The organism is Paenibacillus amylolyticus (genome assembly GCF_050990605.1).
Lineage (GTDB): Bacteria > Bacillota > Bacilli > Paenibacillales > Paenibacillaceae > Paenibacillus > Paenibacillus amylolyticus_H.
The window spans coordinates 1,670,422-1,901,107 of the sequence record NZ_CP158832.1 but is presented as its reverse complement, the minus strand read 5'-3'; the positions used below and the strand labels follow the sequence as shown (position 1 = coordinate 1,901,107).

At 44.7% G+C, this 230,686-nt stretch carries 216 protein-coding genes, 1 tRNA gene, 3 pseudogenes and 1 riboswitch (2 of these 221 running past the window's edge); of the genes and pseudogenes, 48 read left to right on the top strand and 172 right to left on the bottom strand.

Annotated features, from left to right (window positions below; all coding sequences use genetic code 11):
- Positions 1-420: the 3' end of a methyl-accepting chemotaxis protein gene (locus ABTV53_RS08785; protein ID WP_433752365.1), read on the top strand. Its footprint begins 1,299 nt before the window's first position; only the last 420 of its 1,719 coding nucleotides appear in the window; the start codon falls outside the window, past its left edge; it ends in the stop codon at positions 418-420.
- 178 nt (positions 421-598) lie between these two features.
- On the opposite strand, the gene ABTV53_RS08780 is transcribed toward ABTV53_RS08785, so the two are convergent.
- Positions 599-1,570 carry a Gfo/Idh/MocA family protein gene (locus tag ABTV53_RS08780; RefSeq protein ID WP_433752363.1) on the bottom strand — a complete coding sequence of 324 codons (972 nt, stop codon included), beginning with the start codon at positions 1,568-1,570 and terminating at the stop codon, positions 599-601.
- A gap of 411 nt (positions 1,571-1,981) precedes the next feature.
- On the opposite strand from ABTV53_RS08780, the gene ABTV53_RS08775 reads away from it, so the two are divergent.
- The 4 genes from ABTV53_RS08775 (at position 1,982) to ABTV53_RS08760 (ending at position 5,579) form a co-directional block, all read left to right on the top strand.
- Positions 1,982-3,613: a thiamine pyrophosphate-binding protein gene (locus ABTV53_RS08775; protein WP_433752362.1), complete on the top strand. Its 1,632-nt coding sequence runs from the start codon at positions 1,982-1,984 to the stop codon at positions 3,611-3,613.
- A gap of 12 nt (positions 3,614-3,625) precedes the next feature.
- Complete coding sequence (locus tag ABTV53_RS08770; RefSeq protein ID WP_433752361.1) at positions 3,626-3,994, top strand: carboxymuconolactone decarboxylase family protein; 369 nt, start codon at positions 3,626-3,628, stop codon at positions 3,992-3,994.
- A 187-nt stretch (positions 3,995-4,181) separates the two neighbouring features.
- Positions 4,182-4,532 (top strand): hypothetical protein, encoded by a 351-nt coding sequence (locus ABTV53_RS08765; protein WP_091032592.1) that lies wholly within the window; start codon positions 4,182-4,184, stop codon positions 4,530-4,532.
- Between the two features lie 54 nt (positions 4,533-4,586).
- The gene (locus ABTV53_RS08760) at positions 4,587-5,579 is read left to right on the top strand and encodes a 3-oxoacyl-[acyl-carrier-protein] synthase III C-terminal domain-containing protein (protein ID WP_433752359.1); all 993 of its coding nucleotides are present in this window, start codon (positions 4,587-4,589) and stop codon (positions 5,577-5,579) included.
- 666 nt (positions 5,580-6,245) lie between these two features.
- Here ABTV53_RS08760 and ABTV53_RS08755 read toward each other — a convergent pair.
- The 8 genes from ABTV53_RS08755 to ABTV53_RS08720 all read right to left on the bottom strand — a co-directional run bounded on the left by ABTV53_RS08755 (position 6,246) and on the right by ABTV53_RS08720 (position 13,493).
- Positions 6,246-6,554, bottom strand: coding sequence for a hypothetical protein (locus ABTV53_RS08755; RefSeq protein ID WP_433752358.1), 309 nt, complete (start codon positions 6,552-6,554; stop codon positions 6,246-6,248).
- Between the two features lie 193 nt (positions 6,555-6,747).
- Complete coding sequence (locus ABTV53_RS08750; RefSeq protein ID WP_433752356.1) at positions 6,748-7,317, bottom strand: manganese catalase family protein; 570 nt, start codon at positions 7,315-7,317, stop codon at positions 6,748-6,750.
- A gap of 22 nt (positions 7,318-7,339) precedes the next feature.
- Positions 7,340-7,615 (bottom strand): spore coat protein CotJB, encoded by a 276-nt coding sequence (locus ABTV53_RS08745; protein WP_076209123.1) that lies wholly within the window; start codon positions 7,613-7,615, stop codon positions 7,340-7,342.
- On the bottom strand, positions 7,605-7,844 hold the full coding sequence (locus ABTV53_RS08740; protein WP_311517331.1) for a spore coat associated protein CotJA: 240 nt from the start codon (positions 7,842-7,844) through the stop codon (positions 7,605-7,607). Before ABTV53_RS08740 ends, ABTV53_RS08745 begins: the two co-directional genes overlap by 11 nt.
- A gap of 267 nt (positions 7,845-8,111) precedes the next feature.
- Entirely contained in the window at positions 8,112-9,464 is a 1,353-nt protein-coding gene (locus ABTV53_RS08735) for a hemolysin family protein (protein ID WP_433752354.1), read from the bottom strand.
- A gap of 46 nt (positions 9,465-9,510) precedes the next feature.
- Positions 9,511-10,647: a radical SAM/CxCxxxxC motif protein YfkAB gene (gene yfkAB / locus ABTV53_RS08730; protein WP_433752353.1), complete on the bottom strand. Its 1,137-nt coding sequence runs from the start codon at positions 10,645-10,647 to the stop codon at positions 9,511-9,513.
- Between the two features lie 220 nt (positions 10,648-10,867).
- Positions 10,868-11,989, bottom strand: a complete 1,122-nt coding sequence (locus tag ABTV53_RS08725) for an HD-GYP domain-containing protein (RefSeq protein ID WP_433752352.1) — start codon at positions 11,987-11,989, stop codon at positions 10,868-10,870.
- Positions 11,990-12,062: 73 nt separating this feature from the next.
- The gene (locus ABTV53_RS08720) at positions 12,063-13,493 is read right to left on the bottom strand and encodes a bifunctional metallophosphatase/5'-nucleotidase (protein WP_433752350.1); all 1,431 of its coding nucleotides are present in this window, start codon (positions 13,491-13,493) and stop codon (positions 12,063-12,065) included.
- Positions 13,494-13,613: 120 nt separating this feature from the next.
- On the opposite strand from ABTV53_RS08720, the gene ABTV53_RS08715 reads away from it, so the two are divergent.
- Positions 13,614-14,360 carry a molybdenum cofactor biosynthesis protein gene (locus tag ABTV53_RS08715; protein ID WP_433752348.1) on the top strand — a complete coding sequence of 249 codons (747 nt, stop codon included), beginning with the start codon at positions 13,614-13,616 and terminating at the stop codon, positions 14,358-14,360.
- Positions 14,361-14,484: 124 nt separating this feature from the next.
- Entirely contained in the window at positions 14,485-15,534 is a 1,050-nt protein-coding gene (locus ABTV53_RS08710; RefSeq protein ID WP_433752347.1) for an HD-GYP domain-containing protein, read from the top strand.
- Positions 15,535-15,650: 116 nt separating this feature from the next.
- Here the strand turns inward: ABTV53_RS08710 and ABTV53_RS08705 are convergent, their stop codons facing one another.
- The 10 genes from ABTV53_RS08705 to ABTV53_RS08660 all read right to left on the bottom strand — a co-directional run bounded on the left by ABTV53_RS08705 (position 15,651) and on the right by ABTV53_RS08660 (position 25,204).
- Complete coding sequence (locus ABTV53_RS08705; protein WP_017689533.1) at positions 15,651-15,791, bottom strand: hypothetical protein; 141 nt, start codon at positions 15,789-15,791, stop codon at positions 15,651-15,653.
- Positions 15,792-15,917: 126 nt separating this feature from the next.
- Positions 15,918-16,661 (bottom strand): M23 family metallopeptidase, encoded by a 744-nt coding sequence (locus tag ABTV53_RS08700; protein ID WP_433752345.1) that lies wholly within the window; start codon positions 16,659-16,661, stop codon positions 15,918-15,920.
- Between the two features lie 209 nt (positions 16,662-16,870).
- Complete coding sequence (locus ABTV53_RS08695) at positions 16,871-18,223, bottom strand: jacalin-like lectin (protein WP_433752343.1); 1,353 nt, start codon at positions 18,221-18,223, stop codon at positions 16,871-16,873.
- A gap of 280 nt (positions 18,224-18,503) precedes the next feature.
- Positions 18,504-19,901: a Fe-S cluster assembly protein SufB gene (gene sufB, locus ABTV53_RS08690; protein ID WP_062833527.1), complete on the bottom strand. Its 1,398-nt coding sequence runs from the start codon at positions 19,899-19,901 to the stop codon at positions 18,504-18,506.
- A 20-nt stretch (positions 19,902-19,921) separates the two neighbouring features.
- Positions 19,922-20,353, bottom strand: coding sequence for a Fe-S cluster assembly sulfur transfer protein SufU (gene sufU / locus ABTV53_RS08685; protein ID WP_017689537.1), 432 nt, complete (start codon positions 20,351-20,353; stop codon positions 19,922-19,924).
- The gene (locus ABTV53_RS08680; RefSeq protein ID WP_017689538.1) at positions 20,343-21,563 is read right to left on the bottom strand and encodes a cysteine desulfurase; all 1,221 of its coding nucleotides are present in this window, start codon (positions 21,561-21,563) and stop codon (positions 20,343-20,345) included. The genes sufU and ABTV53_RS08680 overlap by 11 nt, the downstream gene beginning before the upstream one ends.
- Positions 21,560-22,864: a Fe-S cluster assembly protein SufD gene (sufD, locus tag ABTV53_RS08675; protein ID WP_433752341.1), complete on the bottom strand. Its 1,305-nt coding sequence runs from the start codon at positions 22,862-22,864 to the stop codon at positions 21,560-21,562. The genes ABTV53_RS08680 and sufD overlap by 4 nt, the downstream gene beginning before the upstream one ends.
- 25 nt (positions 22,865-22,889) lie before the next feature.
- Positions 22,890-23,672 carry a Fe-S cluster assembly ATPase SufC gene (gene sufC / locus ABTV53_RS08670; RefSeq protein WP_433752339.1) on the bottom strand — a complete coding sequence of 261 codons (783 nt, stop codon included), beginning with the start codon at positions 23,670-23,672 and terminating at the stop codon, positions 22,890-22,892.
- A 369-nt stretch (positions 23,673-24,041) separates the two neighbouring features.
- Entirely contained in the window at positions 24,042-24,617 is a 576-nt protein-coding gene (locus ABTV53_RS08665; RefSeq protein WP_017689541.1) for a DUF1802 family protein, read from the bottom strand.
- A gap of 125 nt (positions 24,618-24,742) precedes the next feature.
- On the bottom strand, positions 24,743-25,204 hold the full coding sequence (locus ABTV53_RS08660) for a Dps family protein (protein ID WP_433752337.1): 462 nt from the start codon (positions 25,202-25,204) through the stop codon (positions 24,743-24,745).
- Positions 25,205-25,503: 299 nt separating this feature from the next.
- On the opposite strand from ABTV53_RS08660, the gene mtnK reads away from it, so the two are divergent.
- Together mtnK and mtnA are read left to right on the top strand one after the other, a co-directional pair.
- Positions 25,504-26,721, top strand: a complete 1,218-nt coding sequence (mtnK, locus tag ABTV53_RS08655; protein ID WP_433752335.1) for an S-methyl-5-thioribose kinase — start codon at positions 25,504-25,506, stop codon at positions 26,719-26,721.
- Between the two features lie 23 nt (positions 26,722-26,744).
- On the top strand, positions 26,745-27,818 hold the full coding sequence (gene mtnA, locus ABTV53_RS08650) for an S-methyl-5-thioribose-1-phosphate isomerase (RefSeq protein WP_433752334.1): 1,074 nt from the start codon (positions 26,745-26,747) through the stop codon (positions 27,816-27,818).
- A 124-nt stretch (positions 27,819-27,942) separates the two neighbouring features.
- On the opposite strand, the pseudogene ABTV53_RS08645 reads toward mtnA, so the two are convergent.
- The 4 genes and pseudogenes from ABTV53_RS08645 to ABTV53_RS08630 form a co-directional block, all read right to left on the bottom strand.
- A pseudogene (locus tag ABTV53_RS08645) lies at positions 27,943-28,143 on the bottom strand (YunC family protein); the annotation flags it as partial.
- Positions 28,144-28,210: 67 nt separating this feature from the next.
- Positions 28,211-29,326, bottom strand: coding sequence for a tyrosine-type recombinase/integrase (locus ABTV53_RS08640; RefSeq protein WP_433752333.1), 1,116 nt, complete (start codon positions 29,324-29,326; stop codon positions 28,211-28,213).
- A 98-nt stretch (positions 29,327-29,424) separates the two neighbouring features.
- Positions 29,425-29,610 (bottom strand): hypothetical protein, encoded by a 186-nt coding sequence (locus tag ABTV53_RS08635; protein ID WP_338593242.1) that lies wholly within the window; start codon positions 29,608-29,610, stop codon positions 29,425-29,427.
- Between the two features lie 126 nt (positions 29,611-29,736).
- Positions 29,737-30,537: a hypothetical protein gene (locus ABTV53_RS08630; protein WP_433752331.1), complete on the bottom strand. Its 801-nt coding sequence runs from the start codon at positions 30,535-30,537 to the stop codon at positions 29,737-29,739.
- 203 nt (positions 30,538-30,740) lie between these two features.
- Between ABTV53_RS08630 and ABTV53_RS08625 the strand changes: the two genes are divergently transcribed.
- The gene (locus ABTV53_RS08625; protein WP_433752329.1) at positions 30,741-30,884 is read left to right on the top strand and encodes a hypothetical protein; all 144 of its coding nucleotides are present in this window, start codon (positions 30,741-30,743) and stop codon (positions 30,882-30,884) included.
- 155 nt (positions 30,885-31,039) lie between these two features.
- On the opposite strand, the gene ABTV53_RS08620 is transcribed toward ABTV53_RS08625, so the two are convergent.
- The 7 genes from ABTV53_RS08620 to ABTV53_RS08590 all read right to left on the bottom strand — a co-directional run bounded on the left by ABTV53_RS08620 (position 31,040) and on the right by ABTV53_RS08590 (position 38,148).
- Positions 31,040-31,306, bottom strand: a complete 267-nt coding sequence (locus ABTV53_RS08620) for a hypothetical protein (protein ID WP_433752327.1) — start codon at positions 31,304-31,306, stop codon at positions 31,040-31,042.
- Positions 31,307-31,506: 200 nt separating this feature from the next.
- Entirely contained in the window at positions 31,507-32,235 is a 729-nt protein-coding gene (locus ABTV53_RS08615) for a stalk domain-containing protein (protein ID WP_433752325.1), read from the bottom strand.
- Positions 32,236-32,330: 95 nt separating this feature from the next.
- Entirely contained in the window at positions 32,331-33,914 is a 1,584-nt protein-coding gene (locus tag ABTV53_RS08610; RefSeq protein WP_433752323.1) for a hypothetical protein, read from the bottom strand.
- Positions 33,915-34,361: a hypothetical protein gene (locus tag ABTV53_RS08605; protein WP_433752321.1), complete on the bottom strand. Its 447-nt coding sequence runs from the start codon at positions 34,359-34,361 to the stop codon at positions 33,915-33,917. It abuts the gene before it with no gap.
- 24 nt (positions 34,362-34,385) lie between these two features.
- A complete protein-coding gene (locus ABTV53_RS08600; RefSeq protein ID WP_338593225.1) occupies positions 34,386-34,562 on the bottom strand; it encodes a hypothetical protein in 177 nt (58 codons plus the stop codon).
- Between the two features lie 466 nt (positions 34,563-35,028).
- Positions 35,029-37,362 (bottom strand): hypothetical protein, encoded by a 2,334-nt coding sequence (locus tag ABTV53_RS08595; RefSeq protein ID WP_433752319.1) that lies wholly within the window; start codon positions 37,360-37,362, stop codon positions 35,029-35,031.
- Positions 37,363-37,437: 75 nt separating this feature from the next.
- Positions 37,438-38,148: a helix-turn-helix domain-containing protein gene (locus ABTV53_RS08590; RefSeq protein WP_433752317.1), complete on the bottom strand. Its 711-nt coding sequence runs from the start codon at positions 38,146-38,148 to the stop codon at positions 37,438-37,440.
- Positions 38,149-38,663: 515 nt separating this feature from the next.
- Between ABTV53_RS08590 and ABTV53_RS08585 the strand changes: the two genes are divergently transcribed.
- The 3 genes from ABTV53_RS08585 (at position 38,664) to ABTV53_RS08575 (ending at position 41,944) form a co-directional block, all read left to right on the top strand.
- Positions 38,664-40,682 carry a recombinase family protein gene (locus ABTV53_RS08585; RefSeq protein WP_433752316.1) on the top strand — a complete coding sequence of 673 codons (2,019 nt, stop codon included), beginning with the start codon at positions 38,664-38,666 and terminating at the stop codon, positions 40,680-40,682.
- Between the two features lie 380 nt (positions 40,683-41,062).
- Positions 41,063-41,356: a DUF4258 domain-containing protein gene (locus ABTV53_RS08580; RefSeq protein WP_433752314.1), complete on the top strand. Its 294-nt coding sequence runs from the start codon at positions 41,063-41,065 to the stop codon at positions 41,354-41,356.
- A 156-nt stretch (positions 41,357-41,512) separates the two neighbouring features.
- A complete protein-coding gene (locus ABTV53_RS08575) occupies positions 41,513-41,944 on the top strand; it encodes a helix-turn-helix domain-containing protein (protein ID WP_433752313.1) in 432 nt (143 codons plus the stop codon).
- 119 nt (positions 41,945-42,063) lie between these two features.
- On the opposite strand, the gene ABTV53_RS08570 is transcribed toward ABTV53_RS08575, so the two are convergent.
- The gene (locus ABTV53_RS08570) at positions 42,064-42,675 is read right to left on the bottom strand and encodes a recombinase family protein (RefSeq protein ID WP_433752311.1); all 612 of its coding nucleotides are present in this window, start codon (positions 42,673-42,675) and stop codon (positions 42,064-42,066) included.
- Positions 42,676-43,432: 757 nt separating this feature from the next.
- On the opposite strand from ABTV53_RS08570, the gene ABTV53_RS08565 reads away from it, so the two are divergent.
- Positions 43,433-43,618: a hypothetical protein gene (locus ABTV53_RS08565; RefSeq protein WP_169480515.1), complete on the top strand. Its 186-nt coding sequence runs from the start codon at positions 43,433-43,435 to the stop codon at positions 43,616-43,618.
- A 167-nt stretch (positions 43,619-43,785) separates the two neighbouring features.
- Here ABTV53_RS08565 and ABTV53_RS08560 read toward each other — a convergent pair whose 3' ends face one another.
- The 15 genes from ABTV53_RS08560 to ABTV53_RS08490 all read right to left on the bottom strand — a co-directional run bounded on the left by ABTV53_RS08560 (position 43,786) and on the right by ABTV53_RS08490 (position 53,988).
- A complete protein-coding gene (locus tag ABTV53_RS08560; protein WP_433752309.1) occupies positions 43,786-44,424 on the bottom strand; it encodes a hypothetical protein in 639 nt (212 codons plus the stop codon).
- A gap of 24 nt (positions 44,425-44,448) precedes the next feature.
- Positions 44,449-45,054: a hypothetical protein gene (locus ABTV53_RS08555; protein WP_433752307.1), complete on the bottom strand. Its 606-nt coding sequence runs from the start codon at positions 45,052-45,054 to the stop codon at positions 44,449-44,451.
- 77 nt (positions 45,055-45,131) lie between these two features.
- The gene (locus tag ABTV53_RS08550) at positions 45,132-45,773 is read right to left on the bottom strand and encodes a hypothetical protein (RefSeq protein WP_433752305.1); all 642 of its coding nucleotides are present in this window, start codon (positions 45,771-45,773) and stop codon (positions 45,132-45,134) included.
- A 42-nt stretch (positions 45,774-45,815) separates the two neighbouring features.
- Positions 45,816-46,175 (bottom strand): cyclic-phosphate processing receiver domain-containing protein, encoded by a 360-nt coding sequence (locus tag ABTV53_RS08545; RefSeq protein WP_433752304.1) that lies wholly within the window; start codon positions 46,173-46,175, stop codon positions 45,816-45,818.
- Between the two features lie 226 nt (positions 46,176-46,401).
- Positions 46,402-46,920, bottom strand: a complete 519-nt coding sequence (locus tag ABTV53_RS08540; RefSeq protein ID WP_433752302.1) for a DUF262 domain-containing protein — start codon at positions 46,918-46,920, stop codon at positions 46,402-46,404.
- Positions 46,921-46,954: 34 nt separating this feature from the next.
- On the bottom strand, positions 46,955-47,272 hold the full coding sequence (locus ABTV53_RS08535) for a hypothetical protein (RefSeq protein ID WP_433752300.1): 318 nt from the start codon (positions 47,270-47,272) through the stop codon (positions 46,955-46,957).
- A gap of 30 nt (positions 47,273-47,302) precedes the next feature.
- Positions 47,303-47,596, bottom strand: coding sequence for a hypothetical protein (locus ABTV53_RS08530; RefSeq protein WP_433752298.1), 294 nt, complete (start codon positions 47,594-47,596; stop codon positions 47,303-47,305).
- 225 nt (positions 47,597-47,821) lie between these two features.
- Positions 47,822-48,385: a hypothetical protein gene (locus tag ABTV53_RS08525; protein ID WP_433752297.1), complete on the bottom strand. Its 564-nt coding sequence runs from the start codon at positions 48,383-48,385 to the stop codon at positions 47,822-47,824.
- A 547-nt stretch (positions 48,386-48,932) separates the two neighbouring features.
- Complete coding sequence (locus ABTV53_RS08520; RefSeq protein ID WP_433752295.1) at positions 48,933-50,204, bottom strand: hypothetical protein; 1,272 nt, start codon at positions 50,202-50,204, stop codon at positions 48,933-48,935.
- A 9-nt stretch (positions 50,205-50,213) separates the two neighbouring features.
- Positions 50,214-50,765, bottom strand: coding sequence for a hypothetical protein (locus ABTV53_RS08515; protein ID WP_433752293.1), 552 nt, complete (start codon positions 50,763-50,765; stop codon positions 50,214-50,216).
- Positions 50,766-50,889: 124 nt separating this feature from the next.
- Positions 50,890-51,486 carry a hypothetical protein gene (locus ABTV53_RS08510; protein ID WP_433752291.1) on the bottom strand — a complete coding sequence of 199 codons (597 nt, stop codon included), beginning with the start codon at positions 51,484-51,486 and terminating at the stop codon, positions 50,890-50,892.
- Between the two features lie 12 nt (positions 51,487-51,498).
- Positions 51,499-52,578, bottom strand: a complete 1,080-nt coding sequence (locus tag ABTV53_RS08505; protein WP_433752289.1) for a hypothetical protein — start codon at positions 52,576-52,578, stop codon at positions 51,499-51,501.
- 136 nt (positions 52,579-52,714) lie between these two features.
- The gene (locus ABTV53_RS08500; RefSeq protein ID WP_433752288.1) at positions 52,715-53,026 is read right to left on the bottom strand and encodes a hypothetical protein; all 312 of its coding nucleotides are present in this window, start codon (positions 53,024-53,026) and stop codon (positions 52,715-52,717) included.
- An 18-nt stretch (positions 53,027-53,044) separates the two neighbouring features.
- The gene (locus ABTV53_RS08495; RefSeq protein ID WP_433752287.1) at positions 53,045-53,377 is read right to left on the bottom strand and encodes a hypothetical protein; all 333 of its coding nucleotides are present in this window, start codon (positions 53,375-53,377) and stop codon (positions 53,045-53,047) included.
- Positions 53,378-53,568: 191 nt separating this feature from the next.
- Positions 53,569-53,988, bottom strand: coding sequence for a hypothetical protein (locus ABTV53_RS08490; RefSeq protein ID WP_433752285.1), 420 nt, complete (start codon positions 53,986-53,988; stop codon positions 53,569-53,571).
- A 199-nt stretch (positions 53,989-54,187) separates the two neighbouring features.
- Between ABTV53_RS08490 and ABTV53_RS08485 the strand changes: the two genes are divergently transcribed.
- Both ABTV53_RS08485 and ABTV53_RS08480 read left to right on the top strand, forming a co-directional pair.
- Positions 54,188-54,427, top strand: coding sequence for a helix-turn-helix domain-containing protein (locus ABTV53_RS08485; RefSeq protein WP_433752283.1), 240 nt, complete (start codon positions 54,188-54,190; stop codon positions 54,425-54,427).
- A 652-nt stretch (positions 54,428-55,079) separates the two neighbouring features.
- Entirely contained in the window at positions 55,080-56,810 is a 1,731-nt protein-coding gene (locus ABTV53_RS08480; protein WP_433752282.1) for a hypothetical protein, read from the top strand.
- A 125-nt stretch (positions 56,811-56,935) separates the two neighbouring features.
- On the opposite strand, the gene ABTV53_RS08475 is transcribed toward ABTV53_RS08480, so the two are convergent.
- From ABTV53_RS08475 to ABTV53_RS08465, 3 genes and pseudogenes are all read right to left on the bottom strand, one after another.
- Entirely contained in the window at positions 56,936-57,667 is a 732-nt protein-coding gene (locus tag ABTV53_RS08475; RefSeq protein ID WP_433752280.1) for a BRO-N domain-containing protein, read from the bottom strand.
- A 284-nt stretch (positions 57,668-57,951) separates the two neighbouring features.
- Positions 57,952-58,551: a hypothetical protein gene (locus ABTV53_RS08470; protein ID WP_433752278.1), complete on the bottom strand. Its 600-nt coding sequence runs from the start codon at positions 58,549-58,551 to the stop codon at positions 57,952-57,954.
- 309 nt (positions 58,552-58,860) lie between these two features.
- A pseudogene (locus ABTV53_RS08465) lies at positions 58,861-58,989 on the bottom strand (DUF1805 domain-containing protein); the annotation flags it as partial.
- Between the two features lie 1,032 nt (positions 58,990-60,021).
- Between ABTV53_RS08465 and ABTV53_RS08460 the strand changes: the two are divergent.
- Positions 60,022-60,600 (top strand): hypothetical protein, encoded by a 579-nt coding sequence (locus tag ABTV53_RS08460; protein ID WP_421897566.1) that lies wholly within the window; start codon positions 60,022-60,024, stop codon positions 60,598-60,600.
- A gap of 125 nt (positions 60,601-60,725) precedes the next feature.
- Here ABTV53_RS08460 and ABTV53_RS08455 read toward each other — a convergent pair whose 3' ends face one another.
- Positions 60,726-61,112 (bottom strand): DUF423 domain-containing protein, encoded by a 387-nt coding sequence (locus tag ABTV53_RS08455; RefSeq protein WP_091032639.1) that lies wholly within the window; start codon positions 61,110-61,112, stop codon positions 60,726-60,728.
- Between the two features lie 281 nt (positions 61,113-61,393).
- Between ABTV53_RS08455 and ABTV53_RS08450 the strand changes: the two genes are divergently transcribed.
- A complete protein-coding gene (locus ABTV53_RS08450) occupies positions 61,394-61,864 on the top strand; it encodes a hypothetical protein (protein ID WP_433752277.1) in 471 nt (156 codons plus the stop codon).
- Positions 61,865-61,968: 104 nt separating this feature from the next.
- A complete protein-coding gene (locus ABTV53_RS08445; protein ID WP_433752275.1) occupies positions 61,969-62,814 on the top strand; it encodes a DegV family protein in 846 nt (281 codons plus the stop codon).
- Positions 62,815-63,012: 198 nt separating this feature from the next.
- Here ABTV53_RS08445 and pdaA read toward each other — a convergent pair whose 3' ends face one another.
- Entirely contained in the window at positions 63,013-63,792 is a 780-nt protein-coding gene (gene pdaA / locus ABTV53_RS08440; protein ID WP_433752273.1) for a delta-lactam-biosynthetic de-N-acetylase, read from the bottom strand.
- 97 nt (positions 63,793-63,889) lie between these two features.
- A complete protein-coding gene (locus ABTV53_RS08435) occupies positions 63,890-64,300 on the bottom strand; it encodes a hypothetical protein (RefSeq protein ID WP_433752271.1) in 411 nt (136 codons plus the stop codon).
- A gap of 205 nt (positions 64,301-64,505) precedes the next feature.
- On the opposite strand from ABTV53_RS08435, the gene cysC reads away from it, so the two are divergent.
- On the top strand, positions 64,506-65,144 hold the full coding sequence (gene cysC / locus ABTV53_RS08430) for an adenylyl-sulfate kinase (RefSeq protein WP_433752269.1): 639 nt from the start codon (positions 64,506-64,508) through the stop codon (positions 65,142-65,144).
- Between the two features lie 103 nt (positions 65,145-65,247).
- Here cysC and ABTV53_RS08425 read toward each other — a convergent pair whose 3' ends face one another.
- The 9 genes from ABTV53_RS08425 to ABTV53_RS08385 all read right to left on the bottom strand — a co-directional run bounded on the left by ABTV53_RS08425 (position 65,248) and on the right by ABTV53_RS08385 (position 75,253).
- A complete protein-coding gene (locus ABTV53_RS08425) occupies positions 65,248-67,044 on the bottom strand; it encodes an ABC transporter ATP-binding protein (RefSeq protein WP_433752267.1) in 1,797 nt (598 codons plus the stop codon).
- A gap of 20 nt (positions 67,045-67,064) precedes the next feature.
- Positions 67,065-68,198 (bottom strand): nucleotidyltransferase domain-containing protein, encoded by a 1,134-nt coding sequence (locus ABTV53_RS08420; protein ID WP_433754122.1) that lies wholly within the window; start codon positions 68,196-68,198, stop codon positions 67,065-67,067.
- 52 nt (positions 68,199-68,250) lie between these two features.
- Positions 68,251-68,733 (bottom strand): lasso peptide biosynthesis B2 protein, encoded by a 483-nt coding sequence (locus ABTV53_RS08415; RefSeq protein ID WP_433752266.1) that lies wholly within the window; start codon positions 68,731-68,733, stop codon positions 68,251-68,253.
- A gap of 4 nt (positions 68,734-68,737) precedes the next feature.
- On the bottom strand, positions 68,738-69,037 hold the full coding sequence (locus tag ABTV53_RS08410) for a lasso peptide biosynthesis PqqD family chaperone (protein WP_017689560.1): 300 nt from the start codon (positions 69,035-69,037) through the stop codon (positions 68,738-68,740).
- Positions 69,034-69,993, bottom strand: coding sequence for an aldolase (locus ABTV53_RS08405; protein ID WP_433752264.1), 960 nt, complete (start codon positions 69,991-69,993; stop codon positions 69,034-69,036). Before ABTV53_RS08405 ends, ABTV53_RS08410 begins: the two co-directional genes overlap by 4 nt.
- A gap of 138 nt (positions 69,994-70,131) precedes the next feature.
- On the bottom strand, positions 70,132-70,269 hold the full coding sequence (locus ABTV53_RS08400; RefSeq protein ID WP_174806426.1) for a paeninodin family lasso peptide: 138 nt from the start codon (positions 70,267-70,269) through the stop codon (positions 70,132-70,134).
- Between the two features lie 29 nt (positions 70,270-70,298).
- Positions 70,299-72,230: an asparagine synthase-related protein gene (locus ABTV53_RS08395; protein ID WP_433752262.1), complete on the bottom strand. Its 1,932-nt coding sequence runs from the start codon at positions 72,228-72,230 to the stop codon at positions 70,299-70,301.
- Positions 72,227-73,495 carry a sulfotransferase family protein gene (locus ABTV53_RS08390; protein WP_433752260.1) on the bottom strand — a complete coding sequence of 423 codons (1,269 nt, stop codon included), beginning with the start codon at positions 73,493-73,495 and terminating at the stop codon, positions 72,227-72,229. The genes ABTV53_RS08395 and ABTV53_RS08390 overlap by 4 nt, the downstream gene beginning before the upstream one ends.
- Before the next feature lie 423 nt (positions 73,496-73,918).
- Positions 73,919-75,253: an MFS transporter gene (locus tag ABTV53_RS08385; protein WP_433752258.1), complete on the bottom strand. Its 1,335-nt coding sequence runs from the start codon at positions 75,251-75,253 to the stop codon at positions 73,919-73,921.
- Between the two features lie 254 nt (positions 75,254-75,507).
- Between ABTV53_RS08385 and yhbH the strand changes: the two genes are divergently transcribed.
- Positions 75,508-76,677, top strand: a complete 1,170-nt coding sequence (gene yhbH, locus ABTV53_RS08380) for a sporulation protein YhbH (protein ID WP_036609998.1) — start codon at positions 75,508-75,510, stop codon at positions 76,675-76,677.
- A complete protein-coding gene (locus ABTV53_RS08375) occupies positions 76,674-78,110 on the top strand; it encodes a SpoVR family protein (protein ID WP_433752256.1) in 1,437 nt (478 codons plus the stop codon). The genes yhbH and ABTV53_RS08375 overlap by 4 nt, the downstream gene beginning before the upstream one ends.
- A 145-nt stretch (positions 78,111-78,255) precedes the next feature.
- Here the strand turns inward: ABTV53_RS08375 and ABTV53_RS08370 are convergent, their stop codons facing one another.
- The 5 genes from ABTV53_RS08370 to ABTV53_RS08350 form a co-directional block, all read right to left on the bottom strand.
- Positions 78,256-80,730: an EAL domain-containing protein gene (locus ABTV53_RS08370; protein WP_433752254.1), complete on the bottom strand. Its 2,475-nt coding sequence runs from the start codon at positions 80,728-80,730 to the stop codon at positions 78,256-78,258.
- Positions 80,731-80,995: 265 nt separating this feature from the next.
- Entirely contained in the window at positions 80,996-83,818 is a 2,823-nt protein-coding gene (locus ABTV53_RS08365; protein ID WP_433752252.1) for an endo-1,4-beta-xylanase, read from the bottom strand.
- 260 nt (positions 83,819-84,078) lie between these two features.
- Positions 84,079-85,083, bottom strand: a complete 1,005-nt coding sequence (locus ABTV53_RS08360; protein WP_076209156.1) for a LacI family DNA-binding transcriptional regulator — start codon at positions 85,081-85,083, stop codon at positions 84,079-84,081.
- Between the two features lie 128 nt (positions 85,084-85,211).
- Positions 85,212-86,219: a protoglobin domain-containing protein gene (locus tag ABTV53_RS08355; RefSeq protein ID WP_433752250.1), complete on the bottom strand. Its 1,008-nt coding sequence runs from the start codon at positions 86,217-86,219 to the stop codon at positions 85,212-85,214.
- 241 nt (positions 86,220-86,460) lie between these two features.
- A complete protein-coding gene (locus ABTV53_RS08350; RefSeq protein ID WP_433752249.1) occupies positions 86,461-88,356 on the bottom strand; it encodes a PrkA family serine protein kinase in 1,896 nt (631 codons plus the stop codon).
- 364 nt (positions 88,357-88,720) lie between these two features.
- Between ABTV53_RS08350 and ABTV53_RS08345 the strand changes: the two genes are divergently transcribed.
- A complete protein-coding gene (locus tag ABTV53_RS08345; protein WP_433752247.1) occupies positions 88,721-89,566 on the top strand; it encodes a DUF2161 domain-containing phosphodiesterase in 846 nt (281 codons plus the stop codon).
- 110 nt (positions 89,567-89,676) lie between these two features.
- Here the strand turns inward: ABTV53_RS08345 and ABTV53_RS08340 are convergent, their stop codons facing one another.
- From ABTV53_RS08340 to ABTV53_RS08330, 3 genes are all read right to left on the bottom strand, one after another.
- Positions 89,677-90,303, bottom strand: a complete 627-nt coding sequence (locus ABTV53_RS08340) for an FMN-dependent NADH-azoreductase (RefSeq protein ID WP_074094326.1) — start codon at positions 90,301-90,303, stop codon at positions 89,677-89,679.
- A gap of 191 nt (positions 90,304-90,494) precedes the next feature.
- Entirely contained in the window at positions 90,495-91,718 is a 1,224-nt protein-coding gene (locus ABTV53_RS08335) for a PLP-dependent aminotransferase family protein (protein ID WP_433752245.1), read from the bottom strand.
- Between the two features lie 136 nt (positions 91,719-91,854).
- Positions 91,855-92,511: a response regulator transcription factor gene (locus ABTV53_RS08330; protein ID WP_017689577.1), complete on the bottom strand. Its 657-nt coding sequence runs from the start codon at positions 92,509-92,511 to the stop codon at positions 91,855-91,857.
- A 453-nt stretch (positions 92,512-92,964) separates the two neighbouring features.
- Here ABTV53_RS08330 and ABTV53_RS08325 point away from each other — a divergent pair, with 453 nt between their 5' ends.
- Positions 92,965-93,375: a hypothetical protein gene (locus ABTV53_RS08325; RefSeq protein WP_433752244.1), complete on the top strand. Its 411-nt coding sequence runs from the start codon at positions 92,965-92,967 to the stop codon at positions 93,373-93,375.
- Positions 93,372-94,436, top strand: a complete 1,065-nt coding sequence (locus tag ABTV53_RS08320; RefSeq protein ID WP_433752242.1) for a phosphodiester glycosidase family protein — start codon at positions 93,372-93,374, stop codon at positions 94,434-94,436. Before ABTV53_RS08325 ends, ABTV53_RS08320 begins: the two co-directional genes overlap by 4 nt.
- A gap of 298 nt (positions 94,437-94,734) precedes the next feature.
- Here the strand turns inward: ABTV53_RS08320 and ABTV53_RS08315 are convergent, their stop codons facing one another.
- The 6 genes from ABTV53_RS08315 to ABTV53_RS08290 all read right to left on the bottom strand — a co-directional run bounded on the left by ABTV53_RS08315 (position 94,735) and on the right by ABTV53_RS08290 (position 102,399).
- Positions 94,735-95,751 carry a LacI family DNA-binding transcriptional regulator gene (locus ABTV53_RS08315; protein ID WP_433752241.1) on the bottom strand — a complete coding sequence of 339 codons (1,017 nt, stop codon included), beginning with the start codon at positions 95,749-95,751 and terminating at the stop codon, positions 94,735-94,737.
- Between the two features lie 77 nt (positions 95,752-95,828).
- Complete coding sequence (gene bglX / locus ABTV53_RS08310) at positions 95,829-97,994, bottom strand: beta-glucosidase BglX (protein ID WP_433752239.1); 2,166 nt, start codon at positions 97,992-97,994, stop codon at positions 95,829-95,831.
- A 98-nt stretch (positions 97,995-98,092) separates the two neighbouring features.
- Positions 98,093-99,688 carry an ABC transporter substrate-binding protein gene (locus ABTV53_RS08305; protein ID WP_433752238.1) on the bottom strand — a complete coding sequence of 532 codons (1,596 nt, stop codon included), beginning with the start codon at positions 99,686-99,688 and terminating at the stop codon, positions 98,093-98,095.
- Positions 99,689-99,742: 54 nt separating this feature from the next.
- Complete coding sequence (locus tag ABTV53_RS08300) at positions 99,743-100,645, bottom strand: carbohydrate ABC transporter permease (protein ID WP_433752236.1); 903 nt, start codon at positions 100,643-100,645, stop codon at positions 99,743-99,745.
- An 18-nt stretch (positions 100,646-100,663) separates the two neighbouring features.
- A complete protein-coding gene (locus tag ABTV53_RS08295; RefSeq protein ID WP_433752234.1) occupies positions 100,664-101,623 on the bottom strand; it encodes an ABC transporter permease in 960 nt (319 codons plus the stop codon).
- Positions 101,624-101,634: 11 nt separating this feature from the next.
- Positions 101,635-102,399 carry an alpha/beta hydrolase gene (locus ABTV53_RS08290; protein WP_433752232.1) on the bottom strand — a complete coding sequence of 255 codons (765 nt, stop codon included), beginning with the start codon at positions 102,397-102,399 and terminating at the stop codon, positions 101,635-101,637.
- A gap of 471 nt (positions 102,400-102,870) precedes the next feature.
- Here ABTV53_RS08290 and ABTV53_RS08285 point away from each other — a divergent pair, with 471 nt between their 5' ends.
- Positions 102,871-103,785 carry a serine hydrolase domain-containing protein gene (locus tag ABTV53_RS08285; protein WP_433752230.1) on the top strand — a complete coding sequence of 305 codons (915 nt, stop codon included), beginning with the start codon at positions 102,871-102,873 and terminating at the stop codon, positions 103,783-103,785.
- 103 nt (positions 103,786-103,888) lie between these two features.
- Here the strand turns inward: ABTV53_RS08285 and ABTV53_RS08280 are convergent, their stop codons facing one another.
- The 16 genes from ABTV53_RS08280 to ABTV53_RS08205 form a co-directional block, all read right to left on the bottom strand.
- Positions 103,889-104,143, bottom strand: coding sequence for an AbrB/MazE/SpoVT family DNA-binding domain-containing protein (locus ABTV53_RS08280; RefSeq protein WP_036610032.1), 255 nt, complete (start codon positions 104,141-104,143; stop codon positions 103,889-103,891).
- 167 nt (positions 104,144-104,310) lie between these two features.
- Positions 104,311-104,778: a tRNA (uridine(34)/cytosine(34)/5-carboxymethylaminomethyluridine(34)-2'-O)-methyltransferase TrmL gene (gene trmL, locus ABTV53_RS08275; RefSeq protein ID WP_433752228.1), complete on the bottom strand. Its 468-nt coding sequence runs from the start codon at positions 104,776-104,778 to the stop codon at positions 104,311-104,313.
- Between the two features lie 139 nt (positions 104,779-104,917).
- Entirely contained in the window at positions 104,918-106,006 is a 1,089-nt protein-coding gene (gene serC / locus ABTV53_RS08270; RefSeq protein ID WP_433752226.1) for a 3-phosphoserine/phosphohydroxythreonine transaminase, read from the bottom strand.
- A 237-nt stretch (positions 106,007-106,243) separates the two neighbouring features.
- A complete protein-coding gene (gene glnA / locus ABTV53_RS08265) occupies positions 106,244-107,668 on the bottom strand; it encodes a type I glutamate--ammonia ligase (RefSeq protein WP_062833480.1) in 1,425 nt (474 codons plus the stop codon).
- 413 nt (positions 107,669-108,081) lie between these two features.
- On the bottom strand, positions 108,082-109,146 hold the full coding sequence (gene aroF / locus ABTV53_RS08260) for a 3-deoxy-7-phosphoheptulonate synthase (protein ID WP_433752224.1): 1,065 nt from the start codon (positions 109,144-109,146) through the stop codon (positions 108,082-108,084).
- Between the two features lie 289 nt (positions 109,147-109,435).
- Positions 109,436-110,389 (bottom strand): 4-hydroxy-3-methylbut-2-enyl diphosphate reductase, encoded by a 954-nt coding sequence (locus tag ABTV53_RS08255; RefSeq protein WP_017689593.1) that lies wholly within the window; start codon positions 110,387-110,389, stop codon positions 109,436-109,438.
- 67 nt (positions 110,390-110,456) lie between these two features.
- Positions 110,457-111,917 carry a sensor histidine kinase gene (locus tag ABTV53_RS08250; RefSeq protein WP_421897663.1) on the bottom strand — a complete coding sequence of 487 codons (1,461 nt, stop codon included), beginning with the start codon at positions 111,915-111,917 and terminating at the stop codon, positions 110,457-110,459.
- Between the two features lies 1 nt (position 111,918).
- The gene (locus ABTV53_RS08245; protein ID WP_036610048.1) at positions 111,919-112,608 is read right to left on the bottom strand and encodes a response regulator transcription factor; all 690 of its coding nucleotides are present in this window, start codon (positions 112,606-112,608) and stop codon (positions 111,919-111,921) included.
- A gap of 171 nt (positions 112,609-112,779) precedes the next feature.
- Positions 112,780-114,444 (bottom strand): S1C family serine protease, encoded by a 1,665-nt coding sequence (locus ABTV53_RS08240; protein ID WP_433752222.1) that lies wholly within the window; start codon positions 114,442-114,444, stop codon positions 112,780-112,782.
- A 148-nt stretch (positions 114,445-114,592) separates the two neighbouring features.
- On the bottom strand, positions 114,593-115,255 hold the full coding sequence (locus tag ABTV53_RS08235; protein ID WP_433752220.1) for a response regulator: 663 nt from the start codon (positions 115,253-115,255) through the stop codon (positions 114,593-114,595).
- A gap of 18 nt (positions 115,256-115,273) precedes the next feature.
- The gene (locus ABTV53_RS08230) at positions 115,274-116,299 is read right to left on the bottom strand and encodes a HAMP domain-containing sensor histidine kinase (RefSeq protein ID WP_433752218.1); all 1,026 of its coding nucleotides are present in this window, start codon (positions 116,297-116,299) and stop codon (positions 115,274-115,276) included.
- Between the two features lie 3 nt (positions 116,300-116,302).
- Positions 116,303-117,325 carry a cell wall-active antibiotics response protein LiaF gene (gene liaF / locus ABTV53_RS08225; RefSeq protein WP_433752216.1) on the bottom strand — a complete coding sequence of 341 codons (1,023 nt, stop codon included), beginning with the start codon at positions 117,323-117,325 and terminating at the stop codon, positions 116,303-116,305.
- 198 nt (positions 117,326-117,523) lie between these two features.
- Complete coding sequence (locus ABTV53_RS08220) at positions 117,524-117,739, bottom strand: hypothetical protein (protein WP_433752215.1); 216 nt, start codon at positions 117,737-117,739, stop codon at positions 117,524-117,526.
- A 111-nt stretch (positions 117,740-117,850) separates the two neighbouring features.
- A complete protein-coding gene (locus ABTV53_RS08215) occupies positions 117,851-118,390 on the bottom strand; it encodes a 3D domain-containing protein (protein ID WP_081595013.1) in 540 nt (179 codons plus the stop codon).
- A gap of 435 nt (positions 118,391-118,825) precedes the next feature.
- A complete protein-coding gene (gene thrS / locus ABTV53_RS08210) occupies positions 118,826-120,763 on the bottom strand; it encodes a threonine--tRNA ligase (protein WP_433752214.1) in 1,938 nt (645 codons plus the stop codon).
- A gap of 416 nt (positions 120,764-121,179) precedes the next feature.
- Positions 121,180-122,133: a putative sporulation protein YtxC gene (locus ABTV53_RS08205; RefSeq protein ID WP_433752212.1), complete on the bottom strand. Its 954-nt coding sequence runs from the start codon at positions 122,131-122,133 to the stop codon at positions 121,180-121,182.
- Between the two features lie 171 nt (positions 122,134-122,304).
- Here ABTV53_RS08205 and ABTV53_RS08200 point away from each other — a divergent pair, with 171 nt between their 5' ends.
- The 4 genes from ABTV53_RS08200 (at position 122,305) to ABTV53_RS08185 (ending at position 125,748) form a co-directional block, all read left to right on the top strand.
- Entirely contained in the window at positions 122,305-122,709 is a 405-nt protein-coding gene (locus ABTV53_RS08200; protein WP_433752210.1) for a hypothetical protein, read from the top strand.
- Positions 122,710-122,990: 281 nt separating this feature from the next.
- On the top strand, positions 122,991-123,485 hold the full coding sequence (locus ABTV53_RS08195; protein ID WP_433752208.1) for a cation:proton antiporter regulatory subunit: 495 nt from the start codon (positions 122,991-122,993) through the stop codon (positions 123,483-123,485).
- Positions 123,486-123,489: 4 nt separating this feature from the next.
- The gene (locus ABTV53_RS08190; RefSeq protein ID WP_433752206.1) at positions 123,490-124,728 is read left to right on the top strand and encodes a cation:proton antiporter; all 1,239 of its coding nucleotides are present in this window, start codon (positions 123,490-123,492) and stop codon (positions 124,726-124,728) included.
- A gap of 114 nt (positions 124,729-124,842) precedes the next feature.
- A complete protein-coding gene (locus ABTV53_RS08185; RefSeq protein ID WP_433752204.1) occupies positions 124,843-125,748 on the top strand; it encodes a YitT family protein in 906 nt (301 codons plus the stop codon).
- A gap of 279 nt (positions 125,749-126,027) precedes the next feature.
- On the opposite strand, the gene ABTV53_RS08180 is transcribed toward ABTV53_RS08185, so the two are convergent.
- The 6 genes from ABTV53_RS08180 to metA form a co-directional block, all read right to left on the bottom strand.
- Positions 126,028-127,041 (bottom strand): zinc-binding alcohol dehydrogenase family protein, encoded by a 1,014-nt coding sequence (locus ABTV53_RS08180; protein WP_433752203.1) that lies wholly within the window; start codon positions 127,039-127,041, stop codon positions 126,028-126,030.
- A complete protein-coding gene (locus tag ABTV53_RS08175; RefSeq protein WP_433752201.1) occupies positions 127,038-128,015 on the bottom strand; it encodes an aldo/keto reductase in 978 nt (325 codons plus the stop codon). The genes ABTV53_RS08180 and ABTV53_RS08175 overlap by 4 nt, the downstream gene beginning before the upstream one ends.
- Before the next feature lie 230 nt (positions 128,016-128,245).
- On the bottom strand, positions 128,246-129,382 hold the full coding sequence (gene mqnC / locus ABTV53_RS08170; protein ID WP_215076942.1) for a cyclic dehypoxanthinyl futalosine synthase: 1,137 nt from the start codon (positions 129,380-129,382) through the stop codon (positions 128,246-128,248).
- A gap of 242 nt (positions 129,383-129,624) precedes the next feature.
- Entirely contained in the window at positions 129,625-130,797 is a 1,173-nt protein-coding gene (locus tag ABTV53_RS08165) for a trans-sulfuration enzyme family protein (RefSeq protein WP_433752199.1), read from the bottom strand.
- Complete coding sequence (locus tag ABTV53_RS08160; RefSeq protein ID WP_091032745.1) at positions 130,794-131,981, bottom strand: PLP-dependent transferase; 1,188 nt, start codon at positions 131,979-131,981, stop codon at positions 130,794-130,796. The genes ABTV53_RS08165 and ABTV53_RS08160 overlap by 4 nt, the downstream gene beginning before the upstream one ends.
- Positions 131,982-132,005: 24 nt before the next feature.
- Complete coding sequence (gene metA / locus ABTV53_RS08155) at positions 132,006-132,923, bottom strand: homoserine O-acetyltransferase MetA (protein WP_433752197.1); 918 nt, start codon at positions 132,921-132,923, stop codon at positions 132,006-132,008.
- 234 nt (positions 132,924-133,157) lie between these two features.
- Positions 133,158-133,281: riboswitch (SAM riboswitch) on the bottom strand.
- A gap of 451 nt (positions 133,282-133,732) precedes the next feature.
- On the opposite strand from metA, the gene corA reads away from it, so the two are divergent.
- Positions 133,733-134,668: a magnesium/cobalt transporter CorA gene (corA, locus tag ABTV53_RS08150; RefSeq protein WP_062833460.1), complete on the top strand. Its 936-nt coding sequence runs from the start codon at positions 133,733-133,735 to the stop codon at positions 134,666-134,668.
- A gap of 70 nt (positions 134,669-134,738) precedes the next feature.
- Here corA and ABTV53_RS08145 read toward each other — a convergent pair whose 3' ends face one another.
- The 8 genes from ABTV53_RS08145 to ABTV53_RS08110 form a co-directional block, all read right to left on the bottom strand.
- Positions 134,739-135,740, bottom strand: a complete 1,002-nt coding sequence (locus ABTV53_RS08145) for an HRDC domain-containing protein (protein WP_433752195.1) — start codon at positions 135,738-135,740, stop codon at positions 134,739-134,741.
- 177 nt (positions 135,741-135,917) lie between these two features.
- Positions 135,918-136,796, bottom strand: coding sequence for an ROK family protein (locus tag ABTV53_RS08140; RefSeq protein WP_047842269.1), 879 nt, complete (start codon positions 136,794-136,796; stop codon positions 135,918-135,920).
- A gap of 76 nt (positions 136,797-136,872) precedes the next feature.
- Positions 136,873-137,559 (bottom strand): MOSC domain-containing protein, encoded by a 687-nt coding sequence (locus ABTV53_RS08135; protein ID WP_433752194.1) that lies wholly within the window; start codon positions 137,557-137,559, stop codon positions 136,873-136,875.
- A 29-nt stretch (positions 137,560-137,588) separates the two neighbouring features.
- The gene (locus tag ABTV53_RS08130) at positions 137,589-138,695 is read right to left on the bottom strand and encodes a phosphodiester glycosidase family protein (RefSeq protein ID WP_433754120.1); all 1,107 of its coding nucleotides are present in this window, start codon (positions 138,693-138,695) and stop codon (positions 137,589-137,591) included.
- Between the two features lie 5 nt (positions 138,696-138,700).
- On the bottom strand, positions 138,701-139,594 hold the full coding sequence (locus ABTV53_RS08125; RefSeq protein WP_017689620.1) for a 5'-3' exonuclease: 894 nt from the start codon (positions 139,592-139,594) through the stop codon (positions 138,701-138,703).
- 332 nt (positions 139,595-139,926) lie between these two features.
- Positions 139,927-140,292, bottom strand: coding sequence for an arsenate reductase family protein (locus tag ABTV53_RS08120; protein WP_433752193.1), 366 nt, complete (start codon positions 140,290-140,292; stop codon positions 139,927-139,929).
- Positions 140,293-140,728: 436 nt separating this feature from the next.
- Entirely contained in the window at positions 140,729-141,712 is a 984-nt protein-coding gene (locus ABTV53_RS08115) for an RluA family pseudouridine synthase (RefSeq protein WP_433752191.1), read from the bottom strand.
- Complete coding sequence (locus ABTV53_RS08110) at positions 141,709-142,284, bottom strand: cob(I)yrinic acid a,c-diamide adenosyltransferase (protein ID WP_036610088.1); 576 nt, start codon at positions 142,282-142,284, stop codon at positions 141,709-141,711. The genes ABTV53_RS08115 and ABTV53_RS08110 overlap by 4 nt, the downstream gene beginning before the upstream one ends.
- Positions 142,285-142,432: 148 nt before the next feature.
- Here ABTV53_RS08110 and ABTV53_RS08105 point away from each other — a divergent pair, with 148 nt between their 5' ends.
- Positions 142,433-143,044: a DedA family protein gene (locus ABTV53_RS08105; RefSeq protein WP_433752190.1), complete on the top strand. Its 612-nt coding sequence runs from the start codon at positions 142,433-142,435 to the stop codon at positions 143,042-143,044.
- An 81-nt stretch (positions 143,045-143,125) separates the two neighbouring features.
- Here the strand turns inward: ABTV53_RS08105 and ABTV53_RS08100 are convergent, their stop codons facing one another.
- From ABTV53_RS08100 to ABTV53_RS08070, 7 genes are all read right to left on the bottom strand, one after another.
- Entirely contained in the window at positions 143,126-143,668 is a 543-nt protein-coding gene (locus ABTV53_RS08100; RefSeq protein ID WP_017689625.1) for a bifunctional adenosylcobinamide kinase/adenosylcobinamide-phosphate guanylyltransferase, read from the bottom strand.
- A gap of 37 nt (positions 143,669-143,705) precedes the next feature.
- Positions 143,706-144,257: a hypothetical protein gene (locus ABTV53_RS08095; protein WP_433752188.1), complete on the bottom strand. Its 552-nt coding sequence runs from the start codon at positions 144,255-144,257 to the stop codon at positions 143,706-143,708.
- A gap of 167 nt (positions 144,258-144,424) precedes the next feature.
- Positions 144,425-144,646, bottom strand: coding sequence for an aspartyl-phosphate phosphatase Spo0E family protein (locus tag ABTV53_RS08090; protein WP_176872852.1), 222 nt, complete (start codon positions 144,644-144,646; stop codon positions 144,425-144,427).
- Between the two features lie 189 nt (positions 144,647-144,835).
- The gene (locus ABTV53_RS08085; protein WP_036610094.1) at positions 144,836-146,044 is read right to left on the bottom strand and encodes an aminotransferase class I/II-fold pyridoxal phosphate-dependent enzyme; all 1,209 of its coding nucleotides are present in this window, start codon (positions 146,042-146,044) and stop codon (positions 144,836-144,838) included.
- A gap of 13 nt (positions 146,045-146,057) precedes the next feature.
- Positions 146,058-146,558, bottom strand: a complete 501-nt coding sequence (locus tag ABTV53_RS08080) for an Lrp/AsnC family transcriptional regulator (protein ID WP_024628343.1) — start codon at positions 146,556-146,558, stop codon at positions 146,058-146,060.
- A gap of 159 nt (positions 146,559-146,717) precedes the next feature.
- Positions 146,718-147,113, bottom strand: a complete 396-nt coding sequence (locus tag ABTV53_RS08075; RefSeq protein WP_433752186.1) for a spore coat protein — start codon at positions 147,111-147,113, stop codon at positions 146,718-146,720.
- 45 nt (positions 147,114-147,158) lie between these two features.
- Positions 147,159-147,392, bottom strand: a complete 234-nt coding sequence (locus tag ABTV53_RS08070; RefSeq protein WP_433752184.1) for a hypothetical protein — start codon at positions 147,390-147,392, stop codon at positions 147,159-147,161.
- A gap of 97 nt (positions 147,393-147,489) precedes the next feature.
- Between ABTV53_RS08070 and ABTV53_RS08065 the strand changes: the two genes are divergently transcribed.
- Positions 147,490-148,710 (top strand): NAD(P)/FAD-dependent oxidoreductase, encoded by a 1,221-nt coding sequence (locus tag ABTV53_RS08065; RefSeq protein ID WP_433752182.1) that lies wholly within the window; start codon positions 147,490-147,492, stop codon positions 148,708-148,710.
- A 116-nt stretch (positions 148,711-148,826) separates the two neighbouring features.
- Here the strand turns inward: ABTV53_RS08065 and ABTV53_RS08060 are convergent, their stop codons facing one another.
- The 4 genes from ABTV53_RS08060 to ABTV53_RS08045 all read right to left on the bottom strand — a co-directional run bounded on the left by ABTV53_RS08060 (position 148,827) and on the right by ABTV53_RS08045 (position 153,700).
- A complete protein-coding gene (locus ABTV53_RS08060; RefSeq protein WP_433752180.1) occupies positions 148,827-150,026 on the bottom strand; it encodes an MFS transporter in 1,200 nt (399 codons plus the stop codon).
- Between the two features lie 132 nt (positions 150,027-150,158).
- On the bottom strand, positions 150,159-150,722 hold the full coding sequence (locus ABTV53_RS08055) for a hypothetical protein (RefSeq protein WP_433752178.1): 564 nt from the start codon (positions 150,720-150,722) through the stop codon (positions 150,159-150,161).
- Between the two features lie 120 nt (positions 150,723-150,842).
- A complete protein-coding gene (locus ABTV53_RS08050; protein ID WP_433752177.1) occupies positions 150,843-151,283 on the bottom strand; it encodes a DUF350 domain-containing protein in 441 nt (146 codons plus the stop codon).
- Positions 151,284-151,333: 50 nt separating this feature from the next.
- A complete protein-coding gene (locus tag ABTV53_RS08045; protein ID WP_433752175.1) occupies positions 151,334-153,700 on the bottom strand; it encodes an endonuclease MutS2 in 2,367 nt (788 codons plus the stop codon).
- Between the two features lie 187 nt (positions 153,701-153,887).
- On the opposite strand from ABTV53_RS08045, the gene ABTV53_RS08040 reads away from it, so the two are divergent.
- Both ABTV53_RS08040 and ABTV53_RS08035 read left to right on the top strand, forming a co-directional pair.
- A complete protein-coding gene (locus tag ABTV53_RS08040) occupies positions 153,888-154,247 on the top strand; it encodes a phage holin family protein (RefSeq protein ID WP_433752173.1) in 360 nt (119 codons plus the stop codon).
- 216 nt (positions 154,248-154,463) lie between these two features.
- Positions 154,464-154,853 (top strand): cytochrome C oxidase subunit II, encoded by a 390-nt coding sequence (locus ABTV53_RS08035; protein ID WP_433752171.1) that lies wholly within the window; start codon positions 154,464-154,466, stop codon positions 154,851-154,853.
- A gap of 104 nt (positions 154,854-154,957) precedes the next feature.
- Here the strand turns inward: ABTV53_RS08035 and ABTV53_RS08030 are convergent, their stop codons facing one another.
- From ABTV53_RS08030 to leuB, 14 genes are all read right to left on the bottom strand, one after another.
- The gene (locus ABTV53_RS08030) at positions 154,958-157,666 is read right to left on the bottom strand and encodes a hypothetical protein (RefSeq protein ID WP_433752169.1); all 2,709 of its coding nucleotides are present in this window, start codon (positions 157,664-157,666) and stop codon (positions 154,958-154,960) included.
- A gap of 138 nt (positions 157,667-157,804) precedes the next feature.
- Positions 157,805-160,258, bottom strand: coding sequence for a phenylalanine--tRNA ligase subunit beta (gene pheT / locus ABTV53_RS08025; RefSeq protein ID WP_433752167.1), 2,454 nt, complete (start codon positions 160,256-160,258; stop codon positions 157,805-157,807).
- Between the two features lie 84 nt (positions 160,259-160,342).
- Complete coding sequence (gene pheS, locus ABTV53_RS08020; RefSeq protein WP_017689641.1) at positions 160,343-161,377, bottom strand: phenylalanine--tRNA ligase subunit alpha; 1,035 nt, start codon at positions 161,375-161,377, stop codon at positions 160,343-160,345.
- A 410-nt stretch (positions 161,378-161,787) separates the two neighbouring features.
- Entirely contained in the window at positions 161,788-163,680 is a 1,893-nt protein-coding gene (gene abc-f / locus ABTV53_RS08015; RefSeq protein ID WP_433752165.1) for a ribosomal protection-like ABC-F family protein, read from the bottom strand.
- Between the two features lie 433 nt (positions 163,681-164,113).
- Positions 164,114-164,184 (bottom strand) — tRNA-Gly (locus ABTV53_RS08010).
- A gap of 162 nt (positions 164,185-164,346) precedes the next feature.
- Positions 164,347-166,473 (bottom strand): bifunctional diguanylate cyclase/phosphodiesterase, encoded by a 2,127-nt coding sequence (locus ABTV53_RS08005; protein ID WP_433752163.1) that lies wholly within the window; start codon positions 166,471-166,473, stop codon positions 164,347-164,349.
- Between the two features lie 289 nt (positions 166,474-166,762).
- Entirely contained in the window at positions 166,763-167,719 is a 957-nt protein-coding gene (locus tag ABTV53_RS08000; protein ID WP_339198382.1) for an aldolase catalytic domain-containing protein, read from the bottom strand.
- A gap of 83 nt (positions 167,720-167,802) precedes the next feature.
- Positions 167,803-169,116: a DUF4129 domain-containing protein gene (locus ABTV53_RS07995; protein WP_433752161.1), complete on the bottom strand. Its 1,314-nt coding sequence runs from the start codon at positions 169,114-169,116 to the stop codon at positions 167,803-167,805.
- Positions 169,113-170,228 carry a DUF58 domain-containing protein gene (locus ABTV53_RS07990; protein ID WP_433752159.1) on the bottom strand — a complete coding sequence of 372 codons (1,116 nt, stop codon included), beginning with the start codon at positions 170,226-170,228 and terminating at the stop codon, positions 169,113-169,115. Before ABTV53_RS07990 ends, ABTV53_RS07995 begins: the two co-directional genes overlap by 4 nt.
- 4 nt (positions 170,229-170,232) lie before the next feature.
- A complete protein-coding gene (locus tag ABTV53_RS07985; protein WP_433752157.1) occupies positions 170,233-171,198 on the bottom strand; it encodes an AAA family ATPase in 966 nt (321 codons plus the stop codon).
- 121 nt (positions 171,199-171,319) lie between these two features.
- Entirely contained in the window at positions 171,320-172,426 is a 1,107-nt protein-coding gene (locus ABTV53_RS07980) for an ATP-binding protein (protein WP_433752156.1), read from the bottom strand.
- Positions 172,427-172,876: 450 nt separating this feature from the next.
- On the bottom strand, positions 172,877-173,293 hold the full coding sequence (locus ABTV53_RS07975) for a hypothetical protein (RefSeq protein WP_017689649.1): 417 nt from the start codon (positions 173,291-173,293) through the stop codon (positions 172,877-172,879).
- Positions 173,294-173,648: 355 nt separating this feature from the next.
- Positions 173,649-174,188, bottom strand: coding sequence for a peroxiredoxin (locus ABTV53_RS07970; protein ID WP_036610146.1), 540 nt, complete (start codon positions 174,186-174,188; stop codon positions 173,649-173,651).
- 278 nt (positions 174,189-174,466) lie between these two features.
- Positions 174,467-175,552: a 3-isopropylmalate dehydrogenase gene (gene leuB / locus ABTV53_RS07965; protein ID WP_253432739.1), complete on the bottom strand. Its 1,086-nt coding sequence runs from the start codon at positions 175,550-175,552 to the stop codon at positions 174,467-174,469.
- A 234-nt stretch (positions 175,553-175,786) separates the two neighbouring features.
- Here leuB and ABTV53_RS07960 point away from each other — a divergent pair, with 234 nt between their 5' ends.
- Positions 175,787-176,767: an aldo/keto reductase gene (locus tag ABTV53_RS07960; RefSeq protein ID WP_433752153.1), complete on the top strand. Its 981-nt coding sequence runs from the start codon at positions 175,787-175,789 to the stop codon at positions 176,765-176,767.
- 262 nt (positions 176,768-177,029) lie between these two features.
- Here the strand turns inward: ABTV53_RS07960 and ABTV53_RS07955 are convergent, their stop codons facing one another.
- The 4 genes from ABTV53_RS07955 to ilvB all read right to left on the bottom strand — a co-directional run bounded on the left by ABTV53_RS07955 (position 177,030) and on the right by ilvB (position 182,194).
- Complete coding sequence (locus ABTV53_RS07955; RefSeq protein ID WP_433752151.1) at positions 177,030-178,571, bottom strand: 2-isopropylmalate synthase; 1,542 nt, start codon at positions 178,569-178,571, stop codon at positions 177,030-177,032.
- 138 nt (positions 178,572-178,709) lie between these two features.
- Positions 178,710-179,702 carry a ketol-acid reductoisomerase gene (gene ilvC / locus ABTV53_RS07950; RefSeq protein ID WP_062833429.1) on the bottom strand — a complete coding sequence of 331 codons (993 nt, stop codon included), beginning with the start codon at positions 179,700-179,702 and terminating at the stop codon, positions 178,710-178,712.
- Between the two features lie 261 nt (positions 179,703-179,963).
- Positions 179,964-180,446, bottom strand: coding sequence for an acetolactate synthase small subunit (gene ilvN / locus ABTV53_RS07945; RefSeq protein WP_024628317.1), 483 nt, complete (start codon positions 180,444-180,446; stop codon positions 179,964-179,966).
- The gene (gene ilvB / locus ABTV53_RS07940) at positions 180,443-182,194 is read right to left on the bottom strand and encodes a biosynthetic-type acetolactate synthase large subunit (RefSeq protein ID WP_433752150.1); all 1,752 of its coding nucleotides are present in this window, start codon (positions 182,192-182,194) and stop codon (positions 180,443-180,445) included. The genes ilvN and ilvB overlap by 4 nt, the downstream gene beginning before the upstream one ends.
- Before the next feature lie 603 nt (positions 182,195-182,797).
- On the opposite strand from ilvB, the gene ABTV53_RS07935 reads away from it, so the two are divergent.
- Positions 182,798-183,241 (top strand): GNAT family N-acetyltransferase, encoded by a 444-nt coding sequence (locus ABTV53_RS07935; RefSeq protein ID WP_433754118.1) that lies wholly within the window; start codon positions 182,798-182,800, stop codon positions 183,239-183,241.
- A gap of 6 nt (positions 183,242-183,247) precedes the next feature.
- Here ABTV53_RS07935 and ABTV53_RS07930 read toward each other — a convergent pair whose 3' ends face one another.
- From ABTV53_RS07930 to ABTV53_RS07890, 9 genes are all read right to left on the bottom strand, one after another.
- Positions 183,248-183,637, bottom strand: coding sequence for a hypothetical protein (locus ABTV53_RS07930; RefSeq protein ID WP_076330250.1), 390 nt, complete (start codon positions 183,635-183,637; stop codon positions 183,248-183,250).
- 217 nt (positions 183,638-183,854) lie between these two features.
- On the bottom strand, positions 183,855-184,817 hold the full coding sequence (locus ABTV53_RS07925) for an ABC transporter permease (RefSeq protein WP_339240807.1): 963 nt from the start codon (positions 184,815-184,817) through the stop codon (positions 183,855-183,857).
- Positions 184,818-185,897: an ABC transporter permease gene (locus tag ABTV53_RS07920; RefSeq protein ID WP_433752147.1), complete on the bottom strand. Its 1,080-nt coding sequence runs from the start codon at positions 185,895-185,897 to the stop codon at positions 184,818-184,820.
- A complete protein-coding gene (locus tag ABTV53_RS07915; protein WP_433752145.1) occupies positions 185,890-187,428 on the bottom strand; it encodes an ABC transporter ATP-binding protein in 1,539 nt (512 codons plus the stop codon). Before ABTV53_RS07915 ends, ABTV53_RS07920 begins: the two co-directional genes overlap by 8 nt.
- A 183-nt stretch (positions 187,429-187,611) precedes the next feature.
- A complete protein-coding gene (locus tag ABTV53_RS07910; RefSeq protein ID WP_433752143.1) occupies positions 187,612-188,652 on the bottom strand; it encodes a BMP family lipoprotein in 1,041 nt (346 codons plus the stop codon).
- 579 nt (positions 188,653-189,231) lie between these two features.
- Positions 189,232-189,591 carry a 50S ribosomal protein L20 gene (gene rplT / locus ABTV53_RS07905; protein ID WP_017689664.1) on the bottom strand — a complete coding sequence of 120 codons (360 nt, stop codon included), beginning with the start codon at positions 189,589-189,591 and terminating at the stop codon, positions 189,232-189,234.
- Between the two features lie 88 nt (positions 189,592-189,679).
- The gene (rpmI, locus tag ABTV53_RS07900; RefSeq protein ID WP_017689665.1) at positions 189,680-189,883 is read right to left on the bottom strand and encodes a 50S ribosomal protein L35; all 204 of its coding nucleotides are present in this window, start codon (positions 189,881-189,883) and stop codon (positions 189,680-189,682) included.
- 24 nt (positions 189,884-189,907) lie between these two features.
- Positions 189,908-190,402, bottom strand: a complete 495-nt coding sequence (infC, locus tag ABTV53_RS07895) for a translation initiation factor IF-3 (protein ID WP_017689666.1) — start codon at positions 190,400-190,402, stop codon at positions 189,908-189,910.
- A 335-nt stretch (positions 190,403-190,737) separates the two neighbouring features.
- Positions 190,738-191,976, bottom strand: coding sequence for a glycosyltransferase family 2 protein (locus tag ABTV53_RS07890; protein WP_433752141.1), 1,239 nt, complete (start codon positions 191,974-191,976; stop codon positions 190,738-190,740).
- 714 nt (positions 191,977-192,690) lie between these two features.
- Here ABTV53_RS07890 and ABTV53_RS07885 point away from each other — a divergent pair.
- Both ABTV53_RS07885 and ABTV53_RS07880 read left to right on the top strand, forming a co-directional pair.
- On the top strand, positions 192,691-193,218 hold the full coding sequence (locus tag ABTV53_RS07885; RefSeq protein ID WP_169478872.1) for a phosphatase PAP2 family protein: 528 nt from the start codon (positions 192,691-192,693) through the stop codon (positions 193,216-193,218).
- 50 nt (positions 193,219-193,268) lie between these two features.
- Positions 193,269-194,420, top strand: a complete 1,152-nt coding sequence (locus ABTV53_RS07880) for an MGDG synthase family glycosyltransferase (protein ID WP_433752139.1) — start codon at positions 193,269-193,271, stop codon at positions 194,418-194,420.
- A gap of 144 nt (positions 194,421-194,564) precedes the next feature.
- Here ABTV53_RS07880 and ABTV53_RS07875 read toward each other — a convergent pair whose 3' ends face one another.
- The 3 genes from ABTV53_RS07875 to ABTV53_RS07865 all read right to left on the bottom strand — a co-directional run bounded on the left by ABTV53_RS07875 (position 194,565) and on the right by ABTV53_RS07865 (position 198,082).
- Positions 194,565-196,118, bottom strand: a complete 1,554-nt coding sequence (locus tag ABTV53_RS07875; protein ID WP_433752137.1) for an ABC transporter substrate-binding protein — start codon at positions 196,116-196,118, stop codon at positions 194,565-194,567.
- 98 nt (positions 196,119-196,216) lie between these two features.
- Positions 196,217-197,080, bottom strand: a complete 864-nt coding sequence (locus tag ABTV53_RS07870; protein ID WP_433754117.1) for a carbohydrate ABC transporter permease — start codon at positions 197,078-197,080, stop codon at positions 196,217-196,219.
- A gap of 96 nt (positions 197,081-197,176) precedes the next feature.
- Positions 197,177-198,082: an ABC transporter permease gene (locus ABTV53_RS07865; RefSeq protein WP_433752135.1), complete on the bottom strand. Its 906-nt coding sequence runs from the start codon at positions 198,080-198,082 to the stop codon at positions 197,177-197,179.
- Between the two features lie 408 nt (positions 198,083-198,490).
- On the opposite strand from ABTV53_RS07865, the gene ABTV53_RS07860 reads away from it, so the two are divergent.
- On the top strand, positions 198,491-200,743 hold the full coding sequence (locus tag ABTV53_RS07860) for an AraC family transcriptional regulator (protein WP_433752133.1): 2,253 nt from the start codon (positions 198,491-198,493) through the stop codon (positions 200,741-200,743).
- 129 nt (positions 200,744-200,872) lie between these two features.
- Here the strand turns inward: ABTV53_RS07860 and trmB are convergent, their stop codons facing one another.
- Both trmB and ABTV53_RS07850 read right to left on the bottom strand, forming a co-directional pair.
- Positions 200,873-201,628 carry a tRNA (guanosine(46)-N7)-methyltransferase TrmB gene (gene trmB, locus ABTV53_RS07855; RefSeq protein ID WP_433752131.1) on the bottom strand — a complete coding sequence of 252 codons (756 nt, stop codon included), beginning with the start codon at positions 201,626-201,628 and terminating at the stop codon, positions 200,873-200,875.
- Positions 201,629-201,780: 152 nt separating this feature from the next.
- On the bottom strand, positions 201,781-201,981 hold the full coding sequence (locus ABTV53_RS07850; RefSeq protein ID WP_017689675.1) for a hypothetical protein: 201 nt from the start codon (positions 201,979-201,981) through the stop codon (positions 201,781-201,783).
- Between the two features lie 318 nt (positions 201,982-202,299).
- On the opposite strand from ABTV53_RS07850, the gene ABTV53_RS07845 reads away from it, so the two are divergent.
- From ABTV53_RS07845 to ABTV53_RS07830, 4 genes are all read left to right on the top strand, one after another.
- Positions 202,300-203,253 (top strand): TIGR01212 family radical SAM protein, encoded by a 954-nt coding sequence (locus ABTV53_RS07845; protein WP_433752128.1) that lies wholly within the window; start codon positions 202,300-202,302, stop codon positions 203,251-203,253.
- Positions 203,254-203,838, top strand: coding sequence for a class I SAM-dependent methyltransferase (locus ABTV53_RS07840; protein ID WP_433752127.1), 585 nt, complete (start codon positions 203,254-203,256; stop codon positions 203,836-203,838).
- Between the two features lie 189 nt (positions 203,839-204,027).
- A complete protein-coding gene (locus ABTV53_RS07835) occupies positions 204,028-205,005 on the top strand; it encodes a type I phosphomannose isomerase catalytic subunit (protein WP_433752125.1) in 978 nt (325 codons plus the stop codon).
- Between the two features lie 41 nt (positions 205,006-205,046).
- A complete protein-coding gene (locus ABTV53_RS07830) occupies positions 205,047-206,027 on the top strand; it encodes an alpha/beta fold hydrolase (protein WP_433752123.1) in 981 nt (326 codons plus the stop codon).
- A 134-nt stretch (positions 206,028-206,161) separates the two neighbouring features.
- On the opposite strand, the gene odhB is transcribed toward ABTV53_RS07830, so the two are convergent.
- From odhB to ABTV53_RS07795, 7 genes are all read right to left on the bottom strand, one after another.
- On the bottom strand, positions 206,162-207,433 hold the full coding sequence (odhB, locus tag ABTV53_RS07825) for a 2-oxoglutarate dehydrogenase complex dihydrolipoyllysine-residue succinyltransferase (RefSeq protein ID WP_433752121.1): 1,272 nt from the start codon (positions 207,431-207,433) through the stop codon (positions 206,162-206,164).
- Between the two features lie 5 nt (positions 207,434-207,438).
- Complete coding sequence (locus tag ABTV53_RS07820) at positions 207,439-210,312, bottom strand: 2-oxoglutarate dehydrogenase E1 component (protein ID WP_433752119.1); 2,874 nt, start codon at positions 210,310-210,312, stop codon at positions 207,439-207,441.
- Positions 210,313-210,921: 609 nt separating this feature from the next.
- Positions 210,922-211,386, bottom strand: coding sequence for an NUDIX domain-containing protein (locus tag ABTV53_RS07815; RefSeq protein ID WP_433752117.1), 465 nt, complete (start codon positions 211,384-211,386; stop codon positions 210,922-210,924).
- Positions 211,387-211,884, bottom strand: coding sequence for a GNAT family N-acetyltransferase (locus tag ABTV53_RS07810; protein WP_433752116.1), 498 nt, complete (start codon positions 211,882-211,884; stop codon positions 211,387-211,389).
- 120 nt (positions 211,885-212,004) lie between these two features.
- Positions 212,005-212,370 (bottom strand): YybH family protein, encoded by a 366-nt coding sequence (locus ABTV53_RS07805; RefSeq protein WP_433752114.1) that lies wholly within the window; start codon positions 212,368-212,370, stop codon positions 212,005-212,007.
- A 27-nt stretch (positions 212,371-212,397) separates the two neighbouring features.
- Complete coding sequence (locus tag ABTV53_RS07800; protein ID WP_433752113.1) at positions 212,398-212,907, bottom strand: 8-oxo-dGTP diphosphatase; 510 nt, start codon at positions 212,905-212,907, stop codon at positions 212,398-212,400.
- A 188-nt stretch (positions 212,908-213,095) separates the two neighbouring features.
- Positions 213,096-213,884, bottom strand: coding sequence for a DUF3891 family protein (locus ABTV53_RS07795; protein ID WP_433752111.1), 789 nt, complete (start codon positions 213,882-213,884; stop codon positions 213,096-213,098).
- Positions 213,885-214,083: 199 nt separating this feature from the next.
- Here ABTV53_RS07795 and coaA point away from each other — a divergent pair, with 199 nt between their 5' ends.
- Together coaA and ABTV53_RS07785 are read left to right on the top strand one after the other, a co-directional pair.
- Positions 214,084-215,013: a type I pantothenate kinase gene (gene coaA / locus ABTV53_RS07790; protein WP_433752109.1), complete on the top strand. Its 930-nt coding sequence runs from the start codon at positions 214,084-214,086 to the stop codon at positions 215,011-215,013.
- A 61-nt stretch (positions 215,014-215,074) separates the two neighbouring features.
- Positions 215,075-215,437 carry a DUF423 domain-containing protein gene (locus tag ABTV53_RS07785; RefSeq protein WP_076330238.1) on the top strand — a complete coding sequence of 121 codons (363 nt, stop codon included), beginning with the start codon at positions 215,075-215,077 and terminating at the stop codon, positions 215,435-215,437.
- Positions 215,438-215,503: 66 nt separating this feature from the next.
- On the opposite strand, the gene ABTV53_RS07780 is transcribed toward ABTV53_RS07785, so the two are convergent.
- The 17 genes and pseudogenes from ABTV53_RS07780 to ABTV53_RS07700 all read right to left on the bottom strand — a co-directional run bounded on the left by ABTV53_RS07780 (position 215,504) and on the right by ABTV53_RS07700 (position 229,297).
- On the bottom strand, positions 215,504-216,055 hold the full coding sequence (locus tag ABTV53_RS07780) for a histidine phosphatase family protein (RefSeq protein ID WP_433752107.1): 552 nt from the start codon (positions 216,053-216,055) through the stop codon (positions 215,504-215,506).
- Between the two features lie 24 nt (positions 216,056-216,079).
- Complete coding sequence (gene murI, locus ABTV53_RS07775) at positions 216,080-216,862, bottom strand: glutamate racemase (protein ID WP_433752105.1); 783 nt, start codon at positions 216,860-216,862, stop codon at positions 216,080-216,082.
- Positions 216,863-217,158: 296 nt separating this feature from the next.
- On the bottom strand, positions 217,159-217,545 hold the full coding sequence (locus ABTV53_RS07770) for a hypothetical protein (protein ID WP_433752103.1): 387 nt from the start codon (positions 217,543-217,545) through the stop codon (positions 217,159-217,161).
- The gene (locus ABTV53_RS07765) at positions 217,542-217,769 is read right to left on the bottom strand and encodes a hypothetical protein (protein ID WP_433752102.1); all 228 of its coding nucleotides are present in this window, start codon (positions 217,767-217,769) and stop codon (positions 217,542-217,544) included. The genes ABTV53_RS07770 and ABTV53_RS07765 overlap by 4 nt, the downstream gene beginning before the upstream one ends.
- The gene (locus ABTV53_RS07760) at positions 217,769-218,485 is read right to left on the bottom strand and encodes a GNAT family N-acetyltransferase (protein WP_433752100.1); all 717 of its coding nucleotides are present in this window, start codon (positions 218,483-218,485) and stop codon (positions 217,769-217,771) included. Before ABTV53_RS07760 ends, ABTV53_RS07765 begins: the two co-directional genes overlap by 1 nt.
- Before the next feature lie 2 nt (positions 218,486-218,487).
- On the bottom strand, positions 218,488-218,610 hold the full coding sequence (locus tag ABTV53_RS07755) for a hypothetical protein (protein ID WP_433752098.1): 123 nt from the start codon (positions 218,608-218,610) through the stop codon (positions 218,488-218,490).
- Between the two features lie 69 nt (positions 218,611-218,679).
- Positions 218,680-219,559, bottom strand: a pseudogene (locus ABTV53_RS07750) (serine/threonine protein kinase).
- Positions 219,556-220,134 carry an N-acetyltransferase family protein gene (locus ABTV53_RS07745; RefSeq protein ID WP_433752096.1) on the bottom strand — a complete coding sequence of 193 codons (579 nt, stop codon included), beginning with the start codon at positions 220,132-220,134 and terminating at the stop codon, positions 219,556-219,558. Before ABTV53_RS07745 ends, ABTV53_RS07750 begins: the two are co-directional and overlap by 4 nt.
- Positions 220,127-220,711 (bottom strand): DJ-1/PfpI family protein, encoded by a 585-nt coding sequence (locus ABTV53_RS07740; RefSeq protein ID WP_433752094.1) that lies wholly within the window; start codon positions 220,709-220,711, stop codon positions 220,127-220,129. Before ABTV53_RS07740 ends, ABTV53_RS07745 begins: the two co-directional genes overlap by 8 nt.
- Positions 220,712-220,925: 214 nt before the next feature.
- Positions 220,926-221,864, bottom strand: coding sequence for an SDR family oxidoreductase (locus tag ABTV53_RS07735; protein WP_433752092.1), 939 nt, complete (start codon positions 221,862-221,864; stop codon positions 220,926-220,928).
- A 36-nt stretch (positions 221,865-221,900) separates the two neighbouring features.
- Complete coding sequence (locus tag ABTV53_RS07730) at positions 221,901-223,217, bottom strand: F390 synthetase-related protein (protein ID WP_433754115.1); 1,317 nt, start codon at positions 223,215-223,217, stop codon at positions 221,901-221,903.
- Positions 223,217-224,074: an MBL fold metallo-hydrolase gene (locus ABTV53_RS07725; protein WP_433752090.1), complete on the bottom strand. Its 858-nt coding sequence runs from the start codon at positions 224,072-224,074 to the stop codon at positions 223,217-223,219. Before ABTV53_RS07725 ends, ABTV53_RS07730 begins: the two co-directional genes overlap by 1 nt.
- Complete coding sequence (locus ABTV53_RS07720) at positions 224,068-225,063, bottom strand: NAD-dependent epimerase/dehydratase family protein (protein WP_433752088.1); 996 nt, start codon at positions 225,061-225,063, stop codon at positions 224,068-224,070. The genes ABTV53_RS07725 and ABTV53_RS07720 overlap by 7 nt, the downstream gene beginning before the upstream one ends.
- A complete protein-coding gene (locus ABTV53_RS07715) occupies positions 225,060-226,352 on the bottom strand; it encodes an ATP-grasp domain-containing protein (protein WP_433752086.1) in 1,293 nt (430 codons plus the stop codon). The genes ABTV53_RS07720 and ABTV53_RS07715 overlap by 4 nt, the downstream gene beginning before the upstream one ends.
- On the bottom strand, positions 226,342-227,343 hold the full coding sequence (locus ABTV53_RS07710; RefSeq protein WP_433752084.1) for a beta-ketoacyl-ACP synthase III: 1,002 nt from the start codon (positions 227,341-227,343) through the stop codon (positions 226,342-226,344). Before ABTV53_RS07710 ends, ABTV53_RS07715 begins: the two co-directional genes overlap by 11 nt.
- Positions 227,344-227,767: 424 nt before the next feature.
- Positions 227,768-228,658, bottom strand: a complete 891-nt coding sequence (locus ABTV53_RS07705; protein ID WP_433752082.1) for a TIGR01777 family oxidoreductase — start codon at positions 228,656-228,658, stop codon at positions 227,768-227,770.
- 117 nt (positions 228,659-228,775) lie between these two features.
- The gene (locus ABTV53_RS07700; protein WP_433752081.1) at positions 228,776-229,297 is read right to left on the bottom strand and encodes a hypothetical protein; all 522 of its coding nucleotides are present in this window, start codon (positions 229,295-229,297) and stop codon (positions 228,776-228,778) included.
- A 167-nt stretch (positions 229,298-229,464) separates the two neighbouring features.
- Between ABTV53_RS07700 and ABTV53_RS07695 the strand changes: the two genes are divergently transcribed.
- Positions 229,465-229,839, top strand: a complete 375-nt coding sequence (locus tag ABTV53_RS07695; RefSeq protein ID WP_421897904.1) for a BlaI/MecI/CopY family transcriptional regulator — start codon at positions 229,465-229,467, stop codon at positions 229,837-229,839.
- Positions 229,840-229,848: 9 nt separating this feature from the next.
- Positions 229,849-230,686: the 5' portion of a M56 family metallopeptidase gene (locus tag ABTV53_RS07690; protein WP_433752080.1), read on the top strand. The gene runs 533 nt beyond the window's last position; only the first 838 of its 1,371 coding nucleotides appear in the window; its start codon is at positions 229,849-229,851; its stop codon lies beyond the right edge, outside the window.

The following is a 230,686-nucleotide window of genomic DNA, read 5'->3' as shown; positions in this document are numbered from 1 at the left end:
GACCAGAGTGCAACCTCAGCCAAAGAGATTACAAGCATATTGGAAACCGTGGTAGCAGGTGTTCAAAGTACGGTGCAGGTGGTTGATGAGAGCACTCTACATGTGAATGAAGGGTTGCGGACCATTGAGGATGCAGGTAATGCTTTTTCAACCATTACTCAGCATATTCATAACCTCAGTGGTGAAGTTCTGGAGGTATCTGCTGTTGTCGAGGAGTTAACTTCCGGAAGTGAGGCTGTAATGAAGTCCATCAATGAAGTATCGGCTGTTGTGGAAGATACTGCATCAGCCACGGAAGAAGTATCTGCGATGACCGAAGAACAACTTGCTTCTCTGCAGGAAATGTCTGACACATCCAAGCAGTTGAATGAAATGTCCGATGCACTTGACCAACTGGTTAAGCGATTCAAGCTTGCTTGATCCTAACCAATCTATTGATGAAAAATCTCTATCTAGCTATCGTGTGCATATATCCAAGCAAAGAAGCATCACAGTCGGCTCACACAAGCCTCTGCGATGCTTCTTTTGCGTTAACGGGAGCTGCTCATGGTAAAGGTAAACTGTGCCTTCATATAAAAAAAATGAATTGCTCCTTATCTTATTTCGATTGTCCCGTGTTTCGCAGCGCTTCAAGCACAACCTGTGCCTGATAACCATCGTTAAAGTCATATATTTTAGCTGGTTTGCCTTGTATGCGGGCAATGACATGTTTAAGTACAGGCAGTTCGCTGGCAGATTCAAGCACTTCCACTGGAGTAAGTGGCTGGCCCACCATGCCAGTCTTCAATTCTTCCCAATTTTCCAGGGCAATCGTACCTTCCGTACCGTACACCACCATGGATACACGTTCTTCACCCGCAAAATGTGAGATGCCGTTTAGCTGAATTCGGGTCCCGTCTTCCAGTTCCAGTGCAGCCTGTGCTTCAAGTTCACACTCTCCATTCTCAGGATATTGAACCTGAGTACTTACTACCCGGATGGCTCCAAACACCTTTTGAATCATATGAATCCAGTGAATCCCCACTTCAAGAATAAATCCACCTTGTTCCCGGCTCGAAATCCATGCATTCTGTTGCCATGATCGTGGCCACTGCGGGAATTGCAGAATGAGATCTATTTTGCGAATCGCCCCTACGATACCCTGCTCAATCATCTCTTGAAGTTTCAGCACGGAAGGCTCATGCGGCATAGAGAAATGGATGGCGTGAACGACACCCGCCTGCTCTGCTGCATCCATCATCTCTTTGGCTTCTTCTACACTATTGGCAAGCGGTTTCTCGCAGAACACATGAATTTTGCGCTCCAGTGCTTCCATGACAACCGGATAATGAAATTTCGGCGGAACTGCAATATACAGCAGATCGATCTGATGTTCATTCAACAATTGCTTGTAATCCGTATACGTCCTGACTCCCCGGTGAGAAGCTGCAAAAGACGCCAAACCTTCCTCATTTGCATCACACACCGCTACAATCTCAATCTCCGTGTCCATCTTTGTATTCTCGACTAGATGAACCATATGTAATCCCATTTTACCCAGCCCAATCAGTGCCATCTTGATGACCGCCATTCCATCCCCTCCCAATTTCTTTCCAGTATAACAGAAAGCAAAGAATTGCGAATGCGATGCGTTGATACGAAAAAAGATAAATATCTAGCTTTCAAGTCGCTATTAGAGACTGAAATTCATCATTTACAGTCATTATTTTACATTATTTGTAATTAAGTTTCGTTTGAGTAAATCGTTGCAGGGATATATAACCAATTATTTTTACTTTATCCAGCAACACTTAAAGCGTTACCAACTTAAGAATCAGGAACTTAGGCTCACAAAAACAAGTTGACAAAAAACCACAAAAAAAGATACTCTTCCTAATAACAATGAATATTTCCTCTGACAACCTTAGACAGTAACTTGCATTAAACAAATGGAATATGCGTATGGTTCTAATAACCTATTTCATGAAGCGAGGTGTCCCGCATGAGAACAGTTGCGGACTATTTGGCAGAAACTCTGCGTAATCTAGGCGTTACTCATGTCTTTGGTATTATTGGTAAATCCATTTGTCCTGCTGTACTAAAAATGGTGGATTACGGATTGGAGTTCATTCCAGGCCGTCATGAATCCAGCTCAGGTTTTGCAGCATCCGGTTATGCATTACAGACAGGTAAACTCGGCGTTGCCTTTGCCACATCCGGTCCAGGCGGAACCAATCTGCTTACTGCAGCAGCCCATGCAAAGGCCAATAATCTGCCTGTACTGTTTATTACGGGTCATCAATCCATTCAGGAACTGGGGCTACCCCAGTGTCAGGATTCCTCTTCCTATCTGGCTGATCTGGCCGAGATGTTCAGGCCCGCTACGTTATTCAGCAAACTGGTTGAGCGTGGTGATCACTTCGGTACACTGCTGAATCATGCCCTTTCCATTGCACTCGGCCCCAATAAAGGCCCTGTTCATCTCTGTATTCCTTTTGACGTACAGACTGAATTGTTATCCCAATGCCGGATTGTCATTCCCGAACCGGAGCCTCTGCTTAGCGTATCTAATCTGAATCGTATTCTTCCTCTCATTCAACAATCCAACCACCCATTAATTATTGCTGGTAAAGGTGTAAGTCGCGCCAGAGCCCATGATGAATTGCTTCAATTGGCCGAATCGTTCAACATTCCCGTCATTACTACTCCTGGCGGAAAAGGAGCGATTGCGTGGGACCATCCCCTTTACCATGGACCTTGTGGTGTTGGAGGTTTCCCGCAAGCAGACGACATGTTGAACCAAAGTGACCTTTATATCGTACTCGGTTCCCGTCTGAGTGACATGACCCTCTGCAATCTGAAGCCTGATCATCATCCGGTACAGCTCATTCAATTTGACGCTGATCCTACATTTGTAGGCAAGATTCTGAGCGCTCAAACCTTACATATCACCGGTGATTTGAAGGACAACCTGCAATATTGGCTGGGCACATTAGAAGACCTCCCTACTCCTGTGAGAACAACGACACCCGTGGATTACACTGTCCCTTTACCAGATCTCCCCCAACTGTCTTTGGCTTCTGTGCTAGATGGAATGAGCGATCTGCTTCCGTACGATCATAAGCTGTTTGTTGATGATGGCAGCCATGGATTTCATGCGGTCCAGCGATATAAAGTCAAGAAACCAGGCAGCTTTGTGTTTGACGCTTACTTTGCCTGCATGGGTAATGCCATTGGTATGGCGATAGGTGCAAAGGCCGCTTCACCTGAAGAGACCGTTGTATGCATCACCGGTGACGGATGTTTCATGATGCTGGGAACGGAGATCAATACTGCGGTATGCAACAATCTGAATGTCATTTTCATTGTCGTTAATAACAAACAATTGGACATGGCACTCAAAGGAATGGAAAAAACAACAGGTAGAATCGATGGCACATTATATGAAGTTCCTATGGATGCAGCCAAATTTGCCGAATCTCTCGGTGCGGTTGCATTTCGTGCAGAAACTCTTGCCGAATTCTCATCTGCGCTGAACACAGCCCAGACGTTGAATCAGGTAACTGTTATTGAGCTTCTGACCGATCGAGATGAGATTCCACCCACGGCCCACCGCACCGTAACTTTGAATTAGGAGGAGTAGATCATGAGTGAACATGTAGCTCAGGGACTAGACCGTTTCGCCAAACTTTCTGGAGAGTACGGCGCAAAAGCCCTCGCCCCCATCAAAGAGCATTTTCCCGAATTGTCGGAATTTATTATGGGTACGGCATACGGGGATATTTTTCAGCGCACCACGATTACGGATCAATGGAAGGAAGTTGCTATCATCTCTTCGTTGATCACCCAAGGCCAGTATGAACAATTAGGGGTGCATTACACGATGGCTCTGAGCGTGGGAGTGACTGTAGATCAGCTCAAGGGAATATTGTTACATCTGGCACCATGTGTGGGTGCTCCACGCGTTATTAGTGCATTTAATATTTTGCTTGCCACCTTGGATGAAATACAGTAATTCACTTTTCTACATTTTTATACATGATTCGACTTTTTTATTGATCTTTTTACATTCCTACCTTTATAATATGGTTAAATTATCCTTCGAACCAGCTCTCATCTTAGAAGCTTTCAGCAGAGGCCCTATGGGGCTGTGTATCCATTAGCAGGATAGCCTTAACTCATTTAAAGGAGAGAGATCAAACATGGGAAATTTCATTCTTAAGACTGACGTTCCAAACAAGGTGTTAAACATTGAACTGGAGGGTTCTTTCTCTCAAGAAGACGGTTTGCGTTCCATCTCGGCCTATCAGGATACGATCGCTCCTCTTAACACCAAGGAGTATGACCTGAACATCGATTGCAAAAAGTTGAATGTTACTGCTCCGGAGATTGTTCCTCTTTTGGAAGGCTGCCTTCAAATGTTCAAAAAAGATGAATATAAAAAAGTCGTGTTGACCCTCGAGAACAACGCGATTCTAAAAATGCAATTGTCCAGACTTGGTCGGTCGGTTGGCCTGGACAATCTCGAAATCATATCTACCGTTACCACTTAATAAACCAGGCGGACAAGCTGTGAATTCACCCTTCCGCTCAAGAGGAGAATGAAGATGGCCGGAATTCGTATTGTAGATATCGATATCTATCACCCAGCAACCAAGGTGCACAATGATTTTTATATTGAACATTTTGATGCAAGAGGTGTAGATATTCGTGGATTGTTAAAGGCACTTGGTCGTGATACACGTTATAAAATTGACAACGATGACGAAAATTCACTAAGCATGGCCTTTGAGGCAGCCAGCAACCTACTGGAGAAAACCGGACTCACCGGTGCAGATATTGATCTGATTGCTTATGCAAGCCAAACGCCAGAATACATCTTTCCTACGAATTCCTTGATGATTCATCGCCTGATTAACGGAGCTTCTCACACGATCTGTATTGACAGTAACGCGAACTGTGCAGGCATGACTGCTGCTTTCGAACAGGTTAGCAGGCAGATGCTGGGCAATCCTCGAATTCGCAGGGCATTAATCATCGGCTCCGATTACGTGGCTCCTCACGCCAGTCCCGATGATCCCGTATACTTTGCCAATTTCGGTGATGCAGCAGCGGCGGTTCTTATAGAGCGGGATGAACATGCTGTCGGTTTCATTGATTCCATCTATCAGACGGATACCTGCGTGTATGGCAATTCTCTTTTTCCTGCAGAAGGCTTGGCAAAGCTGGGCAAAACAGGTGTAGATGCAGGTGCCTTTCATGTGAAATTCATCCCATTTGATGATTCCATCTGTGTGGATGCTGCTTCAGAGTCTATCCGTACCTTGCTGACCCGCAACGAGATTAGACCAGATGAGATTAGAGCCGCCTGCTTCTCCCAGCTATCCATTAGTAACATTCGGGCTATATCCCAGAACGTCGGCATTGATGATGATATTGCCGTCTATATCGGAGATGAGTTCGGATATACCTCAACCAGCAGTCCGTTCATAGCATTGCATCGGGCGGTTTCAACCAGTCAGATTCAGCGTGGTGACAAAGTATTGTTCTGGACCGTTGGAGCCGGGTGGCAAAATGTTGCCTTGGTGGTTGAATATTAGATAAGCCTTTTAAATCCAATAAAACCATCTCTGGTACCACTACTGGAGATGGTTTTTTGTTCTCCATTTTCTACCTATAACGTTCATTGAAAATTTAGCACCATTCAAGGAGAGGGAGTTTTTAGATTGAAGATAAGAAAATCGCTAACTTCATTCTAACAAGACGGAACTCAAAGAGACGACAGAAGTATATGATCTGGTTGAGAACAATATCTATCAAAGTGCATCCGGAAAAGAACTTGTCGGTCCTGAGTATCCACGAATGATTTTTAGGCATCTGCTGTTAAAGATGACACACAAATTTCGCCCACTGTCGAAGTGCCTAATCCAATCGCAGGTTCCGGTCCTTATCGAAGAGTTTTCTCAAATAATGGATACAACTGGTTAAGTACGTATGTAACCATTCCAGATGCCCCATACGTAAAAGGTAATGTTTCTACGGAACTGTAGGCTACTATTCAGCAAACAATCTTATATATAGCAGTTGGGGCAGTGGACAAACTGGAGGATATCACTCTGTGCCTTATCTATTCATCTGAAAAAGATGCTCTGAATGAAAAGTAGCCGTTCTCAAGATTATTCAATCTTGAGAACGGCCACTTACAAATTTATTATAATTACGTTGTTATAGGAATTTAAATACTGAGTTTAATCTACCATTTCTTATTATCTGTAAACGGTCCCTTCGTATCTTGCAGCAACAATTCCATCCACAGTATGATAACTAACCAACACCAAGGTGCCTACATAGCCGTCTGGCGTAACATAATCCGTAAGATATTTTGGTACTCCAAAACCTACAGGGTAATAATGCACTACAGAAAAAGATTTACTCTCGAGCATAGGAGATACTACGTCTGATACACTTGTACTGGTATTCGGTTGAATGTTTGCCGCAGACACGCCTGCACTTGAAATGGAAGTGGTCAGAATAAAGGAACATGCAGTCAACATAAGAACTTTACTAAGTCTCAAAATGATCATCTCCTAAATAGAGTTTTTAACTACAACTTCATTGTATAATATGAGAGTGAATTTTACAACAATATTTGTAAATTATATATTTATATGTAATTTAATCTTAAAAATTATTTATTTATTTTATTATCTTTTCATACAAAAAAGCAGCCCTACTGGACTGCCAGACTTCAGCTTCGATATCAAATATTCAGAATATTTTCTTTGTATCCCGATCGTCTTTCAGAATCTCCACTGCCTCCCGGAAACGTAAGGAATGCACGATCTCCCGTTCCCGCAGAAACTTCAGACTATCCTGCAGATCCACGTCATCGGTCAGGTCAATTAACCATTGATATGTAGCCCGGGCTTTCTCTTCTGCTGCAATATCCTCGTACAAATCTGCAATAGGGTCACCTTTGGCTTGAATATACGTAGCGGTAAAAGGTACCCCTGCTGCATTATTGTAAAAAAGGGCCTTATCGTGATTAACGTAGTGAGCAGACAGCCCAGCTTGCTCCAACTGCTCCACTGTAGCATCTTTGGTGAGTTTATAGATCATGGTTGCAATCATCTCTAAATGAGCAAATTCTTCTGTTCCGATATCATTCAGCAGACCAATAATTTTGTCCGGGATCGTATAGCGCTGATTCAGATAACGCAGGGCTGCCGCCAATTCGCCATCTGCTCCGCCATACTGTTCCATCAGTAATTTGGCCATGTGAGGGTCACATTTGCTCACACGAACGGGATATTGCAGTTTCTTCTCGTAGACCCACATTCCACGACTCCCCCTTTAATTTTTATACTTGCCATGGCCAAGGTGTCTGGGACCACTCCCAAGGATACTTCGAGAAGGCATGACCAAAATTCATTAACGGTCCATACAGCTGTTGAAACTCATGGGCTACTCGCATTCGCTCCTGACTGAACTTGTTATACTGTTCAATACTTTGGAAGTCACCTGGATGGGTATCCAGGTACAGATTTAGCTCCACTAATACGAAGTCCAGCGCCTGAAGTTCTTCCAGCAACTCGTAGTATTTTGCATCACAGGCTTTCGGTGCTTCAGGTTCCATCCGCCTCCACCTTTCTCTCCTTTGTTTTCTTGGATGTATAAGGGCTGTATAATGCAGGCCATAATGTTCCCAGTCTTAGCGCTTCTGCCGGACTGTACTGCGGCCAACCCATGGGCTGGAAAGGTATAAACAACTGCGGTGGAACAAGATACGTACGTATTTCCATCGGTTTACAAGGATCAAACGGCCCCACAAAAGGAGCATAGGCTCGAAGCTGTGGATCCTTCACTCGAAACGCCTCCTTCTACTATGTTTACGTGCATCCCCCATACAATTCAAACCACTGCTTCCCGTCTCCATATGTATATGTTTCTGCTCTACAGGTTAATCCCTATTTAGCACAAATTCATAAAGTAATTCCCAGGCCTTCTTCTCTTGGACCAAAAAAAGACCTTTGGAAGCACCTCTACGGCAGTTCCAAAAGTCTATTTATCGTAAAATGGAGAACTATGTTGACCTCTTGTTCGTCAGACTCATCATCTGACTACAACAAAATCTATTCTCTCGGTGTTTCTTCCGAATTCATGTCTTGAGGGACAGATTGCTTGTACACTCGAACCCTTGTAATACGCAAGCGAGTAGCTTCCTCCACTTCAAAAACGTACCCATTTAACTCCTGCGTTTTGCCCTTCGCCGGACTGCCCCCAAGCTCTTTGAACAACCATCCACCAATCGTATCTACTTCCTCATCCTCAATGATGGCTCCAGTCCACTTATGAACTTCTTCAATAAGAGATCGACCATCGATGGAAAATGAATCGCCGGTACGTTCCATATGCGGACGCTCATCCTCAAACTCGTCATACAAGTCTCCAACAATCTCTTCCAAAATCTCTTCGGCAGTTAAGAGTCCCGCTGTGCCCCCATATTCATCCACAACCAGGGTCATCTGAGAATGTTTCTTCTGCATCATCCGCAACACATGGCTGATCTCCATCGATTCAGGAACGTTCAAGATGGGACGGACAAGCGAAGCCAGATCATGTTGTTGCTCAGGTTTAGCCAGCAGCAGATCGGTGATGTGTATAAATCCAATAATCTCATCCTTGTCTTCTACTGCTACGGGATACCGGGAATGTTTGGTTGCGTTAATTATCTCCAGGTTCTCTTCCAAAGACATATGCGTGTACAGACAATCCATGTCTGTACGTGGCAGCATCACTTCACGTGCCAGCATATCCGAGAAATCAAAGATGTTGTCCATCAGTTTGATCTCATCTTTATCGATGACACCACTCTTGGCACTCTGCTTCATCAGAATACGAAGTTCATCTTCGGAGTGAGCTTCTCCTTCACTGGCAGGTTCGATACCCGCCAGACGCAGCAATGCATTGGCCGATACATTAAGTACCCAGATGAACGGGAAGAAGATTTTGTAGAACAACAGCAAGGGCGCAGATAAGAACAATGCTACTCCGTCTGTTTTTTGAATTGCTAACGATTTAGGTGCAAGCTCACCCAGCACAATATGCAGAAACGTAATGATACAAAAACCGATAATGACCGACACGGTCGAAATAAGCCCTGTATCTCCTACACCAAGTTTAAACATGAGTGGCTCAACGAGCAATTCGGAGATGGCCGGTTCTCCCAGCCACCCGAGTCCAAGCGATGTCAGCGTAATCCCGAACTGAGTTGCCGATAGATAGGAATCCAGTTTACTATTCACCTTCAGTGCATAACCAGCCATACGATTTCCTTCACTCTGTAATTGAGTTAAGCGTGTCTGCCTTACTTTCACAAGGGAAAATTCTGCGGCGACAAATACGCCATTCAAAAATACGAGCAGGAAGACACAGACCAGATTAAATACCAGCTGCCCAAGATGAAATTCGGTATGAATATCCAAGTTGAAACTCCCCTTTTCTATCTATTTCAGGAATACACCTGGAATATCAAGACGTGATTGCCTTTCTAGATTTGAAATCCACACCTTTATAATACATATCTGCCACTAGCAGGTTTGGTCCGCAACAGGATGCCATATCGCAATGGCAATTGACCGTTTGATTCAACGGATGTTCAGCTGACCATTCATGGAACACATCATCCAGTTTACGATCACGAATGTTGCCAAACGCCGGGATATCCGCAAAATCCGTCACATACACATTACCCGTGAACATGTTGACGTTAACGCGGTTGCGTCCGTCCGGATCGTTACGTACCGTCACATTTGGTTCGCTGTATAAACGGTTGATCAGTTCCCGATCCTGCGCTGCTGCACTACACGCGAAGAATGGCAGGGTCCCGAATAACATCCACATATCCTTGTCACGCACATCAAGCAAACGATGAATCGCTGCTCTCATATGATCCAGTGATAACACAGGCAGCGACGAAGCAAAGTTGGAGTTATACATCGGATGCACTTCATGACGAACACAGCCCATCTCACGAATCAATTGGTGAATGCCATCCAGCTTGTCGTGCGTACGGAAGTTAATCATCGATTCCGCAGAGATAAACATGCCTGCTTCACTCAGTTTGCGTGAATTTTCAATCATTTTCTCATACATCTTCACCGCAACTTCACGTTTCACAGGTCTGCCACTATTCGCAAATCCGACTTGATGGAAATCGTCAGCATTCAGATAGTTGAATGAGATATGCATAACGTCCAGATAAGGTAATAGTTGCTCATACCGGCTGATATCCAGTGTTAAATTCGAATTGATCTGGGAACGAATTCCACGTTCCTTAGCATATTTGAGCAGTGGGATGATCATCTCATCCACTGTTTTCTGGCTAAAGCTTGGCTCGCCACCCGTCAGACTAATCGTCTGCAGATGCTCCACTTCATCCAATCGTTCCAGCATCAGAGGAAGCGGAAGAGCCGGCGCTTCACGCATCGTAAGCATATCTCCCACGGCACAATGCTCACACCTCATATTGCACAGATGTGTCACGGTCATTTCTACACTGGTCAGCACATGGCGGCCATATGTACGCAGAGAGCCGATCGGATCCCACGGATCATTCGTTGGCGATAAAGGCATCGGTTGTACCGATCCTGAGTTTAGCATGGTCATTGTTCTTCACCTTATTCCTTTTATTAACCTAAAAAGTTTTATTTACATCATACCTTGTGTTTCTCTTTTTGGAGTTATCTTTTATCATAGCACAATTTTAAATGCTCCGGCATACGTAGACCCTGTCCATTACATGACAAAAAACGCTCAGGCAACTCTGGACCGAATTACGAAACGGCCCGGATATTACGACATGAGCGCTAATCATCTTTCAAGTTATTCAGCTTTCCACCTGCAAACTTTGGGCCGCTGATGGTGTATCGTCCACACCCTCTACACCTGTGATCATCACAGACAGGGCTGTCAGCAGGTTAATTTCATAAGGAGAAGATAAAGTCTGGCCGTCCGCATCTTTTAGAACACGGATAAGCGGACGTTGAGGAACACGTGAATGAATGGATGCAACTACCCCAACCTCTCCCGTACTGAGCTTGACTGAAATACCTACTGGGTATATCGCCACACAATCCCTGAACTTCTCCAGCATCCGTTGTTCATAGAGGGTTCCTGAACCGGTATACAACACTTCTACTGCCTGATGCGGCAGCAAAGCTTGCTTGTACACCCGATTCGTCGTCATGGCATCATACGAATCAGCAAGCGCAATCCATTTGGCATATTCATGAATTTCCTTGTCTTTCAAACCAAAGGGATATCCACTGCCATCAATTCGTTCATGGTGCTGCAATGCACAATGCGCAGATAGAAGCGGTATGCCTGGTTCATCTTTGAGAATACGGTGTCCATATGTAGTGTGCTGCTGAATGATTTTGAATTCCTCGTCACTCAATCTGGAGGGTTTATGCAAGATTTCTGGTGCAATCTGTGTTTTGCCGATATCATGCAACAAAGCGCCCAAACCAATCTCCATTAATTGCTGGCGTGTGTAACCCGAAGCGACACCAAGAACCAGCGTGTACACACATACATTCAGAGAATGGTTATACAGGTCAAAATCGCTGGAGTTCATGTCCATCAGCATAATCATGGCTTCCTTCTGACTGCCGATGTCTTCCAGAATGGCATTCATCACACCACTAAGCGCTTTACCGAAATGAGGAATCTGATTTTTGGTTTTCAGTCCTGACATACTCTGAAATTGCTGTTTGATCTCGACCAGTGCCTTCCTCCTGGTCTCTTCCTGCAACATTTCAGGAACGATGATATCCTCTGTCGCAGCATCTTTAATATACACATAACCGACTCCGAGATCCTTAAGGCGTCCAATCAATCGACTGGTTAGCTCTACATCCTCACTAAGTAATACAAGGCCTTCTTCACTATAAATACGTTTCCCCAGCTTCATGCCAGGCTGCAATAAGTTTATATGTACTAAACGCACAGCCTATCCTCTCCCGCTCCGTAGATGTAATTACCACTAGCCGCCGCTTCAGCAGAAGGCAAGTACTTTTAATTTAGCTTTGATGCCAGCGGGCTCGCAGGCTGTCGTCCAGAGCCCCTGGTCGTTTTATTTCCGTTTCCAGCAAATCACGTATGAATTCCGGAAGATGATAGAGCGTACGGGTTCCATGCGCAAGAGGAGGATACCCTACATTGAACGTAAACATGTCCAGTGTCCCAACGTTATACTCACGTTGTTCGTCCATAGGCTCCCCGTTGATGGATACGGTCTGGATCTTCTCATAGGCTGGCGCATCTGGATTGTACTCAACTTCCATTCCGTCCATACATAACGTGCCTAGAATATGACCACGAAAACCAAATCCCACAATGGGCTTACCTGAAAACTCGTCCAACAAGGACTGCTCAAGTGCTTCACGAATATGACTTCCACTCAAGGATATTGTACAAGTATTTATAGGAGATGGACATAGGGAATGCAACATTCCTTTTGTAATATTACCTTGTGGAAGCTCTCCGAGAAGCTGACCTGAATTCACCAGAGACAGCTGTGCCCCCGTGAAATGGCGAACAGCTTGTGCAAGCAATGTTGCAAACGGGGATTCCTGATCATACGCGATGGGCAGCACCCGATCGGTTATCACTGCCGTCTGATTGAGTGTCCTTTCGGCTTCCATACGATTCGTAGCGATTGCAAGCGCGACCTGATCGTCCAGTAATATACTCTTGGCAGCCACACAACCGCTACTTATTAGTTGGAGAGGTTCTCCCACACTTGTTCGTTCCAGAACCACTTTCCCAAGCCATTGTCCAAATTTCCCAGCTGCGCCCAGCACGGTCTGACCAATGACTAAGGGTTCTTCGAGAACATGATGGGTATGTCCACCGAGAATAACATCAATGCCAGTAATCTGCTCCGCCAGTCTCCGATCTGTCGAAAGTCCCAGATGTGAAAGAACCACCACCACATCCACTTCATCACGCAATGCTTCCACCTGAGCTCTTAGTGAATCCACAGGGTCCAGAACATCCCACCCGAGCAATTCGTAAAACGTTGTAAAAGGGGCCGTTGCCCCCAGAAGACCAACGCGAAATGGACCTTTCTCCACAATCAGAGAAGGTTTCATCCACACTGGCGGAAGACCCGTATCTTGCTCTGCAACATTGCCGCATACCACAGGACACATCAGTCCAGCATAGGTTTGCGAGAGCTGATCTGGCGTAAATGTCAGTCCTTCGTTGTTACCAATTGTAATGGCATCGTAACCCGTCAGGTTAATTACATCAACATTAGCCGTACCCAGTGAACCCTCGGTTTCTACGGCCATCCGGTCCATATGATCGCCGATATCCAATACAAGGAAGTTGCCACCTTGTCCACGTTCCTCATTGATCATAGCGGCGATGGTGCTCATGGAGCCGAAGTGGCTATGAATGTCATTGGTGTGCAGAATCGTTAACGTTTGCTTCTCCCTGGTGCTCATCACACCGCCTCCCCTGCTCTTCAATAAACGTTCATTCTTCTAATGGATAAGCATAACATTTTCCGCGTCGTTATGATATATTTAAAGGGTTTAGAGATCAAAAAGAGGTGAGTCCTATCTATGAAATTGACAATTCAACTATTCGCAGGCATTGCAGAACGTTTAAATACATCCCTTCTGGAGTTTGAGTACATTGGAGACATTCCAACCGCCGCCGATTTAAAAGAAAAACTTAGTCTGGCCTACCCGGAAGCAGCTTCTCAGATAAAAACATCCTTTTTGGCCGTTAACCAGCAGTACGCTCCTGCCGATACTATACTTAACTCAGAAGATGAACTTGCGTTGATTCCTCCCGTCTCTGGAGGCGACGGTACGGATATATCCGATGAGAAGCATCGCTCTACTCCCCTTGAACATCGGACTGAAGATGGCTTATTTCTGATTACAGAGTCCACCTTGTCTGTGGAAGCAACAACGGCGCTAGTAATTACCCCGAATCACGGGGCAGCTCTTACTTTTGTAGGTACGACTCGTGAAATGACCGGTGAACAGCGCACCGTCCATCTTGAATACGAGGCCTATGTGCCAATGGCTCTTTCTCAGTTGGCAGCCATTGGTGTGGAAATCTCCGATCGCTGGCCTGGTGTGTTATGTGCGATCAGTCACCGAATTGGCAAAGTGGATGTGGCAGAGATTAGTGTAGTCATTGCCGTTTCCTCACCTCATCGCAACGACTGTTATGATGCAAGCCGTTACGCCATAGAGAGACTCAAACAGACCGTTCCGATCTGGAAAAAGGAAATCTGGGAAGATGGATCTGAATGGAAGGGACACCAATTAGGACCATGGAACCCCATGGAAAACTGAATAATGAGCCTTTACACCTTTTTAGACAGCGTGGGTTAATAGTAAATAAGTCGTTGTCAACCCATTTTTTTCTTGTTATTATAATCATATGTGTCGATATTAGTCGAGAAAAGGTGGTTTATACGTGAGAGTGCATGTTACTGATCTTAAACCGGGTGACCTGTTAAAAAATGATGTATACAACAGTTCGGGTCTCCACATCCTGATGAAAGGTTCCACCCTCAGTGAAGATGACCTGTCCAAGCTGCTGCAACATGGAATCGATTACGCAGATGTAGAACATACAACATCCGACCCACACTCTGATGCACAAACCTTACCTTCCGATCAAACCACTCTGTTAACTAACTTGTTTAACGATACGATCAAAGGTACAGAATCTCTATTTCAACAAGCGATGGAGAAGGGTTTTATTGATGAGACACAGGTCGATGAGATTTTGTTTACCCTAACAGAACAGTTGGAAAAACAAAAAGATGTTGTCTCCTTGTTGCTTATGCTGGACGGGGATAGCGATTATACGTACAACCATTCTTTGCAAGTCGGAATGCTCGCTTTTTATATTGCCGGCTGGATGGGTTACAACCCCGAGGAATGTCTAACGGTAGCCAAAGCAGGATATCTTCATGATATCGGCAAGTCCAAGATTCCTTCTGAAATGTTACATAAACCTGGTAAATTGACCACGGAAGAATTTGACGAAATGAAGAAACACACATTCTATGGGTACGATATCATTATGGAGTCCACGCAGGATGAAATTTTGGCAACGGTTGCACTTCAGCATCATGAGCGCGAGGATGGAAGTGGTTATCCTCATGGACTGCGAGGAGACGAGATCCACCCATATGCCCGTATAACTGCTGTAGCAGACGTTTACAGCGCCATGACGACGAATCGGGTGTACCAGACCAAACAGGAACTAATCTCTGTTCTGTGTGAACTGTACAGCCTCAGCTTCGGTCAGTTAAATGCTGAAGCAACACAGGAACTGATCAAGCACATGCTGCCTAATTTTATCGGTAAAAGGGTTCTGCTCACCACGGGTCAGACGGGACTAATTGTCATGAATAATCCTGCGGATTATTTCCGCCCACTCGTTCAGACCTCTACGGCCTTTATCGATTTAGCGAAAGAAAGAGATATTGCTATCGTTGAGATCTATGTACAGTAACTGTTCATTGTACACAGCATGTATACGAAGAACCTAACTGAAATAACCAACTCATATGACAAAAGGGACGCCGCAATTGGCTTCCCTTTTGTCTATTCCGATTCAACCATGTTGGATTACACGCAGAATGCTTTTGTGATGATAACCAACAGAATGAACAGTACCAAGATTGCACCAGTGTTTGTGAACATATTGTATCCACCAACGCCGCCTACTCCGCCTACGTTGCCACCACAGCCATATCCTACTTCGCTCATGTGATTGCCTCCTCTTCATCAGGTATACCCTAACATATGACGTTTCCGATGGAATGAACCGGGCGAACAGGCAACATTCGATAAATGGTTGTATGTCTGCATCTACCTGAGTGACTCAGCCTTTTGCTACTCCCTGTTCTTTGCAGGGTTATATATATCGGAATCCAAATGAACCTGGATGCCTTTTTCCTTGCGGTACATGATAACAAGTAATCTCCAAAATTCATAACTGCCTTTGTCATTCATAATAAACGGTCGATAATAATCAAACGCTTGCTGTGCCCATGTGGGACAATCCATATTGGCAAGTTGCCGATGTTGCTGAATCCATTGCCCTTGAATCTCCAGCGTTTTCTGCATGGCTTCAAATATTTTCTTCTGCTCAGTGGTCATCGGCAGAGCCTCCTGTTCCTGAGATACAGTTCCGTATTCGACCTCCAGATATGCACCCGGCTCCGTCACACCGTCTTCACTGGCTGTATAGCCGTAAGATGGTGCACTTGTTTTACGAATCTCATAATGTACATGCGGGCCAGTACTCTGACCCGTGCTTCCCTGATTACCGATAAGCTGGCCTCGCTTCACCCGCTGCCCAACGGTTACGGCAATTCGCGAAAGGTGAGCATAACAATGCAAGTAGCCTCGATGATCTTGAATGGCAACTGTAAGCCCGTAACCGCCGAATCCAGAGCCTGTAACTCCTTCGGAAGCAAAACGCACCCTACCTTCCATAAAGGCATATACGGGGCCATTCCAGGGCTCTGTCACGAGATCAATTCCACGGTGAAATGTCTGTCCACCATGAATAGGATGAATGCGATAGCCGAATGAACTTGTAATCCGATATCCCTCAAAAGGGTTTACGCTCATACACTCACATCCTTTTCTATCATTAAATGCTTAAATCTATGAAATGGCTTGTGCTATTGGTCTTATTTTATTCCACAAAAATACCGCTCAGAATATCATCAGAGAAACCTTATGGTCTCTCCAACGTACACTCCAAGCGGCGTGCTATGCTAATATGATTCCTCTATCAGTTACATATACTATGTTTTTAATTTAACCACTACACACTTCTAATTCAACGGTCTGTATATAACCCCCAGCTGATCCAATTCCTGTCCTGCTCTTCCATAAAATCCGGCTATATACCACCCTGCTGGTGCCTCAAGTTTAATTTGATCCGATGTCTTTTGTCCGCCTTCAATCTTATTTCCAAGATTGGTCGATAACTCCACGTAAAAAATCCGTTTATCTCCATTTCGTGTCCCCTGACCAATCGTGGCCTGGGTTAAGTACTCTCCGTCTGCCAAGGTAAGTGTAGCAATGTTTGATTGACCACCATGTGCCAGATTTGTTCCATCCTTGTAAACCGTTGAAATGCCATCTACACGGTTGCCTGAGTTAAGCACCACTGAGCTAGGTCTGGCATCGGGAATTTGATTCAGATCATTAAACCCAGTTCCCCCGGACCCTCCGATTGTTGAACTTAGTTGGTACTGAGAAGATGTGCTGTACACAAATTCCGCTGTAATCGGATAATGATCGGAGAGTTGATTCCCACTCGGGTCAACAAACGTTTGATTTTCTAACCGATAGCTCTGTGCATTCAGGGACAACGCTTTACTTCCGCGATACAAAATTTTGTCGACTATCTCATAGTTTGGTCCATTTATATTGCTTGCATCCATAAGCGCATCCCCATCAGCGGGAATACTCCCACCTCGAATCAAATCGATCCACGGATCTCTTAATCCATTCTCAGACATGAGCAACTCGATATTGTCAGCCGCACGGGTGTACCGTGTATTGGTATCCCCCAATACGATAACCGCGTTCCCGTCCGAGTTCTCCTTTATGTAATTGGAGAGTTGTCTGATATTATCTCGTCTGGCCTCAAGCGATTTATCATCGCTACCTGCGTCCGCGTGCAAGTTGTACACGTCCACTTTCACCTGAGGTGCGATCTCATATGTAGCTGCTGTAAATCCTTTTGGAGTCAATTCATCACTACCATTATCAAAAAGACCCGATCGCTTATCCCAGGTAATACGTTTCAAGTCACGGAATGGATATTTGGACAGACTGTTCAACCCACTGCCAAAACCCGCGATTCCGCTTGTTGTCGTTAAATACGGCAGGGTGACCTGGGATATCAACTCATTATGATAATTAAAATCCTCTTGCACATTAATGATGTCATAGTCATTTAATTTGGGAGATATCTGAACAGTGTACTCCCTAGGGTTGGAACTGGATACCAGATCCGGGAGGCCACCTACATTATAACTAAGTACGTTGAATGAACCGGATACCGTTCCACCTTCTGCTGCACTCACCGAGGATAAAAATAAAGGAGAGCTCGTAAAAGCAACAATAGCAGACAATACCAAGGCTGCTCCCTTTTTAACTATACTTCTTCGCATCATATACCTCCTCATATTAGAATCTATTCAAATATATGTAACATTCATTAATGGAAGAATAAATCTGTTCTATTCATTTGTATAATCTAATGATTCAATCAGAAATATCTGACCAATTGATCCACATCCCACTCACTCATCGTCTTGTTTGGACAACAAAAAAAGATCAAGGAACTAACTCCCTTGATCTTTCTTATATTCATAAGAGATGACCTGAACCTTGCTACCGCTTAACATCAGCAGCTAGGTTCAGCTTCACGACTTTGAAAGGCGCTGCATTGGATTAACCAATGGAGCCCTCCATTTCGAATTTGATCAATCTATTCATCTCAACGGCGTATTCCATTGGCAATTCCTTCGTGAATGGCTCAATGAAGCCCATGATAATCATCTGTGTTGCTTCTGCATCAGTCAGACCGCGGCTCATCAGGTAGAAGAGCTGATCCTCGGACACTTTGGATACCGTAGCTTCATGCTCCAGCATGATGTTATCATTCATGATTTCATTGTAAGGAATTGTATCTGACGTGGACTCATTATCGAGAATGAGTGTATCACATTTGATGTTGGATTTCGCGCCCTCCGCTTGACGTCCAAAGGAAGCCAAACCACGGTACGTTACTTTACCACCATGTTTACTGATGGATTTGGATACGATTGTAGATGTTGTATCCGGAGCCAAGTGGATCATTTTCGCACCTGCATCTTGGTGCTGGTTTTTACCAGCAACAGCGATGGAAAGTACGGAACCTTTAGCTCCACGGCCTTTCAGTACAACTGCTGGATATTTCATCGTAAGTTTGGAACCGATGTTACCATCGACCCATTCCATCGTTGCATTTTCTTCTGCAACCGCACGTTTCGTAACGAGGTTGTAGATGTTTGGTGCCCAATTTTGAATCGTTGTATAACGAACACGGGCATTTTTCTTACAAACGATCTCAACAACAGCACTGTGCAGTGAGTTCGTACTGTAGATCGGAGCTGTACAGCCCTCTACATAGTGAACAAAGCTGTCTTCGTCCGCAATGATGAGTGTACGCTCGAATTGTCCCATATTCTCGGAGTTGATCCGGAAGTAGGCTTGCAGAGGCACTTCACATTTAACGCCCTTAGGCACGTAGATGAAGCTTCCTCCGGACCATACCGCACTATTCAATGCAGCAAATTTGTTATCTGCTGGCGGAATAACTGTTGCAAAATATTCACGCAGGATTTCCGGATGCTCTCTGAGAGCCGTGTCCGTATCCATGAAGATTACACCTTGGTCTTCCAATTCCTTTTGCATGTTGTGGTATACAACCTCGGACTCATACTGAGCCGATACACCTGCAAGGAACTTTTGCTCTGCTTCAGGGATACCCAATTTATCAAAGGTTTCCTTGATTTCGGAAGGAACTTCCTCCCATGTTTTACCTTGTTTTTCAGAAGCACGCACATAATATTGAATTTCATTGAAATCCAATCCGTCGAGATCTCCGCCCCATTTTGGCATTGGCATCTTTTCGAATTGTTTCAAGGATTTCAAACGGAATTCCAACATCCAATCCGGTTCATTCTTAATCTTCGAAATCTCGGTAACCACTTCTGCAGTCAGACCTTTACCGGTTTGAAAGATGGATTTGTGCTCGTCGCGAAAACCATATTTGTACTCTTCCATTTCTGGTGCTTTTTTAGCCATCTTGCTCTACCTCCCTATCGTTATTGTACTTTGTTCTCTTCGTCAATCCCTTTGCGTAATGCATTCCAGGCCAGAGTGGCACATTTGATGCGTGCAGGGAACTTGTTCACACCGGATAGGGCTTCGAGATCTTCATAATCGTCGAAATCGACTTCTTCACCTTTCATCAGTGAGGAAAAACGGTTAGCGATATCGAGTGCCTGCTCCATCGTTTTGCCTTTGACAGCCTCTGTCATCATCGATGCAGAGGACATGCTGATGGAGCAGCCTTCACCCGTATATTTGGCTTCCTGAACGATTCCGTCTTTCAGCAAAATTTGCAGTGAAATCCGGTCGCCGCACGTTGGATTGTTCAAATTCACCGTGACAGCGTCATTATCAAATGTTCCGCGGTTACGCGGGTTTTTGTAGTGGTCCATTATAACACGTCTGTACAGATCATCAAGTTGCATCGCCAAAATACTCCTTTGTCTGGATTAAGGCGCTGACAAGCCGATCTACATCTTGTTCGTTATTGTATAGATAGAAGCTGGCACGAGCTGTTGAGCTAACTTCAAGCCAGCGCATTAGCGGTTGACAGCAATGATGTCCGGCACGAATGGCTACGCCACTCGCATCCAGCACAGTTGCCACATCATGCGGATGAACATCCCCCAGATTAAAGGTAACGACACCCACATGCCGCTTGGCTGGGCCGTAGATGGTTAAACCATCGATCTCAGCCAGTCGTTCTGTTGCATAAGCTGCCAGCACACTCTCATGATGTGCAATCTCATCCATACCAATCTGCTCCAGAAAATCAATGGCAGCTCCCAACCCTACCGCACCCGCGATAATTGGGGTTCCACCTTCGAACTTCCAGGGAAGCTCTTTCCAGTTGGATTCGTATAGACCCACATCATCAATCATTTCACCACCGAACTCAATGGGTTCCATGGACTCCAGCAGCGCCTTTTTGCCGTAGAGTGCACCGATTCCGGTTGGTCCGCACATTTTATGTCCGGATAATGCATAGAAATCACAGTCCAGATCCTGAACGTCCACCTTCATGTGAGGTGTGCTTTGTGCGCCATCAACAACGATGACAGCACCATTGCGGTGTGCAATTTCAGCAATTTGTTTCACCGGATGGATCAGCCCCATAACATTGGATACATAAGCGATTGCTACAATTTTAGTATTGTTCGTAATCGTCTTCTCGACATCAGCCAATTCAATATGACCGTCAGGCTGAAGCGGAATGTATTTCAATGTTGCACCTGTCTCCTTGGCAACTTGCTGCCAAGGAATCAGATTACTATGGTGCTCCATTTGCGTGATAACAATTTCATCGCCTTCTTTGCAATTGGCGCGGGCATATGATGAAGCCACCAGATTCAGGGCTGTCGTTGTCCCGCGGGTAAAGATAATCTCCTGTGTACGGCGGGCATTGATAAACTTGGCTACCTTCTCACGTGCGCCTTCGTAGGCGTCAGTTGCACGGCTTCCAAGGGTATGAACACCGCGGTGTACGTTGGAGTTCTCATACTCATAATAATGTTTGACTGCTTCGATCACAGCATGAGGCTTCTGTGAAGTTGCAGCACTATCTAAATATACGAGCGGGTGTCCGTTAATTTCCTGGTGGAGGATCGGGAACTGCTCGCGAATGGATGGGTTCATTGTCCCAGCTTCTTCTCAATCAGAGACTGCAATTGGGTGCGCAGTGCTTCCAAAGGAATATCCGCCACCACCGGAGCCAGGAAGCCATAGATGATCAGGCGTTCGGCATCCGTACGGTTAATTCCGCGCGACATCAAGTAATGAATCTGCTCGGCATTGACTTGACCTACAGAAGCCGCGTGACCTGCTGTTACATCATCCTCATCAATCAGAAGGATTGGGTTGGCGTCTCCACGTGCTTTAGGGCTCAGCATCAACACTTTCTCTGTCTGCTGTCCATCGGCTTTGGTAGCGCCTTTCTCAATCTTCGTGATCCCGTTGATGATTGCAGAAGCTTCTTCACGCATAACTGCACGTGTAATCATCTGACTTGGCGTATTCTTACCGAAGTGACGAGCTTCTGTGGTGTAGTTGATTTTCTGCGAACCGGAACCTACAGCGATGACTTTGGAGTCGGAACTTGATCCATTGCCTTTGAGCACAGTCATCGTGTTGCTTGCTGTATCGCCATTGTTCATTTCACCAACGATCCACTCGATCGAAGCATCATTTTCCAAGACTGCACGACGGAATGAAACATCAGTTACATTCACACTCAGTTGATGAACCGATGCAAAACGTACTTTAGCACCGGATTTTGCGAATACTTCCACAACACCATTATGGAAAACAGGTGCGGACAGTTCGCCGGATACATAGTTATCCACATAAGTTACTGAGCTGTTTGCTTCTGCAATCACAAGCACGTGAGGTGCAAACGTTGCAGATGCATCATCGGTAAGCAACACTGCTTGCAGGGGGACTTCGATTTCGACATTTTTCGGAACATACAGGAAGACCCCGCCATTCCAAAGTGCCGCATGTAACGCTGCAAGGGAATGCTCATCTGCTTTCACTGCTGTGTTCAGATATGGTTTTACCAAATCGCCGTGTTCGCGAACTGCTGTAGCCAGATCCGTGAAGATAACTCCTTTTGCTGCCAGATCAGCAGACACTTTAGAGTATACCGTACCGGAATTACGCTGGATAACCAGACTGCCTTCAGCTTGATCCTGAACCAATTCTTTGATAGAAGCAGGTACTTCTGTCAAAGAAGAAATAGCTTCACTTGTTTTATATGTTCCGTACTCGCTGACATTCCAGCGTTCGATTTTTTGTTTTTCCAGTTTAGGAAGCGCAAGCCCGCTCGCAAGCTTTAAAGCTTCGAGCCGCTGTTCGGTCAACCAGCCGGGTTCATTGTTGCTTTCCGACAAGGCGCGAAGCGCTTCAGATTCAACCGGAAGAATTGTTTGTGTAGTCATTAATTAATCCTCCTCCGTTTTGTCTTTACGCTTCTTGGCCTACAGTTTCGTCTGTAATTCCCAGCTCTGCCTTTACCCAGTCATACCCTTCCGCTTCCAGACGGTGAGCCAATTCAGGTCCGCCGGATTTCACGATACGACCTTGCATCATTACGTGAACATAATCAGGCGTAATGTAGTTCAACAAACGTTGGTAGTGAGTGATGATCAGGAAGCCACGGTCTTCGCTCTTCATAGCGTTCACACCGTCAGCCACGATTTTCAAAGCATCGATGTCCAGACCGGAGTCAATTTCATCAAGTACTACGATTTTCGGATCAAGCAGCATCATTTGCAGAATCTCGTTACGTTTTTTCTCACCACCGGAGAAACCTTCATTCAGGTAACGGTGAGCAAACTCAGGGTTCATGTCGAGTTCTTTCATTTTACCTTCCATTTGACGAATGAATTTGATCAGGGAGATCTCGTTTCCTTCGCCGCGACGCGCGTTAATTGCACTGCGCAGGAAGTCAGAGTTCGTAACACCAGCAATTTCACTTGGATACTGCATAGCCAGAAAGAGACCTGCACGTGCACGCTCATCTACTGCCATGTCCAATACATCTTCACCATCAAGTGTAATTGTACCGTCAGTTACTTCATATTTCGGGTGGCCCATCAATGCAGAAGCCAGAGTTGATTTACCTGTTCCGTTAGGACCCATGATTGCGTGGATTTCTCCACCTTTCATTTCCAGGTTGATACCTTTCAGGATTTCCTTACCTTCGATCGTCGCTTTCAGACCTTCAATGACGAAATTCGTAGTCATGTGTATTGTTTCCCTCCATTGATTAAATTGATGTTTGCTGTCGAAAACGAAAAAGCGCCTATTATATCTGAACAGGGCTTCCCCTGAATTTCTCCTGTACTTGATTCTGTAAAGGAAGAACACTTTAGAATAATTCTAAACTGATTCTCAATGATAATCAAGCTATTTCCTCAGAGTGTGTATTCCTTGCAGGAAACATTATTCTTTCTGATTCTATAATAAATACCAGATTGAATCAAATGAGAAAACATCTCCCGCCGAGATGGACAGTGAGAAAAATCACAGAAAATCAAGCTTTTATCGTGACAGCTACACTAATCTAAAAAAAGGACTTATCCATATTATGGACAAGCCCCTTCATTAATAATATTACAATTTGAGCATCTCGTTAATCTTCTGTACCTGTTCGTCAAAATCCGCAACGTCCACCACCGGCGTCATTTCGCGCGGCACCGGACCATTCGGAATAGAAATCCATGAACGACAACCATTATACTCAGGCAGTACTGGGATTTCCATCGGTTCTTTCAAAAGGTACACACGTAAAATCAATACATGGAGCGGATCTTTCCGTTTCCATTTCAAACGGTCTTCGGCAAAATCCGCTGTCCACATATGAAAGTCAAGAAGTCGATCCAGCATCTCCTGATCTCGTATCTCCAGATCCTGTGTTACTTCGGCATATGCAGTAATACGGATTGTCGAAGCTTCGGGCACCCATTCGGCCAGTGATTCTTCAACATAGGATTGATCCGAGGACTTAATCAGTTCTTTACGCTGATGTTCATAAGTCGGATACAGGTAAAACGCCGGACTTTTCAGCTCAAAATGTCGGGTTTCTTCTACAATGCCACCTTTGCGCATCACCATAATTTGGCGACCCGTTTCCAATGCCTTGATTGCAGAAGCCCATTCTTTTAAAGCCGGTATCGTTGGTTCTAACATAATCGGTTCCCTCCCCTATCGTTCTTGTCAGCAGTATAGACGCTCAAGGCGTTTCTGACAACATGATCGGGGATCAGAAAGCTTACGCAAGAAACATACTTAGATCAGATTAAAACTTGGGCGTATTAACCCAGGAAAGAGCGAAGCATCCACATGTGTTTCTCAAGGTCAGCCTTAAAACCTGTCAGCATATCGGAAGTCGGTTGATCTTCAGCTGCTTCTGCAACATCAATACCTTCCTGATATTCATTCGAAAGTGTAGCGAAGTCCTCAATCAGGTTTTGCACCATTGTCTTCGCATCTTCGCCACCAGCTGCTTCCTGGATAGAGGAAAGCTCCAGATACTCTTTCATTGTAGCCGCCGGGCTACCTTTGAGCGTAAGAATACGCTCCGCGATTTCATCCATTTGTACGGTAACTTCGTTGTAGAACTCTTCGAATTTCACATGCAGCGTGAAGAAGTTAGGTCCTTTAACGTACCAGTGATAGTTATGAATTTTGACATACAATACGTTCAGGTTAGCCACCTGACGATTAAGTACTTGTTCCACTGATTTCGCTTGATCTGTTTTGTTTTTTGTAGCCATATTAATCCCATCCTTTTATTTAAAATTTAGTCTGTCATGCCGCAATAAGCAGGTTGTCCTGCAGTACATAACAGAGAGTTAACAATGTGTCACCACTTGGTAGCGGAGAGGCTCTTGAACAGCGTTTCTATCAACTGTCCGGCCTATTTGTTTTTACCCTTTAACAGGAAGTTCGAATCAGAATCAACTCAGCTTGTCTCAAAAAAAAGTTCAAAAACCGCGCTTTTTCCGATATACTGACATATACCAAGCAAAGAAGTGGGTTTTCCTGTTTCTTCATATATATGGAGGTGGCACCTTTGTCCCAATATCGCCCGTTTACCCCCCAGGATGCAATTGAACTGGCCAAAACATTACCGGGTCCATTTGCGGCAGATGCGAATCTGGATTGTCACGAGATCGGCGACGGCAATCTGAATTTGGTTTTCCACATCACGGATCAGAACTCCGATAAAAGTATCATTATCAAACAGGCGCTTCCTTATGCGAAAGTGGTTGGCGAATCATGGCCACTTTCTCTCGTACGTGCCCGCATTGAACGTGAAATTCTTCAGGAAGAGTATCGTCTGTGTCCAGGGATGGTACCTGAAGTGTATCATTACGATGATGATCTCGCATTAACGGTTATGGAAGATCTGAGTGATCATGTGATCATGCGCAAAGGCCTGATCGAAGGTGTTACCTATCCTCTTTTTGCCCAGCATATTGGGGAATTCATGGCAAGAACGCTGTTCTTCACATCCGACTTGGGCATGGATCAGCAATTGAAGAAGGAACAACAGGGCAGATTCATTAATCCGGACCAATGCAAGATAACGGAAGATCTCATCTTTGATGAACCCTACCGGATCGCTGAAAAAAATAATTATGATGCTTCCATCGAAGATGAAGCTGAAGCCCTTCGCACGGATGGGGAGCTTCATCTTGAAGTGGCCTTGCTGCGTGAAAAATTTCTGACACATGGGCAGGCACTGCTTCATGGAGATCTGCATACAGGCAGTATTTTTGTTACACCTGAATCAACCAAGGTCATTGATCCCGAATTTGCATATTACGGCCCCATGGGATTCGATGTTGGTGCAGTCCTTGCGAACCTGCTCTTGAATTACGCATCCCTGCCAGGATGGATTCAAGATGAGACTGCTTTGCGTGAGCGTGAAACGCTTTTGCTGAATATGGTTCGTGATGTATGGACTGAATTCGAATCTCGTTTCCGTGCCCTCTGGGTTAATGACCTCGTTGATCCGATGGCAAAAACGTCGGGGTATCAGGATCTATATGTGCAACAATTGTTCAGAGATTCGATCGGCTTTGCAGGTGCCAAAATGGTTCGTCGTATCGTGGGACTCGCTCACGTGGCGGATATTGATACCATTCCAAATGCGACTGAACGTGAACATGCTCAGCGTAAAGCATTGTCCATTGGTAAAGCATTGATCAAGAACAACCGTCGCTTGAATACCATCGGCGAAGTACTGGATATTGTATCCACAGCTGTTACTACGACTAAGGCTTAACATAAGGAACGGAGGAACCACCCATGACAACCCCTGATTATCAGCCTCTGTCCTCTCTCATCTGGAAAAAGGACAAGCTTGAAATGCTTGACCAGCGTCTGCTGCCCGAAACGATCCTCATGTTGAAACTGTATACACCCGAGGAAGTATGGGAATCCATCCACTCCATGAAAGTACGCGGTGCTCCGGCGATTGGTATTGCTGCTGCATTTGGTGTTGTATTGGGTGCCAAATCATATGACGGAACAACCGTTCAAGGTTGGTTGGATCACGTAAAATCCATATGTGCTCATCTGGCTACTTCCCGACCAACAGCGGTGAACTTGTTCTGGGCACTGGATCGCATGATGCAAAGAGCAAATGAGGTCGTTGAATCCGGCTTGAACCTGGATGAGGGCAATGATGCTCTTGAAGTAGAAGCTCTGTTGATTCAGAAGGAAGACGAAGAAGTATGCCGCATGATCGGCGAGAATGCACTGCCTTTGTTCGAGGATGGTATGGGTGTACTCACCCACTGTAATGCAGGCGGACTGGCTACAGCGAAATACGGTACGGCAACCGCTCCAATGTATCTCGCGCAGGAACGCGGTATCCACCTGAAAGTATTTGCAGACGAGACTCGTCCTGTACTTCAAGGTGCACGCCTGACTGCATTTGAGCTTCAGCAAGCCGGCATTGACGTTACGCTGCTCTGTGATAATATGGCAGGCATGGTCATGTCCAAAGGTTGGATTCAAGCCGTTATCGTCGGAACAGACCGGGTTGCAGCGAACGGTGACGTAGCTAACAAGATCGGAACATACAGCTTGGCCGTGCTTGCCAAGGCTCACAATATTCCTTTCTATGTAGCCAGCCCATTGTCGACCATCGACTTGTCTACTCCATCCGGAGATCTTATTCCGATTGAGGAACGTGCTGCGGAGGAAGTGACCGAAGGATTTGGCAAACGTACAGCACCGCAAGGTGTTAAAGTATTCAATCCAGCATTTGATGTAACGCCTAACGAATATGTAACAGCGATCATCACGGAAAAAGGCGTTGTTCGCGCTCCTTTCCAAGAAAATCTGGCTACCCTGTTCGCAAAGGAAGAAGCTTAATTTAATGAGAGCATTCAAGAAGAGAGTGTCGTGTATAGCGTTGGACCTACAAACGACGTACACTAGGCTCTGAATTACAAGGCTACAGAAGGGCTTCCCTTGCGGGGAGCCCTTTTGTTAGTGATTAGATCATTTTCAACAAAGCCTCTACACCCGTCATGCCAACGGTAATGCCCATGGCCTCGGCTTCTGTTGTCACCGACTCCATAGGTGCATGCAGCAACTGCTCCAGTGTACGCACACCAACCGCCCGAGCCGCAATAATTTTGCGATCCCCGAGCTTCTCATTAAGTAATCCCACATCGAGTGCTCCGCACATGATATAAAAGTTCAAAATACCTTGGTTTATCAACGGTTTTTAAGCTCTCAGTATGCCAGTCGTCACAGATGCGTCACAGAAATACGATTTCTTCTAAAGTGTCTGTAACTTCTTGTTGCATGCTTGGTATCACATGACTGTATGTGTCCAACGTAACTGAAATCTTACTGTGTCCTAATCGTTCGGAAATCACCTTAACATTGATATCCTTAGACAATAGTAAGGTTGCATGTGTATGTCGCAAATCATGAAATCTTATATGTGGAAGATCTGCTCTTTTAACATCTTTGGGATAGATTTTCATCATATTACTCGGAAAAACAGTACCGCCATTTTTCAAATTGAATATAACCAAATCGAGATCAAGAAACTCTCTGCCCAGTTTACTTTTCAAAGCATCATACTTTTCTTGTTGTGTTCTGAGGACTTCAACCAATTGATTTGGAATAGATATTCTACGAACTCCTGCATAAGTTTTAGCTCCTGACTTTAGAGTTTTTCCATAATTCGATAAAGTTTGATTGACGTATAAAACCTTGTTGTCATAATCAATGTCTTTCCATCTGAGTCCTAGAATCTCTCCTTGTCTCATGCCAGTCAAAAGCGCCAATGCATAAACACAAAAGTATCTTCGGTTCTTGTTTGCTTCAAGGAATTGATTTACCTGATCAATTGACCAGATGTTAACTTCATTCTTAATTTTTTTGGGTAAAGTTGACTTCCTCATTGGATTTGATTTACATAATCCATACTCAATAGCTTTATCCAGCACCCGTTTAACCAATGTTGTTATTCTTTCAATAGTATTTCTTGCGAACCCCTTAGAGTGCAAATTGGTAACAAACTGTTGACATGTTTTCATATCAAGTTTTTGTAGTTTAACCAGACCAATTGAATCTTTGATGTGATTCTTATAATATAGACGGTCATTGTAAAATGTTACTTCACTACACTCCAACTTCCGGATATTTTCTAGCCAATAAAGTGCAAAGCTACCTAATGTAGAGCTATCATTCTTCACAAATTCACCGTTCTCGATTTCTTGTTGTAATTTTGACATGATTAGATCAGCTTCACGCTTTGAATCAAATCCTTCTCGCTTAATTTGCCTTCTTTTCCCTGTGGGTTCATAGTAATCAAAGACGAAATACCACTTCTTTGTGTCCTTGTTTTTCTTTACAGATGCCATTCCGATACCTCCTATTTTCTTATAGTGACGTTATAAGAAAATGGAGCCAAGCAAGTGACTGTTACTTAACTTTATCACATTACTGGCTCCATTTTCAGTTAATTGACTTTTGCTGTTTTAATCCATTCTTCTAGGACTTGGCTAGGAACGTACGATCGTTTACCAATTTGAATTGGATTCAATTTTCCCATTACTTCTCTAGCCGCATTTCTCCCTAATTTCAGTCGCAACATAATGTCCTTTGTACATAACAATTCTTTTTCATTGGGTGTCTTCACACTCATCACCTCGTTAACTCCTATGTATGTATTAACTTGTCTTATTACTGTTTAAATTCTTATGTATACTTTCAAATGTAGCTATTAAGATCGTTTTAAAAATCTAATCTAACTTCGTATCTTCTATCTACTTTAACTATGTACTATTTGTTGATCTTGCTTTAAAATAATCGCCATTCTTTCATAAGTGAAATTTCTATGGATAGTTATTGTTCCACCATGTGGATGCTCTGTAGTTATTGAGAAAGATCCCGTATAGCTTAGGTCTTCAGGGTTTTCATATTCTTCTAATTGTGTTCTTCCTAAAGTGACATCTTCCGTTTGTAGTAAATAAAGACAGTTACCTACCTGATGGAATCTTCCTGTGTCAGACTTTGAATAGGGTAAGCCTATATGTTTAAATGCCGCACCCTTCGAATCAAATCGTCGAAAAGTTTGCTGTTTTGTTGGCTCAGTAGTATTTACTACAGTAAATAGATAGTGAGGAAAACTAGTTGCTTTAGCGCAATTACTTGCATTCGTCAATACTTGTATATTGTCTAAGCTATATCCCTCTTTTTCATTAATCCTGTCTATAGTTGGCCTGAAAGAATGTTTGTAATCATTTTTCATGTACTCTTCCGTGTGAACCTTCCACGACAACCAAAATTCTTGCTTTTTATGTAGGACAGCTAAAAAAGTTTCCTCTTCATCTTCCCATTCACACTTAACATACTTGTACATACCTGAATTATATTTACAATTAGTTATTCGACTATAGAGACTGCCATGGAGTAGAAATGCACTGAATTTCTCATTTTCGGCAATTATACCTTCTCCATAACATTTTTCTGCAAATGCCAGTGCGCGTAACTTATAATCAACGTAATTTTGATCTCCATATGTATTAATCCAATCTTCTAATACTTCCTCTGTAACGAGACGTTTTGCCAACTATGCTCTCTTCCTTCCAAATGAAATACCAACTTTAACTCAATTAATCTTGTCAAACCATAAATAAGATTGATTTGAACATTACAATCCAACGATTTCATATGTCGCCAGCATTTTTTTCTTCATTTTTCTCACTAATTGAAATTTGTATGGTTCAACAAATATAATCTATACTTCACTTATGGCTAAGGAGGATGATGAGAATGGAACAGGAAATTTACCAATTATTTAACAAAGAAAATGATGTTCGTATTGAATGTACTGAGAAATTTCTGACTAAATGGATCGAGAGAGGCTTTGAAGTTGAATCTACCCGTTTTGGACAGTTATTGAACGAGGGGGAATAATCCCCTCTAATCTATGCAGAACCTTTAAATTCTTTATTTCGAGCAAACTTTTATAACAATGAAGTCCACTTGCCACTACTGTCCACACCCCTTGAATTCAATATCTTAAAGGTTAGAATATAGGATCAGGCTAATTTCTCGCCCAACCCTATTGATTACATATTGATTGACCTATCCCCTTCTTCAATGGTAGTGTCACTTCCCAAATGGGTCTGAATGGTCGATCCTTGTACAGCAATTAATTTACCGTTCAGTGTTACCCTTGCACCATTGCCTGTTGTAATTCGTCCCTGTCCACTTCCACTTGTACCAGGACTAATAGAAATGATTGAACCGCCACTATTCTTAGGTGAAGGGGATGGATCAGCTATCCATTGTTCTGTCGTAGCGTCGCCCACACATGCAACAGGAACACTATTCACTGTAAATTTGTTACTGTTTGAAGCTATAGCACCAATAACTTTAGCTCCAGTAGTGTGAGTAGTTGTACTGTATAGGGGAAAGCCGTCTTCATCGCGTCCATACATATAACGTTCAACGTATGAAACGTGACCACTTTTATTGGAATCCGTTAAACGTGAACCTTGTAATGCTACTTTAGCTATATAAATCTTCCTTTCTTTTAAATAAATTTCAGATAACGTTGTTCATATGAACCCTGTTCTGCGTAATCAATTGCTTTTTTTCCCTCTTCATCGCTAATCGTGATATCAGGTTTCATATCAATGATTTCACCAAAATAAAATTTGCTTTTTTCCAAAATACTGAACATCAGCGCTGTTTTCCCCTTATTGTCTTGAACATCGGGATCGAGGGCATTACGATTAATTGCTTTAAACGCTTCATAATTGTCCTCTTCGATTACGAAGATTAACAACGTTTTCCCAGAGTCACTATCCTGTGCGTTCACATCAAGTGTCCCATTGTTTAGGGCTGTACGAATTTTTGTAGCATCCAATTTTCCGTCTATGCTATAAGTTTCTTTCAAATTCTTCACCTTTTTACTTGCTGTTGTACTGGTGTTAGGAATGGTGGTGGTTCCAGTTGAACCATTGTTTGTTGTTATGTTGCTAGTCGTTACTCCTTCTTTCAAGGACACCTGGGAGCTTGTTACTGATTCAACAGAATAGCCAAGAGCATTAGCAGTGTCACGCACAGGCAGATACAGCCGACCATTTACGTTCAGTGGTGATTCGGAAAGTTTAGCTTGAGATCCGTCAACTACTAGTTTTACATTAGATTGAGTTGCTTTAAGGTATGTAGCTGCCCCTACTGCTGTGCCTGCTGTTAGGGTTACCCCTACCACAGCTCCAAGCATGAATGTAGGTAATTTTGACGCTAGTTTCTTCATAATATGTACCCCTCCGATAGAATAGTTATGGTATAGCTATTCTTATAAAAAACTATACCATAACTATCGGTTGATTAGGGTTTAGTGCTTAGATTTTAGTTTGTGAAGAAGTTGAATCCTTTACCATGGAAATTAAACGTTCCATCTGCTGTAATCTCAATATAACCATTGGTGTTCCCCACCTTAACGGGACCACCATCAGCCATTGCCGTCAACTCCTTGGCTGTAATGAAAATACGTCCATTTTCTGAATTCATATCAATTCCATCATCCGATAAGTCAACACTCCGAATTCGTCCATTGTTAGATGCCTTGTAAACTTGCTTGTATCCACCATTGTACTTTGTGTTAACCATTCTAGCTCGATCATTAGCTCCACCATCACCTGTACCAATTTTCTCAACTGGCTGAGCCGCATCGCCAGAGCCATCAAAGGTGATCTCACGCTTGATCTTCATGTTCTCCTCAGGAAGTCCATATGAGTAGGCAATGATACCTGTATCTTCAGTAGTCAGTATACGTTTCTCACTGTCTTGCCAGTATAGTAGTCGATCACGGGAATCTTTCGCTTGTTCTTTGGATGCGACTTGCACTGTAATATATCTAGTACGATTATCTTGGATATCAATGTAATCAATATATTCTCCAACGTCTGCGTCCTTACCTATCGTTTTGAGTCGATTAACAGTCAAATTGTTAATATATCCGTCATCGGCAAGGATTGTATTAACTTCTAACATCTCAGCTACCAATTTACCCACATTGATAATGTCCAGTTTATCCATATCCATATATCCAGCCTCTGTATCAATAATAACGTCTCCCGCTGGGCCAATAAATTTACCTTTATGCGCTACCAAGTTCCCGAAAAGGTCTACACTAAACGGTGCATCATGGAAATTCTCAGATCCAGCCCACATCCCAATGCGGGGAAAAATCTTGAACACTCCTGTACCATCACGTAACGTAAGGGATGATCCTTCAATTTGTGCATGTGCCTCAATCATTTTTTTAATGTTCTCGATGTTGTCATAGACTCCTCTATCACCCGGATACCACTGGAATGGTTTTTCTTCAATTTTCTCATCAAGAATCTTGCGAATGCCCTGTTTTGCTAGAACGTACAGTTCCAATTTTCCACCAATTTTCTCACTGCTTGCATTAGCATATGTATTTCTGTAAGCTTCAAAAACATCATTTGCTGTTTCTGTTTGATCTATGAAATATTCATTATCATATTTACAGTTCACACCAGCATTGTAGTATGCGACCTTATCATGAGCCTTAATCTTCTTAATCTCAAATTCACTTCTTTGATCCAGCTCATATAACACAGGAGAACCATTTTCAAATTTTGCGACAACTGTCATATTTACTATCTTGCCGCTATCAACTATTTCTTTTACACCCGGTCGTTTAAGATAGTAGCGCTCAAACCAATACTTTATGGTTTCCTTCAATGTATTGATGCTTCTGTCTTCCTTAGTCTTGAACTCATCGATAATGATTTTTGATAAATCTGCATCCCCCGAAGAAAAAATAATCATATCATCAACATGATGAATCTTCTCTCCTTTGTTATGTAGACGGTATGATATACCGTTCAATTTAGAAGAAATAGCCGTATCAGCACCCATATATAGAAAATCTTTGTTAAACATGATCTGACAATAACTCAATTAGACATCTCCCTTTTTATCTTTTAGAAATTCAGTGAATTTATTTCGATAGTGCTCATATATCTCATAAGCTTCTGGTGTTTGAGCAAGACACTCCATTTCAAGGAACATTTTCACAATATGAGTAACAATGTCTTCGTTTTCTCCCTCAGTAGGAATATACGCATTCTCTAGGGCAAGATCATTGTAATCCTTAATGAATGCTTCCTTGTCTTTCATAGCAAGCCTATCTCCAACTTCATTTGATTCAAGAATGATTAAATCCCCATATTCGTCTCTCTCCGCATGTAGCATTGTAAGACTCTCAATTTCCTTATTCCATGTGTCATTCAATGGAGAAAGTATATCGTCTAGGAAACGCTTTTTCATTCTTTCTCCTTGAGCATTCATCTTAAGGTTGAGGATATACTTCCCCAACCATGGTATATGATAATTAGGTATTTTCAAAAAAAATCTCCTTACATTTATGACTTAAAACTCGACCAAGAGCGCTTTTACTTCATTACCTTTACATACATAATTTCCTTCCACATACATATCAAAATCATTTTCAATGGACATCAACATTCCGTCGATGTGCTCTCTTCCATAATCGCTTGTTCTACTTACAATGCCTCTGCCATCTTTCAGTATGATTTTCACTTTCATATTCACAAATCTCCAATTCATTATGTATTATTTTAGACTCTCACGATCTACGGTTATTCCCTCTTCTTCGTCCCTGCTACCTAATGCTCTCCTTCATCCCTATGTCCTTGCTAATTCTTCCTGGATCACTTCCAGCTTATCCGCTGCATTAACCTGTACCACATCTATCTAACCTTCCACGTATCTCATCCCTCCCGTTCAATTGTATTCATAGGCTCCAAGAGTCTGCCTTGGAATTCGTTAACCTTGTGTAGTCAGTTTAATTCAGAGAATTAAAAACGTAAAAATTTGGAGGCCCTATTTCCTACATTTCTTACTCACCTCCTTTCAATGAGCATAAAATCTGTCAACTAAATGAGCATCTAAAAGCACCACATAGAGTTAACTATTCTTTAGTCTAATGATACAGGGTGCTTTATAACGACAATTTAGTTGACAAGCAATATTAATACTATAATGATAGTAATCATCTATTTTGTCTCTTCAATACATTGGATACATATTGTCTCGAACAGCTCATTAACTCAGCAATCTTAGAGTTTGATAAACTTGTATCATTTTGCTTCAACCTTCTAATTTTTGATGCCTTATCATCGTTATCTTCTTCCGAATCTACTATCTGATGATACACAGAACCTTTAATATGTAATGGAATATTTAATCTTCTTCTCAATTTTTTGTTAACTCTTGCTTTCAAATATCCTGTTTTAACTAATATTACAGGCATGTAAGCTCCCATTTTCCTCAGTAAAAATGTATTCAACCAACATTGAAATCCTTCATCATAATCATTTACTTCTAGTAAATCCAGTTCTGACTTCCTGTTCGAATTAAACTTGAAATTGTCTTTGTACAATTGCTTGTAATCAATATTCTCCATTCTTAGAAGTTCAACTACCTCTGAGTCACATGTCCAGCCCTGAACCCCTATTTTCTTGATAACCAATTTGTATATTAAGTCAGAAAGTCTCTGATTCATCTCAGAAATGTCCTCCTCTACACGTTCAGGGAAAACACGATTTGCTTCCTCCACTCCACATAGACCAAGAAGCTGTTCCCTTTTAAAACACGAAATCGTCAAATGGTTAGAATAAAAAAACTTACTCATCTCTTCAGCAAGCATAAGTCGCTCTGTATCCATACTCACGATCTCGTAATATCTGGCTAAATTTCTAAATGTCTCTCCATTTCTAAAAGAACTCTTCTGGTACTCCTTTACCTTCTTTTGCATCTCATCGGGTAACTCATCTATACCTATTGTGTTGAGCAAATACATGAAAATCATAATAATTACTTTGGTATTAGCCTTATTAATGTTCTGAGCGCTTGAGTCATCACTTAACACTTCTTCAATAACTTTTCGAATTGGTGCAAACACTATTGCATTGGTATTCTTGACCTCTAGACTTTTCATTGTCGCAAGTTGGGGTAACTTTCTCCTTGCAACTTCGTGTATCTGAATCAGAAGACTGAGTGTACCCTTTGTTCGTAAAAACTTACTCAAAAATGGGTAGTTGTTATGTAAATCTACGTCATACTTAAACCGTTCAAGAAATTCGATATTAAAATCAATCAACTGTTCCTGATCCATTTGCCATTCTGTTTTGACCTCAGCTATGTTGTATAGTTGCTTTAAATAATCAAATGCTTTATGTATAGGTAATCTTGTCATTCGTTCTATTACTTGCACGATATCATAATGGACACCACATCTACTCGAATGGCATTTGTAAAACCACTTGTCTTCATACTTGTAGATGTTTCCACTGCTTGAATTGCTACTATTGTGAAAGATACAAAGAAAACGATCAGATTCTATCCCCAGTAATTGTTTTAAATTCTGTCTTTTTAAAAATTGTCTGATATCATTGCGATCAATGTAACAAAGCTCAGGCTGGTTATCTACACCTAGCCTACTCTTTAATTCTGGTAAACCCTCAAACCCACGGCTTATCAGTGAGATGTTCCCAATGTCTATGTTTGAGTAATCTATACCTATTCTAGCTGGAAGTCCCTTCTTAGAAGGAAGTAACTTATTATTGTATGTAGGTGCTTTGTTTCGATTGACACATAACTGCGAGTCCATTTTAATGATTACTTTTTCAATGATTTCTCTTAGACGTACAATAAGTTCTTCTGCATCATACCTAATGTTTCTTTTAAATGTTCCAAGCTTTATCGTGAATGGATCATTCGGTTCCTTTAAATGCAGTGTATTGGGCACCCTTAATAATCTTGCTGGATTCTTGACTGCCGCATCAGCATTAAATGTGTATATCAGTAATCCTTCTAGTGTTTCAAATTGATGTTTTTGAGCTCCAGTTTCAAGTAAATAATACACATGATAGCCATTCTTCGTTTCTACAACAGCACTCGGTGGAATCCCCCATTCTTCCAACTCAATTATGCGCTCTTTAAATGACTGCTTATAACTAGATCTTTGTTCCTTGTTTAAAGAGCTAAACCCTGCCTTAACTAACTCTTGCAAATCATTTCGTGTTCCTGTGAAGCCTGAGGCCACAATTTCATGTTCCAATTCATCTTTTATGTCTATATCTACAAAACACGCCCGAAAATCTGTTATTTCTTCATTTTTATAACCTCCACCATTAGGTAGATAAAATATTCCATAACCTTGTTCATTCCATTCTTCGAATTCTTTAATAGCTTCTTTGCTATAATATTTCATTTTACTCTTGTACGCTTTACTATGTTTTTTTCCTTCTAATATGTACTCAAAATTAATCTTTCCACTACCGAATCCGGTTTCAAAGAACTCCCTGGTCTTTTCAATATTCAAAAAGATATACTTCTCCTTCCTATGTTTGACTGGTTAAAAGATATTCAATTATCAAAGAGCAATTATTAGTAACAGTTACTCAACATCTTTAAAAAACGGATCTTCTTTGAATCCTAGAACATGACCTGGAGGCAGTAACTTGTGCTTATACAGTAATTCTTCTAATTCCAAGGTAAAACTATTTTCTGATGGGATACCAAATGCAAGTCGATTTTTATTCTCGAATATGTAAAGTAGTGTTTCGATTGCTTTCACTTCGGCTGAATTATCTTCGACTGTTATTCCATTGTTTGTATTTTCATAATATATATCCTTTTCAAGAAAATCGCATAAAGAACTTACCAAGTTAAAATGGCTTGTTAGAGTAAATTCACTGGTCATTGACTCGTTATAAAGAACGCCCCGTAACCGTAAGATTAGTTTCTGTATCGCAAGTTCTTCATGCATGGCTCGAATAACTTGCTCATGTGGGTCGAACATTTCAAAAACTTCATGTTTGATACCTTCTTCATCAATAATTTGGATAGGAACTTGTACAGAATCTCTTTTTGAAAGTCTGTTGAGATAGTTGATTTCTATCTGGATTTTTTCCACTTCCGATAGTTCCTTTTGAAAGTAAACTTCATCAATCCCGAACATTTTTGATAGAGCCTCAAGTTTTGATTGTGGAATTGGTCTTTTTTTACTTAACCAACCCATTATTGTCGGAGAGGCAATACCTAGTTTCTCGGCTAATTTTTTGTACGTACCATTGTATACTTTCACTATAAATTCAAGACCAATCATTTCTCCCCCGCCTTTGGCTAATCAGTTAGGCAAACCCCTTAAATACAATATAACAAATGCCTAACCGATTAGTCAACACATTTTTGAAACTTCTTTATATTCCATTTTATAGAGAATTACTGAACGCTTCGTTTTAATATTCAATGAGGAAATATTGTACACTTAGTTTTCTTTGCATTAAACTCATCTATCCCATACAACCCTATGTTGTTACTACTAATTCATAGGCAATTCCCGGACAGCAATATCGTCAGCTGGAGGACACCATTCTCTAGCGGTAACAAGAATAGATTATTTTAATTGGGCAATAATAAAATCAAGTAGTAATCGATTCTTATTAAGGTGGTCATTATGAGATATAAGAAAAGGTATGAATATAAGATTATTTCTCCGACCTTGCAGTTCCAGAAGAGCTCATTGAAGAGCAACTACTCAATTGGATGGAATTTGCTCTTCTGAATTATTCAGTTGAGAACATGATAGAAAACAAACAAAATTCGGAGGATTGATTTTCAATGAGAGTACTCAAAGATCATGAAAAGTTAGATAGAAGTGAAATTACAGCCTTGATCGGTAAGATTAGGGCTATTGTTTATACTCGTGTATCATCTGACATTCAAATTGATAACTATTCACTAGAGTCGCAGATTGAGATATGTGTAAAGGAAGCCAATGCGAAGTTTGATATCGATGAAAATGAAATTATTGTACTGAGGGAAGAGGCTGAATCTGGAGATAATCCTAATCGTCCAATGCTGAACTACATCTTGTTTCTGCTTGAAAAAGGTCTCGGGAACAAAGTCATATTCTTGCACCCAGATAGATTGAGTAGACATCTCCATTTACAACAACAGATCACACATAGGATATGGGAGTTGGGTTGTGATCTACATTTCGTTGAGTTTGACTTGCAAAAAGGAAATGCAGAATCAATGCTCAATTACAATATACAAGGCTCTATTGCTCAGTATAACAAAGCTAAGATTCTAGCCAATACGAAACGTGGTAGAAATACGATGGTCTCTAACAATAAAATACCGGGAATGAATCGTATTTACGGTTATACCTATGATAAAGATCTGAACACCCTTGTTGAAAACGAGTATGAAAAAGAGCGATATCTGACAATGGTTAATATGGTACTAGAAGGTTCAACCGGTTCTGAGGTTGCGGCATATTTAGCTAAAAAGAAACATCCTGCACCAAAAGGAGATAATTGGTATCAAGCGACCATCAGTAGAATACTCAGAAATGAGTCTTATATGGGAACGTACTACTATGGTAAAACTGAGGTAGAACAACAGAACGGGAAAAGAAGACAAGTACCACGTCCTAGAGATCAATGGCAAAAGATAACTATACCTGCTTATATTGATGAGATTACATTTGGACGCTTACAGAAGTGCTTAGACGGTAATATAAAAAATGGTGGTCGTCCATCTGAAGATTACCTGTTAAAAGGGATTGCTAGATGCGGAAGATGTGGAGCAGCAGTTTCATCGGGTATTACATCTAGGACACAAAATGGATTGTTGAAATATTATAGTTGCACAAGAAAAACAAGAAAATCCTACAGCGTTGAAACAGGAGAGCCAAACAAGATTTGCTTGGGAGAAAATTGGCGAGTAGATATGGTAGACTCTTTAATCTGGAGTGAAGTATTGAGGTTGATAGACAATCCTAAAACGATAATAGATAAGATGCTAGAAAGAATTTCTGATGTATCCAAAGTAAAAGAACTGGAGAGAAACAGAGATGACATTGGAAAATTGATTAAAGATAAGGAATCTTCTAAGGCAAGATACATTGACCTATACGCTGAAGGGATCATTAAATCCAAAGAAGATCTTTCTATTAAATTGGAACCAGTAGATACTGAAATTAGCGAACTAAACAAAGAGCTGAGCTTAATCACAGACAATTTAGAGCTGAACAAAAGACAAAATAAGAATACTTCACCAGGGGGGCCATTGCTAAAAAAATATCAAAATATCATTAATAATGAATTACAGATGAAAGACGCAAGAAAAGTATTGAGCATCCTCGTCGATAAAATAGTCTTACATGATAGTAAGCGTATTGAGATATTCTACAAATTCACCTCTAAGAGTCATTTAATTAGAAGTGATACCTACGTCTCTGATTCAGTCAAATTCGATAAGCTTAAGTGGGTAGTTGAATCCCCCCCTCCTAAATGGGAGAATATTGAACACCTTTACCCTCAGATGCTGAAAATGTACAACGAAGACTTGCTCAGCTTTGAACAAATTGCGGAAGCCACTGAAACAGATTGGTGGACTATTAAGCAAATGTTTAAGGCTAAGGGAGCCATCTTGCTTACAACTAAAGAAAGAGGAGTAAAAAGACGTGCTCGTGACTTTGAGAAGATATACGATTTACACTATGTTGATGGACTAGCTTTTACTCGAATTTACAAGGAACATGGATTGAGTCCAACTTACTGTAAACAGGTGCTCGAAGAAAATATGAGCAAGTTAGGGTTATCGTACGTAGAAAAGTTAGAAATCTGGTAGATCGGTTCCAATATAACTTCAATCGTTCAAGTTTGACTATGGTGTAGAAACAGATGTGCTAGGCCACCATCCTCCAATTATTAATAGGTTTAAGTTTTAAAATAGCCCCTCCTATCGTGAACATGTAATAACCTTACTGTTTGGATAGATGTGCTAGCAGAGTAACTGGAAATTACAACCCGATTTTTGGTGTAAATGTACCCCCATACCTTTATTCGGTAAGCCATGGTTACTGTATAAACTTAAAAACATGTAGCCTGGCCTTAATGGTTGGACATATTTCTACCTTCTCTACTTGTCCACCACATCGAAAGTAAAGTTAACTCTTTACACTTTAACAGTAAAGTGTATAATTGACTTATGGGTTAGGAGGTGAATACATGACCCAGAAAGAACATGAGGATATCATTAACTTGATACACTCATTAGCAAACCAAGATAAATACGTTTTGCTAGTACATGCTAGGCAACGTATGAACGAAAGAGGTTTAACGGATGAAGATGTAAAGGACATTCTTACAAACGTTAACCAAATCTTACGGATTGATGAAGAAAATCCGGATGGAATTACATCTTATAAAATCGAAGGAGGCTTACATAACCACAGGTTGGCGATAAAGTTCAACCTATCTGAACTTATTATTATCATTACTGTTATGGATAGGCACTCATAGTGCTTATCCTTCCTAGAAGATTCATTAGCACATTAGAAGATTCATTAGTACATTAGAAGATTCATTAGTACATTAGAAGATTCATTAGTACATTAGAGGATTCATTAGTACATTAGAGGATTCATTAGTACATTAGAGGAGGATTATTTAGTTAATATGAGTAGTATTATAAGCAAATGTGTAATGTGTGGGTCGGAGGATCTGTCTGAGATTAATTATACAATGGAACATAAAGAGCTCAATAAAGTACTGGTAATAGAAAATATTCCTGCAATTCAATGTAACAAATGTAATGAAATATACTTAACTCCTAATGCAAATAGATACATTGATAAACAATTAAGCATATTCCGTTCAGGCGGTTTTGATAATCGCGCTAAAGAAGTTAGTAAGAATAAAGGGATAACTCAAGAGGAGTTAGGAAAAAGAATTGGAGTAACCAAGCAAAGAATTAATCAGATACTCCACGATTACAACTTAGATGTACAAACAATGATTAAAGTTGCTTCCGCAATAGGTGAGCCAGTTAATAGTGTGTTTGAATTTAAAACTATACATCAAGAAAGTGATAAGTTTTATTTAAAGTGAGGGACTCTAAATGAGTCCTTTTTTTCTCTACAACAAAAGGCAATTTCATTTTAACACATCACAAACTTGATTATGTTCAGAGATGAATCTCAAACAACACAAAAGCCTAAGCACATGACCTAGGCTAATGTTTGTTCATATTCCTTTACTCTACGATACCAACTGTTGGGCTTCATCTCTGCCATTCTCATAGCTTCAACTGCTGTGATACTACCTTGCTTCCATTCTGTGTATGCTTGCTTAAACTCCTCGTTAATTGCTTGCTTAGGTCTGCCAAACACTACATTGTTATTCTTAGCAGCAGCGATGCCTTCGGCTTGTCTACCGTTAATCTTCTCACGTTCACGTTCAGCCATATATGACAATAACTCAAGAACGATACTTGATATCACTTTTTCTAATCCATTCTTATACTGCCTTGTGTCCAGGAGAGGCATGTCCAACACAACAATGTGAGCTCCAATGTTCTGGGTAATATCTTCCCATTCCTTTTTAATCTCCTGTGCATTTCGTCCTAAACGATCCAGTTCCTTCACAAACAGTATGTCGTTTTTACGAATAGCATTTTTCATTACTTGATACTGTGGTCTGTTGAAATTCTTTCCACTCTGCTTATCTATGTAGAAATCCCGTTCCGATATTCCTAAGTCCTTCATTGCTTCTAGTTGTCTTGCTTCGTTCTGATCCTTAGTCGAAACTCTTATGTAACCATGATGTCTAATCTCTCCCATAATTCAACCACCTTCTGCTATGTCGTTAAGTTATTATAGCAAAATTGTTTCAAAACATATATAGATATTTATGAAATGTTTCATTTATGTTTTTATATTATTTGAAATGTACCATATATACTTTTGACATACACGGAAAGAGTCTTTCAAAAAGTATACTTTTAGCCATACCCTTTCAATCGTAGGCACGTACCAATATGGTACTGGAACAACATCGGAAAATTACGAAGTCCCTTGGGACAGTGTGAGCCTGTCTTAGAAATCCGTCTCTGTAACCTGATTCTGACTGAATCGACAGATTAATTCTCATAGATCATGGTTCCAATCGTGTACGATACAACAACTGACCATATATGCAGTTAAATCAACGTTTAAGCTTCTTTTTCAGGTCAATTTATCCTATATCGTAAACGCAATCGTAGAATGACCATCAACACCCTAAAATGCTAGTCGTAGCAACGATTTTAACAAATTAGAAAATTTTGTAATTTCACGATTGAAATATCAAATAACGTAGGCAGGACAAGGAATTTCAGCGTTTTCCAAAAGTTCAATCGTATAGTAACAGGATTATTTAAAATGAAGACTTATTTAAGCAATATTTTGATTTTTTCACGATTAAAATCAAGGACTTTGATAACTATACATCTGGATGACTAAATCACAATACCATTTGAAAGTTATAAATAACTAGTATAATCTCCAAGCAAGTTGAATATATTAAATAACAATAGTATTCATAGGAGGTTTAGTTTACATGGAAAAAGTCTCTTTCTTAGGAGATATTTACGATTACCAGGAGAATCTTGACGGCTCTAAACTCTTGTCTATTGATAAAAACAAACGAGGAATCAAAATGACCATCAAATTCTCAGGTGATTCAGAAGATCATAAAAGATCTCACGAAGCACTGAAAAACTTCTTTGTAAAAAGCTCTCCATAATGAGTACTTTTAAAAGCGTAAGCCCAAGGAATTGATTACAGATTAAATTGTCTATTTGGTATTTCAGTTCAAACTCTCTTGATGTACCTCAAAGCCAATAAAAAATGAGTCACAAAAAGGCATCCAGATAAATTCGTCTGAGTGCCCTTTTTATGGATATCTACATCTTATAGGTAATACAGACCTTGACATACCACATTAAGTGGAAGGATTGCCCTTGGTTTGATAGCATATTCATCTGGATTTTTAATAATATGTTCGGACAACTTAGTTGCATATTTAGTGTTTTTTACGAGCACAATTGCATCGTTAGGTAATCTAAAATCCCCTTCTGCTCTCCACTCACGTTCATGAAGCCAACTAATCCAGCCTTTTTTATCAACCTCAAATCTAACAATCCTCCATAATTCGTCATCTGGAATATTCAGCTTTTTACTTTCTGAATTGGACAGGTAGAGCACTGGTCTGCATCCGTTGTTGTACCCCCATTTTTTTGTGAATGCTATTCCAAACGGTTCATACCTTGGGTCATCATCATTACAATTTTCTTCATTTAATACATACTTTAACGACATAAATGGAATGTCCATAAAACACGCTGCTTTCTTGGCTCCTCTGACAAATCCCTTCTTCCCGCTTCCATAAACTTCTCCAGTTTTTAGAATGTTCACTAAGTTAGCAAAGGCACCGTATCCATCATCTCTTTTAGTGTTTTTTGTAAGATGTATAAGGTACGGTGTTAAATCTGGCCTCTCATAGAAAGGTAAATTTTTAAAATCTGGTCGCATCCATATCTTTCCCTTCATAAAACTTGCGTCTCATTGACTTGTCTACCACAGTTCTAGTGATTCCCCGTACTCTCTGATATCATCATCCATTTTGTCGATTTTAGAAGCATCCATTACAGAACGGATAAAATGTTCACCTGCTTCAAACTTACCCATATCAACCGTAATTTGTGCAATTCTAAAATCCCCGCTCATTATTCCAACAGTCACAGTCTCGGCTTCTTTTACCTTAGCTTGCTGTAAAAAGTCATACAACTGTGTGAATACATGTTGCACAGCCAGCCCTTTCCCTACATCCTCGCTCATGTATACAACTACGTCTATATGTTTTGTTATATCTAACGCATCTGTAACTTTTATATCTTGAGCATATACAAAAACTGATGTGTCGATCTGGGAAACTTCTGTCGTGCTTGTTACTGTAGCATCCTCTTTAGTTTCATTTGTTTCGCTTGCTTCCACAACCGCTTCATCTATTGAAGATCCTGTCTCATTATCGTTGGCAGGATCTTCAATAGAGTTTTCAACGGGGTTAGCCTCTAGTTTAGATTGTTCTTGAATAACAGGCTGCTCTGCACTCTTCTCTGAACATCCTGCCATTAACACCACGAGTGCTAATATAGATAAATAGAACTTAAAATTCATCATGAATAATTTCTCCCTAAGCTGATATATTTAATTATAAAGTTCGATACACTTTTTATAGAACATGCCTTTTAACAAATTTATATCCCATACTTTTCTTCTAAGTATCTATCGTATGCCTGCTCAGCAAGATCTTCCTCAATCAAACTACGATGCATCTCAGCAATTTCGTCGGAATAATCATCTATGGTTATTTCATATCTTGCATCCTCAAACATATCTCTAAGGTCTTCATTGTATTCAACAAAAAAATCATAAGATAATTCATAACCAATCTGTAATTTTAACAGAAGTTCCTGTACTTCCTCACTGGTGAGACTAATTTCGTAATGCATAAATTGATTTCTTATTTTGTTTAAATACTGAACAACTGTCTCAAAATCTTCTGATATATCATAGCCACATAAGTATTTGGCTCTTCTGATTCCCTCATTCAATGTAATAGTTTTGAGAAGTGGGTTTGCCTCGAAAACATTAGACAGTCCTTTTGATAACATTATCTTTCTTGCCGTCATATATTTATCGAGATCTGTAAATATAAGATATTCATCGTAATCCTTTAAAAACAGCTTAAAAAGTATTTCTATTCCATGATTTAACGACATTACAGCATCTTTTAAATTGTGTACTTTTCCATCCTCTAGCATCTTGATCTTTTGCATTGTGAGAAAAGCAGCCTTAAATGAATCTACTCCATTTTCGGCCAATCCCATGATCAACATTCCGATCACTCCCAAAGAGTTTTATAAGATAACTTGCGTCAACTATCCAGAATACTTGTTCACCGTTATCGGATAATGATAGACCTCAATATCCTCTGCAATGAACCCTCTTCGTTGAGCTGCTAACAGTGTCTCATACATGTTCTGTCGTCCTACAGGATTATCAGTATGTATGTATATCTTATCTGCCCTTAATCCATGCTCACAAAAATACTTAACCAAGTCATATCCATTGGGTAGCTCTTTACCATCTACATCCTCACCGAGATCATGGTCTAATGTTAGAATAGCCACTTCTCTAGTCTTAAGAATGTGTATTGCTTCATAATATGTACGAGCGACCACAAAGCCTTCTAGACAGTCTCTGAGGTCGTCTACATAGAGGTTAATCTTATCTGTCATGGTCGCACATCCTTTCCTCTGAAACACATCTTTTACTTACTGTCTTTTCATTTGACTCTCAGTGTAATATTTAATTTCTCCTTGCTTTTCAAGTTTCACTGTGTACCAAAGACCACTACATTCGACTATGCTCCCTTTTCCGTCTGGTGTGATAACTCTGTCGCCTAGATAAAAATTGCTCATTCTTCGTCCACTCCAATACTGTTAAGTTGAAATAGCCATTTGATTAAGACTCAGCAGCCAACAACTCAGCAACTCGATCCAACTCATCTTGACTGTGGATAGTTCCACCGTTGTTCATTTGTAGATACCATTCAAGAACCTCTTTGCGTGTCTTCAGGTTGTTCACATGAAAACTCAAACGGATTAACATGGGAATCTTATCTTCAAAGTCCTTGTAAAGATAACCAAAAGCTTCGACTTGATTTTTAAGGAACCTGAGACATGCTGTAAGCCGTTGCAATCCATCTACACATACAAACCAACCATCACCTTTTCCGCTTGTGTTCTGCCAGTTTGTATGATTAAAATAGATATCTAAGCCTGACACGCCTTCGCGTAGCAAATGCTCTATATAAAGTTCCTGTTGTCGTTCCGTCCAGACATGTCCACGTTGAAAATCAGGATTTAACTCAAGTCCCATTTCCTCGATATAATCATCGATTGTACTCTCCAAGGATCTTAAAGAAATATCAACAGAATAATTATTACACTGTATGTATGGCTCAATGTCCTTAAATTTCATATTTCATCTCCTTTCTACAGTCTCAATCAAACAGTCATTTTATCTTCTCATTTGCTTTTTCTAATTGCTTTCTGAACTTATCTAATTTTGACTGTCTATCTCCTCTGCCTTTATTGACTTCATTTTCGAAAATATTAACTGCTCTTTCCAAGACTCTTATACCATCAGCATATCGTTTCATTCTATTGTATATAATGCATAAGCGATCGTACGGAAAGTTTCCCTCAAAACCCTCATTAACATTTTCCTCATACAGTTCAATTGCTTTATCAATCTGACCTTCTTTTTCGTAACCCTTACCTATCAAATTCCTTTCAACCTGCATTTCAAAGAGTTTTTCATAAGTAATCAATTAAGACACCTCTTGGTAATATTGTTTTATCTAATCATTTTTAAAATGATGTAGATCTTCAAGCTCAACATAGCCTATCCTGCCAGTTTCATCAAACTTAATTCTAGCTTTCAATGGATTATTTAACCTATCTACTTTAAATCCCACTAACATACCCACTTTGTCTCGATGTTTGAGTTTGTTTGGATTATCAGGAACAACTTTATAAATTCCTCCGTATTCCAATGTTACCTTGCGAACTAATTCACCCTTATGTAGAGCCTTAATAGTACATTTAAGTGGCTTACCTGATTCCTCTGAATAAGATTTAATGTCATACAGCATGATCATTCACCCTTTTAATGAAAGTATTATTTCAGTAAGAATATCTTTAAAATTTATAATAATGACTTATTTGTACATACTACACTTGCATCTCACAGTACATTTAACTTTGCTACCACAATTATACAACAACAAGTGTCCACCTACCTATGTTTTATGAAGCAAAATGTCACCTTATATATAAATAGAAAAAGACTCATCCACATGGACAAGTCTATCAGCTTACTACTTACTCTCAATCAACCTGATTTGTTTCTCTAACTCTTCCAATAGTGGTTTAGCAGCGGTAATAATGTATTGGACTGATTCATCAATTATAGGCACTATTTCCTCATCTACAAACTTATCTGATAACACTTTATATTTTGTCCAGTCGTATGATCCTGAAGGCTCTGGACTCATTTTTAATAATGCTGTCTGAATTGGTGCAAATTGCATAGGGATCGTGTCAATAGCTGTGTTCAATGATTCATATCCTCTTAAATATTCCCATAAACCATTTAACATAGCTTTATGTTCCTTTACGTTAAATAACGGATTGTTAACAATCAACTTTCCTGTTAACGATTCTTTAATGTAATACTTATTCTTTGCATTATAGTGTGTAATTACAGTTTTCAATTCATGTCTTAGCATATGTAGCAACTTAATGCGCTGATTCTTTTCATCCTTTCGCTCTTTTCTGTCTGCCCTCCAATTAGCAAGAAACCAACCTATAAATACTGCTATCAGTGGCATTGCAACGCTCCCAATTACACCACTTTTCCACACAGACATTAACCAATCCACTATCTAATCACTCCCTATGTATGATAGGAATATTATATCATTCGACACGTTCAAGTTGGACTTTACGCTCACGCAGGCAAGAGTTTTTAAGGTGGGTTGTTTTCCCCATACGGTGGGGAAAGGCGATTAGGTAAATCCTATTTGGGATTGGCTGAATTCGTGGAGTATCATATAACCAAGATGATGCACATGATTGAAGTGGTAAGGAGCCCCTTCTTCAAGGAGGGGGCCATTTCAGGTTGCTGTGAACAACCACGACCTTAAAAACCGTGGATATGGTGTACATAGTCACTCAGCATGCAGGTGGATATGGTCTTACCTTCTAAAAGGGACAAACTACGAACGCCCTCAAAGGCGAACGTATCACTTTTAAGGGAATCGTTCACTCTAGGACTGATTGTCCCACAGACCATTACGAGAATGTTCTCAGATATACCGTGAAAAGGACATGACATTGCCCCAAAATTGTGCCGAATTTAATCTTGAATCCAGGTAGTTGGACAGCTTCTAGCCAAAGTAATATCATTTGCAAGTATCAATGACTCTATCAGAATACTTTCCAATCATTACTAACCCATATTGCATTTTCATCGTTTCTGCTAACAGTTCTTCCATTTACATCTTGAGACAACATAATAAATCGGTAATCTTTCTTTTCTACTCGCGTTCTTTTTTCTATCTCTAGATTTACTTCAATAGTTGTATTTCCCAGAGCAACATCATCAATTGAATTAAATTTAAATGATTTAAGGAATCTTTCCTTAAAATGTTTTTTAATTCGTAAAGGCGGTTTTATCTCACTTTTACTTGGCGGGAGTATCTCTGCCATTTTCCCATAATTCTTCTTCATCCAATAATTCAAAAATTCATTCAATGCATATTCTGGAGAATCCACTTCAAAATTTTCTGGATCAGTAGATATGGAACTTCTAGGCATCCAATTTTTTAAAGACTCGCTTTTTTCTACTCTCTCTGCTAAGTCAGATAACGTCATTGTTGGAGCCTCTTCTGGGGCAGCAATTTCTCCTTTTTCAACTTTTGTTGCCCAATCACCTACGGCAAAAAGTAGTGCCCATGTTTTCGCTGCTACAGTAATATTATCGTAACCTAGATCAGTTCCATGAAGTATGCCGTGTCTGTAAGGAAGTGTAATTTGTTCAGTTCTAGTTTTTCTTCTACCTGTAAATAATATGCCCTTTAGTTTATCTAGCCCTTGACTATTGGCAGCAATAGAATTCCATGCCTGTAACGTGTTTTTTTCTGCTGAAATCCCACTATGGTCTGGATGCAGATCATTTACCAGTCCATCCGTTAACGATAAAACAACTGGAATGGAGGCGTGATACCTTCCTGCTAGATAGTCATCTAATGCTAATTTTATTAAACGTATACGAGGTTCGAATGCTTTTATTTTATTCAAGTCAATTAGTAGTTTCATTTCAATTGTTTCTTTATTGTAGTAATTAATCAAGACCTCTTCTGCTCCTGCGAAATCTCCTGCTTCAGCTTTTTCAATAGCATTTTCTGCTACAGTAGCGCTCATTGTGTCGTAGATGATCCATCCGTGATCCACGAACAATTCATTAAATCGATCTGGCAAACTCAATAATTTCTCACCTTTTTCAAAATCAATTTTCCCAAATCCCTCCTTTACTTTATCTACATCAACACCAATCATATCTAAAAAAGGTTCAAGCACTGGTATCGCTTGTTCAAAGGCTTTTGCGCCCTGAACCATTTCATCAATTTTCTTTATACTTGGGATATCTCTAAGTTTACTTGTTAACCCGGTTGGTTTTAGTTTTTTTCTTTGACTCATTTTTTCCTCCTACAACTTATAGTCAATCTGATCATCATGTAACTTTTTCGTTAGTTCGTTTATGATAACTATCGGACTATGTGACTCTATTACAAGTCGAGCAGCACTTACAAACCACCCATTATTTATATATTTTTCAGTGTAAATTTTTGCCCGATTAAAAAAAGCCGAATTAAACTCTTCTAACTCAACATTCAGATAATCATAAATACCATCTATTATGTAATTTTCCGCTTCTCTTCTTGAATTGAACCTAAAAGCTCCCGTCATTCCCTCATAGTCAAGTAACTCTTCCACCATAGACTTGACCCACTTTGACAATATCTCATCATCAACCTTTTTTGATAATTCAATAATTCCAGAAGAGCTGCTCATAATAAAAATCTCTCGTATTAAAAAAGTCTCTCTGATTAACTTGGATTTGTTAATGAACTTTGTGAAGAAGGCTCCTCTTTTAGGTCTTTTTTTATAACCGAAAACTCTCCACGTCCAATCATCCAAAACCATTCTTGATGAAATACCAGTCAGTTCTGATAGTAAATCTTCTATATTTCGTGCCATCCTTTCACTCATTATATATGATAGGAATATTATACCACTTACAATAGGTCTTTATACTCTGGCTCTCTGTCAACTTAGGCCAAATAAAAAAGCACCAGGAAGGTGCTTTTGGGGAATGAATTTGTTAGTCATTTAAATAGTATCTATCGATGATTGCATCTTTCAATTTGTTCCCTTTACCATTCATGTATGCTTTATGTTGTTCTAAATTCCCGAAACTATCCTTCCCTATTGAAGGTTTTTCAGAGCTATCCCTTTGTCCCATGAGATAGCCAGCAATTCCAAATGAAGCAGTCATAAAAATATCCCGAGGAGAATCCATATCTTTAGGAAATGCTTCCATACGTAAATTTCTACATCTGTTTGCCACTCTTTCTGTACTAAATGATATAATTTCCATCGAGTGAGCAAAATCATTCCGTATCTTTCTAATTAAATGAAGATACCTCTTTGCATCAGGGGATATAAGACCAAGTAAATAACAAAGTTCTATTTTACCGGAAAAAGATGCGAGCGGACTTGTCCCATTACATAAATCATTGAAACCATCTTTATCATCTATACAGTTAGCCTCTAATAAATCCTTCAAGCAATTATCCAAGTAAGAGGCAGCTAACAGAACACATCCTCTATCTGATTCTTTGCTTAACTCTATATTAAATATAATGACAGCATGTAACTCATCAACCTCTTGAGTTACTGAGAAATCTTCGTTTGACATGCACTTTCCTCCTTAAATTAAATTATTCTCTGTAACTTCGATTCCTAAAATATATTTACAAACACTCAATTCTTCCAGGCATTCAGTACACTTAATGCTCCAATTATTAATTATTCCATTCATTAGCTCATGACTGATTAAAACTCTTTTGTTGCAATGATCGCAGGTGAGGAAAATATTAGTTCCTGTTTCCTTTGCCAAATCCAAGATTTTATATGGCTCCTTCTCTATCTTCTTAGCACTATCAAAGTCAGGTGATATTTTGCCGTACTTAGCATAACGTACAGAGCGATTGAACAGTAACTCAAGTTCAGTTACATCAGTTATACTTATAAAAAGCGCTTCGCAAATTTCAAGCGAATATGTTATTAACATTGGCATAACTAGATAGTAGTAATCCCAATACTCATTCCAATTATCACTATCTGCAAATATAAAATTAAGGTTTCCTTGTGCAGTTAAATAGTTCCGAGAAAAAGTAGTTACAAGGTGCATAGACTGGCTCCAAATTCTTGGCAAACCAATTAGCTCTTTATTATTAAATCTAAGTGTATAAACTAAGTTGTTTTTATTAAGATTCTCACCCATATACGTTTTTTCAGCTGCAGAATCCATTATTTTTTGGATCCTTGACTCATCAAATATTTTCTTACTAGCTACATCATACTGCTCAGCAGATTTAGTCATAAAAGTGCTATAGAACTCTTCGCTATCATCTAGCAACCACTCCAAGTATAATAGATTGTCACGGATTGGCTTTCTGAGCAGAGAATAAGCAACTGAAACCTTTCCTCTTTCGGCGCAACTTAATGACTCATATAGGTAAAAACAGAAATCTGATAGCAAACTGAAAAACATATGACTTACAAACATCTTAACCGAGGTTTCATGATATCCATTTTTGTCCATCCAATCAAACATGTCTTCTGCACTCTCAAAAGAATGTGCTGCTTCTTCGTTGTCAAACTTCAAAGTAACACTGGTTAAATTGTATTGATCAGCTTTTCTAGGCATATCAGCAATAACATCATATATATAAAGCAAATAGTCTTGAGTTTCCCAGTGTTTATCATGTAAAAAGTTATACTCCATAATTCACCCTCCTCAATTTTCTGTTAGTTAACTCACTTTATTTACAGAATATCTCTGAAATACTGTCTTGAACAGGGCAAATGTATTACTAGATAACAAAATAACAAAAAAGGACAGCGCAACTTTGCACCATCCTTTAACTATGCATATCCTGTTTACTCATCGCCTTATCCATTAATTGTTTCTGTTTCCTGATCAATGTGAGTTCCTCTCTAATCTTCATCCTACGTTCAATTGTGATGTCTAATCGTGATCCCTCTTTAACCAAGTCATGATAAAAAGTATCCAAGTCAGTTGTACTGTTATTAGTAAGTCTTAGATTGATAAACTTCTTTTCATTGATTGCCTTTGCACTCTCCTGATTATTTAACTTTCTATCCCACTGATACGGAACATCCCTGTACTCCAAATTCATTATCGTTTCAAACAGTGTTTCTTCATAAAACATCCAACTTATATCCCCTTCCTATGCCGCTGAAATCAATGTGTCTTCAAGAATCTCTGTGTACATCGTTTCCAGAACAAAGGATTGTCTCTTATGATTTTGTCTCAATTTAGTATCCATAACCTTCATTAACACTGTCCATTGTGGCTGTCTTGCACGATCCAGTAATGCTAATGTGAGCATAGCACATGGTGAAGGATATCTGAAGAATACATCAATGGCTTCACGTTGCATCTGAAAAGTATCTAGTGTCCAGTAAGATTGCTCTTGCTCTGATAAGTTGTAATACTCTTCTTCATAACGCTTGTAACGATGCTCTTTAATTAGGTTCTTGATAAATTGTATTGGTTTCATATGTTTATCCCCTTTTCGTCACAAACTGTGCTTATTTCAAAACTCACTACCAATTTGGTACTACCTTATAAATGTGAATCAAATCGTCATTTCACAGAATTTTTATGTATAATCTTGTTGTAATCAGATTCATAAGATATTTTACGTCACAACGTTATCCGTTCGAGTAAATGTTAATGACAAAATTGAATTTACTTATATAACGCTGTCAATGCACTATTAAGATGAATTGAGTAATCCGCTTGTTTCAGTTTAACCAACTCTTTTAGATCGATGTTCCATTGCTTTATACGCTCTTCATGTGCAGGGACAATGCTATGTTTAAAATATTGCCGTAACGCTTGAATTGGATTTAACAAGTACATATCAAGAAACGACTCATCTGACATTGGATTAAGACAAAGTTGCTCTTTCCTCATTTCTTGTAGAAGATCGAAAACTTGGTGCCCATTGGGATCAAATGGAACACGCATCATGAACTCATAGCGCAACTCTTCAGTAACTAAGATAGATCTAATATTGTCGATAAGAGCAATAGCCTTTTTGCTTACGTTGCAATCAACAATAACCTCTTCAATTGTCCAAATTGGTCTGATATAGTCCGTTATCATGGTAGATAGCTCCTTTACTGGGTGAAATGGATGGAATGATAATTGCCAATGCCATATGTATCGCTTCTTCAGAGTTCTTCTTTTTTGTGGTTCCCCTTGTCAACCTCAATATACAGTACTGAATATTGTATTGTCAATTATATTTTAAATATATATTGATTATTGTATAATATAAATCAACACAGTAGGAGGTAGTTACGTGACCACATATAAAGGCAAACTTAATAAAATTCGTGAAGAAAGGGGAATCACCCAATCACAACTGGCTGTTGCTGCGGGAGTACCACAACCATACATTTCTAGATTCGATAAGTCCGAACAACACAACATCAAAAACCTGTTTGCTGTAGCAAACGCATTAAACCTTAAAATTGATGAACTTTTTGAAACAGATGATTCTCAATCAGCTACCATCACAACGAAAAATCAAGCTAAATAAGGTCCCATCTCTGGAGATTCGAGGTGGGGCTTCGTAATACAGTTTTGACATTCTGTCAAAAGCCTCTAATCTTCTACAAATTGACGAGTGCCTAGTTCAAGAAGAAAGCAGAGATACTTTTTCACATAAATGCGAATTAATATATAAAGGATATGGATGGTTGGAAAGATGTGAAAAAGTAATTTTAAGAAATCTGAACAATGTACTACACAGTTATTACAAGCCACACATTAAAGTTAGATTACAGGGTTGCATGTTAATTAATCCAGATCACCTCCAATATAAAATTTGGACAAACAAAAAAAGCCCTATTTCTAAGGCTTCTTCATAGTTATTTTTCTATGTGAATTTGGTTTTTCATAAAGAAAAGGTTGCCTAATTGGTTAAGTGTTCCCTTGCCCTAAATTACTTATACCCAATCCCCAAAATTAGAAAAGTGAGTCTAGACCGATTGTATCATGTTAAACAACAGACGTAAAATAAAATGAAAAACTTTTACCAACTATAATTTAATGATACGAAGTAAGGTAATCAAAGTTAAACGAACTTTCAGCAGGTCGGATTAGTTCAGTTTACATCTTATTCATAACTGGTTATCGCCATAAACATGGTATAATTATAATTACTAATTATCGTGAAAGTGGTGTATTTTATGCTTTCTAATTCAGCCAAAGAGATTATTGCAGTAACTAATATTACGTTGCTTGCAGCCCAATCTACTCCAAGACTGGTTTCAGAAATCCCGATTGGAGATAAGGCTGTTTCATTTGATGGACACATAGATGTGTTTTCAGATACTAGTGAGAAAAAAGCATCCTTCTTAGGAAAGGCTCCCGTCCAGGTTAAATCAACTGGGGTGTCTGAATTCTCCAGTGGAGTTATATCGTATGCTTTTGAAATGGATGACATTGCAAATTTCTTTCAAACTGGTGGAGTAATCCTTTTTGTTGGAGAAGTAAGAAGTAATGGTACTGTAAAACTATTTTACAAATCACTATTGCCTCTTGAGATTAATGACATTTTAAGAAGATTTAAAAGTCAGAAGTCAAGAACAATTCAATTGCGCCCACTTGAAGAAATCACACTTTATAATGTTTGTTTAAATTTTTTACAAGAACGAAATAGACAACCCTTAGAGTTGATTACTGAGAGAGCATTTGCTGTTTCTGATTTTCAAAATTATAAGCTATCCTCTCTTGACCCAGTTGATGAGGATAGCTTATTTAAAGAGAAATTTGCTTTATATGGCATGAAAAATGATGTACACATTCCATTATCACTTGCTACACTAGACGAGATACAAATGGGTGGAAGAGTAAGTTTTTCAACAGGCAATAATGATTACATATTCTCCACAAAATTGCAGATTCAAGACACTAATTTGATTCTGAATTTAGAAGATGCATTTGAAATTAATATTGATACTAAAATAGGGAAGTTTTCCTACCGTCATTTAGAAGTGCGCTCATTATCGGCACAGTTAAAATTGCAGCCCTTTCTCTTTGATCTTTTCTCCTGTAAAGAGGTACAATTCTTAAACCAATCTTTCAAATTTCCTTTCTTCTCAGGAATGATAGACGAATGGAAGGATTACCAAAGTTTCTTAGACGATCTGCAAGCAACTTTTCATTTTTTAAATATAGATTTTGACACAAAATTGAAATACGACGATAATTTTTTATTGCAACTTCATCATCTAATTAATCTTATACATTACAAAGACCACAGAATTGTTGATGGATATAAATTAGGCTTTGTTACATTTGATCTAGCAGAATATAAAATTATATTGCTGAAATCGAATGGGGGAGTGTACAATGCCTTCAGTCCAAACGTTTCTTTGATGAAAATTGAGATTCAAAGTGATGATGGAGAAAGATTCAGACATAGCCCTTATGTTCTACTTGAAGTAGAAGCATTAATATACGCACTTAATCTTGATTTAACGGAGATTAAAAACACATTTGACCAATTCAATCCATTTCTGAACACTACGGTACATGCCTATACAGATAGATTCTGCTTAAACTGTATTGAGGCCTCCTCGATGTCTGGAAAGTATGAACTTTTAGATTTAGCTCTTTATATCTATGACAAAGTTGTTGGTACTGTTCTAGAAAATAATGACGCAATATTAATCAATAGATACCAAATTAAAATATGGAAAGGTGAAGAATTGTCAAAAGAAGAGAGAGTAAATCTGATCTACAAGAAAAGAGATGCTCTTGTTAGAGGAGATCATAACCTTTATGCTTGTACGTGTATTTTATTAAACAATCCAGATGAGGCAAAAATGGCAATTGAAGCTTTGACTTCAGAAGAACAGGTAACTTTTAAGGAGTGGCCCATTTATAAATTACTACTTAAGCTAGATGATAATTAAAAAACAAACTACAAAGAGAGCCGACATCATTTGCTTCTTTTATTGATTGATTTAAAATATCTAGAGAATGTATAGAGAGTTACCTTAAATGAAAGCTAACTCCCTTAAAACGATTATTCTATGTATTATCTACAAGCTGCAGTTCTATAGCGCATATTCTCAACTTTCAATCCAACCATACCTTTAATCCTTACATATTCTTGAGCTAGACCTGCTTGACGTGAGTCATTGAACTGCTGAATCTTAGCATCAAGAAAACTAATTAACTCATTTCGGATATCTTCCATACTTTCAATGTGATCTTTCAATTTCTTGTTTCCATGATGTTTAGAATTCTTCCGTTTATATAGTAGGCGTGTCTTATGCTGTCTGTGAAATGCTAAGAACTCTTCGATAAGACTATAGAGCTTAGTGATATTGTAATCATCCAGATTAGTCATGAAGTTTGAAACATTATACTTAACTTGCTCATGTGTTGCTTCATCTGATATGTACATTCCATCCCTACGAATTGAAGGAAGGACTTCATTTGTTACCCATTTGCGGAACTGGCGAGAATTTTTTGCTTTGGATTCGAAAATTAAATCATAAAGATCTTCTTCCGAAATATAGGTATTGTCGAAATCTATTTCAGATAAGATTTCAAGCACAGAAAAGTTGTACGCAGCGTACAACCCAGTAATACCAAGAGTTTTAGATATATCTACAACTCGGCTTTTGTGAAGATAGGTTCGACCTTTTGACACAGTTGTATACCCCAAACTGATTCCAGCATCATACAAATTGAAAAGCACCTCTTCATTTCTCATCATCGTTCTAATTTGTCCAAACAATTCATTCTCAAAAGTTTTAATCACTAATCAAATCATCCTATTCTAGTTTTATATTTTATGTGCAAGCGACAGTCTGCATTCAACCTGTTAGCAGGCAGTATTCCATCCTTACATCAACTCAACTAGCTCGTCTCATCTGGTTATGTATTGTGTTGCATATCTTGCTATCTGATATTTAATTCCTCCTCTCATATACATTTTAATTCAAGAGGGGCCAAATCGTTAAGACTGATGGAAAAGAAAACATGAACATATAATAAAAAGCCACCCTCATAAGAAGGTAGCTCTTCCACTGACTTAACCTATACTTACATAGAATCCATTACTTCATCGATGTCGAAGTCCAGAGAGTTATCGCTGTAAATTACTCGATTTATTAAAAAGTTTCCAAAGATAGAGAGGGAAAGACTAATATGTGTTTTTTTCTTATCTACTATCCAATAGCTTTGGTAGCTTATCTTTCCAGCAGCTAAATCTTTCTCTTCGCCCTCATACATAGTAACACGTTTACCGCTTCGATTAAGAATGTCTCTGTTGTTAATAGATCTGTCATATGTATCAAATAGATCTCGCTTTAAACTGAAATATTCACCAATCAAGTCCATTGTAGTTCCATTTGTATTGTTTGGGTCAAATACATACATTGCACGGACTAATTTGTTTTTGTAAAACAAGTAATACAAATTCGCATTTTTTCTAAATCCTTTTGTTTTATAAACTAAGTAGGTGAAATCTTTACTCTTTACTGTTTCCAATATCTTTGATTTTTCTTTCTTTTTAACCTGATTGACTGTCATTCCCCAATTGACATTTTTAAAATCATACTTAGTAGCCGCTGTTGCTGGAGCAAATTGAGTCGAAGTAACGAGTAATAGTATTACTAAAAATGATAAAACTAACTTCTTCATATGTAGACCTCACTTCCTAATTATGGAATGATTATACCATCCCAAAAGGGGTGGGTCTACGGTATTAGAGGGATAAGAGGCAAGGAGGAAAGAACAACAAAAAGAGATTAGTCCACATTATAAATCCATACCAGTCAACAGCTTGCCCCACTTCTCAAACGTCACAAAAAACGTCACAAAATTGAATCACAACTGAATTTTTCGAGCTTTTTTCAAGTCCTTTCAAACACTTATGAAAACTAATGAAAGCTTGTCCCATATGGGTCCATGACGTATACCAGTACTTTTCGACTCTAATCCAAAATGGGATACGGTAGTTGCTCCGCACATGATATATCCTTTGGATGTATTAATCGTCAGCAACGTTGTTTTAGGCAGCTTGACTTCTACCCCAACCAATACATGCTCTCCAACTACAATAGGCTCCATCGTCACCATAATTTCCCGATCCACCTCCTCTTCCACAGGTCACGATAATTGTATGCCTCATTCTGGATTGTCGTGTGGACACCTGCCGTGTTTGAGAAAATGTAGGTACTTTCAGTTCAAATATAATGTTGGAAATTCCTCTCACATACTTAATTATAGATATATGCTTTAGTTGAAATATAAAAAGCTACCTCGGAAATGAGGCAGCTCTTATACTTATCATTAATATTTTTGAGTGTCTAAAAGTTTATCTCGGAGTTAACCATGTTTAATAAACATCCAATCAGCTTCTCGAGTTTAGGAGAAGAATTTAATTTAACTGGTCAAATTGGGCATCCATTAGAACGTATGCTCATCATTCTTTAATTTCCTTATCTCCGTTAACTCTCTTCTAATTCCCAGTACACGTCGATGAAGTACACTGCGGTCTATTGATTCAGTTACCGACTTTTTGAACTGGACATCCAATTCACTTAATGGCTCCTTAGCTAGTTTCCTTTTATGTATTGGTTTGACTTGATGATTATTAGTTTCAGCCTTGATCCGCCTCAATCTCTTTTGCTTCATAATCTGTTCAAATACGCTGTCTTCTTGACGCATGGTCTTCATTCCTTAATATGTGATGAACACATTGTATCATAACGAGAAGACGACTGTTACACAATAAAATACAGATGCTTAGAGTTGGCATGGAACTATTTTGAATTCAACATAATAATGGGAAGTAAAAGAACAGCCTTTACGGAGTTATGTTTGAGAAGACAGGTTGTATATTCCCTAAACCATCCCATACCAATTTAAAAAGCCCACCCTTTTCCCGACCCACCTCCTCTTCCACAGTTCATGATCATTATTTTCCTCATTCTGGATTGTATTGTAGACACCTTCGAGAAGACGTGAATAATGAGGTTCACTTGTAATATTTCCCCAATCGTTTCGGCATATTTCTACGTCTCTAGCACTATGATAATTTCATTTTTAATGATATAGTGGATTGAAGCGTTTTTTTAGCTGACATATCTTTTAACGGGGCTGGGATGAATGAAAGAAACCTTATCCAATCAAGAGGAAATCGGCTTTTTGTTTAATGTCGATATACTTATTAAGAGCCGCTCAAATGCATTGGCACTGCAGTCCCTGTTGGAGTTCATAAACAAAGAGGAACAAATTGCGGACTTTCGGATTCAATCCGGCATAGAGCTAGGCAAAATTATTGAAGTGACACTCCAGTCCAAGAAGGACTCTTTTGTCACACTTCACAATGAACGTAAAAAATCACAAGCCAATGCAGCACAGAAGGCGTCCAGCGCAACACAGACACCTACCTCACCTGCTCCAGCCAAAACACAGAACAAACAAGAAACACCTGCTGATGAGAAAAAGGCCTCTTCCCAAACATCCAATGTTTCCGATGGAAATTCGTTTGATGCGTGGATTGACACGCTCATTAAAGAGAATAAACTCACCCGTATTGTTGTCAATAACAAGAACGGTAAACATCAGAGCATTCCTTGCCGTATTTTGAATTTTGATCGGGATACTAGTATTGTGAGCATATACCATGTCGATGAAAAACAAGTATATACCTTCCGAACCAATGAAATTGATGAGTTTCTGTAACTAACTTCATCGAATTAAAACAAAAAGCAACTTGTGTTAGAATGACGGGACATTCTAACGCAAGTTGCTTTTTTAGTTCAATGATTCATGCAGAATTGAACCCTGCACAATTCCCGTCTGCCCAATCAGGAGCGATCCTTACCTCGCTGCCATACATCTAATGCCAATAACAACCATCCGGCAATGAAGGCTACCCCACCAATCGGTGTGATGGCACCCAGAATCTTGATGCCAGAAATACTAAGCACATACAAGCTGCCCGAGAACACGATAATTCCGATAAATAACAGACGCGCTGCCCACTTCAGTTTTGTAGATGCCCCAAGCTGACCAGCCGTCAGGCCAATAATGAGCAAGCCCAATGCATGAATCATGTGATATTGCACACCCGTCTCATATGTAGCGATGGCCGCGGGCCCAATCGTATCCTTGAGCATGTGAGCACCAAACGCACCAATCGCCACCGACAGCATGGTCATTACAGCTCCAAGCATCATCCATCTACGTTGCATGTAAGTTCTCTCCCTTAATTCAACTTTCACTCCCTTTATTGTAGCGAATCCACTCCTGCTTTACCAGTCGGACGGATCTTCAAAAATCATATGTCTGTTTATACTTAACAGTCGTATCCCTGCCCTATTAATTGTAGAAAACAAGCGTAAATCCTTGATTTTTATCAATTTTTATGGAAAAGTAACCAGGTATGTAATCGTTGTATTTTAAGAGAGAATCATTACTCATCGATTAGGTTAATAACACTCAGTACGATGATTAAGGGAGGCAAGTTACAATTATGGATAATCGTGATTCCTATAATTCAGGTTATAACAACACGGATCAGAACCCTGGCCATGCAGATCCATACAATAACAATGGGTATGAAGCATACCCGCCAGAGTATGAGAGGCAACCAATGGTACCACTGAAACATTCCGGACCTGGTATCGCCAGCTTTGTCATTGGATTGGTTGCGATCTTGGGTTACATTATGATATTCTTTATTGCCACCATGGCTATCAACGATTCCATCGGAGTTCTAACCCCGTTGCAGACAGAAGAGATCGCCTTGCATCCAGCAGTGGTTCTAGCTTCATTAGCCATTCTGGTCTGCCTGATTCTCAATCTGGCCGGAGGCATCCTTGGAATTATCGGTCTTGTCCTCAAGAATCGAAAGAAAGTCTTTGCCATTATCGGAACCATATTAAATGGCATCATGATTCTGTTATTCGTTGCACTTATTTTGGTAGGCATGACGCTGATGTAACGCTTTGCATCAGCGTCATGTTTCCTTATAATTAAATGAATGGGTTTACACATAAGTATAAGCTATATTTTTTGCCAAAATCATTGTTTTCAAAGGAGATTGACATGTCACGAATCAAAATTTTTGCGGACAGCACAAGTGATCTGGCTCCAGAATGGATCCAGCAGCACGATATCGGTATCATCCCCTTATATGTCGTGTTCGGTGAAGAATCACTGAAAGACGGTGCAGAGATTAAACCTGAACAGCTATATGAACGTGTCAGCCAAGATGGGCGCCTTCCCAAAACAGCTGCACCTTCCCCCGCTGATTTCATAACGGCATTTCAACCTTACATAGATCAAGGGGATGAGATTTTATATATCAGCTTATCTTCTGAACTTTCCTCTACCTATCAAAATGCACGACTAGCGAGTTCCGAGTTCCCTGAAGGTCGCATTTCGGTCATTGACTCACAAAATCTCTCATCAGGAATTGCGCTGATGGTGATGAAAGCTGTATATGCTGCCGATCAAGGACAAAACCTGACTCAGATTACACACCTGATTGAGTCCATGAAACCAAATGTACGCACCGAGTTTGTCATCGATACCCTGGAGTATCTGCATAAAGGCGGACGCTGTTCGGGCATGCAGAACCTGATTGGCAGCCTGCTCAAGATCCGTCCTGTCATCCGGGTAACGGATGGCAAGATGGCACCTGCCTATAAAGTGCGCGGTAAACGGGAGAAAGCGCTGGAACAAATGCTAAATAATACACTTAGTCAGAAGGATCAGATCGATCCAGATCTGCTGATCGTTGTGCACACCATGGCCGAAGAGGATGCGTTGGACTTGCAGAAATCTTTGCAGGAACAGACAGGTGCACGAGTGGAACTAACCACTGCTGGGTGTGTAATATGCAGTCACTGCGGCCCGAAAACAATTGGAATCATCTATAACACTGTTTAATAATATTACACGCAACATCGTATCGTATTACCCAATCCTTTCTTATGAATGTGTATGTGGTTACATCCAATACTTGGACTGGCATACAGCTACAACTAAAAAGGGCATTCCGAGCTTAATCGCTCAGGATGCCCTTTAACATTTTTGCTAAACTTTTGAATAACCTACATTTGGTCCATTGCTCATTATGATAATGGATCAATAACTTTTGGTCCGCAGATCATCCAGACTTTTGAATGCGTATCCTTGCTTGCGGGCCTCATCAATAATGGAACCCAGAGCTTCCGTGTTATCTTTGGATACCGAATGAAGCAAAATGACTGCGCCCGGATGGAGTTGTTTCAACACCTGTTGATGAGCATATTGTGCACCACGCTGCACGTTGGTATCCCAATCTTTATAAGCAACAGACCAGAACACGTTCACATAGCCTTGGGCATGACTCTCTGCGAGCGTACGATTGTTAAAAATCCCGCGCGGTGGCCGTAAAAAGGTCGCTTGTTGACCCGTCAGCCGATTGACCTCCGACTTGACCTTCTCAAGTTCCTCTCTAATCTTCTCATTGGAGATGCGGGTCATATCCGGATGACTCCATGAATGATTACCGACAATATGACCTTCAGCCGCCATACGTTTGACCAACTCAGGCTGATCTTTCAGATAATGACCTGTCACAAAGAAAGCAGCTGGCACCTTCTTGGTACGCAAAACATCCAGTATGGCAGGTGTGAATCCATTCTCATACCCGTTATCAAACGTGAGATACAATTCCTTCTGCTTTGTATCCCCCAGGAAAATGGCATCGTTATGTTGTAAGATCGATTTAAAGCCTTCCTGATCAATGGAGGGCAGTTGACCGTTTTGACTTTTTTTGAAGCCAAAGTGATACGCTCCGGTAACCGGTGATGCTTCAGTCTGTGCCGGTACCACACTGATGGATAACAGTCCCAACAGTATATATAGAACCATTCGCTTCATTCTATCCGCTCCTGTTCCTGAAAAATTCGGTTAGTCGTTTGCACACACGAATACCTCCAGGTAATATGCCACAGGAACGGCTAATGTATGTAAATCATCAACGATCGAAACGTTTATTTTCAGGTTGTGGCGGAGATTGATGGAACAATTCAAGTAAGGTCTGAGGTTTGCCACTGGAAGCAAGCCATTCCCTCACAGTCTGTATGGCACGGGTCTGTCCATCTCCCCGATCGCGCCATGTAAGCAGCTCGATAACTTTGATAATCAAGGCCGACATATTGTGATTATCCAGTTCAGACTGCTCTGCCCTCAGCTTGTGATACAAAGCCTCCTGCTCCCAATCCAACAGAATCTCATCACCAATGGTTGGCTTCAAAAGTGTATAGGCTCTGTCACAACCTTTACAACGAACCGTGCTGACCTGTTCATCTATAAATACCGCTCGGATATCCTGCTGGCAATCCGGACATTCGAACCCAACTTGTATGTTTTGTATGTTTTCGTTCATGACATTGTTCCTCCTGCGATATGAGCATTTTGCATCATTCGATGCAAATACTCCTTGGATATATGCATAATGCTTATGTATGTACTACATCTATACCCAATATTTTGTCGATTCACGCTTATTATGAAGAAATCTGTAAGGTGCTATAATCTTGTAAATATGTTAAAATATTATACATATCATGTAGGGAGAAGGCGGGATACTCATGTCGAAGGAAGAGCGCAATATAACCTGGCAATCATCCAGCATCAACAGACAAGACCGGGAGAAGCATAATGGGTACCGTAGTCGTGCCATATGGTTTACCGGGTTATCAGGTGCAGGAAAGTCATCCCTTGCATTTGCCCTGGAGCAGTATCTCTACGATCAAGGCGTACGCTGTTATGTTCTAGACGGGGATAACGTACGTCATGGACTGAACCGTGATCTCGGTTTTACAGCAGGGGATCGTCAAGAAAATCTGCGGCGAATTGGTGAAGTATCCAAGTTAATGGTAGATGCGGGATTGTTTGTCCTTTCGGCGTTTATCTCTCCTCATGAACAGGATCGGGAGATGGTTAGACAGTTATTTGAACCAGATGATTTTATTGAAATCTATGTGCGCTGTTCAATTCAAGAATGTGAGCGTCGTGATCCCAAGGGTCTGTACAAAAAAGCCCGCAACGGTGACATCCCGCATTTCACAGGCATTTCCGCCCCCTATGATGAACCAAAATCTCCTTCATTTATCATCGATACAGAGCAATGGTCCATTGAGGAAGCCGTGCAAGAGATCGTACAGCATTTGCAGCAGATCGGTGCTCTTCAACTGCCGCTTCCTACGAAAACAGCTGTTGTTCATTAATCCTTGATCAATTTACGAACCACCTACATGAAAGGCGCGCCCATCGCGGCGCGCCTTTTTACGTGATACCATCGCGTTTCAACGTCTTCTGATGTCCACTCACTCATTGCCCCACAACACCCGCTTGCATGTTAAGAAGCTTTCTGAACGTCCCTACCGGATCAGTAGATAGCTGTTGATATCCGCCCTCTTGAATCACCAGACCTTCATCGAGTACAATTACACGATCTGCCGTCCGAATCGTGGACAATCGGTGTGCAATCACGATAATAGTCACATGTCCTTTTAGCCGCTCCAGCGCCTCATGAATGTACTGTTCATTCTCACTGTCGAGCGCACTTGTTGCTTCATCCAGTACCAATACCGAAGGATTACGCAGCATGGCCCGGGCAAGCACCAATCGCTGACGTTCACCCCCGGATAGACGAATCCCCCGATCACCAATGATCGTATCCAGACCCTGAGGCAGCTTCCGTACAAAAGCCGCAGAGGAGGAAAACTGCAAAGCCTGCCACATCTGTTCTTCACTTGCATTTGGGTCAACCAGACGCAGGTTCTCGCGAATACTCGTATGAAACAGGAATGGGTCCTGGGAGACATATCCGATGGAACTTCGCCAGCTCAATAATCGTTCTTCTGACAGAGGAATACCGTCAATCAAAATACGACCAGTTTCGGGCCTAACGAGGCCCATAATCAGATCGATCAGCGTGCTCTTGCCTGCTCCGGATTTGCCTACAATTGCAGTCATACCCCTCGCTGGAATCGAAGCTTGCACATTTCGCAATGAGTACGTATCACTTCCCTCATAGCGATAGCAAACATCCTCACAAGTGATAGATTCCTTCAGTTCCATAGGTTGAATCCCATCAGTTCCAACGTCTCCTGCAGAAGCAATCTCTTCACTAATCTCACGACTCTTCGCCGTCTGCGCCTGCAGTTCTCTGACTACCCGAAACGCAGGCAGCATGGAGCTGATGTACTCCAGATTGGACTGAATCGCCGTAAATCTTGGCCATAAGCGGGAAAAGATAAGGATGATGAGCAGCAGACTTGCCGGAGGTACCGTCATTACACGGAGAGAAAGATAGATAAATCCCGCAATAATGATTGCCGCGGACATTCGGTGAATAAGCTGTGTTCCACTGTTCAACTGGCTAAACTGAATGACATTGTGTTCAATCTGTTTACACATGCGCTCGAACCAGTTCATGTGTGAACGCTCAAGCATGTTGCTCTTAATATCCTTAATGCCGTTGAAATGCTCGGTAATGCCGTTATAATAACGTTGCGAGAATTCAGAGGTCTGGTCTCCGATCTGCTTGGCCCGCTTGACGAATTTTCTCAAGACAATAAATAATAACAATCCACAGACCAGCACAAGTGCCGTTAACTTGGCGGACAACCAGAAAGCAAGACCAATCTGTATCCCCGTAAAGATCAGTGATGCTGCCATTTGCAGCATAATGCTCGTTCCTTGGCTCACACGTGCAAGCTCAGTCGTTAATATATGGTTAAAATCGGATTTTCGTTTTTGGAGAAAAAATGACCATTGCGCCATGATAATGGCACCATAGGTTTCCATGCGCAGCGTTCGTACAAATTGCTGCTGGATTCGAGTATTACGGATCGTCTGGAGACGCTGCATCCAGGCCTGTCCGGAGACAATCAATACAAAGGTGAACAATACGACTAACAACTGGCTATTCTCAGAAAAACGATCCAACACTTCCCCAAGCCAGATAATGTTTAAGCCTGTGGAGCCCATCTCAAATATACCAATCAGACTCAGCATCGGAACAAGCATGTAGATGCCGATGCCTTCCATGAGACTGATACAGATCATTCCCAGCAGATTCCAATATAAAATGGGCCCCGTGACATAATGCAACTTTCGCATGAAATACCTTAATTCCGAGATCATACTTTACCCCTTTCCGTCACCGTATACCTTTTAATTCGCCGCCAGAACCAGAGAAACGGACGTAACGGAAAGTACAGAAAAAACAAAGCACGCGGAAGTGGCAATTGATCCACATCCCATGTACTTGGATATAAACGTTCAATAAAGAAAAACCATTTCTGTTTTGTACTTCGAAGTTTAAACAAATACGATTGATAAGACTTCATATCAGCCGGACTTTCCAGCATATCGTTCATGAACTTTGCGCCTTCGCTCGCTAATCGCTTGCCTGTACGGTCACTCAAAGACATCAAGGACCTGTACTCTACATCAAGCGGCGTATTCAGCAGCTCCGAGGCCAGATAAAGAGCTTGTGAACCGATTGATAAACGTCCCTCCGCTCTCAGACGTCTCTCTACTTTCTTCACATCAAGTGGCATGCTACGGATCATCTGGTCGATATCCAGTAACCAGCGCAGTCTGAACCAGCCATGACGTGCACCATGGGTTACCAAATAAGCCCATAGATCTTCTTGTTCTAACATACGGACAGGTGTCTGTGTGTATGAACTGAACCGGCTCCGTTTCCACAGTAATTCAAAATCGGTTTCTTTGCCCGAATCCGGGTTCAACCGCCAATGAATCTCCACTTGAGTCCTTTTAACCGGATGGGTGTAACAGATATGATGTTCTCGCCATTTCCAGCTGCGCACCGTAGGTGCTCGTTCCCCTTCTTTGGATACGTAACCTAGGGTAGCCAGAATGCCTTCAGCCGCTTCCACATCATCGAACGGAATCAGAATATCCAGGTCTTTGGAGGTTCGCATCGATACATCCCCATATAGATCGTGAGCCAGCGCTGGTCCCTTGAGCGTAATATTGCGGATACCATGCTCACGGAAAGCTCCACACACCTGCTCCATCTCAGCGGTCAGATGTAACATGCGGAACGTATTGGCCGTATATTGTTGTCTCAGACTCTCCATAACATCCGCAGGAATGATTGCAGAGTTCAATTCTTTCATTTTCACGTAAAGTACAGAGTATAAGCGGTGATGATAGACCAGCCGCAGAAAGAGTTGCCAATCCGTTCCCTTCAAACGCGCCTTGAGTTCTTCAGGGGATAGAGCCGTCAGATCACCTCTAATCATACTCAAAATCAGCTTAAGCTCCTTCGGAAATCCTGACGAATAGAGTTCACTTTCATGTATCATAGACAATCTCCCCAGATCCCTTCTCCGGACACCGTTTGCCAAACACACCGACAACCGTATATTGGTCCATAGTATCAGCTCCGGTCACGATCAATTTACCACTTCGCAGCCAGGCATGAGCCATCATATGTCCTTGTTTATTCCGAGCAGTTCCCATATATAGCGTACTCTCTATCTTGCGCCGCTCAAGCATTTTCATCCCGGCAATCGCCATTACAAGGCAGCGGCTTTCCCATAACGTATATTTGCTGGCAAGCGAAATCGCTTTGGAAATATTCCGTATTGTGATGACCTCGGTGCGTTCGAGTCCTGTCATCGGTGTTTCGACCATAGGCGTACCCAGCCCTGGAGCGATTTTGGCAAATGGCATAGCCTTCTGTATACGTGCCCAGCCAAGGAGGATATAGGCCTCCCATACCAGTCGACGCATCGGCCGCGGGAGCGAGAGATAAGCCTTTATTTTTCGCAACATGATTCTACACTCCGCGAGTAACGTCGATTAAACCTTCACGGGACAGATGTTCCAGGAATTGCACCACCTGCTCACGACATACATCTGGCTCAATCTCATACTCCGCAGCAAGTACCTCAACAACTTCACCCAGTGTGCGTTCTTCTGCGATCAGGTCCCAGATTCGTCCACCGGTACTCCCCAGATTATAGTATTTTCCAGAGCTAATGCTCATCATGACTTTCTCACTGCCCATATCACTGACCAGATTGCCTTCCTTCCGGGTTACCCGGTCTTCCACATTCATCGGCGTAGTCGCTGTCATTGTCCTGTATGCACTCCTTTGCGTATATGATCTGTGATCCGATCCACCATCTCAAATGCTGTAAACTCAGCACCCGTTCTGACCAATCTGCCAATCTCCACACTTGCCGAAAGTCTTGAAGCCGTCTCGAACAGCCATTGTGCCAATCCCTGTCTTGCAACGAGTCCACCGCGGAACGTATGCGAGCATAACAGATGCAGTCGTTCTAGCCCCGTCACTTCTACCAGTTGAACAGATGTATGGTTTTCCTCCGGTTGTGGAGCAAGTTCGAATATTCCACCTAGTGGTACGGCCATCTCATGAAAATAGTGCTGAACAGGTATCGCATACTTTGTAATCTCTGCGTGAACCGTTGCATAATCCTGCTCCTTCATGCCGAAACCATCCAGACTGGGCTGCCACAATTTCTGTTGTGGATAACCAGGTGATACGATGGCTCTTCCCCCAGCATCCCAGGTCAGTGCAACAACATCATCGGTGAGAAGCGGATATCCGCGTGATGCCAGTGCGGCCGACAATGTCGATTTGCCTGCTCCCGAATGTCCGACAAATGCGTAAGCCCAGCCATCAATAACCACTGCACTGCCATGCAATGGAAGGATGCCACGCTGCATCATAATGACCGCCATACAGGTGCCCAGGATGAATAATCTGACCTTTTTCTCGTCCGCTCCAGGCTGAGGAGATACAACGATACGCTTTCCTTGCTCCATTAGAAACAGGCCTGTATCTTCGATTTTGAAAAAAAGTCTGCCTTCTCGTGCCACAAAGTTATCATTGCCAACATCCCAGCTCTCCCACAATGGGTTCAGGTCCGAAGACTCAATGTGTACATCTACGGCATCTAATACGGCATCAAAATCAGTATCCGCATCCTTGGGTGCGATCTGTAGTTCAGGCATTTGAATTTGGCTCGACCAGCGCAGACCATACGCTATATAATGCACAGGCAACAATGAACGACGCCTCCTTCGTAATAAAATGTAAAAAAAGCCCTTATATTCATGTTGCTCAATATAAGGGCGGAGGCGAAAAGCTGAATTTGTTGCATTTCCGCCCTTTAAGTATGATGACACTTCATAAAACTAAACAACTTAGGAAGTTGGATCGTACAGATCCGCATCGTGAACCGTGATCCAGTCAATTTGTCTGTAGCCAGTACCGGCCATCGTTTGATTGACTTCCAACACTTCAAGAGCTGGTGCTTGCCATTCCTTTTTTTCCATTTGCATCGTATTCACCTCCTTTCATGTGCCCTCATTCAGAATTTTCGAATGAACCGATATACGATTAGACTATGCATCATCAATCGCAGATCTGGATGTGAAGCAAGCTCAGGTCTTGGACTCGGAAAGTTGGCCAGGGCAGATTGGATACGCTCCGTGTTTAATATGCCAGCGACCTTGCTGTCAGAACACAACGCACGAAGCTCGGCCGTAAACGCCTCCCAATTCGGAATGATGCGATGCAGCCAATCCGCCGGCTGTACACCACGCACACGCTGATTCAGTCTGACCTTATCTGGCAACTCGGGTGAAGTCGCCCGGCGAATCAATGAACGATCCGTCCCGTGTTTCACATATTGTTCAATCGGTACAGACAGGCAGAATCGAATGACTCTGGCATCACTTGTCGGATCACGTTCCCAAGTCCGGTAACGGAGAGAACATTTTGTGGCTACTGCACCGTTTTTGTTCGCAATGGCCAGGTTATTGAATTTCTCGGCACGGACTTTGAGCGCATCCGCCTGGGCACCACCCTGCAGAACAATAATAGATTTGAGTCGTTCCAGTACACCCGTTCTTTGCGCAAAATCAGGATGGATCAACTGCACGGACGCAGCTTGACTTGCTCCTTTGGACTGAGCCTTGAACCATTCCGGGTATGCCTTTCGCCCAGTGATCTTGGCTATACGGGAGAAGGGCATGCCGGTCCGTTCACTATACTGCTGCATCTCACGGAACCAGCGATACCAACGGCCACCTTTCAGCAGACTGGCGTAATAATCCAGAGCCGGCCCCCAGGAGATGGTGAAATTGCCACGTGCGCCTGTGAGCAGGATGCCTGCATCTTGCTGGCTCGCTTTTTCATAGAATCCACGAATCCAGAATGAATTTTCAAAGTATTTATAAGGCATCTCCATAATATCAAGCCAGGTATCTACTTCACTGAGTGGACTTCTGCCTTCAAAATCAAGGTAGTTCTCTGTGATATTGCCAACATGATTAATGGTTGAACGTATGAAAGGCCGTTCGTCTGCGAGCAACGTTTTCGACGTATAATCTGTGAAGTCCGGTACGGGAACATAACTATAGGCCTGCAGCCGTTTGCCCTGACTTCTGAGTGTTCCGGAAGCAAAACCAACCACGGCTCCCGAGTCCAATCCCCCACTTAATGCAGCAGCCACCTGCCTGTGGGTTCGGAGTCGTGATCCAACCGCCTGTCCAAAGACCTCCCGAAACGCTTCTACATACTCACCATCGGATTTAAGCTTTAGAGGTTCCACTTCATTCCAGCGATGATATTGCTTCAGCTCCAGCCTACCGTCACGGAAGACAAGTGTATGTGCAGAAGGCAGCTGGCTAATCCCCCGATATACGGTCGAATTGATATCTGCTGAATCATGCATGTCGGGAATGGCAAGAAACTCAGATAACCAAGTCTCATCCAGTTCTTTATGTACCCCTTCAAGCCCGAGCAACGGATTCATGAGTGTACAGAAAGCAAAACGTGAACCATCATGTCGGTAATAAAAAGCTCGCATGCCTGTAATGTCTCTCGCTGCATACAGTTTCCGATTCCGCTCATCCCATATCGCGAATACGAAATCCCCCAGCAATCGGACAGCCACATCGTCTCCCCAGCGCTGATACGCACGCAAGATCAATTCACTATCCGATAACATAGCCAGTTCAGCTCTGGATATCTGTAATTGATCTGCCAGTTGTTCCCGGTTATCCAGAATGGCATCTGCCGTGATGGTCAGACCACTTTCCTCATCATATAAAGGCAGCTTCTCGCTCACTGATTCCGGTGTAATCCATTGGGCATGGCAGCTGAGGAACGCCTCATTGCCTTTCCACACCCCTGTCGTATCCGCAGGGACATGCCCCAGGCTTGCATACAAGCGCCAGCTGTCTTCCCATAGCGCCTGCTGACCATCGTTGTGAACAATTCCTGCTATGGCGCTCATGACTTTCCTCCCCGTAGAATCTTGCGCTGTGAAGCCCAGGCGCTGATCTGATGACCAAATGGTACCCATGATTTGATACGCTGTATTTTGCTTTGAGCAGAAGCCAGCTGGACTTTCAAGCGTTCTCGCTCACTGTATCCCCGTTCCAGACGATGATCTGCTGCCCGTAATGCGGCTTGCAGCTGTCTGATCGTTACCAGTGCAGCTAGTGTCGGGTCTGTCTTTTCCGGTTCCTCGACAACTCGGTCATTAAGATTCCCAAGTGGATCATGAACGACAGAATCTGCCGGCTGCATTCGGTATTGCGGTTGCCACTGGCAACCGGTCGCTGCTGTCAACTGATGCGTGATTCGGTCAATGACCTCCTGATCCGGACTTGCATCATAATGTACACCCGTCCATTGTTCGGCTTCTGCCAGCTGTTCACTGTATCCCAACCGGTGGAACAGATCTGCCCCCATCACACGGCAATACAGTTCAACTTCATGGGGTTCTAATATGTTTTTCCAGTTGTTAACAGAACCCTGATGTGCCTCTTGATGCGAAGAGAGGAATGGATCACCCACGCCCATACTGTAAAACATGTCAGACTTGGCACTGTCCAGAAACTGTCCATACTGCTCCATACCCTGTTCATATCGAATTCCCAGAAACGCGCATAGTTTCTCGAGTTCTTCCTGAGGATTGGAAACCAATCGTTCATATTGCAGTTCATACGCATTGGCGTGTGGTTCGGCAAAATAATCATTCAAGCGGAGCATCCCAAGTGTGAGATCTACGGATTTCATATTTAATTTGGGGCTCTGCAGACTATGAATCAAGTCGAATCCTTCTCCTGTGTGGCGGTTTACCTTTTTGAATGATGCTGCTATGGCCAGAGGATTACGCTGGAGATGAATGCGCTTGGACTGAGGGAACAGACGATCCAGCCATTCCAGCATATAATAGTACCGGGGAGATTTATCAACGATGAATTCTGCTCCGCTCCCCTCCAGAAATCCATTGTAGATCTCAAGAGCAAAACTTCTGCACGCCTTTTCGAAGACATCCTCGGATACCATGGCATTGTAGAACTGACGAATGATGGAGCTGCCACCATAAGCGCGTGAATCAGCCTTGGGCAGATCGACAAGATTCATCAGAAACCACATTTCCTGGGTGGCAAATATGCGACTGTGATTTTGCAGCATTACGGTGGATAAGGAACTACCACTGCGGGGAACACATAGTAAGAAAACAAGTCCGTTACCTTGAGCATCGATCAATGGCAGCCTCTCCTCTGTTCATTAGTATAAATATGTAGCCGGGATAGACCAGACTCTACCTTTGTGTTTGGCAAAACGAGTAATATGCACGCTATAGGTCAGCATTTTGCAATATTCCGTCGGATGCTCAACTGGGAATGAAGCAAAACACATGGTTACATTCGACAACTCTCAGATACATTATGTATTCATATTTTTACTCTATGATACAATATGTATCATGTCAATCTTTTATTTTCACCTTTTCATAAATTCTTACTCTTTCACTGTATTCTGCTGCCTGTCTTTTAAGCACTTATTCATGATCAATTGTGTTCTGATTGCACAAACGCGAACAAGCTCCAGACATGTTCTGTGAGGAACAATGCCTGAAGCCATACGTAATCCGTTGAGAAACTTAATATGAAAACTGTTGAACAACCATCAGGTAAACCTTACATTCGAACTTTTCCCAGGAGCACCGACGCTCCTAGTTCGTTCTTCTTCCTGATCTGCCTGTGTAGCATCCTGCCTCCCCTTCTGTACGTTCACAGTTAACAATACGGCAATTCCTGCTACGAAAAAGAAAATGAGGGACAGGATTCCCCAACGTGTGGAACCTGTTATTTGCCCAACATAACCAAACACAAATGGACCGAATATGGAAGAGAATTTGCCTGTAATATTCACAAATCCAAAATACTCACCTGTTCTGCCAGCTGGCATCAGATTGCTAAACAGTGAACGAGCTGTGGATTGACTTATACCCTGCACGACACCAACCAACCCGGCGAGCAGATAGAAATGAATCGCTTGTGTCATGAAATAACCGAGAATTACGATACATATGTATACAGATAAACTAAAGATTAATACCCGCTTCGCTCCCCAGCGCTGTGCCCAGGCTCCCAATAACAATGTGCATGGGAAACCGATGAACTGGGTTAACAGTAGCGCGAGCATCAAGTCGGCCGTACCTATGCCTATACTTGTCCCGTAGATCGTAGCCATCAGAATGATGGTATTAATGCCATCATTAAAAAACCAGAAAGCCACCAGCATGCGGATTAACTGGGGAAAACGCCGCATCTGACCGAAGGTTTGCCGCAGCCTGCGAACTCCCACCGCAGCATACCCTTTCCACGTGCCGGGCAGGTCCGGTGATGCTGGCCGTCTCGGAGCATGGCGAAAGATCGGTATCGAGAACAGCAACCACCACAACGAGACGGAGATAAAAGCAATTCTTGTGCCTGCCAGTGTACTGCTCATCCCGAACCAGCCCGGTTGCTGAATCATCAGCAGGTTCACCGCAAGCAGCAAGCCTCCTCCAATATAACCATAGGCATAGCCTTTGGAGGATATCATGTCTCTTCGTTCCACAGGTGCCAGATCCGGCAGCATTGCATCGTAAAAGGTGTTACCACCCGCAAAACCAATCGTAGATATGACCAGCAACGTGGAAGCAAGTAGCCAGTCCCCTTCACCGATTGCGCTGAATCCCAATGTGGCAAGGACACCAATGATTGCAAATACACGCAGGAAGTCGCCCTTCCGTCCTGACAAATCAGCCAGCGTGCCGAGCAGCGGTGTTAGCAGCGCTACGCACAACATGCCAATGGAATGGGTATAGGCCAGATAGGAGGCAGCCGTATCCGTATCCAGCGTTGCCGCAGCCACCGACGCATAGAATACAGGCAGTACTGCCGCCAGTACTGTTGTCGCATAAGCCGAGTTGGCCCAATCATACATAATCCAAGCCTTGATCGCCTTTTTATTCACATACATCCTTCCTTTTCATGCATCTATTAAATGATTGATGTCTTTCTCCTATTGTAAAGGAAGGATATCACACTTGTTCACTGTTTATGTAAAAAATGGAGCCGTGCTATTCTTGCGAATCACCTAACTTCCGAGGTGAACTTGCGTAATTGGTTTATTTTATATGCACTCTCATCACATATCATCCTCGCCCGTGAATATACTTAATTACCGACAGGCCAAACTGTGCCGCGTAATCAATGGGGGGTGCCTACATGTCAAATTCACACCAGCCTTACTCGTTCGTCGTGTCGAAGGAAGATTGGTCGCTTCACCGCAAAGGGTACCAGGACCAACAGCGCCATCAGCAAAAGGTGAAAGATGTCATCAAGCAGAATCTGCCTGATCTGATTACGGAAGAAAACATTATCATGTCTGATGGAAAACAAATCATCAAGGTACCAATCCGCAGTCTGGATGAGTACCGTTTTGTGTATAACTACCAGAAGCAAAAACATGTCGGTCAAGGAGACGGTGACAGTCAGGTCGGAGACGTCATTGGTCGTGATCCCTCTGCTTCGCAGAAACCCGGCAAAGGCGAAAAAGCTGGCGATCAGCCGGGTCATGATATTGTGGAAGCCGAAGTTAGTATTGAGGAATTGGAAGATATGCTCTTCGCTGAGCTGGAATTACCCGATCTGAAGCAGAAAGACAAAGACCTGATTGAGACACATACGGTAGTTTTCAACGATATTCGCAAAAAAGGCATGCAGTCCAATATTGACAAGAAACGTACCATTCTGGAGAATCTGCGTCGCAATGCAACGACCGGTACCCCAGGCATCCATCATATCAGTCCGGATGACCTGCGCTACAAGACATGGGAAGACAAAATCATTCCACAATCCAATGCCGTTATCATTGCCATGATGGATACATCCGGGTCCATGGGTTCGTTTGAGAAATACTGCGCGCGCAGCTTCTTTTTCTGGATGACCCGTTTTCTACGCCGTCAGTATGAGAAAGTTGAGATTGTTTTCCTCGCCCATCATACAGAAGCCAAGGAGGTTACCGAAGAAGAATTCTTTACCCGTGGCGAGAGCGGAGGCACGATTTGCTCCTCTGTATATATGAAGGCACTGGATATTATTGACAGTCGGTATCCACCTTCCAGCTACAACATCTACCCCTTCCACTTCTCTGATGGGGATAATCTGACCTCGGATAACGAACGGTGTGTGAAGCTGATCGGGGAGTTAATGAAGCGTAGCAATATGTTTGGATACGGCGAAGTGAATCAGTACAATCGCAGCAGCACACTGATGTCGGCTTACCGTCATATCAAGATGGATCAGTTCATGTATTATGTGATCAAAGAAAAAGGCGAAGTGTACAAAGCTTTGCGCAGCTTTTTCCAGAAACGGGAAGGAGGCAGCGTTAGATGACAGATGAGATCCGCGACCTAGAATACGCTATTGCCGAGATTATGGAGATTGCCAATGGTTTTGGTCTGGACTATTACCCCATGCGGTACGAAATCTGCCCATCAGATATTATTTATACCTTTGGAGCCTACGGCATGCCGACCAGATTCAGCCACTGGAGCTTTGGCAAAACATTTCATAAGATGAAAATGCAATATGATTTTGGACTCAGCAAAATTTATGAACTTGTCATCAATTCCAACCCTTGTTATGCCTTCCTGCTGGACGGCAATTCCCTGATCCAGAACAAATTGATCGTAGCCCACGTCCTAGCCCACTGTGATTTTTTTAAAAACAATGCCCGCTTCTCCAAATCCAACCGGAATATGGTCGAAAGCATGGCTGCTACGGCAGATCGGATCAGCAATTATGAGATGGAGTACGGAACGGAAGCGGTTGAAGCATTTATCGATGCCGTAATCGCGATTCAGGAACATGTGGACCCACAACTGATTAACCCCCGCCATTTGGACAAACAACGCTACATGGAGATGAAAATGCGGGAGCAGCGCGGTGAGAAAACACCACGGCCGGAAGGTCGCTATGATGATCTATGGTCCCTTGATGATGTAAAGACCGAAGAAACACCAGCCGAAGGCATCCAGGTCCATCACTTTCCGCCTGAACCGGAGAAGGATGTCATGTGGTTTATTCAGGAATTCTCGGAAGTGTTGACCGACTGGCAGCGGGATATCATGAGTATGATGCGTGAGGAGATGTTATATTTCTGGCCACAGATGGAAACCAAAATCATGAACGAAGGCTGGGCATCCTACTGGCATCAACGCATTATCCGTGAACTCGATCTGAACAGTGAGGATACAATCGAATTTGCCAAACTCAACTCCTCCGTGGTGCAGCCGTCCAAACAAAGTCTGAATCCGTATTATTTGGGACTGAAGATTTTCGAGGATATTGAACGGCGCTGGGATAACCCCACCCGTGAAGAACAGGAACGTTGGGGCCGCAAACCAGGGCAAGGTCGTGCCAAAATGTTCGAGGTGCGTGAATTCGATTCCGATACCTCCTTCATTCGCAATTACATGACCAAGCAATTAACCGAGGATCTCGACCTCTACGTATTTGAGAAAAAAGGACCTGACTGGAAAATCACCGACAAGTCCTGGGAGAACATTCGGGATCAGCTTGTATTTTCACGTGTCAACGGAGGCTCCCCTTATCTGGTCGTGCAGGATGCTGACTATCTGCGGACAGGAGAACTCGTCCTCAAACATCAATATGAGGGCATCGAGCTGGATCTGAAATATATGGAACGTACTCTGCCTTATCTGTATCGCCTCTGGGGGCGTACCGTACATGTGGAGACACGTGTCGAGGATAAACCGATCTGGTTTACGTATGATGGCAAGAAACACCACCGCAAGTTTTTGTGAGGTTATGGATTATCATTATTGGAAACGAAAATATAAATGCTCTTATCACGGATGAGATTAATGATTAATAAAAAATAAGACATAAAAAAGCGGCAAGTTCCCGACATCCACGGGAACTTGCCGCTTGGCATACACAAAATTAGAATTATACCGCTGGTGTACCATTACCCTGCAATCGCAAAGGCACAAAAAAATCATGCTCCACTTCACTTGCTGGCAGTGGACGACTGAAATAATATCCCTGAATCTCCCGGCAGTCATTCTGCATCAGAATATCCAGTTGGCCTTTCGTCTCAATGCCTTCCGCAATGACTTCCATCTTGAGATTCTGTGCCATTGATATAATGGTCGCCACAATGGCTTGATCACTGTGACTCTCTGTAATGTCCGTCACAAACGAACGATCAATCTTGAGCTTGTGAATCGGGAAATGCTTCAGATAACTGAGTGAGCTGTATCCCGTACCAAAATCATCCAGGCTGATCTTGACACCCAGTGCTGTCAATTCATTAAGGATCGCCGTGGAAACTGCTGCATCCATCATCATGCTCTCTGTTATTTCCAGTTCAAGATATTGAGCATCCAGCCCTGTCTCCAAGAGTGCATTCTTGACCTGTTCTACCAAGTTGGATTGGTGAAACTGCTGGCTGGACAAGTTAACCGATACCGGAATGAGCGGTCCGCCACTGGCGTGCCAGAGCTTCATCTGTCTGCACGCTTCCCGCAGCGTCCAGTTGCCAATCTCATAGATCATGCCTGTCTCTTCTGCAAGCGGAATGAACACATTGGGTGCGAGCAGACCTTTGAGTGGATGATTCCAACGAATAAGAGCCTCCACACCAATCATGCGGCTATCCTCGGTACGAATCTGTGGTTGATAGTACAGGACCATCTCATCGCGTTCCAACGCTTTACGAAGATAACCCTCCAGCTCAATGCGTTCATATAGTTCTGAATCCAGTTGGGCAGTGTAGAATTGGAAACCATTTTTGCCGTTTTTCTTCACTTCATACATGGCGGAGTCCGCATGTTTCAGCAAAGCATCCACGCCCACTCCATGATCCGGGTACATCGCGATTCCAATGCTGGCGGTTACGTAAAAGTCATTCTCCTTCAGTCGATAAGGTAACTGAATGGCTTCAACAATCTGTTTTGCAAGTTCTGCCACTCGAACCTCAGTCGCTTGATCATCGGTTACAACTAATGTGAACTCGTCTCCGCCCATTCGGGCCAGCATGACATTCTCCATCGCCATCGGATCAGAAGCTTCGATCGCTTTCATGATCCGGCTGCTGACTTCTCTTAGAAATATATCCCCAACGGAATGTCCCAGCGAGTCATTAATCATCTTGAAACGGTCTATATCCATCACCATAACTGCAAAAGAATTCCCTTTTTCTTTCGAAGCTTGAATCGTGAGAGCCAGCACATCATCCAACTTGCGCCGATTGGGCAGCCCCGTGAGCGGATCATGCAAAGCTTGGTGACGAATGTTCTCCTGAGCCTGCTTCTCCTCCGTAATGTCTTTGATCAAAATGTGACTTCCCACATGTCTGCCATCAATGACAACAGGAACTACAACAATACTAAGGTCCAGAAGTTCACCCTGTACGTCTCTCATTTTGGCCATGTAGTGCGCCTGCTCCAGCCCATGATCATCCCAATCGATGGAATCAAATTCACTTATCCACTCTATATCAATTTGCTGAGCGATCTCATCAATGGAACGATCCATGACCCCTTTTTCAGGATATCCGGTGATTGTTGTTACAGCAGCATTAATGCCTTTGACAATACCTTCCTTGTTCACTGAAATAATGGCATCCGAATGGTTATGATACAGGGCCTGATACCATTGCTCATTCTCATGAATCCGTCGATCTTTCTGTGACATTCGCTGATTGATAAATATGCCAAATAACGTCAAGCCCAAAGCAATAAATGTGCCCGATGCGATCAAGTAGGCGAGAATACCTGGCTCAATCTGCATACCTGAACTTACCATTGAGCCATGTGAATGATGGAAATGTGCGGCTGACATCCCGGTATAATGCATGCCAGAGATTCCAACGCCCATAATGAGACCGCTGCCCATCTTGTAAACCCAGGTATGTCTTGACTGATGATAACGGAAGAAAAACATGAGCCACAATGCCGCAAATGAAGCAAGCGCTGCAATCAGAATGGATAACACCACTCTGCCTGGTTCATACGTAACCGGAGTTGACATCGCTGCCATTCCTACATAATGCATCGAGCTGATCCCCGCTGTCATCAGTACTCCAGCAATCATGAGTTGGCTTATCCTGCCCGATTGTCTACCCGCAATGTTCAAGGCCACCCCCGATGCAACAATAGCAAGTAGAACAGACAAAACAACCTTACCGGTGGAATAGGAGACTTGCGTAGGCAGAACAAAAGCCAACATACCTACGAAATGCATGGACCAGATTCCCAGCCCCATCGAGACTGCACCGCAGGTAAGCCATACATTCCGCGCCATCCCGCTAGCCTGACTTACACGGCCTGCAAGGTCAAGGGCTGCGTATGAAGCTAACGATGCAATAATATAGGATAAAATAACAAGTTCTAAGTTGTACGTACCATGTAGGTGCTCCACTCACTCTGTCCTTTCAACCGGGAAATGCCTTGTATGTATGCAAAAATGTAAAAAAGAAGCGAGTGCGCTGTCTGGATGACAGGCACTCCCTCCGCATCATTTGACTCGTGACCACAGGCTTGGTTGAAGCCGTTGTCATACATTGGAACCCGTTTATTTGAATGTATATAGTCTAAACGTCCCAGCCTGTAAAATCAACACTTATTTCCAGAAATACGATGTTTACTAGCTGACAATCTCAGCTGCTAATACACAGCTGAATATTCTATTTGCGCGTCAGGAACAGACTGCCAAAACCAGAAGTATCTTGATAAGAATTACCGGATGAATCACTCCAGATGGACACACTGCTTCGCTTGCCATCCCCAGCACCATCATCATTAACTTGAAGATCAAATCCAATCCATCTTTGCCCTTCAGCACGAACGCTATCTAGTGGGATTGCCACTTCAACTGTATATCCTCCTCTTGTTAACCGGGTAGCTGATTTGAAACTTTCTTTCCGTGCATTTCCTCCAAAAGAAGCCTCATTATCAAAATTGACCCGGTACTGGGCGTCATCCTCCTGATAGAATGTTGTCTGATCTTTGCTCGGGTCGATAAAAATTTCGATCGAATCCTGCTCATGTGCATTAGAACTTAATTTGCTTCGCAAAGGATCTTTCACATCAGCCAATACGTAAAGGTATTTCTCATCCCATAACAGCTGTGCAGTCGCCGTTGCACCTGAGTTTCCGACCACCCAGACATCCGTTTTAACAGATGCAGCCTTTTTCCAGATATCATCCTTTTTCGCATCAATTACAGGTTTGCCATAAGTGACCTTGGTTTGTTTCAAGACAGAACCGAGCTTCAGTTTGCCCCGGTTGGCTGGTTTATCAGGCTGTTCATTGGAAATATCATTCCAAACGATCGTCGCTGTCTTTCCAGCAGCATATTCATCCGTAATCCGAAAATCCAGAGATAAGACTTGGCCTTCGGTAAGTAAGGCAGCTGACATAGGCAGTGATGCGTATACAACATAACCCGTTTTGGTCTCCTGTACGTTGTAAGTATTTTTATCCTTGCCTTTACCGCCCTCCCGTTTGAACGTATATTGACCATTGGCAGACGGCGGATATTTCTTCTTGGCAGACAGATCAGCTTCAGAAGTTGCAGCACCTGTCCCCTTGACTTCTTCCGCGAGGAAAACCTGCACCTGATCCCCTTTGCGACGTGTGGTATCCTTCACTTCCACTCGTAAATTCACCTTTTTGGCATCCCACATCATACGAGCCTCACCCGTAACCGCAGATGTACCATCTGCCAGATGATTAATTTCGAGTCCTTTCACAGCACCCCAAAGAATATCTTCCTGTCCTTTGTGGTTCGGGAGAGTAGGGCTTGCCTTCAATGCTGTCCATTCATTACGATAGATTGGAAGGGTGGTAGGGTCCACCAGTGCCCAAAATGCCGGTTTTGCTTTTAATTTACGATCAAATAACAACGGTGCATCTTTGCGTCCTTTGACCGGATGGTTGTCAAGCCATGTACCATCATCCGCAAGTCCCCATACTGTAACACTGTCCATTACGCCGCGTTTTCCCAACTCGTCGAACAGGTCGAACAGTTCACGATAACGATAAGCTTGTTGCAGCATTAATTCATCTGTGACAGGCATCTCCAGTTCAGAATTACTTGAATAGATCGAAACGTCCAGCTCTGTAACCTGTACATTCACACCAAGAGCGATCACTTTCTCAAAAGCCTCACGAATGAGCTTTACATCCGGTCCGTACATCGACACATGCATCTGGAATCCAACGGCATCAATCGGTGTTCCTTTGGCGAGCAGCTTCTCTACAAGCTTCACCATATCATTCACCTTGTTTCCATTGCCCTCCATTCCATAGTCATTAATCACCAGTACAGCATCGGGGTCAGCCTCACGTGCATAACGGAAAGCCAGCTCAATGTAATCACTGTCATCTCCGTCGCCGTCCACATCGCCAATAATATCTTTCCACTTGGAATTACTGGCCCCATTCCGCAAGCCGCCTCCGTCCGAGATGACTTCATTGACGACATCCCATGTATGAGCCTTTCCTTTGTAACGAGTCACGATGGTCTGAATATGGGTTTTCATCCGTGCAAGCAACTGTTCCCGCGTGGCAGGTTTCGATGCATCATCCGGATCGGTAAAGAACCAGTCCGGCACCTGACTATGCCATAACAGTGTATGACCTCTTACCTCCATGTCATTTGCTTCGGCGAAGTTCACCAGACGATCCGCCTCTGACCAGACAAACTGCCCTTCCTTTGGTTGCATCGCATCCATTTTCATAAAATTGCCCGCTGTAATACTATTAAAATGTTTCGTTAACAACTGGGAATGCGGATCTTCTGCATCCAGTGCAGACTGGTCGATTGCCGCTCCCATTGCATAGTGTTGTCCCACAACATCCACTAGATTCGGAATGTTCGGCTCTATTTCAATTTTTTCGGCTTCCGTAATCAGAACATCATCCACGTAAAAAGTAATCGTATCAGCCGGCGTCACTTCCGCTGACGTCTTCCAAGGTGTCTCTGCATACATCCGGAATCCGGTGATGCCGCTATTTTCTCCAGGGATCACCACATCCGCCTCGATTTTTTTCCACTGTCCTTTATTCAGAGTTGCAGAGGCAAACGTAGCATATTCTCGACTCGATGCGTCGTTATTGTATTCTTTCTCCAGTGAACCGTTAATGACCTGACTGTCCGGTCCTTCATCGTACATGGCCCAAAACGAAATATGAACCGTGCTGCCCTTCTGTACATGGTCTATTACTTCAATTAAGGGTCCATGGAACGTTTCGGTACGTGAAGAGGTTCTCAGACTGCGTGTACTGTCGTGACCTACTTGCGCTACGATATCAAGCTTTTCACTCGCACGTGGACGCCATTGTCCCAACACACTATCTTCAAAATTAGCCTCAAACAGTACTTCATCATCGCCAGTCTTAGCGTCCGCAGCCGCAGCACGTGTCTCTCCTGTTCCCACACTTGGGAACAAACTGAAGATCAATACAGCCGACAAGCACAAGCTCCACCATTTTCTCAAATGCATCCGATCTCCTCCTTGGTTGGTTGTTTGTTTGTTTGTGAATAGTAACCTTTGTTCTGTCATGCGCCAGCCCTTTACAAGATCGTTGTTCAGGATTGGAAAGACGTTATTCCAACAGAAATTGTAAGCACTTTCATTATACGATTGCCAACGGACTTTGTTTACCCGTTAAACTATAGGACTTATCTAAAATCTTCACAATAATATAAAACGACAAAAAGCACAGCTTGTTAGCTGTGCTCCGTGTCAACGCCTTTAGGTTTTTAGGTTTTTAAAGGTGCTGTCGTCTGACGGACAACCAGATTGGAAGGTTCCGTCACCACGGGAGGAGAATAAGACGGATTCTCGATCATGGCAATCAGATATTCGATGGACTTAATGCCAATGGAATAGATATTCTGATTCACCGTGGTCAACCCCGGTTTGAATACCTCAGCATAATACGTGTTATCGAACCCGACAACCGAGATATCTTCTGGTACACTCAGTCCATGTTTTTCAATTTCATGAATCGCACCAAAAGCAGACATGTCTGATGCACAGACAATCCCCGTTGGTTGATCCTGAAGTGCCAGCAATCGCCGAGCAGCCTTGCTTCCTCCGTCGAAGGAATAATCGCAGACTTCCAGATATACCGTAGAATACGGGATGCCGCATTCTCGCAGCCCTTCCCGATATCCTTCCAATCGCAGATTGGCTACGGCAGGTCCAAGTGTCCCTGAGATATAGGCAATTTTGCGGTGTCCAAGCTCATGCAGATGTTTGACTCCCATCGAGATCCCGTTTGCGTTATCCGTAGTAATATAACCGGCACGCTTGCCCAACATATCCGTATCGATAAACATCGTTGGAATCTCTGCATCCACCAGTTCCTGAATACTCGCGTTTTCTCTGCCTTCCCCGAATACCACAACGCCATCCACATTACGACTGCGGCAATGTTTGATGAACGAGTACGCCGGATCATCGAATCGCGTAGACAATCGGACCAGATCATATCCACTGTTCTCCAGCGCTGTCTTGATCCCTTCCAGCAACTCCGACACAAAAGGGTTCGTAAACGGGACCGTTAACAGTACTCCCACCGTCCATGAACGGCGTTTGACAAGTCCACGTGCAACCACATTGGGTTGATATTTCAATAATTCGATGGCTATATTGACTTTTTTGCGTGTTTTTTCACTTACATCAGGATAATCGTTTATCACTTTGGAAACGGTTGCAACAGATACTCCCGCTTCCTTGGCTACATCATGGATAGAAGCCATCTGATCACCTCAACCTCTTCAAATCCCCTGTCTCCGGCTGCATTTTCTATAACATCGGCAGGTTTGTCTACCCATTATAGCCTAAAACAGCCTGAAACGGTATGGAAGGTTCCTAATGCTTTTAAGCTCTATTCCTGCTGTTCCAGATTCTTCAAATCCAGAGACAGCTTCTCCATTGTTGTTGCAAATACAGCGAGTTCAGCCGAGCGTGAAGCTTGGCTACGTGCTCCGCGTGACGTATGATCCGACTCCTGCTGCACACTGCTCAGTTTCTTCATGATCTGCTCCAGATTGGACTGAATTTTACCTTGGGCATCCCGAGAACTGGCTGCAAGCTTGCGCACCTCACTGGCAACTACTTCGAAACCACGTCCGAACTCTCCTGCATGAGCAGCTTCAATCGCTGCATTCAGGCCGACAAGATGACTCTGATCCGATATCTCGCGAATCAATTCACCCATTTTTCCTATCTGCTGGATCTCCCCTGTCAATTCCGTGAGCAGAACTTGAGCCTGATCCTGAGAAGCCGCTGTTTCTTTGGCTACACTCGATATAGCCATTGCACTTTCATTTAATTCACTAATCATGCCTGTAAGCTCTTGGGTAATCTGCGTAATAGCCTGCAAAGTATGTTGTTGGTCATCGGCAAGCTGATGTAACTTTTCTTTTTCTTTCTTCTCATAGGCTTCAAGGACAAGCTGTGAATCCAGATTAAACATTTTGCTGAGCGCCTGAATGACAAGATGCCAGGAATCAGGGATCACCTGCTGGAATATGCTCGTTGCAATATCAAGGTATACCATATAGGTACCCAGATAATAATCTTCGGACAGACCAATCCGTGAATGTACAAGCCCAATTGCAATCCGTTGCTCAATGTATGCGTCGTCCACGATTCCATCCGTCATCGATAACCAGTACATCTTCTGCGTCTCTTTTAAACGTTCAATGGAAGAGAATCTTGCGATCAGATCTACCAGATCAGGATAATTCCCCACATGATTGTAGAAATGATCCACCACGTCATTAACGACTTTTTTAAAAACAGGCCGATGATCGGCAAGCAGTTTTAAATCCCCTGCGGTTAATCCCATGTAATCAAGTTGCTTCTGTCTTGTTGCGGAAATACTGCTCATATCTGGTTCAGTCAGCTCCTTAATAAACACCATTACTTTAAATTGTAAATATATGTATTGATTATAGACTAAAATACCTAAACATACATATACCATTAGAACTAATTCTCTTTAAAATTAACCTTATTTGTCAGCTTTTTAGACTAATATGATCTTCATGTAATTAAAAAGGCCCTGACTCTGCTGTGAAGGAGCCTCACAGCAGACATCAGAAGCCTGATCCGGAATGGTTCGTTGCCGATTAGCGATTAAGCAGACTGCCCACATAACGGAGCAGTTCATTGGCGCTGGCTGCGGTATATCCATGCTCTTCAATCAAGCGTTTAATGACTTCATTCATTCGTTTCAATTGTGTTGCATCTGGTGTTTTGGTTGAGGTTGTAATCTTGACGATGTCTTTCAGATCTGCAAACAACTTCTTCTCAATCGCTTCACGCAGACGGTCATGGCTGCTGTACTCGAATTTGCGCTCCTTACGGGAGTAAGCCGAGATTCGGATTAGAATCTCTTCCCTGAACGCTTTCTTTGCATTCTCGGAGATGCCGATCTGCTCCTCGATGGAACGCATCAAACGCTCATCCGGGTCCATTTCTTCATCTGTGAGCGGATCACGAATTTTGGACCAGTTGCAGAATGCTTCAATGTTATCCAGGTAATTCTCGAATAGCGTTCTTGCCGACTCCTCGAATGAGTACACAAATGCTTTCTGCACTTCCTTCTTGGCCAGTTCGTCATACTCCTTGCGTGCAAGAGCAATGAAGTTCAGATAACGTTCACGCTCTTCTTTCGTAATCGAAGCATGTTGGTCCAGACCGTCTTTAATGGCACGCAGAATGTCCAACGCGTTAATGCACTGAAGATTTTGCTTGATCAAAGCACTGGAGATCCGGTTGATGACATACCGCGGGTCAATGCCAGACATCCCTTCATCCAGATACTCATTTTGCATCTCGCGCAGATCAGCTTCTTTATAACCTTCAACTTCCTCACCGTCATACATCCGCATTTTTTTAACGAGATCCATGCCTTGTTTCTTCGTTTCCTTCAAGCGGGTAAGTATGGAAAAAATGGCTGCAGTCCGCAATGCATGCGGTGCAATATGAACATGCTTCATGTCACTTTGCTGAATGAGCTTGGCATAGATTTTCTCTTCCTCGGATACCTTCAAGTTGTACGGAATCGGCATGACAATCATCCGGGATTGCAATGCCTCATTCTTTTTGTTGGAGATAAAAGACTTATACTCCGATTCATTCGTATGCGCCACAATCATTTCATCCGCACTGATTAAGGCAAAGCGTCCTGCTTTGAAGTTACCTTCCTGCGTGAGCGACAGGAGATTCCACAGGAATTTCTCATCACATTTCAACATTTCCTGGAACTCCATTAACCCGCGGTTCGCCTTGTTCAACTCCCCATCAAAACGATAGGCACGTGGATCGGATTCGGAACCAAACTCCGTAATGGTGGAGAAGTCAATACTCCCCGTCAGATCGGCAATATCCTGTGATTTCGGATCGGACGGACTGAATGTTCCTATACCCACCCGATTATCTTCGGAAACTATGACCCGTTCCACCGGCACCTTGCTGATATCACCGCCATATTCGGTACGGAGTCTCATTTGGCAAGATGGGCAAAGGTTTCCCTCAATACGGACTCCAATTTCCTTTTCCACTTCAGGACGAAGCTCCAGTGGAATCAGATGCAGTGGCTCCTCATGCATCGGGCATCCATCAATGGCATATATGGCACCTTTCTCTGTCCGCGAGAACTGTTCAAGACCCCGCTTCAGCAGTGTAACCAGCGTCGATTTCCCTCCACTTACGGGACCCATAAGCAGCAAGATCCGCTTACGTACATCCAGACGGCGTGCTGCTGAGTGAAAGTATTCCTCAACCAACTTTTCAATGGATCGATCCAATCCAAAGATCTCCTGTTCAAAAAACTTGTACCGCTTATGCCCACCTACTTCTTCAACGCCAAACGATTCAATCATTTCATACACTCTGGCGTGAGCCGTCATTGCCGGAGTCGGGTCCTCTCTCAGCAGTTCAATATAATCTTCAAATGTTCCGTTCCATGTCAAACGGTCACTCTCTGCCCGATGTTCCGCAACGCGTTCAAAAATATTCATGCTTGGTACCTCCCATGGCTCCTTTAGTGTGATTGTCAACCATTCCGAATGGTATGAAGAAATCAATAGAATTGCGGCTCCTGCTTGAATACCAATCTTGCGGTCCTGTGTAGTCCCGCCACCCTCTGTCCAAACATCTTGTATTGTTGTGAAAAGTGTATTACATACCTATGCGGCAATTCGGATAAGTTGACCTCTTTTTTTTCAATCCACGGCTTCGAATTTTGGCTTTTCCCTGTTCTATCAGACATCTTGTGCCTTCAGAAAAAAAAGAATGAATATGATATAATGAGGGTTCTAAATTCAGGAAACCGGACAATGCATGGCCAGATTCCAGGCCACTTTTAGGAAAGGAGCACGAACGATGGCAGTGCAATACGAAACCGAATTATATTCGCCTGTGAAGGCTTTCTTCGAGCAGCGTGGCTTTGATGTGAAGGCGGAAGTCAGACATTGTGACCTCGTAGGGGTCAGATCGGACCAGGAGGAACCACTGATTGTGGAGATGAAAAAAACATTTAACCTCTCCCTGTTGTTGCAGGGCATGCAGCGCTTAAAGCTTAGCCCGTTCGTGTATTTGGCCGTTGAGCGCAATCGCAACAAACGTGGAGCTGTGAACCAACGCTGGAGCGAACTGACTGCATTATGCAGACAGCTCGGTCTGGGGCTGCTAACGGTCACATTTTACAAAACCAAAGCTCCCCTGATTGATGTATTGTGCGAGCCCTCCGCCCAGATCCCCCTCAATGCTCGCAATCAGGTGGCCCGCAAAAGTGGTGTTCGCCGGAAACGCTTGCTTAAGGAATTCGACGAACGCAGCGGAGACTACAATACGGGAGGCAGCACACGCAGACAGTTGGTCACCGCATATCGTGAGAAGGCCTTACGGGTTGCATCCGCTCTGCGAACGAACGGAGAAGCCTCTCCCGCCACCCTCGCCAGAGAGACTGGTGTAGGTTCTGCCGCAGCGATTCTGCAAAAAAATTATTATGGCTGGTTTGAACGCCTCTCCCGTGGAAAGTATATTCTGACAATTAAGGGAGTACAGGCGTTAACCGAGCATGCACACATGCTTGAGGATAATGATATGATTGAACGAACCATTAATGAACCCGATGTAACGTATTCTGTATCTGGTGAAAATAAGGAAGACCTTGCACACATCGCTGAGACAGCGGAGCAGTACTTGAAAAATACAGGCCATATCTGATATGGAATCACTTGAAGTAAATGATATGAAAAATGAGAATGCAAAAAAACACCTGTAATCTCCACTGGAGACTACAGGTGTTTTGATGTGTTCTATATAGAAGATTGTTATTAGAATTTTACTGCTACTTCGGAAGCCAATTTCAGACCTGCAGTAACGATTTCTTCAGCACGATCTGCAGAAGCGTTATGTCCTTCAACAATAACCACTTCAGGGTTTTGAATGCCCCACAAGCCGATAACTGTTTTCAGGAAGTTCAGGGACATTTCAGCAGCTGCCATTGGGCCTTCGGAATAAACGCCACCACGTGCGTTAAGCAAAGCTACTTTTTTGTCGCCAGCAAGTCCTACAGGACCTTCAGCAGTGTATTTGAATGTTTTACCAGCTTGGCTCAGGTAAGCAATGTAGTTTACCAATGGAGCTGGAACAGTGAAGTTCCACAGTGGGAATGCAAATACAACTTTGTCAGCTGCCAGGAATTGATCTTGCAATTGTGCTGCAAGTGAAGCTGCTTTTTGCTCGTCAGCTGTCAGTTCAAAACCGTTAGCTGCTTTGTAAGTACCTGTGATTGCAGTGTTACCATAAAACGGGAACTCTGTATTGTAGAGATCCAACTCAGTAACTGTGTCACCTGGGTGGGACTCTTTGTATGCGCTCAAGAATGCATCGTACAATTTAACGCTGACTGCTTGATCCGCAGGACGGTCATTTGCTTTAACAAATAAAATATTAGACATGTTGAATTTTCCCCCGTTAGATAAAATATATGAGCGCTTTTCCTAAACGGCCACCATTGTAGCTTATATAAAGAAACCAACAACTCATTAATTCATATTATATATAAAAATGTTAGTGGATGCAATAACGTAATCACTCTGGTCATGAACCAATTTTAATTTTTGCTACATAATCTATTTTTTGATCTGACTTAGCTACGAGCCGTAAATTCGGAAATGGCTTCACTGATCAGATTCATGCCAAGTAGCAATTCATCCCGGCCTGGATGGCTAAAGTTCAATCGAATGTAACGTTGATCCTGTACACCTGTGGAGCATAACGATCCAGGAAGAAAAGATACACCTTTGGGCAGAGCAGCCTTAAGCAGAGCGCCACTATCCAATCCTTCAGGCAACTGTACCCACAGATACATTCCGCCCTCAGGGATGTTGTACTGACACCCTTTCCAGCCAGGTCTTTTCAACAGTTCAAGCATCAGTTTGAGTCTTGTCTTATACTCCCTATTCAACATGGATAGGTGATCACTCCAACGAAAAGGTGAATGGGCAAGCAATTGATACAACAGCCGCTGATTCATCGGACTGGACTGACCATCTGCAATCCGTTTAACTGAGGCCATAGCCTGAATTAGCGCAGGATGCCCAGCGGCCCATCCGGTTCGAAGAGCGGGCGCAACCGTTTTGCTGAACGAACCAATGTAGAGAACATGTCCACCCTGATCTGCAGTATCCAGTGCAAAGAGTGAAGGATACTTACGATAGAATTCCGTTGGCTCAAGGCCATCGAAATGGAGCTCTCCGTAAGAATCATCTTCCACAAGCAGTACACCATAGCGCGAACACAGCTCAAGCACAGCCTCCCGCCGCTCCATACTCCATAAAGCACCGGTCGGATTCGAAAAACTGGGTGCAGCAAAAAGCAGCTTCGGTCTAACCTGCTGCATGTGATGCTCCAAAAGGTCTGGCAGTATGCCGTCCTGATCACCCATTACGGGCACAATCTTGGCTCCTTGCATCTCCAATACCTCAAGACAGCCTGGAGATGTGGGATGTTCAACCAGTACAGAATCTCCTGGCTCAAGCAATAGACGCATCACCAGATCGATGGCCTGCTGGGTACCAGTGGTTAACAGAATCTGCTCGGGTACCGTTCGTATGCCTTTGCGTGCATTCCAGTCTTTGTTCAACCACTCTCTTAAGGGTGTGTAGCCTGCTGGCTCTCCATATTGCAGTGCGGAGGGGCCTGAACTAAAGACAGACACTGCTGCTTCTTCCAACAATTTGAAAGGAAACAACTCCTCCGCAGGCAATTCTTCTGCCAGAGAAATGAAATAATCCCTGTCAGACATCTCACGTATATCCCTCAGTGGTGATGACAAAAGCCTGTTGGTACGGGAAGCAAAGAAATATTTCATCGATCCGTTCCCCTTTCGTCCCTATTCCGAAACTGTACTTGCAGTCCGCAGCCCTACAACCTATTCCTGCTCGTCATTGAATATGACCGGATGCATACAGAACTATTGTGATCATGGGAAGAACAAACCTGTTTCGTCAGGATCCCGTCTTCACTTGTCTTGCATGCAGGGCATAACGTTCAATGGCCTGTGCTCTACTGCTTACTTCCAGCTTCACGTATATTTTACGCAGGTAATTATCAATGGAACGTCTGCTAACGTTGATCTCATTGGCTATTTTATCATAGGTTACACCCTGAACAATTCTTTCCATGATAAAAGTTTCGGTTTCTGTTAATTCAATGACACGCGCTTCTGTCGGAGACTCCACAGGTTGCGCCCACTCCGCACTGTTTAACCACGACAATGGAATGGACACATGGCCCTCACGTAACCCAGAGATCAGATGAATCAGCTGGCTAGGGGAAGCCTGTTTGGATAACATGCCACTAGCACCAAGACTCATCAGATGACGAAACAGCTTCACATTGTCTTCATCCGTCAAAATGATGATGTGACTGTGAGCTGACAAATTCTTCATCTGGGCAATATATTGATCTGCCTGACCCTCCGGAAGACGATAATCCATCAGAATCAGATCAGGCTGGTGAATATTCACCAGATCGAGCCCTTCTGTTCCGGTCGAAGTCATGCCACGTACCGTCAGATCTTGCTGCTCTTCCAAAATCAATTTTGTACCGAGCATGCTGGTGGGGTGGATATCTATGATGACCACCTGCCATACTTTTTTCATTGTTGTTCCCCCTGTTATGTATTGGACATATGTATTGGACAAATAACTTCTAGCTTCTGTCATGATAATTCCGTCGTCTATGCGACAGTCCGAGTATAGAAGAAGTATAGGTCGGATTATGTCGAAAAACAGAAAAATACAGAAGGAAGCCGATAAAAAAGCTCTATTTTCACTGTATTTTGTTATAAACACACCATGACGTCCATCTTCCCATCCCCGGAAAGGTCAAAATATAGTATAAATTTCCTGCATTTCTATCTAAAAAAGTCGAAAAACCTGCCCAAAGTTCCTACTTATTGCATCTATAAGAAATTGTATCCTAGGACTTCCTTCCGATGCAATCTCTTTTTACTCTATTAAGTAAAGAATTTCATTTTTGCGTAATCAATAGGGGCATGATAGAATGAGGACTGGAAATTTTTTTTGTACCTAATAATGACCAGGAGTGATGATATGAAACCATCTACCCCGCCCTCTGACATCCATCACACCCGGAGCGCCAAAGGCAAGGCCGGATCTTCAATCAAGCTGTTTCTGGTAATGTGGATTGTTCTCATTGCACTAGGAGTCGTTGGAACCTACTATTATAGTAACCATCTCCAGCAACAGATGATTAATCAGCTTCAGGCCCATAATCAGCAGCAGATTGCAGCGCTAAAAACCGACTACGAAAATCAGCTAACAACGATATCAAAGGAAGTAGAAGACCTGCAGGGACAGGTTCAATCCTTCAATGAATTGCTGACTTTCACCAAGGATAATGCAAGCGACAAAACGGACAACAGCAACAAACTTTATACCCAGCTGAGCGAAGTCAAAAAACAACTGGAGACACTCCAGAAAAAGATGGACCTGCTCAAATGATTACACCCGTCAAACAGGTTAATCGTTTTTTTATGCTTGCACTCGCTCCTTTTGTTGGATTGATATTATGCCTGCTGTTGTTACGTCCTCCACTTGAACCCGGAGGTTTGATTCCTACCGAACTGTCAGAGGACACGATTACACCTCGGACCCAAGCAATTAGCCAAGAGCTTGCCGGGGCAAAAGATGCTGCTGTCCAAACTTCTTCTTCTATTAAAAGAACGACACAGCTCTATAATAAAACAACAAGTACGATGTCTACACTTGTGCAGAAGGCTTCGGCCCAGGCGGATCGTCCGGAAACGATCTACAACAAGCGGATTTCATCCAAGCTTGGGGTTCCATTTGAACGGGTAGACAGTGACCGATTAACGCTTGAACTGTACAGAGTGAATCCTGGCAACTATAAGGGCTATGCCATGAAGATCAAGCTAAAAGACCCTACGGCCATGCAAATGGCTCTAGACAGTGAACCTGGGCGTTCTGAGACGACCATGCAGGCTGTGAAGCGTAACGGCGCAATTGCCGGAATCAATGCAGGTGGATTTGCTGACAGTGGCGGCAAACGTTATCCACTTAGCACAACCGTCATGGACGGGAAATACGTGAATGGTTTTCAGGCCAGCTTCAAAGATCTGTTTTTTGTAGGACTTAACGATGCCGGCAAGTTGGTTGGAGGCAAATTCTTCGACAAAAACTCACTGGATCGCCTGCAACCGCAATTTGGGGCTACGTTTGTTCCGGTACTGCTACAGAATGGGCGTAAAACCACAATTCCCGAAAAGTGGAAAGTATCACCCAAACGAGCACCACGTACAGTCATTGGCAATTATAAGGATGATCAGTTATTGATCATTGTGGTTGACGGATATAATGAGGGCGGAAGTTCCGGTGCTACCCTTGAAGAGTTGCAAGGGCGGTTGTACAAGCTTGGGGTGATCGACGCCTATAATCTGGATGGCGGCGGATCTTCCTCGCTTATTCTGAATAATCGGGTCGTGAATAACCCTTCAGATGGCAGCCTCAGACCGGTGCCCACACACTTTTTATTTTACAAATAATAGGGTGAAGCATTTCTTTTCTACCTATAATGGTTATAATAGAAGAAAATGAGCTTGTGCAGGAGGTGCGAAGGGTATGTCATTTTCACTGACATTCTGGATTATTGCAATTGTATTGACTCTCTTCATTACAGGCATTCTCACTTCATCCTACAACAATGACAAGACAAAAGGCTTGTAAAGGCCAAGCCTCTCTCCGGAGAGGCTTTTTCTATTGCTTCATCCTCGAAATAGCAAGAGACAAGGCTTAAAAGAATGATTCGATTCTTCTAAGCCTTGTCTCTTGCTGTATTCGGGATCAATAGCTAACCGCCTGGTCATTCCGCATGGATATAACAGACTTAGACGGCATAGCCCCACTCACCGACCCACCCTCAACTAATGTCACATAAATTCGTTCATGATCGACGGGTTCTCCAGCAATAATTTTGATTAATTGTTCAGCAGCGAGTGATCCCCACTTGCGTTTGGAATAATCAATGCTTGCCAATCTCGGCTGGACATACTTGCTCAATTCAATATTGTCGAATCCAATGACATCAATCTCCTGACCAACGCCAAGTGCACTTTCTGCCAGACGATCACACAAGCCAATGGCCATCTCATCATTGAGGCAGAATACCGCTGCGGGCCCATCATACACCTGCACAATCTGATCTGCGGCTCGCTCTCCACCACTCTTCTCAAAATCTCCCGTGATCTCAATCCATTCCACATCGGCTTCACGTTCCGCCACCTGTCTCACAGCCTTTAACCGCTGCACAGAGTCAAACGAACCTTCCGGGCCAGTCACCACGTAAATTTTTTTATGTCCCTGTTCAATAAGATGTTCCATCGCAAGTGTCGCCCCGGCCTTATTATCCAGCAGAACCTGATTAATGTTGGGATGATCCATCTCACGGTCCAATACAACGATTTTGTGCCCACGATCGGCATATTGCATTAGTTCCTCACTTGCAAACGTATGATCCAGAATGATTGCACCGTCAATCATCCTCTCTGGAAGCATGCGATGGGATTGTTTACCACTACACACGATCAGGTCATAGCCTTGAGCATTACATACGGCTTTCATGCCACTCAGCAAGTCTCCGTACACATCTCCTCTAAAATCGGTCAAGAATACACCTAGAATTTTGGATTCCCTCTTCTTCAGTGTTCTTGCTGCGGCATTTGGAACATAGTTCAGTTCTTTGGCAATGGCCAAAATTTTGGAACTCGTCTCATCGGTCACTTTGTTACTGCCATTCAGCGCATATGACACCGTAGAGATGGAAACTCCCGCCTGTTTGGCGATATCCTTGATACTGACCACATTCTTCGCTCCCCTGTTATGTTCATCAGGCCTTTCATAACAAAAGGCCTGACACATTACTCTTTCCATTCACCGGATTACACGAGTCTGAATGATTTCTTCTGCGTGTCCCGACTGTTTGCACCTACAAGAATATGGAACTCGCCTCGATCACTGCGATGGCTTAAGTCGGAATGGTGATAACGAAGCTGTTCTTCATTTAAAGTAAACGTGGCTATACCACTCTCGCCTGGCGCCAGTGCAAGCTTCACATATCCTTTCAGCTCACGCATAGGACGAACAACCTCACCCGTTACATCACGAACGTACAACTGGACGGTCTCCACACCTGCGCGCTCACCCGTGTTCGTTACACGTACTTGGATGCTCAAGGACTCTTCGGCAGTCATCTCGTTACTTGACACTTCAAGATCACCATAAGAGAAAGAAGTGTATGAGAGACCATAACCGAACGGAAGCAGAGGTTCATTCGGGCTGTCAATGTATTTGGAGACATAACGTTCTTCCGTCTTCTCCGGGTTCAGCGGACGACCTGTATTGAAATGGTTGTAATAGACCGGAATCTGACCTACGGACTGCGGGAAAGACATCGTCAGACGTGCAGATGGATTCACTACACCTGTCAGAACATCTGCGATCGCTGCCCCGCCCTCACTACCCGGGAACCAGGCTTCAAGAACGGCATCCGATTCATCGATTACACCATGCAAATCCAATGGACGGCCGTTGAAAATAACGCTGGCAATAGGTTTTCCGGCTGCTTTGAGCTGTTTAACCAATTCCAATTGGGCTGCTGGCAGACGAATATCCGTGCGTGATCCACCTTCTCCACTCATCTCGGAGTCTTCACCCAGAGCAAGGACAATCAGATCTGCTTTGCTTGCCACTTCAAGGGCTTCCGCAATCTGCTCAGCTGTAATCGTATGAACATTACTGCCTTGAGCATATTGAACTTTCCCACCCGTCAAGCGTTCTTGCAGAGCTGTTCCGAGCTTGACTGCATCTTCCTTAACGCCTTCACAGGACCACCAGCCCAGAATATCAGGACTCTGTGCAAAAGGACCAATAAGGGCTACATTAGCATCAGTTTGAAGCGGAAGCACACTATCATCATTTTTCAACAGGACAGCCGATTTGGTTGCCAGTTCATAGGATACCTGACGGTGCTCTTTGGAGAACACAATCTCACGTTCACGTTCAGGATCAGCTGCACGTAGAGGATTGTCGAACAATCCCAACTTTTCTTTCAGTTGCAAAATTCGCAGAACAGCTTCATCAATGAGCTTCTCTTCCACTTCACCGCTCTCAATCAGCTCAGGCAAATGATGCACATAACAAGGTGTCATCATCTCCATGTCTACGCCTGCGCGAATGGCACGGTATGCCGCTTCACGATCATCTTCCGCAGCGCCATGCGCAATCATCTCGCGAATGGAAGCCCAATCCGAGATCAGTACACCATCAAAGCCCCACTCGTCACGCAAAATGCCGCGCATTAACTTTTCATTGCCACTTGCCGGAATACCGTCAATCGTATTGAACGAAGTCATGACCATCTCCACACCCGCATCCAATGCTGCTTTGTACGCTGGCAAATAGTACTCACGCAGGTTACGCTCAGACATGTCCACCGTATTGTAATCCCGACCACCTTCAGCCGCTCCATACGCCGCAAAGTGTTTAACACAGGCTGCAAGACGATCAGGCTCATCTTTCAAGCTTTCACCCTGATATCCACGTACAAACGCAGCCGCGAACAAGCTGTTCAGATAAGGATCTTCTCCTGTCGTTTCCATTACACGGCCCCAGCGCGGGTCACGAACCAGATCCACCATCGGTGCAAAGGTAACATGCAAACCGGATACAGCTGATTCACGTGCTGCAATTTCTGCACTTTTCTCAGCCAGTTCTGTGTCCCATGAGCAACCGATCGCCAGTGGAATCGGGAAAATGGTCTTGAATCCATGAACTACGTCAGCCATGAACAAGAGCGGAATGCCCAAACGGCTTTTTTTCATATAAGCTTGCTGTACATCAATGATGGCCTGTGCACCGGACAACCCCAGAATGGACCCACTGGCATCCACGGACTGCTCCGTTATTCCCATCTCTTCCATCGGCCCTGTGATCTGGCCCTCAACATTTGTTCCTTCATAGAAGTTGGCAGTCAACTGAAGAAGCTGAGCTGTTTTTTCCTCCAACGTCATCTGTTTTACCAGGCCTAGCAGCTGCTCGTTATTCATCTGATCGTATCCTCCACTACAAGTTGTTGAAATAAAGAACCCGGCTGCGTTCGGGGAGAGACCGCGCACCGGGTTCAAAATTAATGACTGAACGATTACTAGAATTTCTCGTTTAGCTCATCCAGATAAGGTTGAACCAGGGACATTTTACTGTTTACCCATTCTTTCCAGTTCGCCTCCAGATCTCCACTTTTGAGGATCAGGTTGGCATATTCGTTCTGGTAATCGAATGAAGCCTGACTCTTAGCTTTGGAATCGTACAGGTTGACATCCCAATCGTATGCTGCAAGCGATTTGCCTTCTGTACCGAGTTTTGCTTTTTCTTGGAACAATTTCACGGCTCTATCACGGTAATCCTTTTTGATTGCTGGGTTTACAACACTGAAGTCGTCACCGAGCAGGTACAGACCTTCGAAACGTGCAGGGTATTTATCTTCCAATACTGTTCCTTCTGGCAGCAAGCTAACCAGTTCTTGGTTCTCATCATATTTCCAATCCGTTCCTTCAAAGCCCATGTTGATGAGCAACTGTCCTTCTTTTGTTGCGGAGTAATCGATCAGATCCATGATCCGTTCGAATTTCTCGTCACTGATGTCCGGATTGAAGATCAATGCAGACCAGAAGTTGGCTTGCTCCATATTACGGTATTTACCGTCATCGCCCACTACGATTGCTGTGTGTACCAGTTCATCACTATCTACACCCAGATTTTTTCTCATATCCGAATCCAGACCTTGTCTGTACGAAGCCAGTCCGCCCAGACTTGTTACAGCAGCTGTACCGGTTACTTTGAAGTTGTTTTGACCTTCATTGTTTTTCCATGTGTAGAACTCAGGATTTAGCAATCCATCTTTATAGGCTTTTTGCATCAATTTAAGTCCTGTCAGCGTTTCAGGATCTGCCGGTCCCCAGTGGAACTTGCCATCTTCACCTTTGTAGAACGGTGTGTCGGTCATGGCATGTACGCTGTTTGGCATAATCATGTTCGTCATGGCATCTGCAGCATTGTAGGACAGAGGTACAAGTTTGTTACCTACTTTGCCAGGATCTTTTTCTTTCACTAACGCAGCATATTCGTTCAATTCGGTTGTTGTATACGCATCTTTCAGTTCAAAACCAACTGCTTCAGCCCAGTCTTTACGAAGCGCAATGACACCAATTTGGTTCGTCAGCGGGTCAGCCGGTTTGTTCTCGAAATAGATTGGTCTAGGCAGGACGTATGTTCCACCCGTCAATTCTTCCAACTTGTCTCCAAGACCCGTCAAATTGTAAGCTGCTGCCACGTTAGGCCAGCGTTCTTTCCAGTCATCCGGGAATTTATAGAACAAACCTTGTTCAATGCTGTTAATGGCATCGCCATGTACGTAGTTCCATACCGCTACATCCGGCAGGTCACCAGAGTTGATCCACAGACGAAGCTTCTCACCCCATGAATCCCAATCGATATAGTTGTAGTCCCATGTTACATTAAATTTGTCTGTCCAGAACTTGTGGAAGTCATTATCCAGGTTCCCGTTTTTGATTTCTGTCAGGTTAGCTACAGAGATGGTCAGGTTGTCTTTGTAATTTCCCTCTGCATCTTTTTCGTTACCACCTGAAGCTCCTTGGCTGGAACAAGCGGTCACCATCAGCATAACTACACTAAGCGTGATGGCAAAGAGAGCTCGTACTGACAACTTTTTGTTCGTTTTCATGTTTTACCCCCATGTTTTTTAGTCAAATTTTATTGCAAAATCCTATTCGTATAATCAGGTCTTGATTGCCCCTGTTAATACCCCTTTGGCAAAGTGTTTTTGCAGCATTGGGAAGAAACACATAATGGGTACCATGGTGACAAATACGGCTGCCATCTTCATGCCCATGGAGAAGTTGCTTGCCTGGGCAGCATCCACACTGGATGCATTCGATGCATTCGTCGTAGATGTCACGATAATGTTTCTGAGTACATTCTGGAGCGGTAACTGATCCGCTTTTCGCAGGAATATCATCGCGTCGTACCAACTGTTCCAGTAAGCCACACCGTAGAACAATGTGATTGTAGCCATAATTGGTGTAGCCAGCGGAAGAACAACGGAGAACAAAATTCTCCACTCTCCTGCTCCATCCAGTCTCGCCGATTCCATCAGCGATTCAGGCAAGGTGTAGAAGTAGTTCATCATCAGAATCATGTTAAAAGCACTGAAGCTTCCCGCCAGGATAACGGACCAGAGTGTACCTGTAAGATGAAGTGATTTCATGATCAGGTACAGCGGTACGATACCACCATTAAAGATCATGGTGAACAGTACCAGGAAAAAGATAATTTTCTTAAACGGGAATTTGTTGCGACTAAGGCCATATGCCATGCTTGTTGTCAGGAACAAGCTTAGTGGCAAGCCGATGACTAGCAATATAATTGTATTTTTGTACCCCGACAGAATCGTTCCGTCAGCGAACAACGCCTTATAGGAATCCAATGTCCATTGTTTAGGGAACATCAAAAATGGATTGTCAGCATATTCTTTTTGTGTTGCAAACGAGATCATGATGACATTCCAGAACGGAATCAGGATCATCAGGGCAAGCACGAGTAATACGGCGAAAATAATGTAATCGAGAAGTGTCATTTTTTCTGTACCAATTCTCGGTTTTTTGTTAGCTTTCTTGCTCATCTCATTTTCCCTCCTCTCTTATCGGAACAAACCGTCTCCGCCAAGCCACTTGGCAAATCTGTCAGCAAGAAGCAGCAAGGCCATATTCACCAGGGAACGGAACAAGCTGACCGCTGTCGAGAATGAGAAATCGGTTGATGACTGGAACGTAATCCGATAGATGTATACATCGAGTACTTCCGATACATTTTTGGTAGCGGCATTTGCCAAGTTGAAGATCTGGTCAAACCCGGAAGACATCAATCCACCAACCGACAGAATAAACATGATTGTGATGGTTGGAAGGATGTTCGGTAAAGTGATTTTGAACATCTGTTGCATACGGGAAGCCCCGTCGATCTGTGCTGATTCATACTGATCCTGGTCAATACCGGAAATGGCAGCCAGGAATATAATTGCGCCCCATCCACTTGATTTCCAAATATCAGTCAACAGCAACATCGGTACAAAATTGGATTCGGATCCCAGGAAGTTAATCGTTGGCAATCCGAGTAATCCGAGCGTGCTGTTTACCAGTCCGTCATAGGCCAGCACATTGATAACTACGCCGGATACGATGATCCAGGAAAGAAAGTGAGGGAACGTAAGAACGGTTTGGAACAATTTTTTCCCTCTGCGCATCCGCAATTCATTCAGCAACAACGCCAGAATGATCGGGAACGGGAACTGAATAATCAGTTTCAGAATATTGATGTACAGCGTACGCCATACCGCGTCAATAAAGGTTGGATCACGGAAAACATATTTGAAGTTCTCGAATCCGCTCCATGGACTTCCCCAGATGCCCAGGTTGGCCTTGTAATCTTTGAATGCCAGAGACAGGCCACCCATGGGCATGTAGGCAAACAGGATTAGCCAGACAAGCCCCGGAATAAGCAGGGTGTATGTCATTCGGTGCTTCCAGATTTCAGTCCAGAGCGAATTGCCCTTCACGTTTCCCTTCAGCTTTTTGCTAGGTCCTTCGGCTGCAGGTTTCACATTGCATCTCCTCACTCTACTTTGGTCTTGTCGTTGTACAGAAAATCAAACATCGTCCTCAGGTGGTGCTCCCAAAATCTCCATTCATGAGCCCCCGGCGTCTCCACATACCGAAAATCAAAGGCAGTCCCCTGCATGTATTTCGCGAAGTCGCGATTCATCTCTACGAAGGGGTCATGATCGCCGCAGCAACTAAGGATATCCGGTAAAGGAAAACCTTGTTCCAGCAGCTTGGCCGACAGTGCGTAAATGTCCTGATCGGCTTTTACCTGTAAACGTTCTCCAAAAACCGCTTTCATTTCCTTGATCATGGTTGCTGGCATATGGGTATCTTGAAGGCGTTTCTGAATATCCGTTACGCCGGATAGAGACACTACTTTGCGATACTTCTCTGGATAAGTTAGTCCACATTTCAGTGCACCATATCCGCCCATGGATAAACCGCCGACGTACGTTTTCTCCGGATCAGGATTCAGATTGAGCAGACGCTCGCATACTTCAGGTAACTCCTGAGTGATGTAGTGGAAGTAATTCAGGCCGTATTCCATATCGGTGTAATAGCTTCGATTCGCTTCCGGCATAATGATGGTACAGCCATATTGTGCTGCATACATTTCAATGGTGGTTAACCGCTGCCAGGTACTCGCATTATCGCCTGCCCCGTGCAACAGATATAGGGTACCGCCTGAAGTCTCTCCGGAGTCACTGGACACAACATGTATGCTGGTATTCATGCATAAGGTTGGCGATCCAGTTTCGATCGTTATATGTGCCATAATGTAACCCCTCTCATCATCGCCTGCTGTCTTTACTCATTCGTTTCTCTGCGTTGGATTGCAAGCTGTTGTAGATTCCCTTGTATTACGATGGGTTATCGAAACGATTTTCTCGAATCGTTTCAAAACATAGCCAACGTTGATTCACTTGGTCTTCATTACAACACTTTTAATGTGGAAGCGATTTCTTCGAATCGTTTCGAATAAATCATAAGCCCGATGAGTAAATCCTGTCAATAACCTTTTTACAAATTTCGCGTTATTTTCTCGAAAAAATGCTTTTTCACGTCTAAATTTGCGCCGAAAGACACTATTATTACGAAAAAATGAAATTTTAGTCAGTGTTATTACAACTTTAATTGACACCAAACCAGGTTTATACTAACATGAGTTCTGATTTTGCATTCGGGTTACGGAAACGTTTCACCAACCGATTTTACTCAGGTTTCACCTGATCTTAGGGAGGTTAATATGTCTGAGCAACTCAAAGGTTTCATTCATACGATTACTGAGGAACAATTGAATGTTTTTTCCATTCGCATATTACAAAAAGGGCATCTACTTGCCCATTGGGACAGGGATAGGGATCAGCGCCGTGTACAACATTCCATCAGTAAATCCTTCACGTGTGTGGCCGTTGGTCTTGCGCTTGAAGAAGGTCTGTTACATCTGGATGCGACACTTGGTGATTATTTCTCTTATGATCATGTACCTGATGATGCACATCAACATCTCCCATCTCCACGGGATTTGAAGTTACGTGATCTGCTCCGAATGTCTTCTGGTCATGACTCCCCGCCTCTTTGGGCTGATGAACGGGCTTCTTTGACCGAGAAAGATTGGGCAAAACATTATATGTCTCTCCCTCTGGACCGGATGCCCGGAGAACATTTTACATACAGCAGTGGAGATACGTTTATGATCTCAGCCATGCTACAGGCAGCTACCGGCCAAACCGTGAAAGATTACCTGACTCCACGGTTATTTGAGCCGCTTGGCATTCATGATGTGGAATGGGAAACCTCTCCACTGGGGGTAACACTTGGCTGTGCAGGTCTTTGGATAAGCAATGAGGAACTAAGTCGATTTGGACAGTTACTGCTGCAGGAGGGCCTTTGGGAAGGCACACAGCTTGTACCTGCGGATTGGATCAGGCAGGCTACGTCCCAGCAGATCGAAACGACTGGAGACGGTGATTGGGGAGAAGGGTACGGATATCAGTTCTGGATGTGTTCCCATGGTGCTTACCGCGCCGATGGCGCCTATGGTCAGTTATGCATCATCCTTCCCTCAAAGGAAGCTGTCATATGTATTAACAGTCAGGAAGAAAATATGCAAGGCATCCTGAATGCCGTATGGGATACGATTTTACCTGTAATTATCTAACATTAGATTTCATATTCTTCTTTTGTTCAAATCGCAATGTGATACGCTGAATACGGGAAAGAAAAAAACGCCATGGGGTCCATGGACCCCATGACGTTATTTCTTATCCGTGCTGTGGAAGCTGAGTCATTTCATCTAAACATTGTGCGCATATGTAACGCTCTTTGAACTCGTTGACTTCCTCGATGGATCCGCAGAAAATACATTTTGGACGATATCTCTCCAAGATAATATGGTCCCCTTGTACTAAAATCTCTACAGGATCTCCCTCATTCATTTGATACCTTTTACGCAAAGATTTAGGCAATACGATCCTACCTAATTGGTCAACTTTGCGAACTACTCCAGCTGGCTTCATAGCTACGGCACACCTCTCCTATCTTACTCTAAATTTCTAGGTACATTTGTACTATGTTTATAGATTCGCCAAGATTTTGTCGAATCCTGCTGGAAATAAACATTTTTTGTCCTTTTTTTTGAAAAATGTTTTTTTACCGAATTCTAGCCGTCATTTATAACCTGAATTTACCCTTCTAAACCCGGAAAATCGAGCTGACGCAACGCTTCATAAACAATAATGGCTGCCGAATTGGACAGATTTAATGATCTAACATCACCAGTCATTGGCATTTTCATGCATGTATCGGGATTCGCAGCAATTAATTCAGGTGGCAGGCCTTTAGTCTCTTTACCAAAAACGAGGAAATCCCCATCCTGAAAATTAAAGTCACTGTATCGGTTCTTTGCCTTCGTAGTTGCGTAGAAGAAGCGACCTTCCGGATATTTTTCCTGAACCTCTGCAAATGAGTCGTGGTATTCAATATGAACGGCATGCCAGTAGTCCAGCCCTGCCCGTTTCAATGTAGCATCATCTGTTCGAAATCCAAGTGGACGCACGAGATGCAGATGGGTACCGGTTGCCGCACAAGTACGCGAAATATTTCCTGTGTTCGCCGGAATTTCTGGTTCAACCAGAACGATGTGTAAAGCCATATATGTTCAATCTCCTTTTCATTTCATGTTGACGACAACCCTCTAATCTTAAAGAAAAGCCCTCCACACGTCAATGTGGAAGGCTCTGGTAAGGCACAGGATTAGACACGAAGGTCCATGACACCCTACCTATACTTAATTATCCGTTTGTCTTCTGGAAGTGGCTCATGAAGTCTGTCAGTGCCTTAACACTCTCATAAGGAGCAGCATTGTAAATGGAGGCACGGAGACCACCCACACTGCGATGTCCTTTCAGACCTACGAATCCTTCTTCCTCCGATGCCTTGATGAACTTCTTCTCCAGTTCCTCGGAAGCAAGACGGAAGGTTACATTCATGAGGGAACGATCTTCCGCTTCCACACAACCACGGTAGAAATCGCCAGAAGCATCAATTGTGTTATAGAGCAACTCCGCTTTTTTCGTATTTTTCTGCTCAATACCAGCCAATCCGCCCTGCTCTTCAATCCATTTCAATACTTCATTCACCATATATACCGAGAAGGATGGCGGCGTATTGTACAGGGAGTTGTTATCTACATGTGTGCTGTAACGAAGCATGGTTGGAATCGATTTAGGTGACTCACTCACCAGTTCCTCACGAGCAATTACAACCGTAATTCCGGATGGACCCAGGTTCTTCTGTGCACCCGCGTAGATCATGCCGAACTGATTAAGATCAAATGGTTTACAGAAAATATCACTCGACATATCCGCAATCAGAGGTACTGAACCGGTATCCGGGAACGACTTGAATTGCGTACCTTCGATCGTTTCGTTGGAAGTCAAATGTACATAAGCCGTACGTTCCGGCAGGCTCAGATTCGAAACATCCGGCAATTTCATGAATTTCTCTGCTTCTGAAGATGCAGCAACATGCGTCTCGCCGATCAATTTCGCCTCAGACAGAGCCTTCTTGGCCCAGCTGCCAGTCATCACGTAACTTGCTGTCTGCCCTGCCCCGAGCAGGTTCATTGGCAACATCGCGAACTGAGTGCTTGCACCGCCCTGCAAAAAGAGAACCTTGTATCCTTTGGGATTGCCTAGAAGCGACAACAAACGCTCCTGAGCTTCATTATGTACCGACTCGTACACCGCTCCACGGTGGGACATCTCCATAATAGACATGCCTGTATTACGAAAATCTACAAATTCTGCCTGTGCACGCTCCAATACCTCAAGTGGTAACGCCGCAGGTCCTGCATTAAAATTATACGCTCTTTTTGTCACAAAATCCCCCGCCCTTTCCATCCGTAACTGACATATTAGGTGAATATTATCGCAATGATATCAGTATTCTCCATCTGCTTCAAGGGCAATATGCACTGAAGTGTTCAATTCAGGTCATCAAATTCCTTTATCACCCTGCAAAGGTAAAGCACTACATTCTTTAATTCAAGGAAAAGCCTCCGAGATCGTGTCCCGGAGGCTTTAAGTTGGAACAAGAACTGTTCCGACCCCGACCGATTAGCAGTCGAAGTAGAGGCTGTACTCGTGCGGATGAATGCGGATCGCTACTGCTTTCGCTTCATCACGTTTGAGGTTGATGTAGTTTTCAATGAATTCTTTTGTGAATACGCCGCCTTCAGTCAAGAACTCGTTATCAGCTGCCAATGCATCAAGTGCTTCTTCGAGGGAAGCTGGCACACTGCGGATGTTTTCTTTATCTGCATCAGACAGGTCATAGATGTTTTTGTCGAGCGGACCATATCCAAGCTCAGTTGGGTTGATTTTGCGTTTGATTCCATCCAGACCAGCCATCAACATTGCGGAGAATGCCAAGTATGGGTTAGCTGTGGAGTCTGGTGTACGGAACTCGATACGACAACCTTTTGGTGTCACAGCTGCAACCGGAATACGAACTGCTGCGGAACGGTTACCTTTGGAGTAAACCAGGTTTACTGGTGCTTCGTAACCAGGTACAAGACGTTTGAATGAGTTTGTACTTGGGTTAGTCAAAGCGATCAGTGCCGGAGCATGGTACAGGATACCTCCGATGTAGTGCAGTGCCATTTCACTCAGGTTAGCATATCCCGCTTTGTCATAGAACAATGGGGAATCGCCATCAAAGATGGATTGGTGAACGTGCATTCCGCTACCATTATCACCGAACAATGGTTTTGGCATGAATGTTGCTACTTTACCATATTGACGTGCAGTGTTGTGCACGATGTATTTGTATGCAAGCAGGTTATCTGCTGTTTTCTTCAGTGTATCAAAACGGAAGTTGATTTCAGCTTGACCCGCTGTCGCCACTTCATGGTGATGACGCTCGATGGACAGGCCTGCTTCTTCCAAAAGGCGACACATTTCGCTACGAATATCTTGTTGTGTATCCACTGGCGCTACTGGAACATATCCACCTTTAGTGCGAACTTTAAAGCCCAGGTTTCCGCCTTCTTCTTTGCGGTTGGTGTTCCATGAAGCTTCTTCGGAATCTACGAAGTAGGAAGAGCTGTTCGTGCCGCTCTCATAACGTACATCGTCGAAGATGAAGAACTCGGATTCAGGTGCGAAGAATGCAGCTGTACCTACACCGCTCTCTTGCAAATAAGCTTCTGCTTTAACAGCGATGCTGCGTGGGTCACGCTCATAACGCTCGCCATCCGGAGTGAAGATGTCACACATAACATTCAATGTAGGGTGTGCAGTGAACGGATCGACATAAGTCGCTTCAGGGTCTGGCATCATAACCATATCGGACTCTTCAATTCCGCGGAAACCTTGGATAGAAGAACCGTCAAAAGCTACTCCATTTACGAACGTGTCTGCATCAACAGCCGAAGCTGGCAACGAGATGTGATGTGCACGACCAGCTAAATCTACAAAACGAAAATCTACCCACTCGATGTTGTTCTCTTGAATTGATTTCAATACGTTTTCAACCGACATGTATTCGTCCTCCCAAATATTCCGAACATTAAACAACCCCACTAAAGAAAATGTCTAAATTCGAATTTTTTTCTGTCGTCATTATAAATTTTAAAACCTGACATCGTCAATACTTATGTAAGGTATTTTTTGCGAGTATGTTAGATATACTCACATTTTATAAATAACCTAAATTCATATAACAACTAATTTAATATACATTTAACTGATTTAATGCGGTAAAGCGACCCCTTTTTTATCCTAAATCATGGAAAAAACTTCACATCATAAATGTTTCTTATCACCATTGATTAATAAATACGTTCAAAACTGCAAAATATGCAAAAAACCGAGCATCTATCTGATTTCGTCGCAATAAACGAGAGCAGATGAGATGCCCGGCTGATAAGCCAGACCTTGACTAAGAATTTTTATTATACGCCTACACGTGCCGGGAAAAATTCTGCCGGTTGTTTGGCTGTGCTGAATGATTTGCCCACGATTGGTGCCAATTTCTCAAGATCCTGCAACAGGTTGGCGAATTGGTCAGGGAATAAGGATTGCACGCCGTCTCCTGTCATGGAGTTATCCGGATCGGTATGCATTTCAATGATCAGGCCATTGGCACCCGCAGCAACGGAAGCTTTTGTCATCGGCTCCACCAGTTCACGTCGTCCAGTACCATGGCTCGGGTCAGAAATAACCGGCAAATGGCTGAGAGACTGCAGAACAGGGATCGCTGACAGATCAAGTGTATTCCGTGTGTAGGATTCAAACGTACGAATACCACGCTCACACAGCATGACATTGGGATTACCACCCGCAAGAATGTATTCAGCCGCGTTCAACAATTCATCGTATGTCGCACTGAATCCACGTTTCAACAATACCGGTTTGCCACACTCGCCCAATTTGCGGAGCAAGTCAAAGTTTTGCATGTTACGTGTACCTACTTGCAGAATATCTGCGTACTCGGCGCAAATATCCACATACTCAGGTGTCATTACTTCTGTAATGGTTAGCAGATCATGTTTCTTGCCTGCTTCCGCCATCATGATCAATCCCTCTACGCCCGTTCCCTGGAAGCTGTAGGGACCCGTACGAGGCTTAAATGCTCCCCCACGTAACACTTGCCCACCAGCTGCTTTCACAAGGCCAGCAATTTCATCAATCTGTGCTGCAGATTCAACCGCACAAGGCCCGCCCATGACAACAAGTTCTTTTCCGCCGATATCTACACCTTTGATGGAGATCACCGTATCTTCCGGATGGAAGTCGCGGCTTGCCAATTTGTAGGATTTCGAGATTTTTACGACATTCTCGACACCTTTCATTTGGCGAAGATGTTCTTGCATTTTAGGCTCAGCTTTACCAATCAGTCCAATAATAGTACGATCCTCTCCGCGAGAGATATGCACCTGAAGCCCTTCTTTTTCAATAACTGCAACGATATCCTGAATCTGTTCCTCCGGTGTAGCCTTGCCTGCAATAACGATCATATTAATTCCCATCCTTCCTTGTATGAGAGCACAATCATTTCTTAACGTGCGCTGATTAAATATAAAAACTCTGTCGCGCTTAAACGCTTGTTCGCTTTTAAGCTTTTATCCGTTAAAGTGAATATAACATAGTTCTCCTACTGCGTCAAGGTACACATTCTTTATCCTTATATCAAAAAGAACCCTGCTCCGCAGGCACCGAATTCGGTTCTGCGTAACAGGGTCTTCTCATTCCCATCTCGTTTGCAATTCACATACACTTAGACTTACATTTTACATTTCTTTCTCCCTATGGTGTACGTGTTTTTTCTCTGACTGGAGGCAACAGTTTGCTCATGTTCACGGTACGCTTGATCTCCCAAGTCTCCGGCTTGTCATGCTCATACTGCTCCAGGTAAAGGATGACTTCCTTCGTAATGGGTGTTGGTGTTGATGCACCCGAAGTAACAGCCACCTTATTTACACCTTTCAGCCATTCTTGCTGAATCTCGGAGACATCGGATACACGGTATGCCGTAACTCCGGCGATCTCCTCAGACACTTGTGCCAGACGGTTAGAGTTATTGCTGCGAGGATCACCCACAACGATAACCAGATCCGACTGTCCCGCCTGTTCAGCGACCGCTTCCTGGCGAACCTGAGTTGCGAGACAAATCTCATTATGAATCTCTGCGCCCGGAAACTTCTCCAGCAGACGGCTCATAATGTGTTTGATATCCCACTGGCTCATCGTGGTCTGATTCGTAATAAGGATTTTGCCTGAAGGTACGTTCAGTTCTTCGATCTCTTCTTCCTTCTCGATCAGATGAACGAGATCTGGTGCAACACCTACAGCACCTTCTGGTTCCGGATGATTCTTTTTGCCAATATAGATGATCTGATAACCTTCTGCCGTCTTCTCCCGAATGAGATCATGTGTCTTGGTGACATCAGGGCATGTTGCATCCACTGTTGTCAAACCTTTATCCCTTGCCAGCTTACGCACTTCAGGAGATACACCATGAGCTGTAAAAATAATCGTGCCACTCTCTACTTGGCTCAAAATATCCATCCGGTTCGGACCGTCCAATGTAATAATACCTTCATCTTCAAAGGAATCCGTCACATGTTGGTTATGCACAATCATACCCAATATATAAATAGGTCGTGGTAAATCCAGATTGCGTGCCGCTTGACGCGCGAGCACCATCGCATCCACAACGCCGTAACAATATCCCCGCGGCGAAATTCGCAGTACTTCCACTTGGTTGCCACCCGCTTTCTTTCTCGGCAACGTTGCCGATGTAATTGCAGTCCTCTCTATTATACCTTTATTCGATAGGCGGAGCAAAGACAACCGGCAACCAGATAATAAAGGTGGTTCCTTCTCCACGTCTGGTCACAACCTCAACTGATCCGTGGTGTTCCTCAATAATCCACTTCGCAATCGAAAGTCCCAGTCCTATGCCCGGTGTAGCCCCACGAGATTCATCTGCCCGATAGAAACGATCAAAGATGAACGGCACTTCGTCCCGATCCATCCCAATACCGGTGTCGCTGATGCGGAGTCCAACCTGACCTTTGTATAATACGGCATCCAGCGTCACAGAGCCTTCAGGTGTGTATTTAAACGCATTTTCGATGAAAATGAACAACATCTGTTGCAGATAGTCCTTGCTACCGTTCACATAAATGCCGTTAAGGACGGAAAAATCTCCTGGATTCCAGTCTGCCTCACGATCCAAAAATTGCGCTCTGCGTGCCACTTCCTGTACGAGAATTTGCAGCGGGATCGGATTCAGTTCAATCTTCTGCCCCGTGTCCGCTCTCGCCAGGGATAACATGTCGCTGATCAGCCTGCTCATACGTTTTCCCTCGTCCGCCATATCTTCAATGGCTTCCAGCGACATTTGTTTGACGGTCTCCTCGTCCAGATTCGGTCTGTCGGTTCCCTCCTGATCCCACAGCTTTTTCAGGAAGTCTACGTTCCCGCGAATGGTGGTCAACGGCGTACGCAGTTCATGCGATGCATCGGATACAAAGCGCCGCTGAGCAGCATTCGTCTCCTCCAAACCACGGAATGATAATTCGGTACGTTCAAGCATATTATTAACCGTTTCAATCAGACGCCCGATCTCATCCTTAGGCCCCGCATATTGAATGCGTACACTTAAGTCATCTCCCGATTGAATCTGATTGGCGGCATCAATGACATTCACAAGCGGACGCATGGACTTGCGGGCCAGAACGAGACCTGAGGTTATGGCCAATGCCATGGCCACCAGCCAACCAAAGACCAGAATATTAAGCAATGCCTCCAGCAATCGCTCCTGTGAACTTACATTGGCCCCTACCTGAAGGATTCCACGTACTTCGTTGGTACCCTGAAGAGAAAGGGGAAGCTGATTCACCAGAAACGGTGTCCCATCCACATAAATTTTGGATATCCCGCGCTCTTTAAGTATCTCATTGGCTTTTAATACTGGAAACTGAATCCCCAATTTCTCCATATTACCGGAAATTCTGCCTGATCGGCTCTGATAATCCCAGAGCTGAATATAGATTTGAGCCTCCTGAAGCTGACTCTCTGTAAAGGGGTCCAGGTCCAGCGACTGTGAGAGAGGATTGACACCAATCTGCTCCGTAATCCGGGTACTCTTCACCTTCAATTGCTGTTCGACTTCCTGATAGGAGTTAAAATAAACAAAGGCATAGATTACAACGCCCCAAAAGATAAGAACAGCCGCCAAAATGCCAGAATACCATGCGGTTAGTCTTAACCGGATGGACATATCAGGAGTCACCTCTCAGGATATAGCCGGCTCCCCGGATGGTCTGGATTAGACGCTTGCCACCGTATTCTTCGGTCTTCTGTCTGAGCATGGCAATGTACACTTCAAGCACGTTAGACTCACCGCTGTAATCATAACCCCAGATTTTATCCATAATCAGATCGCGGGACAGTACCCGTCTTGGGTTTTGCATAAACAGATTGAGCAGCTCGAATTCTTTGGCAGTCAGCTCCAGACGCTGCCCATCTCGCAATACTTCACGTGAGTCATTGTCCAAAATGATATCTTCATACATTAAGCGGTTGTCCGGTGTACCCGCGCTATCTGACTTGCGGCGCAGCAATGCCCGGACACGTGCCAATAATTCTTCCAGCGCAAAAGGTTTTACAAGATAGTCATCCGCTCCCGTATCCAGTCCAGTCACCCGGCTCTGTACTTCATCCTTTGCCGTCAGCATCAGTACAGGCACTTTACTGCCTGCTTCTCTTAATCTGCGGCATACCTCAAATCCGTCAATCTGCGGCATCATTACATCCAGTACAACGATGTCCGGCTCTTTATCCATCAGTTTGCTGAGGCCTTCGGCTCCATTGGAAGCCGTCTGTACCTCATATCCTTCAAAAGCCAGCCCCCGGCGGAGCATGGATACAATTTTTTCGTCATCATCCACAATCAAAATAGTTGAGCGCATGGTCTTTCTCCTTTATCCTAACGTTTTATCCCATTGTAACAGGCAAAAGCACAATCTGCATCTTCAACTGGGCGTCTCCAATCCGTCCTGGTCCACTGTAACCTGCTTCATCAGGGCAAAAAAACGGAAGGGCCTTCAAACCCTTCCGCTCTGTTAATCCTTACCCGATATTTATGGTTGCTGCTGTTGTGTACCTGTTGTTTGTGAAGTATCAAAATCATTTTTGTTGCCGATTTTGATTTTCAGATCCATTTTCTTACCGTCACGTACCACGTTCAATGTCACTTCACTGCCGATTTCCTGTTTCTTGATAAAATCAATCAGATCTTGACTTGTTGCATAAGGCGTACCGTTGGCACCTGTGATGATATCATATGCACGAAGATCTGCTTGGTAAGCCGGTGATTGGAAGATCGTGCTGGCTACAACTGAACCTTCGATAATATCTGTTCCCATTTGTTTAGCAACTTCAGGCGTGAGAGCCATCAGAGATGCACCGATAAATGGTACTGGCTCTTTGGGAACTTCTTTGTTCTCTTTGAGATATTTAACGGCTTCAGAGATGACGCTCGACGGGATCGCAAAACCAATCCCTTGTGCATCTGCGCTTACTGCAACGTTCATTCCGATAACTTCCCCATTCAGGTTAAGCAACGGACCACCAGAGTTACCCGGATTAATCGAAGCATCCGTTTGCAGCAAATGGCTGTACTCACGTGTTTTTCCTGTTTCTTCATCTGGAATGCTGATGGTACGTTCTTTGGCACTCAGCACACCTGCTGTAACCGTGTGTTCGAAACCTTCAGGGTTACCGATAGCTACAAGCCACTCACCAACTTGAGTACTATTGGAATCACCCAGTGGAGCTACAGGGAACGCATCGTCACCACTGTTTTTCTCAATTTTCAATACAGCCAAATCCAGATCAAAGCTGCTTCCCAGCAGTTTGGCTTCATAAGGTTTACTGTTGTTCTCCAGAGTTACCTGGATTACGTCTGCACCCTGAACTACGTGTTGATTCGTCAGGATATATCCTTCTTTGTCAAAAATGAACCCGGAACCAATGCCCATAGGCACAAGCTGATTACTGCTTTGTGGTTGCTGGCTTTGGCCTTGATTGCCTTCCATTCCGCCGCCATTACCAAAGAAGTATTGGTACAGCGGATCACTTGTATTTGATCCACCCTGACCCAATCCTGTACGTGAGGACTGCTTCGCGAGTGTTTCGATTTTGACGACAGCCGGACTTGTACTTGTCACTACGGAAGACACATCTTCTTTGCCTGTTGGCAGTAACGACGCTGTCACATTGTTGCCTCCGCCTGTGTTTGTGGACACTTCCTGTCCCGAGCTTGGATTACCTGTGTTCGTAAGTGCAGTCTCCGGTGTAAACATGTTTGTTCTATCGGCTGTGTACATGAGAACAGTAATGACCAGCATGCCGGCAATAAAAGAGAACAACAGTGATCTTACGGAAGAGCGCGGCTTGCGGTTATTATAGTTCCAGTTGCCTTTGCCGCCATTCCCTTGATCTCCACCGTTACCTGAGCCGTTTCCGCCGCCTCCTGATGATCTTTTCGCTTGTTCAGATGATTCACTATTATAGTAAGTAGGTACGGGTCTTACCGGATCAGGTTTGGTAATCTCTACATTTCCTTCTTCACGCTGATTATTGCTTCCCATGTGATTTGCTGTATCTTCCTGATTCACGGACTGAAAAGGTCCATAAGAATAATAATAGGAGGATTCGTCCGTTCCGGAAGAATTGCGATTCTCCGTTTGTTTGATTTCGTTTTCCTCGTCTTGACGATTCGATCTATAGTTGCGTTCGTCCATGCCTCTCTACCTCCCAATCTCTTATTCCCAAGAGATATTCTTTAACTGTCCTTATTTTGTACTTTAAACCTTAACCGTACCTTAAAAACAATTAAAAAGGAGATAAAAGCACGTAAGAATAGACCCTTTTCCCCGTCATGACAGCATTTTACCCTTTTGTTTTCACCCAACCCTGACGATGCGCATAGATGGCCAATTGTGTACGATCGTCCATCTCACATTTCATCAGCAGGTTGCTCACATGTGTTTTGACGGTTTTGATACTGATATGTAATTCTTCTCCAATGTCTTTGTTGGTCTTTCCCTCTGCAATAAGCAACAGCACTTCCTTCTCCCGCTCAGTCAGACCGGATTCACTCTCTCTTGCTGTACGTTGTCTGATTCCCCGGGTTAATGCCTGCGACACATCACCTGTCATCACAGGCATGCCTCTGTAAGCACCTTGAAGAGCATAGATCAGTTCTTCAGCAGAGACTGTCTTCAGTACATAACTAACTGCACCCGCTTCAATCGCTTGCACAACAAGATCATCCTCCAGGAAACTGGTGAGCATCACAATCTTCATCCCTGGAAATTCAGTCATGATGGCTTGTGTTGCTTCAGCGCCATTCATTACCGGCATCATCAGATCCATGAGGATCAAGTCAGGCATCTCACTATCATTTAACTTACGCAACTGATCAAGCGCATCCTGCCCGTGGCCAGCTTCCGCCATTACATGAAAAGTAGGTTCCAGCATCAGATACGTTTTCAACCCCATTCGGACCATGTCATGGTCATCCACAATCATTACGTTTACTTTCCCACTCATTCCGTCTCCCCCTCTGGTTCATGCAGAAACATTCGGAAATTTCGGGATCAATACCCGTACCGTCGTTCCCGCACCCGGCTTCGATATAATCTGAACTTGTCCCCCAAGCTTCTCCGCCCGTTCACGCATGGTAGATAACCCGTATGAACCCGGACGCTCCGCCTGCTGCAAAAATCCCTGCCCATCATCGCTGATGCTCATGCTGATCTGATGTTCACTCTCCCGTATGGACAGACTAACCACTCCCGCCTCTGCATGTTTAACGACATTGGCAACTGCCTCCTGAATAACAAGAAACAGCTGGTGCTCAATGGCATCCGAGATTCCGCCATCCAGTTCCAGCTCTTTCACACCTTTAAGACCATTCTGCCTGCAATAATCAGGAAACCAGCTATCCAGTGCTGCGGTAAGGTCACGCCCTTCCAACTCCACCGGTCGAAGTTGGGCAATTAGTCCTCGCATCTGACGCTGTGCAATATGTGACATCTGGATCAACTGGTCCAGTACTTTACCTCCATGTTCAGGATTCATCTCCAGCAGACGCGGTAAGGACGAAGCCGACATATGCATGGCAAACAACTGCTGGCTAACCGTGTCATGGAGGTCCCTTGCCATTCGTTTGCGCTCTTCGAGCACAGCCCGCTCCGAGGCTTGCTCCTTCTCAATGACTTCCTGCTCACCGAGGCGCTGAAGCAGTCTCATCTTTTTCTCAATCGAATCCATCATGACATTGAACTCCTGATAGACACGACCAAACGAAGCGTCATCCGCTTCAGGCATGCGCACCGCCAGATTACCCTTGGATACTTTCAACATGTTAAGATCTAGCAGGTCGATCTTACGCTGAAGTCGTAATGCAGCGATATATCCAGTGATAACGGTGGCCAGCACAACAACGGCAACATAGGTCCATGCCCGCTGACGACCAGCCCCCATCAATACCTCTCCATACAATAGATAGAATCCGCCCAGCGTAATCAGACCAGTTAGCGCAAAATACATCATCAGTTCCCATTTATTGGCCTTGAGAATTGTTCGAATCATGCATTAACCCACCTTGTTCACTTTGACGTCTCCGATAAACACACTCACAATAATCCGTACCTTTTTGCTTGCTTCATGGTAATGGGCAGTTTCAGCCTGGGCACTACTCAGGAATCCGCCGCGTTTCTGGTTCAACAGTGACATATCTCCAATGAAGGAATTTGTCGTCACCGTCACACCCAGATCCATATCTTCTGGAACAAACACTTTCACATCCCCAATAAATGAAGAAATGACAATCTTCGTCTCACCATAAGGAATCTGTGCTTTGGTCAAATCAATTACGGTATCTCCGATAAAGGCCGAGATATTCATTGGTTTTAACGAGAAAACTTCCTGCCCCATGTACAAATCACCGATGAACGCCGATTTATTAATGGTATTGCCACTGCCATAATCTCCATAACCATTTCCGTAGCCATCATCATAATGTTCTCCATATCCGGTATCGTTAGAGTTATACGATTGATGATTCTTCTTATACTGCTGCCCTTGTGATGATGAATCCGTCGAGCCTGTGAAATGAGGGCCATGTGCATCGTTCTTCTGTTCCTGTTTTGGTTTGCCAAATGTTTTCTCGAACTGTTCATCAAACGACGACGGCATCTCTAAATCCTCCGGAGACAACGGTTTATAAGGTTGCTCAGGTGCTGGCTGCATCTTGTCATGATGTTTCCGATCACGACGTCGTGGCCCAATCAGTACAAATAGCCCTCCGCCAATCAGCATAACCGGAATCAGATATCGGATGAACTCCCCCATGGAGTAATCAATCCATCCCAGGTTACGGGCTAGAAAGTAACCACCGATCGCCAGTACAATAGCCGGTCCAATAAAGGCGTAACCCCCGTTGCGACGAATCTCGGAGATTCCTTTGACCCCCCACCAGATTAGAAATAACGGCCAATATGTTCTAAACATATATCCTACATCAATGTCATATCCCAATTGTCTGAACAAGATCATCGCACCAATAGCAATAAGAGGTATGCCTACCCACCAGCGGTCACGCGTTGATTGTTTCATCGCTCATGTCTCCTTCGTCTGTATTATGTATCCAGTGTAACTCAGACAAGACAATGAGAACAGCGGCGGCAGATGGAATTCATCTCGGTCTCGAGACTGAGATCAGAGGATATTAATGTAAAAAACTTCTCATATGTAAAACACCCCGGAGCTGCTGCTCCAGGGTGCTGAATCATCATTTGATTAATGAATCTTCAATTATTTTTTGTATTTTGATGCTTTGCCTTGACCTTGGCCAATTTGGCCTGTGTTTTCTACACCGAACTCGGCATTGTATTTTTCATCAGGTGTTTGGAAATTATCTTGTACTTTGTTTTGAGCGGATTGCTTCACTTTTGCTGCTGCATTCTCTTCTCCAAACTCTGCATTGTACTTCTCGTTTGGCGTTTGGTACCCTTGTGATTTCTTAGCCACAACGAATCACCTCTCTCTTCATATTTACGATGCATTGCTGCACCGCGGGGTTCGTCCCCAGTCAGTATTATGTGGAGAGAGCACTTCTGTTATTCATGTTCACATGTGAAATTAAATGGCCTTGTCCAGCCAGGAGTCCGGTACAGATTTGTACACATCGATCGCATCGGCCAACTCGCTGAGCATCTTTTCTGTACATTTTCCAGCGCCTTGCCTGATCACCTGTACCTCCACATCTTTTTTGCCCCACTCTTTGTACACTTGCTTGGTTGTCGGGAAATACAGATCGATCTTATTACCTTTGATGGCTGAACCAGTATCTGCAACAATTCCGTAACCATAGCCCGGAATATACAGAATGGAACCCATCGGGAATAATTTTGGATCAGCTGCAATCGTCGAAACTGTTTCTTTATCACGACGTACTTTGACACCGGAATACGTAATTCCGTATTGAGGATGTTTGGGTCCTTTTCCTGTAGACTCCACTCCTGCCGTATATCCCGTTGCTGTAACCTTTTGTGTACCCAGGATTTGTTCTGAACGCGGAGCAAGCACTGGCATAGACGGATCCGCCACTTGTTTTTCTGGAAGCTCAGGTCTTGGAATGACCATTGGTTGTGGTGACCACAATAAAGCCATATACACCATGGTGGTCAGCTGGGCCTCATCGCTGTATTGATGGCTGACCTGTTCTGGAAATTCCTGATCAGACTTGCTCGAAGTTTCAATAATCGGACCTTCACTGCCGCTGCTCTGACTCTCGACATGCAGTACTGTACTTTCCTCTTCAAATGTATAGGCATCCGCCTGATTCAGGCTGATCATCATTCCGGCTAACATTACACAACCAACCAGTAAACACCGTATATGTTTCTTTCGAATTGAGAATTGCTTTTTCATTGTATAACCTCCCCCTCACTGCAAAGGTTTTCCAAAAAGCAATTAATCTATACTTTTCACAGCAAACACGACGAAAAAACGCCTGAATAACATAGGTTTATCCCATGCCATTCAGGCGTTTTTCTGTCTTTCTGATTGGTCAGTGCAAGTTAAGCACTGGTATCTGGCAGATCATTTGTTCATTTACACCAAACGTGTTGCAATTTCCTCTTTCAATTGTGCAATGATTTCATCGACCGGTTTCATGCCCAGATCGCCTTCTCCACGCTTACGCACGGATACTGCTTCTGCATTACGCTCATTCTCACCGACAACAAACATATAAGGCATTTTCTCCAGCTGCGCCTCACGGATTTTATATCCAAGCTTCTCATTTCGCAGATCGGCTTCAGCAGAGATTCCCGCACGTTTCAGCTTCGCTTCCACTTCACGCGCATACTCGTCGAAGTTTCCGGATACCGGGATTACTTTTGCCTGAACCGGAGACAACCACAGCGGGAAAGCTCCTGCAAAGTTCTCCAGCAAGAATGCTGTGAAACGTTCCATTGTACTGATTACACCGCGGTGAATAACGACCGGACGATGTTTCTGTCCGTCATCTCCCACATATTCAAGTTCAAAGCGCTCAGGCAACAGGAAGTCCAGTTGAACCGTAGACAATGTCTCTTCTTTGCCCAGGGCTGTCTTGATCTGAACATCCAGTTTCGGACCGTAGAACGCCGCTTCTCCTTCAGCTTCATAGAAAGGAAGGTCAAGCTCTTCCACAACTTCACGCAGCATGCGTTGGGACATCTCCCACATCTCGTCGTTCTGGAAGTATTTCTCGGTATCCTGCGGATCACGATAGGACAGACGGAAACGGTATTCGTTAATACCGAAATCCTTGTACACGGTTTGAATCAACTCGATAACACGAGCGAACTCTTCTTTGATCTGATCCGGGCGTGCAAAAATGTGTGAGTCGTTCAGTGTCATTGCACGAACACGATGCAGACCTGTTAATGCCCCCGACATTTCGTAACGGTGCATCATGCCAAGCTCGGCAATCCGGATCGGCAGATCACGGTAGCTGTGCATGCTGGACTTGTACACCATCATATGGTGAGGACAGTTCATTGGACGGAGAACGAGTTCCTCGTTATCCATAACCATTTTCGGGAACATGTCTTCCTGGTAGTGCTCCCAGTGTCCGGATGTTTTGTACAATTCCACGTTACCCAGAACCGGTGTGTATACATGCTGGTATCCCAGGCTTTCTTCCAGATCCACAATATAACGCTCCAAAGTACGGCGCAGCTTCGCACCGTTAGGCAACCAGATAGGGAGACCTTGACCGACCAGTTGGGAGAATGTGAACATTTCGAGCTCTTTACCCAACTTGCGGTGATCCCGTTTGCGAGCCTCTTCGAGGAAGTGCAGATGCTCGTCCAGCTGTGCTTTTTTCACAAAAGCCGTACCATAGATACGTTGAAGCATTTTGTTTTTGCTATCTCCACGCCAGTAAGCACCCGCGACATTCATCAGTTTGAACACTTTGATTTTGCTAGTCGATGGCACGTGAGGGCCACGACACAAGTCGAAGAATTCACCTTGCTCATAAATCGTAATCACGCTGTCCGCTGGCAAATCACGGATCAACTCAAGTTTGTAAGGATCGCCCACTTCTTCAAACGTTTTGATCGCGTCCTCGCGGCTAACTTCCTTACGTACAATTGGCAAGTTCTCGTTCACAATACGTTCCATTTCCTTCTCGATCTTTTGCAGATCTTCAGGATTGAGCGCATGTTCGAGGTCCATGTCATAGTAGAAACCATCTTCGATGACAGGGCCGATACCGAGGCGTACCTCTTTGTTACCATATAAACGTTTCACGGCTTGAGCCATCAAGTGAGCTGTACTATGACGCATCACTTCAAGTCCTTCTGGTGAATCCAGAGTTACGATCTCCACCAATGCTCCTTCATGAAGGGTTGTGGACAAGTCCACCACGATACCATCCAGCTTGCCGGCTACGGCATTTTTGCGCAATCCGCTGCTAATTGAAGCGGCTACGTCCTCAATGGTGCTGCCATCCGCGTACTCACGTACCGAACCATCCGGTAATTTAATGTTCACTGCCATTTGTCTCATTCCTCCTGTTAATGTAACCTTCATGTCCAGATATTCATGGACTGATTATCTATTGCTATTCCAGTCATTTTGCAAAGGAACGCAAAAAACACCCGTCCCGGCAAAGGGACGAGTGATATATACTCGTGGTTCCACCCTAATTCAGCTGATTCACCCATATTCGGAAATACAGCCCTCATTGGCATGACGATAACGGGCATGACCCGGCAGATCCTTACTCGCGGATAATCCCCAATAAAGGCGATATTCTAACTCCACTTTCAAAATTGCAGCTACAAAGGGGTAAACCATACGTGATATCCGGAGGAAATTTCAGCCTGGGTTCCTCTCTCTGCACCGATCTTGCGTGTGGTTGTTGTCTTTGTCAACGCTTTTGGTTCAATGGTTCACATGAAAAAATTCATGGATCAACAGTTATTATAATTGCCGAGATCACTTGCGTCAAGACCTGTCAACAATCCTGAACGCAGCACTTCGCATTCCGGGCAATGATGACATATTTGCACTTTGTCTTCAAAGATCTGGCATATGGTTGAGATGATCGGCAGCTCCGGGGTACGTGTATGAAGCATGACTTTCTCAGGAGAGATCGAGATGAGTGTACTTACAATCATATCTTCAATATCCATCTCCAGTTCCAGACCCGGCATTTCCACAACGACCTGTTCATCTTTTTGCACGGGTAACAGATTAAGTCCAGCATCCAGGACCTGAAATTCATGCATTCCCTTGTGTACAAGATGAACCAGAGGTACTTTGGCTTCTTGAAAAAATACAAAATATTTTAACAGCCCCATAAACTCTTCATACTGCCGATCCATCCAGAACTCATCCAGCGCATACTCCACTAATTCCTGAAGCTCCTGCTTATATGGACGTATACGGAAATTGATAATACCTTCAAGGTGAAAAAAGTGAACATCCTCCAAATCCTGCCGTAGTCCACTGGCTAATGTAGTACGGCGGCGCTCCCGAAGTCCGGGCTGATCCAGATCACCATTTAATAGAAGTGGCATGCAGATTCGATTGACTTTCTCCATCTCATGTTCATCCATGACAGAACATGCCTTGGCGATCATATCCTCCACCATGCTTCGTTCTTGTGTCTCCATAATGAAGTCGGCGAGTCCAAGGGATATCAGATCACTGATCCGGGGAAGCCATTGCTGGAAGTCTTCGTGATTCTCATTCCCTCTGCACACCCAGGTTGCTCTTCCATCATTATGTTTGAAGGTGAGCCGAAATCCTCTTTTACTTATATGTAAACCTTTGGTTTTTTCCTTGACACAACGATAAAATTGATCCGCTTCCTCTTGACCCGATACATCGGTCCATACAGCAAACAGTTCCACAAGAATCACTCCTTTCCTTCCTGTTCAAAGTATATGGCAAGGCCGATGGGGATATACGAAGCGGATTGATGGAAAGCGTGTCATGATTTCTCAGTATATTATGAAGAGGTTTGGAGTTAAGACAAAAATGTGTTATTATTTTAATAACAGTATGTTTCACGGAAAAGGAGGGAAGCCAAAATGAGACAACAACCTAGAATACTTCACTACACGATCATTATCATTTTGTGCGTTTTCCAAGCCTTGTGCTTCCCTATTCCGATGCAGTCCGAATCTGCTGTTGGGGTGTCTGTAGAAGCAACTTCCAACAAAGAAGTGCTGTTGCAAATATCCGAATCCCAGCAGAAACCTGCCATTCGCAAATCCCCACAAGTCATGTCCAAGCTGATTGCGGTTACGCATAATAAGCCTGTCTTTCTTGTCCTCGCATTGTTATTGATGCTGCGAATCCCTACAACGGGTCTGTCCTTTAAACCGTTGTATTGTCTGTTTAAACGCAGATTATTTCTGCTACCTATTAAGTTTACCAGCATGTATGTATCCCTCACCCCTATAGCACCAAAATACGCAAACGCTCTCCACTAGCCGTTACAACGTATTTACAGGTTGCTTTTGCATGGAGACACCTCTGTATTTAAGACGGTGTGCTTGTGCATAACTTATAACCCTTTTAGCACACGTTAGATAAACCGATGTTTATGACAGTACCACACACACCGACAAATTCAAATCATATGGCTGTGTCAGGAATTTCTGGCTCTGTTTACCCGCATCTTTTGATGTTCCTTCGAGCAGCAGATTAATTATTTTCGGGAAATAAGCCTGTCTTCTGTGGCCAGCCCCTAATTATAAGGAGGCAATAATCCATGGATGTACGCGAAACAGACTTGCCGGGGATCGGCAAAAAATTTCAGATCGAAACAAGCGGCGGTGATAAAATTGTCATTATTATTCACGATGACGGTCGCCGGGAAATGTACCACTTCGAGTATGATGATCCCGATCAAAGCATCTCGATGATCACACTTGACGATTACGAAGCACGACAGATTGCTGCCATTGTTGGTGGACTCACTTACAAACCAAAGCAGCTTGAGAATATCGAAGTTACGTTTGACGACCTGATTATCGAGTGGTACAAAATCGAACCATCCTTTGGGTCTATCGGAAAATCCATCGGTGAACTGGACGTGCGTCAAAACTCTGGGGCAACAGTAATTGCCGTTGTAGAGAAAAATCACAAAAAATATATCAGCCCAGGTCCGGAGGTCGTTATCAGTGCAGAATCTACGGTAGTAGCCGTTGGCGAACGCAATCAACAGAAACTGTTTAAATCCCTCCTCCTGACTGGAAGGGGGTAAATAGATGGATCATTTGATATTCGAAGTAGGTCTGGCCCTTGTGCTCATTGCGGCAGCCGGCCTTTTATCGGCAAAACTAAGATTTTCGGTCGTTCCTTTTTATATTCTGATCGGGATGGCCGTAGGCCCACATGCCATGCATATATGGCACTTGGACTTCCGTTTTATCGAAAGCCAGCCTTTTATCGAGTTTATGGGACGCATAGGTATCCTGTTCCTTCTCTTCTACCTTGGACTTGAATTCTCGGTAGGTCGTTTAATTAAATCGGGTCGCTCTATTGCAGTGGGCGGCTCGATCTACATTGGGATCAACTTTACACTGGGACTGATTTTTGGTTTTGCTTCAGGTTTCCCGGTTGCAGAAGCACTTATTATCGCAGGTATAACTACCATCTCTTCCAGTGCCATCGTGGCCAAGGTACTCGTCGATTTAAAACGAACGGCCAACCCGGAAACCGAGATGATATTGGGTATTATTATGTTCGAAGATGTATTCCTCGCTGTATATATCTCGATCTTGTCCGGACTTGTACTCAGTAGTTCATCCTCTGTTGGAGGTGTACTCGTATCCGCACTAGTGGCCCTTGGATTTATGCTTATCGTGATTATCCTTGGACGCAAAGCAACACCGCTACTAAACAAATTGCTTAAAATTCGATCAAATGAGTTATTCTCTCTCGTTGTATTTGGAGCCTTGTTCCTGGTAGCCGGTTTCTCTGAGACCATTCATGTTGCCGAAGCGATCGGCGCATTACTGGTTGGTCTGGTGCTTGCTGAAACAGAACACGCAAAACGGATTGAGCACTTGATTCTGCCGTTCCGTGACTTCTTTGGAGCCATCTTCTTCTTCAGCTTTGGATTGTCCATTGATCCGTTGTCCCTGGGTGGCGAAGCTATATGGCTGGCCCTGATTGCAGTTGTTATTACACTGTTCGGTAACTTCCTGGCAGGCATGCTGGCCGGACGCAGTGCAGGACTATCACCCAAAGCATCGGCCAATATCGGATTAACCATTGTGTCACGGGGTGAATTCTCTATCATCTTGGCGAACATGGGTAAAGCCGGAGGACTGTTGCCATTGATTCAACCGTTTGCCGCGCTGTATGTCCTTATTCTGGCCATTCTGGGTCCTTTATTAACCAAAGAGTCCAAGCATGTATTCCGTTTATTGGATAAAATATTCAAATTCAAAGATCCTCGGAAAAAGAAAGAAGAACCAAAGGTCCTGCAGAAAGAAGGATAATTCCCTATGTCTGTACAGAACAGACATACTAACGTACTTCGCGGCTCTTACGCCGATCTTTCTGTGACTAACCCAGGGAGAATGGCTCGAAAGCCGCACTAAGGAGGATGACCTATGGAAGCACCTCTGATATCGGCTAATCCGGTGCCAAACACCGCCAAGAACAGGATATCGTCTACCCGCCGCTGGTTAAACCTGCTTCTTGTTATTGCGGGCGGAATTCTGGCCTCCGTGGGACTTGAATTATTCTTACACCCCAATAAAATTATTATTGGAGGCATTACAGGCATTTCCTCACTCTTCGCCCACTGGACTGAAATGAGGATTGGACTGTTCCTATTTTTATTCAATGTTCCGTTTATATTTCTGTCTTACAAGATTGTGCAGAAGAAATTTGTACTGGTTACTGTTCTGGGTCTGGTTGTCTTTTCGATCGGTGCCATTGTGCTTCATCCCATGCCGCCACTTGTAGAGCATCCACTGGCTGCTGCCATGTTTGGCGGATTATGCCTCGGACTCGGAATTGGGCTCGTCGTGCGGTATGGTGGGACACTGGATACGCTCGAAATCGGTGATCCGTCTTCCCGCCCACCAGAGCGTGTATTTAGCGGAAAACGGATGCTTATCGAAAAAATAATCATGCTGCTTAACTTGTTGATACTGACAGCCGCTGGTGTTGTCTTTGGCTGGGACCAAGCGATGTATTCCGTAATCGCCTATCTTATTGCTTATGAAATGGTGTACATTGCGTTCAGAGGCTTCTCTTCCAAGCGCAGAGTATGCATTTTGACCACACAAAGCTCTCAAGTTGAAAAAGCTGTACGCAAACGGCTGCGCCGTGAACCTGGAACGCTGGAAGCCACGTCTGACTCAACACAACTCGCGATGACTGAAGGATGGATCAAACAGATCCCCGGTGCACTTTATTATGAAGTACACGTCTTGGAGATGATCTGGCTAAAATCCATTGTTCGTCACATTGATCCACATGCGGGCATTGTAACAAATCCGGAAAAATAATAGCTCATGTAAGTTGAACTAAAGATATTTACACTGACACTACAATGACAGAACAACCTTCCAATCGGCTGTTATCCCCAGATTTTTTTGATTCCCTTTTCTCAAGGGAAAAATCCGGGGATAAAGGCGAACGCTTCGCTTTTTCAGGTTTTTTCTGTCCTCTTCGTTATCGTGTAATTTTAATTCAACTTACAAAAAACGCTCTCTTCCCCTATGGATGGACAGTATTGTCCACCAAGGTCAGAGAGCGTTTTTTTCTGTTATTATAATTAATTGATATTATAGTTCAACGATAGCTTTGACTACATGTGAATCTGGCAATAGCCATTGGTCTATTGCAGTAGGTAACTCATCAAATTTCACTCGGTGTGTGATATAACCATCCATGCTTAATTTCTTTTGACGCAACGTTGACAGGACCTGTTCAAAATCTTCTCGGGTGGCATTTCGACTGCCCAGCATGCTCATCTCCCGCTTGTGAAACTCAGGATCATGGAAGGTAATATCCGCTTTCACCAGACCCACGAAAATGAGTTGACCACTATGCGCTACATATTGAATGGCCTCATTCATGGAATTCACGTTACCTGTTGCATCGAAGACAGCCGTAGCATAGTCGCCTCCCGTGATTTCAGCCACTTGTTGTACGGTATGTTCATTGGCCTGTACCAGGTCATCTGCTCCGGCCCAAGTCCGGCTAAGTTCCAGCCTGTCCAGATTACGATCAACGGCAATAACACGGGCTCCCGCCTGTTTGGCAAATGCCATCACACCAAGTCCGATAGGGCCAGCTCCAATCACAACCACATGCTCACCAGGCTTAATTCCCGCTCTCCTGACCGCATGGGCTCCAATGCTTAAGGGTTCTACCATTGCGGTCTCATCCAGTGTCAAACCTTCTGCTGAGAGCAGATGTGAGACAGGCACACTGATTCTTTCTCTCATGCCTCCGTCTACGTGCACACCCATGACTTGCATGGACGCACAACAATTGGTTTTTCCACTGCGACATGCAATACAGTGACCGCAGTGCAGATACGGAATAATGCTTACCTGATCCCCAGGCTGTAACCCAGCCCCATTTGGACCGATTTCTTCAATCACACCCGCCAGTTCATGACCAAGTACACGAGGATAGGTAAAGAATGGCTGGTTGCCTTTGTACGCATGCAAATCCGTTCCACAGATCCCAATCCGCCGAATGGCAACCAATGCCTCCCCTTCTGATCGTTCCGGTTGAGGCAGATCTTGCAGCTCCAAACGGTCTATGTCTTCACACACAATGGCTCTCATCGTTGTTCCCCCTTGGATGTTTCTGAAGTGGTATTGCTGTGCATTGTATTATATTCAGGACGTCCGCTTGACCACGTCTCATTATGCAATGGTGCCAGAATGCACAGTACTTCATCCAGCAGATCCTGATTTATCGGCTCCTCTATCCAGGCTGCGTTATTCAGGATATTGCGCTGGCTGGCACTACTCACCAGTGTTGTTGGAATACGTTCATTCGCCGTAGAGAATTGCACGGCCAGCTTGGCAATGTCACTGCCTTGTTCTGCACAGAAGCGGGCAGCTTTCAGACAGAGCTCTTTCACCCGTTCATCTGCCGGATGCCAGGCAGGAGCACCTCGGGTACTTAACAAGCCCATAGACAGAGGCGAAGCATTTACGAGGCCAATTTCTTTCTTTTCCAACAAAGGCAACAAAGATAACAATGAGGTATCGTTTAATGAATAATGACAATACGAGATGATCGCATCCGCATTGATCTGTGGCAGAACCTTCTCGAACAACGGCAAGGGCAATCCGCAAATCCCAGCATGACGAATAACTCCCTGTTCTTTCAGACGCAGCAACGTTGGAAAAGCTTCTTCGATAATAATCTCTGCTGGCACAAATTCAATATCATGCAGGAACAAAATATCAATATAGTCGGTATGCAATCGCTTGAGGCTCTCTTGTACACTATCCTGAATCCGCTTACGTGAAAAATCAAACTCATTTTCCCCATACCGTCCGGCTTTGGTTGATAACATATATGAACTGCGCGGCAAGCTGCGGATGGCTTCACCCAACACCGTCTCCGCCTTTGTCAGCCCGTAGTAAGGCGAAACGTCTATGTAATTCATCCCCGCATCTACAGCCGCATGTACAGTGCGAACCCCTTCGTCCCGGTCAATGTCACGAAATACAGAACCGAGTGAGGATGCTCCAAAGCTCAATACAGGTACGTCCAGTTCCGTCTTGCCAAGTCTTCTTTTTTTCATTGGTCTACCCCTTCCAGCATGTCTGACTACACAAGTTCCCTTTCATTGTAACAGTTCAATTTCAATATAAAATATCGTCAATTGCGTAACATGTACTGTTTAATGACCTCGAACCGCATAAAGAAATCTAAAAGCCCGCCGTTTCTCCATACGGAGTAGTCAGCGGGCTTGCTTCATAAATACTCATCTAACAATCAGCAGTTATGGAAGTAGTATTCAAATAATCAGGATTAGTTCTGCATTACGAAATCTTCATGCACGGAATTCTCTTCGTCGAACATGCGCACAATCTCGTATCGGGTGTTACGTTGTGCCGGAATATAACCGGACTCTCGAATCAAACGCAGAATGGATTCAATGTTCACTTTGTAAGTTGCACCAGCAGCAGATACAACGTTCTCTTCAATCATGGTGCTACCGAAGTCATTACAGCCAAATTCAAGCGACTTCTTACCGATCTCAGGACCCATGGTTACCCAAGAGGATTGAATGTTCTTGATATTATCCAGCACTAGGCGGCTAATGGCCACAGTCTTCAGGTACTCTTCCGGAGTCTGACGCTCCAGCTTAAGGTTGGTATTGTCTGGCTGGAAAGTCCAAGGAATGAATGCCAGGAAACCTTCGGAGTCATACTTGTTCGCAATACATTCGTCCTGAGCTTCACGTACACGGAGCAAGTGCAATGCACGCTCTTCCATCGATTCACCAAGGCCGATAACCATCGTAGCCGTGGTGTTCATACCGATGCGGTGTGCAGTTTGCATAACGTCCATCCAATCCCGCCATGAACCTTTCAAGCGGCTAATCTTCCGACGTGTGCGGTCATCCAGAATTTCAGCGCCGCCGCCAGGCAAGGAATCCAGTCCAGCTTCGTGAATGGCACGGACAACCTCTTCCAATGTAAGACCATCGGATACTTCAACCATTTTCATAATCTCAGCTGGCGAGAAAGAGTGCATGGTGATGTTCGGGAAACGCTCTTTGATGGCTTTCAACAGGTCTGTATAATAGCTGAAAGGCAAGTTTGGATTCGTTCCCCCTTGCATCAAAATCTCGGTACCATTCACATCTTCCGTTTCCTGAATCTTCTGGAAAATGACTTCGTCCGGCAGCACATAACCTTCATCCGATCCAGGTCTGCGGTAGAAAGCACAAAAACGGCAGTACACATCACACACGTTCGTGTAGTTGACGTTACGCCCAATTACAAATGTTCTGTATGGTTCAGGGTGCATGCGCTTCATAATGACATTAGCAGCTGCCCCGATTTTGTCCACTTCATTGGATTCAAATAACTGAATCGTGTCTTCCAAGTCCAAACGTTCGCCCCGAAGGGCTTTATCTAAGATACGGTCTACCGTACTCATCGTAAAAAAGCCTCCCTCATGAAGAGAAATTATATAACGATCCGTCCCAACTTGTTCAAGAGAACCAAGTTCTGGTGGCAACATCGCATTTCTGTACTCCACATATCGTAACACAGGTTACATGTGAAAAAAAGCACCTTATGTACAGGTGCTTTAAAAATAAGTAAAAATTTTTACATATGGAATGGAATTTATTCGAACTTAAATGATACGGTTAGGCGTATTTGGACACTTCACTTTTGCTAGGATTCCTGAAGCGCTTGCTCCAAATCTACAATGAGATCTTCGATATCTTCCAGACCTACGGAGAAGCGCAGCAACCCATCTGTAATGCCACGGTCATGGCGAACCTCAGCGGGCATTGCCGCATGAGACATCATGGCTGGGTAGGACAGAATACTCTCTACAGCTCCCAAGCTTACAGCAACAATGGGTAGTTTCACCCGGTTAAGAACTGCTTTTGCGCGATCACCTGAACCGACGTCAAATGAAACGACAGCTCCATATCCCGTTGACTGACGCTCATGTGCCTCGCGGCCCGGATGATCCTCCAGTCCAGGATAAAAGACAGCGGTAATATCACTGCGCTCATTAAGCCATGCCGCCAGTTTGGCTGTGCTCCGTTCACTATGAGCCATGCGAGCGCCCAAAGTTTTCATGCCGCGCATCAGAAGCCAGGATTCCTGTGCTCCAAGTACAGTTCCAAGTCCATTTTGCAACTGTTTCAGTTGTACGCCAAGTGATTCCGTGCGAGCAACGGCTAACCCTGCCAGTACATCACTGTGACCTCCGAGAAACTTCGTAGCACTATGTACGACGATGTCCACACCAAGCTCAATTGGACGCTGATAGTACGGTGTCATAAAGGTGTTGTCTAGAATCGTGATCAAGTCATGTTCCTTCGACCAGTCAGTTACGGCAGCGATATCCGTAATACGCAGGGTTGGGTTGGACGGTGTTTCCATATAAACTGCCTTGGTGTTCGGCTTGAGTGCCGCTTTTACTTCATCTATATTGGTCATGTCTACAAAGGTTGTCTCGATCTGCATACGGCTTAATATGGAAGTAAGCAAACGATATGTACCTCCATATACGTCTTCCGTTACAATCATGTGATCCCCTGCGGAGAACATCATGAACACACTGGAGATCGCAGCCATTCCCGAAGAATAGGCGAATCCTCGTGCGCCGCCCTCCAACAATGTGATGTAATCTTCCAAAGCCTGACGTGTCGGATTACCCGAACGACTGTAATCATGTTGAGGCGGATTGAAGATATCAAAATGATGGAAGGTTGATGCTTGGTAGATCGGTACACTGGAGGCCCCAGTCGTTTTGTCAATCTCATCGCCAAAATGGAGCAACTTAGTATCAAATTTCAACTCGGCATTGGGCTTGTGGTTGGACTCACTCATGAGTGCACGCCTCCTTCCACTTCCTGTTGTGCAGCTGTCAGAGCATTGCCGAGATCTGCAATCAGATCATCCGCATGTTCAATGCCTACGGAGAAGCGGAGAAGACGGTCATCCACACCTACGGCATCACGAATTTCAAGCGGAATATCCGCATGCGTTTGCACTGCTGGGTAGGTCATCAGTGATTCCACTCCACCGAGACTTTCGGCAAAAGCAATGAGTTTGATATGACGCAGCAAGGGTTCAACATAACGTGCATCCTTCACTTTGAAAGAGAAGATACCTGTGTTACCCGTGGATTGTTTGTTCTGTATCTCATACCCCGGATGATCTGATAGGCCTGGATGATACACTTCAACCACCGCTGGGTGCTCAAGCAAGTATTTGGCAATAGTAAGTGCATTGTGCTCATGACGCTCCATGCGAAGAGCCAGCGTTTTCATACCTTTCATCAACTGGTACGAGTCACTTGGAGATAATACCGCTCCAATGGAATTATGCAGGAAAGCCATTTCCGCAGATAACGCTTCACCCTTGGTTATAATTAATCCGGCCAGCACATCATTGTGTCCGCCCAGATATTTGGTAGCGCTATGAATGATGATATCGGCACCCAGTTCAATCGGACGTTGGAAAAATGGAGTCAACAACGTGTTGTCAACAATGGTCAACAGGTTGTAACTTTTCGCCCAGGAAGCAACGGCTTCCACATCGGTGATCATCATCAGTGGATTGGTTGGTGTCTCAATAAATACAGCTTTTGTATTCGGCTGACGAACCTTCTCCAGTGCTGCAAGGTCATTCGTGTCCACATAACTTGCGGTTACACCAAAACGGGACAAGATGCGTTCAAGCAGGCGATAGGTTCCACCATACAGATCCAGCGATACAATCAGATGATCCCCTTGACCAAACATGGCAAAGATCGTTTGCAGTGCGGCCATACCCGAGCTGCACGCAAACCCTGCATCACCGGACTCCAGTGCTGCGGCTGCTTCTTCCAATACTTTACGGGTTGGATTCGTCGTACGAATATAATCAAACCCCGTGCTTTGTCCAAGCTTCGGGTGGCGAAACGCAGTGGATTGATAGATCGGAAAGTTAATGGCGCCTGTTACCGGTTCATTGATGGACCCAATTTGTGCTAAGCGGCTTTCGATTTTCAACTTGTTGTTGTCTTCCATTGCTGCATCCTCCTGTAATCTCGATTAGATTTGCGGGCCAATATCGTAAGGTGTCTCTTGATACACATAGTAATTGAGCCAGTTAGAGAATAATAAATTGGCATGAGCGCGCCAAGTAGCTGGTGGCACACGGGATGGGTCGTCATTCGGATAATAATGTCTAGGCAAAGCGATATCCAACCCTTTGGCTACATCCCGATCATACTCCCACTTTAATGAGAACGGGTCATACTCGGCATGTCCTGTGGCAAAAATCTGTTTGCCGTCTTTGGTAGCAACCAGGAAGATACCCGCTTCCTCGGATTCAGCCAAAATCTCTAAATTCTCATTCTTTTTAACATCTTCGCGTCTCACTTCCGTATGACGGGAATGTGGAACGTTGAATACTTCATCGAATCCACGCAACAACGGAACATGTGGTTTGTTGATGGTATGTGGGAAAACGCCAAAACACTTCTCATCCAGTGCAACCTTAGGTACGTTAAAATGATGGTATAAACCTGCCTGGGAAGCCCAACATATATGAAGGGTCGAAGTCACATTAGTTTTGGTCCATTCAAAGATCTCCTGGATTTCATTCCAATAGTTCACGTCTTCGAAATCCATCTGTTCCACAGGGGCACCGGTAATGATCATTCCATCGAAACGACGATGCTCAATCTCATCAAAGGTTTTATAGAACAAATCCAGATATTCCTGAGATGTATTCTTTGATGTGTGAGACTTGGGATGTACGAGAACAACATCCACCTGGATAGGCGTGTTTCCCACCAGACGAAGCAATTGTGTTTCGGTCGTTTCCTTTGTAGGCATCAGGTTTAATATAGCGATACGGAGTGGACGAATATCCTGCTGGTAGGCAGAAGTTTCATCCATGACGAAGATATTCTCTCCTTCAAGTACTTCTTTTGCGGGTAGAGTATCAGGAATTTTGATTGGCATGTGAGTCTAACTCCTCCTTGTGCATAGATAGATGCAGCTAACGCTGGCATGATGTCTTCACATCAATACAGTTATAGACTGCCTTGAGCTTGTAAAAACATTGAATTGCTCTTTCATCCAACGTTACAAACGACCTCAAGTTCCTTAGCGAAAATCACTGCTGAGAAGTCGGGGCATATGACAAAGACCTTCCTCGGATTTCGAGAAAGGTCATATGTAAATAGATATGCGCCTCTCTCATCTCTCAGTTACAACAGTGCCACTTGACACTTAGTCGCTGCAAGAATTAGCACCGTGCGGTTTACCGCCGGTTGCCGGGTTTCATCGGGCCAGTCCCTCCACCTACTCTTGATAAGATTTCGCTGTATTAGATTGTAATTGAATATGGTTCACCGTCTACTTTATTACATTAATGTCCTCACGTCAAGTTGCAGTTCTATGTCTGCTTCCCAGATCGGAACCGTTCATCATCCGTTGTCATACACTGCCTCAGAGCGCGAAATAGACACATTTTTGCGCTTGAAAGCACCTTGTACCAGCGGTATACTAAACAAGGTGTTATAAACCCTTATGTGAGAGGTGACATATTAAATGGATGGCGACCCGAGGCCTGACTGGCAGCCGAATTCCGACAAACTGCATAGAGAATTGACATCAGCATGCCGGCAGCGGGACGTGACTTCCGTTTGATTATATAGTGAACGCAGCCCTGATCTCCAGGCTCCGCTGCCGACCGGCTGATTTGTTCTTTTTGCGCCCATAATGATAATATCCGCCAAGTTGGCGGGTGCAGAAGGAGTAGATTAACGATGAAAATCCGGTTGGTAAACAACGGTGTATTTATTCCGGTGGACGACATTCAGCAGGCGCTGACTCCACCAGCGGAAGGATTTTACTGGATTGATGCAGACGTAGACGATTTGGCGGTACTTCAGCCGCTGTTCTTGATGCATGATCTGGCTGTGGAAGACTGTCTTAGTGACGAAGAACAACGTCCGAAGATTGAAATTTATGAGAACCATTATTTTATTGTGATTAATAGCATCCGTTTCGATGATGAAGAGATATTTCTACGTGCAGTCAACCTGTTCCTCGGCAGACATTTCATTATTAGTGTTACAAAGCAAAAGGTCAGCGAATTGCGCACACTGAAACCAATCCTGTGGGAACAGGAAATCAGTACACCGGATCGTCTGCTGTATTTGCTGGTTGACTTGATTGTTGATAATTATTTCACCGTAGGTGACCGAATTGAAGCACGGATCGAGAAGCTTGAGGAAGACATTCTAATGCACACCAAAAAGTCACATCTGAATGAAATCATCGGGCTGCGCAGTGAGATTCTGTGGCTGAAGAAAGTCCTTGGACCTCAGAAAGAGGTCATTAACACCCTGAACAAAAAAGATCTGCGTCTCATTGATGATCAGCTTCAAAAATATTTCAGTGACATCTATGAGAATGCCGTAAAAATATCGGAGACCTTTGAGACTTATCGGGACCTGATGGGCAACTTGCGAGAAGCCTATCAATCCAGTATTGCGAACCGGGCGAATGAGATCATGCGGGTGTTTACCGCCATTACTACGGTCTTCATGCCGCTGACGGTCATCACCGGTATATACGGCATGAACTTTACGAATATGCCAGAGCTTAACTGGAAATACAGTTATTTTGTTGTGATTGGCCTGATGGTCACTCTGGGCCTGAGCATGTTCTTCATTTTCCGTAAGAAAGACTGGGTATGAACTCGTATGAAATAATAAAGACGAAGCGCTCCTCTGGGAGAAACGCCTCGTCTTTTTTCATTTCTGATCATTAACCAACATTCTTCTCTGTCTCTGCGTGCCGACGAAAGCGGATTCGAATCATGCGCAGTCTTTCATAGACCTGCTCCAGACTTCCTCCGTCGGGCTTCTCTCCTCCATACACCTTATGTAATACCGGCTTCAGGAACGTATCTCCCAGCTCCTCATACGCACTCCATACAGCCTCTTGTTCGTTCTCTGGCATCACTGCCAGCTCCACATCAAGAAGACAATCGGTGTCATAGCCTTCGAGATCCAGTGTCTCTAAAAGCTCAATCAATTCGCGTCGGGATAACCCGGATCGATGAACAATCTCCTCTAACGTATAGCCTTCCTTCATGCCTTCAAGCACCTGCTTGCGCGTGGTGAACTTGTCGAGTTCCTGCTTGTACTTCTGCTCTCTCTGCTTATACAGCCAGCTCTCATACTCTTCTTCCTTCAGCGCCGTGTAGACCCATTCCAGCGGGAATGTCGTTGAACGCTCCAATCCATTGGTAATCTCCATCCATTCCGCACCATAGTCGGTTGCTTTGCTTTCCCCCACACCCGGCAGTTGCATCAGTTCATCCAGCGATTGCGGAACAAAGGCACTGATCAAACGCAGCAGACGATTCGTTGCAATAAAATACGGTGCCTTGCGGTCAGATACGGCTCTCTTCCTGCGCCATGTGCACAGATCCGTATATAACTGTTCATTGCCGTATAACTCACTGTAACAATGCAGCCGCTGTCCACCATAACTGCGTGATTTCAAATCATCATTCTCATGAAATAACCCCTGCAACTGCGGTCGGTACCCCTCACTCATCTGGATGGCAAGCTGATGACGGTAAATATGAATCAACTCCTCCCAAGAAGTCCCTTCATACCAGATGCTGTCCTCACGCTCTCCTTCCTCGTAGCGACTCCATCCCAGCTGCCAACTATCCTCCTCTTCCCCAATCCATAGCTGTGCATATTCTGCATTCTGATCTGACATTCTGGACAATCTGTTCATGAAAATGACTTCCATTTTCCGTTCCCTCCCTTTAACATTTCAGCCTATTACGGGTTAGTTATGCTACCTGCAGGCAGCACAAAAAACACCTCTCCTGCAAAATCCATGCAAGAGAGGTGCTTCCTCATCAACCGTGTTATGCTGTTGCCCATATCATACCACAATGGTAAAATTCGTCAATCCCTTATTGATCTACTTATTCAATGCCAACTTGGCAAGCGCCAGCGAACCACATAGTCCCGCATTGTCACCAAGTCCGGGTGAAACAACATACTGGTCGATGTCTGATTGAAGCGCCGGATGCTGAACGTATCCAGCCAACAACTCCTGCAGTTTGCTACGCACCATCGGGAACAAGTGCTCCTGCTTCATCACCCCGCCACCCATGACAATTTTCTGCGGAGAGAGAATCAGAACATAATTCATCAGTGCGTGTGCCAGGTAATGCGCTTCGATCTCCCAAGCTTTATGATCTGCCGGCAGTTCATAAGCCGGTTGCTCCCAACGTTTGTTAATGGCCGGTCCTGCTGCAAGGCCTTCGAGGCAGTCACCATGATACGGACAGAAACCTTCGTATGTATCCTCTGGATGTCTGCGGACAATGATATGTCCCATCTCTGGATGTGACAATCCATGGACCATTTTACCGCCAACCACAGCGCCAGCACCAATACCTGTACCCACAGTGATATACAGACAGCTCTCAAGACCCTGTGCAGCGCCCCAGGTTGCTTCTCCAAGTGCCGCACCATTCACATCCGTATCAAATGTCATCGGCACGTCAAAATGCTCCTTGAGCTTGCCAATCACGTTATACTGTCCCCAATGTGGTTTTGGTGTTGTAGTGATATAACCATATGTTGGGCTTCCTTCAATCGGATCAATCGGACCGAATGAACCTACACCCAGAGCTTCAATGCCTTTGCCTTCAAAAAACGAAATCACTTGAGCCATTGTTTCTTCCGGTGTTGTTGTTGGAAAACTTACGCGTTCCAGAACCTCTCCGTTTTCCGTGCCAATACCACATACAAATTTGGTTCCGCCTGCTTCAATTGCGCCTAAAATCGTCATGTTAGTCACACTCCCAAGTTAGTTTAAAAAAGAAATAATCGTTCGTGCTTTACTTGATGACACTTTAATTACCCTGCTACTTGTTCTCCAGCTTGGACAATCGTTTCGTTAAAGTCTGCCTCCAGCTGTCTGACAGCGCAGGAATGGCCAGCAACGCCTGGATACCATCGACATTTTCTTTACCCTGATGCATAATTCGATTGGCTTCAAGAACTGTCATTGATCCAGCATCGGTGCTGATCCGTCGAAATATCGATGAAGGCCTTACCTCACCTTCTTGCAGTACACGAAAGTAAAAGCCGGTATGTCCGCTCTCCTGAAAATAAACAGGCAGCTCCTTATAGTCATACCTCGCCCCCAGCTTGAAGCAAGGTTGTCTGGGCTGACTGACCTGCACCGTGGCTTCGCCCAACTCGTACACATCGCCAATCCGGACGTCTTCTTCGGCACAGCCTTCAACCGTCAGATTTTCTCCACAAGCTCCCCAGTCCAGCTTGCGATCCATCAGCTGTTCCAGCGCCGGATAACGACTGTAATCGTATACACAAACGGCCTTGTCAGGGCCGCCATGATGCACCAGATCCGCCTGCGCATCCCCTGTCATTCCAGTGAATGACAGGAAAACCGAGGCGGATACAGGATGTTTCACAATGCCGCTCTGCACTTCACGCTTCTGCCCAGGGAGCGGCTGCGGCAGTCCTACATTAATGGCCAGAACAGCTGTATTGGCCTCCCCCGGCTTTCGATCAGATGTGAGTGTCATTTGCTCCTACCTCCCATTATCACTTTCTTTTAACGCACAGAGCCGCCAAATACCAGTGTATTACTCAAGAGCCGGCCTGGTGAAGTCAGCATTTTACCCCCGGCATACATGCCCGAGGAAGCACCGCCATCCAGATTCATGGCCTGTTTGGCACCAAGCTTCTGCATCACCGCTGCCCACTCCTTGATTGTCGCTCCGGAAACGGTAGCCAGCATAACAGAACCGTCCGCCATGATCGCAATACCACTTCTGGCTCCGGAAGCATTAAGAATCTTGGCATCCTTGAAACCTTCGCTCGTTGGATTTACAGCTACCTTACCGTCTTTTACCAGACGTGGTCCTGCCCCAACAGCAGTCACTACATCTTGCCAAGGGATCTCTTTGCCTGCCGCGTTCGTATACTTATAATTCATTTCTACGGTTGAACCAACGGTGAAACGATCCGAAGAGGACTTTTGGTTGCCTGTGAAAACCAGTACCGAGCCATTCTTAGGAATCGCCACATTTGTATTGGGCACTTTTTTGGTCACGATACCTTTCTCCATGACAACCGCAGTGCCACCTTTGAACCCGACTGTAGCACCTCGTTCAGGCGTATACAGCATTGTTATGCTCGCGTTCGCTGAAGGTGTTCGATTAATAAAGGTTGCATACCAACTGCGTGATTTGCCTTTTGTATCCGTTACTTTACCTGTCAAACTCACCTGAAGTGAATCCATGATCGCCAAGCCGTCTTCCTTAAATCCGATGGATGTTCCGTATCTTCCAATATGTATGACCTTACCATTTGCTATTAACATACCGTATGGATCTGGTGCTCCGTTATATGCTTCAAAAAATGCTCCGTTAATGGCTGCTTGTGCACCATAGGCTTTCACAATCGATGGCAATGTTGCCGTCTGACCCACTTGTTTCTTAGCAAGTCCCACGGTAACCGGTGTTCCCTTCGGAATTGAAACTGTCTGTACGGTAAAATTACGTCCTGCTGCTTTTACTTTCTGTACTTTGGTGCTAATTGCTGCTTTGGCATCCACTGTCTGTGGCGCACTTACTGCTCCCGAAAGAATTACGGGCAAGGCGAGGACGAGGGCCATAGCCCCTGTCCACCATTTTTTGCCTGTTCGTACGTTCTGCATGTTGCTCACCCTATTGCCACTCCCATCCAAGAGCCAAGGCTCTTCATCTCAAGTTGTTCAAACTTGTCCATCACCATATCCGGATCAAGACGCAATTCACAGATATCCAGCGCACAGGCAACCGGAACAGCACAATGAATCTCTGCCAGTTTGCGGGACAGATGAAGCATATCCAGATCATTCTCAATCTTGTTACGCACCGAAGGAGTCAGTTTATCCATGTTGCTCAAAATCCCTTCAATGGAGCCGTATTCCTGTACAAGCTTCAACGCTGTTTTCTCACCAATTCCCCGTACTCCGGGATAATTGTCGCTGGCATCTCCCATCAGACCCTTCATGTCAATCACTTGACGAGGTGTCAGTTGTTTCTCTGCCATAAGCGTTTCAGGGTTGTACACCATGTAGTTGCCATGGCCTTTTTTCATAATAATGATACTCGTACGGTCATTGATCAGTTGCAACATGTCGTGGTCACCCGTCAGTACCATAACATTCATATCGGTCTCTTCGGTATAATACTTCGCAAGCGTCCCGATACAATCGTCGGCTTCGAATCCTTGAGCACCTATATTCGGAATACCCAGGCTATCCATCACTTCACGAATCAGGGCAAACTGGGGAATCAGGTCATCCGGAGCTTCGGCCCGGTTGCCTTTGTAGGCTGCATATTCTTCACCGCGGAACGTCTTACCGCCCATATCCCAACAACATACGACATGACTTGGCCCAAAAGTCTGAACCGCATCCCAGAAATAACGGATAAATCCGTAGACTGCGTTGGTAGGCAATCCTGCCTTTGTACGTCTGATATATCCGCTTGCAGATGTCGCATAAAAAGCACGGAACAACACCGCCATACCGTCTACCAGTAACAAAGTAGGTTCATTACGTTGATTCACTTGAATTTGTTCTCTCCTGTCCTGATTCTATAGAAATTAAACTAAAGTATATTTACACTTACCATTCCGATGACAGAACAACCTTCTGATCGCTGTTATCCCCAGATTTTTTTGATTCCCTTTTCCAAAAGGGAAAATCCGGGGATAAAGGCGAACGCTCCGCTTCTTCAGGTTATTTCTGTCCTCTCCATTTTCGTGTAAATGTTCAGTTTAATTTCTATAGCAAATAAAATATCGAACTAATTCTATCATTATAGCATAGTTCCGCCAACCATCGTTCAGCCAAAAAAGCCCTGAATTTTGAACAATTCAAGGCTGATATTTGGCACCGTTTATGCGTTATTCCATTCCTGCTCGTACGTTTCTTCCTTGAATCCAACCGTCACCTTTTCTCCATCCGTAACGATCGGACGTTTGATGAGACGACCATTGGAAGCCAGTAAACGAATCTGTTCATCGGCTGACATGCCTGGCAGCTTGTCCTTCAATTGTTGTTCTTTATACACTTCCCCACTCGTATTAAAGAACTTCTTCACTTCCAGTCCGCTCTTTCGGATTAGCTCTGTTAGTTCAGATTCTGATGGTGGTGTGTCAAAAATGGGGATTAGCTCCAGCTCATGTCCTTGCGCTTCAAGCCACTTTACAGCTTTGCGGCATGTGCCGCATTTGGCATATTGATATATTTTTAAGTTGCTCATGTTGTGTTCCTCCAAATGCTCCGGTATCGACTTCTCGCTTCCCTTGGTTTGCTTCGCAAATCCAAAAGTCGCTCCAAATCGATACCATCGCCATGTAATTTTACTGACTTTTGCGAATGAGATCAAAAACACACATTCGCTATATTTTTGGATCAAGACCTAACTACGTTTCTTTAATCACTTTAAAATCATTTTAATAGTTTAGACATGTTAACGCATTTATTATGAAAATGCTAAAGATAAACATGAAACCATTAAGATTAGCCTACGGCATGTTGTTCGGGTGCATTATAGCACCCCTCACAAACAAGATTTAAGCAACTGCATTGAACCTCAAGCAGAACAGGCCCAGCAGGATGGAGCGTACAGAAAGCTACGACACCTACCACACAGTGGCCTAACTAAGGAAAATCTAAAACCCTCTTTCTCAGGTTTCCTACAGTTGTTTTCTGGGTGCTGCCTCATCATTCAAACGCTGCTCCAGTGCGGCCATATCTGCTGGAAAAGGCGCCTGGAACGTCATGCGTTTCTGTAAAATTGGATGTTCAAACGTCAATTCACAAGCGTGTAATGCCTGGCGTTCGATCCAGCTGTCCCGTTTTTCCCGAACAGCCATGGTCTGCTCATCGATCTCGTGCACAGGTAGTGTCTTGTACATTCGATCACCGATCAATGGGCAGCCGATGGACGTCATATGTACCCGGATTTGATGGGTTCTCCCACTTTCCAGCTTGAGACTTATCGCACTGGCGCTGCCCCCTGACCAACGTGTTAAGGTCGTGTACAACGTTCTTGCAGCGTAACCATCAGGTGTTACGATTCGGCGGTGCGGCTCTTCAGGATCGCGGTCAATCGGCCCATCCACCGATCCTTGTTCCGGGACTGGGCTGCCGTGCACAAGTGCAATATATTTCTTATCCACTGTTCCAGCGATCATCTGTTCAGAGACATGCTGATGCACATAAGGGTTCTTGGCTATAGCCAGCACACCTGACGTTTCCTGATCAAGCCGATGAATCGGTCTGAACCGGAATCGCTCGCCCATGGATTTCCAGTAATGAACGACTCCATTCGCCAAAGTACCTGTGTAATGACCATGTGTTGGATGAACGATGATGCCCGCATCCTTGTTTACTATAAGCAAATGCTCGTCTTCATACAGAACGGTAAAGGGAATAGGTTCAGGCAAAATGTCATCCGATTCCTCTTGCTCCATCCGAACTTCAACGACATCACCCGCAGCTACCTTGACGCTAATATACACACGCTCTCCATTTAACATGACGCCTTGTTCAGTCAGCTTAATTTTGGACAAAAGCTTACGCGACACCAGCAGCCGGCGCTGAAGCACGGTCTTCAGCAGCCAGCCATCTTCTTGTTCGGTTACCGTGTAGACAATCGGCGAATAATATTGGCTCATTCTTTGCGGCGGAATACTTTTTTGCTCCGCACATATTCAATATCCGCCACCTGTTGTCTCGCGTTGGCCGTCCGTGCAACCACGAAGAAGTAATCAGACAGTCGGTTTAGATACCGTCGTACAGACGGGTTAATATCTGTATGTTGTCCAAGTGTTACCGTGCGACGCTCTGCGCGACGACATACCGTACGGCACACATGAAGAGCCGAAGACAGCTGACTGCCACCTGGAATAATGAACCGTTCCACTTTGGGATTTTCTGCATCATATTGGTCGATCCATTGTTCCAGACGTGTGACCATTTCATCTCTCACCTTATATTTGGTCTCACTAATCTTCACAAAGGCCAGATCCGACCCGCAATCAAATAGTTCCTGCTGAACTTCCAGCAGATGCTCACGCAGATCTTCAAATTCGCCTTGAGCAGAGTCAATAAGGCTGATTGCCTGGCCTACAAAACAGTTCAACTCATCAATCGTGCCATAAGCCTCAACTCGGTCATCATCCTTGATGACGCGTCCACCGATGACCGAAGTCTGTCCTTCGTCACCTGTTCGTGTATATATGCCCATCGTTATCCCTCCAATTGGTAATATAATAATGAATACCGGAATGCCATTTTTTCAGAAACCCGTTTATCGCTTTACACGTATATAAGAATTGGTGTGCTCTGCCGAGTATACGACAAATCGAAGAAAACCAAAAGTAAAGGAGACGACTATGCAAACCTGGATAACCGATTTCATGGAACAATATGGCTACATAGGCATTGCACTCATTATTGCTCTTGAGAACGTATTTCCCCCGATTCCATCCGAAATCATCTTGCCGTTTGGCGGATTCATGACCACCTATACCAGTCTCACTCTTCCAGGAGTTATTATCGCCGCAACCATTGGCTCCGTCCTTGGTGCTGTTCTCCTGTATGGTATTGGACTACTCATTGACGTCGAACGCCTTGAGAAAATTGTGGAACGCTGGGGACATGTTCTGCGCATCAAAAAAGAGGATATTCACCGTGTCGATGCATGGTTTGACAAATATGGCATGTGGACCGTATTATTCTGCCGAATGGTTCCCCTCGTCCGTAGTCTGATCTCCATTCCGGCAGGCATGTCCAATATGAAATTTGGTTTATTCCTTCTCTTTACAACCATTGGTACATTGATCTGGAATGTTATTCTTGTCTGCGTTGGTGCTGCGCTTGGCGCATCATGGGAGAGCATTTTGCACTTTATGGACGTCTATTCCATCGTGGTGTACGTCATGCTAGCCATTATTGTTATCGGATGTATCATCTGGTGGATCAGACGTAGCAAAAAGCAAAAATAAAGAACGATGATAAAATAAAGCCTCCTCGCCACCAATTCGTGGTTAAGGAGGCTTCTTTACTTCACCCGTTATGTCATCTCACTATCGTTCATCTTCATTTCGCATGCCCTGACTCTTCAGATCAATAGCCAGACCAGATACCAGCAAGTACATCTTTTCAGCATGTATCTGCAGCATCCGGTTAACCGAAGCCATTCTCGCTGTAAATATTCGTTCTTCCTCGGTAGGATGCAATGTGCCATGCATTTCATTGGTAATCACAAGCAACTTCCCCTGATAAGACAATAACGCATCAAGCAAAAGCTGTGTCTCTGAACGCTGATGATCCAGATCCTCTGTTGCCCTGAAACCGGCAGCCATCCAGGAGGTCAGACTGTCTACAATTACAATTCGCTGATCTGCCAAAAACAGATTGGATTCCCGATTAATCTGGGTGATCACCTCTGTCAGATGCTGACCGTTTCCGGCATGAATGGCACGATAATGAGCGGATGGCAATTCGGGAATAACGGGATCATGATCACCAGTGGATAAATATACACCCTCCCGGCTAATCCCGGCTGCGTACTTGAGGGCAAACCGGGTTTTACCACTACCTATGCCCCCTGTGACCGTAATCAGCAATCCGCTTCCCTCCTTCCATAGCCATTCTGAATTTTCTTTACTCTGTCAGCGCCTTCAGCACTTTTTTGGATTCTTCGACATTGGAAGATGACAATGGAATGGTGGCGAACAAATTGCTCGCAGCATATTCTACATCTTTAAACATTTTCATATCTTCCAGTGGAATGCCGTAAAGATGTGATTCTTGTTTGATATCTGAACCTCCATCTCCTTGACCCTTCTCTACCAACACTCCACCCTCAAATACCCCCCGTTCATACTTCTTGGGATCAAAAGTATCATCCAGCGGAACATTGGAGCCATTACTACCGTATTGTTTCATGTCAGCTTCTGGTAAAATGAAGATATCATGTCCTCCAGCAGCATACTCTACCATAATTTTCTGAACATCATACATCGCACTGGTGATCACTTCAACCTTGGGTTCCTCACCCAGTTTCTGTTGCAAATTGGCCTGTAACTGTTCAGATATCACAGATGGATTGCCTTGGTTATCAATGATAAAAATGGAAAAACCATCTTTACCTCCACAACCAGCAAGCAGAAAAACGATAGAAATGATCGCAGTAAGCCCCCAAAATCTCTTCATTCCAGTTCCCCCTTTAGTCTCCTATGTCCAATATATCACAATTGTTCCACGCAAAAAAATAACCTGTTTTATTGGAAGATTAGCCTTGCTTTACACAAAAAAAGAAGACCTTCTCAGGTCTCCCTTTTTAACTTCAATTAATGAAACGTTTCAATCCAGCAAAAAGGTTATTTTCCTTTAATCGGGTTAGCCTTCATATATTCATTAATCTTTAAATCCAGCAAACTGCTGATCTCAATTACAATATCGGATGTGAATGATTTCTCTTCGAGAAAGATCTGTTCCATCTTGCGACGAAGCATATGAATTTCATCTTCCAAGGAAATGTCATGCAGAGATGCGTTATCGGGTTTCACCGACCATCGGTCGCCATGATCGCCTTCTGCCAGAACGTGCCCACGATTCGTCGGTAAATCATATTCAACACAAAACAAAGCTAACCCCTCCTTGGAAAAATGGTTTCCAAATTTATGAAATCTTATTTCAAATTGAAATTATATCACATTATTTTGTAAAAGAAAGTTATTTTTTTTCCAATGATAACAATGCTATATTTGTAAAAACATTCTACTTTAGTATTAACCCTCTTTTTGAAGTTTGTAAACAAAGTTTCCGATTCGTTCCAGAGCTTCATTTAATTGGGTTACAGAAGTAGCATAGGAACAACGCAAGAAGCCTTCACCCTGAGGGCCAAAAACATTGCCGGGAACAGCAGCCACTTTATTTTCCGTTAACAATCGCTCAGCAAACAGATCGGAACTCATACCCGTCTTTTGAATGCTCGGGAATGCATAGAATGCTCCCTGAGGTTCATGACAATCAAGTCCAATATCTCTAAATCCCTGCACAATCAAACGTCTGCGCTGATTATACGATTCTACCATCCGATCTTTCTCACCCAAACCATTCGTCAATGCCTCAAGTGCAGCAACCTGGCCCATGGCCGGCGCACACATTACCGTATACTGATGAATTTTAAGCATGGCTGCAATAAGCTCAGGGTGACCACACATGTAACCGATCCGCCAACCTGTCATTGCAAAAGCCTTTGAAAATCCGCTTACGAGAATGGTCCGCTCCTTCATGTCAGGAATAGCTGCAAAACTAACATGTTTTTGCGTATACGTCAATTCAGCGTAAATTTCATCAGCGATCACAATCAGATCATGCTTTTTAATCACTTCAGCAATAGGCAGCCACTCTTCATACGTCATGATGGCTCCAGTGGGATTACTCGGATAACACAGAATAACCACTTTTGACTTCGGTGTGATGCCAGCTTCAAGTGCTTCGGCCGTTAACTTGAACTGATCTTTCGCGTAGGTTTCAACACCAACCGGTATACCTCCACCGATTGAAGCGATTGGTGAATAAGCCACGTATGAAGGTTCAGGAATGAGAATCTCGTCGCCAGGTACAATTAATGCTCGCAAAGCCAGGTCAATCGCTTCACTGCCACCCACGGTAACAATAATCTCATCCTTGGGATCGTATTTGGTATCAAACTGAGTATCCAGATATTCACTAATGGCTTCTCTCAACTTCGGCATACCTGCGTTGGATGTGTAGCTGGTCATGCCTCTTTCCAGCGAGTATACACAAGCTTCACGCATATGCCAAGGTGTAACAAAATCAGGTTCACCCACACCCAATGTGATAATATCCTTGTTATCTCCAACCAGATCAAAAAATTTACGTATTCCGGATGGAGGTATCTGCTGCACGAGAGGCGCCAGATAAGAAGTCATTTTCTTGTTGTTCCCGGTTGTCTGTTCATTCACTATCATGACACATCTTCCTTTACGGCGAGATCATGAGACGGTTGTCTTCCTGATGGTCTTCAAAAATAATCCCGTCCTGCTTATATTTTTTAAGAATAAAATTCGTTTTGGTTGAAAGTACAGAGTCTATCGGAGACAGTTTCTCCGACACAAAATTAGCGACTTCACGCAGGTTGCCACCTTCCACTTCAACGAGCAGATCGTATGCACCGGACATGAGATATACGGACTTCACTTGCGGATAGAGATAAATGCGTTCGGCAATCCCTTCAAAGCCACGACCACGCTCCGGCGTGATCTGCACCTCAATCAGGGCCGTTACTTTTTCATCATCTATTTTGCTCCAGTTCACGACAGTAGCGTATTTCACGATGACGTGGTCTTGTTCAAGCTGTGCCACGGCGTTCTTGATCTTGTCTTCCGACTCCCCCAGCAGCGTCGACAGCAGTGCGGGAGTCCTTCTCGCGTCTTCCTTCAGCAGATCCAGAACTTTTAATTGCAGATCGTTCAAATCTTTCATGTTTTCCCTCCAGCGTCATCCAGGTTCCTGAAAATGAATTAATACTTATATTACATGAATTTGACGTTGATGCATAGACAAAAGACCGCCTGCCCTGAATTCGGGCAAGCGGTGGTATGGTCCTGGAACGTTAGGTGCTTCAAACCTCTTTTGCGAAGGTTACATGTAATAAGGGTTACCGTAATTCGGTTGATGCTGAGGCACATTAGGAGCTTGGCTATATGAACTGTTTTGCGAATTCTTTTCCTGGATGAATTGCTGACACTTCTGTTGGGTCTGATGTGCAGACTGGATTTGCTTGTCCACATCCTGACGAAGTGCTTTGGACGACACCGAATACATGTTGTTTTGCTGCATCAGGTTGAACAGTTCACCTTGCAGTCTTAATGTATCGTTCGTTAAATCATTGAACATTCTACGGGTTGCGGGGCAGGAAGATTCAGTAGTTGCTGTTGTATATTCACGTGAAGTTCGTCTTAAATCTGCAAGAATCGACTTCAGCAAATCTTGTTCTTGCATAAAATTTCCACCAGATGACAAAGATTGAGTGTACACGTATTTTCCTCCTATACTTTGAAATAACTTGTCATGTTTTGAGCTTTACTGTGATTGCGTTGGTGCAAGAGATTGATGTTGCTGTAACGCATTGACAAGAGTATTCAGATGCTGCTCATGTGAGCGAACATAATGATTCAGCGCCTGTTGAATTTGCGGATTATGTGTGATGGAGGCTGTGGCTGCACATTGTTTGATTAACATTTCCTCATTGGAAATTGAATCCGCGATATAGTTCAGTTCCTTGGGGCTCAGTGCTTGCATTTGTGAGTTTTGCATGTATATCTGACCTCCTTAATCTAAAGTTATTGCGAATTTATTGTTACCCTAACCTGAAAAAGTATACTTCAACTACATTCAACAGAGGTGATCAATTATGGAACTTATTAACGGAAAAACGTTTTGGCCAACTACCTTGGCTTCCCATCCCCAATATCCTGTTTTGCAAGAAAACCTATCCTGTGATTGTTTAATCATCGGTGGTGGAATGGGAGGCGCTTTGTCTGCCAAGCTTTTGACGGATCAGGGGATTGACACCGTTGTTATTGACAAAAGAGATATCGGTTATGGCAGCAGCATGGCAAATACGGGCCTGCTCCAATATACGAATGACAAAACGCTCACCTCTTGTATCCAGACATTTGGAGAAGAACGCGGTGTTCGATTCTACGAATTATGCCGGGATGCCATGCACCATCTCGAAAAAATTTCATCGAAGCTTGAGATTGATCCTTGGTTTGTGCCTCGCACAAGTCTCTATTGTGCCAGTCATGAGGAAGATGTAACGTTACTTGAGGAAGAATATCGTAACCTGAAACATTATGGATTTGATGTGGAGCTGTGGGATCAGGAAAAAATCAGTGCACTGTTCCCGTTCAGCAAACGTGCTGCACTATACACAAGTGGGGATGCTGAAGTTAATCCGTATCGTTTGGTTCACTCACTATTCCACTCAGCCTCATTGCAAGGAGCAAGAGTCTATGCTCATACTGAATTCACCCATTGTGATTATGATGAAAATGGTGTCCTATGTTACACACCTCATGGCACTATACGTGCCAAACATGTTATTTTCTCAACAGGCTATGAAACACAAGAAATCAAAAAGGACAAAGGGGCATACCTGCTAAGTACATATGCCATTGCTACCAAGCCACTACAGGATCTCAGCAGCTGGTATAAGCAATGCATGATATGGGAGACCGAACGACCTTATCTATATATGCGCACGACTCCTGACGGAAGAATTATTGCTGGTGGACTAGATGAGAATCGTCCTCGAGAAGAGCAACGGGCGATCAAGGCGGTTCATAAAGGTGAGATTTTGTTACAGAAGATTGCGGAGTATTTCCCATTACCTGATCTCGAAGTCGATTACGCTTGGGAAGCTGTCTTTGGAAGCACCCATGATGGTCTTCCGTTAATCGGTCCACACCCAGACTATCCGAATTCGTACTTTGTTGAAGGGTATGGAGGCAACGGTACCGTGTACAGTATGATTGCCGCCTCTCTGATTGTGGATGCCATTACGGGCAAGCAGAACCCTGATATGGATCTATTCTCACTTACACGTACAAGTAAACCATCTCCTGTATAACTAACAGCTGCACAAATACAAATACAAATACAAACAGGGTACAGTACAAGGAAAGTCCTCTCTTTCCCTGCATTGTACCCTGTTTATATGCTAAAAAGCTGCTACCCCGACGGCTCTTAACCTTCCGTCCGATTCAATAATTTTCGCATGAAAAACCAGCCGATCAGCGGGAAACCACCCAGAACGATAATAAGCCAGGTTAACATGCGCAGGGACGGAGTATTCATGACCGTTATAATAAATATGGTCAACCCGAAAATTCGGCCACCCATCAGACATAACTCTCTCAATACGACAAGTTCAACCCTTTTCTCCACATTTTCGCCACTTGTACCCATCATGTCGAATCCCGCTGATATCATAGGTAAAATATACAATGGCATCGCAACAGCACTCCCAATCCCCATGATTAACAGCGTACCATAGGTCACTTTCCAGAGAAGAGGAAGCAGCACAATGAGCAGAATGAGCGCTCCAATAAACATGCCTTTTAATCTGTATTGTGGTTTGAACCATTTCCCGGCTGCCCAATAACTTACTAGTGCCACTGCAGAAGTGATGAGTGAGAACTGCCCTAATTTGTACTCCTGTGCAGTAGCCAAATATACAAGCAGTGCAATCAGGAAGGCAAAGACACCTTCACGTGCACCCTGAGCGAATAAACCCCAGCCTAAGGTCCTCCAGGGACTATCCCGCTTGGATAACTGTATCCAAGGCTCTGACCAGCGGTATGTACCGCTCACCTTTCTTTTTTTTAGAAAAAAACTAAAAACTACCGCTATGACATAAATAACGAGTGATACCGTGAAGATGAGTTGATATCCTGTGTTGTCTGTCATGCGAGTAATAATCAGACCCGAGAACCATGGACCTATAATTCCTGTCATCGAACCAAGTAACCCGACCCAGCCATTGAATAGATCCCTGTTTTTCCGATCCGTTATTTCAAAATACACAACATTAAACGCAATCCAGAATAGCCCCAGGGAACAACCCAGTAATATACCCAGAGGCCATATCCAGTCTACAGCTTTGGAACCAGCCCAGAGGACGATCATATAAAATATGCCGGACAGCGCAGTACCTAATCGTAGTGCACTCATTTTATTGTGTTCCTTGACCCATTTCCCAGCAAGCCAGAATGTCAGTCCAATGGCCAGTTGCTGGCTGAGAGTGAACCACCCCAACATGGCATAATCCGGACGGCTTTTCCACAGAAACACATTCAAAAAGGTTCCCGACAGCGCTCCGGCTAACGCAAACAATCCATTCACGCCCAAAAGCAGAATGGATTGTCGGCCCAAAGTAATCTTCATCTGCTCCTCCTTCATCCACCTGAAGTGAACTATGTACAGGTAGGTCTTAGGATTAACGTGCCCCAAGCAAGAGGAAAACATGATGAATCTTCAGGATTGCTTTGAAATTAGTTAGAATCTCCGAAATGTTTATTACTGCGAACTCAGGTTCTTAATCAGACGCAGACGATCTTCCTCAGACAGACTGTATTGAACTTGGAAACATCCCGAACATACATAGGTCAACACCTTAAAAGGTGGTGACAGTAGGGAGTCTTCACCCGAAGCTGCGTTAGCAACTGGAGTAAAGTTATCATGCGTTGCAGCTTGTGTACCTGCGAGAATCATGAATTCCCGGCAATTCGGGCACTCCGGCACTTCTTCCTGATGATCAAGTTGCTTCTGGACACCTTGTTCATACTGAATGAGGTCATTACCTTCATCCGCGTATTTGGTCAACGTTCGCAACTCAGGCAATTTGAGCTCAACTTCATCCCCCCACAGATCTGAAAGATCCGTCGTCTGTTCCTCATCCTTTACATTATCCACATCATAGATGTCGTCCTCAGCTTCATCGTTCTCTTCGTCACCGATGTTAATGTTGAGCGTTCGATAACCCTTCAATTCATTATGGCAGTATGGACACTCTTCTTCAGGGCCGAGTTCCTCATCCCATACAATCTCCGTGTGACACCAAGGGCATATTGTTGTTTCCATATTCAATCAACCTTTCTCTTTCATCTCATCATGTATTTAATACATAGATCACACCGATGGCAAAAAACACGATCGATGCCGCAAACAGAATCCGTATCAATATCTTCATGACCGGTCCCCCTAGATAATGCTCGCGCCAATAACATATGACAGCGAGACTGAAATAATCATGGATATCAATCCAACAGCTCGGTTGTCCGCCGCGATCTCCTTATCAATGGAGAATACGGGTGTCAGGAATTCGAACAAAAAATAGGCAACGAGCAGAAGGAAGAACCCAACAAACGACCACGTCATGGCTTCATACACCGAAGATTTAGCTTGTATGCAGAAACGCAGTACGTTGCAGATCCCGAAGATCTTACCTCCTGTAGCCATCGCAACGGCCACATTGCCCTTTTTGATCTCCGTCCAGCATTTATACTTGGTCACCAGTTCGAAGCAAGCCAGAAATATGAGCAGCTCCATAATCGCTACCGAGAAAAAACCGAGTACCATCCCCAAGGGATGAGACAGCAATTGGTCAATGCTTTCTATCACGCACCGTTCCCCTCTCCCCATCTGCGACCTTCATGAATAAGGTCGCAGAATATCATTCATTCATGGACCGGCTATTCCAATTCTGCGACGGTCACACCGTTCCCGCCTTCTCCGTAATTGCCCAGCCGGTAGCTTTTAATATGTTTATGCTTACGCAGGTAATCCTGAATACCGGAACGTAAAATCCCTGTACCTTTACCGTGAATAATATAAACTTGGCCCAGGTTGGCAAGGAAAGCTTCATCAATGAACCGATCTGTCTCCATCAGGGCTTCTTCCAGGTTAGTACCACGCAGATCCAATTCACTTTTCACATTGTCATCACGTGTGCGTTTCATACCCGTTACCGGTTTTTGTTTCGGTTTGGCTGCGGGAGCCGATTGCTGCAGTTCCAGGTCATCCAGGGATACTTTCATTTTCATAATCCCCAGTTGTACCATAGCGTCTTTGCTGCCCGACATCTCTACTACATGGCCTTTTTGATTCAAACTGTAGACAAGCACTTCATCACCAGGACCGATGGCACGAGTCTTCGGCGCTGTTGCCGTCTTCTTGACCGTTTTCCTGCGTTTCTCAGGTTCCGCCTCGTCCAGCTGTTTGCGAGCAGCAATGAGTTTGTGCTCCTTCACGGAAGCACCTTCTTCCATAGCCAACAGGCGAAGATCTGCTATAATCTTCTCCGCTTCCGCGCGAGCCTTGTCCACAATGCTGCGTGCATCTTCTTCTGCTTTTTCAATCCGTCGATCACGCTGTTGCTCCAGCTTCTCAAGTTCCGTCTGATGACGACTGCGTAATTTCTCCATGTCCTGGCGCAAGCTCTCTGCCTTCTCACGCTCTTGTTCAGCCGTAAGACGGTTCTCTTCAAGAGAAGCAATCATGTGCTCAATCCGTTGATCCTCTTCCTTCACTTCCCCACGGGCGTAGTCGAGAATGTAACCTGGTAGTCCCAGTCGCTCTGCAATGGCAAATGCATTACTTCGTCCAGGTACACCTACCAGAAGGCGATAGGTTGGACTCAATGTATTGATATCAAATTCCATGCTGGCATTAATGACACCTTTACGCTCATATGCGTATGCTTTCAGTTCACTGTAGTGGGTGGTTGCAACCATGCGACATCCCGTCCGGTGCATATGCTCCAGCATGGAGATCGCCAGTGCGGACCCTTCAGCCGGGTCTGTTCCTGCTCCAAGTTCATCGAGCAATACCAGACTTTTCGGCGTCATGTTCTTCAGAATGCGAATGATGTTCGTCATATGACTGGAGAACGTACTCAGATTCTGCTCAATACTCTGCTCGTCCCCAATGTCTGCATAGATCGCATCAAATACACATAGCTGACTGCCATCCTCAGCGGGAACAAATAAACCGGACATCGCCATCAGGCTCAGCAATCCAATCGTTTTGAGCGTAACCGTCTTACCACCCGTATTCGGACCTGTCACGATAATGGATGTGTAATCATTTCCCAGTTCAATGTCGATTGGAACCACGTTTTCGATCGGTATCAATGGATGACGGCCCTTCTTCAGTTTGAGGAATCCGCGGTCATTCATGCGTGGTAATGTTGCTTTCAGTTCACGAGCCAGACGTGCTTTGGAAAAGATAAAATCAAGCGAGCCCAGCAAGTCGACATCATACAGCAGCCATTCACCCTGCTCACTGACAAGTGCCGTCAATTTCTGCAAAATAATTTCTATTTCGCGTTCTTCCCGAATCCGGGTTTCGCGTAATTTGTTGTTCATGGCTACAATCGATTCCGGCTCAATGAACAATGTCGCACCCGAACCGGATTGATCGTGCACAATCCCGCCAAAGTACGAACGATATTCAGCTTTTACCGGGATAACAAAACGTTCTCCTCTGATGGTGATAAGCTGATCCTGCAACATCTTGGATACAGTAGAGGATCGAATCATGGAATCCAGTTTTTCGCGAATACGCGCTTCTCCGCCTCGCAGCTCACGACGGATCTGAGCCAACGTTACGCTTGCACTGTCAGCAACCTCTGCATTGTCGTCAATACAGATTTTGATGGCATCCTCAAGCGTTTTTTGCTCTGACAGTTGGTCACTGATATAGAACAGAGATTCGATGGGCTCATCCTCATGCAAAGTACCAATCTGACGTTTCAAGCGCCGCGCCGCAAAGGTCGTGTTGGATATTCCCAAAAGTTCGTGAGGATTCAGTGTGCCTCCAATTTCAGCACGTTTAATGGAAGCTGTAATATCTACAATTCCCCCAAACGACGGTGAGCCTTTCAGGCGATCAAATGTGAAGGCTTCATCGGTTTGCTGCAGCAACCGCTTCACTTCTTCAAGTTCACTGCTTGGTTCAAGTTGCTCCGCTTTCTTTTTTCCCATAGTCGTCTGAGCAAAGCTAAGCAATGTATTTAAAATTTTGCGATATTCCAGTGTGTGTAAAATTTTCGTGTCCAAGTGTACAACTCCTTCCAAACTATATCTGTATTATAACGAAAGAAACTTTCTTACGCTATTTAACGAATCCTTCCACACATAACTTCAACCATAGCACCACAAACTACAGGTGTCAGGATTGTGCAACCTCTCCATCCCCTTGGAGTTGCCCTGCACAGTTCAATCCGAATAAAAGGAGGTAAACACCATGAATTTTCTGGGACATGTCGTGCGATTTATCATCGCTGCAATTGTATTAATGGTGGTTAGCTGGATCGTTCCCGGATTCGCCGTTGGTGGCTTCTGGAGCGCCCTTTTGCTTGCTCTCGTCATTGCCCTGCTCGGCTGGATCGTTGAAGGTATCTTCGGCAAAAGAGTCAACCCGTTTGGTCGCGGTATTGTCGGATTTATCGTTAGCGCACTGGTGATTTGGCTTGGTCAATATGTTGTAGATCATGTTGAAGTCAGCCTGCTCGGTGCCATTCTCGCTGCGCTGGTTATTGGGATTATCGATCTCTTCATCCCGGTATCCACCCCTTTTGATGCCGGACGCCGCTCCAAAAGTTAATCTCCACTTCACCTTAACGTCCCCATGAATTCTCCTAAACCTCTGAAGGCCCTGGGCCGGAAGAGGTTTATTTCATTAAGCAGTACGCACGCTCTGCCGTACACGTACAATTTTCAAAAAAACGACATACGCAGCGTGTACAGGCATCCACATATTGCGGTATGATGACTGGAGCAATCATTCAAATTTTATCCATATCACGCTTTAAGGAGGCACATGATGAAGAAAGGCATAACATGGCTCGCTGCCTGTATGTTAATTCTGGTCCTCACTGCATGTGGAGGGGCGAAACAGTCCGCAGAATCTGGCAGCAATGGATCCGATGCTGGAGTTACAGCCAGTGAAGAGCTGGTCATCAAGGCAAGTAACTATGAATTTGATCAACCTGAGTACCATCTTAAAAAAGGCGTTCCCGTCAACATTGTTTATGAAAATGTAAACGGAAATCACGGTATCCTTGTGCCTGAGCTGAATCTTCAACTGGATACCAGAAATAGTTCCAAAGTGATAACCCCGGACAAAGTTGGTGAGTTTGAAATGTCTTGTTCTGTCTTCTGTGGTTCAGGACACAGCAGCATGATCTCCAAAATTATCGTTGAAGAATAGGTTTCAAGACAAGGAGCCCCCGCAGCGACGGGAGCTCCTTCATTAGTATAACAAATTGTACCAGAGTACGTTGCCCACGAGCCAGTTCTGCTACATTCATTCCGCTAGGTCTGGTCCTGTTCAATTAATTCAATCCATTCGTTATATTCCGTCTGCAATTTCGTATATTCATCATGCAACTGACGATATTCCGTGTTCAGCTGCTCTGCCTTCTCCTGCTCCATTTCACGTTCAACCTGTAACAAACGTAATTGATTGGCCGCTAATTCGTAACGCTCCCCCATCTCAAGCAGTTCAGTTTCCATGATCTCTTTCTCTTGGGTCGCTTCTGCACGTAACTTGTCCAGCTGCTGTCGTTCTTGCTCCATTCCCTCCAGCAACTCACTACTTGCAGCACTTTCTCTCTTCCAAACCGTCAGTTCATTTTCAAGTGCAGCCCAGCGTTCCTGCCAGGATTGTTCCTGAGCCGCCCATTCATCTGCACGGCGTTGCCACACCTGGTCATTCTGCTCTGCTTGTTCAACGCTTGAGCGAAGTTCTTCTTCACGTCTTGTCAACTGCTCCAGACGGGATGCCAACCCGGCCTGTTTGGCTGACAGTTCTTCATGTTTGATCTGCCACTCCAACGCTTCTTCCTCAGTCTGGGCTAGGCGGCTCTCTTGCTCCGCGTAGCGCTCGGAAAGTTTAGCTGAAGACTGTCTTGCTTCTTCAAGCAACCTTACAATCTCTTGCTTCTCCTTGCTCAATTCATCAATCTTGGAACTGTAATTCTCTTCCCTTTGTAATGCATCACTGTAATCGTTACGGATTTGTTTATAGTTATCCTGAAGTCGGTTCAGCTCTTCCCGAACAACATTTAGCTCAACTTCAAGCTGATTGCGTTTCTCTTCCAATAGCTCTGCATCCTTCTGGTATTGCACAGCCTCTTCATGGTTGAAACGAGACTCTTCCTTCACCACAGACAATTCATCATGAAGGGATTGCACACCAGACTCCAACGTTTCATTTTGTTCAGCAACTTCGAGAATCTGGTTCTCCAGGTCCCCGATCTCAGCCAATCGCTGCTCAGCAAGGTCCTTCCATGACTGCTCACGTTCCGTAAGCGTGCCGATCTCATTCTGCAATGTACGCACCGCAGCATGAGCCTGTTCAAGCACCTTATGCAACCTGCGCTGTTCCTCTTCCGACTTCACTTCAGCCTCACGAAGCTTTTGCACTTCCTGTTCAAGCTGTGCATGCTGCTCCTGAAGTTTGTGTAGCTGTGCTGTGAGAGAGGTTTCTCTATCCACGGTTTCATTATACTTCTGCTTCCATTGTTCCTGTGAATCACGGGATTGCTGGGCAGCCTGCTCCGTTTCACGCAGAAGCTCCTGCAACTGGGAACGGTCCTCTTTCAACTGCTCCAGTTGCTGCTCCAGCTCCGTAATTCGGCGAGTCTGAACTTCCTGCTCCTGTTTACGGGCCCCATGCTCATGACGTAACGATTCCAATTGACCACGCTCGTGCTGAAGCTGCTGTTCTTGCTCTGCAACCATGTCCTGTGCACTGATGAGCTGGGTCATTACTTCTTCTAATTGTTCTTCGACATCTAATAGTCTAGTCTCCGCCTGTTTACGTTGTTCCTCAAGCTGCTGCTTGAGCTTGCCCCGTTCTTCTTGCAGAATGGCCTCTGCTGCCGATGCAGCTTCTGTTGCCTGGGATGCTGCTGCTTCCTTGGCTTGCTGCAATTGTTCCTCGAGGGTTGCTTCTTTCTCCATCCATTCAAGTTCCAACTGCTCGGATAACGCCTTGAACTCCGCAGTCAACTGATTGATCTCAGTCAGGCGCTTCTGCTCCGCTTGTTCCTGCAAGGCAGCCCGCTCCTGATTCGCTTGATCCGTCAGAACCTGAGTCTGTTCCAGCGCTTTTTCTTCAGCCTGCTGGAGCCGAAGTTCCATCTGTTGCTGAAGTTCGTTATACTGCAGCGCTGCTTCTTCCTGAGCTTTCTTCAGGTTGTTCTCCGCCTGCTCCAACTCGGACAAAATGGCTGACTCGGCTTCTTCCTTGGCTATTTGAACCTGCTGTGCAGCTTTGGCTTCAATCTGTTGACGTTCTGCTACGGCACGGCTTTCGGCTTCTTTTAATTGAGCTGCAGTCTTGTCCTGTAACTCTTTATATTGCGCCGCAGCTTTGGCCTGCGCCTGCTGCAATTCGGCTGCAGAACGGTTCTGAGCTTCTTTGAGCTGGGAAGCAGCCTGTGCCTGTACATTTTTAAGCTGGTTAGCCGCTTTCTCTTCCATTTCCTTCAGCTGTTTCGTTCCCTTGGCTTCTGCTTCCTTCAGTTGTGCCGTCGCTTGCGCCTGCAATTTCTGCACTCGCTCCGTTGCTTGAAGGCGCTCTTGCTCCAGCAGCGTATTCAACTTGGCTATCTCTGAATTTTTGTCGGTTTCGGACTTTTGCAGCGCCTGCTCTGCTTCAATCTTCAGCTTCTGCAATTCAGCAAGAGCCTGGTCACGCCGTTCCAATTCTTGTTGATGTTCATTTTGTATGGCGTTTAACCGATTCAATTCGTTTCTCAGTTCTGTACGTTCTCCAGTAAGCATCTTCAGTTCATTACGGATTTCCTGAGTCTGAAGAGACTGTTCAGCCATATGTACAGCCGCCAGTACCGCAATACGCGGTGTATCCAAACGGGAATTTTGCTTGGAGATCGCGCTCATACGCTCATCTACCAGATTAGCTACTTGTTTCATATAGTCGGCACTGCTGCCAACCAGTTTATAGGAAGTCCCGTAGATCTCTACGGTGACGCGTGTACGATCAGGTGTAGTCACAGTTGTGCCCTCCTTCAAGTCTGTATGTTGATTCTAAGCTGTAATCACAAAAAAGTCACATCGATCCTCTAATGCTAAGGATTCGATGTGACTTCAAACAATTCCTGCTAATCTTTGTTCAAAAAATGTTCTTCTGTCCTATTTACGCAATTCCGCCCCGAATTGCTCTTCCAGACGAGCCACTACACGGGCATGAACTTCAGTAACTTCCTCATCGGTCAGTGTACGTTCACGATTCCGGTATACCAGTGCCATCGCCACGCTCTTCTTGTTTTCACCCAGCTTACTTCCAGTGAACACATCGAATACCTGTACGTTTTGTAACAATTCACCCGCCGATTCACGAATGGCGCGTAGCATATCTCCCGCTTCAACATCCTCATTCACAACAACCGCGATATCACGTTCCATGGCTGGGAAACGCGGAAGTTCTCGATAACGAATGTCAGCGTCTGCCTCATTGTAGATCGATTCAAGTGCAATTTCTGCGATGTACACATCATTCAGATCATACTGCTGTTGCAGTTTCGGATGCAACTGACCCAATGTACCGATCAATGTGCCTTCCCCGCCATCCTTGCCTTCCAGATAAACCGATGCCGAACGTCCCGGATGGAATCCTTCAGGGCTGTTCGCTACCAAGCGAATGCGTTGTTCAAGCCCCACATAGGCGAACAGATGCTCAAGGGCACCTTTCAGATCGAAGAAGTCTACTTTCTCCGCACCAACATTCCACTGCTGGCTTGCACGATTCCCGGTGAGCAGCAGCCCCAGTACTGGGATTTCATGCGGTTGCTTGGTCAACTGATCTTCTTCGGTGAAGAACACATTGCCCACTTCAAATACAGCCAGTGAATCCTGTTTACGGTTCATGTTATACACCGCTGCATCCAGCATTTGCGGCAAAATACTCGTACGAAGCACACTGCGGTCCTCACTCATCGGCATTGCGAGTTTCACGGCTTTACTGCCTTGTGTCAATGCAGGGAATAATGTCGCTTTATCCGGGTGTACAAAGGAGTAACTGATCATTTCCTGCCAGCCACTGCCTGAGAGCAATCCACGAATGGTGCGACGCATCGATTGAGAGCGTGTATACGCCCCCGGAGTTGTCGGTCCTTCAATCCATGTAGTTGGAATGTTGTCGTATCCGTACAGTCGTGCAATCTCTTCAAACAAGTCTACGTCGAGCGTAATATCTCCTCTGCGTGTTGGTACTTCCACATCCAGCAATCCTTGCTCAGCATCACCACATGCAAAGTGCAAACGAGCGAAGATGGTTTTCACCTCAAGCAAAGACAGATCCGTTCCCAGATAACGATTCAGTCTGTCCAGCGACAATTGAATTACACGTTTCTCCGCAGCTTCCGCTCCAGCTTCCACGATTCCCTGATGCACTTCACCTTCAGCATAACGCTGAATCAGTTCGGCCGCACGATCCAAAGCCGTAATGACCGCACCCGGGTCTACTTCCTTCTCAAAACGCATGCTTGCTTCGGAACGAAGCCCCAGTTGGCGCGACGTTTTCCGAACGGTTCCGCCATCGAACTTGGCGGACTCCAAGAGCAGATTCACCGTGCCTTCCGATACCTCGGAATTCTCGCCACCCATAACCCCAGCGATGGCTACAGGTTTCGCGCCGTCCGTGATGAGCAACATGTGCGGCTCCAGCTTGCGCTCCTGTCCATCGAGCGTAACGATCGTTTCACCTTCGTTGGCCATCCGCACTTCAATATGGCCCTTTTCCAGCTTATCCGCATCGAATGCATGCAGCGGTTGACCGTATTCCAGCATGACATAGTTCGTGATATCAACGATGTTATTGATTGGGCGAACACCTGCAGCCATCAGACGGTTTTGCATCCACAGCGGGGAAGCACCAAGCTTAATGCCGGTTACATAACGAGCTGCATAGTGACTGCATTGCTCCTGCGCCTTAATCTCTACGGAGATGTGATTCGCGGCTGCATCGCGAGCTTCAACCAGTTGGTCTTTGGGACTTGGCAGCTTCACTTCACGACCTAGGATGGCACCCACTTCATAAGCCGCACCACGCATGCTGAGACAGTCGGAACGGTTCGGTGTCAGGTCCAGTTCAAGCACATGATCGTCGAGACCAAGAACCTGGCTGATTGGCGTGCCAACCTCTGTTTGTTCCGGCAGAACAAGAATACCTTCCTGCTGATCTTTGGGTAGCAATTTATCGTTCATGCCCAGCTCTTTGGCGGAACAGATCATACCAAGGGAGACAACACCGCGCAGTTTGGCTTTTTTGATATCCAATCCACCAGGGAGCTTTGCTCCAACCAGGGCTACGACTACTTTTTGGCCTGCATCCACATTTTTCGCACCACATACGATCTGAAGATCTTCTTCCTGACCAGCATCAATGACACATACATTCAGTTTGTCTGCATCAGGGTGTTTCTCCTTGCTCTTCACATAACCTACAACAACTTTATTCACGCCCTTGTTGCGGTTCTCCACTACATCAATTTCGACACCCGCACGGGTGATTTTCTCCGCCAATTCCTGTGGCGTCACACCTTCAAGGGAAATATAATCAGACAGCCAATCTGTCGATACTCTCATGGACGTTCACTTCCTTCATCTATAAATTGGTGTTCCCGGTTCATAACGTTTGCTCTATATACGTTGATCCATTGTCTTGTTAAGTTACAGCCGTCCGAATTGCTTCAAGAAGGTCAGATCGCTATTGTAGAAATGACGGATATCATCGACACCATACTTCAGCATGGCGATACGTTCTACGCCCATTCCGAATGCAAAACCACTGTATTTCTCCGGATCGTATCCCCCCATTTCCAGTACTTTCGGGTGAACCATACCGCCGCCCAAAATTTCAAGCCAGCCTGTTTGCTTACATACGCGACAGCCGCTGCCGCCACATTGTACACAAGTTACATCCACTTCCGCACTTGGCTCTGTGAACGGGAAAAAGCTTGGACGCAGACGAATTTCCGTGTGGGAACCGAACATTTCGCGCACGAATTGCAACAGGGTTCCTTTCAGATCGCTCATACGAATGTTTTCGCTGATGACCAATCCTTCAACCTGGTTGAATTGGAAAGAGTGCGTCGCATCGTCGTCATCACGGCGATATACTTTACCTGGGCAGATGACTTTGACAGGCACTTCGCCCTTCATGCTCTGCATGGTACGTACTTGAACCGGAGATGTATGGGTACGCATCAACAAGTCTTCGGTAACGTAGAAAGAATCCTGCATATCGCGCGCCGGGTGATTCTTCGGCAGATTCAATGCTTCGAAGTTGTAATAATCCATTTCGACTTCAGGACCTTCCGCAACGCGATATCCCATACCGATGAAAATATCTTCAATCTCCTGTACCACTTTGGTCAGTGGATGCAGTCCGCCTTGACGTCCACGACGTCCTGGCAGAGTTACATCAATTTTCTCGGATTGCAGACGCTTCGCCGTCTCTTCCTTCTGGAACTGATCCTGTTTGCTGTCGATGACTTCCTCAATGGCAGCCCGAACATCGTTGGCTACTTGACCAATAACCGGACGTTCCTCCGCACTAAGCGCACCCATTCCTCGCAAAATTTCAGTCAATGCACCCTTTTTTCCCAAATACTTCACACGCAGATCACCGAGCGTCTGCGGATCATTCACACCAGACAACTGCTCCAGCGCTTCGATCTTCAATGCCTCTAAACGTTCTTTCATGTGTAATTGCCCCCTTTTTGTGGTGTTTTTGCAACAAAAAAAGGCCTTCTCTCCCCTGAAGGGACGAAAAGACCGTGGTACCACCCTTGTTAGACATCCATTGCTGCGTGGCCCTTCTGGCCTGCAACTGGTTCTGTCTCACTTTGTACGGAATAACGACCGTTAACCGTTTGCCCCTACTGTTGCCTCTGTGTCTGCACACAAACAGGTTCAGGGAACCGCTTCGGAGTGAATTTCGGCAGCCTTGTTCTACAGAAACGCTCTCAATCTACGGCGCTTCCTCCCTGTCCAGAGGCACTGCTTACTTATCTCCATCATCACGTTTGCTTAGTTTACCTATATCGATGTAATCATCGATGATCGTTCATAATTATATGCAAAATAGATCGAAATAGCAAGCCGTCCATGTTCTAATTTATGCTTGTACCCTTATCTTTCAATTGTTTCAGGCGCTGCTGGATTTCGCGAATCTCAGCTCCCTCGACAGCTCGCTCATTCCAATGCTCGGGCTGTGTCAGAATGTCTTTGCCAGCGGTACTCACAGGAGAGAGCAACTCCGTCAGGCGCATCTCCAAACGCAACCGCTCGTCATCGGATTCCCGGGTCTCCAGCGCCACCTCGCGAAGTTTGCTGGACTGCTCCCAATCCGACACGCCTCCTTCAAACAAAGTTGCTGTGCCACCAGTCTCCAGATCGCATAACCGATTCGCGAGTGACTTCGTCAGCATCCGGTCATGGGATACAAGCACCAAAGCACCTGAAGCCTGTTTTAATACATTTTCCATGACTTCCTGGGTATCGATGTCCAGGTAGTTCGTCGGTTCGTCCAGCACCAGCAGATTCGCTCCGCCAAAGTACAGTCTCAGAAATGCCACTCTGCACTTTTCTCCCATGCTCAAATCTCCGATACGCTTAAACACATCATCCCTGGAAAAGAGGAAACATCCCAAAATGGTACGTGCCGCACTTTGTGTCATGGATGGAAGGGTAAGCAAACTATCGAGCAGTGTTAGATTCTCGGGCAGCCCTTCCAGCTCCTGTGAAAAATAACCGATTTTCAGCTGTGGATGCCGTGTGACCTTGCCTTGCGAAGGTTCCAGCTCACCAATCATCAACTTTAACAGTGTCGTCTTGCCCGTTCCATTAGAACCTCGTATTGCAAGCCGATCTCCGCGTTCAACAGTGATTCGAAGGTTGCGAAGCAATGGCCCGTTACTCGTATAAGAAAAACTCACCTCTTCCAGTGCAAGAAGCTGGCGTGCAGCCAGTGGATTCATCTGTAGTTCCATGTTCAACTTTGCAGCTTCGCGAGGTTTATCCACCCGTTCCCGCTCCAAACGCTCCAGCTGTTTTTGTTTCGCATGGTAACGTGAAATATTTTTGTTGGCTTTGGCCTTGTAGAAGCTCTGGGTGATCTTCACCTCCACATCGGTCGCCGAATTATGCGCTTTATGGAACCATTCCTGGTAATTGCGAATCGTTTCTTCCAACGCCTTTCGCTCCAACTCCTGCCTGCGGTAGATCGTTTCCTGTTCCCGTAATTCACGCTCTTTGTGGATCTTGTAGTCGGAGTATCCACCTTTGTATTTGGTCAGGGCATCTGGACTGAACTCAATCACTCCTGTCGCTACCTGATCAATAAACGTACGATCGTGTGATACAAATAACAGTGTACCTTCATATGCGGATAACCACTCTTCAAGCCAGCGCATGCTTCCCTCATCCAGATGATTCGTCGGTTCATCCAGGATCAGGAATTTGGGCTTGCTGACGAGCAGCCCCGCCAAGCGCGCCTTTGTTTTTTGTCCACCGCTCAAGGAATGATAGGGTCTGTTCCAATGCTCTGCGGATAATCCAAGGCGTGTCAGTACCTTCTCTACCTCAGTCTCCCACATATAACCGTTCAGCTGTTCATATTGCTCCATGACTTGCGTATAGGCTGCAAGCAGCTCTTCATCCGCTTCAGTGCTAATGCTCAAACGTTGTTCCAGTTCTTCCAAGTTCCGTTTTACTGCATAGATCTGACCGCTCTCACACCGGACCGCATCCAGTACATTCATCCCGGCCTCAATCTCCGATCGCTGGCGCATGAACCCCCATTCCTGCTGCGGAATATGACGTTCAACCCGTCCACCACCATACTCTTCTCCCAATATGATACGTAACAACGTCGTCTTGCCGCATCCGTTGCGACCCAGAATGGCAAGTCGCTCGCCCTCATTAATCTCCAAATTCAATCCTGTAAACAATTCATTGCCGTTCCACTCTTTTGATACTTCATGTAAGCGTACCAATGTCATCATGAGGCCTCATCCTTCCTGCATCCTTTTTGCTGAACAAAAAAACCGCTGGCATCAGCCGGCGGTTTGGCAATTCAGGGTTGGATCAAGCATTCAAAGACAGATCTAAGGTAGCTACGGCATGAACAAAGAAACCCCAAACACAGGGTACACGTAAACCTCAAAGGCTTACTTGCTCCATACCTGATCCCATAGCTGAATTTGGACACACGAATCCCCTCATTGCTCAGCCGCTCTGGCTGACTGCGTCATAAAACCGTCTGCAGTTAACTGGGGTTCAATTCATGTGTTTTACTTCATGGGACGTATGGTTACCTCTCATTCATATGTAGTATCAATTTCTCCGTTATTGTACCAGATCATTGTAAAAAAGCAAGTTTCTTTTAAGACAGAAAAAAAGCCCCTGCATCGCAAGGGCTTTGGCACTGCTTCGTTAAGCGGGTGATGGGAATCGAACCCACGCTATTAGCTTGGAAGGCTAAAGTTCTACCATTGAACTACACCCGCATGATTGACGATCTAATCGTTAAGTTCCGTTCGGAAGTTAACAGTGATTTTACAATGAATAATATACCATGATCCTCTATAGCATGCAAGTCATATTTCCCATTTTTTTTCATTACGCATCCATCAAAAAAAGCAGGAGCACCTTCGCACCCCCGCTGTTCCCTATCCTGTAGGCTTATCCACATCTCTCAAAAACTGCTTTTCGAATTCAGCGGCTTTAATCGGTTTGCTGAAGAAATAACCCTGAGCCTCGTGACAGTGTTGATTGCGAAGAAAGACCATCTGATCTTCGTTCTCCACGCCCTCAGCTGTGACTTTCAATTGTAGATGATGCGCCATAGAAGTGATGGTAGATACGATCGCAGCGTTATTGCTGTCCTCCATGACTTCATTCACGAATGAACGGTCAATCTTGAGCCGATCAATCGGCAGATCCTTCAGATAGTGCAACGAGCTGTATCCCGTTCCAAAATCATCTATACTGATATGCACACCAATTTCTTTGATTTTGCGCAACTGTTCGAATGACCGGTCTTTGTCAAATGTCATACTCTCTGTAATCTCCAGCTCAAGCCATACTGGCTCTAGTCCTGTCTCCTTGAGAATGCCATTGATATTGTCCAACAAATGGGAGTGCCTGAATTGTCTCATCGACAGATTCACCGAAACACACAGTTTACGATAACCGGCTTCCTGCCACTGTTTGTTCTGTGCACATGCTTCACGAAGGACCCATTCACCAAGTGGCACAATGAGTCCGCTCTCTTCAGCCAGAGGAATAAATTCCGCCGGAGGTACCGAGCCCCGCTGCGGATGCTGCCAACGCACCAAGGCTTCCATGCCAACGATTAGCCCACTTTGCAGATTAACCTGCGGCTGGTAGACCAAGTAGAACTGACCTCGATCCAACGCCTTGCGCAGATCATTCTCAAGCTGCAAACGCTCCTGTGCCTTCATCTGCATCGCATGGGCAAATCGATTCAGTTCCATTCCTTGTTCCTTTGCACTGTGCAGAGCCGTATCAGCATTCTGAATAATCTCCAGTGGTGACTCCCCATCATGTGGGAAAATGGCCATGCCGATCCCAAGTGTAAGATGATACTCATTACCATCAACCAAGACCGGCTTCTCAAAAAGTTGCAAAATGGATCTTGTCCGACGTAACGCCGTATCGGTTGAACTGAATTCTGTCATCGTTAATGCAAACTCATCTCTACCCAACCCAAAAACTTCTTCACCGGGAAGTGACGAATGTTTCAGTCGTTGACCTACCTGACGCAAAACCCGGTTAGCTGCTTGCTGTCCGAGCGAATCGTTAATGGTCTTGAACCGATTAATATTCAGGACCAGTACACCCACAAGCTGTTCCTGCACCACGGCATCATCCATCATCTTTTTTAACCGCTGAGAAAGGCGACGACGGTTTGGAAGTCCCGTTACATCATCATGATGAGCAATATAGTTCATCTTGGCTTCCGCGACCTGCTGTTGCAGGAAAGGCGTGTCCACTACGGATGTATACAACCCTTTTTGAATGAAAAAATATGCCATACAATTACTCAGCAATCCTAATAGCAAATTGAGATCGTTCACCCCGGTTGCTGAGACAAAATAACATTCACCAAAAAAGAAACACAAAATGCCACATAGAATGGTTGGCAGGTCACCATCTTTGTTTTTTTTCCATTGTACAAACAAAATAACGGCAATAATGCCATAGAGCAATCCGACCACAAAATGAACCCGGGTGAAGATTCCACCAAGCACATCCCCATCAAGCATACTTGGCAACATGCTCCATTCCTGAATAGCCACTATGTACAAAATAACAAAGGTACCCAATGTCCCACTGAACACTAAGAATTTGCGTGGTAATGCAATTTCTTTCTCATTTATGGTATACACGAGCAGTAAACCTACTGAACATACCAACGATCCCATGGTTGACATCATTAAGGAGAACTCCGATTCCATCATGGCTCCATTTGGAATCTCTTCTGCAAATGAAACGATATGCACCAGTTCAAACAGACCAATCAATAAAAAGAGTGTTGTCAATAATGTCCTACGAAGAGTTAGCTTCTGTGTCCTGAACAACCAGCTTTGATTATAGATGCCGATACAAGCCGCTGCCGCAGCGAATCCACCCAAGAGTGTCAAAACCGGGTAACCCGATATGATCAGATCAGAGCTTGAAGAAGAACGAAACCATTGACTTGCGAGGAAACACAATAAGCCGCATACAGCGACCCAACTTATTTTTCTCTGATCTTGCAGATTAACCTTCATGCCGTGTTTTCCTTCCCGGGATCACCTATCCTGAATTACATTAACCAAACTTAACAGCTTACTACACGATTCGACAAAGTATATATTAACCAACGTTCAATTCACATGCATACACATGCTATCTGGTACATAATAACATTTAATTTTGTATACGTGAACTAAAAAATAGTCACTCCTAGGAATATTTATTCATAAATATAGAGAAAAACAAGGCATTAAGAACTAAAAAAACATGGATCTCCAGTTAGAGTCCATGTTTTCCTAATTTGCAACTGTATTTCAGACTATATTACTTATCAAAATTCACTTCTGGTGTTGTTAATTTATCATAGAAATCAACAACCTTATCCTTGTCTTCCGATGAACGAATCGCCATCGCTGAACGTGGATGCTCGTCCAACGCACCTGTAATCATGTAAGGCAGAATGTAACCCCATTCTTCTTTTTCTCTCAGTGGAACCATCAACTGTTCCAATACACCAAGTACTGGACGCAGATTGTATTTCGTTCCTTTGAGATGAGCCACAAGCAATTCGGTTGGACAGTTTCCTGCCGCACGGCCCATACCATACACAGAAGCATCAAGCAGCTCAACGCCAAGTTCTGCCGCAACCAATGTATTAGAAAACGCAAGTTGCATATTATTATGTGTGTGAACACCAAGACGCTTGTTAGGCAAGTGAGTCTTGAACTTCTCTACCAGATATTTCACGTCATTATGGTCCAGGCTACCGTAAGAATCTACAATGTAGACAACATCCACAGTGCTTTCTTTGATCAATTCAAATGCTTCCAGCAATTCATTCTCCATAACATTGGAGAGTGCCATAATATTCAGTGTAGTTTCATATCCACGATCATGGAATGTTTGAACCAGTGCAAGTGCCTTGTCCACATCTTTGCTGTAGCAGGCAACCCGGATCAGATCCAGCATGCTCTCACTGCGAGGCAAGATATCATTTTCGTCCACACGTCCAACGTCAACCAGTGCAGACAGTTTGGTATTGCCTTTTTGTGGAATAACTTTACGCAGGAAATCATCATTCAGAAAACGCCATGGACCTGCTTCCTCGGCACCTTTAAGCAACTTCGGAGAGTTCTTATATCCAATTTCCATATAATCAACGCCAGCTTCATTCAATCCAGCATAAAGCTGTTGAACAAAGTCCACGCTAAAGTCCCAATTATTCACCAATCCGCCATCACGGATCGTACAATCTACAATTTTGCAATGATTTGTCTTCATTAATGTCTGCTCCTTTTCTGACCAACTTGTGTATTCCTCTCATGATACTTGAACGTGACAAGAAAAGTAAAGGGATTCCGGACTTATTTACTTCGATAAGATTTCCAGATTCGGTCAATCTCAACCATATCGGAATGATCTGGAGCCTTTCCTCCATACCGTACGCTGTTATACGTGTCTGGCAGTCTCACAGACAGCTCATCTTCTTCTAACTTCACACCATTCTGAATAATGGTCTGGGCAGCCTCAAGTGGAGTGTGTGTCCCCTGTACTCCCACTCCTCGATGAGCAGCTCTGTCAATCCAAGTCCGATAGTAATACCGAACACGTTCAACATCCTGTGCAGGTATCACTTCTTTCTTCCGAAACCAATTCTTTTTAACTTTTGCTGGCGCATCAAGCGTCTCACTGACATCGATATACTCCGTCCGTGGTTCTGCCTTTTTGTCACCTGGTTGTAACATCCCTTTGAATCGTTCCATAAGTCTGTTTATCGTTTTTTGTCCCAACCTCAGAAGCAGCCACAGGATTGCTCCTGCTACAGCACACATCACTACCCACCCCAGAATGTTCCAGAAGACTGAGGGCTCGGATGGCGGCTCTCTCCAATCATTCGGTATATTTAGCGGCTGATTGGGATTGTCCATTGGTAATCGTGGCTCCTCGCCGGAAATCGGACCAAACCATCCCCTGATCCATGCAAGCAAGCGGTCACGTAGCGGCCCCAGCCAGGCAGCCAAACTTGGGAAAGCACCAATCGCGACGATGACAACAAACATCCACATGAATCGCTGATGATTCGCACGTGCAAAATCTCGTAATACCAATCTTCTCTTGCCGTCATTAAGCATTGCCTGATCCAATTGCAGCATATATCGTCCAACCAGCCAAAAAGTAAAGCTGATCACTCCCGCAATATAGATCCATGTGGTATAGGTTCGTATCGGCTGCATAAACTCCAACGAATTCGAAGCAATCATCAGCACGATCGCACTGATTACACCCATAATCTGCAAGCGCCATAACAACACAGAATGAAAGACTGGCTGGAAGGTCAGACCTGCATAAGCCGAGATGACTCCACACTGTAGCAATGTGATGATATCCGGCAACGGGAGGATGAGGCTCATCCCAACAACGAATGCAAAGAGAAGTCCTAAGACGAGTGCCGTTAGTCCACGAATGAATGTACTTTTCTCGCTAAAACCTGGAATTTTATGCTGGATGAATTGTCCCAACCCACCTACGAGAACAACCAGGATGAATAATGTGTACGGCAAATGTTCCATTGCGTAGAATGATGTGAGCGTAAATATCGGAAATAGATATATGCCAGCCATCAAGACGGCAAGCATCGCTATGAGTCCCTTTGTCGTCGCTTCCTGTCTGTTTCTCATGCACTCACCGCCTTTGTATTCCCCTTAACGTCCTCTACCGGGAGAATCGTCACACGATGTCCTTGTTCGTGCAGACGTGCAATCTCATGCTCCATAGCGGCAGATACATAGGATGTAATCAGCAGATAGCTGCGGATTTGCTGTGCTTCTTCATTCAAACGTACTTCATCATTCAGGAATTGCTCCATAGGCACCATGCATTTCAACTCTGTCTCCGCCATAGCTTCAAGTAACCGTTCCAGATGGGGCGTGCCATAATCCGGCTCAATCCGAAGTGTGTCTCGGCCTCCACCCACATGATAACCATTATGGGCGAATCCTGCCGGCAACCCTCTACCGATGGCATCCACGGCAGCCGTGGCAGCATAACGGAGTGCACGTTCAATCTTTTCCGGTCGAGTGACTACACTCCACATATCTGCAGATTCCTGAATGTTGACTACAATCCAGGACTGCGGATCAGCTGTCCATCCCTGTTTGTAGACTTGTAATTCACCTGTACGTGCACTCGCTTTCCAGTGAATACGATTCATGGGGTCGCCTGCACCATAAGGCCGAACACCCAGAATCAAGAAAGGATCTTCAACGATCCATCGTGATACTTCCACTTCTCCCTGCCATACCTGATAAATTGCAGGAAGATCCTCTGCATTCACTAATGAAGGATACACAACCATAGACATTTGCATAGGAATCGGTTTGGTGGAACGCCACACGCCAAAGAGATCCCCACCTGTCATCGTTGCTGTATTTAATGGATAAATCCCACGCTGAGTACATACAAAAGGATGCTTGCGCGTAATACGAGTAAACGGTTTCAACGTAAAAATACTCTTATGGTTTTGATAGATCTCACCTTGACTAATATCCATACCCGAACCGGAACGAAATACAAACGACACTGGCATCATCGATTCAAGTCTGAGCCACGGTACGGAGACTCGTTTCTCATTCGATATCGTCTCCACCATCTCAAGTTCATCTCCAGCGTAACAACGCAGCTTGCTGAATTGTCTGTTGTACTTGAGTTTTCGCAGTGCAGGTCGTCCAAACCACACACCATGTATAACAACGACAATGCCTCCAACAAGGACAAGCCATAATAATGCCATAAGATTAACGCCCGCTTGCAGCGAGATTCTCCGTAGGCACTTCTGTCTGATTCAGAAGTTCCTGGATGATACGCTCGGCCAAGCCCTCTTGTTGTCTAATCCGGTTACGGAATACCAGTCGGTGGGCCAGTACAGGTTCCGCCAGAACTTTAATATCATCTGGCAAAACAAAGTCTCTGCCATGCAGCGCAGCCCAGGCCTGACTTGCCTTGAGTAATGCCTGAGCCCCTCGTGGACTTACGCCAAGCGAGAGCTCGGGATGTTGCCTTGTCGCTTCGGTTAACTTAATGATATATCGTAGCAAATCTTCGTTGATTTGCACGGTTTTATACGTATCCTGCGCCTTCAAAAGTTCTTCACGACTGATCACTGCCGAGAGATCATCAACAGAACGACTGGCTACCGTACGTCTCAGAATTTCTACACTCTCTTCACTGCTTGGATAACCCATGCGAATCTTCATCATAAAGCGATCCATCTGTGCTTCAGGTAGCGGAAAAGTTCCCTGGTTATCTACAGGGTTCTGGGTGGCGATAACGATAAATGGCCGTTCCAACTGTCTAGTTGAGCCATCGATACTGATCTGGCGCTCTTCCATGCACTCCAGCAAGCTTGATTGCGTACGTGGTGTAGCCCGGTTAATCTCATCAGCAAGTACAAGATTGGCGAACAAAGGCCCCGGTCTGAATTCAAAATCACCTTCTTTTTGATTAAAAAAATGTATCCCTGTTAAGTCAGAGGGCAACAAGTCCGGTGTAAACTGTATCCGTTGAAATGTGCAGTCCAATGAAGAAGCTACCGATTTGGCAAGCATCGTTTTCCCGGTACCCGGTACATCTTCCAGCAGCACATGTCCTGAAGCTATGATCGCTGTCATCACCAGTTCTATAGTATGTTCTTTTCCCACAATCACTTTGCCCACATGATCCATCAATTGTTGATTCATTCGTTCCATTCCTTGGATTTCCATCTGCATCTCATCCTTCCGTTATGGAGCTTATGTATTCGCATTCATTACTAACTATAACCCTTATTGGCAACATAAAACAAAGGAGTCGGCAAATGCCCGACTCCTTGACTCCCCACTCTTCTCAAAATACCAAGGGTAACATAATCATAAACCGCGTACCTTCTCCTTTTTTGCTATCCACAGAGATGGTACCTCCATGATTCTTGATAATGCGGTAACTCACCGAGAGCCCAAGCCCTGTTCCGCTCTCCTTGGTCGTGAAGAATGGATCAAACAGACGTACAAGCGTGTTATGGTCCATTCCATGACCATTATCCATGATGGAGATCTGTACAAACTTGTTTTCCGTGGCCGTAGATATTCGAATTAGACCGGTATGTTCTTCGCCGACTTCCTCAATGGCATCCATTGCGTTTTTCACCATATTCAAAATAACCTGCTTAATCTGTTTGACATCAATGGATACATTCAGCGGGATATCCCCTTCATCCAGTGTGATCTCGCACCCCTTCATCAAACCTTCGCTTTCTGTCAGCAAGACCACCTCTTTGAGCAAAGAGTTGACGGACATCACGGTCTTCTGTGGTGCTGACGGTTTGGAAGAATTCAAAAATTCGTAGATGATGTCGTTCGCCCGGTCAATCTCCGTCAGTATGATCCGAGCATACTCGTCTTTGCCGAGCTGCAACAAATGGGGTCTGAGCAATTGGATGAACCCACGGATTGCAGTCAAAGGGTTACGAATTTCATGAGCAATAGATGCTGAAATCCGCCCCAGCATCGCAAGTTTGTCATTTTGATAAGCGGTCTGTTCAATTTGTTTATAATCAGATACATCTTTGACGCTGAACAAAAAATCGCCATCCATCTGATCACCATACGTCACAGTAACCAGCCAATGCCTTCCATATTCATCAATCAATTCATGATAGCGCTTACGATGAAAGATGGTTTCCCGATAAATACGTAATATTTTCTTTTTCTTGAATCGGCTCATCTGCGGATGATGCAGCATTTGCATCAGGGTGCAGCCGCTCAACAGACTTCTTGGAAGCTCCAACAACTTTGCCATCTGAACGTTAATAAACGTCAATACACCGTGACTGTCAAACAACATAATACCGCTATCCAGATGTTCCAGTACATTTTCGTACTTGTTGTTATCCAGATGCACAGGCGGGAATCCATCCGTTGGTTGAGGCACTGTATCCTGAAATTCACTAATCATGTCAGGTTCCTCCTTTTCACGTAAATGATAAACTTGCCATTCGGACATCATATCATCACAGAAACAGGAAGGGCCGATTTTATTTTTCATTACCGGTGCCCTTTCGTTGGGGGGCTGAGCCGAAAATATGGATGGCATGTCCGGAACTTAAGCTGGTCTATTCTTCCCGGTAACCAACAGTTGATCCGGAAAATCATATACATTTGTCCCATTCTGACCTTCTCCTATTCCCAAACACGAACATTTTTTGCTCCGCCTCTTTTGCAAGTCTGTTTTTATCATAGACAAGTTTATAGAAGAGAGTCAATCGGAGAAAGTGTCGAATGGAAATTTTTTAAAAAAAAACCTCGAATTAGTTCCAGAATACAGCACAAAAACGAAGCCGTTTCACCCAAAAGGCAAATCAGCTTCGTTTTTAATATCTTTATTTTGTGATATATCCAAGATCATCTATAGTCCGGTCTTATTATGCTGAATTTTCAGTCTGCGCTGACTCATCACAGCTAATCGACGTTTAAGTTCGCTTTCCCATTTCTCGTCTTTTGTTTCCTTCGCAAGCCTGAGCAAATCCAGAGCCATATCAATCTGGCGCTGCACAATGACCATGGCATCCTCGCTCTCACGGTTTACACAGTTTTCGAAAATCGCATCCTCATCTTCTGTAACATAATCTTGAAAGTCGATCTCAGATGCACCGTCTCCATGCGCATATTCAGCCAGAATTTCATATTCATTTTCCACTTTATAATGCACCTCAACCCGATGACACACCGGGCAAAACAGCAGGGGAACATTATGAACCTGGGTGCGGTAATGCTTCAGCGTGCCCTTCGTCCCAACCATACTTGCCCCACAACAGTAACTCATTTTTGTTCACCCTCCTTATTACGTGCCGGGACTTTTTTGTTAAAATGTCATCCCGTACACTTCCAGCACTTCCTAAAAGGAATAGTTCCATCAGTGTATCACATTCATGTACAGATTATAAATGCAGAGCACCGGAATATTTACCGGGTTTCCATACCCTATTCGCCTTGAAGGCCATCAATTCCTCTTTCAACAGATAAAAAGAAGACTTTCTTCTAATATATTATTAACACGCTTAGCTGCTTGTTCAAACACTTTTGATTAACTTCGTGATAACTTCCCGCAAAGGGTGCAAAAAGCCCTCAATCCCTAACGGGATGAGGGCTTGAACAAAAACCGTTCAAGTTAACCTGGCTTACAGGTTAGTGTCACCTGGTTTCCAGTTCATTGCACACAATCCGCCGGATTGCAGTGCTTGCAGTACGCGAAGTGTTTCTTCAACACTACGGCCTACATCGTTGTGGTTAACCACTTGATATTTCAATTCGCCTTCTGGATCGATGATGAACAGGCCGCGCAATGCTACGCCTTCTTCTTCGATCAGAACGCCGTAATCTTTAGCCACTTGCTTCGTGATGTCAGAAGCCAGCGGGAAGTTCAATTGACCCAGACCATTACTGTCTACAGGTGTGTTGATCCATGCTTTGTGGCTGTGTACGGAGTCTACGCTCACGCCAAGGATTTCTGTATCCAAAGCTTTGAATTGCTCGGAAGCAACGCTCAAAGCTGTAATTTCAGTTGGGCACACAAATGTGAAGTCCAAAGGATAAAAGAAGAATACAAGCCATTTGCCACGATAATCGGACAGTTTAACGGAACCGAAATCTTGTCCGTCTCCCGATACTGTTTCCATTGCGAAATCCGGTGCTGGTCTACCAACCAAACGTTCTGCCATAACTAAAAATTCCTCCTTTGGGATTATGTAAGCATCCATATGGATTGCTCATCATCAAGAAAAACGCGAACGCTTTTCCTGTAATTAAAATAATTTGATACTTGATAACAAGTACAAGTAAAATGTTATCATCCGGACTTGCCAAAGTCAAGATTATAAACATTATTTTTTTATAATAATTATAAATAAGGATTTTTCGTGCCAAAAATCATAAAGGAACAGCCCTCTGTACATTCCATAACTGGAAACAAAGGGCTGCCATGTTGGTGGGAATATAATTACGCTTGTTTCTGAATAGCCGCTACGATCAAATCGCCCATTTCGGTTGTGCTGATCGCTGTGCTCTTGTCTACAGCAATATCACTTGTGCGGTGTCCTGCGTTCAATACATCCGACACAGCTGCTTCAATGGCATCTGCACCCTCTGCATAACCAAAGGTTGTGCGGAACATCAACGCCAGAGAGAGAATGGTTGCAATCGGGTTAGCAAGGCCTTGACCTGCGATATCCGGCGCAGAACCGTGTACCGGCTCATAGAGCCCGAAGCTGCCCTCTCCCAGTGATGCAGATGCGAGCATACCGATGGAACCTGTCAACATCGCTGCTTCATCACTCAAGATATCTCCGAACATGTTTTCCGTTACGATGACATCGAAGCTGGCTGGACGACGAAGCAATTGCATCGCGCAGTTGTCTACAAGTACATGCTCCAGTTCAACATCCGGATAATCCGGTGCTACCCGATTCACAACTTCACGCCAGAGACGGGAAGTTTCCAATACGTTGGCTTTGTCTACAGAAGCCAGCTTTTTGCGACGTCCTTGCGCAATTTCGAATGCCTGACGAACGATCCGCTCCACTTCTGTTACATTATATGCACAAGTATCTACTGCCTCTTCACCCTGTGCACTTTCACGTCTGAACTTCTCTCCGAAGTAGATACCACCTGTCAATTCACGTACCACCATCAGATCTGTACCTTCAAGTACTTCCGGCTTCAACGTTGAGGCATCCTTCAAGCAATCAAATACGACAGCCGGACGCAGGTTGGAGAACAATCCGAGTGCTTTGCGAATACCCAGCAGGCCTGTTTCCGGACGAAGCTCCTTGCTGTTGTTATCCCATTTAGGACCGCCAACCGCTCCAAGCAGGACTGCATCTGCACTTTTACATACGCTCAGTGTTTCTTCAGGAAGAGGTGTACCCTTCTCATCAATCGCGATTCCGCCAAACAACGCATGCTCTGTCTCAAAACGATAACCGAATACTTCCTCCGTACGTTTAAGAACTTTCTCAGCCTCAGCTACGACTTCAGGGCCGATTCCGTCACCTGCAATAACTGCAATTTTTTTCACGTCTGCCATTGGGTTGTCCACTCCTTATATTTCATTCATTAATTCTTCATAAAGTAACGTCTCATATTAACTCTCTCTTTTGTATCATATTCCAAGGTCATTTGACCAAGATATACAATCTATGACTTTAATAGATTTTACCTATAAGCCAATAGAGATTAACTTTGACAAGTTGTTCCCGACCCTCCCAGTAGGGTAAAATATAGCTGAATTCAAATCAGGTACGCAGGAGGGATAAGCAACATGCAATATTCGTATTTGGGTAAATCAGGCCTCAAGGTCAGTCGAATCTGTCTTGGTACCATGAATTTCGGGCCTGCTACAGATGAAAAAGAAGCTTTCCGCATTATGGACACAGCCCTCGATGCAGGCGTGAACTTTTTTGATACCGCTAACATCTACGGTTGGGGTGAAAATTCGGGTCTTACCGAAGAAATTATCGGACGTTGGTTCAACCAGGGTGGTGGTCGACGCGAGAAAGTGGTTCTAGCCACCAAAGTCTATGGCTCCATGCATGATGATACAGATGGCCCCAATAACGAAGCTGGCCTCTCTGCCTACAAAATCAGACGGCATCTGGAGGGTTCCCTCCGCCGCTTACAGACCGATCATATCGAGTTGTACCAGATGCACCATGTGGACCCTGCCGTATCATGGAACGAACTGTGGGGCGCATTTGAGAATGCCGTTCATCAGGGTAAGATCGGTTATGTAGGTTCGAGTAACTTTGCTGCATGGCAGATTGCAATTGCTCAAAGCGAAGCCAAGAATCGTCATTTCCTCGGCCTGGTTTCCGAACAACATAAATACAGCCTAAACTGTCGTTTACCTGAGTTGGAAGTACTGCCCGCTGCCAAAGAGCTGGGCCTCGGCGTCATTCCATGGAGCCCACTGGATGGTGGATTACTGGGACGAAACGCTCTGCAGAAGCTGGAAGGAACACGCAGCGGAGGCATCGCTGGAAGGATCGAGCAGCAGCAAACTCAGCTTGAAGACTTTGCCGCACTGTGTCGTGATCTCGGTGAACCGCAGGATACGGTGGCTTTATCATGGGTTGCAGCCAATCCAGCAGTGACCGCACCGATTATCGGACCGCGCACGCTGGAGCAGTTTGAGACCGCACTCAAATGCTTGGACGTGACTTTGGATGAAGCCGTGCTCAAACGTCTGGATGAGATTTTCCCGGGTCCAGGTGGACATGCACCTAATGCATACGCGTGGTAATAGCTTGATAGCGTAGCCAATGCAATAGGTTACCGTAGAAAATATACTCTGTTTCACTGCCATAATTATATAAATACAAACAAAAGAGTCTGACCCTCCATAAGAGAGTCAGACTCTTTATGTACCTCATTGAAAGGAGCAAAGCAGGCCGCCGAAAGATCTCCTGTATCCATTAAGAATAAGATAGATCATCCCGGCAGTTTACATGCGTTCCAGCTTAAAATACAGTTCAATGAAGGATTCATGCTTGCTTAACATGAACTTACAGGTTAACGTTTACACGGTTTGTATATGTTTTACGCTTCTCAATCAATTGATTCAGACCGTCTACATAGGCACGTGCACTTGCACCCAATATATCTGTGCTTACACCACGTCCTTGTACCGAAACCTGATTCTGAGTCAGCACAACATGTACTTCACCCAATGCATCCTTACCATGTGTTACCGATTTGATGGAGTAGTCAGACAACGTTACGTCTTCCCCACTCACTTGGTCAATCGCATTGTAGATTGCATCTACCGATCCGTTACCCTCTGCTTGCTTCTCAATCGTATCCCCGTCAATTGTCGCAATGCGGACTTTGGCCGTTGGTACTGATTCATCTCCGTACGTAACAAAGATCGATTCCAGTTTATACACCTCAGGTGCATCCTGCAATTTCTCTTCAATTACGGCAAGCAGATCTTCGTCAGTCACCTCTTTCTTCTTGTCAGCCAGTTCTTTGAACTGGGCGAAAGCCCGATTCAAAGCTTCTTCTTCCAGCTCATATCCCAGATCAATCAACCGTTCACGGAAGGCATGCCGACCGGAATGTTTACCCAGTACAAGTTTGCTTTCTTTCAGACCGATGGACCCTGGAGTCATAATCTCATACGTTGTTTTTTCCTTCAGCATGCCATCCTGATGAATTCCTGATTCATGTGCGAAGGCGTTTGCCCCAACAATGGCTTTGTTTCCAGGCACAACCATACCTGTCAAACGGCTAACCAAACGACTGGTCCGTGCAATCTCAGACAACTGCAGCGATGTTTTCGCCTGGAAAAATTCCTGACGTGTCTCCAGCGCCATGGCAATTTCCTCGATCGCCGTGTTCCCGGCACGTTCACCAATGCCATTGATCGTACCTTCGATCTGATCGGCTCCGTTGAGAATGGCTGCAAGTGTATTGGCCGTCGCCATACCCAAGTCATTATGACAGTGTGCACTCAGTTGTACCTTTTCAATACCGTGCACATTTTCCTTGAGATGTTTGAAAATGTTTCCGTATTCATATGGGCTCAGGTAGCCAACCGTATCCGGAATATTCACGACGGCTGCACCTTCTTCAACAGCCATATTTACCATTTCCACGAGGAAATCATACTCGGTACGACCTGCATCCTCAAGTGAGAATTCAATCTTCGAGAATGTTTTCTTGGCATAACGAATCGCGGAACGAGCTGTATCCAGTACCTGCGCTTTGTCCATGCGCAATTTATGTTGGCGGTGAATAGGCGAAGTTGCCAGAAAAACGTGAATGCACGGGTCCTGCGCACCTTTAAGTGCTTCCTTAACCGCATCAATGTCTTGCTCTCTGGAACGGGACAAGCCAATTACAGTCACATTTTTGACCGCATTTGCTACTGCATTGACAGCTGCCAGATCACCTGGAGATGCCGCCGGGAAACCCGCTTCCATCCGGTCAATGCCAAGCCGCTCGAGCTGATGGGCAATTTCTACCTTTTCACGAGTGTTCAGATTGACTCCCGGGGATTGCTCTCCATCACGCAGCGTTGTGTCAAATACATAGATTTTACGCACGCTTCGCACCTCCTGTACTTGTATGATATGTTTCTCTGAACCAGCAATAGCGGCTCACGCATAAGCACGGCCGCTATTCCAAGTTAAAGCTCTAAGTTTACTTGAATCCCTTAATGTGCATGTTCTAGAAGTTAATGCTTACTTCTTGATCCAGTGCATCATCTCACGCAATTGTCCGCCCACCACTTCGATTGGGTGTTCAGCTTCGTTACGACGAGTTGCTGTCAAGAATGCACGGCCGGATTGGTTCTCCAGAATGAAGTCGCGTGCGAATTTACCTTGTTGGATATCCGTCAGCACTTCTTTCATTGCTTTCTTCGTATCTTCAGTTACCACGCGAGGTCCAGTTACATAGTCACCGTACTCAGCTGTGTTACTGATGGAATCACGCATACTTGCAAGTCCGCCTTCATACATCATGTCAACGATCAGCTTCAGTTCGTGCAGACATTCGAAGTATGCCATTTCAGGAGCGTAACCCGCTTCTGTCAATGTTTCAAATCCAGCTTTTACCAATGCACTTACGCCACCACACAGAACAGCTTGCTCACCGAACAAATCTGTTTCTGTTTCTTCACGGAAGGAAGTTTCGATAACCCCTGCGCGTGTACAACCGATACCTTTAGCATAAGCCAAACCGATTTCTTTAGCTTTACCCGTTGCATCTTGCTCGATCGCGATCAGGCCCGGTACACCAAAACCTTCCACATAAGTACGACGTACCATGTGACCAGGGGACTTTGGAGCTACCAGCAATACATCGCTGTTTTTTGGAGCAACGATTTGACCAAAATGAACGTTGAAACCGTGGGAGAAGAGCAATGCAGCGCCTTCTTTGAGGTTTGGTTCGATTTCGTTTTTGTATACAGACGCTTGAGTTTCGTCAGGAAGCAAGATTTGAACTACATCTGCGCGGCTTGTTGCTTCAGCCGGGGACAGAACTTCAAATCCGTCATTTTTTGCTGTGTCGAAGGATTTACCTTCACGAAGTCCGATGACTACGTTCAATCCGCTATCACGAAGGTTTTGAGCTTGGGCGTGGCCCTGGCTACCATAACCGATTACCGCGATCGTTTTTCCTTTCAATACGTTAAGCTCTGCATCCTGTTCATAATAAGTAGTTACTGGCATGTTTATAAGTCCTCCTTTGTATTGTAAAGAACCCTTCATTAATGAGCGGGTGTCTCAAGGGACCGACTCGCTTGGAGTGTCAAATGCATCTCTGGTCTGATCCGATCCGTTCAGACACCCGCCCATTAATGCGGGAATGTAGCTATATTTTCAAGCGTTACATCACTAAAATGTTAAATTACAACTGTTAAGGGACTGACACTCATATAAGATCAACTGTATATGTTAGCTAACCGTCGTCCCTCTTCATTCATTATAGCTTTATACGTTGCCGCGTACCAATGCAGTTATGCCAGTACGGGACAATTCGCGAATGCCATATGGCTTGAGCAATTCAATCATCGCATCGATTTTGTCCGTATCTCCGACTACCTGCACAATCAGGCTGCCTGGACCAACATCTACAACGGATGCGCGGAAAGTTTCGACCACACCCAGAATTTCAGGACGCTCGGAAGGCTCTGCTTTCACTTTGATCAGGGCAAGTTCACGGGCTACCATCGGTTTCAGGCTGAAATCAACCACTTTAATAACATCGATGATTTTGTATAATTGTTTCTCAATCTGCTCAAGTGTTTTATCGTCACCAATGGTGACAATAACCATCCGGGAAAGTCCAGGTTCTTCCGATTGACCTACTGTAATACTCTCAATGTTAAATCCGCGTCGACCGAACAACCCTGATACCCGCTGAAGGACGCCAGGCTGATCGTTTACCAGTATCGAGATCGTATGTCTTATCATTCGTCAGCATCCCCCATCAGCATTTGATCAATTGTCGCTCCTTGCGGAACCATTGGATATACATTTTCTTCCTTGCGTACTACGAATTCGACAACGACCGGTCCTGGTGTATCCAAGGCTTCCTGCCAAGCACGCTCGGCTTCTTCCTTGTTGGTTGCACGCAAACCTTTTACGCCATAAGCTTCAGCCAGTTTTACAAAATCCGGACTTCCTGCCAGATCAATATGGCTGTAACGGTTCTCATAGATGATCTCCTGCCATTGGCGGACCATTCCGAGCACCTGATTGTTAATGATTACAATTTTAACCGGTATATTGTTAATGGCACAGATCGCGAGTTCTTGGGAACACATCTGCATTCCGCCGTCACCATTAATCGAGATAACGAGTCTGTCCGGATTGGCCATCTGAGCACCTATGGCAGAAGGGAATCCAAAGCCCATGGTTCCGAGACCACCCGAAGTTACCCATGAACGCGGTTGATTAAATTTGTAATATTGTGCTGCCCACATCTGATGTTGTCCCACATCCGTAGTTACAATCGCTTCACCTTTGGTTGTATCATTTAGCATTTCAACAACCCACTGGGGTTTCAGCACTTCGTCTGAATCCGTATAGCTGTAAGGCTTCTCTTGTTTCCACTGTTTGATCTGGTCTCTCCATGCATCTGCACGTTCGGCACGTCCAACTTCTTTGTTGGCTATTTCCAGTACGGTCTTCACATCACCAACGATTGGAATATCGGTTGCAATGTTTTTACCAATCTCAGCCGGATCAATATCGATGTGAACGATCTTGGCATGTGGAGCGAATCCATCCAGCTTGCCTGTTACCCGATCATCGAATCGTGCGCCGATATTAATCAGCAGGTCTGCTTTTTGAATAGCCTGATTGGAAGTGTACGTTCCATGCATACCTGGCATACCCGTCCATAATTCATGACCGCTTGGGAATGCACCTAGACCAAGAAGAGTGGTCGTAATTGGAATGCCTGTCTTCTCAACAAACTCGAACAGTTCTTCATGTCCTCCCGAGTATACCACACCGCCACCAGCGAGAATCATTGGACGCTCTGCTTCCTGAATGGCTTGGGCCAAACGGTCCACCTGCAGTTTGTTTGGTACTGTCCGTGGATTGTACCCTCTCAATATAACAGGTTCGGTTGTTGGTTCAAACAATGTTTTGTTCGCTGATACGTCTTTCGGGATGTCGATCAGTACAGGACCTTTACGACCAGTATTGGCAATATGGAATGCTTCATGAATTACGCTGGACAGATCTTTTACATCTTTCACCAAATAACTGTGTTTAGTGATTGGCATTGTAATCCCGGTAATATCCGCTTCCTGGAAAGCATCTGAACCGATCAGGCTCGAAATAACGTTCCCCGTAATGACTACGAGTGGTACTGAATCCATATACGCTGTTGCAATACCCGTAACCAGATTCGTTGCTCCTGGTCCGGAAGTAGCGATGCAGACACCAACTTTGCCGCTTGCACGTGCATATCCGTCAGCTGCATGTATTGCACCTTGTTCGTGACGAGTGAGAACGTGTTTGAAATCTTCGAAACCATACATCGCATCGTAAATGTACAACACTGCGCCGCCAGGGTAACCAAATACGCACTCGACACCTTCAAGTAACAAACTTCTCAGCAGAATTTCGGATCCGCTAATGACCTCCGGCTTCATCCATTTTTCACGCAATTCATCTGTTGACCGCACTTCTGGAATTTGAGCTCCCATCAGTCATCCTCCTCTCGAAATTTACACCATTCTGACATTTAAAGTTACAAAAAAAACCTTCCATCCCTGCAAACAAGTTCATGCTTGCGAGGGACGAAAGGTTATCGCTTCCGTGGTACCACCCAACTTTGCCCGAAATTTCGCAATAACGGACCTTACCAGGTACAACAAAACGAATAGCTCAAACGAACATAGTCGTTTCCCATACCTGTTGTCTGTAACGCAGACATACGATTTTCCCTAATACGCGAAAGGAGTGACATCCAGTGCTTTTCAGGAAAACAGCTCCGAGGTGAGCTCGTATATAAGGGATAATGGTGGTGGTTTCAGCAATTCCAGCCACTCTCTGAGCAAAAGAGCCCTTAAAACTTCGTCCTCTTCATAGCCGATGAAATATTCTCGTTAAATGTTAGGAACATTATATGATTCCTCCAACCGATAAGTCAATACCTGTTTTGCATAAAAATTCAGAATGCCTTCCTTCCTCCCTCATCAACCTTTAAGGCTGCCCTAATCCCAGCGCTTCATTCAGTCACCTTTTATCTTGCTTCAGGCATAGGATATACGAGCAGCACGACTGGTCCTGAAAGGAGGCTCCGTATGGTGATTCGGCAACGCACATCCAAGCTGGATGATGGCGCCATCATGAAGCTGATTGACACTCAACTTGTGCCCCTCTCTCACATGAGTGAAAAAGAAATTAATAAAATCCGCAAAGAAATACCCCTGCGAATGAACAGGGGCATGACCTTTGTTGTCTCGCCGGAGCCGGATAAAACTGCTGTGGCATTCATCCATTTTCTCATGCATGGGGAACTGCTCTATGTCGATATGATGGCCGTTAGTCCAAAAGAGCAACGCAAACGTTACGGGCAATCTTTGTTGCTCAAAGCAGAGAGCTTTGCGGCATCCCGGGGTTGTAAAAGATCGAAGGTCATGGTGGATGAAGGCAATACCAAAGGGCTTCAGTTTTATCAAAAAAATGGATACTCCGCGATTCGATACATCATGATCAGCCGCTGCTACGAATTGGAAAAAACATTATAGAATGTCCTAGAAAAATCCTGGCGGACGTGGACCCGGACCATAAGGACCGAACCCAGGCCCCGGGCCAAAACCGCCACCAGGTCCTCCAGGTCCATATCCCGGTCCGTAGCCTGGACCATATCCAGGGCCTGGTTTTGGTCCAGGTCCGTAACCCGGACCGAAGCCGGGACCTCCGCCATAAGCATAAGGCAGTGTGGCAATAGCAAGCAGATCAAACAATACCAGTGGCAGAATCGCTTTTGTGCGTACTTTTTTGCCATTCAGACGTTTTAGTACCAATTTGTTACCTGATACTTTCAACAGCTTTCCCGTAACCCGAGTGCCGTCTTTTTTGATTGCAACAATATTTTTGCCTATTAATTTCATCGCTTCATCACGCGTAACTTGTTGTTTCATACTTTCCCCTCCTCCTCCGATCGTTCAAAACAGTGTATTCGTCCATCACTGAATTCGCCTGTTTCTTTGTCCCTACCTGAAAATATGGGTATCTGCATGAGAACCAAAACAAACGTGAAAAAGTGGATTGGAGACCCTCAAAAAAAACAAAAAAAAGGCCCGCACAAGGCGGACCCTTTTATCAAGCTTTTGGCTAGTAAATTGATATATTGCAAGTTTACCTTTTACCCGGGTCATACGCTTCACCGAGTGCAGACGGAGCCGAAGAACGTCCAACCGCTGCAACGAGAACGATGATGGTAAGCAGGTAAGGCAACATAAAAATAATTTCCTGGGGAATACTTTGTGACCATTCAAACAACTGCACATAATTCCGGATTGCTTGTGAGAATCCAAAGAAGACAGCAGCACCAAATGCACCAATCGGATTCCACTTACCAAAGATCATAGCTGCAATGGCAATATAACCTTGGCCGGAAACCGTATTGTGTGAGAATGTACCCGTAGTTGTCAACGTGATCGCAGCGCCACCAATGGCTGCAAGCGCACCACTGATCATAACGCCAACATAGCGATAACGACGCACTTTAACACCAACCGTATCAGCCGCACTTGGATGTTCACCTACAGAACGAAGGCGCAGACCAAATGGCGTTTTGAACATGATGTAATACGTCAGGAATACAAACAGAATGGCCAGATATGTCGTTGGATATACATTCTTGAAGAAGGCTTCTCCGAGCAAGGGAATATCTTTCAAGAATGGCACATCAAACTTGCTGAAGCCTTGAACCAACGGTGAATCACCAGAACCTTCAAACAACAATTTAACCAAGTACAACGTACTTCCTGCCGCCAAAAAGTTAATAACGATACCACTGATAATCTGGTCTGCCTTAAATGTGATAGACGCAACGGCATGAATCAGCGATACCAGTACGCCCAATACAATCGCGAGCAAAACTCCCATCCAGGCGGATGTCGTTCCGCCCATTCCCGCTTCTTGAGCATAATGCGCCCCGATTCCAGCTGCAAAGGCACCAAAGACCATAAAACCTTCAAGTCCGAGGTTAGTCACCCCTGATTTTTCAGAAAAGATTCCGCCGAGTGATGCAAAAATCAATGCCGTAGCAAAGACAAGCGTCGTATTGATAATTTGCCCAATTGTCAACAAGTCCATCTACAACACCTTCTCTTTCTTACGCTTCGAATAGAACGGTTTGAGTATCCAGCGCACGATGCCTTGTGCCGCAATAAAGAAGATAATCGAACCGATCACAATCCGAATAATCTCAGGCGGAACATCCGCAGCAAAACTCATACCTGCAGATCCGTACGTGAGGGTACCAAACAACACTGCACCCAACAACACCCCAAACGGATGATTCAAACCAATCAGGGCAACTGCTATTCCGTCAAAGCCTGTACCTGGTGAACCAGACATTACGGTCTGGTAATGGAACACACCCAGAACCTGGAATGCTCCACCAAGGCCGGCAAGCATACCACTGATAAACATCGCTTTTACGATATTCCGGTTAACATGCATACCTGCATATTCAGCCGCATTAGGGTTGTAACCTACCGCGCGGATTTCAAAACCTTGTTTTGTTTTCCACATATAGATATAAAAGAGCACAGCCACCACAAGGGCAATCAACGTCCCCATGTGTACACGGGAGTTGCCCATCAGTTCAGATAACCATGTGAGGCTAATCGAAGCCGATTCGCTGATATCCACGGAGCGATTCTCGCCCTTCAACAGCAAGAATTGGCGTACGATAAGGTTCGCCAGATACAGACCAATCCAGTTCAACATGATACTACTGATAACTTCATTAACCCCACGTGCCGCTTTCAGATAACCAGCAATAGCTGCCCAGAGACCACCAAACAGTGCACCAGCAATCAAAGCCAGTGGCGCATGAAGGTAGATCGGCAAACCTGCAAATTTAACACCAACAAATGTCGCAGCTGTCATTCCGACGAGAAATTGACCTTCTCCCCCGATATTAAACAGCCCCGCACGTGATGCAAATGCAAATGCAAGTCCAGTCATAATTAATGGTGTCATTTCCCGTACTGCTTCACCAAAGTTGTACATGTCTCCAAACACCTTGGTGAACAATGCGCCGTAAGCTTCAATTGGATTGTAGCCACCAATCAGCATAACAACTCCACCGAGAATAAGACCCATAATTATAGCTACTACAGGCAAAATAAATGAATCTCGCGTAAACCATTTCAATACGTTATTCATGCGCAGTACCTCTCTTTTGAGTGCTGCCCGCCATCATCAAGCCGAGCTCCCTATCATTGGTTTCTTCCGGCAGCACCTCGCCAACGATCTGGCCTTCATAGATGACAGCAATTCGGTCAGATACATTGATAATCTCGTCAAGCTCAAATGAAATCAGCAGAACAGCCTTACCTTGATCACGCTGTGCAATCAGTTGCTTTTGAACGAACTCAATAGCCCCTACGTCCAAACCACGCGTTGGCTGGGCAGCGATAAGCAGTTCAGGGTTTTTATCTACCTCACGGGCGATAATGGCCTTTTGCTGGTTTCCTCCAGACAAGGAACGAGCTTTGGTCTCGATGCTTGGTGTACGCACGTCAAATGCCTCTACAAGCCGCTTCGCCTGCTTTTTGATCGCATCGAAGTTAAGGAACCCTTTACGGGTGTATGGTGCTTTATAATACGATTCCAGAACGATATTTTCACTTACTGAAAAATCAAGTACAAGTCCGTGTTTATGTCGATCTTCCGGAATGTGGGCTACACCCGACTCCGAGATATGGCGCGGAGAATGATTGGACAGCTCCTTGCCCTCCAAAAGAATCGAACCACTCTCGACTTTGCGAAGTCCGGTAAGGGCTTCAATCAGTTCACTTTGACCGTTACCATCCACGCCTGCGATTCCGACAATCTCTCCTGCACGTACGTTCAGGTTAAGTTGGTTTAGAACTGCAATACCTTCTTTATTTTTGGCGGTTAATTTACTGACTTCGAGCACATTCGCTCCAGGTGTAGCCGGCTTTTTATCCACTTTGAATGTGACATTCCGCCCCACCATTTTCTCTGCCAGCTCATTCGGATTGGTTTCCGATGTTTTAACCGAATCAATGACTTTACCCCGACGAATAATCGTTACCGTGTCGGAGATTTCCATAATCTCTTTCAGTTTGTGCGTGATCAAAATAATGGACTTGCCTTCAGCAGCAAGCTTCTTCATGATGATTATCAATTCTTTGATCTCTTGAGGAGTCAATACGGCTGTAGGCTCGTCAAAAATCAGAATGTCTGCACCGCGATACAACGTTTTAACAATCTCCACACGTTGCTGCATTCCGACAGAGATATCATGAATTTTGGCATGAGGATTCACTTTCAGTCCATACTGTTCGGACAAACGCTGAACTTCAGCAGCTGCTTTTTTATAGTTAATATTGAGACCCTTCGTTGGTTCAGATCCCAAAATAATGTTCTCTGTTACCGTGAACGGCTGTACAAGCTTAAAGTGCTGATGCACCATGCCGATGCCAAGATCGATTGCTCGGTTAGGACTGTCGATGATGACAGGCTTGCCATTCACTTCAATGGAACCTTCATCTGGCTGATAGAGACCAAATACAATATTCATCAACGTTGACTTACCAGCGCCATTTTCGCCCAGTAGCGCATGGATCTCGCCTTTACGAAGCTGAAGGCTGATGGCGTCGTTGGCAACAATGCCTGGGAAACGCTTCGTAATTTGTTTTAACTCAACGACGGGGGTTGCTGCACCCATGTAATCACCCTTATAACTGATATAGTGTGGTTCCGCAAACGAAAGAAAAGCTCCTACCGGAGCGTTGATACACAGTTACCTTGTACAATTGTTATAATGACTTGATCAAATGTTCCTGTTCTTACAATCATAAGGCCGGTCTAGACCGGCCTCAATGATTATTTATTTCCAACGAAGATCAAATTACTCAGTAGGAACTTTGATTTCGCCGCTGATGATTTTTTCTTTGTACTCGTCCACTTTTGCAAGTGTATCAGCAGAAACATTTTTCGTGGAAGTATCAGCGACACCTACACCGTTGTCTTTCAAAGTCAGATTCTCAGCTCCGCCTTTGAAGGTACCATCGATGATTTCTTGGTTTACGCGCTTAACAGCTTCGTCAACTTTTTTGATCATGGAAGTCAAAGTGATCTCATCACCAAACTCAAGAGATTGGTCTTTGTCAACACCGATAACCCATACATCTTGACCTTGTTTCTTGCGAGCACTTGCTTCGATAAACACACCGTTACCTGTTGCGCCAGAAGCGTGGAAGATAATATCTACGCCTTCATTGTAAAGTGTTGCTGCTGCTGCTTTACCCAGGTCAGGTTTATCAAATGCACCTGTGTAGTTAGAAATGAATTTAGCGTCAGGGTTCACTGCTTTAACACCTTCTCTGAATCCAACTTCAAACTTTTTGATCAGTGGGCTTTCCATACCGCCAACAAAACCAATTTTGTTCGTTTTTGTTGTCAGACCCGCAACAACACCAACCAAGAAAGATCCTTCTTCTTCAGCAAATGTTACGGATTTAACGTTAGGAACATCAACAACACTGTCGATGATCGCGAGTTTAGCATCAGGGTTTTGCTCAGCTACAGTTTTGATTGCATCAGCCAATTGGAAACCGATACCCCAAGTCAGATCATATCCGCCTTTAACGAATTCGTTCAGGTTAGGAATGTACTCTTCATCGGATTTACTTTGCAGGTATTTAACAGCAGTACCTGTTTCTGTTTCAGTCGCTTGCAGAGCTTCCCAAGCGGATTGGTTAAAGGATTTGTCATTAACTCCACCTACGTCAGTAACCATACCGATTTTGAGATCGGATTTCGCTTCAGAAGGTGTGCCACCTGTATCTCCTCCGGCATTTGTTTCTTCTTTCGGTTTGCTACCGCAACCTGCGAGCATAACCGATACCGCCAGCAACATTACCAAAGACAAGCTGAGCATCTTTTTCATTTCTCTTTTTCCCCCTTAATGATATATCCCTCATTCCAATCCAGCCTACAATTGAACGGTTAACAGATAGCAGGAATGACTTTTATGCAGAATGTATGGTTTCTTCGACATTAAAAGCGCATTCTCACCCTTGTAGCATCCTATCATCTGTCGAAAAACCGAACATTATAACATGGAGAGAAAAATCTAGGACTAGCCTACTAGAGGTGATTATACAATCAACCAGTGTTAAAATCCAGATGTTTCATCACCAAATATCACATATTTTTGTTCTTTTTTTATTGAAAACGCTTAATAATTTAGCGTTTTAACACACTAACGTTACAACGATGTGATGTTATGTAACAAAAACATATCGCGAACTTTAGTGATGAGTGGAATTCACCTGTTTTTATTTGCATTATTTCACCATTCGTATTTTATGTATTCCCATGGACCGTTATTCACCAGTTATCTGTTTTCATTGTTCCCATCCAGACTACAGCCTATTCGCTCTACTTATTCAGAGATTCATCTTCAAATTTCTTCCAAGCCGTAAAAAAAGCCGCCATATAGGTACGGCGGCTTGTATCATACAATTTAAGCGTTGATTTTGCCTTTAGCTACAGTAGCCAAAGAGTTGAACGCATTGATGTCGTTAACGGCCAGATCAGCCAACATTTTGCGGTTCATGTCTACTCCAGCAAGTTTCAAACCATGGATCAGTTTGTTGTAAGACAAACCATTCATACGTGCTGCAGCATTGATACGAACGATCCACAGTCTGCGGAAGTTACGTTTCGTGTTGCGACGGTCACGGTATGCGTATACCAGGGATTTCATTACTTGCTCGTTAGCTGTTTTAAAAATACGGTGTTTGGAACCGAAATAACCTCTTGCCAGTTTCAAAACCTTTTTATGACGACGACGTACTACAAAACCGCCTTTTACTCTTGCCATATTAAAGAACCTCCCAAATAAATATAAATGTATCCGTGGTATGTGTACGGCCGTAGCCGATCCCCCATACGGAATGTACTAATTAGAATTAGCCTTTCAAGTTAGCCAAACCTTGTTTCAAACGTCTAACATCCCCGGCAGCCATAACTGGGTTACCGTTCAGAACGCGCTTAGCACGTTTGGATTTGTGGGAAAGCAAGTGGTTTTTGTGAGCTTTGTAACGAAGGACCTTACCGGAACCGGTAATTTTGAAGCGTCCTTTCAAACTGCTGTGTGTTTTCATTTTAGGCATTTTGTGTTTCCTCCTCCAATGTTATCAGGCTTTAGGAGCCAAGATCATGATCATACTGCGGCCTTCCAATTTTGGTTGACGTTCAACAGTACAAAGTTCTGCAACTTCAACTTTAACGCGCTCCAAAATCCGTTGACCAATTGCGGCATGTGCAATTTCACGTCCGCGATAACGAACAGAACATTTCACTTTGTCGCCTTCGTTCAAAAACTTAACTACATTACGAAGCTTCGTTTGATAATCGTGCTCCTCAATATTGGAACGGAACCATACTTCTTTAATGTCAACAATTTTCTGGTTCTTACGGGCTTCTTTATCTTTCTTTTGTTGCTCATAGCGGAATTTGCCATAGTCCATAATACGGCACACCGGCGGTTTAGCCTGTGGTGCCACATTGACCAGATCCAAATTCAGGTCAATCGCCATTTGCAGTGCTTCGCGAATGGGCGTAATCCCAATTTGTTCTCCTTCAGCTCCGACAAGGCGTACTTCCTTCGCCCGAATCTCATCATTAATCATGTGATCTTTACTAATAATCGTCCACCTCCAGGTCATTTTAAATATCCAGTTAAACAAAAATAAAAGGGATGCCGGTCAAGCTACCGACATCCCTGTAATCAACACAATTCTTCATGAATATACACTTCATAAATTATTGGGATCGTTGACCAGTCAACATGTTTGTTGATCAGGTGAGAAGTCGGACTTCTGCTTGTGATTCCATTGCTATTCGCTTTAAGGCACTTGAATATTATATCACCCATCAAGCACATTGTCAACATTCTTCACAACTTTTTTTTCGAGAATTATACATTTGTTATATCAGATGTCGACAAAGTATCGCATCATGTTCCTTACCCTTGCTTGCTCTGCACCTCATCCAACCGTACAACACGTGTATGTTGAGTGTGGCTCCACTGTTTGTTGTTCTGCGTAAAGAAAGCGTAGAACGTAATTGGGTACCAAGACAGCAAGTAGATCGGGAACAAAATCAGATATAGATAAACTTTGGCAAAGGTAACCTTCTCCAGCGCCATGGACAACAGGAACGTCAGAATGTTCAGACCAATAGCCACGAATCCAACCCATAACGGAAAGTATCCATAGATATTAGCAATGTGCGGACCGCTGAATATGGCCATGTCTACCCACATCACAGCCGTCATCAGGAACGTAAGCAACACCACATAAACATTGGCTCCATAGATAGCAAGGTCAAATTTCACCAGACTTCTTTCCTTAATGGACTGCCAGAGCAGTGGGAAGAAGTATCTACGCGCAACTGTAAAGTGACCTTGCATCCAGCGCAGACGTTGTCTCGCTGAAGCTTTGAATGTTAATGGCTTCTCATCAAATACTTTGGCGTCATAGTTGAATACAGGATACACATTACGTTGCACACTGCGCATCGTAAACTCCAGATCCTCAACCAGACTTGTCGCGCCCCAACCAATTTCCTTCAAGAGGTTGGTCTCGAAGCACATTCCGGTTCCTCCAAGGAAATTCGCCATATTCAAGTTATGACGAGACAACTGCCACAGACGGTTAATGTACCAGTAAGATACACCGTAAGCTGCAGTAATCCAGGAATCCTCCGGATTTTTCGTATCAATGTATCCTTGGATAACACGCGAACCATTGTTCAGGTCATCATTCATCTCAAGCAAGAAGTTACGGTCAACCAGGTTATCCGCATCAAACATAACAACTGCGTCATACTGACGTGGCAATTTCCACAGGTACTTAAGCATCCATTCGATGGCATACCCTTTACCTCTTAGATCGGCATTGGTACGTACACAGGCATTTAATCCATGCGCTCTGACAATTTGAGCCGTTCCATCCGTACAGTTGTCACAGATGACAAACACATCGTACAGATCTTCCGGATAATCAAGTTGTTTCAAGTTCTCCATCAAGGCACCAATGACTTGTTCCTCATTGTGTGCTGCGACGAGTACAGCGAATGATTTTGTCGCCGGATAATGTTTCTTTTTCTTTTTCTTAATCAGACCGAACAGCGAAAACGTGAATTGGTACACGGCTAGCAGTGCCAGAATGACCTGCATCGTGACGAATATAGCGTCCAACATCGTTCTCTGTTACCCCCTTTTTTTCAAACCCAGTTTGCTCAAGCATTTCTCTTCCTGCATTCTGCAATTTATTTTTTTTTTGATCTGCAGAATATGACCCTGTTCTTTTGTGTACTACGTGAATATATCAGGCAATGTTTCAAAGCTTGGTTGCTATTCAGTTGGCTGCTTTATCGATTCTGTATGCTTTTCAGTCATTTGTCAAAACCCCAATTCCACTTTTTGAAGCAGAAATGTGATCTTTAAACGCTGAATAGACACTTCGTGATACCACAACCTTGCATTCATGCCTGTTATATCTTATTTTCAGCCGTTTACTTGATTTTTATTTCTAAAGTCCCTGCTTTTTTCAATCAGCATGTTATTCTTCGTCAGAGGCTCTATAACAAACAACGTAAACAGACCTCAAAAAGTTTGAAACAAAACTCACATTTTTTTTACCTCATTTCAGCCATGTTGAATCATTGTATCTTTTTTGGCTGACCCAAGTCAAAAAGTTAAGATGGATATATATCCACTCTTTAACATGAATTTTACGTTCTTTACATGGGTTCTCCTTGAAAAGGACAACATTTAAAAATATGATAAACATATACCTGAAATAACCTCAAGTTCATGAAAAACGGTTATATACTAATCAGGACGAAACCGGATACAGAAAATGACCGGAAATAATGCCGCCATTACGGGCGGCCTGACTGGCAGGAGGCCAATATGAGCCGTTTATTCTTAAAGTTTCAAGATTATGATCGAAATGTTTTTATGTGGATCAACGGCCGACTTCATAATCGTTTTATGAATTTTTGGCTGTATTATTTCACCCATCTGGGTGGAGCAACTTCTTCTATTGCAGTATCCTTGTTAATCTGGCTTCTTGCTCCAGCGCCATGGAGCACAACAGGACTCCAGGCTTGTATCGCTCTTGCGGTCAGCCACATTCCTGTAGCCATCGCGAAAAAATTGTATCCTCGCATTCGACCTTATCTGGCCTTGCCGGATACAATTACGTTCCGTAATCCCCTGACGGATCACTCGTTTCCTTCAGGGCACACGACTGCCATTTTTTCAGTCACAGTTCCATTTATGACCACTGATCCAATCTTATTGCTAATATTGTTGCCTGTGGCCCTTATTGTCGGATTCTCTCGAATCTATCTGGGATTACACTATCCTTCCGATGTTCTGGCAGGTGCCACAATAGGTACTTTAGTCGCACTTGCAACAGTTGCATTCTGGTCTTAAAGCCGATATGTTAGACTCAGAAAAACCTAGCAGGAACAGGTGAAGCAAGCGTGGAGAAAAAAAGAGTATTACTATTATCTGAAGGCTTTGGTACGGGTCATACTCAAGCCGCCTATGCACTGTCCAGCAATTTGCGAAAGCTCTCGCCAGACGTGCAGACAAAAGTGCTTGAACTGGGAAGTTTCTTAAATCCCAAGGTTGCACCCCTGATTATAACAGCATACAAAAAAACGGTTACCAACCAACCCAAACTTGTCGGATACGTATACAGACACCAATATAAAAAATCATTGAACAGGCTGACAACACTGGCGCTGCATAAACTGTTCTATACACATACACGCAGCGTTGTGCGTCAGTTACGTCCCGATGCAATCGTCTGTACACATCCGATTCCAAGTGCTGTCATATCCAGACTGAAGCGTCTGGGTGTGCAGGTTCCCCTATGCACAGTCATCACCGACTATGATGCACACGGCACGTGGATTAATCGTGAAGTAGACCTTTATCTGGTTTCTTCAGATGAAGTTAAGTCCAAACTAATGCAACGAGGTGTACCTACAGACAACATTCGAGTCACGGGCATTCCGGTGCATCCAAATTTCTGGGAGCATCCCGGGCGAGAAGAGATCCGAAGCAGATTCAACCTCAAGAACATGCCCACTGTACTGGTGATGGGCGGCGGTTGGGGAATGCTCAGCGACAAGCTGCTCCATCCGTTGCTGACACGCTGGCATGAAGATATTCAGATTATTTTTTGTCTGGGTCGCAATGATAAAGCTCGGATCAGCATGGAACAGAACCCCATGTATCGCAAGAAAAACATTCACATTATGGGGTACACCAACGAAGTGGACAAATTGATGGAAGTATCCGACCTGCTGATCACCAAACCTGGGGGAATGACATGCAGCGAAGGCTTGGCCAAAGGAATTCCAATGTTGTTCCACAACCCTATACCTGGTCAGGAAGAAGAAAACGTTCATTATTTTACGGCAAGAGGGTTGGGAGAACCCATCACTTCGCTCGACGTAGTAGTCAAATGGATGAACAAGCTGCTGCATCACTACCCGGATGTTGTACGTAAACGCAAACGTCATCTGGCGGAAATCGCCAAGGTTCATCCGATGCAGAGCGCTCAAAGTATTATTGATCTGCTGGAGGACGTTCGTCCTTCATCCGCAGAAGAGGCCCGTTTATGAATTTATTCGAATAAGGTACGCTGCTTCCGGTATTATTCGTCCAATCATGCCTCTAATACCAACAGCTTCAAACAAGCCTGCAACCACATTGAAAAGGTGCCTTCGGATTTGAAGGCACCTTTTCTTTATGAAGGAAAGTACAAACTATTGAATGCCTGTTGACTTCAAGTACTCCTGCCACTGCTTGGTGTATTCTGCCTGAATTTTTTCCAATCCTGCTTGTTTAGCCTTCTCCATAAATGTGTTCAATCCAGCCTCTACGTCTGCCACCAAACCTACATTAAGCGGATACAAATATTGTTTTTCCACTTGCTCCAATGCAGCCTTCTCGGCTTGGTACGGAGTCCAGTCTTCAGCAAATCCGGTATAAATATCAGGCTTTTTGATTTTGTCGAGATCCTCAAACATGGTCAGCACGTCATCAAAGGTTTTGTCATAGAGCATGAATTCCGGATTACGCCATGCCCAACCATTCATGCCCTCACGCGGGAAGCCATTCGTCTGTGCATCGCCCACCATCTTGTAGTATCCATTATCTACCTCGAAGTTTTTGCCCTCCACGCCATATTCAGTCAACCAATTATATCGTTTGTCTGTCACAAGTTTCTCATAAAATGCCAATGCTTTTTCCGGGTTTTTACTGCTACGTGGAATCGCAAAGCCATTGTGGATCGGGTGAACCGGTTGTGCAAACCCTTTTGCATTCGGGTAAGGGAAATAAGCCAGTTTCCAATCTGGATGCGTAGACTGCACCTTGATTACATCTGCATTAAATTTGTTAGGGTTTTCTCCGGACAGAACAACAGCCGCTTTTCCATTTTGCAGCAGTGAGTTGGATGTATCTTTTACATTCAGAACGTTTTTCGGGAAAAATCCTTTGTCCATCCAGCGTTTGTATGTTTTCAGGTCTTCCAGGTGTTGCGCGGATCCCCAGTAGGACGTCACGGTTGATGGTGTGTCATACATAATATCCAGTCCATACGGAAGTTGACCTGCTGTATTAACCAGCTTGGATGTCAATTGACGAATACCATGGGTATGGTTGGCATTGCTATCCGCAATCGGAATCATATTAGGTTCGTTGGCTTTGATGCCCTCCAGATACGCTTCGAGTGTCTCGAGCGATTCCGGCTTCGGTAGATTGTACTTCTCGCGCAAGTCCTCACGGTACGCAATTCCCTCGGTTACATACTCGATCCAAGTTGATGGGACAGTATAGATTTTGTCATTGATTTTGACAGCATCCCACATGTCATCAGGTACATGAGCCTTCAGTGCTGGCGCTGCTGTAGGCAGCATTTCATCCAGTGCCAGGAATGCGCCCTTTTTCGCATAGGACTGATAATTGGTCCAGTCTGCCGTGAAGATCAGATCGATCGGCTGTCCGGAAGACAGCAGCAGTTTATATTTTTGATCCCAATCGGTCCATGAAGTATAGTTGAATTTCACATTGACGTTCAGATCAGCCTCCGCCAGCTTATTGATCTCGGATTCAATGACAGGCAGATCTTTGGGAGCATCCCCAAGCATGTAAAATTGAAGCGTGACTTTCTCGCCTTTGTTCTCGGATGTTCCTCCCTGCTCACTTCCTTGCGTCGATCCCCCCGAACCGTTATTACATGCGGCAAGTACCCCGGCGAACAACATCAGGGCAAGTACCAGAGACAGGTGCCGAATTGTTTTGTTACGCATACGCATCCTCCCTTTTTGTGGTGAACCTTTATATGTTAGCGCAGACTCGCCATGCTTCAGACCGGAAATGATGTCTATGGCCTGACACACAACGTGTTCACGTTCTAACCTTTCACTGCACCAATGGTGAGTCCTTTGACAAAGTAACGTTGTACAAACGGATACAGGAACAAAATCGGTCCCGTCACAATGATCGCCATCGCCATCTTGGTTGATTCCGTAGGCACATCCTGACTTAGCGTGATCCCTGTGCCAATCGCCATCTGGTCAATGAATGTAATCGTGTTCATCGTGTTGTACAGATAAAATTGCAGCTGGTACATGTCCGGGTTGTTAATGAAGAGAGACGAGGTAAACCAGTCATTCCAGTAACCCAGTGCCAGGAACAGACCTACGGTTGCGATCCCAGGCATCGCCAGTTTCAACACAATGCTGAAATAGATGCGGAAGTCATTCGCTCCATCAATTTTGGCGGACTCAATCAATTCATCCGGCACTGCCGAGCGAATGAAGTTTTTCATCAGGATAATGAGGAATGGCGTCATCAACCCCGGGAAAATCAGTACGGTGTACGTATCTGTGAGATTGAAGTAGTTCGCAAGCATAATGTACCAAGGCACAAGTCCCCCACCAAACAACGTTGTGAAGTAGATAAAAAACGAGAACGTGTTCCGATATTTAAAATCCTTACGCTGGAGCACAAATCCGGCCATCGTGATCAGGAACAATCCTAGCGTAGTCCCCACCACCGTTGTAAAGACCGTTACCCCATAAGCCTTGAGTACCTGAGTCGGGAATTTAAACACCATTTTGTAACCTTCCAGGGAAAAGTCCGTTGGAAAGAGGTGATAGCCATCCCTCACAATGGACTCGTTGCTGCTGAACGAACCGGATAAAATAAGTAGAAACGGCAACAGGCACATGATGGATAAAATGATGATGAAGCTGTAGGAAATCAGTTGAAACATGAAAGTGAATTCCGAATCTCTGAGACGAGTATTCGTTCGCGTGTGAGTATTCAATGGCGTGTTCATGATCGTTCTCCCTCCTGCCCTGCGGGCGTTCTAGAACAAGGCGTAGTCCTCATTTACTTTGCGGATAATATAGTTGACGGTCATGATCAAAATGAATCCAAACAAGGATTGATACAGACCAGCAGCCGTAGCCATCCCGATATCAAACGTTACTTTCAGTGAACGATACACATACGTATCAATAATATCTGTAGCGTTGTACAGCACTCCGTTGTTGCCGATCAGTTGATAGAACAGGTCAAACTGCCCCTTCATAATGCTGCCGAGCGAGAACAACAGCAGGATGACAAAGGTTGGCTTCAGCATCGGTACCATGATGTACCAGATCCGTTGAAAAATATTGGCCCCGTCGATTCGGGCAGCTTCATAATACTCGTCACTGATACCCATTATGGCGGCCAGATAGATGACCATGCTGTATCCAAGATTTTTCCATAGGTAAAAGATGATGATCAGGAACACCCAGATCCAGGGTGTGTTATAGATGTCGACCGGGCCGGCCTCAAAACGTTTGAGCACCGTGTTCACAAAACCCGACTCGTAGTTAAACATGTTGTAAGCGATTACACTTAATAGTACAAATGAGATGAAATACGGCAAAAACATGACGGATTGCGTAATTTTTTTGAATAACCTGCCCCGGATCTCGCTAAGCATGATCGCACAGAAGATCGCCAGACCGTTTCCTAATATAATGAAGGCGAGATTGTAACCCACGGTATTGGTTGTGAGCTTCAGCAGCATTCCGGATTGCCATAGGAACTTAAAGTTCTCCAGACCGACAAATGGACTGCCAAATAATCCGCCTTCAAAATCATACCGGGTGAACGCATAATAGATCCCGACCATCGGAAAATACGAGTTAATCAGAAAAAAGATCAGCGTGGGCAACAGCATCAGAAACATAATTTTGTTTTTGTTCAATTCTTTGAGCATGGCTCGATCCCTCCCGAATTTCTTGCGGTGCTGCGTGGTGGAGCTCTCTTTTTATTGTAGATGCTCTCTTCACTCACGGATACTGAAGCTTCCTTTCAGAAAATGAACGATTCTGCGAAATAAACTATGAACAAAATGAACGAACCATGAAATGAACAGACATCCACACACATCCGTTCACAAATATTGATATCGTGCATAGGCTAAACCTAGTGAACAATCCAGCGAAAGTTGAACTTTCTGTACTGAAAACAAGCAAAACAGCCTGTCCAGCATTGATGTAAACGCATACATAATATATAATTCAAGTTACTCTTGTTCTTCTGCTCATCCAGATATGAAGTCTAGCGTATGTATATGAAGTTCTACGTTGTTCACCCAATACAGGAGGTTCGAGGGGGAAGAAGAATGCGTAAACGTTCGGAGGACAGTCAGAAGGTCTTCACACGGATTCTGATCGGCATTATTATCAGTACCGTCGCTACCTTGCTTGTGGCTTCTTCTATTTTGTATGTCAACTATAATCGGATTGCTCTTCGCCAGGTGTATCGTACAGATATGAACAGTCTTACACAAACCAGCCGTGAAGTGGCCAAAATGACCGAGACTGCAAAATCATTGTCATATCAGATTTATCAGGACTACACCATCTCTTCATTACTGCTGTATTCCAAACCAAATATTTATGAGATTACATCAGCGATGGAGCAACTCGATAACTACCGCATGTCCCTCCCCTTTATTGAATCCATCTATGTATATAACTCTAAAAATAATGAATTCTTTATCAGCTCCAACGAGCGCAATGGGCAGCAATCCATCTCGGAGATCGACGATCAGGGAATTACAAGCATCCTCCAACGCTTCCATGACTATAAACCTTTTGTCCCCATCCCACGTACATATCAGGTCGGCTCTACTGAAGCAACAGAGGTTAACAGCTACACCTATCTCTGTTATGACACGATCAATGATAACGCGAAACTAAACTATGCTGTCATTGTTAATATCAAGGATGATTGGCTCAGTCCGAATATGAATGCTGCGGATCAACCAGGCCGGACCTTTATCGTGAATGAGGATGGAGATCTATTATCAGACTTTGGTGACCGTGCATTGATGAAAAATCTCTCCAATGAAGCTTTTATGAAGCCGATTATGCAGGATACGGAGCATTCAACTTATTTTACCGAGAAGGTCGATGGCGAAAAATCACTCATCACCTATACCGCTCCCGATGACCTGGGTTGGCGTTATGTGAGAATAACACCATATGATCTGATTACCTCAGATATACGGAGTATGCGCACACACACGGTTCTGTTTTGTGTTGGGCTTCTCTTCGCAGGTTTACTGCTCTCTTACCTTGTGTCCCGTAAACTATATCACCCTATTGATAAGGTGCTTGTTCGTTTACGTGTGATGGAAGCAGAGCGACGTGGCAGTCTTCATCTGTTACGGCAGGATTTTCTGCGAGGGGCCTTGCAGGGTCGGGAAACAGTAACTGGAGGGATGCTCGAAGAACGGATGAAGTTCTATGGTTCCTCCATTGATGTTCAGCGTGCTTCCAGACTCGTATTGCTGCGTATTGACCATTTTACCGAATTCTGCGAAACGTATCGTGATGAGACCCAGCTTGTAAAATACGCCATGATGAACATCTGCACCGAGACAGCCAACCTCCACTATAATGCGGAAGCTGTCGATATGGGCGGTGATCTGATCACGCTCATTTTTAATGAAAAAGCGGAAAACCTTAAACTTGGGCAACCTGCCCATAACCGGATCGAAGAGCTGCTGCGCATGATGCAGGCAGCTGTAATGACCCATCTGAAATGCTCCATCTCCTGTACGATCGGCACGGAAGAAGATTCATTGGAAGACAGTATTACATCCTACACCAGATCAGCAGAAGCCTCACTGCATCGTTTGTTCATGGGACCGGGCTGTCTGATCTATACCTCTGACATCATGGCTTATCACGCCAAGGAGTACGCATTCCCGGCAGGTAAGGAAAGACAGCTTGTTGATCATCTAATGACAGGTAAGACACAAGAAGCCAAACAAGTCTATGCAGACATCGTCGGAGAGACAGCCGCATATCCGTTTACCGTCTTCCAGCTAGCCTTATCCCATCTGACGATGACACTGAACCATGTACGAAATACCCTCAAGAAGAATAATCAACTCACGCTTGATTCAGTCTCGGATGGTCTAATGTTGCCTGTGAAAGAAGCGGAAGACATAAGTGAAGTGCATGAACACTTCTATCGGATGTTTGAAGAGCTTGGTTCCAAAGTCGAGGAGAAACGTACACTGAAGCACGAAGAGTTGATTCGCAAAATCAATAGCATTATTGAGCGGGACTATGCGGATCCCAATCTCTGTCTAACTTCTATTGCAGATGAGCTTAGCATGTCGCCCATCTATGTAAGCAGGCTCTACAAACAGCTCACCCTGAAGGGGCTCACGGACGTGATTAACGAAACCCGCATAGCCAAAGCTCAGCATCTGCTGGTAGAGACAGAGAATTCTGTTGCCGATATTGCCGAGAAAACCGGATTCACCAACAGTTCATACTTCTATCGCATGTTCAAAAAGTTCAATGGTGTTACACCAAACGATTATCGTCGCAAAGAATTTCATTCAGAGAATTTTTAAAATCATACCAGACGTGAGTTTATGGAGCATTGCACATTGATTATTAATGAAAAAAAGAGCGACCTGTGAGAATGAATCATTCACCTCATGTGTCGCTCTTCTTTAATAAGTTTAAGTTAGATTTCGATTTTATCCCTGTTCCTGATCTTCACCAGACTCATCTGTTGCTTCGCGGACTTTATACTTGTCCAGACGTGTCTGCTGATACTCACGCAGTGCCTCTTCACCCACAATCACTTCAACCCGGTGAATGTTCATGCCTTTACCCATGAATTTCTGCTCGTACTCGGTCATCACATGTTCTTCATTCAAACCATCACGATGCAGATTCAAAGAAATATTGGTCATTTGCAGGCCGAAGTCGGCAATGGCGTTGAGTGAGAAATCAAACAGCGTCTCCGAATCGGTTTTGAAATGAATCTGTCCTTTGGGATTAAGCAATTCCGTGTATTTCTTCAGGAAGCGCGGGTGCGTCAACCGACGACGTGCATGCTTTGCTTTTGGCCAAGGATCACTGAAATTCAAATAAATGCGCTCCAGTTCTTCCGGTTCAAAAACTTCTTCGATCTGTTCAATATTCGCCAGCGCAAGCTTGAGGTTCGGTGGTGTCTCCACATCGGCCTGACTCCATGCATTACGAGCTTTCTCACTGGCACGACGCACCAGTTCATCATACATATCAATACCGATGAAATTAAATTCCGGATATTTATAACTCATTTGGCTGATAAATTGACCTTTACCCATACCAAATTCGACGAAGATCGGATGGTCATTGCCAAAAAGTTCAGACCATCTTCCTTTATGTTGCTTGGGGTCCAGTACAACAAGATCAACTTGTTGCTCCAGATTTTCTCGTATCCCTTTTCTGCCACGTAAACGCATTTTATTCCTCCGTTTGTCCCATACTTGTCTCAGACTTATTTTGCCGAAGAACTGGCAAATTGTAAAGAGCAATGAAAAGGGAATCTTCGGATCTGCCACTTTGGGCAAATCTCAAAGATTCCCTCTTCGATTTATTTGGAATTGGGGTCCAACTACTTTAGTAGTTCATAGTCTACCTTATCTTGGTGTGAAAAATCAAATGTCTTTTCGAAAGCATCGCGAACTTTTTGTCTTGCAGCCGCTTTCACTTTCGGATTTCCATTAAAACGAACACCTGTTAAAGCCAGTGCTTCTTCTGCCGTCAGTTCAACAGACACATGATTCAATTCTTTGTTTTTAACTTGGGAATTCATTCATATCACCTCACGGTATAGTATGGTCCATGACGTCAATCTTGATTCAAATGCTATGATGAATAATACCCACTAGATGGTGTCTGACGCTGATTTAAATATAACATAAGGTGTAAACTATAGCAAGCAGAAAACCTTGATTTTACGGCCTATTTTTGCGTTTCTGTTCCCTTTTTTTTCAGTTTTTTGATACAATGATAAATGTTCATGAAGATACCTAAAATCACTATCGAGCGTCATTGACGGAAATCGCATAGCGCTTCTATTTTTGTTCACGTATGATTACTGTAATTCGACTGCCAAAGGAGTAGCCTTAAAATGAATGCACCTGCATTACAGCCCCCACTATTGTGGGGAGATAAACGGTTCCATACCTGGAATTATGAGATGCGAGATCAATTTAACAACAAGGTTTTCAAAGTGATGCTGGATGCCGGATTCACCTGTCCCAACCGGGACGGTTCCATTGCCAAAGGTGGTTGCACCTTCTGCAGTGCGCGTGGATCAGGCGATTTTGCCGGCAGCAGACGTGAAGATCTGGTCACCCAATTCAATACGATTCGAGATAAACAGCACCTCAAGTGGCCTAAAGCCCATTATATTGGCTATTTCCAAGCCTATACGAACACGTACGCTCCAGTTGAGGAGCTACGCGAATATTTTGAAGAAATTCTAGAGCAGCCCGGTGTTGTTGGTTTGTCCATCGCCACACGTCCGGATTGTTTGCCAGACGACGTTGTTGATTATTTGGCTGAACTGAACGAGCGCACTTATCTGTGGGTTGAGATGGGACTTCAAACGATCCATGATTCCACATCAACATTGATTAATCGGGCGCACGATACGAAGTGTTACGAAGAAGCAGTTGAGAAATTGCGCAAACGGAATATACGTGTATGCACACATATCATATATGGTCTGCCTCAAGAGACGCATGAGATGATGCTGGACACTGGACGAGCAGTCGCCAATATGGATGTACAGGGAATCAAGATTCACCTGTTACATCTCATGCGCAAAACACCGATGGTGAAGCAATACGAAGCGGGTCTTTTACGTTTTCTGGAACAGGACGAGTATATCAAGCTGATCGTAGATACACTGGAGATGCTTCCACCGGAAATGATCGTACACCGTCTTACAGGCGACGCACCGCGTGGTCTGCTGATTGGACCGATGTGGTCCATGAACAAATGGGAAGTATTGAACTCCATTGATCGTGAGCTGCGAGAGCGGAATTCCTGGCAAGGTAAGTATTGGAGGCGAGCATAGATGGGCTTTCTTTCGGTTCTCAGCTGTGCTCATCAGTGGATTGCTGCCCGTCTGCAGCCTGGTGATCTAGCCATAGATGCAACGGTTGGTACAGGAGCAGACACGCTGTTTTTGGCACAACAAGTAGGTAGGCGGGGTCAAGTCATAGGATTTGATATTCAAAGTGAAGCACTTACGCTGGCACAGGCCCGGATTCGAAAACAAAACGACGAAGCCAAGCTCGGCTCCATCTCCATGCTTCAACTAAGCCATCATCGCATGGCAGAAGCGGTGCCTGAGTCATGGCCTGGTGCGGTTGGTGCGGTCATGTTCAATCTGGGGTATCTGCCTTCAGAAAGTGCAGATTCCTCCATCATCACCGAGACTGACAGCACGATTGCTGCACTCGAGGCTGCACTCGCTTTATTACGTCCTCGCGGAATTATTACGGTTGTGCTCTACCCCGGTCATGACGGAGGCGCAGAGGAAGCATCAGCCGTATTGGAATGGTCCTCTGCCCTGCCGGTGGAACAGGTACAGGTTGTGATGTATCGCCAATTGCAGCGAGAAACTTCTCCTTTTCTGATCGGAATCGAGAAAAAATAATTTCCTTTGTTCACCAAATACAATAAACTAGACACAATCGCAAGGCGAGCTATAAGCAGCTTTTTCTTACTGCGATCTGTGTTCTACATCTACATATGCAAACGTATTCACTTGTTTGCTCATGGCGACTCCATGCCCATGACTGATTAAAGCGATCCACCATTTCATATACTAGAGGAGAGATTACTGATGTCTACACCATACCCATTACAATTCCAACCTGAATTCAAAGAACGTGTGTGGGGCGGTCGTGCGCTCGAGCAATTCGGCCTTACGCCCCCTGAAGGACATATCGGAGAAGGATGGATGATTGCGGATCATCCAAACGGTACAACCAGGGTATTAAATGGAGCACTTGCTGGCAAGGGTCTGGATGAAGTTCGTGAACAACTGGGCACCGAGTGGCTTGGAACCAAAGGTGTCTCTGAAAAAGGCGGACGTTTCCCCCTACTGATTAAGCTGCTTGACTGCAACGATGACCTGTCCGTTCAGGTTCATCCAACAGACGAGTATGAGGCACTGCCTCCTGGCGAGCTTGGCAAAACAGAAATGTGGTATGTACTCGACGCAAAACCGGGCGCACACATCATCTACGGGTTGAATGAAGGCGTTGATCGGGCAACATTAAAAGAAGCATTGGAAAACGGCACGGTGATGGATACCCTTCGTCAGGTACCTGTGGAAGCTGGTGATACGTTCTTTATCCCTGCCGGAACCGTACATGCGCTCTGTGCGGGTGTTGTTGTCGCCGAGATTCAGCAAAACTCGGATACGACGTACCGGATATACGATTACAATCGTCCTGGACTGGATGGCAAACCACGTGAGTTGCATGTTGAAGACTCATTAAATGTCACCGCCTATGAGGGCGCAGGTGCCTCAACGATGAAAACAAATAACGCGACTCCTGGTGAATGGCTCAAGCTTGCGGAATGCCCTTATTTTGTGGTGGAAAAAGGGATTGTGACTGAACGGTGGGAACTCTCCACCAATCCTGACAGCTTCACGATTCTCGTTGTCTGTGAAGGAGAAGGAACTTTGGAGTGGGCACATGCCAAAACAGACAGCATTGAATTAAAGGCCGGACAATGTTACCTGTTGCCAGCCAATCTGGGGTCTTATACTTTGAACGGAAATACCACTGTTCTTCGCTCTTATTTGCCATAAATCAAGCTTATATGTAACCTGTGAAGGAGGAATTACACGAGATGCAGGAATCTACCTTTGCCTTGGTCGCTAGTGAAGGTACCCGTATTCATGTGTACCGCTGGCTTCCCGATCCGGAATGCAACGTTAAAGGTGTAGTGCAAATTGCACATGGCATGGGCGAGACGGCAGCCCGATACGCGGAATTTGCAGGCGTTCTTACCCAAGATGGCTATGCGGTCTATGCTAATGACCATCGGGGTCATGGCAAAACTGTGGAGAATGCCAAGTTACTCGGTAATGCTGGTGTCGATGCCTTCCGCTGGATGGCAAGTGATATGATTAATCTGGGCGAAGTAGCCGCCAAGGAGAACCCAGGAGTGCCCCTGTTTCTCATGGGACATAGCATGGGCTCATTTTTGGTACAACATCTTATGTACGCTGGTCATGAGCAGTATCATGGCTTTATTTTATCCGGGACAAACGGCAGACGCGGTCTGCTCCGGTTTGGAGAGAAGCTCGCCTTCTTGCAATGCGGCATTCAAGGGGCTACTCATCCCAGCATGCTGCTTAACGCAATTGTATTTGGTGGATTTAACCGCTCTTTCCGCCCTGCGACGACACCGTTTGATTGGTTGTCACGGGACGCACAAGAGGTTCAACGATTCATCGATGATCCCATGTGCGGAGCAGTCTGTACAGCAGGCTTTTTCCGCGATTTCTTCAAATTGCTGCTCGAAGTTCATCTTCCACACAATATGGAGCGCATCCCCAAACACAAACCCGTATATCTGTTCTCAGGTGAGAAAGACCCTGTCGGACTTCATGGCAAAGGTGTTCTTAATCTGGTCTCCCAGTATAAGAAGCTTCATCTGGAGAATATTGAGTATCGCCTGTATCCGGGTGGGCGCCACGAAATGCTGCATGAGATCAACCGAACAGAAGTGGCTCAGCACGTTGTAGACTGGCTAGAGCGGAATACCCCTGGCTCGAATACACACCCTAGTCCGGTGAACCCTACTGAAACCGCTGACTCTATATAATAGAGTCAGCGACAACATACCAAGAGAAAAAGCAAAAAAAACCCCTGAATCGGATGTACAGCTTACGCTGCACTCCAGTTCAGGGGTTTTCTTGTTAAGCGATATGAATAATAGCCATGATCATACGTAATGGATTAACCTTCAATTAACAGAGATTCCGGGTCTTCAAGCAGTTCTTTCACGGTCACGAGGAAACGTACAGCCTCACTACCGTCGATAATCCGGTGATCGTAGGACAACGCGATGTACATCATTGGACGGTTCTCCATCCGTTCTGCATCAATTGCCACTGGACGAAGCTGGATCTTGTGCATCCCCAGAATACCCACTTGAGGTGTATTCAGAATTGGCGTAGACAACAAGGAACCAAATGTTCCACCATTGGTGATCGTGAACGTTCCACCTTGCAGATCAGATAACGCCAGCGTGTTGGAACGAGCTTTGGATGCCAGGTCCGCAATACTCTTCTCGATCTCGGCAAAGCCCAGACGATCGGCATCACGTACAACCGGTACAACCAGTCCTTCCTTCGCAGATACGGCAATGCCGATATCATAATACTTTTTGAGCACAACATCTTCGCCATCGATCTCTGCGTTGATTGTAGGGAATTTTTTCAGAGCCCCCACAACCGCTTTGGTGAAGAAGGACATGAAGCCCAGGTTAATCTCATGTTTCTCTTTAAACTTGTCCTTACGGCGTTTACGTACATCCATGATCGCAGACATATCAACTTCATTAAACGTAGTCAACATGGCTGCTGTCTGCTGAGCCTCTACCAGACGTTTGGCAATGGTCGCACGGCGGCGAGACATCCGCTGACGCTCCACTGGTTTGGTATAGGTAGAACTTCCAGCTGCCGGAGCACTTGGTGCTGCTGGCGCTTTACTCGCAGGTGGAGCAGCAGGAGCAGGCGCCTGATTGTTATGGCTCTTCACATCATCCTGGTATACCCGTCCAATCGGATCTTTGCTCTGAACCTGATCCAACTCGATACCACGTTCACGTGCAAGTTTACGGGCAGACGGTGAAGCCGTCTTGGCACTATCGGATGACTCCGGTGCTGCCGCAACAGGTGCTGGTGGTGGTGTTGGAGCTTCAGGTGCAGGAGTAACGGCCTTTTTCTCTTCAGCTGCTGGTTCGGAAGCGGGTGCACCGCTTCCTCCTCCAGAACCAGCTGAGAGTGTACCGATCGTTTCACCGATCTCGACCGTCTCTCCTTCCTGACGAATGATCTTCTCCAGCACGCCACTTTCTTCTGCGCTGATCTCAATATTTACTTTATCCGTTTCCAGTTCAAGAAGCACATCACCCTGATTAACGGTATCCCCTTCTTTAACCATCCATCTGGATACAGTTCCCTCAGTTATTGACTCACCCATTGCAGGTACTTTAATTTCACTCACAGCTGTTACCTCCCCAGTGGAATATTATTCTTCGTCGTTTGTTTCAACGCAGATGTAATAATCTGTTGCTGTTCCATACTATGCACAAGCTGATAACCGCTGGAAGGACTTGCGTGTTCCGGGCGACCTTCGTATCTAACGGTTGTGCCTTCCGGGGCAACTTCACGAAGACGAGGCTCCATGTAAGTCCAGGCACCCATATTTTTGTTTTCTTCTTGTACCCATACCAGTTCTTTTACATTGCTGAAACGTGCAAGGATACGTTTGATCTCTTCTGCCGGGAACGGATATAACTGTTCCACTCGAATGATGTGAAGCCATGACCAATCTGCTTTATCTTTTTCAAAAGCATCTTCCAGGTCAATGGCAATCTTGCCACTGCACAAAATAATGCGCTCTACGCGATCAGGCTGCGTACTCAGCCCGGCTTGCTCAAGCACAGGCTCAAACTTGCCTTCACTGAATTCGACTGCTGGTGATGCAACACGCGGATTCCGAATGAGACTTTTCGGTGACATCATCACAAGTGGTCGAGCATCCTCCGTTTCAGTCAACGAGGCTTGACGACGCAATAAGTGGAAATACTGCGAAGCACTCGACAAGTTGGCAACCGTCATATTGTCTTCTGCGCACAGCTGAAGGAAACGTTCAAGACGAGCACTTGTATGCTCAGGTCCCTGACCCTCATTCGCATGTGGCAACAACATCACCAAACTGGACTTCTGAGACCACTTGGCGCGGCCGGATGATACAAACTGGTCAAAAATAACCTGTGCACAGTTGGCAAAGTCACCGAATTGAGCTTCCCAGATGACCAGTGTATCGGGTGAATATACGTTATATCCGTATTCGAATCCAACAACGGATTCTTCAGACAACGGACTGTTATAGATTGCAAAAGATGCTCTTGCCTGTGGCAAGTGATGCAATGGGCAGAACTTTGCTCCATTCTCCGAATCATGCAACACCAGATTCCGATGAGCGAATGTAGCACGCTCGGCATCCTGTCCACTGATCCGAATTGGCTTGCCATCTGCCAGAATGGTTGCAAATGCGAGTGTCTCTGCAAGACTCCAATCCACTTTTTCCCCTTCGTTCAGGGAAGTGCTCCGGCGTTGCAAAATCCGCTGTAACTTCGGATACACATTGAAGTTCTCTGGCCATTTCAGCAAATCGGCATTAATGCTGCGAAGATTCTCCAGTGGTACCGCAGTAGGCGTAATTGTAACAGCCTCCGGCTCACTGATTTTCCGTTGATAATATTCATGTACTTCATTTTTCTTCATCTGGTCATAAGCTTCTTTTAATTTGTTCGTTACTCCATCGCGAATGCTCGTAATGGATGCATCATCGATAACTGAATCCTGCTTCAACTGATCCTGATACAAGTGGCTTACCGTTGGATGGTTTTTCACCTTGTCATAAACGATAGGTTGAGTTGTTTCGGGATCATCGGTCTCATTATGGCCGTAACGACGGTAACCGATCAAGTCGATCAGGAAATCCTTTTTGAAACGATTGCGATACTCTGCTGCCATACGAATGGCTGCAATACAAGCTTCCGGATTGTCCGCATTCACGTGTACAATCGGAATTTCGTACCCTTTAGCAAGGTCACTTGCGTAGTACGTTGAACGGGAATCACCGCTATCTGTCGTGAAGCCCAGACGATTGTTGACGATAATATGGATGGTTCCACCATTCTGATATCCTGGCAAAGCTTTGAAGTTAAGCGTCTCTGCAACGATCCCTTCTCCAGGGAATGCGGCATCACCGTGCATCAAAATGGTAGCTGCCTTCGTCACGTCCTGCTTTGGATATCCAGGGTCACGACGGTCATCCTGAGCCGCACGAGCAAACCCTTGTACAACCGGATTAACGTATTCCAGATGGCTCGGGTTATTCGCCAGAGTAAGGCGGGCCTGCACAGTTTCCCCGTCTTTTACAAAACGGTTGGCACCCATATGATATTTGACATCCCCCGTCCAACCGTAGTTGATTCCAGTCGAACCCTCCGATGGAACCAAATCTTTGTTCGGGGCATGATGAAATTCAGAGAAAATTTTGCTGTACGGTTTGCCCAAAACATGAGCCAGTACATTTAAGCGTCCACGGTGGGCCATACCCATCAGAATGTGGCTTGATCCGGCTTCTGCCATGATGCGAACAGCTTCATCCAGCATCGGCACAAGCACATCGTTACCTTCGATGGAGAAACGTTTCTGTCCAACAAATGTTTTGTGAAGATAATCTTCAAATTGCTCGACTTCAACCAACCGTTCCAGCAAAGCCTTACGTTCTTTCGGCGTAAGCGGAGCTGGTGAAGTACGGGATTCCGCACGACGATTCAGCCAGTCACGTTCTTGAACTTCGTGCACATGACTGAATTCATAGGCCATAGGTCCAGTGTATATCTGACGCAAACGTTGGATTGCATCCCAACCGTTTGCGGTCTGTCCATCTGCACCTTCCCAGATCAGGGAAGCGGGCAAAGCTTTCAGATCTTCTTCGTTTAATTCAAAATGCTGAGGTTCCAGCAAAGATGTATCTGTATCTTCACTGATTCCAAGCGGATCTATATCTGCAGCAAGATGACCATAGGTACGGATGTTCCATACCAGCTTACCCGCTGTAACCGCTTTCTGTAATAATTGAATGTCTACGTTCCCGGAAGCCGATTGGGCGTTGCCGGAATTCGAGGTTGTGCGTGCATCCTTGCCAGACATCGGCGGTGCACCCCATTGTTCAAAAAGTTCACGATAGGCCGGTGTAACCGAACCAGGGTCTTGAGCAAATAATTCATATTGTTCCTGTACGTATCCCATATTGGGGCCATAATAACTTTCCCAGGGCTTCTTGTTGCCTTCCACGATCGTCATCGACGTTCCCTCCGTCTTGATTTAGTCATAAGTTTTTGACGGAAATCATTGACTAAGCCGTAATTTGCGTTCGTTCAACATTTTAAGCTAAATTTTTCATGAAGTCCAATAATCGTGCTGTTGGTGGTAGTAACGTTAGTCCGACGCTCCCGTCAAGGTTTGTCTGCGTTTTCAAAATCAAAGTAAAACAATGATTGTATATACCGTCGCACAGATGTCGAATACTGTCCTGATCCGTTCGAAGGTTCCACTTTCTCCTCTTCTTCAAGTGAAGTCCATGTTCTAATATCTATTCTATAAACTTTTACGCTCAGGAGCATTTCCTATTTTTAGCTCAATTGATGCATAAATTAGATGAATCGAATAAATCGAGCAATTTGGATAGAACAACGAACGCTGAATTACAACAAAATAGGCATACGATCTCCCATTTTACCTCCTTAATTGAATTGTGGTCCATTATGTTCAAAAACAAACCGTCCAGTTAAACATTAACCAATTGACATCACATTCAACAAATATTTGGGGGATTCTTCAGGAGACCAACTGAAAAAAGCTAGCCCAGACATGAAATATCCGAGCAGCTTCTTATTCAGAAAGATTGAGTTATCAATATAGTTGACGATGGCATAAAGCTGTACTTTCTGTACTTTGACTAATCGTATACGCTGCAAACGGCGTTAGGGAAAGATTTCTAACTTGCTCCAGTGTAAACCAGTCTGCGCCGAGCGAATCTTCGCCATCAGGTTCTTTTTTGATCTGATCCGGCTGACTGGCTGCGGTCAAAATGACATCATACAACATCCCAATATGGTGCAGCTCTTCCGGCTCACCTTGATGCACCCATTCCACAACCCTAGACTCCGCAGAAAAAATCATTAAATGTAGATGGGTCAGGCCCGTCTCTTCTTCAATCTCACGATGAAGAGCTGCCTCTGGCTTCTCACCAAACTCCAGCCTTCCGCCCGGTAAATCCCATTGCCCCTGATATGCTCCCCGTGCCTTATGAATCAACAGGATTTTTTGCTCCCAAGTGATCAAGCCATATACGCCAATATGTGTATAACGATTCACTTAAGGGTTCTTCCTTTCGTTTTCATCCTCTATAACAGCATCCAGATCTATGGCCAAACGGACCATATCCACACAACGGATACCATCCTCTATAATCTCTTCCTCATAGTGCCTCACAAAGAAGTCACGATCAACCCCGATAATGCGGAAACCGCAACGTTGATATAACTTCAATTGATGAAAGCTGGAATTGCCCGTCCCAATCTCGAGAATCCGGCAGCCCAATCTACGTGCAGCTTCCATCGCTTCCTTAATCATATGTTTGCCTACACCTTGTCCCTGCAGTTCTTCCTGTACGGCAATATTAACAATCTCCGCAGTCTCCGGACGAGTCTTGAGCAACACGAACTCCCCAACCATCTCTCCTTCATACTCGGCAATAAAACAAACACCCCGACTCAGGTACTCATCAACAATTGCTTTTGAAGGATCAGCCATCAATAAAAGTTCGTAGGGTCTCTCTTCTTCCCAGTCCAAAATCCGGAACGACAATTTCATGCCAATCTCCACCTTTTCATCGTACAATATTCATTTACGTCCTGTTTGCAGAAGCCTATGTATGGCAAATCCACAAATATATCATTCTTCATTTCAACAAACTAGTTTACTATTTTTATCCTAACCCAAGCTTAAATGCTCATGGATTAATTTCCATTCCCCATCAAGCTCAGCAACAAATACATTCGTGGCCCGACCCTTTCCACAAGCAGGCTCTCCCTGATAAATTCCTTTCCAGTGGTAGGTATAGATACAAACGGCCTGCTCTTTGCTAGTCGTAATCCACTTAACATCTTCAGCACGATACACTTCTTCCTTGACTGTCTCCCAAGCGTTCTCAAAATAAGCCCGAATTTCGTTAGGGGTAGTACAGGACGTTCCCGTAAACCAATATACGGCATTTGGCGATAACCATTTACTGACTTCATCAAACTGATGTGTATTCGTCGCCGCAATGTATCCTTGCAGGGCATGCTGGTATCCCATGATTTTTCCTCCTTCTGACGTGTTATCTTATCGGATCTCACTCTGTTCAAGAACGGAGTCGCTATACACCATAAATGTCTCTTGCAGCGTACGTCCGGATGACTTCTCCCAGATCACACTCCGCTCAAACGTACCATTTTGGAAAAAACGCGGGAGACGTTCAGCGAACCAGTCCTGCATAGGTAGCTCAAACACCCGCTTCATAGGCACCCATAACAGTTCGCCTTCGGGGGGATCTTGCAATAATTGACCCTCGAATGAAGTTGCCAGATAGTTAAATACCATGTATCGTAGCCCTTGTTGAGGATCACAGAACTCATCGAGTCCTTTATACGTAATCTCATTAACAGCCAAACCCGTCTCCTCCAGAACCTCCCGCACGGCACCATCCACGATACTCTCGGGAAAGTCCACCTTCCCCCCAGGAGCGATGTATCCCGGAAATCCTTTGCGATCCGGCCGATTCATCAGTAACACCTGATCATTCATTTTGTCCCATACCATACACATCGTTAATATCTCTATTCTGGTGTTCATATTTGTTCTTCCTCCTGCTAATGTGCGCTTCTCTGCTGTACACTAACATTTCTGGGAATAACCTGTGTTTTCCTTCTTTATTCCCACTCTGAAATATGCATACGAAAGGCGGACACCCTGTACATCAGAAGCCCGCCTGTTTTGTTATATTCTATGCTGCTCATTCCTCAAGCTTGGATTTCCATTTCTCAGTTCGATTCCGTAATTAACACCCGGCGTTCCTTCCACTCAGCCCGGCGATAAGCCTGTTGCATACCAAATTTGCGGATACTTGCCTTCGGCACCGATTTGTAAGGCAAAACGACCGTAAAGTCTTCATCAAACGGGAAAAAAGACAGTCCTACTTTTTCATTGGATAACCACTCTGCCTGAATCGGTTGTCTGGAACAGGCATCAAACGTGCAACTAAGCCCTTCTGCAAAAAAATCATAACGCGCAGCAGGTGTTCCAGGTTCTTCCATACAGAGAAATAAACTGAGCTGATCACAGAAAAGCATGATCTCCACATCACTTTGCAGCCTCTGTTTCAGTGCATCAGCATCACCACCAAGCTGTTTCTCCCAATCCAGCTGACGTTCATGTTCTTGCTGCAGATACTCTCGGATGTCTTCATCATCCTGCGCATTGGCACCCAGATTTTTCTGAAACAGCTCCGTATACATCAAACTGCACAATAATCCGGCGTAGAGGTTTTTCTGACGAACTTCTTCAATGCCTTTATGGTAGAATACAAAACGCGGACGCAATGGAAAGTCACGAAACGAATACGGCGATTGACTGTAATCATTCCAGAACGGAGACGAGTCCAGTTCGATCCAACCCCGGTCATGTTCTCTGGCCGCTAGAATCAATTCATCCCGATGCGCAGGATCGGCTAATAATTCATTTTTCCAGTGGGAAGCCATCTCTCCGACTACTAATCCATGCTCATGCTGTGCGGTCAAAACAAAATCATGCTCTCTCTCATATATGATCATTTGCTGTCACCCTTCCGCATGGTATACGTTGACTTTAACATAAATTGGGTTAAACTTTCCTATAAGTAAGTTGATTTTCGCTCCGTTTGGACGTAAAGCGATATGGAATGGTCAAATGTAAAGGTGTTGTCAGTTTCCTGAAATTTGGTACACTAAAGGTTGTGTCCACAATTATATTACATACAGAAAGCGGGATCTCATGAATTTATACTCTCCTTACATCGAGTTTAACCGCAAGGAATGGGCTGAACTTAAAGAACATCAGACCACTCTTCCACTGACGGAAGCCGAATTAGAACAGTTAAAGGGATTGAATGAAGAGGTATCGATTCAAGAAGTTGAAGATATATATTTGCCTCTGACCCACTTTATTGACCTATATGCAAGAGTTTCACGAGAGCTGAATCGACTGACGGCCTCCTTTATGAAAAAAGAAGCTCTCCCCACCCCCTACATCATTGGAATCGGGGGAAGTGTTGCCGTGGGCAAAAGTACAGCGGCCCGCTTGCTGCAGGCACTGCTCGCCAGAGGTAAGAACAGCCCGAAGGTTGACCTTGTCACCACCGACGGTTTCTTATATCCCAACGCCGTCCTTCAAGAGAAGGGCATCATGAATCGCAAGGGATTCCCGGAAAGCTATGATATCAAATCCCTGATTCAATTCATGGGCGATGTGAAATCAGGCAAGCCCGAAGTGAAAGCACCGGTGTACTCTCATCTCGCCTACGATGTCATTCAAGGGGAAGAGAAGCAGATCTGTCAACCGGATATTCTCATTATTGAAGGTATCAATGTACTCCAGATCAAAAAAGAAACACCTCTGCTTGTCAGTGATTTCTTCGATTTTTCCATCTACATCGATGCGGAAGAAGAGCATATCAGACACTGGTACGTTGAGCGTTTCAAGCTGCTGCGCAATACAGCGTTCCAGAACACGAATTCCTTCTTCCACCAACGCTTCGCCAATATTGATGAAGAAGAAACCGTGCGTACCGCCAACCAGATCTGGCAGGATATCAATGCGAAAAACCTGCATGAAAACATTTTGCCAACCAAAGGGCGTGCCAGACTGATTCTGAAAAAGGAAGCTGATCACTCCATTGGGCAGATTCAATTGCGCAAACTCTAGACAACAAGCGTGCACACCTTGATGTTGTATCTAATTACCCTGAAAAGGAGAGAAAAACACATTGCAAACCCTGATTATACTCGGCAGTATTATGATGTTCCTGGCTGTTGCTTTGGGTGCCTTTGGCGCACACGCGCTCAAGCGCAAATTATCCGCGGACATGATCAAAATCTATGAAACCGGCGTTCAATATCACCTTATCCACGGACTTGGGATCATTCTGATCGGCCTGTTGGCAGACCGTCTCGAATCCTCTTCACTCGTCATGCTTGCCGGATGGCTGCTGTTCGCCGGGATCATCCTGTTCTCGGGCAGTCTGTACGCTTTAAGTGTAACGGGGGTTCGCAAATTGGGAGCCATTACCCCACTTGGCGGAGTCGCATTTTTGGCTGGATGGGTTATGATCATAATTGCCGCATTGTAATATGCCTTGGATAACCGAAAAGAGTGTTCTGGCTGATATACTATCGCTGGAGCACTCTTTTGTTGTTCAATCCGTCCAAATTCTTCGGATGGTGGGCAATCCTGCATCTGACCGTTGCCTCTCCAGTACATACACATCCGGGTTGGAAAGATTGGCCCACTCTTCATAGCCAAAGGATGGTTCATACTCCCGAATAAGCAGTGATAACAAGTTCCCATGTGTAACCACGGCCCCGTGCTGTTCCGGTCTGCTCCACAACTCTTCCAGGAGTGCCAGCCCCCTTGCAGCCGCGTTTCTCGAAGATTCCCCGCCCTCTTCCACCCAATCCACATCATCGTATGTACGTTTCAGTACATCCATCCAGTTAGGCAGATCGAGAGAGCTAAGCACCCTCTCCTGGAGACGTTCATCCGTATGTATATGTTGCAGCGTTGCTATGCCCAGTGGCATAGCGGTCTGAACAGCCCTTTTCCAAGGACTGGAGACAATATACGTTATGGAATGATGAGCCAAGATATCTGCAAGTTTTTCGGCCTGCCTGTTCCCTTCATCTGTAAGCTCTGCATGGGGTTCCTGCCCTGTGGCCTTGGCGTGACGGATAAGGTAAATGGACTGCATAGCTATCACCTCCTATGGTGTAACCTACATGGAGTTCTTCTTAAGATATTGGAGTGCAATGTACATCTTCTCCTGCTCTTCTAGTCGGCCTGATGAACTGAGGAAAGTGACCTGTTCTCCTGTTCTGTCTCCATGCTGAGCCACCAGTCCAAGCCGCTGCTTCAGATGGTTCACCGTGCCTGTACTACCATCAATAATCTGTATGTGATCTGGCAGAACCGTGCGCAGAATGGACGTATAGTATGGATAATGCGTGCAACCAAGCACCACTGTACCATACATATGAAGATCGAGATCTGCCAGCTTGAACCGGAAATAATCAGCGATTTTGCTCGGATCAAAATCCAGCCGTTCACACCATTCCACAAGTTCCGGCAGCGCAATGGAATCCACGCTGTGGTGATCATCAACACGCGATACCAGTTCGTTATACTTGGTTTGGCTCAAGGTGAGGGCCGTGGCAAATACAAGCACTCTCTTTCCACTATCCCGATTCATCTCCACGGCTGGTTTCACCGCAGGTTCCATGCCAATGATCGGGATATCGTACTTGGCTCGCAGATCCTTCACAGCCAGACTTGTTGCTGTATTACAAGCAATCACGATTGCCTGGACATCCTGCTGAACGATGGCTTCCACACAATCAAAAATATGTCCTCTAACCTCATCCGCAGACTTGGTTCCATACGGGACATGCAATGTATCTGCATAATACAGAAATTGTTCTTCCGGAAACTGTTGTAATGCCTTATGCAACACGGTTAACCCACCGATGCCTGAATCAAAAAAAGCAATTTTCTTATTCAAGGATTTCACCTCTATAATGTATTCTTTCGGGTTCCAAGAACCTCTCAATGCTGCTCATGCTGACTGGAGGTGAGGTTTGTACTTCCGGCTCATCACACACTACAGTGCTTGACGACTTGCGGGAATCATTCCGGTTACGGATCGTTCTTCTGATCGCTGTTGTCTCCAAATTGTCTTGAATAAACTTATAGATGTATAAATTCGGAGACAAAGGCGAACGCTATCGCTTCTTCAGAATCGATTCCGTCCCCTCCATTATTTCCACTAAGTCAGATACTATGGATGATGATGAACCATTATTCTATGTTCATTTTATATTGCCTGAGCCAGTCCTTGCCACTATGCCACGCCTCTACAGGGTTATGCTCTCCAAGCAGTTCAGTACTTGCCTGAGCCATAATCCATTCCTTAAGACCATTATCCGGACTGGATTCGAGCTGCCGTAACAGGAGAAGCAGTCCCGCCTCACCCGTATTCAGGATGTCCTCGTAAGCCTCCGGGTTACCAGCAATATAATCATTGGGATTACTGCTGATCAGGAGGACAGGGTCGCTAACCATCTGCTGCAGGTTGCTTTCAATGGTTGCTGATAATACTTGTTCATCCGTCTGAGTCGAACACGCGGCTACCGTCAGTGCAGTACATAAGGACAACAAGATCAGAATCCGTCTTCTGCGATTCACTGTACCACTCCTTTCAACAACGAATTAACGCAACCGGAAGGTGTCTGATCTAATTCAACAATCCATAACATCTCCCTCGCGTGATTGCCTGAGCATTCAAACGAATTCACCGCATGGGTGATAAATTCAGCAAAGCTAACATCATAATTATACTCTTTTCGATAAATACGGATATGCGCTTCAATGACATACTGCAGATCCTTTTGTACGAAAGTGCGGATCATCAGACATCACTACCTTTCATCAACCCCACAGTTGTGATACTGAAATCCACACCGAACTGAATTAATCCCAGTTTACGGGCAACTTGCTGTGAAGCGAGATTATCCCACGAAGTACTGTAGATCGGCAGGTGTCCACGCTCCTTGACATAATGCTGCCAGCACTTTACCGTCTCCGCTGCATACCCACGTCCCCTATAACCAGGTGCTGTATACAGACTCGCTTCCGCCCCATGATCGGAAAGCCTCGCGGAGCAGCACACTGCCACAGCAGAATCAACAATAACATAAGTGGCAACAGGCCATTTGTCGTGCAAGTGATCTGTTAATTCAGGGAAATGCTCTGCCAGCAAGTAACGCTGCTCCTGACCAATCAACTGAACCTTCTGATTCCATTCGTCAGATATCTCAGGAAAAGCATAGGCGGGTCCCATCCACACACGGTTAACTGGCTCAAAGGTTTCCACCTTGCGAATCAGTTTCGGAATATCCAATGGGAGCTCGCAATCCTTCCCCAACTCATCCACTAGCTCCGACGATAACTGCTCATGGTAATAGATGAGTGAACCGGCAGAAGCCATCCCAATAAAAATGGCTGGTGCCTGCCCACCACCCGGTTCGTTAATGCTTACTAGACGCTGCTGCTCGTTCATTGTATATAAGGTGCTCGCCTGTATTTTCAACATCTCCATAGGTGACAGGTTTGATTGCGTAACCATAATTATAACGTTAACCTTTGCAATAATCGTTTGCCTTCACTGCCTTTACCAGCTTCCTGCAGCTCTTTGTATGGTCCTGACATGGCATATCTGCACATCGTCTGCACCCCCTTAATAATTTCCATTATACGGGATTTCACTTGTACATACGAATCGATTTTGCATAATTGCGAATAAATCGCACACGCCACTCCTTACCTTTGTACCGCAGCTTGTTTCCATGCCTCACCGAGTTCTGCAATCGTTTCATACCGCTGGGACCGATCAGCATTCACCGCACGAATCACAACTTGATATAAAGCCTCTCCGGCATCCCATCTACCATATGAACGGTCTTTCTCCCCGCCCAGCAGCGCGAACGCCATGGCTCCCATATTGAATACATTGGTAACCGCATCTATGGGTGCACCCAGCTCAAATTCCTCCGGAGACATAAAGCGGGAAGATCCCCACATACGACCCATGGTATTGGTGAAAGAGCCCTTTCGATACAGATCGATATCACAAATTTTCATGAAGTGTTTGTCAAAATCATAGATCAGACTGCCATCATACAGATCCACAGCCACATAACCTCTCCGCTCCACTTCGATATGAAAATTCAATATCTGTTCCATTGTCTGAATACGTATCTGCACTGGGAGTTGTCTGAACTGATAGTAGGGCGAGCGAGGATCTTCATATTTGGCTGGAGGCGGAAATTTCCAGTGATTATGAAGATTCTCCCCCTCCACCCAATCGTACACAGACATACCCTTGGTCCGTTGCAAAATGATCCGTTAGTCGAATCAACGTGTCATGCACCAAATCTTCGTAAAGGGAAACAGATGATTTCAGATTACGAATGGCTTCCGGGGGACTCCCTGTATGATTCGCATGAATGGTATGTGCTCCCGCATACTTTACGAACAATCTCTTGCCATCCTTTTGCACGATACCGAAGGAAAGATTACCTGAATCCTGCTGATCAAATACGCGAAAGACCGTACCCATGGGCCGTAACCAATCGAAAGTGTGAGCTTCTTTTATGACAAACGAAACACCATCGACCTCAAGTTCAACCTGATCTGTCATAGGACTCCTCCTGTGGAGCCATCTTCAATGGATGTTGATTGCTCTGTATAAAAATAATTCATATGTGCCTCGTCATATCCCTGCCCGTTCACTTCCAGGGCGTTACGCTCAATGCCATACACTTCAAATCCGTATCGCTCATATAAACGTCGGGCTGATTCATTCGTTGTCACTACACTCAGATTAATCTGCTTGATGCCCTCCAGATGTCTTCCCCGATCCAGGACTTCCTGGAGCAATCGCGATGCCAGACCGTTTCCCCGATATTGCGGAGTTACATAGACGCCCCAGATCATGCCTTTGTGCCTGAGCTTCAGACCATATTCCCTCTTGAAGCCCATCATTCCCGCGAGTGCTCCTTCTGTTGTATATGCCCCCAGAATATAATCATCGGGCTCGTTATGTATGCGTTCCTGTACTTCATTCATGGGGATCTGAATGGACAATTCGAAGGAAGCCCCGAAGGCTTCAGGATGCGTTTTGAGTGCTTCCAATCGAAAAGGCCAATATACGTCTGCTTCATCCCGGTGGATATTGCGAATGACATACCCATCCTGCGTATATCCCTCACTCATACTCAATCGCTCCCTGCATTTCATACGGATAATCGATCTGAAGTTTTACATTTGCCGCCGCTTCCTCACCTGCCAGAAGTCCCACAACATAGATCCCCAGATCAATGGACGTGGCTACTCCACCGGCAGTAATTACATTTCCATCTCGCACAATCCGGCTCTGAATCACCTCAGCGACATAAGGCTGAAGCAGATCATATGTATACGGATGTGTCGTCGCTCTTTTACCCGACAAAAATCCAGCCGCACCCAACAGAAGAGAGCCTGTGCACACCGAAACCTTCAGAGGTACAGACGCAGCCTGTCTCAGCCAGCCTACAAATGCCTCGTCGTATCGAAGCTTGCGCGTTCCCATGCCTCCGGGGACAAACACGAGATCATATTCCGACAGGTCAGGCTTCACTCGATCCACCTTCATCGTTAAACCAGACTCATCCGTGACCTGATCTGTCATTGCACAGGTTTCCCATGTTGTTCCTTTGGTTTGTTCAAAGAAATTCAACCGATTGATCACATCATAAAACCCTGCAAAATCAAGGAAAGTCAGTCCATCAAACAAAACGAATGCAATTTTCATTGGTAACCTCCGCGTTTTAATTTGGAGCATCCTGATTATGTTTCTTGTTCCGATCGCGTTCCATTGCTTCTTTCACCCGGTCACGCGCTGGCAGCTTGTTATTGATATGAAAGAGCAGAACCACAATCGCAAGAAGTAAAATAATAACGATGAATTCGAATATGGCTAACCCCTCCCATTCGCAATCTGTACAATTTGGGCTCCTGCCTAATCTCTATTTTAAACCACGGGCGATAATCCGCTCCAGCCACTTCCACGGTAGCAGTGCTTTACCTATGATGAGCACACGCGAACCTTTTCCGAGCGCATATCGAAGTCTTGGTGCACGCATCCGTGCAATTCGGTCGATCAGATCTGCTACCTCCTGTGGATCAGGTGCCGTCTCGCTTGCATGCTTGGAATAACGAAGGACCGCATCCAGCTTATGTTTATACGGGGAATCCTCACTGCGGTGAATCTCACCCAAACCTTTATTCCAGATTGGCGTACGATAAGCGCCGGGTTCAATCAATACCACCCGAATGCCGAAGGAAGACATTTCATGCCGCAGACTTTCCGTAAATCCTTCCACAGCGAATTTGGAGGCAGCATAGGGTGCATATCCTGGAAAACCGGACAAACCGCTGACGCTGGACAAGTTAATAATTAGCCCCTGCTTCTGCTCACGCATCACGGGAAGGACCGCACGTGTCACGGCAATTAATCCAAACAGGTTCGTCTCCATCTGGCGCCGCCAGTCCTCCATCGATATTTCCTCAATGAACCCGCCAACTGCAAATCCTGCATTGTTCACCAGTATGTCGATGCGCCCATAATTCAGAACTACTTTGGTTATAGCGGCTTGCACCGATTCAGAATCCGTAACATCCAATTGCTCATACACCAAACGTTCTGTTATGCCTGCCTCTCCTGCCAGTCGGACCAACTCTTCTCTTCGATTCAGGTCGCGCATGGTGGCAACAACAAGGTATCCCTGCTTGGCAAGAGTAATGGCCGTTAACATACCGAAGCCACTGGATGTGCCTGTAATGAGAGCCACGGAATCATGTGCACCAGATGTTGATAGTCTTTTTTCCTTTGTTTCTTCATTGCCATGATCCTCTGTCTGCATCCGCTGATGTCCATCTCCTATCTTGTATGTCACCACTGTCATTCAGCCACCTGCTCTTCCCCAATATTTCTCACCAGCTCAATTAAGCTGTCTCTCTACTCTGCGTAGCTTGGTGACCCCCGGTTTGAACGTATACGGAACGAATCTCACCTCAGGCAAAGTACAATCCATCCTGTCTGCCAACCTGTTCAATTCCTGCAACACATCAGTCTGTACTTGCCCCAGTGCTGCATTTCCTCCAAGTCGTAGCGATACCTCTATCGTCCCGTCCCCACGTTGCACCACACGATAATGTTCAATATCCGGCGAAGCCGCAATGACGGCGCGGGTAACAAAATCCGGAAAGACAGATACCGGCACCCCCGTATGCAGTTGTGTAAAATAAAGCGTATCATCACAGCGGCCTTCAATCCGCTCTATAGCTGTAAACAGAGAACCGCAGGCACACGGCATCGCCGCCTCCGTCAGAATATCATTCAGCCGATACCGAATGATCGGCTGTGATGTTCTGGAGAAGTCCGTAACGATGGGCACGAATCGCCGGGTGGCCGGATCAATGTACTCTTTTTCAATATGCACAATGTCTTCATTCAGATGCAATGTGCCATAACGACAGGTCGCACCCAGGAACCCTTCTGTACACTGATAGACTTGATGAACGGTCTGTCCAAAGACCTGCTCAAGCACCTTGCGATCCAGGGGGTCCAGTACCTCGGCAACCGAGATGATTTTGTCCGGTACAGCGGTCAATTGACCTGCCACATAGGCATCCGCCAACAGACGCAGCATGGATGGGGGAGCCACCCACACGGTAGGTTGGTACTCTTCCAATCGTCTCACCAAAGTCTCCACACGCTCCAGCAGATCAAAGTACTGGAACTGTAACTTACCGCGCTGTACCGATTCATACAGATTACTGTTGGCCCGCAGGAAAAATGCTATCTTCGCAGGTTTCCACAGTCCACCAGGCAGCAACTTGGCCAGCACCGTACCCGTCCACGCATCCTGCTCCTGATCACTCACCAGAAATATCCCCCGGTTCCCTGACGTACCCGAGGACAATCCTACGGTGACTCCCTGAATGGAAGGTTTGAAGTTACGCGTTTCTTCACTTTCCCCTGCAAAAGCCAGCGCTTCGTCCTTGGTAATGCCAACCGTATTCAATGTATTGAAATGCTGCATCATGATTGATTTGTCAATCAACGGGAAACTTCTCCAGTCAGACTCGTTCACGCCACCCCACCACTTCTGGTAAAACGGGGATCGTGCACGGATCTGACGGACATGACGAATAATCCGGCGCTCTTGCCAGCGCTCCAGTTGTTCTCGCGTTTTCCATGTTCGCAGCCCACGTGCAAGCGCATAATGAACCACAATACGAAGGGTATTGCTCATCATTTCCGCCCTCCTATACCCCAATCATCCAGTACCTCTCGGCAGTGACTTGGTACAATCCGAATGTGGGGAAACTGCTGATGCAGCTGAACCAGCTTGTCAAAGTTACGGTGGTATTCCTGTCGATCAGACATAATAATACCCGCAAGTATATTCGGTCTACGCTGTTCACGAAAAGCCCGACTCGACCACACTGCATCCGCGCACAGGAAATAGTCATGTTCTTCTGTACGCAGCAGGAGTCCCATCATACCTTCCGCATGACCGGATACATCCACCCCCAGCAGACTGCCATCGCCGAAGATATCGTAGACCTCATCATAAGGGAATACTTCCCCCGCTCTCGTCCAACGCTCAGCCTGACGCGTAACAGGCAATGATCTGGCCACAAAATCTTCAGGCAACAATCCTGACAGATACCCTGCCTTCACAGCCGCAATCGGACCGAGTGAGCGCACAGCATCATAAGCCCTTGGCAGATAGATGAATTGTGCCTCCGGGAAATCCCGTACACCCGCGATGTGATCACCGTGAAAATGGGAGAGGATGATATACCGGATATCCGCAGCTTTCAGCCCAATCCCAGCCAAAAAATGAACGGCACTATCCTCTTCACGATAAACGACCGGTGTAATATGACGATACAGTGCATTGGGCAGATGAGCCGTTTCCTCGAAAAAGCGGGAGCTATATCCCGTATCCAGCAGGATCGGTCCATGTACGGGATGAATGATGCAGGCAAATCCTGCCGGGAAAGGCACCGGGCTCAACCGACCACCGCGCAGCGTCAGAAACTCTGGATGTGTGCAGTATCCTGCCGCACCCAGATATAGTTCTACCGGAGTTGTTGTCAGCATGATTCAGCCCTCCACCAGTCTGCAAATTGTTGCAACCCCTCTTCAATGGACACCCGAGGGACGTACCCCAATCGCTCCCTTGCATCCGTAATATCCAATGTCTGTGGGATCGATAAGGAGCCCACGGTATACCGTGTCAACGCAGGTTCACCCAGCGCAGGAACAAAGCCATGAACACGCTCCAGCAATGCTGCCACGCCATATGCCATCCGATAAGGAATGTTAAGGCGACGCAGAGACATGTCCAGCATGCCAAACAAGGTGCTCACCAACTCATTAAACGCCCTCGGATCGCCATTGGAGATATTGTAAGCTCTGCCGAGCGCTTCGTCAGAGGCATCACGGCACAATAACAGGGCATCCACCACATTATCCACACATGTCAGATCAATTACAGCTTGTCCGCCACCAATCATGGGCACGCCTGATTTCGCGTTGGCTGCGACAATTCGGGGAAACAACGTCTGATCATACGGACCAAAGATGGCTCGCGGTCGAATCATGATCGACGGAAGTCCCTTTCTGTGCCCTTCCATTACGACCTGTTCAGCGAGAAGCTTCGTGGCTGCGTAATGATTGGCTGGTTTGGCTGGCAACGGATCATTCTCATGTACGTCATATCGCGGTATGTAATTGAAATATACACTTGGCGTCGAGACATGTATAAATCGTTGTACCTCATTATGCAGGCAGCCATCTATGAGGTTTTGCGTCCCCTCTACATTACTGCTGTAAAAATCACGATATCGGCCCCATGGCGATGACAGAGCCGCACAGTGAAATACCACATCCTGCCCCGTACACGCTTCGGTTACTGCGGCCTCATCCCGTATATCTCCATTTAAGAATCGGATTCCTGCCGACTCAAGTTCTGTACCAGCCTTGGATTGTCGGCCCATGCCCGTGACTTCCCATCCCTCTTTTACAAGCCGTATCGCGAGGTGCCTGCCCAGACATCCCGTAGCTCCTGTAACCAATGCTCTGTTCATTGTTGTTCACCGTTCCATTCTATGTCGTGAGTCAAAGCTTCAGTCAGCGAGATCTTCTGTGATCTTGCTATACGCCAAGCGGTCAGCACCACCGAGAATTGTTCAAAGAAAGGCTGGATATCCTGCCTTAAATACACCACATCCCTCGCTCCACGCCAAGCAGCTATCCATGCACGGAACTTTCCTTTGCCGAAGATTTGCTGTACTCCGCTTCCCAGCATCGGAAGCATGAGCATGGCTTTGCTGCCCCCTGCGGGAGTGATCCATTTTCTTTCTTTGACCAACGTCTCCGGTTCAGTCAGTGCACGTACCAAGTCATCTCCGGGGTGAAACAGATGAATCCCGCTCGTTGCCCTGGGATTACACTCAATCGCGTACAGTTGCCCATCCTGACCTTCTATAAAATCAAACCCAATCTGTCCACTAACCCCCGTTGCCTGGGCAAATGTTCTTACCCACGCAAGGGCACCTTCATGTTCCATCTGTTCAAAAAATACACTGGCTCCCACGCTACCTGTGCGATAGCGACTGTCATACGTAGCGTGCGCAACCAGTTGCCCTTCGTGGGCTACGCTGTATGTACATAACATCTGACCAGGAATGTAGGCCTGTGCAACCCAAGGCGAAGCAAAGGATAATTGCCCATGTTCCGGAGGGTCGTTTCGTAAATATCGACGTTTGTTTTCACTTGCTTTTCCTTCCTGATCAGTTCCTGTGCCAGTCTCATCGGTCATGCGTGCTGGCATGCGAACTTTGGCGGCAAAGCGGGAATACACCGGTTTCCATACCCATTCTCCCACCGTTTCCAGAACAGCCTGAGCCTCCATCCATTCCTGCCGATTGTTGATCAGGCGTGTATCCGGAACCGAAAGACCTAGTGAGCTTGCAAGCTGGATAAAATGATATTTATGGTGCAGCTCATGCAGCTGCTCCATAGTCGTAACCAGAACACGGCAATAAGCACGCAGTCTGTCTGCCCCTTGAGCCACATAGAAGACTTCTTCACACATGGGGATCAGCAGGTCGATCTGCCAATCCTGTGCCAACCGTTCCAGCTCCGCCAGATACGCAGATGTGTCTTGACGGGGCGGTGGGACCACAGCGCACTGTTCTACTGCACTGGATAATCTGGTCAGATGCCTTACAGCACTCTCCGCAACATAGACCCGATGGCCTGCCCGATGAAGCATGCGTGCCAGATCGAGCGTTACCGGAGCCCTTCCGCCTGTAAGAAGTACGTTGAGAGAAGCAGATGTACGCTGTCCAGTTTCCCCAGATCTAGTAGTCAAAGATGAGTCCTCCCAAGGATAATCCGGCAGCCGTGCCAATCATCAGCACCCGATCTCCCCGCTGCATGCGCTGCTGTCTAATCGCTTCATGCAGCCCCATCGGGATCGATGCTGCAATCGTGTTGCCGTGGTGTCGTGTGATATCCATGAATCGATCTTCAGCGATGCCAAGCTTCTTGCGGATCAATCTCATTGCCATGGCACTCCCCTGGTGGGGAATAACCAATTGAAAATCTTCCATCCGATTACCGGTTGCCTGTAACATATCGCTGGTGAATGCCGGCAGAAGTCTGGAAGCCATGCGAAAGATCGCTTGTCCATCCATATGAAAAAGATAGGGCTCCGGCTGATCTGCCTTATAATTCGAAGCATGCAGCCGTGTACCTCCACCTGCAATCTCCGAGAAGCGAGCACCTCGACTGTAGGTTTGAAGGGAAGCATGGACGATCTGTGAAGACGATCCTTCAGGCGAACGCTCAATAATAACAGCGGCCGCTCCATCTCCGAACAGGGCCGCACTCTCTTTATCAGACCAATTTAGTCCCGCGGAGGCAATCTCGGTGGCCACGAGCAGTACTCGTCGGTAACGTCCAGCATCTACCATATAGGAGATCACATCGAGTCCGTTCAGGAAACTCAGGCACGTTGCATCCATATCAAAAGCAGGTACGCCCGAATCTTGCTGCCCCATGGCCTGCTGGATAAATACCGCCGTACTTGGCAACGGTTGTTCCTTCGTGCCACTGGTACACACCAGACAGTCGATATCACTGAATTGCAGTCCTGCATCCGCCAGTGCAGCTTCGGCGGCTCTCGCGCCCATGAAGGAGGAGGTTTCTTCGCCAGAGGCATAATGGCGTACACCTACGCCTGTGGCTTTGCTGACCCATCCGGCAGGAACGCCCAAGCGGCGATCCAGTTCCTCATCGGTGACTTCCTGTTCAGGCAGGTACTTCCCTGTTCCTGCGATCCTTACTCTTCTAAGTTGCATTTCCCCAACCTCTTTCTGTTCATCTGACTGATATATAAGTTCGTATTCAAAAAGACCGGTTTTCAGTACCGAGAAGATGGGATGAAGCTAGAAATGGAGTAGCGGAGCGTAGGTAAACTACGTGAGCAACGGACATTTCGGCTGAATTCCATATTCGATGCTGATGATGCCACTAGGCATCCTTCGTAATCAAAAGCGGACTTTTTGAACTACCTCTATAAGTTCAGCTAATTAGTATTTACACAGACACTCGGATGACAGAACAACTTTCCGTTATCGTGTAAATATTTAGTTGAACATATATAAATGAAATGAGTCCTAAACCTCAAATGGCGAAACGCCATTAGATAGAAGCCTTGAAATACATAATAAAGGGCAGATGCCTCTGCCCTTCCTGTTGTGTTTTATTATTTATACGGTGTGGTCAGTTCTTCTTATTCAAAATCTCGGCGAGTGCCACATCTAGTGTTCCGTATGTGAATGTGAAGCCTTCCATCTCCAATCGCTCAGGAATGACCCAACGACTTTTGAGAACCAATTCCGTCTCGGTCTGAATGAAACGTGCACCCAGTTCAAGCATCCAGCGAGGAGAGGGCAATCCGATTCGAACACCCATCTGTTCTCTCAGGCTCGCCATCAGCTCCCGATTCGTCACCGGATGCGGAGAGGACGCATTGAACACACCATTTAAGTACGGATGCTCTTGCAAATAGATCACCATGCGGAACAAGTCCTCGATATGAATCCAGCTGAACTGCTGTGTTCCTGCGCCTTGAGATCCTCCCAGGCCAAAACGGACCAGGTTTGTCATGGGCACCATTACGCCGCCCTCACCCAGCACAATCGCAATTCGCAGTGCAATCTGACGCGTAGACGGCAGACTGAACTCAAAGAAAGCCTGTTCCCATGCCTTGGCAACGTCAACTGAGAAGCCTGAGCCAATCTCGCCCTCTTTTTCCGTCATGGGACGATCTTCAGCATGTCTGTATATGGTCGCTGTACTCGAATTAATCCATAGTTCGGGAGGATGATTACAAGCCAGGACGGCTTCCCCAAGAATACGTGTTGTACGCGTTCTGGATTCCAGAATGACTTTGCGATTTTCATCCGTATAACGGCAGTTCACCGATTTGCCTGCCAGGTTAATCAACATCTCTGCTTTTTCCAGTGCCTCTATGATTCCTGCACGATCCTCCCAGGCAATATGACCGGGCTGACGCGAGATGATTAACACCTCATAACCCAGCTTCTTGAACCTATGAGTAAAATCCTGTCCAACAAAACCCGTTCCACCAGCCAAGACAACCTTTTTCACGGTATCCCCTCATTCCCCATACTGGGTAAAGATTTCGCAAGAAATAGATCAACATGTTTCTATACATGCAAAATACAGATATTAGATTAAACACCGCTGGTGACCCGTTGGTTTGATTTAATTGACACCTAGGGATGCGTACAAGCGATCCCGCTCTTCGAGAGCCCAGGTATTTGCAGGGTTTTGTTCCAATTGATATCGGAGTTCATCATAAAAATCATGGATCATGAATCCTTCTGGCAAGTTGCCGAGCATGGCTGTAAAGTTATACTCTGGCAGTGTTTTCTTTCCTTCACTGATCTGCTTCAGCCAGTCCATCCACTTTGCAAGAGTGAGCACTTCCTCCTGCCATAACTCAGCCTGTAACCCAAGCACATCCTGAAACTGCTCGTACGCGAAAGGATCAACGAAGGTCCGGCAAACCTGAACAGCCAGTTCATACAACTCGGTCACGGCACGACGTACCTCATGCTCAAGTTCGACCTCTAATCCTCCCATATAATCATTAACCTGAATGCTCTGTCCATCATCATATAGTAGCGGGGCTTGGGCCAACAGGCGTACAATCTCTTCCATCTCGTGCATTGAAACTCGCTTCTGCGCATAGAGCACAGGTAATTGATATGCTGTAATGATCATTCACTCCTACATCGTTCTTCTATTAATGACCTATATTATAACATGGTTTGGCAATCATCTATCAGGATAACTTGACTATCCACTACAACTTGTAGTAGTTTATATGTACTACGTAGTGTAGTAATACAATCGTTATGGACGCATAACGATGTGAAGGAGTGTTCACGGTGAACCACATTCAGAAATTATCCGAAACAGAAATGGAGTTAATGGTTGTTATATGGTCATGCGATCCACCCGTTACCTCAACAGAGCTATTAGACATATTCGCTGAGAAGGGAAAAGCGTGGAAAGCGCAGACCATGTCTACCTTTCTATCAAGGCTGGTGGATAAAGGCGCCTTAACGGTTACGAGACGTGGAAGAACCAATGATTATAAACCTCTTCTACAGCCCGAAGATTACAAGCTACAGGAAACGCAGCACGTTCTTGATGGACTCTATCAAGGTTCAGTCAAGAATTTGGTCTCGGCCATGTATGACGGTGATAAGCTTTCAGACGATGACATTTCAGAACTGAAAAAATGGCTTTCGGAAAAGTAGGTGCAGATCATGAACATCTTTTTTGAAATTCTGTGCAGTCTGACCGTGGCTGGAAGTATTGTTGCCGTTTGTATTTTGGCACTGCGACTCATACCCGTATCTGTTTTTCCGACCAAGTGGCTCTACAGACTCGGTAAAATGGCTCTCTTGTTCTATCTGTTCCCGGTATCTCTTGGCCTTTCATGGTTTTTGGGTTTTGCATTCCCACCTACATCAACTGTACCAAGTACGGAATATGCAACACCTTCGAGCTTACTTGCAGGACCATTTATCCCGGAACCAACCATATCTGTAACCACAGCCTGGTTCTTGTTATGCGTATGGGGCATTGGCGTCATCGGTTTTTCTGCATGGCAGGTGTACTGTTATCGGAGATTTTTGAATGAACTATCACGTACAACTATGCCAGTCCTCTGTGATAGTGAAGCAGCTATGCAGCTACCAATAATCAAAGAGGCTTTGGGTCTCAAAAGCAATATCACGCTTGCTCACAGCACAATAGTAAGAAGCCCTATACTGGTCGGCTTGTTTAAACCAACGATATATCTTCCACCCGAAAATACGGTCAAGATGGACATCAGGATGGTCATTCATCATGAGTTGGTACATCTGAAACATCAAGATCTGTGGGTCAAGGCTCTGACATTGGGGGTTAGTGCCCTACACTGGTTCAATCCCCTGATTCATATGATTCGCCGGGACATTCATACCTGGAGTGAGTTGGCCTGTGATGAAGATGTGGTGAGAGAGATGTCGCATGAAGAGCGAAGACGGTATGGCGAGACGATTTTAAATGTGATGGCGGGAACCAGGAAAATGCCTGCTCAATTTTGTTCATCCCTGTCGG

What these genes read in the sequence shown, in the direction of transcription:
- ABTV53_RS08780 (WP_433752363.1), bottom strand. Translation starts at nt 1,570, where the DNA reads ATGGCGGTCATCAAGATGGCACTGATTGGGCTGGGTAAAATGGGATTA.
- ABTV53_RS08775 (WP_433752362.1), top strand. Translation starts at nt 1,982, where the DNA reads ATGAGAACAGTTGCGGACTATTTGGCAGAAACTCTGCGTAATCTAGGC.
- ABTV53_RS08770 (WP_433752361.1), top strand. Translation starts at nt 3,626, where the DNA reads ATGAGTGAACATGTAGCTCAGGGACTAGACCGTTTCGCCAAACTTTCT.
- ABTV53_RS08765 (WP_091032592.1), top strand. Translation starts at nt 4,182, where the DNA reads ATGGGAAATTTCATTCTTAAGACTGACGTTCCAAACAAGGTGTTAAAC.
- ABTV53_RS08760 (WP_433752359.1), top strand. Translation starts at nt 4,587, where the DNA reads ATGGCCGGAATTCGTATTGTAGATATCGATATCTATCACCCAGCAACC.
- ABTV53_RS08750 (WP_433752356.1), bottom strand. Translation starts at nt 7,317, where the DNA reads ATGTGGGTCTACGAGAAGAAACTGCAATATCCCGTTCGTGTGAGCAAA.
- ABTV53_RS08745 (WP_076209123.1), bottom strand. Translation starts at nt 7,615, where the DNA reads ATGGAACCTGAAGCACCGAAAGCCTGTGATGCAAAATACTACGAGTTG.
- yfkAB (WP_433752353.1), bottom strand. Translation starts at nt 10,647, where the DNA reads ATGACCATGCTAAACTCAGGATCGGTACAACCGATGCCTTTATCGCCA.
- ABTV53_RS08720 (WP_433752350.1), bottom strand. Translation starts at nt 13,493, where the DNA reads ATGAGCACCAGGGAGAAGCAAACGTTAACGATTCTGCACACCAATGAC.
- ABTV53_RS08715 (WP_433752348.1), top strand. Translation starts at nt 13,614, where the DNA reads ATGAAATTGACAATTCAACTATTCGCAGGCATTGCAGAACGTTTAAAT.
- ABTV53_RS08705 (WP_017689533.1), bottom strand. Translation starts at nt 15,791, where the DNA reads ATGAGCGAAGTAGGATATGGCTGTGGTGGCAACGTAGGCGGAGTAGGC.
- ABTV53_RS08700 (WP_433752345.1), bottom strand. Translation starts at nt 16,661, where the DNA reads ATGAGCGTAAACCCTTTTGAGGGATATCGGATTACAAGTTCATTCGGC.
- ABTV53_RS08695 (WP_433752343.1), bottom strand. Translation starts at nt 18,223, where the DNA reads ATGATGCGAAGAAGTATAGTTAAAAAGGGAGCAGCCTTGGTATTGTCT.
- sufB (WP_062833527.1), bottom strand. Translation starts at nt 19,901, where the DNA reads ATGGCTAAAAAAGCACCAGAAATGGAAGAGTACAAATATGGTTTTCGC.
- sufU (WP_017689537.1), bottom strand. Translation starts at nt 20,353, where the DNA reads ATGCAACTTGATGATCTGTACAGACGTGTTATAATGGACCACTACAAA.
- ABTV53_RS08680 (WP_017689538.1), bottom strand. Translation starts at nt 21,563, where the DNA reads ATGAACCCATCCATTCGCGAGCAGTTCCCGATCCTCCACCAGGAAATT.
- sufD (WP_433752341.1), bottom strand. Translation starts at nt 22,864, where the DNA reads ATGACTACACAAACAATTCTTCCGGTTGAATCTGAAGCGCTTCGCGCC.
- sufC (WP_433752339.1), bottom strand. Translation starts at nt 23,672, where the DNA reads ATGACTACGAATTTCGTCATTGAAGGTCTGAAAGCGACGATCGAAGGT.
- ABTV53_RS08665 (WP_017689541.1), bottom strand. Translation starts at nt 24,617, where the DNA reads ATGTTAGAACCAACGATACCGGCTTTAAAAGAATGGGCTTCTGCAATC.
- ABTV53_RS08660 (WP_433752337.1), bottom strand. Translation starts at nt 25,204, where the DNA reads ATGGCTACAAAAAACAAAACAGATCAAGCGAAATCAGTGGAACAAGTA.
- mtnA (WP_433752334.1), top strand. Translation starts at nt 26,745, where the DNA reads ATGACAACCCCTGATTATCAGCCTCTGTCCTCTCTCATCTGGAAAAAG.
- ABTV53_RS08640 (WP_433752333.1), bottom strand. Translation starts at nt 29,326, where the DNA reads ATGGCATCTGTAAAGAAAAACAAGGACACAAAGAAGTGGTATTTCGTC.
- ABTV53_RS08635 (WP_338593242.1), bottom strand. Translation starts at nt 29,610, where the DNA reads ATGAGTGTGAAGACACCCAATGAAAAAGAATTGTTATGTACAAAGGAC.
- ABTV53_RS08625 (WP_433752329.1), top strand. Translation starts at nt 30,741, where the DNA reads ATGGAACAGGAAATTTACCAATTATTTAACAAAGAAAATGATGTTCGT.
- ABTV53_RS08615 (WP_433752325.1), bottom strand. Translation starts at nt 32,235, where the DNA reads ATGAAGAAACTAGCGTCAAAATTACCTACATTCATGCTTGGAGCTGTG.
- ABTV53_RS08600 (WP_338593225.1), bottom strand. Translation starts at nt 34,562, where the DNA reads ATGAAAGTGAAAATCATACTGAAAGATGGCAGAGGCATTGTAAGTAGA.
- ABTV53_RS08590 (WP_433752317.1), bottom strand. Translation starts at nt 38,148, where the DNA reads ATGATTGGTCTTGAATTTATAGTGAAAGTATACAATGGTACGTACAAA.
- ABTV53_RS08585 (WP_433752316.1), top strand. Translation starts at nt 38,664, where the DNA reads ATGAGAGTACTCAAAGATCATGAAAAGTTAGATAGAAGTGAAATTACA.
- ABTV53_RS08580 (WP_433752314.1), top strand. Translation starts at nt 41,063, where the DNA reads ATGACCCAGAAAGAACATGAGGATATCATTAACTTGATACACTCATTA.
- ABTV53_RS08575 (WP_433752313.1), top strand. Translation starts at nt 41,513, where the DNA reads ATGAGTAGTATTATAAGCAAATGTGTAATGTGTGGGTCGGAGGATCTG.
- ABTV53_RS08570 (WP_433752311.1), bottom strand. Translation starts at nt 42,675, where the DNA reads ATGGGAGAGATTAGACATCATGGTTACATAAGAGTTTCGACTAAGGAT.
- ABTV53_RS08565 (WP_169480515.1), top strand. Translation starts at nt 43,433, where the DNA reads ATGGAAAAAGTCTCTTTCTTAGGAGATATTTACGATTACCAGGAGAAT.
- ABTV53_RS08560 (WP_433752309.1), bottom strand. Translation starts at nt 44,424, where the DNA reads ATGAAGGGAAAGATATGGATGCGACCAGATTTTAAAAATTTACCTTTC.
- ABTV53_RS08555 (WP_433752307.1), bottom strand. Translation starts at nt 45,054, where the DNA reads ATGATGAATTTTAAGTTCTATTTATCTATATTAGCACTCGTGGTGTTA.
- ABTV53_RS08550 (WP_433752305.1), bottom strand. Translation starts at nt 45,773, where the DNA reads ATGTTGATCATGGGATTGGCCGAAAATGGAGTAGATTCATTTAAGGCT.
- ABTV53_RS08545 (WP_433752304.1), bottom strand. Translation starts at nt 46,175, where the DNA reads ATGACAGATAAGATTAACCTCTATGTAGACGACCTCAGAGACTGTCTA.
- ABTV53_RS08540 (WP_433752302.1), bottom strand. Translation starts at nt 46,920, where the DNA reads ATGAAATTTAAGGACATTGAGCCATACATACAGTGTAATAATTATTCT.
- ABTV53_RS08530 (WP_433752298.1), bottom strand. Translation starts at nt 47,596, where the DNA reads ATGCTGTATGACATTAAATCTTATTCAGAGGAATCAGGTAAGCCACTT.
- ABTV53_RS08520 (WP_433752295.1), bottom strand. Translation starts at nt 50,204, where the DNA reads ATGAGTCAAAGAAAAAAACTAAAACCAACCGGGTTAACAAGTAAACTT.
- ABTV53_RS08515 (WP_433752293.1), bottom strand. Translation starts at nt 50,765, where the DNA reads ATGGCACGAAATATAGAAGATTTACTATCAGAACTGACTGGTATTTCA.
- ABTV53_RS08510 (WP_433752291.1), bottom strand. Translation starts at nt 51,486, where the DNA reads ATGTCAAACGAAGATTTCTCAGTAACTCAAGAGGTTGATGAGTTACAT.
- ABTV53_RS08505 (WP_433752289.1), bottom strand. Translation starts at nt 52,578, where the DNA reads ATGGAGTATAACTTTTTACATGATAAACACTGGGAAACTCAAGACTAT.
- ABTV53_RS08500 (WP_433752288.1), bottom strand. Translation starts at nt 53,026, where the DNA reads ATGTTTTATGAAGAAACACTGTTTGAAACGATAATGAATTTGGAGTAC.
- ABTV53_RS08495 (WP_433752287.1), bottom strand. Translation starts at nt 53,377, where the DNA reads ATGAAACCAATACAATTTATCAAGAACCTAATTAAAGAGCATCGTTAC.
- ABTV53_RS08490 (WP_433752285.1), bottom strand. Translation starts at nt 53,988, where the DNA reads ATGATAACGGACTATATCAGACCAATTTGGACAATTGAAGAGGTTATT.
- ABTV53_RS08480 (WP_433752282.1), top strand. Translation starts at nt 55,080, where the DNA reads ATGCTTTCTAATTCAGCCAAAGAGATTATTGCAGTAACTAATATTACG.
- ABTV53_RS08470 (WP_433752278.1), bottom strand. Translation starts at nt 58,551, where the DNA reads ATGAAGAAGTTAGTTTTATCATTTTTAGTAATACTATTACTCGTTACT.
- ABTV53_RS08460 (WP_421897566.1), top strand. Translation starts at nt 60,022, where the DNA reads ATGAAAGAAACCTTATCCAATCAAGAGGAAATCGGCTTTTTGTTTAAT.
- ABTV53_RS08455 (WP_091032639.1), bottom strand. Translation starts at nt 61,112, where the DNA reads ATGCAACGTAGATGGATGATGCTTGGAGCTGTAATGACCATGCTGTCG.
- ABTV53_RS08450 (WP_433752277.1), top strand. Translation starts at nt 61,394, where the DNA reads ATGGATAATCGTGATTCCTATAATTCAGGTTATAACAACACGGATCAG.
- ABTV53_RS08445 (WP_433752275.1), top strand. Translation starts at nt 61,969, where the DNA reads ATGTCACGAATCAAAATTTTTGCGGACAGCACAAGTGATCTGGCTCCA.
- pdaA (WP_433752273.1), bottom strand. Translation starts at nt 63,792, where the DNA reads ATGAAGCGAATGGTTCTATATATACTGTTGGGACTGTTATCCATCAGT.
- ABTV53_RS08435 (WP_433752271.1), bottom strand. Translation starts at nt 64,300, where the DNA reads ATGAACGAAAACATACAAAACATACAAGTTGGGTTCGAATGTCCGGAT.
- cysC (WP_433752269.1), top strand. Translation starts at nt 64,506, where the DNA reads ATGTCGAAGGAAGAGCGCAATATAACCTGGCAATCATCCAGCATCAAC.
- ABTV53_RS08425 (WP_433752267.1), bottom strand. Translation starts at nt 67,044, where the DNA reads ATGCGAAAGTTGCATTATGTCACGGGGCCCATTTTATATTGGAATCTG.
- ABTV53_RS08420 (WP_433754122.1), bottom strand. Translation starts at nt 68,198, where the DNA reads ATGATTAGAGGTGATCTGACGGCTCTATCCCCTGAAGAACTCAAGGCG.
- ABTV53_RS08415 (WP_433752266.1), bottom strand. Translation starts at nt 68,733, where the DNA reads ATGTTGCGAAAAATAAAGGCTTATCTCTCGCTCCCGCGGCCGATGCGT.
- ABTV53_RS08410 (WP_017689560.1), bottom strand. Translation starts at nt 69,037, where the DNA reads ATGACAGCGACTACGCCGATGAATGTGGAAGACCGGGTAACCCGGAAG.
- ABTV53_RS08400 (WP_174806426.1), bottom strand. Translation starts at nt 70,269, where the DNA reads ATGCAAATGGAAAAAAAGGAATGGCAAGCACCAGCTCTTGAAGTGTTG.
- ABTV53_RS08395 (WP_433752262.1), bottom strand. Translation starts at nt 72,230, where the DNA reads ATGAGCGCCATAGCAGGAATTGTTCACAACGATGGTCAGCAGGCGCTA.
- yhbH (WP_036609998.1), top strand. Translation starts at nt 75,508, where the DNA reads ATGTCAAATTCACACCAGCCTTACTCGTTCGTCGTGTCGAAGGAAGAT.
- ABTV53_RS08375 (WP_433752256.1), top strand. Translation starts at nt 76,674, where the DNA reads ATGACAGATGAGATCCGCGACCTAGAATACGCTATTGCCGAGATTATG.
- ABTV53_RS08365 (WP_433752252.1), bottom strand. Translation starts at nt 83,818, where the DNA reads ATGCATTTGAGAAAATGGTGGAGCTTGTGCTTGTCGGCTGTATTGATC.
- ABTV53_RS08360 (WP_076209156.1), bottom strand. Translation starts at nt 85,083, where the DNA reads ATGGCTTCTATCCATGATGTAGCCAAGGAAGCGGGAGTATCTGTTGCA.
- ABTV53_RS08355 (WP_433752250.1), bottom strand. Translation starts at nt 86,219, where the DNA reads ATGAGCAGTATTTCCGCAACAAGACAGAAGCAACTTGATTACATGGGA.
- ABTV53_RS08350 (WP_433752249.1), bottom strand. Translation starts at nt 88,356, where the DNA reads ATGAATATTTTTGAACGCGTTGCGGAACATCGGGCAGAGAGTGACCGT.
- ABTV53_RS08345 (WP_433752247.1), top strand. Translation starts at nt 88,721, where the DNA reads ATGGCAGTGCAATACGAAACCGAATTATATTCGCCTGTGAAGGCTTTC.
- ABTV53_RS08340 (WP_074094326.1), bottom strand. Translation starts at nt 90,303, where the DNA reads ATGTCTAATATTTTATTTGTTAAAGCAAATGACCGTCCTGCGGATCAA.
- ABTV53_RS08335 (WP_433752245.1), bottom strand. Translation starts at nt 91,718, where the DNA reads ATGAAATATTTCTTTGCTTCCCGTACCAACAGGCTTTTGTCATCACCA.
- ABTV53_RS08330 (WP_017689577.1), bottom strand. Translation starts at nt 92,511, where the DNA reads ATGAAAAAAGTATGGCAGGTGGTCATCATAGATATCCACCCCACCAGC.
- ABTV53_RS08325 (WP_433752244.1), top strand. Translation starts at nt 92,965, where the DNA reads ATGAAACCATCTACCCCGCCCTCTGACATCCATCACACCCGGAGCGCC.
- ABTV53_RS08320 (WP_433752242.1), top strand. Translation starts at nt 93,372, where the DNA reads ATGATTACACCCGTCAAACAGGTTAATCGTTTTTTTATGCTTGCACTC.
- bglX (WP_433752239.1), bottom strand. Translation starts at nt 97,994, where the DNA reads ATGAATAACGAGCAGCTGCTAGGCCTGGTAAAACAGATGACGTTGGAG.
- ABTV53_RS08305 (WP_433752238.1), bottom strand. Translation starts at nt 99,688, where the DNA reads ATGAAAACGAACAAAAAGTTGTCAGTACGAGCTCTCTTTGCCATCACG.
- ABTV53_RS08300 (WP_433752236.1), bottom strand. Translation starts at nt 100,645, where the DNA reads ATGAGCAAGAAAGCTAACAAAAAACCGAGAATTGGTACAGAAAAAATG.
- ABTV53_RS08290 (WP_433752232.1), bottom strand. Translation starts at nt 102,399, where the DNA reads ATGGCACATATAACGATCGAAACTGGATCGCCAACCTTATGCATGAAT.
- ABTV53_RS08285 (WP_433752230.1), top strand. Translation starts at nt 102,871, where the DNA reads ATGTCTGAGCAACTCAAAGGTTTCATTCATACGATTACTGAGGAACAA.
- ABTV53_RS08280 (WP_036610032.1), bottom strand. Translation starts at nt 104,143, where the DNA reads ATGAAGCCAGCTGGAGTAGTTCGCAAAGTTGACCAATTAGGTAGGATC.
- trmL (WP_433752228.1), bottom strand. Translation starts at nt 104,778, where the DNA reads ATGGCTTTACACATCGTTCTGGTTGAACCAGAAATTCCGGCGAACACA.
- glnA (WP_062833480.1), bottom strand. Translation starts at nt 107,668, where the DNA reads ATGTCGGTTGAAAACGTATTGAAATCAATTCAAGAGAACAACATCGAG.
- aroF (WP_433752224.1), bottom strand. Translation starts at nt 109,146, where the DNA reads ATGATCGTTATTGCAGGCAAGGCTACACCGGAGGAACAGATTCAGGAT.
- ABTV53_RS08250 (WP_421897663.1), bottom strand. Translation starts at nt 111,917, where the DNA reads ATGTCCATCCGGTTAAGACTAACCGCATGGTATTCTGGCATTTTGGCG.
- ABTV53_RS08245 (WP_036610048.1), bottom strand. Translation starts at nt 112,608, where the DNA reads ATGCGCTCAACTATTTTGATTGTGGATGATGACGAAAAAATTGTATCC.
- ABTV53_RS08240 (WP_433752222.1), bottom strand. Translation starts at nt 114,444, where the DNA reads ATGGACGAACGCAACTATAGATCGAATCGTCAAGACGAGGAAAACGAA.
- ABTV53_RS08235 (WP_433752220.1), bottom strand. Translation starts at nt 115,255, where the DNA reads ATGAGTGGGAAAGTAAACGTAATGATTGTGGATGACCATGACATGGTC.
- ABTV53_RS08230 (WP_433752218.1), bottom strand. Translation starts at nt 116,299, where the DNA reads ATGATTCGAACAATTCTCAAGGCCAATAAATGGGAACTGATGATGTAT.
- liaF (WP_433752216.1), bottom strand. Translation starts at nt 117,325, where the DNA reads ATGAAACAATCAACGCGTGACCGCTGGTGGGTAGGCATACCTCTTATT.
- ABTV53_RS08215 (WP_081595013.1), bottom strand. Translation starts at nt 118,390, where the DNA reads ATGGTGTATATGGCTTTATTGTGGTCACCACAACCAATGGTCATTCCA.
- thrS (WP_433752214.1), bottom strand. Translation starts at nt 120,763, where the DNA reads ATGGCAGTGAACATTAAATTACCGGATGGTTCGGTACGTGAGTACGCG.
- ABTV53_RS08200 (WP_433752210.1), top strand. Translation starts at nt 122,305, where the DNA reads ATGAGACAACAACCTAGAATACTTCACTACACGATCATTATCATTTTG.
- ABTV53_RS08195 (WP_433752208.1), top strand. Translation starts at nt 122,991, where the DNA reads ATGGATGTACGCGAAACAGACTTGCCGGGGATCGGCAAAAAATTTCAG.
- ABTV53_RS08190 (WP_433752206.1), top strand. Translation starts at nt 123,490, where the DNA reads ATGGATCATTTGATATTCGAAGTAGGTCTGGCCCTTGTGCTCATTGCG.
- ABTV53_RS08185 (WP_433752204.1), top strand. Translation starts at nt 124,843, where the DNA reads ATGGAAGCACCTCTGATATCGGCTAATCCGGTGCCAAACACCGCCAAG.
- ABTV53_RS08180 (WP_433752203.1), bottom strand. Translation starts at nt 127,041, where the DNA reads ATGAGAGCCATTGTGTGTGAAGACATAGACCGTTTGGAGCTGCAAGAT.
- ABTV53_RS08175 (WP_433752201.1), bottom strand. Translation starts at nt 128,015, where the DNA reads ATGAAAAAAAGAAGACTTGGCAAGACGGAACTGGACGTACCTGTATTG.
- mqnC (WP_215076942.1), bottom strand. Translation starts at nt 129,382, where the DNA reads ATGAGTACGGTAGACCGTATCTTAGATAAAGCCCTTCGGGGCGAACGT.
- ABTV53_RS08165 (WP_433752199.1), bottom strand. Translation starts at nt 130,797, where the DNA reads ATGAGTGAGTCCAACCACAAGCCCAATGCCGAGTTGAAATTTGATACT.
- ABTV53_RS08160 (WP_091032745.1), bottom strand. Translation starts at nt 131,981, where the DNA reads ATGGAAGACAACAACAAGTTGAAAATCGAAAGCCGCTTAGCACAAATT.
- metA (WP_433752197.1), bottom strand. Translation starts at nt 132,923, where the DNA reads ATGCCAATCAAAATTCCTGATACTCTACCCGCAAAAGAAGTACTTGAA.
- corA (WP_062833460.1), top strand. Translation starts at nt 133,733, where the DNA reads ATGAAAATCCGGTTGGTAAACAACGGTGTATTTATTCCGGTGGACGAC.
- ABTV53_RS08145 (WP_433752195.1), bottom strand. Translation starts at nt 135,740, where the DNA reads ATGGAAGTCATTTTCATGAACAGATTGTCCAGAATGTCAGATCAGAAT.
- ABTV53_RS08140 (WP_047842269.1), bottom strand. Translation starts at nt 136,796, where the DNA reads ATGACGATTTTAGGCGCAATTGAAGCAGGCGGAACCAAATTTGTATGT.
- ABTV53_RS08135 (WP_433752194.1), bottom strand. Translation starts at nt 137,559, where the DNA reads ATGACACTCACATCTGATCGAAAGCCGGGGGAGGCCAATACAGCTGTT.
- ABTV53_RS08130 (WP_433754120.1), bottom strand. Translation starts at nt 138,695, where the DNA reads ATGCAGAACGTACGAACAGGCAAAAAATGGTGGACAGGGGCTATGGCC.
- ABTV53_RS08120 (WP_433752193.1), bottom strand. Translation starts at nt 140,292, where the DNA reads ATGAGCAACTTAAAAATATATCAATATGCCAAATGCGGCACATGCCGC.
- ABTV53_RS08115 (WP_433752191.1), bottom strand. Translation starts at nt 141,712, where the DNA reads ATGAGCCAATATTATTCGCCGATTGTCTACACGGTAACCGAACAAGAA.
- ABTV53_RS08110 (WP_036610088.1), bottom strand. Translation starts at nt 142,284, where the DNA reads ATGGGCATATATACACGAACAGGTGACGAAGGACAGACTTCGGTCATC.
- ABTV53_RS08105 (WP_433752190.1), top strand. Translation starts at nt 142,433, where the DNA reads ATGCAAACCTGGATAACCGATTTCATGGAACAATATGGCTACATAGGC.
- ABTV53_RS08095 (WP_433752188.1), bottom strand. Translation starts at nt 144,257, where the DNA reads ATGAAGAGATTTTGGGGGCTTACTGCGATCATTTCTATCGTTTTTCTG.
- ABTV53_RS08085 (WP_036610094.1), bottom strand. Translation starts at nt 146,044, where the DNA reads ATGATAGTGAATGAACAGACAACCGGGAACAACAAGAAAATGACTTCT.
- ABTV53_RS08080 (WP_024628343.1), bottom strand. Translation starts at nt 146,558, where the DNA reads ATGAAAGATTTGAACGATCTGCAATTAAAAGTTCTGGATCTGCTGAAG.
- ABTV53_RS08070 (WP_433752184.1), bottom strand. Translation starts at nt 147,392, where the DNA reads ATGCAAAACTCACAAATGCAAGCACTGAGCCCCAAGGAACTGAACTAT.
- ABTV53_RS08065 (WP_433752182.1), top strand. Translation starts at nt 147,490, where the DNA reads ATGGAACTTATTAACGGAAAAACGTTTTGGCCAACTACCTTGGCTTCC.
- ABTV53_RS08060 (WP_433752180.1), bottom strand. Translation starts at nt 150,026, where the DNA reads ATGAAGATTACTTTGGGCCGACAATCCATTCTGCTTTTGGGCGTGAAT.
- ABTV53_RS08055 (WP_433752178.1), bottom strand. Translation starts at nt 150,722, where the DNA reads ATGGAAACAACAATATGCCCTTGGTGTCACACGGAGATTGTATGGGAT.
- ABTV53_RS08050 (WP_433752177.1), bottom strand. Translation starts at nt 151,283, where the DNA reads ATGGGGAGAGGGGAACGGTGCGTGATAGAAAGCATTGACCAATTGCTG.
- ABTV53_RS08040 (WP_433752173.1), top strand. Translation starts at nt 153,888, where the DNA reads ATGAATTTTCTGGGACATGTCGTGCGATTTATCATCGCTGCAATTGTA.
- ABTV53_RS08035 (WP_433752171.1), top strand. Translation starts at nt 154,464, where the DNA reads ATGATGAAGAAAGGCATAACATGGCTCGCTGCCTGTATGTTAATTCTG.
- pheT (WP_433752167.1), bottom strand. Translation starts at nt 160,258, where the DNA reads ATGAGAGTATCGACAGATTGGCTGTCTGATTATATTTCCCTTGAAGGT.
- pheS (WP_017689641.1), bottom strand. Translation starts at nt 161,377, where the DNA reads ATGAAAGAACGTTTAGAGGCATTGAAGATCGAAGCGCTGGAGCAGTTG.
- abc-f (WP_433752165.1), bottom strand. Translation starts at nt 163,680, where the DNA reads ATGATGACATTGGTACGCTTACATGAAGTATCAAAAGAGTGGAACGGC.
- ABTV53_RS08005 (WP_433752163.1), bottom strand. Translation starts at nt 166,473, where the DNA reads ATGAAGGTTAATCTGCAAGATCAGAGAAAAATAAGTTGGGTCGCTGTA.
- ABTV53_RS08000 (WP_339198382.1), bottom strand. Translation starts at nt 167,719, where the DNA reads ATGAAGACAAATCATTGCAAAATTGTAGATTGTACGATCCGTGATGGC.
- ABTV53_RS07995 (WP_433752161.1), bottom strand. Translation starts at nt 169,116, where the DNA reads ATGAGAAACAGACAGGAAGCGACGACAAAGGGACTCATAGCGATGCTT.
- ABTV53_RS07990 (WP_433752159.1), bottom strand. Translation starts at nt 170,228, where the DNA reads ATGGCATTATTATGGCTTGTCCTTGTTGGAGGCATTGTCGTTGTTATA.
- ABTV53_RS07985 (WP_433752157.1), bottom strand. Translation starts at nt 171,198, where the DNA reads ATGGAAATCCAAGGAATGGAACGAATGAATCAACAATTGATGGATCAT.
- ABTV53_RS07980 (WP_433752156.1), bottom strand. Translation starts at nt 172,426, where the DNA reads ATGATTAGTGAATTTCAGGATACAGTGCCTCAACCAACGGATGGATTC.
- ABTV53_RS07975 (WP_017689649.1), bottom strand. Translation starts at nt 173,293, where the DNA reads ATGAGTTACTGTTGTGGGGCAAGTATGGTTGGGACGAAGGGCACGCTG.
- ABTV53_RS07970 (WP_036610146.1), bottom strand. Translation starts at nt 174,188, where the DNA reads ATGGCAGAACGTTTGGTTGGTAGACCAGCACCGGATTTCGCAATGGAA.
- leuB (WP_253432739.1), bottom strand. Translation starts at nt 175,552, where the DNA reads ATGGCAGACGTGAAAAAAATTGCAGTTATTGCAGGTGACGGAATCGGC.
- ABTV53_RS07960 (WP_433752153.1), top strand. Translation starts at nt 175,787, where the DNA reads ATGCAATATTCGTATTTGGGTAAATCAGGCCTCAAGGTCAGTCGAATC.
- ilvC (WP_062833429.1), bottom strand. Translation starts at nt 179,702, where the DNA reads ATGCCAGTAACTACTTATTATGAACAGGATGCAGAGCTTAACGTATTG.
- ilvN (WP_024628317.1), bottom strand. Translation starts at nt 180,446, where the DNA reads ATGATAAGACATACGATCTCGATACTGGTAAACGATCAGCCTGGCGTC.
- ilvB (WP_433752150.1), bottom strand. Translation starts at nt 182,194, where the DNA reads ATGGGAGCTCAAATTCCAGAAGTGCGGTCAACAGATGAATTGCGTGAA.
- ABTV53_RS07930 (WP_076330250.1), bottom strand. Translation starts at nt 183,637, where the DNA reads ATGAAACAACAAGTTACGCGTGATGAAGCGATGAAATTAATAGGCAAA.
- ABTV53_RS07925 (WP_339240807.1), bottom strand. Translation starts at nt 184,817, where the DNA reads ATGGACTTGTTGACAATTGGGCAAATTATCAATACGACGCTTGTCTTT.
- ABTV53_RS07920 (WP_433752147.1), bottom strand. Translation starts at nt 185,897, where the DNA reads ATGAATAACGTATTGAAATGGTTTACGCGAGATTCATTTATTTTGCCT.
- ABTV53_RS07915 (WP_433752145.1), bottom strand. Translation starts at nt 187,428, where the DNA reads ATGGGTGCAGCAACCCCCGTCGTTGAGTTAAAACAAATTACGAAGCGT.
- ABTV53_RS07910 (WP_433752143.1), bottom strand. Translation starts at nt 188,652, where the DNA reads ATGAAAAAGATGCTCAGCTTGTCTTTGGTAATGTTGCTGGCGGTATCG.
- rplT (WP_017689664.1), bottom strand. Translation starts at nt 189,591, where the DNA reads ATGGCAAGAGTAAAAGGCGGTTTTGTAGTACGTCGTCGTCATAAAAAG.
- rpmI (WP_017689665.1), bottom strand. Translation starts at nt 189,883, where the DNA reads ATGCCTAAAATGAAAACACACAGCAGTTTGAAAGGACGCTTCAAAATT.
- infC (WP_017689666.1), bottom strand. Translation starts at nt 190,402, where the DNA reads ATGATTAATGATGAGATTCGGGCGAAGGAAGTACGCCTTGTCGGAGCT.
- ABTV53_RS07890 (WP_433752141.1), bottom strand. Translation starts at nt 191,976, where the DNA reads ATGTTGGACGCTATATTCGTCACGATGCAGGTCATTCTGGCACTGCTA.
- ABTV53_RS07885 (WP_169478872.1), top strand. Translation starts at nt 192,691, where the DNA reads ATGAGCCGTTTATTCTTAAAGTTTCAAGATTATGATCGAAATGTTTTT.
- ABTV53_RS07875 (WP_433752137.1), bottom strand. Translation starts at nt 196,118, where the DNA reads ATGCGTATGCGTAACAAAACAATTCGGCACCTGTCTCTGGTACTTGCC.
- ABTV53_RS07870 (WP_433754117.1), bottom strand. Translation starts at nt 197,080, where the DNA reads ATGTTTCAACTGATTTCCTACAGCTTCATCATCATTTTATCCATCATG.
- ABTV53_RS07865 (WP_433752135.1), bottom strand. Translation starts at nt 198,082, where the DNA reads ATGCTCAAAGAATTGAACAAAAACAAAATTATGTTTCTGATGCTGTTG.
- ABTV53_RS07860 (WP_433752133.1), top strand. Translation starts at nt 198,491, where the DNA reads ATGCGTAAACGTTCGGAGGACAGTCAGAAGGTCTTCACACGGATTCTG.
- trmB (WP_433752131.1), bottom strand. Translation starts at nt 201,628, where the DNA reads ATGCGTTTACGTGGCAGAAAAGGGATACGAGAAAATCTGGAGCAACAA.
- ABTV53_RS07850 (WP_017689675.1), bottom strand. Translation starts at nt 201,981, where the DNA reads ATGAATTCCCAAGTTAAAAACAAAGAATTGAATCATGTGTCTGTTGAA.
- ABTV53_RS07845 (WP_433752128.1), top strand. Translation starts at nt 202,300, where the DNA reads ATGAATGCACCTGCATTACAGCCCCCACTATTGTGGGGAGATAAACGG.
- ABTV53_RS07840 (WP_433752127.1), top strand. Translation starts at nt 203,254, where the DNA reads ATGGGCTTTCTTTCGGTTCTCAGCTGTGCTCATCAGTGGATTGCTGCC.
- ABTV53_RS07835 (WP_433752125.1), top strand. Translation starts at nt 204,028, where the DNA reads ATGTCTACACCATACCCATTACAATTCCAACCTGAATTCAAAGAACGT.
- ABTV53_RS07830 (WP_433752123.1), top strand. Translation starts at nt 205,047, where the DNA reads ATGCAGGAATCTACCTTTGCCTTGGTCGCTAGTGAAGGTACCCGTATT.
- ABTV53_RS07820 (WP_433752119.1), bottom strand. Translation starts at nt 210,312, where the DNA reads ATGACGATCGTGGAAGGCAACAAGAAGCCCTGGGAAAGTTATTATGGC.
- ABTV53_RS07810 (WP_433752116.1), bottom strand. Translation starts at nt 211,884, where the DNA reads ATGAAATTGTCGTTCCGGATTTTGGACTGGGAAGAAGAGAGACCCTAC.
- ABTV53_RS07805 (WP_433752114.1), bottom strand. Translation starts at nt 212,370, where the DNA reads ATGGGATACCAGCATGCCCTGCAAGGATACATTGCGGCGACGAATACA.
- ABTV53_RS07800 (WP_433752113.1), bottom strand. Translation starts at nt 212,907, where the DNA reads ATGAACACCAGAATAGAGATATTAACGATGTGTATGGTATGGGACAAA.
- ABTV53_RS07795 (WP_433752111.1), bottom strand. Translation starts at nt 213,884, where the DNA reads ATGATCATATATGAGAGAGAGCATGATTTTGTTTTGACCGCACAGCAT.
- coaA (WP_433752109.1), top strand. Translation starts at nt 214,084, where the DNA reads ATGAATTTATACTCTCCTTACATCGAGTTTAACCGCAAGGAATGGGCT.
- ABTV53_RS07780 (WP_433752107.1), bottom strand. Translation starts at nt 216,055, where the DNA reads ATGCAGTCCATTTACCTTATCCGTCACGCCAAGGCCACAGGGCAGGAA.
- ABTV53_RS07765 (WP_433752102.1), bottom strand. Translation starts at nt 217,769, where the DNA reads ATGATCCGCACTTTCGTACAAAAGGATCTGCAGTATGTCATTGAAGCG.
- ABTV53_RS07760 (WP_433752100.1), bottom strand. Translation starts at nt 218,485, where the DNA reads ATGGTTACGCAATCAAACCTGTCACCTATGGAGATGTTGAAAATACAG.
- ABTV53_RS07755 (WP_433752098.1), bottom strand. Translation starts at nt 218,610, where the DNA reads ATGGAAATTATTAAGGGGGTGCAGACGATGTGCAGATATGCCATGTCA.
- ABTV53_RS07745 (WP_433752096.1), bottom strand. Translation starts at nt 220,134, where the DNA reads ATGAGTGAGGGATATACGCAGGATGGGTATGTCATTCGCAATATCCAC.
- ABTV53_RS07740 (WP_433752094.1), bottom strand. Translation starts at nt 220,711, where the DNA reads ATGAAAATTGCATTCGTTTTGTTTGATGGACTGACTTTCCTTGATTTT.
- ABTV53_RS07735 (WP_433752092.1), bottom strand. Translation starts at nt 221,864, where the DNA reads ATGACAGTGGTGACATACAAGATAGGAGATGGACATCAGCGGATGCAG.
- ABTV53_RS07730 (WP_433754115.1), bottom strand. Translation starts at nt 223,217, where the DNA reads ATGAGCAATACCCTTCGTATTGTGGTTCATTATGCGCTTGCACGTGGG.
- ABTV53_RS07725 (WP_433752090.1), bottom strand. Translation starts at nt 224,074, where the DNA reads ATGCTGACAACAACTCCGGTAGAACTATATCTGGGTGCGGCAGGATAC.
- ABTV53_RS07720 (WP_433752088.1), bottom strand. Translation starts at nt 225,063, where the DNA reads ATGAACAGAGCATTGGTTACAGGAGCTACGGGATGTCTGGGCAGGCAC.
- ABTV53_RS07710 (WP_433752084.1), bottom strand. Translation starts at nt 227,343, where the DNA reads ATGCAACTTAGAAGAGTAAGGATCGCAGGAACAGGGAAGTACCTGCCT.
- ABTV53_RS07700 (WP_433752081.1), bottom strand. Translation starts at nt 229,297, where the DNA reads ATGATCATTACAGCATATCAATTACCTGTGCTCTATGCGCAGAAGCGA.